Origin of the sequence: Vibrio kasasachensis (assembly GCF_050337565.1) — a bacterium.
Lineage (GTDB): Bacteria > Pseudomonadota > Gammaproteobacteria > Enterobacterales > Vibrionaceae > Vibrio > Vibrio kasasachensis.
Genome location: NZ_JAKJTB010000009.1, coordinates 1 through 230,686 on the forward strand (window position 1 = coordinate 1; position 230,686 = coordinate 230,686).

At 42.0% G+C, this 230,686-nt stretch carries 203 protein-coding genes and 1 pseudogene (1 of these 204 cut by a window edge); 109 read left to right on the forward strand and 95 right to left on the reverse strand.

Annotated features, from left to right (window positions below; all coding sequences use genetic code 11):
* Both L4C38_RS02885 and L4C38_RS02890 read left to right on the forward strand, forming a co-directional pair.
* Window positions 1–279, forward strand: a pseudogene (locus L4C38_RS02885) (IS4 family transposase); the annotation flags it as partial.
* A 134-nt stretch (window positions 280–413) separates the two neighbouring features.
* Window positions 414–704, forward strand: coding sequence for a hypothetical protein (locus L4C38_RS02890; RefSeq protein ID WP_428796025.1), 291 nt, complete (start codon window positions 414–416; stop codon window positions 702–704).
* A 150-nt stretch (window positions 705–854) separates the two neighbouring features.
* Here the strand turns inward: L4C38_RS02890 and L4C38_RS02895 are convergent, their stop codons facing one another.
* Window positions 855–1,346: a peptidylprolyl isomerase gene (locus L4C38_RS02895; protein ID WP_428796026.1), complete on the reverse strand. Its 492-nt coding sequence runs from the start codon at window positions 1,344–1,346 to the stop codon at window positions 855–857.
* Between the two features lie 396 nt (window positions 1,347–1,742).
* Between L4C38_RS02895 and L4C38_RS02900 the strand changes: the two genes are divergently transcribed.
* From L4C38_RS02900 to L4C38_RS21300, 4 genes are all read left to right on the forward strand, one after another.
* Window positions 1,743–2,120, forward strand: a complete 378-nt coding sequence (locus tag L4C38_RS02900) for a hypothetical protein (RefSeq protein WP_428796027.1) — start codon at window positions 1,743–1,745, stop codon at window positions 2,118–2,120.
* 77 nt (window positions 2,121–2,197) lie between these two features.
* Window positions 2,198–2,644: a GNAT family N-acetyltransferase gene (locus L4C38_RS02905; RefSeq protein ID WP_428796028.1), complete on the forward strand. Its 447-nt coding sequence runs from the start codon at window positions 2,198–2,200 to the stop codon at window positions 2,642–2,644.
* Between the two features lie 18 nt (window positions 2,645–2,662).
* The gene (locus tag L4C38_RS02910; protein ID WP_428796029.1) at window positions 2,663–3,199 is read left to right on the forward strand and encodes a nucleotidyltransferase family protein; all 537 of its coding nucleotides are present in this window, start codon (window positions 2,663–2,665) and stop codon (window positions 3,197–3,199) included.
* Window positions 3,200–3,318: 119 nt separating this feature from the next.
* On the forward strand, window positions 3,319–3,699 hold the full coding sequence (locus L4C38_RS21300) for a GFA family protein (protein WP_489686410.1): 381 nt from the start codon (window positions 3,319–3,321) through the stop codon (window positions 3,697–3,699).
* A 39-nt stretch (window positions 3,700–3,738) separates the two neighbouring features.
* On the opposite strand, the gene L4C38_RS02915 is transcribed toward L4C38_RS21300, so the two are convergent.
* Both L4C38_RS02915 and L4C38_RS02920 read right to left on the reverse strand, forming a co-directional pair.
* Complete coding sequence (locus tag L4C38_RS02915; protein ID WP_428796030.1) at window positions 3,739–4,359, reverse strand: esterase/lipase family protein; 621 nt, start codon at window positions 4,357–4,359, stop codon at window positions 3,739–3,741.
* 229 nt (window positions 4,360–4,588) lie between these two features.
* Window positions 4,589–6,280: an L-lactate permease gene (locus L4C38_RS02920; RefSeq protein ID WP_428796031.1), complete on the reverse strand. Its 1,692-nt coding sequence runs from the start codon at window positions 6,278–6,280 to the stop codon at window positions 4,589–4,591.
* Window positions 6,281–6,440: 160 nt separating this feature from the next.
* On the opposite strand from L4C38_RS02920, the gene L4C38_RS02925 reads away from it, so the two are divergent.
* Complete coding sequence (locus L4C38_RS02925; protein ID WP_428796032.1) at window positions 6,441–7,340, forward strand: LysR family transcriptional regulator; 900 nt, start codon at window positions 6,441–6,443, stop codon at window positions 7,338–7,340.
* 77 nt (window positions 7,341–7,417) lie between these two features.
* Here L4C38_RS02925 and L4C38_RS02930 read toward each other — a convergent pair whose 3' ends face one another.
* Together L4C38_RS02930 and L4C38_RS02935 are read right to left on the reverse strand one after the other, a co-directional pair.
* Window positions 7,418–9,043, reverse strand: a complete 1,626-nt coding sequence (locus L4C38_RS02930) for an ABC transporter ATP-binding protein (protein ID WP_428796033.1) — start codon at window positions 9,041–9,043, stop codon at window positions 7,418–7,420.
* A 12-nt stretch (window positions 9,044–9,055) separates the two neighbouring features.
* A complete protein-coding gene (locus L4C38_RS02935; protein WP_428796034.1) occupies window positions 9,056–9,550 on the reverse strand; it encodes a hypothetical protein in 495 nt (164 codons plus the stop codon).
* Between the two features lie 211 nt (window positions 9,551–9,761).
* On the opposite strand from L4C38_RS02935, the gene L4C38_RS02940 reads away from it, so the two are divergent.
* The 7 genes from L4C38_RS02940 to L4C38_RS02970 all read left to right on the forward strand — a co-directional run bounded on the left by L4C38_RS02940 (window position 9,762) and on the right by L4C38_RS02970 (window position 19,008).
* The gene (locus L4C38_RS02940) at window positions 9,762–12,122 is read left to right on the forward strand and encodes a Lon protease family protein (RefSeq protein WP_428796035.1); all 2,361 of its coding nucleotides are present in this window, start codon (window positions 9,762–9,764) and stop codon (window positions 12,120–12,122) included.
* An 84-nt stretch (window positions 12,123–12,206) separates the two neighbouring features.
* Window positions 12,207–12,686 (forward strand): GNAT family N-acetyltransferase, encoded by a 480-nt coding sequence (locus L4C38_RS02945; RefSeq protein WP_428796036.1) that lies wholly within the window; start codon window positions 12,207–12,209, stop codon window positions 12,684–12,686.
* A gap of 68 nt (window positions 12,687–12,754) precedes the next feature.
* A complete protein-coding gene (locus L4C38_RS02950) occupies window positions 12,755–13,273 on the forward strand; it encodes an NUDIX hydrolase (protein WP_428796037.1) in 519 nt (172 codons plus the stop codon).
* A 189-nt stretch (window positions 13,274–13,462) separates the two neighbouring features.
* Entirely contained in the window at window positions 13,463–15,280 is a 1,818-nt protein-coding gene (locus tag L4C38_RS02955) for an extracellular solute-binding protein (protein WP_428796038.1), read from the forward strand.
* A gap of 10 nt (window positions 15,281–15,290) precedes the next feature.
* Window positions 15,291–16,379 carry a microcin C ABC transporter permease YejB gene (locus L4C38_RS02960; protein WP_428796039.1) on the forward strand — a complete coding sequence of 363 codons (1,089 nt, stop codon included), beginning with the start codon at window positions 15,291–15,293 and terminating at the stop codon, window positions 16,377–16,379.
* Window positions 16,379–17,419: an ABC transporter permease gene (locus tag L4C38_RS02965; protein WP_428796040.1), complete on the forward strand. Its 1,041-nt coding sequence runs from the start codon at window positions 16,379–16,381 to the stop codon at window positions 17,417–17,419. The genes L4C38_RS02960 and L4C38_RS02965 overlap by 1 nt, the downstream gene beginning before the upstream one ends.
* Before the next feature lie 2 nt (window positions 17,420–17,421).
* Window positions 17,422–19,008: an ABC transporter ATP-binding protein gene (locus tag L4C38_RS02970; RefSeq protein ID WP_428796041.1), complete on the forward strand. Its 1,587-nt coding sequence runs from the start codon at window positions 17,422–17,424 to the stop codon at window positions 19,006–19,008.
* A 1-nt stretch (window position 19,009) separates the two neighbouring features.
* On the opposite strand, the gene L4C38_RS02975 is transcribed toward L4C38_RS02970, so the two are convergent.
* On the reverse strand, window positions 19,010–20,656 hold the full coding sequence (locus tag L4C38_RS02975) for a bifunctional diguanylate cyclase/phosphodiesterase (protein ID WP_428796422.1): 1,647 nt from the start codon (window positions 20,654–20,656) through the stop codon (window positions 19,010–19,012).
* Between the two features lie 428 nt (window positions 20,657–21,084).
* On the opposite strand from L4C38_RS02975, the gene L4C38_RS02980 reads away from it, so the two are divergent.
* The 5 genes from L4C38_RS02980 to vctC all read left to right on the forward strand — a co-directional run bounded on the left by L4C38_RS02980 (window position 21,085) and on the right by vctC (window position 25,409).
* Window positions 21,085–21,609: an RNA-binding S4 domain-containing protein gene (locus L4C38_RS02980; protein WP_428796042.1), complete on the forward strand. Its 525-nt coding sequence runs from the start codon at window positions 21,085–21,087 to the stop codon at window positions 21,607–21,609.
* Between the two features lie 190 nt (window positions 21,610–21,799).
* Window positions 21,800–22,705, forward strand: coding sequence for a siderophore ABC transporter substrate-binding protein (locus tag L4C38_RS02985; protein WP_428796043.1), 906 nt, complete (start codon window positions 21,800–21,802; stop codon window positions 22,703–22,705).
* A gap of 65 nt (window positions 22,706–22,770) precedes the next feature.
* The gene (gene vctD, locus L4C38_RS02990; RefSeq protein WP_428796044.1) at window positions 22,771–23,706 is read left to right on the forward strand and encodes an iron chelate uptake ABC transporter permease subunit VctD; all 936 of its coding nucleotides are present in this window, start codon (window positions 22,771–22,773) and stop codon (window positions 23,704–23,706) included.
* Complete coding sequence (gene vctG / locus L4C38_RS02995) at window positions 23,696–24,646, forward strand: iron chelate uptake ABC transporter permease subunit VctG (protein ID WP_428796045.1); 951 nt, start codon at window positions 23,696–23,698, stop codon at window positions 24,644–24,646. The genes vctD and vctG overlap by 11 nt, the downstream gene beginning before the upstream one ends.
* A 7-nt stretch (window positions 24,647–24,653) precedes the next feature.
* On the forward strand, window positions 24,654–25,409 hold the full coding sequence (gene vctC, locus L4C38_RS03000) for an iron chelate ABC transporter ATP-binding protein VctC (protein WP_428796046.1): 756 nt from the start codon (window positions 24,654–24,656) through the stop codon (window positions 25,407–25,409).
* A gap of 33 nt (window positions 25,410–25,442) precedes the next feature.
* Here the strand turns inward: vctC and cueR are convergent, their stop codons facing one another.
* The gene (gene cueR / locus L4C38_RS03005; protein ID WP_428796047.1) at window positions 25,443–25,829 is read right to left on the reverse strand and encodes a Cu(I)-responsive transcriptional regulator; all 387 of its coding nucleotides are present in this window, start codon (window positions 25,827–25,829) and stop codon (window positions 25,443–25,445) included.
* 456 nt (window positions 25,830–26,285) lie between these two features.
* Between cueR and L4C38_RS03010 the strand changes: the two genes are divergently transcribed.
* Window positions 26,286–27,479 carry an acetate/propionate family kinase gene (locus tag L4C38_RS03010; protein ID WP_428796048.1) on the forward strand — a complete coding sequence of 398 codons (1,194 nt, stop codon included), beginning with the start codon at window positions 26,286–26,288 and terminating at the stop codon, window positions 27,477–27,479.
* On the opposite strand, the gene L4C38_RS03015 is transcribed toward L4C38_RS03010, so the two are convergent.
* Window positions 27,474–28,346, reverse strand: coding sequence for a GGDEF domain-containing protein (locus L4C38_RS03015; RefSeq protein ID WP_428796049.1), 873 nt, complete (start codon window positions 28,344–28,346; stop codon window positions 27,474–27,476). The genes L4C38_RS03010 and L4C38_RS03015 overlap by 6 nt on opposite strands.
* A 15-nt stretch (window positions 28,347–28,361) precedes the next feature.
* Window positions 28,362–28,709, reverse strand: coding sequence for a hypothetical protein (locus L4C38_RS03020; RefSeq protein WP_428796050.1), 348 nt, complete (start codon window positions 28,707–28,709; stop codon window positions 28,362–28,364).
* Window positions 28,710–29,391: 682 nt separating this feature from the next.
* Here L4C38_RS03020 and ectA point away from each other — a divergent pair.
* The 6 genes from ectA (at window position 29,392) to L4C38_RS03050 (ending at window position 36,095) form a co-directional block, all read left to right on the forward strand.
* Window positions 29,392–29,925, forward strand: a complete 534-nt coding sequence (gene ectA, locus L4C38_RS03025) for a diaminobutyrate acetyltransferase (RefSeq protein ID WP_428796051.1) — start codon at window positions 29,392–29,394, stop codon at window positions 29,923–29,925.
* 35 nt (window positions 29,926–29,960) lie between these two features.
* The gene (ectB, locus tag L4C38_RS03030) at window positions 29,961–31,229 is read left to right on the forward strand and encodes a diaminobutyrate--2-oxoglutarate transaminase (RefSeq protein ID WP_428796052.1); all 1,269 of its coding nucleotides are present in this window, start codon (window positions 29,961–29,963) and stop codon (window positions 31,227–31,229) included.
* Between the two features lie 14 nt (window positions 31,230–31,243).
* Entirely contained in the window at window positions 31,244–31,630 is a 387-nt protein-coding gene (locus tag L4C38_RS03035) for an ectoine synthase (protein WP_428796053.1), read from the forward strand.
* A 78-nt stretch (window positions 31,631–31,708) separates the two neighbouring features.
* Complete coding sequence (locus tag L4C38_RS03040) at window positions 31,709–33,133, forward strand: aspartate kinase (RefSeq protein WP_428796054.1); 1,425 nt, start codon at window positions 31,709–31,711, stop codon at window positions 33,131–33,133.
* A 334-nt stretch (window positions 33,134–33,467) separates the two neighbouring features.
* On the forward strand, window positions 33,468–35,000 hold the full coding sequence (yfcC, locus tag L4C38_RS03045) for a putative basic amino acid antiporter YfcC (protein WP_428796055.1): 1,533 nt from the start codon (window positions 33,468–33,470) through the stop codon (window positions 34,998–35,000).
* Between the two features lie 99 nt (window positions 35,001–35,099).
* Window positions 35,100–36,095 carry a succinylglutamate desuccinylase/aspartoacylase family protein gene (locus L4C38_RS03050; RefSeq protein ID WP_428796056.1) on the forward strand — a complete coding sequence of 332 codons (996 nt, stop codon included), beginning with the start codon at window positions 35,100–35,102 and terminating at the stop codon, window positions 36,093–36,095.
* Between the two features lie 123 nt (window positions 36,096–36,218).
* On the opposite strand, the gene L4C38_RS03055 is transcribed toward L4C38_RS03050, so the two are convergent.
* The 3 genes from L4C38_RS03055 to L4C38_RS03065 form a co-directional block, all read right to left on the reverse strand.
* A complete protein-coding gene (locus L4C38_RS03055) occupies window positions 36,219–36,989 on the reverse strand; it encodes a slipin family protein (protein ID WP_428796057.1) in 771 nt (256 codons plus the stop codon).
* Window positions 36,990–36,998: 9 nt separating this feature from the next.
* Window positions 36,999–38,375, reverse strand: a complete 1,377-nt coding sequence (locus tag L4C38_RS03060; protein ID WP_428796058.1) for an NfeD family protein — start codon at window positions 38,373–38,375, stop codon at window positions 36,999–37,001.
* 153 nt (window positions 38,376–38,528) lie between these two features.
* Window positions 38,529–41,264 (reverse strand): EAL domain-containing protein, encoded by a 2,736-nt coding sequence (locus L4C38_RS03065; protein WP_428796059.1) that lies wholly within the window; start codon window positions 41,262–41,264, stop codon window positions 38,529–38,531.
* A 637-nt stretch (window positions 41,265–41,901) separates the two neighbouring features.
* Here L4C38_RS03065 and L4C38_RS03070 point away from each other — a divergent pair.
* Together L4C38_RS03070 and L4C38_RS03075 are read left to right on the forward strand one after the other, a co-directional pair.
* A complete protein-coding gene (locus L4C38_RS03070; RefSeq protein WP_428796060.1) occupies window positions 41,902–42,357 on the forward strand; it encodes a GNAT family N-acetyltransferase in 456 nt (151 codons plus the stop codon).
* A gap of 327 nt (window positions 42,358–42,684) precedes the next feature.
* Window positions 42,685–43,692, forward strand: a complete 1,008-nt coding sequence (locus tag L4C38_RS03075; RefSeq protein ID WP_428796061.1) for a tetratricopeptide repeat protein — start codon at window positions 42,685–42,687, stop codon at window positions 43,690–43,692.
* Between the two features lie 349 nt (window positions 43,693–44,041).
* Here the strand turns inward: L4C38_RS03075 and L4C38_RS03080 are convergent, their stop codons facing one another.
* Window positions 44,042–45,307 carry an MFS transporter gene (locus tag L4C38_RS03080; protein WP_428796062.1) on the reverse strand — a complete coding sequence of 422 codons (1,266 nt, stop codon included), beginning with the start codon at window positions 45,305–45,307 and terminating at the stop codon, window positions 44,042–44,044.
* Window positions 45,308–45,423: 116 nt separating this feature from the next.
* On the opposite strand from L4C38_RS03080, the gene L4C38_RS03085 reads away from it, so the two are divergent.
* Window positions 45,424–46,197, forward strand: coding sequence for a helix-turn-helix domain-containing protein (locus tag L4C38_RS03085; protein ID WP_428796063.1), 774 nt, complete (start codon window positions 45,424–45,426; stop codon window positions 46,195–46,197).
* Here L4C38_RS03085 and L4C38_RS03090 read toward each other — a convergent pair.
* From L4C38_RS03090 to L4C38_RS03105, 4 genes are read right to left on the reverse strand one after another with little or no spacing between them, the layout of a single operon-like run.
* Window positions 46,154–48,598 (reverse strand): carboxypeptidase-like regulatory domain-containing protein, encoded by a 2,445-nt coding sequence (locus L4C38_RS03090; RefSeq protein ID WP_428796064.1) that lies wholly within the window; start codon window positions 48,596–48,598, stop codon window positions 46,154–46,156. The genes L4C38_RS03085 and L4C38_RS03090 overlap by 44 nt on opposite strands.
* Window positions 48,586–49,275 carry a fimbrial biogenesis chaperone gene (locus L4C38_RS03095; protein ID WP_428796065.1) on the reverse strand — a complete coding sequence of 230 codons (690 nt, stop codon included), beginning with the start codon at window positions 49,273–49,275 and terminating at the stop codon, window positions 48,586–48,588. The genes L4C38_RS03090 and L4C38_RS03095 overlap by 13 nt, the downstream gene beginning before the upstream one ends.
* Window positions 49,272–49,697, reverse strand: a complete 426-nt coding sequence (locus tag L4C38_RS03100) for a DUF4402 domain-containing protein (protein WP_428796066.1) — start codon at window positions 49,695–49,697, stop codon at window positions 49,272–49,274. The genes L4C38_RS03095 and L4C38_RS03100 overlap by 4 nt, the downstream gene beginning before the upstream one ends.
* Window positions 49,698–49,738: 41 nt before the next feature.
* The gene (locus tag L4C38_RS03105; protein WP_428796067.1) at window positions 49,739–50,194 is read right to left on the reverse strand and encodes a DUF4402 domain-containing protein; all 456 of its coding nucleotides are present in this window, start codon (window positions 50,192–50,194) and stop codon (window positions 49,739–49,741) included.
* A 1,032-nt stretch (window positions 50,195–51,226) separates the two neighbouring features.
* Between L4C38_RS03105 and L4C38_RS03110 the strand changes: the two genes are divergently transcribed.
* Window positions 51,227–52,096, forward strand: coding sequence for a GGDEF domain-containing protein (locus L4C38_RS03110; RefSeq protein WP_428796068.1), 870 nt, complete (start codon window positions 51,227–51,229; stop codon window positions 52,094–52,096).
* Window positions 52,097–52,303: 207 nt separating this feature from the next.
* On the opposite strand, the gene L4C38_RS03115 is transcribed toward L4C38_RS03110, so the two are convergent.
* From L4C38_RS03115 to L4C38_RS03125, 3 genes are read right to left on the reverse strand one after another with little or no spacing between them, the layout of a single operon-like run.
* Window positions 52,304–53,383 carry a sulfate ABC transporter permease gene (locus tag L4C38_RS03115; RefSeq protein ID WP_428796069.1) on the reverse strand — a complete coding sequence of 360 codons (1,080 nt, stop codon included), beginning with the start codon at window positions 53,381–53,383 and terminating at the stop codon, window positions 52,304–52,306.
* Window position 53,384: 1 nt separating this feature from the next.
* Window positions 53,385–53,870, reverse strand: coding sequence for a hypothetical protein (locus L4C38_RS03120; RefSeq protein WP_428796070.1), 486 nt, complete (start codon window positions 53,868–53,870; stop codon window positions 53,385–53,387).
* Window positions 53,871–53,887: 17 nt separating this feature from the next.
* Complete coding sequence (locus L4C38_RS03125) at window positions 53,888–56,977, reverse strand: response regulator (protein ID WP_428796071.1); 3,090 nt, start codon at window positions 56,975–56,977, stop codon at window positions 53,888–53,890.
* A gap of 320 nt (window positions 56,978–57,297) precedes the next feature.
* Here L4C38_RS03125 and L4C38_RS03130 point away from each other — a divergent pair, with 320 nt between their 5' ends.
* Window positions 57,298–57,537: an HP1242/YdcH family protein gene (locus tag L4C38_RS03130; RefSeq protein ID WP_428796072.1), complete on the forward strand. Its 240-nt coding sequence runs from the start codon at window positions 57,298–57,300 to the stop codon at window positions 57,535–57,537.
* A gap of 262 nt (window positions 57,538–57,799) precedes the next feature.
* On the opposite strand, the gene L4C38_RS03135 is transcribed toward L4C38_RS03130, so the two are convergent.
* The 5 genes from L4C38_RS03135 to L4C38_RS03155 form a co-directional block, all read right to left on the reverse strand.
* Window positions 57,800–58,699, reverse strand: coding sequence for a helix-turn-helix transcriptional regulator (locus tag L4C38_RS03135; RefSeq protein ID WP_428796073.1), 900 nt, complete (start codon window positions 58,697–58,699; stop codon window positions 57,800–57,802).
* A 197-nt stretch (window positions 58,700–58,896) separates the two neighbouring features.
* Complete coding sequence (locus L4C38_RS03140) at window positions 58,897–61,062, reverse strand: TonB-dependent receptor (protein ID WP_428796074.1); 2,166 nt, start codon at window positions 61,060–61,062, stop codon at window positions 58,897–58,899.
* A gap of 180 nt (window positions 61,063–61,242) precedes the next feature.
* Window positions 61,243–62,754, reverse strand: coding sequence for an ABC transporter ATP-binding protein (locus tag L4C38_RS03145; protein ID WP_428796075.1), 1,512 nt, complete (start codon window positions 62,752–62,754; stop codon window positions 61,243–61,245).
* Between the two features lie 4 nt (window positions 62,755–62,758).
* A complete protein-coding gene (locus L4C38_RS03150; protein WP_428796076.1) occupies window positions 62,759–63,475 on the reverse strand; it encodes an energy-coupling factor transporter transmembrane component T in 717 nt (238 codons plus the stop codon).
* On the reverse strand, window positions 63,475–64,062 hold the full coding sequence (locus L4C38_RS03155) for an MptD family putative ECF transporter S component (protein WP_428796077.1): 588 nt from the start codon (window positions 64,060–64,062) through the stop codon (window positions 63,475–63,477). Before L4C38_RS03155 ends, L4C38_RS03150 begins: the two co-directional genes overlap by 1 nt.
* A gap of 411 nt (window positions 64,063–64,473) precedes the next feature.
* Between L4C38_RS03155 and L4C38_RS03160 the strand changes: the two genes are divergently transcribed.
* Window positions 64,474–66,303: an ABC transporter ATP-binding protein gene (locus tag L4C38_RS03160; protein ID WP_428796078.1), complete on the forward strand. Its 1,830-nt coding sequence runs from the start codon at window positions 64,474–64,476 to the stop codon at window positions 66,301–66,303.
* Entirely contained in the window at window positions 66,293–68,032 is a 1,740-nt protein-coding gene (locus tag L4C38_RS03165) for an ABC transporter ATP-binding protein (protein ID WP_428796079.1), read from the forward strand. The genes L4C38_RS03160 and L4C38_RS03165 overlap by 11 nt, the downstream gene beginning before the upstream one ends.
* Window positions 68,033–68,198: 166 nt before the next feature.
* Here L4C38_RS03165 and tkt read toward each other — a convergent pair whose 3' ends face one another.
* Both tkt and tal read right to left on the reverse strand, forming a co-directional pair.
* Window positions 68,199–70,205, reverse strand: coding sequence for a transketolase (gene tkt, locus L4C38_RS03170; RefSeq protein ID WP_428796080.1), 2,007 nt, complete (start codon window positions 70,203–70,205; stop codon window positions 68,199–68,201).
* A gap of 80 nt (window positions 70,206–70,285) precedes the next feature.
* Window positions 70,286–71,236, reverse strand: a complete 951-nt coding sequence (tal, locus tag L4C38_RS03175; protein ID WP_428796081.1) for a transaldolase — start codon at window positions 71,234–71,236, stop codon at window positions 70,286–70,288.
* A gap of 513 nt (window positions 71,237–71,749) precedes the next feature.
* Between tal and L4C38_RS03180 the strand changes: the two genes are divergently transcribed.
* Both L4C38_RS03180 and L4C38_RS03185 read left to right on the forward strand, forming a co-directional pair.
* The gene (locus L4C38_RS03180) at window positions 71,750–72,739 is read left to right on the forward strand and encodes a sugar-binding transcriptional regulator (protein ID WP_428796082.1); all 990 of its coding nucleotides are present in this window, start codon (window positions 71,750–71,752) and stop codon (window positions 72,737–72,739) included.
* 154 nt (window positions 72,740–72,893) lie between these two features.
* On the forward strand, window positions 72,894–74,186 hold the full coding sequence (locus tag L4C38_RS03185) for a glycoside hydrolase family 18 protein (RefSeq protein ID WP_428796083.1): 1,293 nt from the start codon (window positions 72,894–72,896) through the stop codon (window positions 74,184–74,186).
* 34 nt (window positions 74,187–74,220) lie between these two features.
* Here the strand turns inward: L4C38_RS03185 and L4C38_RS03190 are convergent, their stop codons facing one another.
* The 4 genes from L4C38_RS03190 to L4C38_RS03205 form a co-directional block, all read right to left on the reverse strand.
* A complete protein-coding gene (locus L4C38_RS03190; RefSeq protein ID WP_428796084.1) occupies window positions 74,221–75,048 on the reverse strand; it encodes a sulfurtransferase in 828 nt (275 codons plus the stop codon).
* 184 nt (window positions 75,049–75,232) lie between these two features.
* Entirely contained in the window at window positions 75,233–75,895 is a 663-nt protein-coding gene (locus tag L4C38_RS03195) for a hypothetical protein (RefSeq protein ID WP_428796085.1), read from the reverse strand.
* A gap of 209 nt (window positions 75,896–76,104) precedes the next feature.
* A complete protein-coding gene (locus L4C38_RS03200) occupies window positions 76,105–76,572 on the reverse strand; it encodes a heme-degrading domain-containing protein (protein ID WP_428796086.1) in 468 nt (155 codons plus the stop codon).
* Window positions 76,565–77,626 (reverse strand): oxidoreductase, encoded by a 1,062-nt coding sequence (locus L4C38_RS03205; RefSeq protein WP_428796087.1) that lies wholly within the window; start codon window positions 77,624–77,626, stop codon window positions 76,565–76,567. The genes L4C38_RS03200 and L4C38_RS03205 overlap by 8 nt, the downstream gene beginning before the upstream one ends.
* Window positions 77,627–77,882: 256 nt before the next feature.
* Between L4C38_RS03205 and L4C38_RS03210 the strand changes: the two genes are divergently transcribed.
* Together L4C38_RS03210 and L4C38_RS03215 are read left to right on the forward strand one after the other, a co-directional pair.
* The gene (locus L4C38_RS03210; protein WP_428796088.1) at window positions 77,883–78,632 is read left to right on the forward strand and encodes a DeoR/GlpR family DNA-binding transcription regulator; all 750 of its coding nucleotides are present in this window, start codon (window positions 77,883–77,885) and stop codon (window positions 78,630–78,632) included.
* A gap of 250 nt (window positions 78,633–78,882) precedes the next feature.
* Complete coding sequence (locus L4C38_RS03215) at window positions 78,883–79,872, forward strand: zinc-dependent alcohol dehydrogenase family protein (RefSeq protein WP_428796089.1); 990 nt, start codon at window positions 78,883–78,885, stop codon at window positions 79,870–79,872.
* A 213-nt stretch (window positions 79,873–80,085) separates the two neighbouring features.
* Here the strand turns inward: L4C38_RS03215 and L4C38_RS03220 are convergent, their stop codons facing one another.
* From L4C38_RS03220 to moeA, 4 genes are all read right to left on the reverse strand, one after another.
* Window positions 80,086–80,463, reverse strand: coding sequence for a nuclear transport factor 2 family protein (locus L4C38_RS03220; RefSeq protein WP_428796090.1), 378 nt, complete (start codon window positions 80,461–80,463; stop codon window positions 80,086–80,088).
* Window positions 80,464–80,755: 292 nt separating this feature from the next.
* Window positions 80,756–81,088, reverse strand: coding sequence for a hypothetical protein (locus tag L4C38_RS03225; RefSeq protein ID WP_428796091.1), 333 nt, complete (start codon window positions 81,086–81,088; stop codon window positions 80,756–80,758).
* A 46-nt stretch (window positions 81,089–81,134) separates the two neighbouring features.
* Window positions 81,135–81,884 carry a molybdopterin-synthase adenylyltransferase MoeB gene (gene moeB, locus L4C38_RS03230; RefSeq protein ID WP_428796092.1) on the reverse strand — a complete coding sequence of 250 codons (750 nt, stop codon included), beginning with the start codon at window positions 81,882–81,884 and terminating at the stop codon, window positions 81,135–81,137.
* Between the two features lie 8 nt (window positions 81,885–81,892).
* Window positions 81,893–83,128, reverse strand: a complete 1,236-nt coding sequence (moeA, locus tag L4C38_RS03235; RefSeq protein ID WP_428796093.1) for a molybdopterin molybdotransferase MoeA — start codon at window positions 83,126–83,128, stop codon at window positions 81,893–81,895.
* A gap of 171 nt (window positions 83,129–83,299) precedes the next feature.
* Here moeA and folE point away from each other — a divergent pair, with 171 nt between their 5' ends.
* Window positions 83,300–83,953: a GTP cyclohydrolase I FolE gene (gene folE, locus L4C38_RS03240; RefSeq protein ID WP_428796094.1), complete on the forward strand. Its 654-nt coding sequence runs from the start codon at window positions 83,300–83,302 to the stop codon at window positions 83,951–83,953.
* A 125-nt stretch (window positions 83,954–84,078) separates the two neighbouring features.
* The gene (gene dbpA / locus L4C38_RS03245) at window positions 84,079–85,452 is read left to right on the forward strand and encodes an ATP-dependent RNA helicase DbpA (protein ID WP_428796095.1); all 1,374 of its coding nucleotides are present in this window, start codon (window positions 84,079–84,081) and stop codon (window positions 85,450–85,452) included.
* A 245-nt stretch (window positions 85,453–85,697) separates the two neighbouring features.
* On the opposite strand, the gene L4C38_RS03250 is transcribed toward dbpA, so the two are convergent.
* From L4C38_RS03250 to L4C38_RS03260, 3 genes are all read right to left on the reverse strand, one after another.
* Window positions 85,698–86,588, reverse strand: a complete 891-nt coding sequence (locus tag L4C38_RS03250) for a DMT family transporter (protein ID WP_428796096.1) — start codon at window positions 86,586–86,588, stop codon at window positions 85,698–85,700.
* Window positions 86,589–86,777: 189 nt separating this feature from the next.
* On the reverse strand, window positions 86,778–87,086 hold the full coding sequence (locus L4C38_RS03255) for a hypothetical protein (protein WP_428796097.1): 309 nt from the start codon (window positions 87,084–87,086) through the stop codon (window positions 86,778–86,780).
* Window positions 87,083–87,925, reverse strand: a complete 843-nt coding sequence (locus L4C38_RS03260; RefSeq protein WP_428796098.1) for a hypothetical protein — start codon at window positions 87,923–87,925, stop codon at window positions 87,083–87,085. Before L4C38_RS03260 ends, L4C38_RS03255 begins: the two co-directional genes overlap by 4 nt.
* Before the next feature lie 89 nt (window positions 87,926–88,014).
* Here L4C38_RS03260 and L4C38_RS03265 point away from each other — a divergent pair, with 89 nt between their 5' ends.
* On the forward strand, window positions 88,015–88,467 hold the full coding sequence (locus L4C38_RS03265) for a MarR family winged helix-turn-helix transcriptional regulator (RefSeq protein WP_428796099.1): 453 nt from the start codon (window positions 88,015–88,017) through the stop codon (window positions 88,465–88,467).
* Window positions 88,468–88,532: 65 nt separating this feature from the next.
* Here L4C38_RS03265 and dld read toward each other — a convergent pair whose 3' ends face one another.
* Together dld and L4C38_RS03275 are read right to left on the reverse strand one after the other, a co-directional pair.
* Window positions 88,533–90,239, reverse strand: a complete 1,707-nt coding sequence (gene dld / locus L4C38_RS03270) for a D-lactate dehydrogenase (protein ID WP_428796100.1) — start codon at window positions 90,237–90,239, stop codon at window positions 88,533–88,535.
* A 334-nt stretch (window positions 90,240–90,573) separates the two neighbouring features.
* Entirely contained in the window at window positions 90,574–91,698 is a 1,125-nt protein-coding gene (locus L4C38_RS03275) for a fatty acid desaturase (RefSeq protein ID WP_428796101.1), read from the reverse strand.
* A gap of 177 nt (window positions 91,699–91,875) precedes the next feature.
* Between L4C38_RS03275 and L4C38_RS03280 the strand changes: the two genes are divergently transcribed.
* The 4 genes from L4C38_RS03280 (at window position 91,876) to L4C38_RS03295 (ending at window position 97,491) form a co-directional block, all read left to right on the forward strand.
* A complete protein-coding gene (locus L4C38_RS03280; protein WP_428796102.1) occupies window positions 91,876–92,421 on the forward strand; it encodes a GNAT family N-acetyltransferase in 546 nt (181 codons plus the stop codon).
* A gap of 121 nt (window positions 92,422–92,542) precedes the next feature.
* Window positions 92,543–93,667, forward strand: coding sequence for an efflux RND transporter periplasmic adaptor subunit (locus L4C38_RS03285; RefSeq protein WP_428796103.1), 1,125 nt, complete (start codon window positions 92,543–92,545; stop codon window positions 93,665–93,667).
* An 11-nt stretch (window positions 93,668–93,678) separates the two neighbouring features.
* Window positions 93,679–96,831 carry an efflux RND transporter permease subunit gene (locus tag L4C38_RS03290; protein ID WP_428796104.1) on the forward strand — a complete coding sequence of 1,051 codons (3,153 nt, stop codon included), beginning with the start codon at window positions 93,679–93,681 and terminating at the stop codon, window positions 96,829–96,831.
* A 321-nt stretch (window positions 96,832–97,152) separates the two neighbouring features.
* Window positions 97,153–97,491 carry a HopJ type III effector protein gene (locus L4C38_RS03295; protein WP_428796105.1) on the forward strand — a complete coding sequence of 113 codons (339 nt, stop codon included), beginning with the start codon at window positions 97,153–97,155 and terminating at the stop codon, window positions 97,489–97,491.
* Window positions 97,492–97,544: 53 nt separating this feature from the next.
* Here L4C38_RS03295 and emrD read toward each other — a convergent pair whose 3' ends face one another.
* From emrD to L4C38_RS03310, 3 genes are all read right to left on the reverse strand, one after another.
* Window positions 97,545–98,750, reverse strand: a complete 1,206-nt coding sequence (gene emrD / locus L4C38_RS03300) for a multidrug efflux MFS transporter EmrD (protein WP_428796106.1) — start codon at window positions 98,748–98,750, stop codon at window positions 97,545–97,547.
* A 185-nt stretch (window positions 98,751–98,935) separates the two neighbouring features.
* The gene (locus L4C38_RS03305) at window positions 98,936–99,244 is read right to left on the reverse strand and encodes a cysteine-rich CWC family protein (RefSeq protein ID WP_428796107.1); all 309 of its coding nucleotides are present in this window, start codon (window positions 99,242–99,244) and stop codon (window positions 98,936–98,938) included.
* Between the two features lie 164 nt (window positions 99,245–99,408).
* Complete coding sequence (locus L4C38_RS03310) at window positions 99,409–99,885, reverse strand: MarR family winged helix-turn-helix transcriptional regulator (protein WP_428796108.1); 477 nt, start codon at window positions 99,883–99,885, stop codon at window positions 99,409–99,411.
* A 336-nt stretch (window positions 99,886–100,221) separates the two neighbouring features.
* Between L4C38_RS03310 and L4C38_RS03315 the strand changes: the two genes are divergently transcribed.
* The gene (locus L4C38_RS03315; protein WP_428796109.1) at window positions 100,222–101,796 is read left to right on the forward strand and encodes a BCCT family transporter; all 1,575 of its coding nucleotides are present in this window, start codon (window positions 100,222–100,224) and stop codon (window positions 101,794–101,796) included.
* A 73-nt stretch (window positions 101,797–101,869) separates the two neighbouring features.
* Here L4C38_RS03315 and L4C38_RS03320 read toward each other — a convergent pair whose 3' ends face one another.
* Entirely contained in the window at window positions 101,870–103,759 is a 1,890-nt protein-coding gene (locus tag L4C38_RS03320; RefSeq protein WP_428796110.1) for a putative nucleotidyltransferase substrate binding domain-containing protein, read from the reverse strand.
* 116 nt (window positions 103,760–103,875) lie between these two features.
* Window positions 103,876–105,072, reverse strand: a complete 1,197-nt coding sequence (locus L4C38_RS03325; RefSeq protein ID WP_428796111.1) for an aromatic amino acid transport family protein — start codon at window positions 105,070–105,072, stop codon at window positions 103,876–103,878.
* Window positions 105,073–105,399: 327 nt separating this feature from the next.
* Here L4C38_RS03325 and L4C38_RS03330 point away from each other — a divergent pair, with 327 nt between their 5' ends.
* The 3 genes from L4C38_RS03330 (at window position 105,400) to L4C38_RS03340 (ending at window position 107,632) form a co-directional block, all read left to right on the forward strand.
* Complete coding sequence (locus L4C38_RS03330; RefSeq protein ID WP_428796112.1) at window positions 105,400–105,525, forward strand: hypothetical protein; 126 nt, start codon at window positions 105,400–105,402, stop codon at window positions 105,523–105,525.
* Window positions 105,526–105,726: 201 nt separating this feature from the next.
* Window positions 105,727–106,320, forward strand: coding sequence for an acyl carrier protein phosphodiesterase (locus L4C38_RS03335; protein ID WP_428796113.1), 594 nt, complete (start codon window positions 105,727–105,729; stop codon window positions 106,318–106,320).
* Window positions 106,321–106,372: 52 nt separating this feature from the next.
* Window positions 106,373–107,632 carry a DEAD/DEAH box helicase gene (locus L4C38_RS03340; protein WP_428796114.1) on the forward strand — a complete coding sequence of 420 codons (1,260 nt, stop codon included), beginning with the start codon at window positions 106,373–106,375 and terminating at the stop codon, window positions 107,630–107,632.
* A gap of 99 nt (window positions 107,633–107,731) precedes the next feature.
* Here the strand turns inward: L4C38_RS03340 and L4C38_RS03345 are convergent, their stop codons facing one another.
* Window positions 107,732–108,439, reverse strand: coding sequence for a TetR/AcrR family transcriptional regulator (locus L4C38_RS03345; RefSeq protein WP_428796115.1), 708 nt, complete (start codon window positions 108,437–108,439; stop codon window positions 107,732–107,734).
* 155 nt (window positions 108,440–108,594) lie between these two features.
* On the opposite strand from L4C38_RS03345, the gene L4C38_RS03350 reads away from it, so the two are divergent.
* The 12 genes from L4C38_RS03350 to L4C38_RS03405 all read left to right on the forward strand — a co-directional run bounded on the left by L4C38_RS03350 (window position 108,595) and on the right by L4C38_RS03405 (window position 123,795).
* Window positions 108,595–109,671 carry an efflux RND transporter periplasmic adaptor subunit gene (locus L4C38_RS03350; protein WP_428796116.1) on the forward strand — a complete coding sequence of 359 codons (1,077 nt, stop codon included), beginning with the start codon at window positions 108,595–108,597 and terminating at the stop codon, window positions 109,669–109,671.
* 2 nt (window positions 109,672–109,673) lie between these two features.
* Window positions 109,674–110,729, forward strand: coding sequence for an efflux RND transporter periplasmic adaptor subunit (locus L4C38_RS03355; protein WP_428796117.1), 1,056 nt, complete (start codon window positions 109,674–109,676; stop codon window positions 110,727–110,729).
* Window positions 110,726–113,785 carry an efflux RND transporter permease subunit gene (locus tag L4C38_RS03360; RefSeq protein WP_428796118.1) on the forward strand — a complete coding sequence of 1,020 codons (3,060 nt, stop codon included), beginning with the start codon at window positions 110,726–110,728 and terminating at the stop codon, window positions 113,783–113,785. Before L4C38_RS03355 ends, L4C38_RS03360 begins: the two co-directional genes overlap by 4 nt.
* 572 nt (window positions 113,786–114,357) lie before the next feature.
* The gene (locus L4C38_RS03365) at window positions 114,358–115,098 is read left to right on the forward strand and encodes an SDR family oxidoreductase (RefSeq protein ID WP_428796119.1); all 741 of its coding nucleotides are present in this window, start codon (window positions 114,358–114,360) and stop codon (window positions 115,096–115,098) included.
* A 10-nt stretch (window positions 115,099–115,108) separates the two neighbouring features.
* A complete protein-coding gene (locus tag L4C38_RS03370; RefSeq protein ID WP_428796120.1) occupies window positions 115,109–116,323 on the forward strand; it encodes an acetyl-CoA C-acetyltransferase in 1,215 nt (404 codons plus the stop codon).
* Window positions 116,324–116,347: 24 nt separating this feature from the next.
* Window positions 116,348–116,695 (forward strand): phasin family protein, encoded by a 348-nt coding sequence (locus L4C38_RS03375; RefSeq protein WP_428796121.1) that lies wholly within the window; start codon window positions 116,348–116,350, stop codon window positions 116,693–116,695.
* A gap of 60 nt (window positions 116,696–116,755) precedes the next feature.
* Entirely contained in the window at window positions 116,756–118,564 is a 1,809-nt protein-coding gene (gene phaC / locus L4C38_RS03380; RefSeq protein WP_428796122.1) for a class I poly(R)-hydroxyalkanoic acid synthase, read from the forward strand.
* Window positions 118,565–118,948: 384 nt separating this feature from the next.
* Window positions 118,949–119,407, forward strand: coding sequence for a lipocalin family protein (locus tag L4C38_RS03385; RefSeq protein ID WP_428796123.1), 459 nt, complete (start codon window positions 118,949–118,951; stop codon window positions 119,405–119,407).
* Between the two features lie 208 nt (window positions 119,408–119,615).
* Window positions 119,616–120,668, forward strand: coding sequence for a S41 family peptidase (locus L4C38_RS03390; RefSeq protein WP_428796124.1), 1,053 nt, complete (start codon window positions 119,616–119,618; stop codon window positions 120,666–120,668).
* A gap of 627 nt (window positions 120,669–121,295) precedes the next feature.
* On the forward strand, window positions 121,296–122,390 hold the full coding sequence (locus L4C38_RS03395) for a PfkB family carbohydrate kinase (protein WP_428796125.1): 1,095 nt from the start codon (window positions 121,296–121,298) through the stop codon (window positions 122,388–122,390).
* Entirely contained in the window at window positions 122,384–123,298 is a 915-nt protein-coding gene (locus L4C38_RS03400) for a pseudouridine-5'-phosphate glycosidase (protein ID WP_428796126.1), read from the forward strand. The genes L4C38_RS03395 and L4C38_RS03400 overlap by 7 nt, the downstream gene beginning before the upstream one ends.
* Before the next feature lie 146 nt (window positions 123,299–123,444).
* Window positions 123,445–123,795: a YajD family HNH nuclease gene (locus tag L4C38_RS03405; RefSeq protein ID WP_428796127.1), complete on the forward strand. Its 351-nt coding sequence runs from the start codon at window positions 123,445–123,447 to the stop codon at window positions 123,793–123,795.
* 111 nt (window positions 123,796–123,906) lie between these two features.
* On the opposite strand, the gene L4C38_RS03410 is transcribed toward L4C38_RS03405, so the two are convergent.
* Together L4C38_RS03410 and L4C38_RS03415 are read right to left on the reverse strand one after the other, a co-directional pair.
* Complete coding sequence (locus tag L4C38_RS03410; protein WP_428796128.1) at window positions 123,907–125,610, reverse strand: FAD-dependent oxidoreductase; 1,704 nt, start codon at window positions 125,608–125,610, stop codon at window positions 123,907–123,909.
* A 12-nt stretch (window positions 125,611–125,622) separates the two neighbouring features.
* On the reverse strand, window positions 125,623–125,808 hold the full coding sequence (locus L4C38_RS03415) for a YgaP family membrane protein (protein WP_428796129.1): 186 nt from the start codon (window positions 125,806–125,808) through the stop codon (window positions 125,623–125,625).
* Between the two features lie 165 nt (window positions 125,809–125,973).
* Between L4C38_RS03415 and L4C38_RS03420 the strand changes: the two genes are divergently transcribed.
* The 5 genes from L4C38_RS03420 to L4C38_RS03440 are packed head-to-tail and all read left to right on the forward strand — an operon-like array spanning window position 125,974 to window position 131,561.
* The gene (locus L4C38_RS03420; protein ID WP_428796130.1) at window positions 125,974–126,282 is read left to right on the forward strand and encodes a metalloregulator ArsR/SmtB family transcription factor; all 309 of its coding nucleotides are present in this window, start codon (window positions 125,974–125,976) and stop codon (window positions 126,280–126,282) included.
* An 11-nt stretch (window positions 126,283–126,293) separates the two neighbouring features.
* Complete coding sequence (locus L4C38_RS03425) at window positions 126,294–126,716, forward strand: YeeE/YedE family protein (protein WP_428796131.1); 423 nt, start codon at window positions 126,294–126,296, stop codon at window positions 126,714–126,716.
* An 11-nt stretch (window positions 126,717–126,727) separates the two neighbouring features.
* On the forward strand, window positions 126,728–127,189 hold the full coding sequence (locus L4C38_RS03430) for a DUF6691 family protein (protein ID WP_428796132.1): 462 nt from the start codon (window positions 126,728–126,730) through the stop codon (window positions 127,187–127,189).
* 20 nt (window positions 127,190–127,209) lie between these two features.
* On the forward strand, window positions 127,210–130,515 hold the full coding sequence (locus L4C38_RS03435) for an efflux RND transporter permease subunit (protein ID WP_428796133.1): 3,306 nt from the start codon (window positions 127,210–127,212) through the stop codon (window positions 130,513–130,515).
* A complete protein-coding gene (locus L4C38_RS03440) occupies window positions 130,515–131,561 on the forward strand; it encodes an efflux RND transporter periplasmic adaptor subunit (protein ID WP_428796134.1) in 1,047 nt (348 codons plus the stop codon). Before L4C38_RS03435 ends, L4C38_RS03440 begins: the two co-directional genes overlap by 1 nt.
* Window positions 131,562–131,574: 13 nt before the next feature.
* Here L4C38_RS03440 and L4C38_RS03445 read toward each other — a convergent pair whose 3' ends face one another.
* A complete protein-coding gene (locus L4C38_RS03445) occupies window positions 131,575–132,564 on the reverse strand; it encodes an endonuclease/exonuclease/phosphatase family protein (RefSeq protein WP_428796135.1) in 990 nt (329 codons plus the stop codon).
* A gap of 202 nt (window positions 132,565–132,766) precedes the next feature.
* Between L4C38_RS03445 and nrdD the strand changes: the two genes are divergently transcribed.
* The 5 genes from nrdD (at window position 132,767) to L4C38_RS03470 (ending at window position 138,202) form a co-directional block, all read left to right on the forward strand.
* Entirely contained in the window at window positions 132,767–134,887 is a 2,121-nt protein-coding gene (gene nrdD, locus L4C38_RS03450) for an anaerobic ribonucleoside-triphosphate reductase (RefSeq protein ID WP_428796136.1), read from the forward strand.
* 60 nt (window positions 134,888–134,947) lie between these two features.
* Window positions 134,948–135,415 carry an anaerobic ribonucleoside-triphosphate reductase-activating protein gene (gene nrdG, locus L4C38_RS03455; RefSeq protein ID WP_428796137.1) on the forward strand — a complete coding sequence of 156 codons (468 nt, stop codon included), beginning with the start codon at window positions 134,948–134,950 and terminating at the stop codon, window positions 135,413–135,415.
* 160 nt (window positions 135,416–135,575) lie between these two features.
* Window positions 135,576–136,175 carry a GNAT family N-acetyltransferase gene (locus L4C38_RS03460; RefSeq protein WP_428796138.1) on the forward strand — a complete coding sequence of 200 codons (600 nt, stop codon included), beginning with the start codon at window positions 135,576–135,578 and terminating at the stop codon, window positions 136,173–136,175.
* 139 nt (window positions 136,176–136,314) lie between these two features.
* The gene (locus L4C38_RS03465) at window positions 136,315–137,496 is read left to right on the forward strand and encodes an amino acid aminotransferase (RefSeq protein ID WP_428796139.1); all 1,182 of its coding nucleotides are present in this window, start codon (window positions 136,315–136,317) and stop codon (window positions 137,494–137,496) included.
* Between the two features lie 58 nt (window positions 137,497–137,554).
* Window positions 137,555–138,202: an ATP-dependent zinc protease family protein gene (locus L4C38_RS03470; protein ID WP_428796140.1), complete on the forward strand. Its 648-nt coding sequence runs from the start codon at window positions 137,555–137,557 to the stop codon at window positions 138,200–138,202.
* 76 nt (window positions 138,203–138,278) lie between these two features.
* Here the strand turns inward: L4C38_RS03470 and bamJ are convergent, their stop codons facing one another.
* Together bamJ and L4C38_RS03480 are read right to left on the reverse strand one after the other, a co-directional pair.
* Entirely contained in the window at window positions 138,279–138,752 is a 474-nt protein-coding gene (gene bamJ / locus L4C38_RS03475) for a BamJ family beta-barrel-assembly machinery protein (protein WP_428796141.1), read from the reverse strand.
* A 17-nt stretch (window positions 138,753–138,769) separates the two neighbouring features.
* Window positions 138,770–139,387: a thioredoxin domain-containing protein gene (locus L4C38_RS03480; RefSeq protein WP_428796142.1), complete on the reverse strand. Its 618-nt coding sequence runs from the start codon at window positions 139,385–139,387 to the stop codon at window positions 138,770–138,772.
* A gap of 247 nt (window positions 139,388–139,634) precedes the next feature.
* Here L4C38_RS03480 and L4C38_RS03485 point away from each other — a divergent pair, with 247 nt between their 5' ends.
* Window positions 139,635–140,255 carry an OmpA family protein gene (locus tag L4C38_RS03485; protein ID WP_428796143.1) on the forward strand — a complete coding sequence of 207 codons (621 nt, stop codon included), beginning with the start codon at window positions 139,635–139,637 and terminating at the stop codon, window positions 140,253–140,255.
* Window positions 140,256–140,370: 115 nt separating this feature from the next.
* On the forward strand, window positions 140,371–141,873 hold the full coding sequence (gene glpK, locus L4C38_RS03490; RefSeq protein ID WP_428796144.1) for a glycerol kinase GlpK: 1,503 nt from the start codon (window positions 140,371–140,373) through the stop codon (window positions 141,871–141,873).
* A gap of 56 nt (window positions 141,874–141,929) precedes the next feature.
* On the opposite strand, the gene elbB is transcribed toward glpK, so the two are convergent.
* The 4 genes from elbB to L4C38_RS03510 all read right to left on the reverse strand — a co-directional run bounded on the left by elbB (window position 141,930) and on the right by L4C38_RS03510 (window position 143,807).
* Complete coding sequence (gene elbB, locus L4C38_RS03495; RefSeq protein WP_428796145.1) at window positions 141,930–142,580, reverse strand: isoprenoid biosynthesis glyoxalase ElbB; 651 nt, start codon at window positions 142,578–142,580, stop codon at window positions 141,930–141,932.
* 36 nt (window positions 142,581–142,616) lie between these two features.
* Window positions 142,617–142,814 carry a hypothetical protein gene (locus L4C38_RS03500; protein ID WP_428796146.1) on the reverse strand — a complete coding sequence of 66 codons (198 nt, stop codon included), beginning with the start codon at window positions 142,812–142,814 and terminating at the stop codon, window positions 142,617–142,619.
* Window positions 142,815–142,954: 140 nt separating this feature from the next.
* Window positions 142,955–143,206 (reverse strand): YgjV family protein, encoded by a 252-nt coding sequence (locus L4C38_RS03505; RefSeq protein ID WP_428796147.1) that lies wholly within the window; start codon window positions 143,204–143,206, stop codon window positions 142,955–142,957.
* Between the two features lie 280 nt (window positions 143,207–143,486).
* On the reverse strand, window positions 143,487–143,807 hold the full coding sequence (locus L4C38_RS03510; protein WP_428796148.1) for a DUF496 family protein: 321 nt from the start codon (window positions 143,805–143,807) through the stop codon (window positions 143,487–143,489).
* 189 nt (window positions 143,808–143,996) lie between these two features.
* Between L4C38_RS03510 and L4C38_RS03515 the strand changes: the two genes are divergently transcribed.
* The 5 genes from L4C38_RS03515 to luxQ all read left to right on the forward strand — a co-directional run bounded on the left by L4C38_RS03515 (window position 143,997) and on the right by luxQ (window position 148,984).
* Window positions 143,997–144,191, forward strand: coding sequence for a hypothetical protein (locus L4C38_RS03515; protein WP_428796149.1), 195 nt, complete (start codon window positions 143,997–143,999; stop codon window positions 144,189–144,191).
* Window positions 144,192–144,218: 27 nt separating this feature from the next.
* A complete protein-coding gene (locus L4C38_RS03520; RefSeq protein WP_428796150.1) occupies window positions 144,219–144,875 on the forward strand; it encodes a YceH family protein in 657 nt (218 codons plus the stop codon).
* Window positions 144,862–145,185, forward strand: a complete 324-nt coding sequence (locus tag L4C38_RS03525) for a GIY-YIG nuclease family protein (RefSeq protein ID WP_428796151.1) — start codon at window positions 144,862–144,864, stop codon at window positions 145,183–145,185. Before L4C38_RS03520 ends, L4C38_RS03525 begins: the two co-directional genes overlap by 14 nt.
* 134 nt (window positions 145,186–145,319) lie before the next feature.
* Window positions 145,320–146,426, forward strand: coding sequence for an autoinducer 2-binding periplasmic protein LuxP (locus tag L4C38_RS03530; RefSeq protein WP_428796152.1), 1,107 nt, complete (start codon window positions 145,320–145,322; stop codon window positions 146,424–146,426).
* Entirely contained in the window at window positions 146,426–148,984 is a 2,559-nt protein-coding gene (gene luxQ / locus L4C38_RS03535) for a quorum-sensing autoinducer 2 sensor kinase/phosphatase LuxQ (protein ID WP_428796153.1), read from the forward strand. Before L4C38_RS03530 ends, luxQ begins: the two co-directional genes overlap by 1 nt.
* On the opposite strand, the gene L4C38_RS03540 is transcribed toward luxQ, so the two are convergent.
* The 4 genes from L4C38_RS03540 to yccS all read right to left on the reverse strand — a co-directional run bounded on the left by L4C38_RS03540 (window position 148,977) and on the right by yccS (window position 153,811).
* Entirely contained in the window at window positions 148,977–149,621 is a 645-nt protein-coding gene (locus tag L4C38_RS03540; protein WP_428796154.1) for a PilZ domain-containing protein, read from the reverse strand. The two genes, luxQ and L4C38_RS03540, sit on opposite strands and share 8 nt — an antisense overlap.
* Window positions 149,622–149,735: 114 nt before the next feature.
* The gene (glpD, locus tag L4C38_RS03545; RefSeq protein ID WP_428796155.1) at window positions 149,736–151,226 is read right to left on the reverse strand and encodes a glycerol-3-phosphate dehydrogenase; all 1,491 of its coding nucleotides are present in this window, start codon (window positions 151,224–151,226) and stop codon (window positions 149,736–149,738) included.
* Between the two features lie 85 nt (window positions 151,227–151,311).
* Entirely contained in the window at window positions 151,312–151,518 is a 207-nt protein-coding gene (locus L4C38_RS03550) for a hypothetical protein (RefSeq protein ID WP_428796156.1), read from the reverse strand.
* 112 nt (window positions 151,519–151,630) lie between these two features.
* Window positions 151,631–153,811: a YccS family putative transporter gene (gene yccS / locus L4C38_RS03555; protein ID WP_428796157.1), complete on the reverse strand. Its 2,181-nt coding sequence runs from the start codon at window positions 153,809–153,811 to the stop codon at window positions 151,631–151,633.
* A gap of 198 nt (window positions 153,812–154,009) precedes the next feature.
* Here yccS and helD point away from each other — a divergent pair, with 198 nt between their 5' ends.
* Window positions 154,010–156,076 carry a DNA helicase IV gene (helD, locus tag L4C38_RS03560; protein ID WP_428796158.1) on the forward strand — a complete coding sequence of 689 codons (2,067 nt, stop codon included), beginning with the start codon at window positions 154,010–154,012 and terminating at the stop codon, window positions 156,074–156,076.
* 54 nt (window positions 156,077–156,130) lie between these two features.
* Here helD and L4C38_RS03565 read toward each other — a convergent pair whose 3' ends face one another.
* Window positions 156,131–156,586, reverse strand: coding sequence for a methylglyoxal synthase (locus L4C38_RS03565; RefSeq protein ID WP_428796159.1), 456 nt, complete (start codon window positions 156,584–156,586; stop codon window positions 156,131–156,133).
* 9 nt (window positions 156,587–156,595) lie between these two features.
* Entirely contained in the window at window positions 156,596–157,600 is a 1,005-nt protein-coding gene (gene torT / locus L4C38_RS03570) for a TMAO reductase system periplasmic protein TorT (protein ID WP_428796160.1), read from the reverse strand.
* Window positions 157,601–157,680: 80 nt separating this feature from the next.
* Here torT and torS point away from each other — a divergent pair, with 80 nt between their 5' ends.
* On the forward strand, window positions 157,681–160,566 hold the full coding sequence (torS, locus tag L4C38_RS03575) for a TMAO reductase system sensor histidine kinase/response regulator TorS (RefSeq protein WP_428796161.1): 2,886 nt from the start codon (window positions 157,681–157,683) through the stop codon (window positions 160,564–160,566).
* Between the two features lie 4 nt (window positions 160,567–160,570).
* Here torS and L4C38_RS03580 read toward each other — a convergent pair whose 3' ends face one another.
* Window positions 160,571–161,200 (reverse strand): lysoplasmalogenase, encoded by a 630-nt coding sequence (locus L4C38_RS03580; RefSeq protein WP_428796162.1) that lies wholly within the window; start codon window positions 161,198–161,200, stop codon window positions 160,571–160,573.
* 342 nt (window positions 161,201–161,542) lie between these two features.
* Here L4C38_RS03580 and L4C38_RS03585 point away from each other — a divergent pair, with 342 nt between their 5' ends.
* Window positions 161,543–161,920: a VOC family protein gene (locus L4C38_RS03585; protein WP_428796163.1), complete on the forward strand. Its 378-nt coding sequence runs from the start codon at window positions 161,543–161,545 to the stop codon at window positions 161,918–161,920.
* A 432-nt stretch (window positions 161,921–162,352) separates the two neighbouring features.
* Here the strand turns inward: L4C38_RS03585 and L4C38_RS03590 are convergent, their stop codons facing one another.
* The 3 genes from L4C38_RS03590 to pfkB form a co-directional block, all read right to left on the reverse strand.
* The gene (locus L4C38_RS03590; RefSeq protein WP_428796423.1) at window positions 162,353–163,501 is read right to left on the reverse strand and encodes an iron-containing alcohol dehydrogenase; all 1,149 of its coding nucleotides are present in this window, start codon (window positions 163,499–163,501) and stop codon (window positions 162,353–162,355) included.
* 388 nt (window positions 163,502–163,889) lie between these two features.
* The gene (glgC, locus tag L4C38_RS03595; protein WP_428796164.1) at window positions 163,890–165,104 is read right to left on the reverse strand and encodes a glucose-1-phosphate adenylyltransferase; all 1,215 of its coding nucleotides are present in this window, start codon (window positions 165,102–165,104) and stop codon (window positions 163,890–163,892) included.
* A gap of 344 nt (window positions 165,105–165,448) precedes the next feature.
* Window positions 165,449–166,399 (reverse strand): 1-phosphofructokinase, encoded by a 951-nt coding sequence (gene pfkB, locus L4C38_RS03600; RefSeq protein WP_428796165.1) that lies wholly within the window; start codon window positions 166,397–166,399, stop codon window positions 165,449–165,451.
* 167 nt (window positions 166,400–166,566) lie between these two features.
* Between pfkB and cra the strand changes: the two genes are divergently transcribed.
* On the forward strand, window positions 166,567–167,547 hold the full coding sequence (gene cra, locus L4C38_RS03605) for a catabolite repressor/activator (RefSeq protein WP_428796166.1): 981 nt from the start codon (window positions 166,567–166,569) through the stop codon (window positions 167,545–167,547).
* Window positions 167,548–167,610: 63 nt separating this feature from the next.
* Here cra and L4C38_RS03610 read toward each other — a convergent pair whose 3' ends face one another.
* The 4 genes from L4C38_RS03610 to L4C38_RS03625 form a co-directional block, all read right to left on the reverse strand.
* A complete protein-coding gene (locus L4C38_RS03610; RefSeq protein ID WP_428796167.1) occupies window positions 167,611–169,491 on the reverse strand; it encodes a methyl-accepting chemotaxis protein in 1,881 nt (626 codons plus the stop codon).
* A 450-nt stretch (window positions 169,492–169,941) separates the two neighbouring features.
* On the reverse strand, window positions 169,942–170,184 hold the full coding sequence (locus L4C38_RS03615; RefSeq protein ID WP_428796168.1) for a hypothetical protein: 243 nt from the start codon (window positions 170,182–170,184) through the stop codon (window positions 169,942–169,944).
* Between the two features lie 76 nt (window positions 170,185–170,260).
* The gene (locus L4C38_RS03620) at window positions 170,261–170,782 is read right to left on the reverse strand and encodes a hypothetical protein (protein ID WP_428796424.1); all 522 of its coding nucleotides are present in this window, start codon (window positions 170,780–170,782) and stop codon (window positions 170,261–170,263) included.
* 85 nt (window positions 170,783–170,867) lie between these two features.
* Window positions 170,868–171,236, reverse strand: a complete 369-nt coding sequence (locus tag L4C38_RS03625) for a YgiW/YdeI family stress tolerance OB fold protein (RefSeq protein WP_428796169.1) — start codon at window positions 171,234–171,236, stop codon at window positions 170,868–170,870.
* A gap of 180 nt (window positions 171,237–171,416) precedes the next feature.
* Between L4C38_RS03625 and L4C38_RS03630 the strand changes: the two genes are divergently transcribed.
* Genes L4C38_RS03630 through modC form a run of 4 tightly spaced genes read left to right on the forward strand, consistent with a single transcriptional unit; the run spans window position 171,417 to window position 175,467 of the window.
* Window positions 171,417–172,892 (forward strand): cobyric acid synthase, encoded by a 1,476-nt coding sequence (locus L4C38_RS03630; protein ID WP_428796170.1) that lies wholly within the window; start codon window positions 171,417–171,419, stop codon window positions 172,890–172,892.
* The gene (modA, locus tag L4C38_RS03635) at window positions 172,885–173,661 is read left to right on the forward strand and encodes a molybdate ABC transporter substrate-binding protein (RefSeq protein WP_428796171.1); all 777 of its coding nucleotides are present in this window, start codon (window positions 172,885–172,887) and stop codon (window positions 173,659–173,661) included. Before L4C38_RS03630 ends, modA begins: the two co-directional genes overlap by 8 nt.
* Complete coding sequence (gene modB / locus L4C38_RS03640) at window positions 173,648–174,364, forward strand: molybdate ABC transporter permease subunit (RefSeq protein WP_428796172.1); 717 nt, start codon at window positions 173,648–173,650, stop codon at window positions 174,362–174,364. The genes modA and modB overlap by 14 nt, the downstream gene beginning before the upstream one ends.
* Window positions 174,361–175,467, forward strand: coding sequence for a molybdenum ABC transporter ATP-binding protein ModC (gene modC, locus L4C38_RS03645; RefSeq protein WP_428796173.1), 1,107 nt, complete (start codon window positions 174,361–174,363; stop codon window positions 175,465–175,467). The genes modB and modC overlap by 4 nt, the downstream gene beginning before the upstream one ends.
* A 96-nt stretch (window positions 175,468–175,563) precedes the next feature.
* Here the strand turns inward: modC and L4C38_RS03650 are convergent, their stop codons facing one another.
* Window positions 175,564–176,001, reverse strand: coding sequence for a DUF3069 domain-containing protein (locus tag L4C38_RS03650; protein ID WP_428796174.1), 438 nt, complete (start codon window positions 175,999–176,001; stop codon window positions 175,564–175,566).
* A 166-nt stretch (window positions 176,002–176,167) separates the two neighbouring features.
* On the opposite strand from L4C38_RS03650, the gene L4C38_RS03655 reads away from it, so the two are divergent.
* Entirely contained in the window at window positions 176,168–177,124 is a 957-nt protein-coding gene (locus L4C38_RS03655; RefSeq protein WP_428796175.1) for a GGDEF domain-containing response regulator, read from the forward strand.
* A gap of 6 nt (window positions 177,125–177,130) precedes the next feature.
* Here the strand turns inward: L4C38_RS03655 and L4C38_RS03660 are convergent, their stop codons facing one another.
* Window positions 177,131–178,417 carry a GGDEF domain-containing protein gene (locus L4C38_RS03660; RefSeq protein ID WP_428796176.1) on the reverse strand — a complete coding sequence of 429 codons (1,287 nt, stop codon included), beginning with the start codon at window positions 178,415–178,417 and terminating at the stop codon, window positions 177,131–177,133.
* A 241-nt stretch (window positions 178,418–178,658) separates the two neighbouring features.
* Here L4C38_RS03660 and L4C38_RS03665 point away from each other — a divergent pair, with 241 nt between their 5' ends.
* The 9 genes from L4C38_RS03665 (at window position 178,659) to L4C38_RS03705 (ending at window position 187,082) form a co-directional block, all read left to right on the forward strand.
* Window positions 178,659–179,030 (forward strand): late competence development ComFB family protein, encoded by a 372-nt coding sequence (locus L4C38_RS03665; protein ID WP_428796177.1) that lies wholly within the window; start codon window positions 178,659–178,661, stop codon window positions 179,028–179,030.
* A gap of 15 nt (window positions 179,031–179,045) precedes the next feature.
* Window positions 179,046–179,327 carry an HlyU family transcriptional regulator gene (locus L4C38_RS03670; RefSeq protein WP_428796178.1) on the forward strand — a complete coding sequence of 94 codons (282 nt, stop codon included), beginning with the start codon at window positions 179,046–179,048 and terminating at the stop codon, window positions 179,325–179,327.
* Window positions 179,328–179,620: 293 nt separating this feature from the next.
* The gene (locus tag L4C38_RS03675; protein ID WP_428796179.1) at window positions 179,621–181,174 is read left to right on the forward strand and encodes a Re/Si-specific NAD(P)(+) transhydrogenase subunit alpha; all 1,554 of its coding nucleotides are present in this window, start codon (window positions 179,621–179,623) and stop codon (window positions 181,172–181,174) included.
* Between the two features lie 15 nt (window positions 181,175–181,189).
* Window positions 181,190–182,593, forward strand: coding sequence for a Re/Si-specific NAD(P)(+) transhydrogenase subunit beta (gene pntB, locus L4C38_RS03680; RefSeq protein ID WP_428796180.1), 1,404 nt, complete (start codon window positions 181,190–181,192; stop codon window positions 182,591–182,593).
* 143 nt (window positions 182,594–182,736) lie between these two features.
* Window positions 182,737–184,191: a sensor histidine kinase VxrA gene (vxrA, locus tag L4C38_RS03685; protein ID WP_428796181.1), complete on the forward strand. Its 1,455-nt coding sequence runs from the start codon at window positions 182,737–182,739 to the stop codon at window positions 184,189–184,191.
* On the forward strand, window positions 184,166–184,825 hold the full coding sequence (gene vxrB, locus L4C38_RS03690) for a response regulator transcription factor VxrB (protein ID WP_428796182.1): 660 nt from the start codon (window positions 184,166–184,168) through the stop codon (window positions 184,823–184,825). Before vxrA ends, vxrB begins: the two co-directional genes overlap by 26 nt.
* Entirely contained in the window at window positions 184,822–185,697 is an 876-nt protein-coding gene (locus tag L4C38_RS03695) for a DUF2861 family protein (protein ID WP_428796183.1), read from the forward strand. Before vxrB ends, L4C38_RS03695 begins: the two co-directional genes overlap by 4 nt.
* A 60-nt stretch (window positions 185,698–185,757) precedes the next feature.
* Window positions 185,758–186,879, forward strand: a complete 1,122-nt coding sequence (locus L4C38_RS03700) for a conjugal transfer protein TraF (protein ID WP_428796184.1) — start codon at window positions 185,758–185,760, stop codon at window positions 186,877–186,879.
* Window positions 186,880–186,932: 53 nt separating this feature from the next.
* Window positions 186,933–187,082, forward strand: coding sequence for a YoaH family protein (locus L4C38_RS03705; protein WP_428796185.1), 150 nt, complete (start codon window positions 186,933–186,935; stop codon window positions 187,080–187,082).
* Window positions 187,083–187,727: 645 nt separating this feature from the next.
* Here the strand turns inward: L4C38_RS03705 and L4C38_RS03710 are convergent.
* From L4C38_RS03710 to L4C38_RS03725, 4 genes are all read right to left on the reverse strand, one after another.
* Window positions 187,728–188,189 (reverse strand): hypothetical protein, encoded by a 462-nt coding sequence (locus L4C38_RS03710; protein ID WP_428796186.1) that lies wholly within the window; start codon window positions 188,187–188,189, stop codon window positions 187,728–187,730.
* Window positions 188,190–188,797: 608 nt separating this feature from the next.
* Entirely contained in the window at window positions 188,798–189,964 is a 1,167-nt protein-coding gene (locus tag L4C38_RS03715; RefSeq protein WP_428796187.1) for an iron-containing alcohol dehydrogenase, read from the reverse strand.
* Window positions 189,965–190,116: 152 nt separating this feature from the next.
* Complete coding sequence (gene yciH / locus L4C38_RS03720; RefSeq protein WP_428796188.1) at window positions 190,117–190,428, reverse strand: stress response translation initiation inhibitor YciH; 312 nt, start codon at window positions 190,426–190,428, stop codon at window positions 190,117–190,119.
* Between the two features lie 2 nt (window positions 190,429–190,430).
* Entirely contained in the window at window positions 190,431–190,805 is a 375-nt protein-coding gene (locus L4C38_RS03725) for a DUF3319 domain-containing protein (RefSeq protein ID WP_428796189.1), read from the reverse strand.
* Window positions 190,806–190,905: 100 nt separating this feature from the next.
* Here L4C38_RS03725 and L4C38_RS03730 point away from each other — a divergent pair, with 100 nt between their 5' ends.
* Window positions 190,906–191,862 (forward strand): site-specific integrase, encoded by a 957-nt coding sequence (locus tag L4C38_RS03730; RefSeq protein WP_428796190.1) that lies wholly within the window; start codon window positions 190,906–190,908, stop codon window positions 191,860–191,862.
* Here L4C38_RS03730 and L4C38_RS03735 read toward each other — a convergent pair.
* Window positions 191,859–192,851: a D-alanine--D-alanine ligase gene (locus L4C38_RS03735; RefSeq protein ID WP_428796191.1), complete on the reverse strand. Its 993-nt coding sequence runs from the start codon at window positions 192,849–192,851 to the stop codon at window positions 191,859–191,861. The two genes, L4C38_RS03730 and L4C38_RS03735, sit on opposite strands and share 4 nt — an antisense overlap.
* Window positions 192,852–193,003: 152 nt before the next feature.
* On the reverse strand, window positions 193,004–193,531 hold the full coding sequence (locus L4C38_RS03740; protein ID WP_428796192.1) for an SPOR domain-containing protein: 528 nt from the start codon (window positions 193,529–193,531) through the stop codon (window positions 193,004–193,006).
* A 215-nt stretch (window positions 193,532–193,746) separates the two neighbouring features.
* Here L4C38_RS03740 and L4C38_RS03745 point away from each other — a divergent pair, with 215 nt between their 5' ends.
* The gene (locus L4C38_RS03745; protein ID WP_428796193.1) at window positions 193,747–196,431 is read left to right on the forward strand and encodes a bifunctional acetate--CoA ligase family protein/GNAT family N-acetyltransferase; all 2,685 of its coding nucleotides are present in this window, start codon (window positions 193,747–193,749) and stop codon (window positions 196,429–196,431) included.
* Window positions 196,432–196,436: 5 nt separating this feature from the next.
* Here the strand turns inward: L4C38_RS03745 and L4C38_RS03750 are convergent, their stop codons facing one another.
* From L4C38_RS03750 to L4C38_RS03770, 5 genes are all read right to left on the reverse strand, one after another.
* Window positions 196,437–197,324: a LysR family transcriptional regulator gene (locus L4C38_RS03750; RefSeq protein ID WP_428796194.1), complete on the reverse strand. Its 888-nt coding sequence runs from the start codon at window positions 197,322–197,324 to the stop codon at window positions 196,437–196,439.
* A 464-nt stretch (window positions 197,325–197,788) separates the two neighbouring features.
* Window positions 197,789–198,040 carry a hypothetical protein gene (locus L4C38_RS03755; protein ID WP_428796195.1) on the reverse strand — a complete coding sequence of 84 codons (252 nt, stop codon included), beginning with the start codon at window positions 198,038–198,040 and terminating at the stop codon, window positions 197,789–197,791.
* Entirely contained in the window at window positions 198,033–199,739 is a 1,707-nt protein-coding gene (locus L4C38_RS03760; RefSeq protein WP_428796196.1) for an SgrR family transcriptional regulator, read from the reverse strand. The genes L4C38_RS03755 and L4C38_RS03760 overlap by 8 nt, the downstream gene beginning before the upstream one ends.
* Before the next feature lie 67 nt (window positions 199,740–199,806).
* Window positions 199,807–200,040 (reverse strand): DUF3389 domain-containing protein, encoded by a 234-nt coding sequence (locus L4C38_RS03765; RefSeq protein ID WP_428796197.1) that lies wholly within the window; start codon window positions 200,038–200,040, stop codon window positions 199,807–199,809.
* A complete protein-coding gene (locus tag L4C38_RS03770; protein ID WP_428796198.1) occupies window positions 200,040–200,501 on the reverse strand; it encodes a hotdog fold thioesterase in 462 nt (153 codons plus the stop codon). Before L4C38_RS03770 ends, L4C38_RS03765 begins: the two co-directional genes overlap by 1 nt.
* A gap of 79 nt (window positions 200,502–200,580) precedes the next feature.
* Here L4C38_RS03770 and L4C38_RS03775 point away from each other — a divergent pair, with 79 nt between their 5' ends.
* Window positions 200,581–201,372 (forward strand): M48 family metallopeptidase, encoded by a 792-nt coding sequence (locus tag L4C38_RS03775; RefSeq protein ID WP_428796425.1) that lies wholly within the window; start codon window positions 200,581–200,583, stop codon window positions 201,370–201,372.
* A 67-nt stretch (window positions 201,373–201,439) separates the two neighbouring features.
* On the opposite strand, the gene L4C38_RS03780 is transcribed toward L4C38_RS03775, so the two are convergent.
* Window positions 201,440–202,522 (reverse strand): site-2 protease family protein, encoded by a 1,083-nt coding sequence (locus L4C38_RS03780; RefSeq protein ID WP_428796426.1) that lies wholly within the window; start codon window positions 202,520–202,522, stop codon window positions 201,440–201,442.
* Between the two features lie 264 nt (window positions 202,523–202,786).
* Here L4C38_RS03780 and L4C38_RS03785 point away from each other — a divergent pair, with 264 nt between their 5' ends.
* Window positions 202,787–203,344 (forward strand): PhnA domain-containing protein, encoded by a 558-nt coding sequence (locus tag L4C38_RS03785; protein ID WP_428796199.1) that lies wholly within the window; start codon window positions 202,787–202,789, stop codon window positions 203,342–203,344.
* A gap of 66 nt (window positions 203,345–203,410) precedes the next feature.
* Here L4C38_RS03785 and L4C38_RS03790 read toward each other — a convergent pair whose 3' ends face one another.
* The 4 genes from L4C38_RS03790 to L4C38_RS03805 all read right to left on the reverse strand — a co-directional run bounded on the left by L4C38_RS03790 (window position 203,411) and on the right by L4C38_RS03805 (window position 209,012).
* On the reverse strand, window positions 203,411–204,964 hold the full coding sequence (locus L4C38_RS03790) for a methyl-accepting chemotaxis protein (RefSeq protein WP_428796200.1): 1,554 nt from the start codon (window positions 204,962–204,964) through the stop codon (window positions 203,411–203,413).
* A gap of 201 nt (window positions 204,965–205,165) precedes the next feature.
* On the reverse strand, window positions 205,166–205,357 hold the full coding sequence (locus L4C38_RS03795; protein ID WP_428796201.1) for a hypothetical protein: 192 nt from the start codon (window positions 205,355–205,357) through the stop codon (window positions 205,166–205,168).
* A 297-nt stretch (window positions 205,358–205,654) separates the two neighbouring features.
* Window positions 205,655–206,602 (reverse strand): TerC/Alx family metal homeostasis membrane protein, encoded by a 948-nt coding sequence (locus L4C38_RS03800; RefSeq protein ID WP_428796202.1) that lies wholly within the window; start codon window positions 206,600–206,602, stop codon window positions 205,655–205,657.
* Between the two features lie 397 nt (window positions 206,603–206,999).
* Window positions 207,000–209,012, reverse strand: a complete 2,013-nt coding sequence (locus L4C38_RS03805; protein ID WP_428796203.1) for a TonB-dependent siderophore receptor — start codon at window positions 209,010–209,012, stop codon at window positions 207,000–207,002.
* A gap of 116 nt (window positions 209,013–209,128) precedes the next feature.
* Between L4C38_RS03805 and L4C38_RS03810 the strand changes: the two genes are divergently transcribed.
* Window positions 209,129–210,100, forward strand: a complete 972-nt coding sequence (locus L4C38_RS03810; protein WP_428796204.1) for a helix-turn-helix domain-containing protein — start codon at window positions 209,129–209,131, stop codon at window positions 210,098–210,100.
* Window positions 210,101–210,355: 255 nt separating this feature from the next.
* On the opposite strand, the gene L4C38_RS03815 is transcribed toward L4C38_RS03810, so the two are convergent.
* On the reverse strand, window positions 210,356–212,089 hold the full coding sequence (locus tag L4C38_RS03815) for a bifunctional metallophosphatase/5'-nucleotidase (RefSeq protein ID WP_428796205.1): 1,734 nt from the start codon (window positions 212,087–212,089) through the stop codon (window positions 210,356–210,358).
* Between the two features lie 166 nt (window positions 212,090–212,255).
* Between L4C38_RS03815 and L4C38_RS03820 the strand changes: the two genes are divergently transcribed.
* Window positions 212,256–213,887: an ATP-dependent endonuclease gene (locus L4C38_RS03820; protein WP_428796206.1), complete on the forward strand. Its 1,632-nt coding sequence runs from the start codon at window positions 212,256–212,258 to the stop codon at window positions 213,885–213,887.
* Window positions 213,888–213,964: 77 nt separating this feature from the next.
* Here the strand turns inward: L4C38_RS03820 and L4C38_RS03825 are convergent, their stop codons facing one another.
* Entirely contained in the window at window positions 213,965–214,438 is a 474-nt protein-coding gene (locus L4C38_RS03825; RefSeq protein WP_428796207.1) for a DUF1097 domain-containing protein, read from the reverse strand.
* A 205-nt stretch (window positions 214,439–214,643) separates the two neighbouring features.
* On the reverse strand, window positions 214,644–215,546 hold the full coding sequence (locus L4C38_RS03830; RefSeq protein WP_428796208.1) for a LysR substrate-binding domain-containing protein: 903 nt from the start codon (window positions 215,544–215,546) through the stop codon (window positions 214,644–214,646).
* Window positions 215,547–215,774: 228 nt separating this feature from the next.
* On the opposite strand from L4C38_RS03830, the gene focA reads away from it, so the two are divergent.
* Window positions 215,775–217,220, forward strand: a complete 1,446-nt coding sequence (focA, locus tag L4C38_RS03835) for a formate transporter FocA (protein WP_428796209.1) — start codon at window positions 215,775–215,777, stop codon at window positions 217,218–217,220.
* Between the two features lie 54 nt (window positions 217,221–217,274).
* Here focA and L4C38_RS03840 read toward each other — a convergent pair whose 3' ends face one another.
* Window positions 217,275–217,844: a YceI family protein gene (locus tag L4C38_RS03840; RefSeq protein ID WP_428796210.1), complete on the reverse strand. Its 570-nt coding sequence runs from the start codon at window positions 217,842–217,844 to the stop codon at window positions 217,275–217,277.
* Window positions 217,841–218,380 carry a cytochrome b gene (locus L4C38_RS03845; RefSeq protein ID WP_428796211.1) on the reverse strand — a complete coding sequence of 180 codons (540 nt, stop codon included), beginning with the start codon at window positions 218,378–218,380 and terminating at the stop codon, window positions 217,841–217,843. Before L4C38_RS03845 ends, L4C38_RS03840 begins: the two co-directional genes overlap by 4 nt.
* Before the next feature lie 255 nt (window positions 218,381–218,635).
* On the opposite strand from L4C38_RS03845, the gene L4C38_RS03850 reads away from it, so the two are divergent.
* The 4 genes from L4C38_RS03850 to L4C38_RS03865 all read left to right on the forward strand — a co-directional run bounded on the left by L4C38_RS03850 (window position 218,636) and on the right by L4C38_RS03865 (window position 222,928).
* Complete coding sequence (locus L4C38_RS03850; RefSeq protein WP_428796212.1) at window positions 218,636–219,271, forward strand: hypothetical protein; 636 nt, start codon at window positions 218,636–218,638, stop codon at window positions 219,269–219,271.
* A gap of 250 nt (window positions 219,272–219,521) precedes the next feature.
* Window positions 219,522–220,316 carry an EAL domain-containing protein gene (locus L4C38_RS03855; protein ID WP_428796213.1) on the forward strand — a complete coding sequence of 265 codons (795 nt, stop codon included), beginning with the start codon at window positions 219,522–219,524 and terminating at the stop codon, window positions 220,314–220,316.
* A gap of 202 nt (window positions 220,317–220,518) precedes the next feature.
* Complete coding sequence (dcuC, locus tag L4C38_RS03860; RefSeq protein WP_428796214.1) at window positions 220,519–221,886, forward strand: anaerobic C4-dicarboxylate transporter DcuC; 1,368 nt, start codon at window positions 220,519–220,521, stop codon at window positions 221,884–221,886.
* A 307-nt stretch (window positions 221,887–222,193) separates the two neighbouring features.
* Window positions 222,194–222,928: a 5-oxoprolinase subunit PxpA gene (locus tag L4C38_RS03865; RefSeq protein WP_428796215.1), complete on the forward strand. Its 735-nt coding sequence runs from the start codon at window positions 222,194–222,196 to the stop codon at window positions 222,926–222,928.
* A gap of 76 nt (window positions 222,929–223,004) precedes the next feature.
* Here the strand turns inward: L4C38_RS03865 and L4C38_RS03870 are convergent, their stop codons facing one another.
* The 3 genes from L4C38_RS03870 to L4C38_RS03880 form a co-directional block, all read right to left on the reverse strand.
* Complete coding sequence (locus L4C38_RS03870) at window positions 223,005–224,441, reverse strand: FAD-dependent oxidoreductase (protein ID WP_428796216.1); 1,437 nt, start codon at window positions 224,439–224,441, stop codon at window positions 223,005–223,007.
* 288 nt (window positions 224,442–224,729) lie between these two features.
* Window positions 224,730–227,168 carry an ABC transporter permease gene (locus L4C38_RS03875; protein ID WP_428796217.1) on the reverse strand — a complete coding sequence of 813 codons (2,439 nt, stop codon included), beginning with the start codon at window positions 227,166–227,168 and terminating at the stop codon, window positions 224,730–224,732.
* On the reverse strand, window positions 227,168–227,842 hold the full coding sequence (locus L4C38_RS03880) for an ABC transporter ATP-binding protein (RefSeq protein WP_428796218.1): 675 nt from the start codon (window positions 227,840–227,842) through the stop codon (window positions 227,168–227,170). The genes L4C38_RS03875 and L4C38_RS03880 overlap by 1 nt, the downstream gene beginning before the upstream one ends.
* Between L4C38_RS03880 and L4C38_RS03885 the strand changes: the two genes are divergently transcribed.
* The 3 genes from L4C38_RS03885 to L4C38_RS03895 all read left to right on the forward strand — a co-directional run.
* Window positions 227,841–228,443, forward strand: coding sequence for a GDSL-type esterase/lipase family protein (locus L4C38_RS03885; protein WP_428796219.1), 603 nt, complete (start codon window positions 227,841–227,843; stop codon window positions 228,441–228,443). The two genes, L4C38_RS03880 and L4C38_RS03885, sit on opposite strands and share 2 nt — an antisense overlap.
* A 75-nt stretch (window positions 228,444–228,518) precedes the next feature.
* Window positions 228,519–229,718, forward strand: coding sequence for an enoyl-ACP reductase FabV (gene fabV, locus L4C38_RS03890; protein ID WP_428796220.1), 1,200 nt, complete (start codon window positions 228,519–228,521; stop codon window positions 229,716–229,718).
* Window positions 229,719–229,919: 201 nt separating this feature from the next.
* Window positions 229,920–230,686, forward strand: the 5' end (the start) of a protein-coding gene (locus L4C38_RS03895) for a sensor domain-containing phosphodiesterase (RefSeq protein WP_428796221.1). The gene runs 1,147 nt beyond the window's last position; the window shows 767 of its 1,914 coding nt (coding positions 1–767); its start codon is at window positions 229,920–229,922; the stop codon falls past the right edge of the window.

Consider the following 230,686-nt stretch of genomic DNA (forward strand, 5'->3'; position numbering starts at 1 on the left):
CATAACCGAAGCCGTTGTACTAAGCGTTTAGATATACTGCTACTCATCGCGTTGTTAGCAGAAGTTTTGATGTGGTGGAATGGCTTAGCTGCCGTGCAAGCGAAGTGGCATTTTGACTTTCAAGCCAACACCATAAAACATCGCAGAGTGCTTTCAATACCTCGCTTAGGGCGGGAAGTTCGGAGCCATCGACGGTATCAAATTCATGAGTCCCAATATCAATGGGCAATACTTGAATATCAACGGCTCACGCACAACGCCGGACTGGGGGAATTATGAGGGGATCCGTCAGCGCCGCAATAAAAGTGACAGGAGTTTGAATGCCGAATCTTGAGATAGAACCTTTTCAACCATAGCTATAGCTGATAACGTCAGCGCTGGTCGATAAAGACAGTATTTGGAAAGGAATAACAGTGAGGCTAAAATTCATCGCTCTTAGTATGACTGCGATTTTAGGTGGTTGTTCATTATTTGTAAGTGAAAGCTCGTTTGGAGAAAGTTGGTCTGGTCATCATGTAAATGAGCTGATTTCACAGTGGGGTGAGCCAGAGCAGAAGAACACTAACGAAAAAGGTGAGGTTGAAATTGAGTACAAAATATTCAGCGACAGCTGCACTTACATTTTCTTTACTGATGAACAAGGTGTCATCACTTCTTATAAATATGAAAGTACTTTTTTGGGTACGTGTAAGCCCATCGGTTAATAGCTAACACATGCATCCAAGTGACAACACTTTGAATCCTGCATCTTGAAGTCACTTGGGTATAAACATAGTGTTTAATCAGCGGTACAAATATAATTGATCAGGTCTTTCTGATGGCTTAGCAAATTTCAAGACCTGATTTTCATTACGTTATTCTATAGTTACACGCTCAACGATAATAGGCTCACATGGTACATCATCGTGACCACACTTAGATGTAATTTTGGCTTGGGCAATTTTATTAACTACATTCATTCCAGCAGTTACTTTACCGAAAACTGCGTACCCCCAACCTAAATTCGTTGTCGCCGTATAATCCAAAAAATCATTGTCATCAAGATTAATAAAAAACTGAGCCGTGGCAGAATGAGGAGCATCGGTTCGTGCCATCGCGATAGTACCGATCTGGTTCTTTAACCCTCGATTTGCTTCATTAACAATAGGATCTCGTGTTGGTTTCTCTTGCATTTCTGCAGTAAAACCACCGCCTTGAATCATAAATCCTTCGATAACACGGTGAAAAATAGTACCTTCGTAAAATCCATCTTCGCAGTACTTTTTGAAATTTTTTGAACTTACAGGTGCTTTGTCCAAATTAAGTTCTATTTCGATATCACCAAAATTAGTGAATAGAGTAATCATGTTGTTAGTGTCGTGTTGGTATAGATTATGTTGGTATTATACGTAGTAATTGTCCTGATTGAATAGTAGGTTCCTCTTGATTTTTGTGTCACGGGCTCTATTGCTGTAACCGTTTAAAAGTAATGAAAGCCTGAAGTCATACATTGAATAACATGAATATGGCTTTTAGTTTTGTACAAAATGCGACTCTACACGGATTGGTGTATTCAAAGGAGAGGTTCATGGTGCTAGGGTGGGGCGCTAATTGTAATTTAGGCTTTAAGGTACGCTGTTGGAATCGTTGATGGTGTACCTCAATCTGAGGTTCGTTACATCAGACCTAATACAAGCAATGAGTGGTTTTCAATTGCCAGTTTTAATATATCAGTATTACTGGAAAATCTAAGGAATGGATACATGAAACGTCAAAATATTCGATCACATAATCGAGCTTTTATCACCATAGCGGGTCTACTTACGGCTCTGTCTGCTTCCAGTGTTATGGGCAATGCTCTTGAAGAGGAAGTTCAGCTGTTTTGTGACAAAATGACGCAATGTGCGTCGCCACACCTTGATGGGTTACCGTCTGATAATGCAGCGAGGCAAATGATTGAATCAGTTCTAGCCGATAGCTGCCAAACAATGAAGCAAGAATTCGCAGTGTTATCATCATCTTCTGCTCAGCGAGATGCCGCCGTTTCATGCCTAAAAAGCATGAACGCATTAGTCTGTACTGATCTTGAAGAAGAATTTGAAACTCCCGAGTGTCAGGAACTAGCAGAGTTAGTCGAATAATTACGCTTGGCTTGGTCATGTTGGGGTTATCTTGTTGTCGCCGTTGAACGCTGATTCACAAGAACAGGAAAAATGAAATGGAATATCAGCCCTATGAGAAAAGATATAAAGAGCAGTGCCTAGTCGTATTTGACAGCAACTTAGGTAAATATTTTGATTCAAGTGAACGTGAAGAATTTATTGAATATTTAGACTCACTTGGCGTATCAAATGATTACTGTGTCTACCTTTCGCAAGGGAGGGTATTAGCCTGTGGCGGTGTCAACAAGCAATCTAATGTTGCGACTCTTACTTGGGGAATGGTTCAACGAGAATTCCATGGTAAAGGGCTAGGTACCAAACTCACAGCTTTTAGGTTGAGTAACCTAAAAGCTGATCGTGATATTGCTAAAGTGATTATTGAAACTTCACAGCACACGGAAGGGTTTTATAGAAAACAGGGATTTTTGACCACGAACATAATCAAAAATGGTTTTGGGGAAGGGATTGATTGCGTGTCAATGGAGCTAAGAACATATCCATAGTATTGAGGCAGGGCGAGTGTGGATAGAGTAATAGAATTAATTGTAAAAGATGAATTAAGAGTTAACGCGCTTGCTTGTGTTCATCAACTCAATTTACCCAACTGTTACTTAGCGGCGGGTTTCGTACGCAATTTGGTGTGGGATCACTTGCATCACAAAATAGTACCAACGCTTTTGAATGATGTTGATGTCATCTACTTTAATGAAAGCGAATCCAACCCTGAACTCTACCAATTAGCCGAAGCTCAGCTTTCTGAAATGATGCCAAGTTTAAATTGGCAAGTCCGCAACCAAGCTATTATGCATAAACGAAACGGTGATAAGCCGTATTTTAACATCATTGATGCAATGAGTTATTGGCCAGAAAAAGAAACCGCTGTCGCGATCCGAAAATTAGAGAATGGTCGTTACGAATGCATTTCGGCATTTGGTTTTGAATCACTATTTAACCTGCAGGTTACACACAATCCTAAGCGTTCCTTGGCTGTTTTCAGTGAGCGCTTGATGTCAAAAGGCTGGTTGGATAATTGGTCTGGTTTGAAACCTGTGTGGTAACCACGAGATCATAAGGAAAACTCTAACATATTGGAAAAACCGTGAGTGTATTAAGGCATTGTCAGACGAAAAGTACCAATTAAAGCCAGATCATCATGTTGAGCACTATCGAGGAAAAGATGCTAAAAACATACTCAGGTTCATGTCATTGCGGTTTGATTCAATTTGAAGTTTCAGCTGACATTAACCACCTTCGTGAATGCGATTGCTCTATCTGTATCCGAAGAGGAGCACTCAATTTCAGGGTTGCAAAAGAAAGCTTAACAATCTTTACTCCTTTGGAAGAGATGCGTTTATATCAATGGGGCTCTGGAACCGCCGAAGATTATTTTTGCCCTAAATGTGGCATTCTCCCGTTTCGGAAACCGAGTCAATTAACTCAGATTGAAATTGCACAAGGCAAAATCCCCTTTACGGGCTGGGCCGTTAATGCCCGTTGTCTAAATAATTTGGATCTAAGCCAGATCCCTATAATCAAAATCGAAGGGTCAATCCTTTAGACATAGATAACTAATAGGGTGGAAAGTTTTAAGTTGCAGCTAAGAGCAGTCAAAGCAACCCGACTGAATAAAATGGTCAATTTGTTTAGGGACAAACGAATTATATATAAGACTGGTATGCGAACTAGGGGTTTGGATATGGTCTGTCATGCCTTCAATCATCGTCTCTTCTACGGTAACAGTACCGTCAGACAAAATTGATCTATCCATCATTAATAGTGCGCGGGCTCCAACGGGTAGTGTTCCTGCTATACATCCCAGCTTTTGCGTGAATTCCCATTTATCGTGATGCATCTTTAAGCCGTGTTCTGGTGAGTTACCTAATATGGCATCAATTCCAAGTTCTTGAATACGTTGCACAATAGATGCCCCTTTGATTGGCGTACCAATAGTGATGACGTGGCTAATCATCTGCTGTGATGGTTTTCTCGTGTCTAAGTAGGCTTTGATGATGAGACCGCCAAGGCTATGACCAACAAGTACATTGGTGGTATCTAGTGATAGGGCTTGATCAATTTTTTCAAATACGCGGTTTTTTTCTATCGCTAGAGTATTGTAGGTAATCACCTTTGTCTGGTAGCCGAGGCTCCGTAGTTTGTGGCTTAAAGGCTGCATAGCTAAACCATGCATATATAACCCATGTAAAATGATGATCTTCATTTCGACTCCTGCATTACGTCTTACTTGGATATAATGGCAGCTTTCGAGCGAAGAAACGATGCTATTTGTCAGGTTTAACATTCATTTGCATAGAAATTGGCGTTGATGTCCGTGGGGGGAGCGATTATCAATAAACATAATCGCAGTCTTGTCGGACTTAATGAACATCAACGCCAAAAATGGTCAACAAAAGTGGTTAATCTTTTGCTGCTTGCTTAAAATTATCTTGCTACTTCATTAATACGTCAGTGAACTGGAAGCCATAGATAACGACAAGACCAATAATTCCAGTCATGACCAAGTAATAGAAAGTCGGTATAATAGTTCTACGCAGGGTTGCACCTTCGCGACCTAACAGCCCCACAGTGGCAGAAGCCGCGACTACATTGTGAATTGCAATCATATTACCCGCGGCAGCCCCAACAGCTTGCAATGCCACTACGATAACACTTGAGATAGAGAGCGTTTGTGCCACTTCGAATTGGAATTGGCTAAACATCATATTTGAAACCGTATTTGATCCCGCGATGAAAGCCCCCAGAGCGCCGACGGTTGCACTCAGAGAAGGGAACGCAGAACCTACAGCGCCAGCAGCAAAATTAGCTGTCGTGACTGGCATGCTCGCTAGATCGGCACCGTTGACGCCAGAGTTAATAAAGATACGCACCATTGGAATTGTGAACAGTAATACAAAACCGGCACCAATCAGTGTTTTGCTTGATTCGGCAAACGCAGGGCTAAGGGGTTTGAAGCTTTTGGCTTGTAACAATACGGCGATCAAAGCAACAAAGACTAAAATGCCTCCCGGTAAGTACAGCGGTTGTATAGCGGTGCTAATACCGGTCTCACCAAGAATGTTACTAAAGCTTAGGCTCACTCCGGTTAGCATGGCTTTAAACTCGCTACTGACACGGCTCGCTACAAGAACGACTGCAAGTAAAACATATGGTGCCCAGGCTAACGGCAAACTCATTGGTTTAGTGGTGTCAGTTTTTATTTCTATTTTCAAAGAGCCTAGCCATTCTGCCGGCCATTTATCTTCAGATTCGAAGTCCCATTTACTTTTAGGTACCAAGAAACCTTTTTTTGCTGCAGTTACAACGATGGCCAAGCTAAACAAGCCACCAATTAATGAAGGGAATTCGGCGCCTAAAAATACCCCAGTTAAAGCGTAAGGTACCGTGAATGCAACACCAGCAAACAAGGCAAACGGTAAGATATCTAAACCTTCACGCCAGCTTTTATTCTTGCCAAAGAAACGGGTTAGCATCACTGCCATTAGCACAGGAATCAATGTACCAACACAAGCGTGGATAATGGCAACGCTTGAAGTTATCTGTTGTAAGTAAACATCCCAGCTTGAGCCATTCTCCAGTAAGGCATTGCTAATCATGTGTGTATCGAGTCCTTTGTTGACTCCCACAATAATCGGCGTACCAACTGCGCCAAACGACACAGGCGTCGATTGAATCATCATTCCCATCAATACTGCAGCGAGGGCTGGGAATCCAATTGCAACAAGCAGAGGGGCGGCGATAGCCGCTGGTGTACCGAACCCAGAAGCACCTTCAATAAAAGAGCCGAAACACCAAGCGATGATGATGGCTTGTACGCGACGATCTTCGGAAATATCTGTAAATCCATTGCGTATGGTTGTTATTGCTCCGGTGTGTTTAAGAGTGTTGAGCAAAAAGATAGCGCCAAACACAATCCAGAGTACTGAAACCGTAATGCCAAGGCCTTGGAAAACAGAGGCAACGACGCGCGTTACAGACATATCCCAGAAAACAAGGGCAATGATTACCGTTAGTCCAAAAGCGATAGGCATCGCACGTTTGGCTGGCCAGTTAAGACCAACGAGGAGAATCGCTGCCACCACTATTGGTGAAAAAGCGACTAGAGCTAAGAGGATTTCGTTCATGAGTACTTCCTTTCTCGGGCAGAACTAATAAAAGCTGACGAATAAATTATAATTAGAATTTTTGTGATTTCGATGTTAATTCAATGTGAATGGTACGCTTTATTTTTTATGGATATAGGGAGATAATGAAAATTATTAGTTCCAAAAATGGTGTAATTAGATGCGCGCTGATGATTTGATTTTATTTTCTCAAGTGTTTGAACTGGGAAGTTTTAGTAAAGTTGCGGAACAAAATAATCTTACAAATTCGGTAGTTAGCAAAAGGATTGCTCGTTTGGAAGAGCAGGCTGGTGTCCAATTACTATATCGAACGACGCGAAAGTTGACCCTAACTGAAGCGGGTAGAGCTTTGTTACAAGGTGCCAAAAATGTGAAGCAAGCCACTCAAGAAGCAGCTGATTCGGTGTCGGGCTTTGGTGAAAGGGTTACCGGGCATATTAAAATGTCGGTACCAACTATCTCTGGTGACTTATTGTTGGCTCAGGCAGTAGCTGAATTCTGTAACTTACATCCTGGTTTAACGGTAGACATGTCGTTAGATAATCGCTTCGTTGACCTCATCGGAGATGGTTATGATCTTGTTATCCGTACCGGGTACTTAGAAGACTCTAGTCTTATTGCGAGGCACATTATTGATTCTCAATGGGTTGTGTGCGCATCGCCTGAATACATAGCAAGGTTTGGTAAGCCGCAGAAACCGAATGATTTACTCAATCACAATTGCTTGCAATACGCTTATCAAACCACAGGTGCGAGTGATTGGGAGTTCAAAGGAATAAAGCGTAATAATATTATTAGAGTGTCAGGCAATTTTTCTACAGACAATGCCACGGCGTTGCGAAAAGCCGCACTGGGCGGATGCGGTATCGCCTATATGCCTCATTGCTTGGTCTACCATGATTTAAATCGCGGTGACTTGATTGATTTGTTCCCAGAACAAGTTGGTAAGCGGCTTGGCATTTACGCGGTTTACCCATTTACCCGCCAGCCACCGAAGAAAGTAAAGTTGTTGATAGAACACATCAAAACGCGCTATATCGAAATGGCTCACTATTTTTAATGGTGCCATCTATACCCAAGTGACTTGAGGTTACTTGGGTACAATACAGCGCGATGGGAGTTACAGTGGAGAGGGAGTTAAGCAATTGCGTGTTTGCTCTCTTCCAAATCAAAAGATGCGCTAATTAACTTTTTGGTGTATTCATGCTGAGGATTTGTGAATATTTCCTCCGCGCTACCTTGCTCCATCACTTCCCCTTTTTGCATGACAAGCACGCGATCAGATAGCGCTTTTACCACGCTCAAATCATGGCTTATGAACAAGTAGCCAATATTGTGTTTAAGTTGAAGCTCTTTAAGTAATTCAATAACGGTCAGTTGCACTGAGCGATCGAGAGCTGATGTCGGTTCATCGAGTAAAATAAATGAAGGCTCTAGAATTAACGCACGAGCGATCGCAATTCTTTGTCTTTGCCCACCTGAAAATTCATGAGGGTAACGATTTATGGCGTTAGGCTCTAGGCGTACTTCAACCAGTGCTTTTTTGGCGCGAATTAATCGTTCACTCTTACTTAGTTGTGGTTGATGAACGGTTAAGCCTTCGGAAATAATTTCACCAACCGTCATTCTTGGTGATAGTGAACCATACGGATCTTGAAAAACCATTTGGATATCTTTTTTCAATGCAAAACGTTGTTTGTCATTGAGCTTATTTACATCCATACCCTTATATTCAATCTTGCCGTTACTGGGTAATAAGCCAATGATCGCACGCCCGAGAGTGGATTTTCCTGAGCCTGATTCGCCTACAATACCTAAGGTTTCGCCCTGTTTGAGTTGCAAGGAGATCCCTTTTACCGCCTCAAAATAAGTATTTTTGCTGGCTATAAAATGTGGCTTCACCAAAAACTTAACTCGAATGTCATTTGCTTGTAGCAGTTGCGAAGCGTGTTCAGCGACTGGTTGTTTACTGCCCTTAGGGATAGAGTTTATCAGCATCTTAGTGTAGTCGTGCTCGGGCGAACGAAAGATCTGTTGGCAAGACCCTGCTTCTACTATCTGCCCATAGCGCATGACAATTACGCGGTCGGCTAGATGTTTTACAACGCCTAAATCGTGGGTGATGAACAGAATTGCCATGCCCATTTTAGATTGAATTTCTTTGATCAAGTTAAGTACTTCTGCCTGTACTGTCACATCTAAGGCAGTAGTCGGTTCATCCGCAATCAGGATGTCTGGCTCATTGATCAACGCCATTGCAATCATAATTCGTTGTAATTGACCGCCAGAAAATTCATGTGGGTATTTTTTATAGGCGGTGGTTGGCTCTGGTAACTGAACCAAGTCAAATAACTCAAGCACCTTCTGCTTTGCGGTGACACGAGATACAGGGCGATGGCATTTGATTGCCTCAGCAACTTGCTCGCCCACTCTCATATAAGGATTGAGTGATGTCATCGGCTCTTGGAAGATCATTCCAATTCGGTCTCCGCGAATCTTGCGCATCTGCTTTTCACTAATTTTAGTGATTTCATGATCTTCAAAACGAATAGCAGTTTCTGCAGCGACGGAAGCGTTTGTTGGCAGTAGGCGCATGATAGCGTTGGTCGAAACCGATTTGCCACTGCCCGATTCACCAACAATCGCGAGGGTTTCACCTTTATAAAGTTCGAATGTGACGTCTTTTACCGCATCGACAGGGCCGTCGTTGGTCTCAAAACGCACTGATAGCTGAGAAACCGTGAGTATAGGTGATGGTGACATTGTACTTCCTTATCAATTGATCACGTGTGTACGAGTTGGTATCTGTTGAGCGTATTTCAATGTGTCGAAATAGTGCTGAGCTTTTTGTAGCAATTCAAATTCAAACATCCAATTCGCGTTTCTTTGTGAAGAACAAAAAGCACCGATGTGCTTGAGAAGGTCATCACTGGCTTTTGAGATTTGATGTCCAGTTGAATTGACTAACTCACATTGCTCAATGGAGAGAAATTGCAGCAGTGCATAGGCTTGATTCAAGCAGTCGAAAGCGGCTTGATATCGTCCCATGCGATTTAATATCTGTGATTGTGAAACAGCGGCATCACGGTAGCCGATTATTAAGCATACAAACTGGCAAGGTTTGGTTTGTAAACTGGCGACTGCTTCATGAATATGTGTTGGTAGATGACTGAGCACTTGGTCGTATAGATACTGGGCTTCGGGCCAATGACCTTGCTCAAGCAATTGTTCTGCTTTTAAGTAGTGACTCCAACACTGTTGTAAATCCATCCTAACCAACTCCTCAATAACAACCATGCTTTTCTAAAGCAAACTCGCGTTATTTAAATGCAAATAGATATCAATTGCAAATAAATATCATTAGCATAAAAATCGACTACTATTTGAGCGGTTAAACTCGATTACAGCCTAAGTCACTAAAATGTAAATGAAATCAAACTACAATGTAAATTAAGACAGGCGCAGTAATAAGGAAATGAAGATGACGATAGAAAAGCTTATAGCGAGTCAACTTTACCATGCAACCGAACTCGATCAGTTACCGAGCAAGTCGACCAAAGATTTGTCACCAATTGATGAGATAGTGGGTCAGGAACGTGCGCAAAAAGCAGTTGAATTTGCTATGTCGATTAAAGAGAAGGGCTATAACATCTATGCCATTGGTCAGAATGGTCTAGGTAAACGCACAATGATACTGCGTTATTTGCATCGTCATAAAAGCAATGTCTCTGATTTGTATGACTGGTGCTATGTTTCTGATTTTGCGAATAACCGAACACCTAAGGTGCTCAAATTACCTTGCGGTGTTGGTAAGAGCTTAAAGCAAGATATAGAAAAAATGATTGCTAAACTGGTGGTTGCGATACCATTAGCGTTTGATAACGAGATATATATCAGCCGTGCCGAGAAACTCAATTCTCAATTGACTCAAAAGCAGGCACTTGAACTTGAATCAATCAGTAAAGAAGCCCAAGAGAAGAACATAAGCTTAACAATGACGACCCAAGGCGATTATCAGTTTGTCGCTATGGATGGGGAAGAATTGCATACAGAAGAGAGCTTTGACCAACTATCGATTAAAGAGCAGGAGCAATTTGGTAGCACTATCGATGAGCTCGAGGTACAACTGCGGAATATGGTTAGGGAGCTAACCGAGTGGGAAGAGACTTTTAGCGAAAAAATCAAAAAGTTAAATGATGATGTGACACTAGACGTAATCGATCATTTTATTAAGAAGCTTAAAATCAACTATTCACAGTATCCAGAAATCAAAACACATCTGTCAGAGTTGAAGAAGGATATTGTTGAGAACGCTGATATATTTTTAGAGCAAGGTAACGAACAAGCAGAGATAGCCGCAGCATCACTCGATAAGAAGCTACCTCGAAGATATAAAGTCAATACTCTGGTTAACCGTGATGCGTGTGAATTTCCTGTGGTGGTGGAAGAAAACCCCAATTACCACAGTTTGTTTGGCTACATTGAGACAGCGACATACAAGGGTACGGTCTTTACTGATTTTTCATTGATTCGTGCAGGCAGTTTACATAAAGCCAATGGTGGCGTGCTGCTTATGGATGCGCAAAAAGTGCTTGAGCAACCTTACGTATGGGATGGTCTAAAACGGGCCCTGCGTTCACGCCAGCTTAGTTTTACTTCGCTTGAGAAAGAACTGACTTTAACTGGTGCGGTGTCGCTTGACCCAGAGCCTATTCCACTCGATGTTAAAATTATCCTATTTGGTGACTATCGCACTTATCAACTATTGCGACATTACGATCCTGAGTTTGGTGAATTGTTCCGGGTAACCGCTGATTTTGAAGATGAGATGAAACGTACTCCGGACTCAGAAATGCATTACGCTAGGTTCATTTCAAGTGTGGTCCACGATAACAACATGCTTCATTGTGATCGCAAAGCCATCGCCCGCATTATTGAGCACAGTTCAAGGCTTGCTGGTGATCAAAATAAGCTGTCATTGCACTCAGCGAATATAGCTAACTTACTGCGTGAATCAAATTACGTGGCTAAGCAAGCTAACGCTAATATGATCCGCTCAAGTCACGTGTTGGAAGCATTGGATAACCAAGAGTTACGAGTGAGCCGTTTAAAAGACGCAGTGATGGAAGGCTTTATTAATGGTACTACATTGATTCATACGGAAGGTGTGGCAATAGGGCAAGTTAATGCGCTATCTGTTCTCAGTACGAGTGAGTATATGTTTGGTGCGCCAAATCGAATTACTGCGACGACTTGTTATGGTGATGGCGATGTGATCGATATTGAACGTAGTGTTGATTTAGGTGGCAGCATTCACTCCAAAGGGGTGATGATCTTAACGGCGTATCTTTCATCGGTATTTGGTAAAACGGCAAAAGTCCCGTTGACCACGACGATTACGTTTGAACAATCGTACGGTGGTGTTGATGGTGACAGTGCGAGTATGGCTGAGTTTTGTGCTGTTGTTTCGGCATTTTCAAAGCAAGCCAATAGGCAAGATATTGCGATCACCGGATCAATGAATCAGTTTGGTGAGTCACAGCCAATTGGTGGTGTGAATGAAAAAATTGAAGGTTTCTTTGATGTTTGTAGCATAAAAGGGAGAACATCAAAGCAAGGGGTTATTATTCCCCGTTCTAATATGCACAATCTGATGTTACGTCCCGATGTTGTTAAAGCGGTAGAAAAAGGGGAGTTCAATATTTGGGCAATTGACCATGTGACAGAGGCAATTGAAATCTTTACTGGTAAAGCAGCGGGTACCCCAAGTGATGAGGGTAGTTACCCGATAGACACTGTTTATGGTATTGCTCAGGCAAAACTCAACGCACTACGTAAGTAATAGTAAGGCTCTCAGAGGAGAGCCTTTATTTTCAAAATATAGTGGTTTTGATAACGATATTTCTGCATTGAAAAAGGAATTTTCATGCTGTTTATTACCCCGATGCTACCTGAGCATCACACACAACTGTTACAGCTAGCGTTAGCTGAGGAGCAAATCAAATACGTCGGTTCGATGGAAGAGATGCTGGCGAACATAGGCGCAACAACTCACCCTCACGTGCTAGTTTTTAATGATAAAGTGATTGGTTTTTTCCTGCTCGATCTTCTCTACCATTGCGGTTATTCATTCTGTCCACCGGATGGAATAGGTTTAAGAGCCTATTTTGTTGATGGTCACCAGCAAGGTCAGGGTTACGGCACAGATGGGATGAGATTACTGCCGAATTATATCAAGCATCACTACCCAGAAAGGCGCTCGGTTTATTTGACGGTAAATTGCCTAAATACTGCCGCCTACAGGTGCTACTTTAAAGCGGGATTTGTTGATACGAATGAACTCTATCATGGTGGTGCAGCAGGACCACTGCGAGTGATGGCGTTGCCAATTGTGCAAGCGGGGTAATTCGTTAGGTCGCCCGATACTACGCATTATGTTAGTATCGCCGCCTTTCTAGCCTATCAGTAGTAACAATGAGACACCTAAAAACAGCAATCCACCCCGATATTGATCATCTTGACGATAAAACGGTTTTTCAGCGCAAAGCGGCTAGAGCCATTGTTATCGATGGCGAAGACATTTTATTACTCTATACAGAGCGATACCATGATTACACCATCCCAGGCGGCGGTCTAGATGAAGGTGAAGATGTTATTGCAGGTTTGGTTCGCGAGTTAGAAGAAGAAACGGGCGCGCAGAATATTCACAACATCAAGCCGTTTGGTATTTTTGAAGAGTTCCGTCCTTGGTATAAAGATGATGCTGACATTATGCATATGACGTCTTACTGCTATACCTGCAAAATCGATCGTGAACTAGGCGAGACTGCGTACGAAGATTATGAAGTAAAAAATGGTATGAAGCCTGTGTGGCTCAATATCCACCAAGCGATTGCACACAACGAGAAAACCATAGCGGAAAGTCCGAAGAAAGGAATGAGTATCGAGCGTGAAACTTTCTTGCTTCACTTGATAGCCAAAGAAATGCTCTAATTACAATTGTGGCAATCCCGTCAGCCGAGGCGGGTTGCTTCTATACCAGCACAGATTGCAATTAAGGTACAAACAGTGAGAGCCCTAACAGTTGCAAGTGTTAGGTATTATGTCTGAACGGATTTTTCGGTATATACTTACTCAAGTAATTGAATTATAAAAATAGAATAAAATGCTAAGGGAGTAGCTATGGGGAAGTTTCAACGCCTAGTTTTAGGAAGTGTTCTTACGCTTGCCAGTTCAACTGTGCTTTCAGCTGTGATTGAAAGTACCTCTCTTGTTGGGTTTGGCTCTGCTAAATACCCAGACAGTTTCAGTCATTTTGATTATGTTAACCCCAACGCTCCAAAATTTGGCAAGATCACTTATGGTGTGGTGGGTACGTACGATAATTTTAATCGATTTGCATCTCGCGGTGTATCAGCTCAAGGGGCAGGGGAGCTATACGACACCCTAATGTATAGCCCAAGTGATGAAATAGACGCCTATTACCCTCTCATTGCACAGAAGGTACGATATTCTGATGATTATACATGGATGGAAGTAGAGCTAAACCCTCAAGCTCGATTCCATGACGGCATGCCAATTACTGCGCACGACGTAGTGTTTAGCTTTGAAAAATTTATGTCAGAGGGCGTCCCTCAGTATCGCGTCTATTACCAAGATATCAAATCGGTCACGGCAAAAAACGATCGGCTAGTCCGCATTGAAATGGCAAAGCCCAATCGTGAAAAATTATTCAGCTTAGCTCAATCTACCCGCGTCTTGCCGAAACACTTTTGGCAAGATAAGAACTTTTCTGAGCCGTTATCCCAACCTCCTGTCGGTAGCTCAGCCTACCAAATTACCGATTTTAAAGTGGGGCAAAGCGTCACTTATTCGCTGGTGGAAGATTATTGGGCGAAAGACCTACCGGTTAATATTGGTCGACATAATTTTAAACAAACGCAATACGATTACTACCGTGACGATACCGTCATGCTAGAAGCGTTTAAAGCGGGTGAATTTGATTTTCGTTTAGAGAGCTCAGCAAAGTTTTGGGCTAATTCCTATACGGGGCAGAATTTCGACAAAGGATTTATTGTCAAAGAAGAAATACAGCACCATAAACCAGAATCGACTCAGGCTTTTGTCTTCAACACTCAACGAGAGTTCTTCAAAAACCCTAAGGTGCGTGAAGCTCTAAATTATGCGATGGATTTTGAATGGATGAATACCAACATGTTCTATGGTCAGTATTCTCGTACGCGTAGTTTTTTCCAAAATACGGATTATGAAGCTCTGGGTTTGCCTAACGAAGAAGAGCTCAACATTTTGGCTGAGTTTAAAGGTCAAGTCCCACCTCGAGTGTTCACAGAAGAGTATCAACCACCGGTGACAGATGGGTCTGGGCGTATTCGTAGTCAGATGCGTACAGCGTTTAAACTCTTGAAAGAAGCGGGTTGGGATCTGAAGAACAAGGTTATGACGAATGTGGAAACAGGTCAGCCGCTGGCTTTCGAGTTTTTAGTGTATAGCCCAACGACCGAACGAATCGCGATTCCGATGCAGAAAAACCTAAAGCGTATGGGCATCGAGATGAAAATCCGTACCGTAGATACCACACAGTACATTAAGCGCCTGCGGGATAGGGATTTTGATATGCTTTCGTCCCCTTATTCGCCGAACCCTTATCCTAGCCCAAATCTGATGATTATTTGGAACTCCAACTTCATGGATTCAACCTACAATACCGCAGGTGTCAATGATCCGGTTGTGGATGCTCTCACGGAAGAAATCGTTGAGAATCAACAGAATCCTGAGAAATTATTACCGCTAGGCCGCGCTTTAGATAGAGTTTTACAATGGAATTTCTACATTATTCCTCAGTGGCATATTGGCAAGTATCGTGTCGCGATGTGGGATAAATTTGAGCGACCAGAGGTTATGCCAATCTATGAACTCGGTATTGATACGTGGTGGATATCGCAAGATAAAACGCAGTTACTCCCAGAAAAACGCCGTTAAAGAGGGATAAATGGCCGCTTATATATTTCGACGCTTGTTATTGGTGATCCCCACGTTGTGGGCGATCATCACCATCAACTTCTTTATTATCCAAATTGCGCCGGGTGGACCTGTTGAGCAGGCTATCGCACAAATTGAAGGGCAATCTTCAGGGATCATGGAGCGCTTTTCTGGTGGTGGAACAGAAGTTGAGTTGGATATTTCGAAAGAAGCGACGTCAACGGGTTATAAAGGCTCTCGCGGCTTGGATCCTGAGGTAGTTGAAGAGATCCGAAAGCAATTCGGTTTTGATAAGCCTTTGCATGAACGCTACTTTGATATGATTAAAAACTACGCCACGTTTAATTTTGGTGAAAGCCTATTTAAAGGTGGTAACGTGATTGATTTGATCGTTGAAAGGTTACCCGTTTCAATCTCTTTAGGGCTCTGGAGCACGTTGATCATCTATTTGATATCGATCCCTTTAGGGATAATGAAAGCGATTCATCATGGCTCGCGATTTGATATCTGGTCGAGTGCGTTCGTTATTGTCGGCTATGCTATCCCCGGCTTTTTATTTGCGATTATTCTTATCATTATATTTGCTAGTGGTAACTACTTCAGTTGGTTTCCGCTACGAGGCTTAGTCTCGAGTAACTTTGAACAGCTTACTTGGTACCAGCAAATAGTCGATTATTTTTGGCATTTAGCCTTGCCTATTTTTGCCATGGTCATTGGTGGATTTGCCACTTTAAGCATGCTGACTAAAAACTCTTTTCTCGATGAAATCAATAAACAATATGTTGTTACGGCAAGGGCAAAAGGGCTCGATGATCGGAATATTCTCTATCGACATGTATTCCGTAACGCGATGTTGATTATTATTGCCGGTTTCCCGAGTGCGTTTATCAGCATATTTTTTACCGGTTCGATGTTAATTGAAGTTATGTTCTCACTTGAGGGAATTGGATTGTTGGGTTTTGAATCCACTATCCAGCGTGATTATCCTGTTGTGTTTAGTTCTCTCTATATCATGACGTTACTGGGTTTGATTTTGAGTATTATTTCGGATCTCACTTATACATGGGTCGATCCTCGTATTGATTTTGAGGCGCGCTGATGGTCAAAAATGCAAAAATGCGCAATCCGCTAAATCAAGCTCGATGGGAGAGGTTTAAAGTTAATAAGCGAGGTTTTTTTTCGCTGTGGCTTTTTTCCATACTATTTGTTTTTACCTTGTTTGCAGAGTTTGTCGCCAATGATAAACCATTGCTTATCCACTATGACCAGCAATGGTACATGCCGGTGTTTTCTCAATATTCTGAAACGGAATTTGGTGGGGAGTTTGAAACCGAAGCGGATTATACCGATCCCTATGTCACCGATTTGATAGAAGAGAACGGTACCATTATTTGGCCCCTGATTCGTTTTAGCTATGACACGATTAACTACAATGTGGTTGGAGCGGTGCCGTCAGCGCCCGACAGTGTTAACTGGCTTGGTACAGATGATAAAGGACGAGATGTTCTTGCTCGGATTATCTATGGTTTTAGGATTTCCGTTATATTTGGCTTTGTGCTTACTATCGTTTCTAGTGTGATTGGCGTGATCGTCGGGGCGACGCAAGGTTATTACGGCGGTTGGCTCGATTTGATTGGGCAGCGATTTATCGAAGTTTGGTCAGGAATGCCGACGTTGTTCTTACTCATTATCCTATCAAGCTTTGTCGAGCCCAATTTTTGGTGGTTGCTTGGGATTATGGTGTTGTTTAGTTGGATGAGCTTGGTAGGGATTGTGCGAGCGGAGTTTTTAAGGTGTCGAAACTTTGATTATGTTCGCGCCGCACAAGCTATGGGTGTCAACGACAGTCGTATTATGTTGCGCCATATGCTGCCCAACGCAATGGTTGCCTCATTAACGATGATGCCGTTTATTCTTTCCGGCTCTGTAACGACATTAACCTCTTTAGACTTTCTCGGTTTCGGTTTACCAGCGGGATCCCCCTCATTGGGCGAGCTATTAGCGCAAGGTAAAGCAAACTTGCAAGCACCTTGGTTAGGCATCTCTGCTTTTGTGGTGCTTTCTCTGATGCTGACGTTGCTGGTCTTTATTGGTGAAGCTGTGCGTGATGCGTTTGATCCGCACCAACAAGGAAACTAATCATGTCAGAAAAATTACTATCGATTGATTCTTTGTCGGTTGGGTTTGGTCGAGCAAGCGCTGTTGAGCAAGTTACCTCGGATGTATCGCTGGATATTAAGCGTGGTGAAACGCTCGCTCTGGTGGGTGAAAGTGGTTCGGGAAAATCGGTGACCGCCAATGCTATCTTAAAATTGCTTCCACAAGGCTCTGCTCGTTATCTCAATGGGCGTATACAGTTTGATGGCATTGATATGTTGGCATGTTCAGAGCGTCAACTGCGTGGTATTCGCGGTGCGCGCATTGGTATGATCTTCCAAGAACCGATGGTTTCACTCAATCCATTGCATCGGATTGGTAAGCAGTTGGTTGAAATTGTTGCCATTCACCGTGGCTTGCGTCAACGCAAGGCAGAAGCGCTTGCGATTGAATGGTTAGGTAAGGTCGGTATTAGGCATCCTGAAGTAAAGATTAATGCTTACCCGCATGAATTATCTGGCGGTGAACGTCAACGAGTTATGATAGCGATGGCGTTAATCAACGAACCTGAGTTGTTAATTGCAGACGAGCCTACGACAGCTCTTGATGTATCGGTACAAGCACAAATATTAGATTTGCTCAAATCACTGCAACAAGAACTGGGTATGGCGATGTTATTTATCACCCATGATTTGAGTATTGTTCGTCGTATTGCAGACCGAGTTGCGGTAATGCGTAATGGCATGCTGGTGGAGGTCGGGGAGTGCCAGCAGGTTTTTCTACATCCCAACCATCCATATACAAAACAGCTAATCAACTCTGATCCTAAAGGTTTACCAGTTGAAGTGGAGTCTGATTCCCCGTCATTGCTGCGTGTAGATCAATTGCGAGTGTGGTTTCCGATCACCGGTGGGTTATTAAAACGGGTGGTGTCTCATGTTAAGGCCGTGACCGATATGGGCTTTGATCTCAAACGAGGTCAATCTATTGGTCTGGTTGGTGAGAGTGGCTCTGGTAAGTCGACTACTGGCATGGCAATTCTACGTTTGGTGAATTCTCATGGTTCGATCAGCTATCAAGGGCAAGAGTTGCAAGGGTTGGATAGAAAAGCATTGCTGCCTTATCGAAGTAAAATGCAAGTGGTGTTTCAAGACCCATTCTCAGCATTAAACCCGCGAATGTCGGTAGCACAAGTGATTGGTGAAGGCTTACAAGTTCATACACAAATGGATGACAAAGAGGTTGATGACGCGATTGTTGAGGCAATGGAAGAAGTGGATTTAGACCCTAAAACTCGTTTTCGTTATCCAAATGAGTTTTCCGGAGGACAGCGGCAACGTATTGCTATCGCCCGCGCTTTGGTGCTCAAACCGGAGTTTATCTTGCTCGATGAGCCGACATCTTCTCTTGATAGAACCGTTCAGGCGCAGATCCTCGATTTATTGAAGTCACTACAAGCGAAGTATGGTTTGACGTACTTGTTTATCAGTCACGATCTAAATGTGGTTAAGTCACTTTGTCATTACACAATAGTGATGCGAAATGGTGAAATTGTTGAGCAGGGCGAAACCCAATTATTATTCAGCCAGCCGAAGCAAAGTTATACGCAAGAATTAGTTGCGCTTTCTTGACTTAGATTTGTGTGGTATAGCTCGCGCTGGCTAAGCTCAGTGGCTTGCCAAACCAAAACCCTTGTAAATAGTTGACGCCAATAGCCGTGAACTTGCGTTGCATATCGGCACTTTCGATTCCCTCAATCACTACATCCACTTGATTATCCTGACATAAATTGGTAATGAATTTGAGGTATTCCAAAGTTGCAGGGTTTTCAAGAGCACGCCAAGTCATCGCTTTATCCACTTTGATCTGTTTTAACGGCAAATCAAAGAAACTGTTGATCGAACTATAGCCAGAGCCAAAATCATCTAATGAAAGACGAAATCCAAATTGATTTAGGCGACATAACTGTGATACTGCGTTTTTATTGCCATCAAGAATAACGGTTTCGGTGAGTTCTAGCACGATTTGGTCGGGATTAAGTTGATAGTCGTCCGCTAGTTGTTTTGCCTGTTCTGGAAATTGGTTGTTTAATAGCTGCAGGACAGAGACGTTGATGTTGACACGAATTTTGCTGTCATGTTCTGTCTGATAGCGTTGAATAAACTGGCATGCTTTGCGAAACACAAGATAGCCTAAATCGATAATAAACCCGTTCTTTTCAGCGACTGGAATGAATTCATCGGGGAATATACACCCAAGTTGCTTATCCTTCCAACGGACCAATGCTTCAAAGCTAACAATTTTACATGAACTCGCATCGACAATAGGTTGGAACCGAACGCTTAATCTCTCGTTCTGAATCGCGCGGGATAGCTCACGTTCGATGTAGAAATGACGATTAACCTTTTCTTGAGTTTTATCGTGATAGATAGCGAGGCGGTTTTGCTGTTTTTCGCGAGCAAATTGGCAAGTACGAAAGGCAATTTTAAGTATCTCTTCACTTGGTTGGCTCGGATAAAAGTTTGGATAGATGCCAATACTAATATCATTTCCCCAAAGAGAGCCGTTTGCTTCAATGGATTCTTGATAAGTAGAGAGAATTTGCTCACCCAATGCTTCGATTTCGTCGGCACTGTAGATGCCCCGAACTAAAATGGCGAAGTCGTCAGATCGAATCCGATAAATATCAACGAAATTGTCGGGTAACCCACTCAATGAAGAAAGAAAATGAGCCATGAGATCGTGTAAGGTTTGGGCGCCGTAGAGAGAAAGATACGCACGGATGTCTTCAAGATGTGCATATATCAGCGAATGCGACACGTCGGAGTCTTGGCATAGCTTTTCGATATCGACGGATAATTTATGGGCATTGGCAAGACCAGATGAACTGTCTTGAAAAGCTGTTTGATGAATGTAACTTTCCATCAATTTTTTATCAGAAATATCGCGATGGCAGCCGACAATAAACCGTTTCCCATTAAAGGTCTTAGTTATACCCGCTCCTTCGATCCATATGTATTGACCCGCTTTGTTACGCACTCGATACTGCACTGAATCACGGATGTCTTCTGTGAGTATGTGTTCTGCGACGCTAGTTTTCAGCAGAACACGATCGAATGGATGCACTTTTTCGAGCCAACGTTCGAAAGGAATATGACCACTGTTTATGTCAAATTGCTCATAGAAAGAAGGATTGTAAAAAAACACATGGTCTTGACCAGTCATGTAAAACAAGCCGTCGTTAAAGACATCAAAAATGTATTTAAAGTGGTCGTTCATGATGAGATCAAGTTGTGAGCCAGATAAAGGGACTGAATGTTTAGACTGAGTGTCAGGTATTTCGTCCACTTTCTGATATAGGTTAAGGTCTAAATCATGGTGCGGATAAAGAGTAAAAATATTGTCTGACATTTTTTAAAACACCCTGTTAACTTTTGCACACGACTTAAACAGAACACAACAGAGGCTAGGTACAACACATCCATTAGGCTACTGGTTTTACATGAATATTCCATTTAACGCTATAAAACAATGGGTAAACTGTATGGAATTTGTGTTTTATGTGCGTAAGTGCTTTATCTGTAACCAATTTAGGTGTGATTTTCGATAATACAAGACGCAAAATATGAATAATGAAAGATGGTAAAAGAGCTTGAGAGAATGGTAAAGAAAAGGCAGACTCGACGTTTTCATATTGAGGTACGCAGATGTCAGAATACAATCAACCTGACGAGTGGGAAGAGCAGGGCGAAGAAATAGAGATTGAAGCTATTGGCATTGACGTCTCATCTCAGCCTATTGAACTTTATAAAGTATTTAAGATCGCTAATTTAGTGAGTGGCGGCGGTGAAGCTAAACATATCATCTCGGAAGGTTATGTTGCGGTAAATGGTGAGTTAGAAACACGCAAGCGTCGCAAAATGTACGATGGTGATTTTTTCGAGTTTAACCAAGAATACTACGTAGTCGTATGTGATGCGCCAGTTTCAGAACCTTCTATAGAAGAAAAATCTAAGCCGGAGAAAGCTGTTAAACCTGATGCAAAGACGAAGAAGCCAAGTAAAAAATCAAAAGAGAAAAAAGCGGCAAAACCGTCTAAACCAGAAAAAAAACCTCAAGCCGAAAAGCCAGCTAAACCAGCGAAGCCGTCTAAATCGAGTAACAAAACTGAGCTAGACAAAAAGCCAAAGCAAAAGAATGAAAACGGACGTGGCAGTATCGAATTCTTCTAAATCCTATCAATGGCATCACCGTTTTAAAAGTGATGCCATTCAAAACTCCTCCCTTCTCAACTTATACCCTTGTGCATTTTTTGTTTACTGACTCTCATAATATTCTACCAATGTAAAAAACGTAAATGTCGGATGACTTAACTTTAAATCTAAATGATAATGCATTGCATTAGTAATTATGGAGTTAGGTATGAAAGCATCAGTTGTGACCTTGCTAATAGGGTTAAGCGCATTTGCGGCAAATGCAGAGATGATTGAAATCACACATGAAAAAGGCACGACCGAACTAGAGCGTAATCCTGCACGCGTGGTTGTTATTGGCGTTGGGGCATTAGATGCAGTAGTCACTCTAGGCGTTGAACCTGTGGCGATTTCGACCGTAAGTGTCTTTCCTGACTACCTAGCTCAGTATCGAGATTATAAATTTGTATCCGCTGGTAGCTTATCTGAGCCAAATTTCGAAACGATTTATACTCAAAAGCCAGACCTAATCATTGTTGGTTCTCGTGCTGCAAAGCAATATGACGAGTTGGCTAAAATAGCACCAACGATCGTATTTGCCCCGAATGACAAGAAAGGCTATTGGCAGAGTACCAAAGAACAATGGCGCAACTTAGGTGAAGTATTCGATAAAAAAGAATTTGTAGAGAATAAAATTATTAAGTTGGATCAAGAATTTAAAGCAGTCAGTGATTACAACCAGAAGCACAATATTGATGCGCTAACCATTATGAGCTCTGGCGGTAATATTACTGCATTTGGTGCGGACTCACGTTTCTCTGCTATTTATCAAGATTTTGGTTTTACGCCAACGGTGAAGGCTATCAAAGCCAAAAATCATGGTGATTTAGTTTCGTATGAGTTTATCCGAGAAATAAACCCATCAACGCTACTTATCGTTGATAAAGATAGCTTGACCAATAAGGGTAAAAGCACCGTTCAGCGAGACTTTGAAAATGATTTAGTTCAGGCAACGAAGGCTTACCAGAATAGGCAAATGACCTACTTAGACATCAACGCTTGGTACTTGGCTATTTCGGGTATTCAAGCGACGGAGCAAATGATCCGTGATGTTAAATCATCAGTTGGCATATAACAAAAATTAGATTATTTGCCCAAGCAATGCATGTTGTTTGGGCTTTTCGACGTTAGAGGCATGTTTTGAAGAAGTTACTTCCAATATTGATTCTTCTCAGTATCGGTTCGTTGTTTGTTGGGGTAAGTGAGCTAAGCCCTATCGCGTTGTTGACGGGTGATACTAATAGCTGGCATTTGATGTTTACTAGCCGTATTCCTAGGTTGCTCGCTGTACTACTCGCGGGAGCTGGTCTGAGTATTGCTGGCTTGATCATGCAGCAGATTAGCCAGAACCGCTTCGCGGCTCCATCAACCTCGGGTACGATTGAGTGTGCTATGTTGGGCTACGTATTAAGCTTGGTGTTTTTTGGGGCACAGCAAATCTGGCTAATTTTCTTGGTCTCAGTACTGGGTACATTGTTATTTGTACGGTTTATCAACCGTATACAATTTAAGAACGCTATTTTTGTCCCTTTAATCGGTATTATTTTTGGTAATGTGGTTGATTCGTTAGCGACTTTCATTGCCTATAAATATGACGCTCTTCAAAACCTATCTGGTTGGGCTGTGGCTAACTTTGCTAACTTGCTACAAGGTGATTACGAGTTACTTTACCTCGCGGTTCCGATTGCGATTTTTAGTTACTTGTATGCGGCACGTATTTCAGCCGTTGGTTTAGGTAAAGATTTTGCTACCAATATAGGACTCAACTATCAACAAGTGCTGGTAATTGGCGTGGTACTTGTGTCTGTTATGTCGGCAACCGTTGTGATGATCGTTGGTCAGCTTCCTTTTCTTGGTTTGATTGTTCCTAATCTTGTCAGTCAGTTCTATGGTGATAATTTACGACGAAACATTCCCCTGACAGCGGTACTAGGCGCATTAATTGTGTTGTGTTGTGACTTAGCTGGGCGAGTAATCATCTTCCCGTATGAAATTCCTATTTCAATGATCATTAGTATTTTGGGTGGCAGTGTGTTTGTGTTCTTCATTCTACGGGGACAAAAACATGCAGGATAGAACCAAACTACTTATCTTAGCGGTAATCGCCCTCGTTTTTTCTGGTCTATTTATCGGTGTTGGGCTCAACGCCGACAACTACCAATACTTCTTATCTCGTCGTGTGCCAAAAGTATTGGCAATGATTCTGGCAGGTGTTGCTATTGGGCAATCAGCATTGGCGTTTCAAACTATTACCAATAACCGAATTTTGACCCCTAGCATCATGGGTTTTGATGCACTGTATATGTTTACCCAAACGCTCGTTGTCGTGCTGTTTGGTGGTTTGAGCAGCTACGTACTCAATGATTACATTAATTTTTCGATTTCAGTGACAGTGATGCTGACATTTTCGATGTTATTGTTTGGCTTTTACTTCAAGAGTAACAATCAAAATCTGATGGTTTTACTGTTACTTGGCATCATATTGGGGCAGTTGTTTGGCAGCATTTCTTCGTTCTTAACCATGCTTATGGATCCGAATGACTTTGCGGCATTACAACAGAGCATGTTTGCCAGTTTCAATAACATTAAAGTTGAGTTGGTCTACCTGTGTGCACCGCTTCTGTGTGTTATTAGCGCTCTATTATTTAGGCTCAATCGCGTGTTGGACGTGTTCTGGTTGGACAAAGACAACGCAACAAGCCTAGGTATTGATGTTAAGCGTGTCACCATGCAGGTGTTAGTGCTGTCTGCGTGTCTAATTGCCATCTCAACGGCCTTGATTGGACCGATCATGTTCTTCGGTTTGCTTGTAACGAACTTGGCGCGTGAAATGCTTCGTAGTTATCGGCATCGAGTGTTGCTGCTTGGTGTTTCGCTACTTTCCATTGCATCGTTACTAACTGGGCAATGGGTGATAGAAAACGTATTTGATTTCTCAACTACGTTAAGCGTTGTGATTAACTTTATTGGCGGTATCTACTTCTTATCTATGCTGCTCAGAAATAAAATCGTTTAGGGTCATTATGATTAAACTTAAAAATCTAACCAAATATTTTGGGCAGTCTGCGGTTGTTGAAAAGGCGAGCGCACAATTTGAGAAAGGTAAAGTGACTGCAATTATTGGTCCTAATGGCGCGGGTAAAAGCACCTTACTCTCGATGGCAAGCCGATTAGTAAGCAAAGATGAAGGGCAAGTGTTTATCGACAGTAAAGAGATTGCCGAATGGGATACCAAAGACCTTGCAAAACGTTTAGCCGTTTTACGCCAAGCAAACTCAATAACTATGCGCTTTACAGTTCGTGAAATGATCGCGTTTGGTCGTTTTCCATATAGCCAAGGTAAGTTGACCGACGAAGACCAAATCATTATTAATCAGGCGATCGAATATTTGGACCTTATTGCTATTCAGCACAAATATTTGGATGAACTGAGTGGTGGGCAGCGACAACTGGCTTTTATTGCTATGGTGATTGCTCAAGATACGGATTATGTTTTCTTGGATGAACCGTTAAATAACCTTGATATTAAGCATTCTCTGCAAATTATGCGCAATATTGGTCGATTGGCGAGAGAAATGAACAAAGCGGTAGTGGTGGTGATCCACGATATCAATTTTGCTTCATGCTACTCCGATGTGATTATCGCGCTGAAAAAAGGGCAGGTAGTGGCACAGGGAACGGTTCAAGAGGTGATCCAAGCTGACGTGTTGGAAGCCATATACGATACCCCATTTAACATCATAGAGAAGGATGGAAAGCGTATGTGTACTTACTACTAATATTTTAAAGTCTTTCTCTTTGAAAGACTTTTATTACTTTGTTAGATCTTCAATTATTGGGCATTTGCTGTTGGAGTCACCAGGGCAAGATGTTATCCATTGCTGGAGTTGAGACTCTATTTCGCGCAGTTGTTTGATCTTTATTTCTATCTCTTTCAGCTTCTCCTGTGCTCTGGCTTTTACTTCACTACTTTTTCGCTCAGGGTTTTGTGCCAATTGGACAAACTCTTTACATTCCTCGAGTGAGAACCCTGCATTTTTTGCTCTAGAAATCAGGTTAAGTTCCTGTAAATGCGGCGATGAATATTCACGATAGCCTGAATCACTGCGCTGAGGTGGCGTAATGATGCCTTTTTCCTCATACAATCGAATAGACTTGCTTGATAATCCGGTTAATGTTGCTACTTCACCAATGTTCATGATTGAGCCCTAAAATTATGCTGCTATCAGTTTAACGGCAAGGGATGAAATTGCCTATCATTGAACGACTCGTGATAGTGAAATGATTAAAATTTTTTTTAGATGACCTAAAATTGAGAGAAAGGTCGACGTTTCGATATGCTTCAACGACTAAATTTAATGGCATTGCCATTTGTAAGTTGAATCTCAGCATTGTAATCGGGTGCTCAGGGTAGAAGTAGGTTAGAATACAGCGCAGGATGCTTTCTCTAGTTCATTATCTTGATTGAGCTAACGTTTTGATTAAATTCCTGCTGTGAAAAAAATCCAATCTTGCTTTAGATCAACAAACAAACGTTTCTATTGGTCTAAATATTAAAAGAAAGTTGATAAATTCAAAAAAAATTTGAATAATTAAACTCAATACACAATGGAGCGAAAGCTTCGACAATAAGTATGAAACAGGATACGTACCACATGTCTAATTCGTTTGTATTGGTGATTAACTCAGGTAGTTCTTCATTAAAATTTGCAGTAATCGATTCGTTAACTGGCGACGCGATTGTTAGCGGTTTAGGTGAGTGCTTTGGATTACCGGAAGCCGTCATTAGCTGGAAGTACAATGGTGAGAAAACCGAAGAGGCGATCTCTGCTCCCGACAATCACCACCAACATGCGATTAACCGCATTGTGGATTTAATTGAATCTTTAGGATTCACTTCTGATTTGGTTGCTGTAGGTCACCGTATTGTTCACGGTGGCGAGAAGTTCACTTCTACTGTTCGCATCGACGATAAAGTATTAGCGGAAATCGAAAGCCTTTCTGATCTAGCTCCGCTCCACAACCCAGCTGGCGCGATTGGTATTCAAGCAGCTATGCTAGCTTTCCCAAGCTTGCCTCAGTTTGCTGTATTCGATACTGCATTCCACCAAACAATGCCACAAAAAGCATTCACAGGTGCAATCTCTAACGAGTTATACACGCAATACGGCATTCGTCGCTACGGTTTCCACGGCACTAGCCACTACTTCGTAAGCCACGAAGCAGCGAAGATGCTGAACAAACCAGTAGAAGAGTGTAGCTTCATTTCAGTTCACCTAGGTAACGGTGCTTCTGTATGTGCGATTGAAAACGGTGCGTCAGTTGATACATCAATGGGCTTTACTCCGCTTTCAGGCCTAATGATGGGTACACGTTGTGGTGACCTAGATCCAGGTATCATTGAGTTTCTACTTAAGAAAGGCTGGAGCCAAGAGCAAGTGTTTGAAGCACTTAACAAGAAGTCTGGCTTCCTAGGTGTATCTGGTCTAACTTCAGACGCTCGTGGCGTTCTTGAAGCGATGGAAACTGGTCACGAAGGTGCGAAACTAGCGTTTGAAGTTTTCACTTACCGTGTAGCTAAGTACATTGGTTCTTACCTAATCCCATTAAGCAAGCTTGATGCGGTAATCTTTACCGGTGGTATTGGTGAGAATGCTTTACCGATTCGTCGTGAAATTCTGAAAAACCTAAAACTTCTAGGTTTTGTGGAAGATGAAAAGGGCAACGAAGACGCACGCTTTGGTAACGCTGGTGTAATTGCAAAATCTGACATGTTAGGTGCAGTAGCTGTAGTTATTCCAACCAACGAAGAGTTTGTTATCGCTCAGCAGTCAGTAGAACTGCTATAAAAATCTGCTCATTTTTTGGGAAATAATTTGAAGCCCTTTCCGTTTGGAAAGGGCTTTTCTTTTGTGTATTAAAATGAAAATGCGTTGTAAACCGAGAAAGCGTAGAGGGAAAGCAGGGTCGCAGTCATGAGCGTCTGACAACAGGACTAGTGGAGTTTCAGGCATTAAAAATTGGTCTTTACCCTGTCCCTTTGCTTTATAAAGTGCTTTATCAGCATGCTGGATAAGCTCAATATACCCTATGCCGTGTTCTGCGAGGGTAAATGCGCCTCCGATACTGACAGTAAGTGGCATTTCCAATTGGTTACTCGCTAAGGAAGCTGCGAGTTTCTTAACATGACTTAATATCTGTTTCGCTATATATTCAAGTCTGTCTTGTGTTATGTCAACAAATGACAATATAAATTCTTCGCCACCATATCGAGCAAGAATGAAGTTTTCTTCATCAATTAAATGGTTTAATAGCTGTGCCACAGATTTGAGGCATTGATCGCCTTCTAGATGACCAACCATATCATTTATAGATTTGAAGTTATCAAGATCGATCATTAATACAGAGAGTGATGAATTTCTTGATTTTTCTAACGCCCATTCTTTGTTCAAATATCGTTCTAGTGCTCTGCGGTTAAATATTTTTGTCAATGGGTCAATGAATACCAGTTCTTCAAGTTTCGCAGTTAAATACTCCAATTCTTTATTTTTCACTTCTAATTCATTGTTGGCAGAAATTAACTGTTCTTGGTATATATTTTGAGAAACAATGAATCCAAGCATTTTGAGTGCATTGATTTGAGATGCTTCTAAAGGCGCAGAAGATAGAAGGTTATCACAAGCAATCCATCCAATGGGAGCGGTTCCATCCCACAAGGTTACATAGCCATTCTAACCATTACTCACATGGCTGAAATTATGCAGCAACGATGTATCTTGTTGAAAACCAATGTAAGTTCTATTGCCTATCATCTTATAAGCAAATACATGTTCAGTAATAGTCGACGTAAAATAATGTTCATTTACGACATTACCTGCAGTGTCCGTACCGTATGTACCTTGAACCGAGTTTTCGCCAGTGATAAGGAAGATAGCCATTCTATCAATGTTGAGTTTTACAATAGATTGTTCAACAGCAATTCTGTACATCTCGTCGTTAGATTGTGCTCTTCCTAATAGGTATGAGATGTCATGTAATGCATCAATTTCTTTATTGTAATGAGTTTGTAGTATATTCATGTAAATTAACCTGATGGGTTTTGTTTTTATAATTAATTTTATTATTTATAAACTTACAGCAAGCTATGCTTATATTTTTATAGATGGACAGCGTAGATCAAAATCACAATTTTCAGTTTCAATTATTTCTAATAAAAGGGTAGAGCACGCCCTAAAAGACTATTTCGTGAAAAATCTCTTATAGCGGCTGAACAACTTCTTATTGACGTAATTTAATTAATAGCATCACCAGAATATATAAGCGGTCCAGTGTTTGTATTAATGAGCTGTTTTCTATGTAAATTTTGATCAAAGAAGGGTTTGAGCTTTGCTGTAAAGGTAGTGTCATCGGCTAAGACCATCAATTACATGTATACCCGTCATACTTGAAGTTGCAGCGGTGTTGGCTGTGTTCGTGCGCCCCAATTACATAGTTCACCTATGCCTAGGGGACTTTCTTACTTGCCGTCTACTTGCCGCCTACTTGCACCTTCAAGTTTCTTGGGTATATGAATACCAAGTTGATGCTAAAAATCCCACCTTCTTATAATAAACATGTTAGAGGTCTAATTAATATTTCTTGAAATAATGTGACGAACGTCACGTTAATAGGGTTTTTACAACCATTTGGTTGATTTTGTATGGTGAACAATGCTCATAATAATAGGGAATTTTGATTAGAACTCTAAGGATTGTTTCTAACATGATTACATCGGAACCTTGGGTTGCTTCACAGGATGCTGAAGTTGACTTAAGTAAAGAATGGATTTTTCGTGAACCGAAAGTTACAGATGGCGATAAAATTTTCAGTTTGATTGCGGCATGTCCGCCACTGGATCTCAACTCATCTTATTGTAATTTTCTTCAAGCTACTCACTTTAGTGCAACGTGTGTAATGGTGGAACATAAGGGTAGAGTTGGCGGTTTCATTTCAGCCTACCGAAAACCTGATGAACAAGATGTTCTATTTGTATGGCAAGTTGCTGTATCCCCGCACTACCGAGGCCAAGGTCTTGCATATCGCATGTTAAACGCCCTGTTGAACAGGGAGAGTTTACAAAATCTTAAAGCGATAGAGACGACAATTACACAAGCAAACAAAGCTTCGTGGGCTCTATTTGAAAAATTCGATGCAACCAGAGGTAACCAAGGTGACGTCAATGTCTTCTTGGATGAACAAACCCATTTTAATGGTAAGCACGAAACAGAGTATCTCTATCGCATTCCCACCAAATAACCTCCAAATCAAAATAGGAAATATACGGTCTTATTATGGACATATTTAAAAAGCAAGAATCAAAAGTTCGTTCGTACTCAAATAGTTTTCCAGTGGTATTCCAAAAAGCTAAAGGGTGCTGGCTAGAAACTGATAATGGCGAGCGTTACTTAGATTTCCTTGCTGGAGCTGGTTCTCTAAATTACGGTCACAATAACCCTATATTGAAGCAAGCACTGCTTGAATATATTGAAATGGATGGTATTACCCATGGTCTCGATATGCATTCAGAGGCGAAAGCTGCATTTTTAACGGCTTTTAATCAATTTATTCTTGAACCAAGAGAATTGGAATACAAAGTTCAATTTACGGGGCCGACTGGCACCAATGCAGTTGAAGCTGCACTCAAATTGGCAAGAAAGGCTAAAGGCAGAAGCTCTATTGTGGCGTTTACCAATGGTTTCCATGGTTGCACTGCGGGTGCATTGGCAGCGACCGGTAACCAACATCACCGCAAAGGGGCACCGGATGGCAGCCTAGGTGGTGTTACACGTATACCTTATGAAGGTTATGCCGGAATTGATGGCTTGGCTTTGTTTGAAACGATGCTTAATGACAACTCAGCAGGTATGGATAAGCCAGCCGCGGTGTTACTTGAAAGCGTTCAAGGTGAGGGCGGTTTAAATGTTGCTTCTAACCAGTGGCTTCAGCGCTTGAGTCAAATCTGTAAAGCTCACGATATTTTGTTGATCGTAGATGACATACAAGCCGGTTGTGGTCGTACAGGAACTTTCTTTAGCTTCGAGCCATCAGGTATTACTCCAGATATGGTTACACTTTCCAAATCTATTGGCGGTTACGGTTTACCTATGGCGGTAGTCCTGCTTAAACCTGAGCTGGATATTTGGAAGCCTGGTGAGCATAACGGGACATTTCGTGGCAACAATCATGCCTTTGTTACCGCGGCAAAAGCACTAGAAATATACTGGTCAAACAACAATTTTGAGCAGCATATTGCCAAGAGTTCGGACAAAGTTGCCAACGTAATTGAGAAAAATATCTCTCGCTTCCCAGACTTATTTGTAAAGCTGAAAGGTCGAGGAATGATGATTGGTATTGAGTGCCGAAATGGTGCGATTGCGAGCGATATAAGCAAAGCCTGCTTCGCCAATGGTTTGATTATTGAAACCGCAGGACCAAGCGACGAAGTGGTTAAATTTTTCTGTCCGTTGACCATTACCGAATCAGAGTTGGATCAAGGACTTAGTATTTTTGAACAAGCAGTGGAAGCCATTGCTGAAAAACACTTCAAGAAAGCATCTTAAGGCAAGGAAGTAGCATGATAGTTAGAACGTTAGAAGAATGTCGTAATAGTGAACGACGTGTAGCATCTGAAACGTGGGAAAGTGTTCGCATGTTGTTGAAAGATGACAATATGGGTTTTTCGTTCCACATTACGACTATTTATGAGAATACAGAAACTCATATCCATTATCAGAACCACTTAGAGTCGGTCTATTGTATGAGTGGTGAAGGTGAGATTGAAGTCGTTGGGGGGAAAACGTACCCAATAAAACCGGGTACTCTGTATATTCTTGATAAACACGATGAGCATTACTTACGCGCCTACAAAGATACTCCAATGGTAATGGCTTGTGTGTTCAATCCTCCAATTACCGGTGCAGAGATACACGATGAAAATGGCGTTTATCCGCTAGTAGATTAATCGTGATTGAGTGGGGCAGGATGCCCCACCAGTTTTCTGCATTTAGCTTTCGCTATTCATTTCGACCAAGGAATTTTCATGACTTTTACCGTAGAAAAAATCGGCGGTACTTCTATGTCTGCATTTGATGCAGTGCTAGATAACATCATCCTTCGACCTAAACAGCCTTACAACCGTGTTTTCGTAGTCTCGGCTTATGGTGGCATGACAGACGTGCTGCTTGAGAACAAGAAAACCAATAAACCTGGTGTATATCAGCTAATTGCAAAGCGAGATGAGTCGTGGGGTGAAGCACTGGCACAAGTTGAAAGGCAGATGTTATTCATCAATGAAAATATTTTTGCCGATCCTATGAATCGAATGCGCGCCGACAAGTATATTCGTGCTCGCATCGCTGAAGCGAAAAACTGCATAAGCAATATTTTGGATACTTGCCGTTATGGGCAGTTTTCACTTCGCCATTACCTCCCACAAATTAGAGAGTTTTTGTCATCGATTGGTGAAGTACACAGTGCATTTAATACCGCGTTGAAACTAAAAACGTTAGGCGTCAATGCTCGATTTGTTGACCTTTCAGGATGGGACTCGACGCAGCCGTTATCGTTAGATGAGACGATAAAGCAAGCTTTCTCTAATATTAATATTGCAGAGGAGTTACCTATTGTAACGGGTTACGCTTATACCAAAGATGGTTTAATGAAGACTTATGATAGAGGCTATAGCGAAATGACCTTTAGCCGGATCGCCTCAATTATTGAAGCAGATTTGGCTGTCATTCATAAAGAGTATCATTTAAGTTCGGCGGATCCTCGAATCGTAGGTACTGAAGAAGTGTTGCCAATTGGGCGCACTAATTATGATGTTGCCGATCAGTTGGCGAGCCTAGGGATGGAAGCTATTCATCCTAATGCCGCGGCGGGGCTAAGACAAAGTGGTATTGAACTACAGATCAAAAATACCTTTGAGCCTGAGCATCAAGGCACCTTGATCTCATCAGACTACAGCCCAGAGACAGATAAAATTGAGATCATAGCTGGTAAAGAAAAGGTGTTCGCTTTACATTTATTTGATCAAACCATGGTTGGGCAAGTGGATAACGTCAGTTATGATTTGATGCAAATTATTGCAGAAGCGCGTGTTAGCCTAATTGGTAAAGAGATGAACGCCAACTCAATTACTTATTATTTGGGTGGCAGCGAAGATGCGTTGAATAAAGTTTTGTATCGAGCTGAAAAGCGGTATCCAAATGCTTCCATCAAGGGAAGAATGGTAGCGCTAATTTCGGTAATAGGCTCGCAGATTGATACCAATAAAACGTTGACCAAAGGTGTACTTTCGCTAATGGATAGTGATGTTACGCCAATAGCTGTCCATTCGTCGATGCGAAATGTTAATGTACAATTTGTGGTTAGAGATGGTGAATACCAACAATCTATCTGTGCACTGCACAAGACATTTTGCAAACATGCGAGCAATAAAAAAGATACAGGCAAGGTTGCCTAATAAGGCGTGGCTTATTCGTTTTAGCAGTGATGCTGGTGGATGAGCCACGATATCTTTAGCTGCGATTGCAGAGCATGTTTTTAACCTTGAAATTTGTTTTATACATACCACTTTACCCTTCTTCCAAAACCTCAAATTATTCACGTAAGTAAATTGTTATTTGGGTTAATAATCCGTCAGGATAATTAACTTATCCAAAACTATTTCTGTTTAAAATTCCACCGCAGTATGCTGATATAATGAATTTATAATCTGATAGTAACTAATATATTGACTTATTATGCTGAAATTTGCGATATTCCACGCAACTTATTTATTAGCTTGAAAATGATATATGTCTCACACTCATGCACAGCCAGCGGATTCGGCTGTAACGAAGAAATCTTGGCAAATGCCAGATACCCTGATTTTAATATTCATTGTCGGTATCTTTGCTGCGGTTCTAACTTACTTAATCCCTGCAGGTCATTTCGATAGCCAGCAGGTGACATACATGGTCGATGGTGCTGAAAAGACACGTACGGTTATTGATCCATCTTCCTTTGCTTACGCAACTGATGAAAGCGGTGATCTTGTTTATAACAAAATTAGCCTTTTTGCATCAGGTGGTGGTATCGGCTTGATGAACTTCCCTTTTGAAGGACTAGTCTCTGGTTCTAAATGGGGGAGTGCGATTGGTGTGATCATGTTCATGCTGGTGATCGGTGGTGCTTTTGGTGTGGTAATGCGCACAGGCACGATCGACAACGGTATTCTACGCCTGATCGATAAAACCAAAGGTAATGAAGCACTATTCATTCCTGCTTTGTTCATACTGTTCTCACTTGGCGGGGCGGTATTTGGTATGGGTGAAGAGGCTGTGGCCTTCGCCATTATCATTGTTCCTTTGATGGTTCGCCTTGGTTATGACGGTATTACTACTGTGATGGTAACGTATGTTGCAACCCAGATTGGTTTTGCAACATCGTGGATGAACCCATTCTCTGTTGCTATTGCACAAGGTATTGCAGGCATCCCTGTACTATCGGGTATGACAGTACGTATGGGGCTATGGGTAGCCTTTACGCTTATTGGTATGTTATTTACCATGGCTTACGCTGCACGTATCAAAGCGAACCCTGAATTGTCTTACAGCCGTCGCACTGACGCATTCTTCCGTAAACAAGAGCTATCAGAGACAGCATCGCGCTGGGGCCTAGGTGACACGCTAGTAATGTTAACTGTTCTAGCGGCAACTATTTGGGTTATCTGGGGGGTTGTACTTCACGCTTGGTACATTCCAGAGATCGCATCTCAGTTCTTTACTATGGGCTTTGTTGTAGCAATTATTGGTACGATTTTCCGCTTAAATGGTATGACATTAAACGAAGCTGCTGGTGCCTTTAAAGAAGGTGCAAGCGTTATGTTGGCACCTGCGCTGCTTGTTGGTTGCGCGAAAGGGGTTCTACTAATGCTGGGCGGCGGTGCAACAGACGAAGCAAGTGTACTGAATTCTATTTTGAACAGTGCTGGTGGTCTGATTAGCGGTCTACCTGATATGGCGGCTGCATGGTTAATGTATGTCTTCCAAGCAGTGTTTAACTTCTTTGTGACTTCGGGTTCTGGTCAAGCAGCGTTGACTATGCCTTTACTTGCCCCTCTTTCGGATATCGCCGGCATTTCACGTCAAGTTGCGGTATTGGCATTCCAGTTAGGTGATGGTTTTACTAACGTTATTGTACCTACATCAGCGCCGTTAATGGCGACGCTGGGAGTATGTCGTATAGACTGGGGTGATTGGGCAAGATTCTGTTGGCGCTTCATGCTGCTATTGTTTACGCTAGCGAGTATCACGGTTGTCGGTGCACACTTGATGGGCTTTGCATAAGCGATAGTCAAATTTTTTATGGCGAGATTTTATTCTCGCCTTTTTTATTTAAAGAAATCCTTGATTGGATTTCTTCTGTTTTCAGGAGAGAACATCTTAATGGCGACACAATATTTAGATGACGTAATTCAAGGTCACCGTGTTATCCAATCTTTGGATGTAGCTGATTTGCCAGCAGGTGAGCATAAGTTTATGTTCCAAATTGCAACGAATGCGCTGTCACAATGGCAACATTTACCTGTATTAGTTTTTAAAGGCGATAAGCCCGGTAAGAAAGTCATAATCACTGCGGGTGTTCATGGTGATGAATACAATGGTGTTCTAGCGGCGCAAAAGACCGCGCGAGAATTAGTAAATAAAGAGTTAGCCGGTACGGTGACTATTGTGCCTATGATTAACTTAACCGGTATGTTGAACCACAGCCGTGATTTTTTCTCAGCCGATCCTGACTCATCGCCATGTAACTTAAACCGTTTCTTCCCGGGTGATGCGAAAGGAAATGAAGCAAGTCGATTTTTGTTCACACTTTGGAACGAGTTATTGCAATCAAATGCTGATTTAGCCATTGATCTGCATACGCAAACAACAGGTGCAATTTACCCATTATATGTATTTGCCGATTTTCGTTTGGATCAAGCGCTTGAAATGGCGCGTTTAGTTAACCCTGATGCTATCTTAAACGATCCAGGTGATGCAGGTGTGCTTGAGACTGTATGGAATAGAAGTGGTATTCCAAGTATTACTATCGAAGTTGGTATGGGGCGCTACACAGAGCAAGATCTAATTGATCGCACCGTAACTGGTATCCTAAATATCCTCAAACGTCATGAAATACTGCAAGGTGAGGTTGACGCGATAATTCCGTGTTTGGAAGGAAGGGATATTGTCAGTATACGCGCTGAAGTCGGCGGGTTTGTGGTCGCGCAAGTCAGCATGATGGAAGAAGTAAAGCAAGAGCAGCTTTTGGCTATTCAGTATGACAGTTTCGGTGATGAGCTAATCCGCTATCATGCTCCGGTTGCTGGAACGGTATTGAGCTACAACATTGAAGCCATCCGTGCTCCAGGCTCACTGGTTGTGCGTTTAATCAACTAACAATGTTCTAGCCGTATTTAGAACGGTTACTGTTAGTGGTTATCATGCCGACAGTTTGATTTCAAAGGTCTAAGCTACGACATTTCAAAGTACTTAGACCTTTTCTGCAACTATATTTTCCCGCTATTTATCATCACTACTTTTTAATTTTCCTAACTCCGACAAGCTTTCAACCAAATTCATTGGCATCGGGAATACTATGGTTGAGGTCCTATCATTGGCGATTTCAGTCAGTGTTTGCATGTAACGTAGTTGAAGCGCATTTGGCGCTTGGTTGAGCATTTCTGCTGCTTGTTTTAGTTTGTTAGAGGCTTCGAGCTCCCCAGTCGCATGAATAATCTTGGCTCGTCGATTACGTTCGGCTTCCGCTTGTCTCGCCAAAGCACGAACCATACTTTCATTGAGATCGACATGCTTAACTTCTACGGTAGCGATTTTGATACCCCAGTCATCAGTTTGTTGATCGAGTATTGCTTGTAGATCTTTATTCAAGCGCTCTCGTTCTGCTAGCAGTTCATCTAGTTCATGTTGACCAAGTACTGATCGCAATGTTGTTTGCGCCAATTGGCTGGTGGCATCAGCATAACTTTCAATGTTGTTGATAGCCATTTGTGGGTCGACAACGCGGAAGTAAACCACTGCATTGACTCGCACTGAAACATTATCTCTTGTGATTAAATCTTGCGTTGGTACATCGAGTACGATGGTACGAAGATCCACGCGAACCATTTGTTGAACGAATGGAATTAAAATGATTAAACCCGGTCCTTTCACTTCTTGGAAGCGTCCGAGGAAAAAGACAACGCCTCGTTCGTATTCGCGTAGTACTTTGAAAACTTGAGTTGCGAGGGCGAAGAGAAGAACCAGTACAACTGCGATAGTATAAAGTAACATGAGTACCTCCTAGTCATTAGCGCGTTGTTGCCTAACCGTTAAGGTTAAACCGTGAATTTGTATTACCTCGACTTTGTCACCCATTTTAGGCGCCTCGGTAGGTTCGCATAGTGCAGCCCATAGTGTTCCATTTATTTGCACTCTACCTTTTCCTTGTACGAAGGTGTCGGTAACCGTGGCGACTTTGCCAAGAATCGTTGATATGCCAGTTGTCACGCCTTTATGCCTTATCCTGAGCAGCAATCCGATGGTTAATATGATGAGTAGAGCAGATACCGCTGCGATACCGAAAATCAACGGTAGAGCAATTTTAAAGCCGGGTAGGTCACTATCCAGAAGAAAGATAGAGCCTAAAATGAAAGCAACAATGCCTCCTAATCCTAATATGCCAAAACTCGGGCTAAAGCCCTCAGCCACCATAAGAGCAATGCCTAACAGCAATAATGCGAGGCCCGCGTAATTGACAGGCATCATTTGTAGGGCGTACATAGCCAGCAATAAGCAAATACCGCCTAATACTCCTGGTAAACCGATTCCTGGGTTATAGAATTCCAGCAACAAACCGTAGATACCGATGAGCATGAGTATGTACGCAATGTTTGGGTTAGTGATAACAGCGAGCATCTCTGCGCGCCAGTCAGGTTGCCTTTGTTGAAAAGTAGGATTATCGAATGAGATCTCAACTTTGATGCTATTTAAGGAAATGGTTTTGCCGTTGGCGAGACTGACCAGTTCCTCAGGTGAAGACGCTATGTAATCAATTACGTTGAGGGCTAACGCTTCAGTGGAGTCGAGGCTCGCCGCTTCGCTGACGGCTTTCTCTGCCCACTCAGAGTTCCGATCATGTAATTTTGCTAGACCTTTGATATATGCTTTCGCGTCGTTGATGACTTTTTTTTCCATCGCCGTTTTAGCTGGTACTTTTTCGGTATTCTCAGGTGATGTCGGTGACTTATCGGCAGTGCCTTCAGATTCAGCAGGAGAGTCATCACTGGGCTTACTTGGGCTAGCACCCCCGAGTTGAACGGGTGTCGCCGCGCCTAAATTGGTTGCTTCGGCCATTGCCGCAATATGGCTAGCCAGTAGGATGTAAGTACCAGCACTTGCGGCGCGGGCACCGGATGGACCGACCCATGTTGCGATGGGTACATTAGAGGTGGTGATAGCGCGTATGATGTCCCGCATTGCGCTATCGAGCCCTCCCGGAGTATCCATTTTTAAAATAACAAGGCTCACTCCTGAGCTTTGGGCTAACTCAATTTCCCTACTGATGTAATCACTAGTTGCGGGTCCTATTGCTCCGTTTAGTGGCACAATCCAAACGGTTTGTGCGTTGACAAAGATAGAAAACATCAGAGTAAAACACAGTATCCATAATTGTTTCATACAGTCCCCCTTATTGAGTGACTGACGCAAAATCGAAGAATTTTGCTTTAAGTATAGATACGATAATAGGAATAGAGGAGTCGACCTCTATTCCTATTTGGTTTGAAGAGAAAAAACTATTCCGATGACTTGCTTCTGTATCGCTTTAGACCATTATGAATTCGACGGGGTGAATTGTTTAAGGGCATCTTCCTCGCTCATGGGTTTGTAGAAGTAGTAGCCTTGAATTTCATCAATATTCCAAACTTTCAGTTTTCGAACTTGGCTAGCCGTCTCAACCCCTTCAGCAACGGTGGCTAGCCCAAGTTCGTGTGCCATGTTGGCAATACTTCTAAGTAGTGTTTTTGCTCTGTCATTTGTTTCAACTTGATCGATATAGGATTTATCGAGCTTAACCACGTCTAGTGGGAAAGAGCAAAGTGTACTAAATGAAGCGTATCCAGTACCGAAGTCATCTAAAGCTAATTGGACGCCTAATTTTTTAATCTCATTCATTCGGTTAATGGTTTCAGTCTCTACACCCATTAGCATGCTTTCAGTCAACTCAATGGTGAGTTGCCCTGCACCAATATCAAATTCGGTCATAACTTGCTTTAGATATTCTGTTAAGCAAGTATGGTAAAAATGCTTGGCACTTAGGTTTACGTGAATTGACAGTGTCTTCGAACCATCTTGACAGCGACGTTTATTTATTTGGTTAATAAAACGACACGCTTGATAGAGTATGGCTTCGCCAAGATCAACGATTAATTGATTTTGCTCAGCAAGAGGTATGAATACGTTTGGTGAAATTATACCTAGAGATGGATGGAACCAGCGTGCTAAGGCTTCAAATCCGTTGACTTCACCAGTTTGAGTATCAACAATCGGTTGGTAAAAAGCACCAATTTGCCCCGAGTCAATTGCGCTTTTCAGTTCACGGTTGATAGTAAGTGATGTCTGCGCTTGTTCTGAAAGCTGTTCTCCCATCAAGAGCACTTCATTGTATTGTGATTCTAGCTCTGTTTGCGTGGAGTAATAAGCGGCTTGAAGAAGATATTCCAATGAGTGATGCGTGAGTTTAGAGTCAACTAGAACCGCTTTGCAGCTAAGATCGATTGATAAACCAGAGACTTCAGTTTTTATAGAAAATTTGTCGATCAGTTTATTGGCTGAACTGAGTGCAGAATCAAAATCAGTAGAAATCGGTATAATCGCAAGGAATTCAAACTCACTAATACGCCCAATCTCATATTGGTTAAATTGTTGCTTAAGGATACCTGATATGTGGCGAATTGCGTCATCAAACACTAAGTGTCCGTAGACTGCAGAAACCTGTTTTAACGGGTCTATTGAGATATACATAATTGAAAACTGATTTGGTTGAGTATCGATGAGATGTATCACTCGATTCAAAATAGCAGGTCGATTGTTTAACCCCGAGATCGGATCTTTTCCTTCTAGCTCTCTAATCAATTTTAATTGTTTTTTCTGTTCCCTTAGGTCGTGGATAAGTAACATTAAAGCACTTTGACCAGTATGTTGAATCAATGCGGCTTCAATATGGCAATCAATTTCTTCTTTATTGCTGGCGATCATTTTCGCCTCAAAGCTACATTGCCCATTTTCAATTTGTTGATACATCTCTTCAACTTGGCATTTCTTAGCGTTACTTGAACAAAGTTTGGTTAATGACTCGTTGACCAACTCTTCTTTTAAATAACCAAGAAGCTCCAGTGCTTTTTGGTTTACATCCATTATCTGCCCTTCGAGAATCACAAGCATACCGACTGAACGGCTTTCATAAAGAGCTCGGTATTTTTGCAGAGTGTCTTGAGCTTTATCTTCAGCAATTAATGCATGGGTGGATAATACTTCGACAAGGCGTGTTGCCTTATCAAGCTCATCACTTTTTCCTTGATTTAAATCTTCCAATTTATATTTGGCGAATAACTGATTAATACCGTTTTCAAAGGTATTGAATTTATTTGTGACACCTTTTCTAAACACAAAGAATGTTAAGCCTGCGATGAGGCTGGTACTTAAACCTACAGCGGCAAAAAGGTAGGAGAAAAGTAGGTTGCCTTTGTTGTAATGTTCACGAGTAATTTCGGTTTTTAGGTAAGTAATCGGTGCTTCATCAATACCAGTAATTGTTGTCAAAAGGACAATGTTTTCAGTTTCTCGTAAGATTACCGAATTATCCTTAGATGATGCCAAAAGCGATGTAGTTTGACTTGGTAGGTCAAACACCAACGCATTATTAGTTGTGAGTATAGATTTGAAATCTCCCGGGAAACTTGAGGTGAGATTTTTCCCCCATAGAAGCCATCCCGTAGAAAGCGACGTTCCTTCGCTATTTCTAACTGGCGTGAGGCTAACCACCCATACATCTTGATTTACTTTGAATAATCCTGACAAGCTCTGGCGCATGTCGTCTGCGCCTAAGTTCATTTGGGCGATGTGGTTGATAATATGATCATGGCTCATCAAAGATGAAAGCTGTTGAACAGAGTTTATGGATTGGCCTTCTCTAGAAAGGTAGTCCAGAACCATCCCATCTAGCGTTACAAACGCCATTAAATCAACTGACAACGTATCGAGCGTCTCGATGAACAGATTGCGAGCTCGGTAGGAGGCTACATCATGCTCTTTGAGTAAATAATAGGTTTCATCCCAAGACGCCCAGTCATAAGAGCGTTCTTCTTGTTGGTGCACCATCATTTCGATAACCGATTGGGCTTGGTTGCCGGCTCGCGATATTTCCATATTTTCAAGTTCATTTAGACTGTACAGAAAAAAGTAGCGACTGATGAACAAGAAACTGATGATCATCCCTGTGAGTCCCAAACTGAAGTACATCACGGTTTTGTAGCGCAAATTTGAGTTAAACAAGCGAAATGAATTCATTAAACTAAAATCTATTATTGTTTTGATAAGCAAGTGTAATGGTAGTTTACCATTGGTGTCTTGATATATGTCCAAATGTGAATGAAAATTTGAGTCATTGGAGTACTGATATCCCCTTAGTTATGCAAAAGAGAGTATATTAAACACACCGTACAGTAGGTATCTTCACCGGTTACATCTAGTTAATAAAAATTAACAGTTTTGGCTTGTGGCGTAGAGTTTTGTTGTTAATCTCTGAACAGTTGTAAATACTTGGAAATTTGTATGTTTATTGTAAAACGTTTAATTAAATTGGCTATTATCACATCAGTATTCCTAACTATTTTTGATCTTATTTCATATGGTGAGGTGACTTGGGTGTATCGATTATTCGGTATTGCTTAGTATTCACCCTGCATATTTATTAAGAGCCAAGTGATTGTTATTATTTGGCTCTTTCTAGAACACATCCCAATTTTCTTCTAGCTTATATCTCTAAGTCACGGTAAAGTTAAGTTTAACATTTTTGTAACGTAGTGTTTGCGATAGTTTAGCCTGTATTGCGCCTGCCTTTATCTGGATTTAGTGCTTGATATCTGTGTTAGTCGGTAACAACTCACTATGGTCATAAGTTAAGAATTAACTCAATGGAAAAAATATGAATTTAGTCATAGGATGTGACTCTTTACTCATGGCGCAAGCAGTAGGTGTTAGAGCGCAGGTGATTGTAGGTGAGTCACCGACCTCACACGAGTTAGGTTTAGATGGGAAAGACCTAATCTCTCAGCATGCAATACTCTATGACGGGATGCAGGTGGTTGGCGCTGCACGCTTAATACTAAGTGACGGTTATGCCGAGCTTTCAAGAGTGGTTGTTGTTAAAGAATATTGTGGCAAGCAATTGTCCAGCATTCTAGTTGAAAGCCTTATTAAATATGCGAGAAAACAGAAAGTAACTGTATTGACAGCATACGCTGATTCACATTTAACAATGTACTATCAAACAATTGGGTTTGAGTTTATTCAACAAGTAAGGGAAGGAGTTGAGGGCGCACGACATTCGATTGAAATGCGTATGAACTTGCATAATGAACGTCTCGACCAACCTGCCTAATTAACCATTTTCAATGACTAGTTTATATAGGGGACTACATGGACAGTAGATTCTAAAAGTTGCATCCACTCTAAATTGAATAAGACTGCATCCGCCTATCTGATACCGAGATTAACTGAAAATAAAATCCTGTTGAGTTAAAAAAACACCCACTATATTAATGAATCGTTGTGGTTATAACAGCCAATTAACTTAATCCCCTTGATAAAATTATTTAATTGCGCAATTTGACTAGAGGTTAAAAGTTTCGTGATACAAACTGCGTTTGAAATTGAAATATTTGCTATAGTCCTTGTTAAATCAAGTTGTTACATGGAAAAGTTTTAAATGGTAAAGCAAAGTTGTACTGTCTTAGCGTCTCTCTCCGTTTTATTGTCTGTTAATGCATTAGCTTATGACCTCAGTGAGGAATATTTCGAAGGAAAAGATCTAGAGATATTGAAAGCTGCGGAAACTTCAAACGACCCTCAACTGTTATTATCAGCCGCCAATTTACTAATAGAAGATTCAATGTTTGAAGAAAACATTGAGAAGGGTTATGAGTATATTACCAAGTTGGCGCAAGCTGGTGATCAAAAGGCTATCATCATTCTGGCTGACCACCATTATGGTAACGATGAATATGAACAAGCCCTAGCTTGGTACCACAAAGCTGAGCAAGGTAATGATCCCTATGTCCAGTATAGTTTGGGTGTAATGTATTTTGATGGTGAAGGTACAGAGGTTAACTACCAAAAAGCTAATGAGTACTATCTAGCTGCGGCAAAAGGTGGTGATTCAGATGCGATGTATCAACTTGCATTCTCTTACAACAATGGCAATGGCGTTGAACAAGATTTTACCAAAGCCGCGTATTGGTTTGAACAATCTGCAAATCTCGGTGATGTTAGTGCGATGTACAACCTTGGTGTTTCTTACCTAAAAGGTGAGGGTGTTAGTGCTAACTGTAGTAAAGCGATGCAGCTATTCGATGCAGCTATTGAGCAAGACGAGCATGCATTATCTTACGTGAAAATGGGCGACATTTATTCTTACCCTGAATACAAAAAATCATGTGGTTTTAAAACTGTCGACTACAAGAAAGCACTCGAGTATTACACCGCTGGCGCAATGGAGGGGAATGCTTACAGTCAGTATTCGGTAGGTTATGCGTATCGCAATGGTCAAGGCACTTGGAGTGATTTCGTTCAAGCGCTTGCATGGTTTGAAGTAGCGCAAGAATATGGCGATCCAGACGCAGCTAAAGAAATTAGTGACGTTAAAAAATATATGTCGCCGGAGGATATTGCAGAAGCGATAGTAGTTAAAGATAAACTACTTGATGAAATCTGGTGATCGTCTGCTTGGGTTAGTAATACCGAACCGACTTAATAAACAGCTTTGTTAGTAGATTGGCATTAAGAGTTCGAACCAAAACTCACTAAGAAATTAGCTATCCTAAGGCTGCACCAGTCGAAGAGAAATCAGTCGGTATCATCCTCTAGGTTTCCAATTCAATACATCTTAATCAAGCCCCAAACCTTAACCGGATGGGGCTTTTCTTTGACTATTTTATGGTGGAATTTTGCAAAAAAAACATGGCTTAATCTGGTGTTAAAGGCTGTGTGATAGTTGGTAATAAACGATTTACTATGGTGGATTGGTCAGAACGTGACGTCTAGACTGCTAATTAGCGCTAGCGTGATCAACTCAATAGTTTTTCATTAGTTAGAGTGGTGGATGCTTGTGGCATCTTCAAATACCAAAAGCAGCTCATGACCAGCGCTGCTGCCGCAATCATCCAACTGGTGCTAATTGAATAGATATCAGCAATGTAGCTGAACAAACCAGCTGAAAAAATGGCGCCACTTGATATAGTGAAGGAGTATAACGACAATAATGTCGACCGTTGTTTAGACTCAATAACATGGTTTATCAATATACGCTCGGAGTTGTACCCAAGGGTGAACAGAAAGAAAAATAACAGATATAACAGAGTGAAAGTTTCTGGTGAAGCCGCCTGCGCAAGAAGCATTAGTACGACGCCAGAAAACCCGCGAGAGAAGAACAGCAAATTGCGATGAGAACCGTTTAACCACGCCACAGCTTTTACTGAGCTAAACGATGCTAATGCTGCCATAGCGAAGTAAAGTGATGAAATTACCCCAAAGCGTGCGATTTCAGTATTCACTTGCAACAACATAAGTTGAGGTTGCCATAGTGTTTCTACTGTACTTAGCACTAAGCCATATACGAAACCAGCTAAGAGCAATGGTCTTAATATACTGTGGTTCAGGCTTGCTCGTAGAGTCACGAAACCGTGCTTGATTACACCAGTTTTAGTCGCGGAGGCTTCATCTGTAGTGTTATCAGCTTTAAAGTTAGATTCTTGAACGATGACTTGAGTCAACATCAGAAGTAACAAAGACAACAATATGGTCATAATAACGTTGCCATTAAATTGGTAGCCCTCTGAAGTTGACCAATTTTTATAAACAAACGGTAGTTGCCCTCCCAAAAAGCAACCAATGCCTATGCCCAAGGTAAGCATCACATTGACCTTTGCTGAGGCTTGGTGGTAAGTGATATTTCCTTTTAGCCTGTGAAACTCTTCGTAAAACCACGCATCTAACGTACCGGAATAAACGGCTCTCGCTGAACCTAATAGAGCAGCGGCAATCATCAAACTGACAAAGCTATTGGCATAGAGTGTCACAACACAGCCAAGCATCGTAATTAACAAAGAGATCTGATACACCCGTTTTCGACCATATTGGTCAGCAGCCCCACCCAAGGGCACTTCAAGCAAAGCGTTACATCCTACCCAAACCGTCATGACGATGCCTATCTCTGAGAGCGTTAATCCGCGAGATTGATACAGTAAAATGATGATGGGTATGGTTAAGCCAACAATTAACCAATGAAATGCTTGGTGTACTGCATACAGCAGCGTAAGTTTTTCTTTAGACATATAAGACTCCTTTGATAAGAAAGTGTCTTATATGTGACCTTGTGGCAACAAATTAAGAATAAGGGTAGTATAGTGATACTTAAAGTGTCGAGTCGTGGCTTGTTATGGAACAAAAATTGCTGAACGAAATAACGAGATTGCTAAAAGTTGAGCTCAAAAAACATAATATGGCGTATCGAGATCTTGCACTGGTGCTAAGTATTTCCGAAGTCAGTGTTAAGCGGTTACTCAATGGGCAACAGGTCATTTCATTACAGAGAATACTGACAGTGTCTGCACATTTAGGTATTTCCTTATCAAAACTGATCTCTCAAGCGGAACAAAACGTTAATCAGCTGATCTTTTTTACTGAGCAGCAAGATGAAGCGTTCTTTCAGTTTCCGCCACTGTTTACGTTGTGGAGTGAGTTGGCAGAACAGAGAAAGGTTGAGAAAATCGCTGAGCGTTATGATTTAGACCCTGCATCGCTCCATACTTATTTACGTAAATTAGAGCATTTGGAGCTAATTGAGTTAGATATTGGTAACCAATACAAATTGATAAAACCCAGCCATACCGCGTTTGAACGAGGGGCTAAGTATCCAGTATTCTTTGTAGAGGATGTGTTATCTAGGCTAAAAAATAGAGTGCTAAATATAGAGGCTGACGACAGAAGTGCGTTTTTACTGAGTATGAAGGCGGAGCTCACGGCTGAAGAGTTTCAAGAAATTAATGATCAACTGGACGAGTGGATGTTTAACAAATTGAAAGAGAGCCAAGCCGTTACTACTCGGCAAGAGCTAAACACTCAGCCATATACGTTTGGTTTTATGGCAGCGAAGGGCGCATTTCATGATCAACTACCGGTTATTCCGCGAGTTGACGATTCGCTTCGAAGTCGTCTAACGTAAAATCCATGCCACTTATCCAAAAATCGCCATCTATTTTTTTGGACATAACGTATTCACGCTCCCCAATTTCCAAAGTAATCATATAGTGCCCATCGATAAGCCCCTCAACCACGTAGAAACCGTCTTGTTCCACTACGCTGGCGTATTCATCTTGTTTTTGTAAATGTTTAAAATAGATAAAGGCTTTATCTTCAATATTGGCCTCAATAAAACCATCAATACCAAATGAAGAAATAAGTACGATATCGACTTCGGTTGTGGCTATTTCACGAGTATCTAAAAGCACAGGATTGTGCTCAGGAACCAAACTTAAATCAAGGGTGCTTTGGTTGATTTTAATCGCCAGTTCTTTACGAGCAGGCACGCGATCAAACTGATACTCGCCGTTCTCGTTGGTTTCGACATATTGATTGAGGAGTTGAAGGCGAACATCGGCAATAGGATTCCCATCTTGGTCGGTCACTTTCCCTTTTACTGTGCCATAACTGTATTCATCCCAATACGTGAACTGGCTAGTATCAGCAGAGAAATTGGTTTTGCCGGCAAACTCAGTCGTCAGCGTTAATTCATAGCTGTCTTCATTGCCATTTAGAGACATCGATAAATAGGGATTGATGCTAGCACTTAAAGAGGCATGGTAATCCAGTTCGTCATCGTGGTATTGGAGTTGAATACTTGTTGATAGATCTTCAAATAGCCCAAATTGAGCAAGCCAGCAAGAATCTGAACAGTCACTTCGAATACGTGCACTACTTTGCTCATGCCGACCAGAATAATCAACTGATGATGAAATACTCCAAGATATATCAGCAAGTCCACTACTTGTCAGTTCAAAATAGTGGGTTGAATGACTTGTTTCGTTGAGAAAAGAGTACTCATATTTAGGTTGGTAATTAAAATAGAGTGAGCGCCCGATCCTGATACCAAGACGGGGATTGATGTCATAACCGTTTTCATCATATTCGGCCGAGGTATTAAAAGCGAAAAGTGGATTATTCCACGAATATTTCAAACTGTGATAGGGAATATCATCAATTTCTAAACTGTGACTACGATTTAATTCAACAGACATTGATTGATAGCGGGAAAATTGCATGTTCAATTGAATAGGCCAACGGTCTTGACCGGGTAGCCAACCCACTAGTGCTGACATCCAATGTGCTGGCAATAATTGAGTTTGTAAGCCTATTTGATGTTGTTCTTCCAAGGAGAAAAAAGAAGCGCCAATGGTGATATAATCATCAATGCCATATTCAGCGGAAAGCGCTCCGGTTTTTCCATCTTCACCATTGTATGTAACCTCAGTTAGCCATTCACCTTTTGGTAAGAAGTCACTGTCGATTCCCGCGACAGTCAATTCTTCTTCTGCCCATAAACCTTCACCTAGGTAATAGCGAAAAGTGAGCGTATCACCAGGGGAGATATTGTCTTCATCTATGGTGAATCTTCCAAAGGCGTCTGAGCGATAGCTGCTGCGGTAGATCCCGTTAATAAGTAGGTCTACTTCTATATTCGGCTTAGTGCTATTTTGCAGTTGAATATTACCGAAACCGGTGGAGGTAACGCGATTGGTGTAATACAACCCGTTCTCAATTTTCTCATTGTTAGTGAAAATTCCCCCATCAAGAAAGACGTGACCTATCTCCAATGTGCCCTCGCCTTGGTTGGTTTTAGCTGCAATACTGTAATAGTTGACGGGTTCGGATTGGCTCGAATCAAGTGAAAGCTGGCTTAAGGTATTTTGTGTACTGAACATTGAATCTGACAACACATATAGATCTTTATAACCGGTTTCATTATATGTGATGCTGGTAGAGAATCGTGTGGATAAACCAATACCATCAGATGGGAGATGGACTGGTTGCCTTTTCCTTGAAGAGAGCTCTAGCGCTTGGTCTCGTGAACTCTTTTTCATTTTTTTGATTTGTTTTTCTAGGTCAGCAAGTGTTTTAAAACCTTTGTCCATATGCAATTTATAGTCAAGCAAATACCAGTTAAGTTTAACTGGTAAGCATTGGCCAATGGATCGCCAGTGAACCAATATTTGCTCTTCAAAGTTTACTGTCTTGATTGTGGAGTATTCTTTGGTGGCTTGATTGCACTGCTTGTTGAGCAGATCAATCTCATAAGGCGGGTTTTCTTTATTAATATCGTTCGGTAAGTAAAACTGACAGGAATAAGAGCGGCATTCGCCAATCATCCCTAGTTGGTAAAGTGCTAAATTATCAATTTTGAGATATGGACTCTCATCGTCATCCATAATGACACGATAAAAATCCTCGCTCGATTCATTCGTTTCTACCTCTATATGAGCAGGGAAGAAACTTTGAGCAAATAACGTTTGGCTAATTACTAGGAGAAATAGCAGCCAAACGTTATTTTGTTTGACTACATGTCGCATTTATATATGGTTTTGTTCTCTTGAGTTAGAGTTACGATTTCATTTTGTTCTTTTTGTTTAGTCAAAATTGATTCTCGGAGGAGAATTAGTTTCTGTTTATTTTTGGTTGAACTTTCAATCATTGCGTTAAATTGATATTTGCTGTGATTAGTGATGCTAATCGAATTGTTTAGGCAATCAAAAGATACTTTTTGTACAGGTGTCCCTTTCTGAATGTAGATAGGGACATATGTTTGAATTTGGAAATTGAGGTCAAAATTACTTCCTTCGGAATTGACGGTCTGGGTAGCTATTTTTTCCTGCTTTTGGGTTGGTGTAAATTTTAGATAAGAACGATACTCACCATCTGGAAGAGTGTTGTCTGCTAGAACTTGTACTCTTATTGTTCTTCTCTGGTTTGGTTTCAAATTTCGGATAACTGGAGGAGAAACTCGAATGTTCTGCGAATAATCTTCAATTGTTATGTTCGGATTGATACGCTCTGAGCCTGAAGTTCCAGTTTCTTCGTAATAGGGTCTTATTTCGAGTCTAATTGGAGTATCTGATGGGTTTTCAACAATGAACTCCGTAGTTGATGTTTTGTCGCCATCAACTAATAATCTTGTAGGCGCCACAAGTAACTGGGAGTAAGCGTTGCATGAAATAAGAAAAATGGAAAGTATCAGCGGTATTTTCATAGGTATTTGACCTCGAAATGAATTTCGTTTGTGTATACGCCAGGTGGATGATTGTAATTAATTAAGACTTGCGCACCTATACATAGTGGATTACTGAAACCTGTTTTAGTGATAGTCGCTATGCCACTAGATGAAAGATTGCATCCGTAATAGAATTTATTTATTGGTAGACTATTTGTATTGTTTTTTAGCTGTTGTTTGTGACTGGCTGTGACTTGAATTGTTTTTCCTGGGTCGCCTTGTACAATGAATGTAAATGCATCATGAGTGTTTGATTTTGGATGTGTTTTGGCTTTCTGATTGAACCCGGAAATGTGTGTTTTACTAAATTCTAGATTATTATTTTGATGAATTATATTAAGTGGAGCTGCACTGGCGACTCCACTTAATAATATAGCTAAATAAGCTAATAGTTGTTTCATTTAGACAGTTAGCTAACCTAATTTCTAAAATCGGTTATATTCTATTGATATTTTATTGCCACATCGATAGCGCCTGTAGTATATGTCCCCGCGACCAGCGTTATTCCAGTTAAATCAATAGTACCACCAATCAGAAGTTGGCCACTACTACCTGAGAACGTATGTGTAGATGGCGCAATTAATGCTAATGGGATCGTATTGCCACCATTATTAAGGATGACAGGGTCACTGTTGTTAATTACCACGTCTACCGTTTCTGTATCAGGACCTGTTATGTCGAATTGCGCTGCATCTGTGTGGCTAGCCGGAACTTCAATTGTACCTGTTTGACCAATATATGCCGCTGGGAATTTAAGATCTTTACCGAGAACTTTTTCAATAGTTAGTGCTGGTTTTACCTCTAGAGTCGCTTGGAATGTATCCGTTGCTGTTGCCATTACTTGCGATGTAGATAGAGCTAGAGCTGATACTGCTACTACTTTAACTAGGTTTTTCATATACAATCCTTTTTAAAATTGAATGATGACGCAGTAAAAAGTCCAATCACGTCACCAATTGTGAGCTAAATTTTGTGGGCGCATTATCGTCTGGTAATTAAGTTTAATCGTACGCCGCTTGATAGTAGTTAAGTTTACTATTCGGTTTGAAAACTACGATATGAATGAGGTGTCAGCAATCTAAAAATAACATGTCGAGAGCGTAGTGCGACTGATGCCAAATAATGCTTTAGCACTATCTAAAATGAGACAATTTATACATTTTCAGTCTTAAATATAAGACCAGCAGGTCTTGTGTGTATTAATAATAAGCCATTATTTCACTAGTTTTTATTTCTATCGAGTTAACATTAGTTTTCTTGAAAGTTGTTGGTGGAAAGTGTGTGCTTCAGTTTGAGAAGGATAATAATGAAGGTTTTTCTTATATGGAGAAAGCCAACATTGACATCCCATATAGCAGCATTACAAGGGGCTAAATTCTCGGAGCTGGTTAGACCAGTTTCTTTCGGTAGAACAGTCAGTTTACAAACATCGATTGTGATCATTTTTCAGCATCTTACTTGCGCTTCCGATGTTCAGTTAACGCAAAGGTTTGCGTGCCTTCTCATGAGTGAATTTTTGTGGCAACTGTCAGAGAATAAAGATGTTTTTTAATTAGTAGAACAATGGTTTCTGTTGTTTACTGTAGAATAGCCGCGTTGCACATTTTCGGTCTAATTGGTTAATGTGCATTTAGCGGTAATCATTACAACAAAGGCGTAAGTGTGCGTCTATTTGATTGTTATATACAGGTAATGATCAAATAGACGAGTAAGACAACAAGTGCATTGGAAGCAACATCTCTAGTTGGCGAAATTGAAACGCAATACCGTTATTACAGAGAAAGTGTATTAAGGGAATGAACATGCATTCTTTGGAGTGAGAATGTAGTGAGCCAGATTGGACCGTCGGTTGCCAAATTTAATCATCTGTAAGTAACAAATTAACGGTTGCAAAAATTGCAGTTTAACGTTGATAGAGCTTGAGGGTTCAATGGAACTAAGTAAACAATTGCAAAGAAACTTTTTTGAGTCATTTCCAGGTTTCTTAAGCATTAGAGACGGGCAACATCGTTTTGTATATATCAATGATAATTTTTTAGATTGGCTTAAAGAATTTACCGATGTGGACCCAATAGGCAAAACCGGACCAGAATTGGCAAAGGTTGTACCCAGCAATGTCGCGGATATGTTGCTTTCTTGCCATGACGAAAGTTTAAGGTTCTTAGAGTTCGGCGAGCTTGTCCCCAAGGTATTGAAGTTTGCTGGTCGTGAAGGTGAACAGTTTTTCGAGATCATAAAATTTAAACAACAAGTAGAAGATGATGTTTATATTTTTACCACTGGCTTTGAAGTGACTAAGTTGCATGAAAGTGCACGCTTGTATAAACAGAAGAGCTTAACGTGTGGGCTTACTGGTCTAAAAAACAAACGTGCACTTGTTGAGTTGATTGATGAAAAATCTGAATTTTCAGGCGTAGTGATTGCTATTGACCTCGATTGTTTTAAGCGAGTAAATGACGAAAACGGTCACCTGATTGGAGATTGTGTTCTCAACACGTTTTCACAAATACTGGTCAACAATTTCCGAGAGGATGATTTTGTTGCTAGGGTCGGTGGGGATGAATTCTTAGTTGTTTGCGAAAGCGTTTTTTCCTCAACTAATGTTATGCATCGTATTGAGAAGCTTGACGCGGAATTTAAGCAATTATTTTCTCAAGACTATCCGTATTTCAATTGGAGTTGGGGTTGCTCAGAGATTGTCGGCTGCTTGAACGAGGCAATTGATAATGCAGATAAAGTCATGTACTCAAGTAAACAACGCGCAAAAAAAGATGTTGGTGATCTCTGTGTAATCGTCTAATCGGAAGCCTTAAATGGTCAAGGTTGGGCAAACGTGATTAATTATAAGCAGATGCATAATTGAATTACATGCCTTTGAATGTTAACTAAGGTGGCTATGAGACTGTGTTTATGCAGAATCTCATAGCCACCTTGGTTTAAAAAACATCATTTATAGGGTATGTACAGGGGCTTTCTTTTGTAAATACCTTATGCCATCAACTTGTGTTTAGAAGACAAAATTTACCGTTATGCTAAATAGATTCGCGTGGCTGCTATTTGGGGTTTCGACAAATGAGCCCTCTAGGTTTTGTTTTGAATCGAAGTATTGCCACTCTGCATTAATAGAAACGCTGTAAAAAAGGTCATAGCGAGTGCCTAAAAATAGACTGTCGGCTTCGAGCTTATCACTTTCATTGTATTGTTGAGCATAAGAAATGTAAGGTGTCCATTTGCCAAATCGATTGGCAGCTAATGCGTACCAAGAAGTCGTTCTATCGTTTTTTTGAGCTTCACTGGTTAGGGTCAAGTTCTCAAACTCGTATTCCGCACCAACGGCAAATAGTTCTATTTTATTGTCCTTTTCCTCTTCGACAAAAGAGGGAAGAGTGACAGGTCCCATAACAAAATTGTGAATTGTCACTTTTTGGTCGTACTTTGAATTTAAGTAAGAGAAGTTCCATCGATAGTCGTTGCTCGAAAAAACGACATTTAACCCCATCATTTCATGCGTATTCAGTTCTAATAGCGTACTACTGTTGAGTTTTATTTCTTTAGTATCTTCGATTCCTGCGAAAGGGGTAATAGACAGTGTGTATTCCTCACCAAGGTCTTTTGTCCACGTTACGCTACCTCCCTCATAATAAGTAATGCCTAATATGCTGTTATAAACTTCACCTGGTGGGCGAGCGGGGGTATAGGCTTGACCAACATAATAGTATTCAGAATAGAGGAACAGCGGAGCTCGCAGGCGACCAACATTAAACGACCAGTTATCGATAGCATAAGCTAGGTATCCCCATTCTAATTCAGGTTCGCTCCAATGGTCTTGTGGGCGCTTCACCAACTGAGCTGATGCCCTTAGGTTTTCGTAGTAAAGATCGAGCTGAAGCCCGAATGTTGTGTCGCAGTCAAAACAGCTACTATCATCAATTTCTCGGTGAATGAGTAGTGGTGTTGAATTATCACTCTTTGCCCAAGATGTTGAACCAAAGCCACTTATGTTGGCATATTCATCGAGTTCAATGTTTGCAAAAGCACTTGGGGTAGTACAAATAACACCGAGTAATAGAGGAATCCATTTATTCATATTAGTTTTCCTCACTTACGACAAATAGCACTTTGGCATTACTTGGAAGTACCTCGATTGGAGCATAACCAATGCGATTCGGTCTTTCTTCCATCCATTCAACTAAGCTTTGAACTTCTGATTCAGAGATTTCTTTTGGAGGTCGGGCTTTACCTGAAAATGACAGCGCCGCCCAATGCGCATTCATCTGAGCTGTGTTCTTACCGAGTAAGTACCGATAGAACTCTTTTCGTTCTTCGCTTTCTGCCGGCCAATCAGCCAGTTCAAATCGTTGACCATTTAATGACTTTGCTTTTCCACGATAAAGCTTGCGAGCTTTAAACACAGATATTTGTTCGAATGAATTGTTGAGGCTGAAAATAGCGTATTGCTCAGCTGCAAGAGAGTGGCTAGGGTGAGACATTAAAAAGGCAGACAAACAAAGCACGATAATAAGTACGTGTTTCTGATGTTTGAATTGTCTATTCAATCGTGTGGAACATTCCATGTGTAGTTGTCCTAGGCTCATACGATACTTTCGATTTTGTCGATAAGTGTTTTTTTACGCACAGGTTTAGCTAGATAAGCATCCATACCTGAATCAAAACATCGCTGGATATCATCGTCAATAACACTAGCTGTTAGGGCAATAATGGGTGTTTTATCAAGCCCATACTTTTGTTCAATTCTACGGATTTCTCGTGTGGCTTCAAAGCCATCTTTAATTGGCATCATGCAGTCCATAAGAATGACTTGATAGCCATGATCGTGGCGATACATATCGATTGCAATCTGACCATTTTCGGCAATGTCGTATTGGTATCCTGCTTTATCTAGAATCAAAGATGCGACTTTTTGGTTCACTCTGTTGTCTTCGACAAGCAATACTTTTCCTGTTGTTGGTATTAAATTAGAAGCGTGTGGCTTGTCTAATGTGGAGATCGACTCCGTTGCTTGATTCTGCTGTTTTACTGCGTCCATTTGAATGTATGCGCCAATTTTTGTCAGTAGTGAATCAGCTTTAAATGGTTTGGTTAAATAGTCGTCCATGCCAACTTGATAGCAGTGTTTAATATCATCATCAAGTACACTTGCCGTGAGTGCAACGATGGGAACTCGTGTAGATAACGCTTGTTCAAATGTACGAATATTTTCTGTAGCGACAAAACCATCCATGACAGGCATCATGCAATCCATCAGGATCAGTGAGTATTTGTGCGGGTGAGAAACGTACATTTGAAACGCCTCAGCACCGTTGTGAGCGATTTCGAAGTCTATGCCTGCATTACTTAAATGTAGCCCTGCTATTTTCCGGTTTACAGCATTGTCTTCAACAACTAGAACTCGTTGTTCATCAGTCACACGTTCAATGATTTGATTAGGCACCTCAGACACTGCGGTATTACAAGTTGTAAGGGCTCTGAGCAAACGTTGGCCGAGTAAAGGTTGTGTGACTATCGCCTGAATGTTTGATTTAAAGTTATAAGGTTGGCTCAGAAAGTGTCTAACGACACATAGACGATCATTGTCATTCAAGCCTTGCAGTTGAACATCGTACAATGCTGCGGAGTCTGCTTCGGATTCAATGAAGATAGTTGTATCTGAGACTTGCTTAGCTTCACTGATGTATTCATCAATCGTTTGGTATTCACTCATTACCTGCTGGTCGAAGAACTGTAGTTCTCTTTTGACGGTCTCACGCAGTGATCCATTCTTACCAATTAAGGTCACGGTTGAATGAGTGTTGTTTTTAGCACAGTATTGTTTATGCTCGATCTTGAGTGTTAGGCTGAAGTAAAAACGACTGCCTTGGTTCTTGTTGGACTCCACTTCTATTTTTCCGCCCATCATTTCAACCAGTTGATGGCTAATAGTTAGTCCTAAGCCCGTACCGCCAAACTTACGAGTGGTTGATTCATCTTCCTGAGCAAAAGGCTTGAAAATTTGTTGCAGCTTGACATTATCGATGCCAATCCCAGTATCGATTACTGAAAACTGTAAATCTACTTGATCATGATCTCGTAAATTACTGCGAACTGACAATTCGACAGTGCCTTGTTCTGTGAATTTAACTGCGTTAGAAAGAAAGTTCATCAGAGTTTGTCTTAAGCGATGATCATCAACCAAAACCATATAAGGAGTGTCATGGCTAATCGTTACCTTCAGTAGCAGACCCTTCTCTTTCACTTTGGGTGCAATTATCGAGGCAACATCATAGATTACCTCTCTGATAGAGGTTGATTGGTGGCTAATCAGTAACATCCCAGATTCAATTTTAGAAAAATCCAAGATGTCGTTAATTAGGCTTAATAACAATTGAGATGAAGTTTCAATTGTATCAACGTAGTCTCGCTGAGATGCGGATAACTTGGTTTCAGATAGAACTTCAGAAATACCAATCACACCATTGAGAGGCGTTCTGATTTCATGAGACATATTGGCGAGAAAGCTGCTTTTCGCTCGGTTAGCGCGAACGGCTGCATCTTTTGCTTTTTCCGCATCTTCTTTTGCTTGTGTGAGACGCTCATTGGCTAGTGTTCTTTCAATAGTGATGCGTTCTACTTCATGTGCAAAGCGGCCTAGTTCGTCATTGCTATGGACGGTTTTAGACAGTAAATCGAGTTGCTGGTGGTCTTCCGATTTTAAGTAATCTAAAACTAATTGGAGCTTATGGGTCATATGGCGAGTGAGGCTGAAAGCAATGAATATGACAATTAAAGTGAGTATAGAGACAAGGCTAATATAGAGAAGGCGTTTAACCTGAGCTTGCTTGATAGATGATTGTATCGTGTTTACTATCTGAAACTCTATCGTACGACCAACTTCACTCAGTAGATCCAACCGAGCATTTAAAGCGTTAATACCTAGCTCAATATCGGTCTTGTTAAGTCGAATCAGGGAGTCTTTAGATGCCAGTTCTTGGCGAAAACTTTGACTATGAATAAACGCTGAGTTGCTGAATGCTTGAGTCATCAGTTTCACTTGATCTGCATTAGCATTGAGATTGACGAATCGTTCAACGAATAGTTGCTGGCGTTCTGCTAATGTATTTAATTGCTCGCTTATATCTTGGTCATAATAGTTATCCTCTTGGAATGACTGAAGCAAGATATTACTTAACTGATTTTCCTCATTTGCCCAAAAGACCATCCACTCAAGTTGTATTAGCGCGGTAAGGTTGTTTTGTATGTCATTAGGCACATTGCCTAAATCATGTTTTTCTAGAGTCAGCAAGATTTGCCTGTACAGATCTGCTTGCCATTCAAAATTGTCCCATTTTTCTTCAATACTTTGGTTCGTTGTTAACTTTTGCTGTGTTGATATTAAGTTTTCTATCGAGGCATGGATCTCTTCAGATTGATCTCGGTTGAAAATTTGTGGAATGAGGTTATTGAGAGAGGACGACGAAAGAGCATTTGAAGTAGGAGAGTAAACACTCGAGACGCCACGTAGAAAACTGGTAGCATTGCTCGCTTTTAGCAGTGCTTCGGTACTTTTGTTAAGCGCTGAAATTTGCACAATAGCTAAGTAAATAAGCAGCAGAGTCGGCAAAGAGACAAGGCCGTAAAGCTTGTATTTAAGCGATATATTTTGCCAAGAGTTCCACTTGATCATTATTGTTATTATCCGAATTAAGCCATCTGATATGAAAAGTGTAGAACAGCCACGAAGTTAATCCAGTATAACTAAGTGATCTTAATATCAATTTATGACAATGAAACATAAACGAAACATTGTGCTTCTTACTCTTGTGATAAATGGGTCATTACAGTGGAATGTAACAGAGAATCGTCTCACTCCTAAGCGCTGAACACCATCGTTAAGCATTTGCTCGCCTCAGCATTGAATCTATTTTCAAACTATAATTAAGGTAATGCTTGCTAGAGGACAGGCAGATAATAGTTGGAGAAGACGGTTAGACATAAGGAGTCATTATGCTAGGAGAAGATCATTCCCTATTGAGTGAATTTCCAGAACATGGAGACGTCATTCATAAGCTGACTCAAAATGATATGTCGTTTGCTAGCGACGTAAAAGAATATGACTCACTTGATCGTGAAATTAGAGTACTGGAACTAAGAGGCTCACCAATTGACGATATGGCGATGTGCAAGCTAAAGCAAAATAGGGCTGTATTGAAAAACTCACTTTACCAACGTATCGTTATAAAGTAGTTACTATACCCGTCATACTTGAAGTTGCAGCGGTGTTGTCTGTGTTCGTGCGCCCCAATCACATAGTTCACCTATGCTCAGGGGGCTTTCTTACTTGCCGCCTACCTGCACCTTCAAGTTTCTTGGGTATAAATGGATCCAAACACCCGCTAATTTAGCGGGTGTTTGGATCATGGTGTATTTAATTGATGGTTTTTCAGAGTACTTCTCTGAGAGAAAGCCTTCAATTTGTCGACACTGACACCAGATGCGTCAATATTGATTAGGAAATGAAACTAAGCTCGGATGGAATCGCTTCTTTTCTGGCATCTTTGGGTTTTATATTGAACTCTTTGCTAAATGCAGCACTGAAGTGGCTGACATTGCTGTAACCCAAGATCATTGCAGTTTCGGTTACATTGTTGTCCTTAAGCAGTAGCATCGCTTTCTTCATTCGTTCTTGTTGAAAGTGAGCGTAAATACTGCGCTCATAAAGCATTTTGAAACCTTTTTTTAGCTTACTCTGGTTTAATCCGACAGCATTAGAAATATCCGCAATTGTAGGGGCTAGGCTCAGATCTTTCAGTAGATACTCTCGGGCTAGTTTTAATTGGTATTTCTCTCTAGTTGAAAGTTCGCCGTTGTTATAATTTTCGCGAAACGCATTGAGCTGCCAGTGAATGAACTCTAATACTGCGGAGTGCAATAGCAATTTACAGGTTGGTTTTTCTATCAGTGACGCGATATGGTGAGCCGTTGATTGCAGCTTCATATTGTTACATGGTTTTTTTATGAAAAAATCAACATTGTTTAAATCGATGCCGAGAAAATGCTGTTCGACCAAAGACCCCAACAGCTGTGGCGTTATCATGATATCAAGATTGCAAAATGAGGGAGAGTTCATTAAATGGAAGTCTTCTCCACAGGAAAATCCCATCATTGCATCGCCTTCTTTCAAGTCGATAAATGTATCTCGAACTCTTGCTTTGAAGTGACCTCCAAGTAAATAGTTCAGGTGTATATATTTGTCATCACTCGGAAAAGAGGCATTGAGGCAGTAGTTGCTGTCGGAATGACAAATCGATATAGCTAAACCTGGTTGGATATCGATTTTTTGTTCATTGCTTTGATATTGCGGAATCATTTCTCTTGGTGGTAATGCATCGAAATTAGAATGTATCACTAAAATCTATCCTTAGTTAATAACTGTCTCCTCAATAAAAAGAGTGTTATGAAATAACAAAGGTATATTAACAAATATAATATTTAAATGTAAATGACATTTATTCTCAATTGCTTTTTTGCAGTATGAAGCGCGTTGAGTAAACACAAATGATCGATGGTAAAGAGGGGCATAGATGCCCCCTCTTTCTGAAGGTTTTAGTAGTACGCGTTAAAGGTTATCCCAACGCTTTGCGGGTCACTTGCCTCTACGGTATGGCCAGATCCAAAGTCGAATTCAACTGTTGAATAGTTTTCATCAAGCGCATTTTTCATCCATAAATATACCTCCCAATTTCTAGCTTCAACCCCTAATTTAACGTTGACCAATTGGTATGAGTCTTGTTTCAAGGTATTCAAGCTATTGAAGTAATAGTCTCCAACGTGGAAAACATCCAAACGGCTGAACAAAGACAATTGATCCGACAGCTGGTGGTTGTTTTGTAAGGCGAAGTTTGCCGTTAGCTCGGGAGTATTGACCATTTTCTTGCCACTGCAACTTTGCTGGCTGGTCATTGCGCAGCTCTCGTAGTCTTGGTATTTAGCGTTGGTGTAGCTACCGCCTAATTCTATTAACCAGCCAGAAGCAGGGGTGTAACGGGTTTCAAATTCAAGCCCTTGGCTACGCCCATGACCGGCATTATCCGTCATGATGGTATTGGTACTCTGAACTAGTTGCTGCACTTGTTGATTTTTTATATCGATATGAAATAGCGCAGTGCTCAGTTCAAGTGAGTTATCAAAGAAAGATGCTTTGTAGCCCAGCTCATAGTTAGTGCTCGTTTCAGAGTCATAAGTTGGCTTGTTTTGGTTCGGGTATAAGTGGTCAAAACCACCTGCGCGGTATCCTTGGCTAACGCTTGCATAGACCAGCGAATTCTCGTCAGTTGCGTAAGAAAGTCCAATTTTTGGCAGCCATTCATTGAAGTCTTTGTCACCTTGAATGTTTACATTTGAGGTGCTTTGGTTATTGGTGCGAATGTCTGCTTTACGTCGTTCCATATCCACTCGTAGACCCGCGGTTAAGATCATTCGTTCGGTTAAATCATAATCAATTTGACCAAATGCGGCATACCCTGAGTTTTCCTTCTCGACATCGGTTGAGTCTATATAGGGACCGCCCCAGCCAATAGCGGTATAGTCAAGCATGCTGGTGCCATTGGTTTGATATTTGGCATAGTAGCCATAAAGACCAGCCAGCCATTTCACATTGCTCAGGGAGTTGGACGCCCAACGTAGTTCTTGTGAGAACTGCTTTTGTTGTTCTTCGGCAATATTGTGATAAATAAAATCTGTTCGACTACTGGCATCTTGGTCGGCAGAGTTATAGCTGTCCCAATCGCGCCATCCTGTGATTGAGGTGAAATCAAAATGGTTAAATTCGTTTTTCATGACAAGCGTAATACCATAGGCATTACGGTTATCTTCACCATCATAGTTGTGGTCAACTTTGTCTGGGTTGTTGTGGATAAAGTCAGCGTTACCCAGAGCATAAGAGTCACCTCTTAGGCGTTGGAAATCGAAAATAAGATCAGATTCAAAGGTATAGTTTGGTTCCCAACGGAGTTTTGCTCGGGCAACAAAATCTTCTCTGGCACCGTAATCTTTGCCATTGTGAATATTGGTTAAATGACCACTATTGTCGTTAAATGCCATGCTAAGCCCGCCGTAGAGCGTATCTTCTATTAGCGGGGTATTCACACCAAGGCTGATCTTACGTCGATCAAGAGTGTCAGCAGTGATAGATACACGAGCGTCAGTAATGTTATCTGGCTTTTTAGTTATAACATTGATGATACCCGCCAATGAATTACCACCGTACAGGGTGCCTTGAGGTCCACGAAGTACTTCAATACGTTCTGCGTCGGTTAGATCCAAGTCAAACATACCGTTATTGGTGTAGTTCACGCCATCAACATAAAAGCCCACGGTAGGGTCGGTAAACAACCCTGGCCCTATACCTCGAATGAAGATGTTATTTTCACGAGACCCACCCCAAGTAAAAATGTGTAGGTTAGGTACGTGCTGGCTGAGATCTGTTATTGAGCTGATTTCTGCATCTTTCAGGTCTGAATCAGTAATCGCCGAGATACTTGAACTTACATCCATGATATCAGCATTGCGCTTTTCTGCTGTAACCGTGATAACTTCAAGCTCAGAAGATTGACCTTGTGCATTATCGTTAGCTAGCACGTTCGCTGTTGTGCCAATCGTTGTGCAGAGTAGCCCTGCTTTTGCCAACATAGCGAGTCTATTGATTTTATGGATTCGCGTAGGTGTATTTAACTCTGATTGGTCCTGTATCTGTGTTGGTGTGGCTTGCATACCTCTGTACTCCTTGAAATAGCAACACATATGTAATTGATAATCATTCCCTTAATTGTCTTGTTTAACGAGTTCATCGGCTACCCGAATAAGACCGTTTAAACCCGAAACGGATAGATTTGTTAATGAGAAAGCGCTACCGAGTGACGGCGCTTATAGTGGAAATGGAACTACGTGTGTTTAGATCACGCGACCGCTAAAACTATCAAATGCTTTAAGTTGCTTAAGTAGTCGATCGCTTTGCTTCGAGCCAATATCAAATTGGTGTGTCAAATGACCGGATTCAAGTATTAACATTCGCTGGCTAATTCGTGTGATGAATTCAGGGTCGTGACTGATCAGAATAACGGTGCGATTGAAATCGCAAGCCATTTGAATGAGATCGGCTAGTGCTGCCATATTGAGCCAATCTAAACCGCTTGTAGGCTCATCAAGCAACAATAGTTCTCGTTCACTTGCTAGGGCGGTTAATAGCGCGAGTCGTTGCTGTTGACCGCGAGACAGTGCTAATGGATGTTTGTCTGCTAACTCTTCTAAGCCGACTTTACTTAACCAATCACGAGCTCCAAGCTCTGAAGGTTTTGGCATACTTAATTGGATCTCTTCTAATACTGAATCTGCCACCAGTTGTTGGTGTACATTTTGAGAGACCAGAAAACTGTGTTGTCGACGTGTTCGCCAATACCATTGTGTTTTACTATCATTCAGCACGGCTTGGTTGCGGTGCTGTCCTGCAATAATTTTAATCAAGCTAGATTTTCCTGCACCATTAGCCCCCAAAATGGTCGTCACTTGCCCTTTAGTAAAAGACAGTGATGGTGTATCAAGCCATGTTTGACCGTTTTGGCCTAAGCGTACAGGCGACAGGTGATAGCTATCGGCCGTTGCCCTTACAGTTGAGCCTGCCCAGTTAAGTTCAGAAAAGTGTGCTGGTCGTAACCCTTGTTGCTCTAAGATTTGACTAGAACGATTAAAAAACTGTTCTCCAGCAATAGTTTCTCGTATGCTACCTTTATCCATACGCACCACACGGTCGACTAAACCGTTCAAATAAAACAGGCGGTGCTCAGCGATAAGAATGGTCTTTCCTTGTGCTCGCCACTGCTGAATTATTGAGCGTAACATGGCAATACTGTCGGCATCTAAATTAGCCGATGGTTCATCGAGTACATAAACATCTGGATTTAACATACTGACGGAAGCACAGGCCAGTTTCTGTTGTTGCCCACTAGACAGTTCAAAAATGGATTGTTGTAGTTGGTCCGATAACAAAAACTGTTTAGCAACGTCGTTAAGCCGTTGATTGATGGTAGAGACAGGATGACCTTGATTTTCGAGCGAAAAAGCTAACTCATCTTCTACGGTGGTGGTAAAGAATTGGCTTGAAGGGTTTTGAAATACGCTGCCAACTTGCTTCGCCATTATCGCTAAATCATAGTGATTGATTTCTTCGCCGTGAACCAGAACACTTCCTCTTACATCTGCACTGAAATAGTGCGGAATTAAGCCATTTGCTAGGCGAAGTAACGTACTCTTCCCACACCCTGATTCACCACAAAATAGCACCACTTCGCCTTTCGCTATATGTAATTCAATATTTCTAAGGCTCCAACAAGCAGTATCATGATGTTCATAGCGCACACTTACGTCGTGTAGAGTTAGCAACTCGACACTTGAAGTAACTGAATTCATAAATCTATCCAAAAAACAAAGAGGCTAGTAATAGGCAAAGTGGCGAAATTATCAACGCCAGCACAAGGTAGTCACGCCAAGAGAACACGAGTAAGTGGCGTTCGGTTCGTGTTACAGAAGACGAGAAACCACGGCTTAATGCAGCAGTTGATAATTCCTCACCAATGCGAGAGGTGTTGATCAAAAGAGGAAATAGCCTTAAGCGGAAAATGTGCTTGAAGCGTAAGCCTCGCATCGCCAAGTTGTTTTCAAGCGCGCAGGCTTCAGCAAAAACGGTTGGGAAAAAACGAAATACGACGGAAAGTGGTATCGTTATGGGTTGTGGTAGCCCCAGTTTGCGACAAGCGGATAAGAATTCGCTGACCGTCGTTGTAGAAACTAGATATATACCAGAAAAGATCGCGGGCAGAATTCGTGTTATTACTCCTACTAAAACCAGCAGCATAGAGTTAGTAAAACCATCAGTTATGGGTACTAGGAAATAGGCAATGTAAAGACAGATGCCGTAAACGGCACCGTAACATCCGGCTAAATTAAAACGACCTTCTAACCCCAACAACAATAGGGGCACCATTGCTAAAAGATAGGTAGCCGGGCGAACCCAATCGTGATTACCTGATACCCCACTGACAACAAATAAACTAACGCTCAACAACAGTAAAATTTTTGTTCGTGGATCCAGAGGGAATCGGTGTCGCCGCCTTTGGTTGCTTAATAGCATTAAACAATCCCTGCGCGTTGAAACTGATTTGAGCATGCTTTCCTACCGATAATGCTTCCAATGGCTCCGCATACAAAACATGCAGCAAACAGAACGGGCAATGACCACATAGGCAATAAGCTTTCTAATTGCTGAGCATAGGAATCACTATACCCTTTTGCCAGCATGGCAAAGTATTCTTCGCGCCCCACAAAAAAGGGTAAAAAATTGCCGATAACCCAACAACTGAAGATGGTGTAAGCACATAAGCTCAACGTTGAATTCTTATATTGACCACGTGCCAGAATTAAATCTGCGATTAGTCCAAAAAACAAACCAGTGAAACAAGCCCAATACCCCATACCCGCAATAAACATCAAGGTTCCATTGATGGTGCCCAGTAAGGTTACCATTCCAAACTTTTCCACCTTTGTTAGAAATAGCATGAACGGAATACCACCGACTAAAGCAGGAATGACCGCGAGTAAAATAATAAAAACAGGTATAAAACCTAAAAACCCGATAGTCAGCATGATAATGAAATACAGAACAGAATAGATGCCGACATTAATTAGATCTTTCGCGTTTAGGCGCGATGGTTTGCTCATCGTTCACTCCATATGATTTTTAGCAAGAATCTCTATTCAGATTTAAGACAGCGAACTAAAAGCTATCGCCATCTAACCAGAGGGAATCGTTAATTACCTGACCACAAGGTACTTCAACAATTATGTGAGTAGTGAAAAAACAGAACCACCCAAATCGGGTAGAAAGCCCCCCTAAGCGGTAATAGGAATCATTATCTTGCATTATATTTTGAGAGGGCAGAGAGAAAGCGACGCCACCAAAAATTGCGAACCGGCTTTAGGCTGGAATCGGTACTGTTCGGGTTTGAAATGATTATTTATCCTGAAATTGAGCCGAATGGGGTACTGGCTATCTGATACGGGTAGTTTGTGATTTGGTCTGGTCCTAAAATCGCTCGCATTGTTTCCTGTTGTTGCGAAGGAATTGTCATTATGCCTCAACCGAAAGATGACACTGGATGGCTATGTTTATGGAGAATTATAAAGGTTCAGAAAGGGTGTCTTTTTGTCTCTTTGATGTTTACTTCAGCTGCCGCTCTGTTGGAATTATTGCCGTACTGGTTGATTTTCCAAGCAATGGAGGGAGTATTAAATTATCAACAGCTTTCTATTTCTACTACTCAACTGAAGGAACTGTTGTATCAGGCAGCACTGTGGATGTTGGCTGCTTTGGTCATTAAAAATCTTGTGTATGCCGCAGCCTACACATTTAGTCACAAAGCTGCATTTCGTATATTGACTTACACACGGCGGATTCTCGCGACTCGGCTAGCATGGGCGCCTAGTCACTGGTTACAGAAGTACCACTCCGGTCAACTCAAGCTAGCGCTTCTCCAAGATGTAGATAAAGTGGAGAACTTTGTTGCCCACCACACCGTGGAAGTATGGGGGGCCGTTATTGGTCCAGTCATTGTGACCGGATATCTGTTATGGGTTGATTGGCGCTTAGCGCTAGCTTCCTTGTTCGTCGCCCCACTGGCGGTGTTAAGTTCAATGCTCGTCATGCGCGGAATGAAGCCACTTTACGAAGAATATCATCAGTCTTCGGTGAACTTAAATAACACCACAGTAGAATACCTGCGCAATATGCCAGTGATGAAATTATTTCAACAAGACAGCCGACGTTTCAATATGATGGTTGGTTGTCTTGAACAGTATTACGGTGTTGTGGATAAAATTACGACGCTTACCGTTCCTCGTTGGTCATTGTTTACCAGCTTACTCGGCGCGAACTTACTGGTGATCTTACCAATATCAATGTTTCTTTATCAAAATGGAGAGATACGCTTACTAGACATATTAATGGCGGTGATATTAGGCAGTGGGATGCTGCGGCCGTTATTAAAAGTTAGCCATTTCTTTACCGAGGTCCAAGAGGTGCTAGTTGGGGTTAAGCGACTTAGCCCGATTATATCAATGCCAAGTACTTGCAATACCGATTCGTCAGTGAGGTTAGCTGCGCCATTACGCATTGTCTTCAACAATGTTTCGTTTAGTTATGGTGGCCAGCAGGTGCTTAAAGACCTTAATTTAACGGTATCAGCAGGTTCAACCACGGTGCTAATGGGATCATCAGGGAGTGGTAAGTCAACTGTGGCTCAATTGTTAGCAGGTTTGTTATTACCGGATACCGGTGAGATACAGATTAACGACGTGTCAGTTATGGCATTAAATAACCAACAGCGTTCAGCGCTAATTGCGGTGGCTTCTCAAGATGTCTTTTTATTCAAGGGAACGATTCGAGATAATTTGAAACTAGCCCGTGATGGTATTACTGATAAAGAGATGCATCATGCCATTGCAGTTGCCCAAGCTGATGAGTTAATACGTCGGTTACCCGGCGGGTATGATACTCAACTGCAAGAGCAGGGTGTCCGTCTTTCCGGTGGAGAGAAACAGCGTATCGCCTTGGCGCGAGCTTTACTTGCTGATACACCGATTCTGGTACTGGATGAAGCGACTGCGTTTGCTGATAGCTTGACTCAAAAATCATTTTACCATGCGTTAAAACAGCATTTCCCACAAAAGACGGTATTGGTGATAGCTCACCGTACTTACGGCTTAGAAGATGCAGATAAAATTGCAATTGTTAATGATGGCACGATAGATGCGCAGGGGGGGCACACTGAGCTGCTTGCACAAAGTGACTATTATCGGTTGATTTGGCAATTGCAAAACGAAGATGACAATTGGACGATTGGTGCGAACAATAGTGCGAACAGCCGCCACCCGCAGAGAAAGGAGCTGGCTCATGAAATCTAACAGTATCCTTGCTGCCATTCTAAGAGTAAAGCGACGCAGTGGACGCAGTTCTTCGCAATTGGTCAAAGGCATTATCTGGCGAATTGCGGAACGTCTGCTCGATGTGTTGCCGATGTTGGTGTGCTTTTGGTGGTTGCAATCCGTACTATTGGCAGAGAGCACAATGGGGGAAGAGAAGATCTCGGTGCTAGCGATGACAGCGCTGCTGGGGGGGATTTTTTTACTTCAATTATGTTGTGCAATGCGTGGTCAAAAGGACGGTTTTCTCGGTAGCTATTCGATTATGAGTGGTTATAGAGAGAAATTGCTCGATAGAGTTCATCGGTTACCATTGGGGGCGCTTTACCGCTATCGAACGGGGCAGTTGACCGATATGGTTACTGACGATGTATTACGGCTTGAAAATATCTTCACCCACCTAATAACCGAGGTTCTTGCTACTTTATTGATACCAATGATGTTGATAGCGGGATTGTTGTGGGTTGATTGGCAATTGGCACTCAGTTTGATCATCGGTTTTCCTATTGGTTTTTTGATGTTGCAAAGCACGCGTAACTTGTTTGTGCAGATGAGCAACAAGAAAAAAAACGTGTCTCGTAATACGTCAGCTTTGATCGTTGAATTTGTTACAGGCATTGGTACGTTACGATTATTTCACCGTGCCGAGTTATGGTTGGCTAAGCTATATCACCATTTTGATGAGATGAATCGTGTCACCATCAAAGTTGAGCAGTGGGGAGCCGGACCTGTTGTAGTTTATAGATTATTAGTTGAACTGGGACTGGTGGTGTTTTTCCTAACGGCTGCGTATGCGCTTGATGAGACAAGTGTCAGCGCGCTGACTTTATTGCTTTTTATGCTGCTTGCGCCTCGTGTTATCTCGCCCTTGCTTGAAATGGGGCAGCACCTTACGGTGTTACGTTATGCTGTTCAGAGTGAAGGGAAGCTAGAAGGTCTTTTTCGTCAGACGTTGCTAGTCGAACCCGACAAACCAGCTGTGATTGATGAGTATTCAGTGAGCTTTGAACAGGTGTCTTTTGCCTACGAAGATAGCCCAGTACTGTCTAACCTAAGTTTTACCGTCCAACATAAATCTGTTACGGCGATTGTTGGGCCTTCTGGTAGTGGAAAGAGTACGATAATGAATCTACTTGCGCGCTTTTATGACCCGGATCAGGGCGTGATAAAGGTAGGAGGCGAAGATATTAAAGCATTGGGCACTGAAGGTCTTTACAACAATGTCAGTATGGTATTTCAACAGGTGCAGTTGTTTGATGGCTCAATTATGGAGAATATACGTATTGGTCGTCCACAAGCTAGCGATGAGGAAGTATACACCGCTTGTAAGATGGCATATTGCGATAAGTTCATTAACCAGCTGCCACTAGGCTATCAAACTTCAATTGGCGAAGGGGGGACTAGCTTATCCGGAGGAGAACGGCAAAGGATCTCAATTGCTAGAGCATTGCTAAAAGACGCGCCGATCATCTTGCTAGATGAAGCGACTGCATCGGTTGATACTATCACTCAGCACTATATTCAAAAGGCTTTATCTGAACTGGTCAAGGATAAAACGGTGATCATGATCGCCCATCGTCTACGTACCATCCGCGATGCTGCGCAGATCTGCGTGCTCGATGGAGGTCAACTTGTTGAACATGGTACTCACGCTAAGCTATTAGAACAGCAGGGGCTCTATAGGCGTCTTTGGGACGCACAGAATAACTAAAAAGCTTTTTAGTATATAACCCGTCATACTTGAAGTTGCAGCGGTGTTGTCTGTGTTCGTGCGCCCCAATCACATAGTTCACCTATGCTCAGGGGACTTTCTTACTTGCTTGGGTATAGACAAAAAAACACCCGCTAATTTAGCGGGTGTTTTTTTCATGATGTATCTAATCAATTAATTCTTGTGCGGTATTCACGATGTTTTCAACCGTGAAGCCAAACATTTCGAATAGTTGATCAGCTGGTGCTGATTCACCAAATGTTGTCATACCGATAATACGACCATCAAAACCAACATACTTGTACCAGAAGTCAGCAATGCCCGCTTCAATTGCGATACGCGCAGTGACATCTGATGGAAGCACAGCTTCACGGTAAGCGGCGTCTTGCTTGTCAAATGCATCGGTAGATGGCATTGAAACAACACGTACTTGCTTTCCTTCAGCGGTAAGCTTGTCAGCCGCTGCAACCGCTAGTTCAATTTCAGAACCGGTCGCGATTAGGATCAACTCAGGCTTGCCTGCACAATCTTTCAGGATGTACGCACCTTTAGCGATGTCAGCTACTTGCTCAGCGCTGCGCTCTTGTTGTGCAAGGTTTTGGCGTGAGAAGATCAGCGCTGTTGGACCGTCTTTACGCTCAATAGCCAGCTTCCAAGCTACTGCCGATTCAACTTGGTCACATGGGCGCCATGTGCTCATGTTTGGCGTTAAGCGCAGTGATGCAATTTGCTCAACAGGTTGGTGTGTTGGACCATCTTCACCCAAACCGATAGAGTCGTGCGTGTACACTTGGATGTTCTGAATTTTCATCAGAGCAGCCATGCGCATTGCGTTACGTGCGTATTCCATGAACATTAGGAATGTTGCGCCGTAAGGGACAAAACCACCGTGAAGCGTAATACCGTTCATGATAGCTGTCATACCGAATTCACGTACACCGTAATGGATGTAGTTACCTGCGAAATCACTTGATTCAAGAGACTTAGAACCCGACCACATAGTTAGGTTAGAAGGCGCTAGGTCAGCAGAGCCGCCCATGAATTCTGGAAGCATTTGACCAAATGCTTCTAGTGCATTTTGTGATGCTTTACGCGATGCAATGTTTGCAGGGTTAGCTTGAAGATCAGCAATAATTTGACCTGCTTTCTCTTCCCATTCGGCTGGTAGTTCACCGTTTACGCGGCGTTTAAATTCAGCTGCCAGCTCGGGGTGTTCTGCTTCATAAGATGAAAGTTTCTCATTCCACGCTGCTTCCTTAGCTGCGCCTGTTTCGATCGCAGACCACTGCGCATAGATTTCCTGCGGAATTTCAAAAGGACCGTGCTCCCAACCTAATTGTTTACGTGTAGCTGCAATTTCTTCAGCGCCTAGTGGTGCACCGTGACAATCGTGTGAACCTGATTTGTTTGGTGAACCAAAACCGATGATGGTTTTAGTACAGATTAGGGTAGGGCGAGGGTCCACTTTTGCTGCTTCAATCGCAGCATTGATAGCTTCAGCATTGTGACCGTCTACTGCTGGGATAACATGCCAGCCGTATGCTTCAAAGCGTTTAGGCGTATCATCAGAGAACCAGCCTTCAACGTGACCGTCGATAGAGATGCCGTTGTCATCCCAAAATGCAATCAGTTTGCCTAGACCCAATGTACCAGCTAGAGAACACGCTTCGTGCGAGATACCTTCCATCAAACAACCATCACCCATGAATGCATAAGTGAAGTGGTCAACAATCTCGTGGCCTTCTTTATTGAATTGAGCTGCGAGTGCTTTTTCAGCCAACGCCATACCAACCGCGTTGGTGATGCCTTGACCTAAAGGACCTGTGGTCGTTTCGATACCTGGCGCGTAACCGTACTCTGGGTGACCAGGAGTTTTTGAGTGAAGTTGACGGAAGTTTTTCAGATCGTCAATTGATAACTCGTAACCGCTAAGATGAAGCAAAGAGTAAATCAGCATTGAACCGTGACCATTAGACAGTACGAAACGGTCACGATCAGCCCACTCAGGGTTTGCTGGGTTGTGGTTTAGGTGAGAACGCCAAAGAACTTCAGCGATATCTGCCATACCCATAGGAGCACCAGGGTGACCTGAGTTTGCTTGTTGAACACCATCCATGCTTAGAGCGCGGATTGCATTGGCTAAATTTTTTCTCGTTTGAAGGGAGTTATCCATAATAAACACCGAATACCATTTGTTTCAAAAAGGGGATATAAAGAGGGGAACGCAAACGTTCCCCTTATTGATTCTTTCGGTTACAGCTTAGCTGCAATCATTTCTTCAAGCTTACCTTGGTCAACCGCGAAGTTGCGGATACCTTCGGCGAGTTTTTCAACCGCCATTGGGTCTTGGTTGTGGTCCCATAGGAACTGAGAGTGATTCATTGCTACTGGGCGTTCAGCTGTGCCTTCAGTATCGATCAGTTTCTCTACTACTTCGCCTTCAGCTGCTTCTAGTTCTGCAAGTAGAGCTGGCGCGATAGTTAGGCGGTCACAACCTGCAAGTTCAAGGATTTCGCCAATGTTGCGGAAGCTTGCGCCCATAACGACTGTGTTGTAACCGTGCTCTTTGTAGTAGTTATAGATAGCAGACACTGATAGTACGCCTGGATCTTCTTGCGCTGCAAAATCGCGACCTTCTTTAGCTTTGTACCAGTCCATGATGCGACCAACGAATGGCGAAATCAGGAATACGCCAGCTTCAGCACATGCGCGAGCTTGAGCAAAAGAGAAAAGCAGCGTTAGGTTACAGTTGATCCCTTCTTTCTCAAGAATTTCCGCCGCGCGGATACCTTCCCAAGTAGAAGCCAATTTGATTAGGATACGATCATTAGTAATGCCAGCATCGTTATACATTTTGATAAGTTGGCGAGCTTTCGTCACGCTGCCTTCCATATCGTAAGATAGACGAGCATCTACTTCTGTAGAGATGCGACCTGGAATAGTGGTTAGGATTTCTTTACCGATGTTAACTGCAAGCATGTCACAAGCGTCTTGAACTTGTTGTGTTTTGTCTGAGCTTTGTGCTTTTGCGTATTCGATAGCTTGTTCGATAAGTGGCGCGTACTCAGTAATTTGAGCGGCTTTCAGAATTAGAGACGGGTTAGTGGTTGCATCTTCAGGTTGGTACTTTTTGATTGCATCAATCTCACCAGTATCCGCTACTACAGTAGTCAGTTTACGAAGTTGCTCTAATTTGTTGCTCATAATCGATCATCCTATTTCTTAATCAACGCCGCTGATGGTTGGGCGTTAACATTTGCAAGCGAGTTAGCGAATAGTGCATGGCTAAAGATAGTCCGCTTCTACTCATTAACAGAAAATTTTTGCCGCCAGAGCATTTGCTGTGAGCATTTGATCTAACGATGAGTAAATGATGTGCCCATATTTATCTTATTAGTGCTCAAAGTCAATTGAGTAGTGCCAATTTCGGTGAGCTGAATCAAGAATATTTTTTGTTGAATTAGTATAAGTGTTATTTAAACGTTTGCCTAGCTGTAACAAGGTGTGCGAGTAAGCGATATCGTAAAAAGTGGTGAGTGAGAAAATGTAATGGTAGTGAGCAAAAGTTGCATTTAAAAGCGGTTGTGACATATGCTACGTCGGTGAGCAAATGATCGACAAAAAAGTGAGTAAAGAGGGCATACCCAAGTAAATTTTGTGAATTCGTTTACGAGCCGATTTTGCTTGGGTATATCCGTTAAAATATTTTGGAGTCTCATGGCGACCAATAACCAAGACAATGCGATTGATAGTACCGATCTACTGACTGAAATAGCGGTGGCATACTATCAAGACGGCGCAACTCAAGAAGAAATTTCAAAAAAATTCGCTATTTCACGTGCGAAAGTCGGGCGTTTGCTTAAGCAATCACGTGATGAAGGTATTGTTGAAATTACTGTAAAATATCACCCGGTATTTAGTGCCAAAATTGAACAACGCTTGGTAGAGCGATTTGGTGTAAAAAGAGCGTTGGTTGCTCTAGATCAGCCAAACCAAGAGCAACAACGGCTACAAGTCGCGGGTTTAGTGTCGAAATATTTGGCGAGCACTTTGCAAAACGGCACAGTAGTCACCATTGGTCAAGGGCGTAACGTGTCTGCTGTAGCGCATCACGTCGGCGTTATACCGCAAAAAGACGTCAAATTCGTATGCAGTATTGGGGGTATCCACCCACGTGGAGGCATGTTTAATGCCGATCATATCTGCCGCCAGTTTGCTAAAAGTTATGGCAGCACTTCCGAAACACTCTATGCCCCTGCTTACGCTGAAAATCGAGAGCAGAAGCTCGCCTTTATGCAAAATGCCACTGTCAAACAAACATTAGATTTAGCTCGAAAGGCAGATGTTGCTTTGATTGGTATTGGTGACATGAGTGAAAATAGCTACATGGTTGATTTAGGCTGGTTTACCGCAGATGAGGTGGTGCAATCACGGATGCTTCAAGGTGTAGTCGGAGATTTCGCTGGTTATGATTTTTTCGATATTCATGGTGTTGCGGCAAAAACTGTTATGAGCGACAGAGTAATAGGCTTAGGAATCGATGAATTTAAATCGATATCTGAAGTGATTGCCATAGCGGCAGAAAATAGCAAACCGTTAGCACTGCTAGGGGCACTAAGGACGGGCGCAGTCGATGTCATCGCAACCAGTGTTAGCAACGCACTTACGGTGTTAAATTTGGATGAGCAAATCGCGGATAGAAAGTAGCAGATAGAAAATAGTGTTCTGTAACTAATGTCGTAGTGCAACGGCTGCAATGGGGATGGGGGTGGTTAAATATCGCTCGCATCCCCGTTTTCTTTCAAAGCCAAAAATATTCTTCCTTGTTCTATTAGTAGGTGATTTTTAATGGAGAGTAACAATGAAGAAATCTCTGACCTTGGCCGTTGCTGCGAGCATCCTAACATTTGGGGCTCATGCACAAGAAAAAGTCGTTGCGGGTTATTTTGCTGACTGGCAATACACTAACCCTGATAATCCATATCAAGTAAAAGACATTCCTGCTGAAAACCTTACCCATATTATTTACGCCTTTCTCAGCATGTGTGGCCCCCATACCGGTGCGAGCGAAAAAGTACAAAATCAGGTAGCGAAGCAGTGTGAAGGTAAACAACCGTACACCGCTATTATCGTTGATAAGAAAGCTGCCCTTGAACAGTACTTTGGTGCAGTTCAAGTTGATGTTCCCTATCAAGGGCACTTTGCGCAGTTGGCTCAACTGAAGCATGACCACCCAAAGATTAAGATTTTGCCTTCTTTCGGTGGGTGGACAATGTCTGAACCATTTCACGCGATGGCGAAAGACCCTAAAGCTATTGCTCATTTCTCAAAAACTGCGGTAGAGCTAATTAATCAGTACGCCTTTTTTGATGGTATAGATCTCGACTGGGAATATCCCGGTGGCGGTGGTTTAACCACATCACCTTGGAGCCCCGAAACTAAATTATCGGATGAGCAAAAATACGCTGAACGCGATGCGTTTACACAGCTGGTTAAAACGTTACGAGGCGATTTAGATAAGTTAAGTTCTGCGACAGATCGAGAATATGAGTTATCTACAGCTGTGGGCGTAGGTCCAAAAGCGGCGCAAATCGATTGGAATGCTGCCAGCCCTTATCTCACCAATATGTTCGCAATGACCTATGACTTTCTTGGAGGATGGGGAGCCCAAACGGGCCATACGACTAACTTACATGCAACCGATCGAAGTTGGTGGGGGATGGGAGCCGATGTGTTCATTAATCAGATGATTGAACAGGGTATTCCGGGTAAAAAACTGGTGATAGGTGCCGCTTTTTACGGTAGAGGCTGGCAAGGAACGCAGTCTTACAATGGCGAGCTACCTTCTAAAAGTTTACAGTCTGATGGTGGAGCGCCTTTCGGTACGGGTGAAAACGGCTACTTTATGTTCTGGGACTTAGTCAAAAACTATGGCGCAGATCAAGGCTATCAATATAATTATGATGAGCAATCTCAAGCCCCGTATCTATGGAATCCAGATAAGAAGGTGTTTATTTCGTTTGAAAATGAACGCTCTATTAAAGCCAAAGCAGCATGGGCTAAAAACACTAATTTGGGTGGAATTTTTACATGGGAACTTTCTGGTGATCCTTCAGGGAAATTAGTTGAAGTTATGCGGCAGGAAATCGAGTAAATAATAATACCCCGGGAATGCCCGGGGTTACTTTTTACTCAATAGGTAGATCGTTGCGCTGACCCCATTCAGTCCATGCCCCATCGTATATAGATAGGTTTTCATAGCCACAAAGGTAAGCGGCTAACAGAACAATTGCCGCTGTGACGCCTGACCCGCAGCTAAAAATATACTGCTGCTTATCGACACCTAATATTCCGGCAATGATTGGCTTCAACTGCTCAACATCTTTTAGACGGACACCGTTAATTAGTTCTGCAAATGGTAGGCATACTGAGTTTGGTATATGCCCACTTCTTATACCTTCTCTCGGCTCAGGTACTTCAGCATTGAAACGAGCAAGGGATCTCGCGTCAACCGTTAGATTTCTTGGGTTTTCAATCGCCGCCAGTACGTCATCAGCACCAAGGAAATAACGAGGATCTAACTGACCGTCAAAGTTACCGAGTTTCTGTGCTGGTGTATATTGCAGAGCAGTTTCAAAACCAGCGTTTTTCCATTCGGTAAGACCACCGTTTAGCACATAAACCTCTTTGTGCCCCATGGCTTTAAACATCCACCAAGCACGTGGTGACGCCAAAGTACCGCTATTGTCGTATACGACAATCACTGAATCAGCATTAATGCCCAGTTCTTTAGCCAATTGATTAAAGCGCTGTTCAGACGGCATCATATGAGGAAGAGGTGAATCAAGGTTGCAAAATTCATTATCATAATCAAAGCGTTGCGCTCTGAGGATTTTATTTGTCGTGTCCTTTTCCATTTCCGCAGGGATCTTGAAGCTAATACTGGCATCAAGTATCACCACATCTTGGCTTTGTGTTAGTTGCTTTAGTTTCTGCGCGGAGATTAAAGGCGACATTGTATTTCCTTGTTGTCGGAGAGCAGTATAGTGATCGGCTATCAACACATTCTACACAATAATCAATTGAGAAAGGGTGGAGTGTTTGCTTATTTTGATACATTTCTGGTACAGCATCTGCCTGCTCTCGCAGGTAGCTTCACTTTCATTCCCTAACATTAAACTTCTAGCTTTAAACCCCTAGCTATTGCTGCGAAACAAAAGCGCGTGCTTCTTCAAGGGTTAACTCTTTAAAGCCTTTTTGCCTTAAGCGTTCAGCGATAACTTGTTGCAATAGTGGACTCGTTAGCTTCTTATAGCCTTGATAGCTAAAACCAATGGCTGATTTAGAGCCCTTCAGTACCAACACATCATCAGGTTTCAGCTCATTCCAGTCTTCTTCGCTCATCCCACAAATGAAGTTGTTGTACCAAAAATGGTAACCGTTAATGTACACACAACCGTCAGGTCCACGGTTTCGATAACTATGACGGGTATCTTTGACACTGCTCAAGATGATGGCGTTGTCGGCAATCAAGAGGTGTATAACTACCGGTAGCCCTTTAGCCAATGAAACTTGTAAGAAGACCGGAATGGCAATCACAACGCAAAGAACGACCTTCCATTGTTTGTAGTGCATTTCTTTAATGTGCAGGCTCAGTGTTGATTGCTTGTCTCTCATAAGCCACAGTGTTACCGCCACCATCACCACAGAGATCAGACCAATACTGATGGATAATATCGCATAGAGTTGGTTGTTAATCAGCGTTGAAGTAAATACACCAACAAGCGATAACGCCAGCAGCGCCATACCAATATAACCGAGCACTTTTTTGTAGGTGGGTGTTCCGGGCACGTAAATACTCATTGGTTAAATTGCTCTTTATCAGTGGGTGGTGTCGTACGCTAAAGTCGCTTGGTGATCACAGAGAAATTTGAATGATTTTAACTCATTGTTGGACAAAAGTACTTTTCGGGAAATCGAATATTAGTAATTCATGAATTAGCTCTGGTATCGAAGTCGCTTAGGTCAATGTCCAGCATTGATAATACGGATCAGTTTATCGAAAACCCAAATCAATCCTCCGTGAAGTACTCTCGTAGCGTGTTTACAACCAGAATATGGTCATCTTCTTGTGGGAGTCCTGACACGGTAATCGCTCCCACAACCCCAGAACCTTTGATGCGAATAGGGAAAGAGCCGCCATGAGCACAGTATTCCCTAGCATCAATATGTGCCTGATTCTCGAACTCGCGCTGCTTAGAAGCATTGTACTGACCAAGGTAATAAGAACTATGCCCATAACGCAATACGGATTGACGCTTACGCCTTGCCCAATCCTGAAGGTCTTTGCTTGTCTCTGGCATAGCATAACTAAACAGCACTTGCTCAAAAGCATAGATTTCGATGGCAACGGAAGTAGAGAGCTTCTCAGTTGCTTGCTTGATTGCATAGCCCAGCTTCCATGCTGTTTTGTTGTTGAACTTAGCGAATTGAAGCTCGGTTTCCTGCGCTAACAATTGAGTGAGATGCTCGCTACTCATTGGCTGACTTCCCCTGCAAATCTTTGATAAATAGTTTCTTACCTAACCGACTGCTCTCCATGGCTAACTCTATCAATTGGATATTAAACAGCGCATCTTCGGCGGTGACAGGGCAAGCTGAGCCAGTACGAATCGATTGGGCAATCTGATGAAAGTATTCTTGATAACAGCCTCTTTCTGTTGCAATCGCAGTGTAGCTGTTAGCGTCGTAAAAGTTGCCATACTGAGATGGTTCTTCTTCCGACCAGTCATCTGTTGCCGGTAGCGTTCCCGCTATTAGACGCTCTTCCTGAGGATCAAGACCGTACTTTATATAACTGCCACCGGAACCTTTAACCGTGAAGCGCTTATTCGGCCCCGCGCTGAACATATCGCCATGTAAAACCGCGAGGTAATTCGGGTAATGCAAAATTAGGTGGAAATAATCCACATTGGTTGAGCCTTGGCGCATCATCTTGCAATCCGCGCTGATTGCTTCAGGAAGACCAAGCAAAGTTATGGCTTGATCAAGAAGGTGAGAGCCTAAATCAAACAAAATGCCTCCGCCTTCTGCGGTTTGCTCCCTCCAACGCTGGCGTACCTCAGGGCGGAATCGATCAAAGTGAGATTCGAAGTGCTTTAGTTCACCAAAACGTTGTTCATTGAACATCTTCTTTACGGTCAGGAAATCACCGTCCCAGCGTCTGTTATGATAAACACTTAGAACGAGCTCTTTCTCCTTTGCTAGTGCAATGAGCTCTTCACCATCAGCGATATTGGTGACAAACGGCTTTTCGATGATCACGTGCTTACCATTCTCAAGTGCAGTTTTTGCAAGTTTAAAATGAACATCATTAGGCGCAGTAATAATCACTAGCTCGGTATCGGAGTGCATTAACAGATCGTCGACTTGATCATAATGCTGCACTTCAGACCAATCGTCCTTGACCTCTAGTTTGCTTGTACTGATCGCCACAAGATCAAACTCATCTAGGGTAGTGAGAAAAGGAATATGGAATGTCTTTGCTGAGAAGCCATAGCCTATGACGGCGGTTTTAATCGGTGAGAAAGTCATGTTTGTCTCTCCAAGCTGAATGAGTAGTTGTGAAATGCTTTGGTTTTAAGTGTGCACGTTTACTTAATACCACTTAAATTCACTTGATTTGTACGGTTATAATGCAAAATCACTTACGCCTTTTCAAGTGAAAAATGTCAAAACATATATATCAGTAATTTAACTAGCAACATTTAAGTGTTCTTGCATGTTGTCAAGTGTTTGAAACTAAGGTTTGCGCTATACTGCGCGAGAAAGCCGATAGTTAGGGGTAGCAATGACTCAAGAAGAACGTTTAATCGGGATAGAAGCTCGAGTAAAAAGCCATGGGAAGATCACGATAGACGAGATTTGCCAATCCTATGATATTTCCTATGATTCAGCGAGAAGGGACTTGATCAAACTCGCTGTTCGCCCGGGTATCCTTCGTATTCGAGGGGGAGCGATATTGGACGAAAAAAGGGTGAGCCTTTCTTTCCAGCAAAGGGAAATAGAAAGCACAGTGAAACAAAAGCTTGCAGCATATGGTGTTTCTCTTATCAATGAGCAGGACATCGTTTTTCTTGATGCTGGCACTACGTGTGCTGCAATTGCACGCCACCTTGATGTCCCATCCAGTGTGATTAGCAATTCGTTGGAATGCCTCTACGAGCTCAGCGGAAAAAGACATATCAAGAAGCGCGTACTTGGTGGATCATTCGATGATTTTTCTCATGCGATCCTTGGCGAAATGACCACAGAGCAGATCAAAAAATATCAGGCGAACAAAGCCTTTATTGGTGTGAGTGCGCTGTCAGAAGCGGGGATAACTACGGATTTAGAATCAGATGCTAACCTGAAAAAAGCGATGGCGAGTCAGTCTACCCAAGTAATTTGTGTTACCGAGTCGAGTAAGTTCAATACCCAACTAATGTATCAATCCTGTTTGTGGTCGGATATAGATTGTGTCATCACAGACAAACGACCGCCAGAAAACATTATACGTCAGTTAGATCGTTATGATGTCGAACTGTTAATGGTTGATTAGAACGAACAGTATTCCACTCTGCCCCCGCCTCTTCAAAAACTCCCGAGGGGGAGTTGATGTGGTGCACGCCCTTTCGGATAAGTTCTGGTAGGGAAAACACGTCTTAATAGGATGTGTATGAGCTTTTGCACTAAATGATATTGGGGCAAAAGTGAGCCACATGACTGGTAAGCATAAAGATGGACATTTACGATAAAAATGCCAGCATACCTAGAGGCACCTTAATAATTCAACCACTTATGGTCAAGAGATGACTGACATGACGACAAATACAAGAATTAACCAGATCTGTTTCGGCCCCCCAAAGGACTCATTGACGGTAGAGCATTTACCGTTGGAATCGCTTGAAAAAGATAACATTAGGGTCAAAATCGAAGCTACAAATATTAACCCAAGCGATCTGTTGTCTATTCATGGTATAGGTCAATATCGGCATAGTCATCAGCCACCCAGAGTCCCGGGATTCGAAGCCGTCGGGCAAGTCATCGAGTCTAACCATGAAAAATTTATCATAGGTCAAAGAGTCGTTGTGGCTACCAGTGGTACGTGGCAGAAATATATCGATGTATCACCAGATAACCTCTTTCATATTCCTCACTATCTGGAAAACGGCTACGCATGCCAATTATATATTAATGCGTTAACAGCTTGGGTTTTAACCACTGAAATTGCTCAGTTGAAGAAAGAAGATGTACTGATTATCAACGCTGGAAGTTCTGCAATAGGTAAAATTTTTGCGCAGTTATCTTCATCGCTGGGGTTTACTCTTCTTGTTGTAACTTCGAAACCTGAAACTTATGCATATGATTCAAGCATTGTCATAGATGCTAAAGGTGATCTGATTACTCAAATTCAACAGCTCAATTTGCCTAGACCCAATGTTGCATTTGATGCTATTGGAGGCAAAGTGGGCACTGAACTGATTCATACCGTGGGTATCAAGGGTCGGTATATCAACTATGGAACTCTTTCACTGGAATTCTATGAGCGTCGTTTTTATGAATATGCGAAAAACCAGAATATCGATTTCAGTACATTTTTCTTACGTTACTGGGAAAACACGGTTGGTAAAGATGTCAGACGTGAAAAATTTACGATGATGTTAGACCATTTCATAATCAATAAAATACAATTAGATGTAGACCGCTGTATTCCATTAGATCAAGTTCAATCTGCTATTGAACTTATTGAGTCTAAATCTACACCTATACATGGGAAAATCATTTTGCTCCCAATGTAGGATAGATATGACAGTTTACGACTAGTTGTAATGAGAAAAAGTATCGAATATTTGGTCGTATAATTTACAACTGAGTATTTACGTTAAATCAGAATGGGGCACAAGAAAGTTACATGAAATAATGTATTAGTTCGTATTTGATAGAAGGTTCAACACTCGGATTTAATGTCAGTTGCGTAATACTCATGCCATATTCGTCAAGTGCGTAGTCTATTATTGTACGACCTTTACCCACTTTGCCCGCCATTCCTGTGGCTCCATTGGGTCTGGCCAAAACTCTTTTTGCTTACTTATAAGTCCATTTTCAACCGTGTGGAAAGTAATAGCCCGCGCCCTTTGAACACTATCGGTTATTGAGACATCGGTGACAACAGTGACGCCGTCACAAATAATGGAGTGAACCTCAAACTCCCAGCGTCCATTTGCCGGATAGCAAGAGTTGATTGCCGTGAAATTGTCTCTTCCAAGCGTAAGTTCACCCGATTGGGGCCAAAAACCTTCAAAATCAGGGCTAAGCCATTCACTTGCTTTAGCAAAATCGTTGGTCTTCATTGCATCCCAAAAGGCTATAACGACTTCCTTTGAGTTCATTCATTTCCCCCACGCAGATAAGAGTAATTACATGGCGAACGCCATCTTTAATGATTCTATACCCGTCATACTTGAAGTTGCAGCGGTGTTGGCTGTATTCGTGCGCCCCAATCACATAGTTCACCTATGCTCAGGGGGCTTTCTTACTTGCCGCCTACCTGCACTTTCAAGTTTCTTGGGTATATCATGCCGTCTTTTTAAACTAACTTCAAAATTAAATCAATGAGTTAGTTAAGGGGCAGCGTTATGATCTTCCGAGCCGAAGAAGTGTAAGGCAACATGGCTCATGCTTTCAGTAACGTTGTGGAGGTTCGCTTTCTTGCCTAAAGCACGCTTTGAACTGATAGTGGTTCTGTTGTTGGAATATCGTAGATTCAAGTTCGAGTGCAATGCGCGAGCCTTTAGGGCAATCGACAGTGGCGGGGGAGGGAATCAATAGCGTCTGGTTGTCGTCGGTAATGACATTGAGATAACGCCGATGACCGTCGAGAGATTGTGTAAGTGTTTGAGAAACAACCGTACCTTGAATGCCTTGTACATTTTTCTCTGGAGAAAGCCAAAGCAGACTGATTAGTGCTAAACAGGCAATTAAAAAGGCGAAAATAAAGATTTTTGGGTTGTTCATACCATTCCTCTTATTCTTCGCCTTAATAAGTTAAATGTGAGTATGCCTAACTGCACACCACACAGTTTGGCATTTTCATCAAATTCATTTCACGCCAAGACATCGTCATCGCATCTAAGATAAGTATTTTACCTTGCTTGGGCGTGCCATAGTTAGCGATCACCTTGATCGCTTCCATCGCTTGTACCGCACCAACAATACCTACAACAGGTGCCATAACGCCTGCTTCAACACAGCTTAACGTCCCGCTACCAAAAAGTGAGCTTAGGCATTGGTAGCAAGGTGCACCTTCATCTTGGTAAGTGAAGACGCTGATTTGACCTTCCATACGGATCGCCGCACCAGAAACCAAAGGTGTTTTGGTTTGGTAGCACAGGCGGTTTAATTGATTGCGTGTCTCAACATTGTCTGAGGCATCTAAAACTAACGTATGCTGTTTGACCAGAGCGAGCAATTGCGTGTCATCAAGACGTTGAGCAATGGTGTCAATGTCGAGAAATGGATTCAATTGCTTAAGTGATGCCGCCGCCGATTCTACTTTCTTTTTACCTATGTCCGCATCGTGATGTAACACTTGGCGCTGGAGATTTGAAAGTTCAACGATGTCGTCATCAATTAACGTTATTTTTCCCACGCCCGCCGTGGCAAGGTACTGGCTAGAAGCACAACCGAGCCCACCAGCGCCTAGGATCAGGATTGATGCTTGTTTTAGAGCCTCTTGGCCTTCAAAATCGAATTGTTTAAGTACGATTTGTCGGTTGTACCTGAGCATCTCTTGATCAGATAAGATCTCCACGTGTTCTCCTAGTATAACGTCGAGTTAAACAGCTGAATTTGTACTGTTTCACCCACTTCTACACGTCCACGTTCGCGCTCTAGCACAACAAAACAGTTTGATAGGCTCATTGAACGGAATGCGCCAGAGCTTTGGTTACCAGTTGTTTCAACGACGAACTTGCCATCTTCTAGTGAGTAGATCCCGCGTTGATAATCAGTACGACCAGGACCTTTCTTAAACGCTGTTTTGGTAATTGCAGGGATGGACTCAGGCGCTTTCCACTCGGTGTGCCCAGCCAATTTTGCTAGCATTGGTTGAACCAAAACATACATGGTCAATATAGCCGAAACAGGGTTACCCGGTAGACCACAGAACCATGCGGTAGACAGTTTACCGAATGCAAATGGTTTGCCCGGTTTAATCGCCAACTTCCAAAAGCCAATTTCGCCAAGTTCTTCAAGAATATCCTTGGTGTAATCCGCCTCACCAACACTTACGCCGCCGGAAGTAACAACTACATCAGCGAGTGTTTGAGCTTTCTCAAACGTTTCAGCTAGTGTTGTTGGGCAGTCAGGAATGATGCCTAAGTCAATCGCTTCACAGCCAAAATTCTCAATTAATGGCTTAATACCGTAACGGTTGCTGTCGTAAATTTGACCTTCAGCCAGCGGTTCTCCAAGGGTTTTTAATTCATCACCAGTAGAGAAGAAAGCCACTTTCGGTTTACGCACAACAATGACATGGCTTACGCCGAGCGTTGCTATCATCGGAATGTCGCGAGGTGATAGACGAGCGCCTTTGGCTAATACAATATCGCCTTGCTTGATATCGTCACCGGTAGGGCGGATGTTGTTCTGTGGTTTTACATCTTCTTGTAAGAACAAAATGCCTTGCTCAGTGACTTCGGTATTTTCTTGCATGATAACCGCGTCGCACCCTTGAGGGATTTTTGCGCCGGTCATAATACGAATACAAGAGCCTTGTGGCCATTCACCCTCAAAAGGCAGGCCTGCAAACGACTTACCTGCAAGTGGCAAGGTTTTTGATGCGTTTAAATCAGCAATACGTATGGCATAACCGTCCATTGCTGAGTTGTCAAAAGGAGGCACAAAAATTGGTGAGAGTATCTCTTCTGCTAATACATAGCCTAAAGCGTCGGCCAATGGTAACCGCTGAGTGGTTTGAATTGGTTTAATGCGCGATAGCATATTATCCATCGCTTCTTCTAATGGCATTAAGCCCGGAGCGTCGCAGCAACCCATGTATGATTCCTATTGTCTTTCTAATTTGCGACAACTTTAACATACTTTCTGCGCCGCAATAAGGCAGCAGTAGAGCTGCGAGCGTGTCCTCTCTATAAAATGTGAGTGTAATTCGCCTAAAATCCGAGTATCCTTGTCACCCGTTTGCAAGGAGAAAGATGAGGAAGTGGAATGTCAGGTCTTAGCGAATCAGCAAAGTTAGTAAAAGATGCGCTTGAAAGCCGTGGACTCGAAACGCCAATGGTGGGTAATGAGTTCAGTCGTGAAGAAAAGAAAGATAGGATTCAGTTTCACATGCGAGAGATTTTGTCTCTGCTTGAACTTGACCTAACTGACGACAGCTTAGAAGAGACCCCGCATCGCATTGCAAAAATGTATGTTGATGAGATTTTCTCAGGTCTTGACTATTTAAACTTCCCTAAAATCACCGTCATTGAAAATAAGATGAATGTGAGCGAAATGGTTCGAGTGAAAGACATCACTTTAACCAGTACTTGTGAACATCATTTAGTGACTATTGATGGCAAAGCGGCAGTCGCGTATATACCACGTGGAAAAATTATTGGTCTTTCTAAGATCAACCGTATTGTGCGTTTCTTTTCACAGCGTCCACAGGTACAAGAGCGACTAACGCAGCAAATACTCGTTGCACTACAAACGTTGCTTGAATCGGATGATGTTGCAGTGACTATTGATGCAACTCATTACTGTGTGAAATCACGTGGTGTCATGGATGCAACAAGCGTAACAACGACAACAGCGCTGGGTGGGATTTTTAAATCTATCCCCGCGACCCGTGCAGAGTTTTTGCACGGCTTAAGGTAACCCTTGGGTTATACCAAATTACGGAAAACCGCTTCGTATGAGGCGGTTTTTTTATTGAATGACTTTATGCCCCTGTGCTTATAGCAATATACTGAGTGTAGCGGCAACATTGACGAGAATTAATTGTGACAGCTTCATTTAAAACCCTGCCACTGAGAAACGAACTACTAACAACTTTGGATACGCTTGGTTATACGCAAATGACCGCGATCCAAGAACAAAGCTTACCGACGTTACTAGAAGGTAAAGATGTTATTGGTCAAGGCAAAACAGGCTCTGGCAAAACAGCGACGTTTTCTTTGGCACTGTTGAGCAACCTGAATGTTAAGCGTTTTCGCGTACAGTCTTTAGTGCTTTGCCCAACACGTGAATTAGCCGATCAAGTAGCGAAAGAAATTCGCACTTTGGCTCGTGGTATTCACAACATCAAAGTGCTCACTTTGTGCGGTGGTTTACCTATGGGACCACAAATCGGTTCTCTTGAGCACGGTGCACACATTTTAGTGGGAACGCCTGGTCGCATTTTGGATCATTTAAGCAAAGATCGAATTGATCTGTCAGAACTTAATACATTAGTTCTTGATGAAGCTGATCGCATGCTTGATATGGGCTTCCAAGAAGCACTTGATGCGGTAATCTCACAAGCACCAAAACAACGTCAAACTTTGTTGTTTAGCGCGACGTTCCCTGCAGAGATCGAAGCGATTGCTGGCCGCATTACACAATCACCGCTTATGGTGAAAGTCGAATCGACACACCAAACGAGCACGATCGAACAAACTTTCTTTAAGTTGGAGTCAACTGAAGATCGCGATAATGCGCTAGAAGCTCTATTGCTAACGTATCGCCCTCAATCTTCAGTGGTGTTCTGTAACACTAAGAAAGAAGTGATGAACGTAACGGACGAACTTCAGCATCGTGGTTTTAGCGTTGTTGAACTACATGGTGATTTGGAACAGCGTGAACGCGATCAAGCACTGACGATGTTTGCCAACAAGAGCATCTCTATCTTAGTCGCAACGGATGTAGCGGCACGTGGTTTAGATGTTGAAAACCTAGATGCAGTGATTAACTTTGAGTTATCACGTGATCCTGAAGTGCATGTACACCGCATTGGTCGTACAGGTCGTGCTGGCGCTAAAGGTCAAGCTTTCAGTTTCTTCAGTGAGAAAGATGGCTACCGTATTGCTCTGATTGAAGAGTACATGGATATCGAAATCACGCCAAAAGCACTACCAAGTAAGCCAAGCGGTGAACCTTATCAAGCAGCGATGACAACCATTCAAATCTTGGGTGGTAAGAAGATGAAAGTTCGTGCTGGTGACATTTTAGGTGCTTTGACTAAGCAAGCCGGTATTGATGGCAAACGCATTGGTAAGATCAATATCTTAGCTATGGTCTCGTACATTGCGGTTGAGAATGAAGTAGCGAAAGTGGCATTGAAACAACTGCAGATGGGTAAAGTGAAAGGCAAAGCTTTTAAAGCTCGCATCATGTAATAATTGAGCGCCCTGCGTATTATTATTTAATGGTTCCTGAATAAGGTTCTATTTTAAACTGGCTCTATTTTATCTTGCTTACGGCAACGAAAAAATAGAGCCATTTTTATTTGTCGCTTTTAATCTATACCCAAGACACTTGAAGGTGCAGGTAGGCGGCGAGTAAGACAATTCCTGAGCATAGGTAAATTAAGTGATTGGGCGACCGAACATAGCCACTATCTTGGATATAAGTCTGGTCCGAACTAAAAGAAAAACAGTGAAATTCCGCCTATGGCCGCTAGCGTTCCAATGACGCTTTTAACGGTTACGTTCTCTCCTTTAATGACACAAATACCTAGCATGAATAATGGGCTAGTGGCGATAATGGTTTGCGCGACAGCTGGATTGGCATATTTGAGAGCGGTTTGCTGTAGCCAAAGAGCGAGGAATGTTCCGACAAAGATCGCCAGTAACAAAGTCAGAAAAGTACGCTGTGTCAACTGAGCGAAATTCATCTTGATATGGGTAAAAGGTTTGCGCTCGACAACGAGAATCACAGCCATAACCGCCACGACTCCGACAACTAAACGAATAAAAGCACCTAGAAATGGCGATAAATCACCAGCAACTAACGCATAGTGTGAAATAACCACGCCGGTAGCTTGGCAGATACTCGCTAAGAGTCCAAAACCGATCCCTGACCAACTTGGGGGCGTTGATGCATCTGAATGGGGTTGTAAAATGACAAAGCCAACGGCTAGGGTGGTGATCAATACGCCAAGCCAACTTTGTATGGGTAAAACGCTGCCGAGAAAGACGAGAGCAAGTATCCCTGATAAAGGCGGTGCCAGTGATTCAAGTAATAGTGTTTTGTTTGCGCCTATGCGTTTTAATGATGCAAAGTATGCGCTATCACCTATCGCAATGCCGATGACGCCAGAAACCGCCAGAACCACAAGGTGTTTTGTTTCAATGGATTCAGGAAAGGTAACCACAACCGGCATAACCAGAGCCATCATAATTGACGCGACTACACCTTTAACAATGTTGAGTTGTAATGCAGAAAAATGATGGCTGAATTGACCGTAAATCCAAGTGGCTGCTGCCCAAACAATGGCCGCTAATAATGCGGATAGTTCGCCTAAATAATCCAATTCCTTTTAAACTCCAACCACACAACCACAAAAGAGTGGCCAGCTTATCGAGCGTGTCTCATAACTGCAACACAAATAGCGCTGTTGATATCAACTTCTTTATTGCATCAACTCTATGCGCTCAAATAATGAGCGCTGGGAAATCGGTAATACCAGCGCGATAAAATCCATCTGTAGCTATCGAGAGCTCTAATATAAGACCGACTCAACTTCTCTGCGTGGCGTTAACGGTGTTGCGGATGCTTTTCCTAGCCTAAATAACATTTGAACCGTTTCAGTTTTATTAACCTGGAAATACGCTTTAAATTCGGCTTGTAGAGACAGCATGTCGTCGTACTCTTCCAATATTTGACTCATCGGGTGCATCGCTACATTCAATTGGCTACAGACTAAATTAATACGATTATAGATTTCGCCGATTTTTATCTGTGTTAGCCGACTGTTATCTTTGGTTACCAATAGAGCATAATGAGTATTATGAGTGACGACTTCTTTCACTTTGTCGACGCTATGTTGTCCAAACGATGCAGGATCACGCTCGGCTTTTCTCTGCTTATAAACATTGTTTCTGCAATCCACTTTTTGATGCCAAAGGTGCCGTTCTGCTCCAAGCCAAATCCATCACGAAATTGTATAAACTCTTCATCGTTAAATCGGAACATGCTAATGGTTTCTAAACTTCTTAATTTATTGCTTTCTTCAATCGTCATCGCATCAATTAAAAATTTACCCATTTCTATTTTATCTTTGTCACTGCTGATAAAATCTATGTAGTGATTTTGGTCTGAGATTAAGTTCGAGATTGTTTCGAAAGTGGTGTCGTGCAATGGAGAAGGGTCGTAAGCAGTTTTTGTCGATTGACGTCGAGACATCTCTGCAAATAATGGGTTCGTAACAACGGATTCACGATTAGTTAAAATCACGTCTGCAACGGGCAGTTCTTCTAAACGTAGATTGTTGTACTCACCTTGGGGAAAGTAATGGATGTCTGCCTGTAAATCAAAATGTGTTGCCACAGTGGCTAAGCTATCGACAAAGCAACCAACACCAATATGAATTTGACGGTGGTACGGATCAGTATGAGGTAATAGTCTTTGCCTATCGACAAAAATGCGAATGACATTATCTTTGTCGAGGGAGACTTTCCATGGTTGCTTGTTATGAGGGTTAGGACATTGCATTGCATAACTAATCAAGACCTTACGGATATCTTGATAATCATGAACAGGTCTTAGACGTGGTTCATCTTTACTAGATAAACCTTTGATTACGAGAGGGGGGGCGGCAACTATTATTGCTCCTGTTCCTATTACTTTAATAAAGTTACGTCTGTTCATTACTGTTCCTCCTTGGAAAAAAAGGTATAATACATTCCACGGAATAAATGTACATTCCATGGAATGTATTATCAAGAGGTATTTGGAAAATGGAATGTAATAAAAACAAACTGGCAAATAACTTATTCATTTCATTAGGTATTGTTAGCCAATTGACGGACGCTATGCTGGCTACGAAGCTGTCACCTTTTGGAATTAGCTCGTCTCAATTCACGATTCTCACTCACTTTCTTCGGCATCAAGACCAAGCTCAGACAATTAGTGACTTAGCAAAAGTGATGCAAATGAACCAACCTGGGCTAACAAAAGTTATCAATAAACTGCACCAGATGGGCATGCTAGATATCGAGAAAGATCAATTTGATGGGCGCAAAAAATGGATACGAATAAATGCATTCGGTATTGAAACTGTACAAGCCGCGTACGCGAGTTTTATGCCTGTAATGGATGAAATCTTTGCTGAGTGGGGGGAAAATGAAATGCAACAAACGTTGGATAAAATAGACAAACTGAAAGTATGGCTGGATGAAAATCGAATTTAGTCGCGCTGTTTAGGTCAGTGTCAGTAGATGTGACCCCTTGTAGCTTCAAGGGATCACGAGATGTGTTACCCGCAGCAATTACAGTTGCGTTTGTATTTACTCATTTTACCAATCCCTGGGTTGAAGGTATTAGTTGGGTCAAGGGAGTGGTAAAACTCTTGCAGCTGCTTCTCTGCTTCATAGAGGTGACCGACGTTATGTTCAGCAGGGTATTTGGCGCCTTTGTCTGTTAGGAGCTTAAGCATCAAAGATTTGATTTTCTTCGTATCGGCACCTTTTTTGAAAATGTAATCTTGGTGGAATACGTGGCACATGAAATGTCCATAATAAAGCGCCATGACCATATCTTTAGTGATCTCTTCAGGCAGCTGTTCTACCCAATCTATATCGTTGCGTCTCAATGCAATATCTAGTGCGAGGATATCTTCAACCTCGTTTGCGTGAATCGTTTCATAGCGAATAGCAGCTCCAGCCGCAGCAAAGCGATGTAGCAGCGCTTTTTTCCCTTCGTCAGCTGTGCATTCAAAGTATTCGCATGCTTCTTGTTTAGACCAAACATTTTCAAGGTACTGTTTCGCTTCGCTAATACCACCATCGCTCATCTTGAGGATCAAGTGATGTTCGTATTTATCGCGATATTCAAGCATACGAGCAGGTAAATGCTGAGGGAACAACTTGGTCAGCCAGTAGAGAGAGATGTCAGGCAAGTCGTTAGGGATTAGTGGAATACGTTTAAGCACTGTCTCAACTTTTGCTTTCAGGGCAAAGAATTTCGGCAGCTTGTCAGTACCAAGATGATGGATAGATAGAAAGACATCTTTACCGTACTTTTCCGCTAGGTTAAAAATATCTCTGTGCATGTATTCGCCCATCTCAGGCAAGTTGTCAAAGTGACTGAGCATATCACGACGCAGCATGGTGAGTTTTTCAGGGTCATTACAGCCAATGTAGAATAGTTGCTCTTTTTCAGGCACTGGGTAGGTATCAACCCGTACCGCAAACACCGCGAGTTTTCCCGCGCAGCCGCTAGCTTCAAACAAACGACGTGAATCGGCGTTAAAGCGAGAAGGAGTGTCAGAATTAACGTTGCGAACTCGTTCATCGTATTCTCTATCCGAAGCCATTGCATCATGATCGTGAACTTGTTCTGGCTTGAAGTTGCCATTCTCTACATTAGTTAGAATTTCCTCTGGCGTGTCACCTAAACCTTTAATACCAAGGTGATTCACCAGTTCCAATTTTCCTTCTTTGGTCACACGACCAAAAAGCGCCAGTTCAGTATAAGCCGGACCGCGTTTTACCAATGCACCACCTGAGTTATTGGCTATACCACCAACAATAGTAGCGCCAATGGTAGATGAACCGATAACAGAGTGAGGTGCGCGATTAACTGTTTTCAATGACTTTTCGAGTTGATGTAAGCTAACTCCTGGAAGGCTAACAATTTGTTTGCCCCCATCTAATAGATGCAGCGTTTTAATTCGAGTGATATTGATGATCACAACTTCTCGGTCATAGTCATCTCCACTAGGCGCAGAGCCTTCAGTTAACCCTGTTTTTGCCGCTTGCATAATAACAATGCAATTCGCCTCGACACAGGCTTCAAGTAACCGCCACTGTTCAACAAGTGTCTTTGGAAACAAAACAGCGAGAGCTTTGCCTTTGCCAGAACGAAAACCAGATCGATAGTACTCGGTTTTGTTTTCCTGAGTTAGCACCTGATCTTTACCAATAATTTGTTCAAATTTGGCGACTAATATCTGGTTATTCATAGGCTTCCTGCTTTGATTGCTGGTTTTTAACGGGTCGTAATGATTGATTTACAGTCTAATAACATTCATCCGCCTCGGCTAGAGAGTTTAATCAAGGTTTTGCTTAATGGAAGTAATAATCAAGATCCCTGATATTAACAATATATTAATTATCAGACAGATAGGGTTGAATTCCTGTTATTGCCTTTCCAAAAATGCACTTCACTATTTCCAAAATTGGTATTATTGAAATGGTAGATGGCGGCGTATAAGAGAGGTTGAGGTGTGATCTTTATCGCCAAAAATAATTAAGGGAGTGATCAATACACTCCCTTAAGTTACTGGTTTACTCACCTCAGCAGTGTGTAAGTATGGTATTCCAATTCTTCTGTTGAGCTTTGCACTCAGATTTCAATTGGCGATAGCGAATGAGTAGCAGAGAGCGCTCGTACTTTTCTACCAGGTTGTAACGTTTCTTCTCGACCAACTGTTTTTTTAATTCATAGTAATCATTGAGTTTTTTCATAAGCTGTTCGAATTCACGCTGCAATGCTTCTTTTGATACTGAGTTGTTCGCGCGACTGTCTAACCTATCGATGGCGCGTTTTAACGCTTGTTTCGCTTTTGCCTGTTCAACCTTAATATGAGGAGTGATGCGAAGCTTCCCTGCCAAACCTAACCATTGTAATGACTTAATCAACCATTTGGTTGGATCGTATTGCCACCAGTAAATCCCATTACGGTAATCATTTTCGAAGATGTGATGGTAATTATGATATCCCTCGCCAAAGGTGAAAAAGGCAAGTACACCATTATCTCGCGCTGTATTTTTGTCGGTATATGGCTGATTGCCCCAAATATGGGCCAGTGAATTAATGAAGAAGGTAGTATGGTGGCTAAGAACCAACCGTAAAGCACCAACGATCAACAGCATGCCAATAATGTCATTGTAGAGAAAGCCGAGCATGACAGGGATTCCAATATTGGTAGCGATTGCTAATGCCAAATAGTATTTGTGTTGCCACACCACCACCCAATCTTTTTGTAGGTCACGACAGTTACCGTAGTCACTGTATGTGTCTTGGTTGTAATGTCTTAGCATCCACCCCATGTGTGAAAACCAAAAACCACGCTTGGCGGAATAAGGGTCTTTATCATTATTGTCGACGTGTTTGTGATGTACGCGGTGATCAGAGCTCCAGTGTAGAGCGCTATTTTGCAAGGCAAATGCGCCACCAAGTGCAAAGATAACTCTAAGTGCAGGGTGTGCTTGGTATGTTTTATGTGACCAAAGACGGTGATAGCCAGCAGTGATGGAGAGGTTGCAAAATGAGAATGCAACTGCGAGCCAAATCCAGTGCTCTATACCGTAACCGTATTCATATCCGTACCATGGAGTGATGACGACAGCCAATATAAAACTAACTAGAAAGAGTAGAACATTTAGCCAAATCACAGGTGGCTTTTCTACAGCACGCATTGAAATTTCCTTTAAGCGAACAAGTGTAAGCTAGAATATCAGCGCACACGTGTAAGTCAAACCGATGTTGTTTCATTTTGTGAAGGCGGATATCTTTGGAATGTTTTGCTTTTTATCCATGAATGCATAGTATAGTCAGAGGATTAACTCCTTACAGGAAGTAAAAAGGAACTGGCAATGGAAATAAAAGTAGCTGGATATAAAGACTACGAAAGAATTGCGCAATTGCACGCGCTAAGTTGGAAAACCTATTATCAAGGTATTCTAGGTGCTGAATACCTAGCTAATGAAGTGATAGACGACCGCTTGTTGATCTGGCAAACCCGCTTAATAAACCCACCATTTAACCAACATGTCCTTATAGCCGAAGATAAAGGGGAGATCTGTGGCTTTATTTGTGCGTTTGGTAACCACGATTTTGAAAAAGGCACCATTATTGACGCCCTCCATGTGAATTCTAATTCGAGAGGACTTGGTGCTGGTAAAGCACTTATCATTGAGATGGCGAAGTGGATTGAACAATTCTTCCCTGAAAATGGTGTCTACCTTGAAGTGATGGCTGCGAACAGCCAAGCCGTCGGATTCTATCAACATCTTGGTGGGCAAAACTCATTGGATCGTCAATGGACTGCGCCGTGCGGCAATAAGGTCACTGAATTAGTATTTACCTGGTCATCACCGACAGATATGCTTCAAAAATTAAACACTAAGCAAACCGCTTGATAGTGGTTATTCAATGGACATAGATTGAAACAATTTGATGTTCCATCTTGATAGTGCTCGGACATAAACATTAGTACCGTTAGTTAAGTTATTGTTACTAAACTTATCTAGCGGTATTTTGATGAAAAAAACGTTACTTGCGACAGCGCTGATCACCTCGCTGTTTTTAGTCGGTTGTGGAGAATCTTCACAAGGCACTCCTCAGACATTGGCACCACTCGTTGTCGCCGAGCCAGTCATGGCAACCTCACACCAACAAAGTAAATCTTATATCGGACGTGTAGAAGCAGTTGAAGATACTAATCTTACCGCTCAAGTTTCCGGCTATCTGAAAGATCGTCATTTTGAAGAAGGTCAAATGGTTGAAGCGGGTCAACTGCTTTATACAATTGAGCCATCTTCTTTTGAAGCGCAGCTTGCGGCGACAAAAGCAAGTTTAGCTCAGGCAAAAGCTGCCCTTAAGAAAGCGCAGCTAGATTTTACCCGTGGTAAGAATTTGCTGCCGAAAGGCAGTATCTCCCAATCTGAGTTTGATCATCTAACGGCTTCACTGCTTGGAGCTGAGGCGCAAGTTGAATCAGCTAATGCTCAGTTAAGCCTTGCTGAAGTTAATCTTTCATTTACTCAAATACGCGCACCATTTTCAGGGAGGATCAGTTCAAGCCAAGTGAGTACAGGTGATTTGGTTTCTCCACAATCAGGTGTACTGACGACTCTAGTGAGTTTAGACCCTGTCCATACCAGCTTTAGTGTGAGTGAACGTGAACGCTTAGAGATGGGGATGGACAACTTTAAGGGCAATGGTAATAAAGAGAGCACGGCTGTCGAAGTTAAACTGATTTTAGAAAATGGTCAGTCTTATGATCATTTGGGGAAATTGGATTTTCTCGGTAATCGAATTGAACTGAATACAGGCACGCTCGCTATGCGCGCCATAGTTCCAAATCCTGATTATCGCCTACTACCTGGGCAACACATCCGAATTGAACTGAGAGAAAAAGCCAAAACAGATGTTTTATTGGTGCCACGCCGCGCAGTGCAAACGGATTTGGAAGGTCATTTTGTCATGCTAGTAAGCGAGGGTAATGTCGCTGAACGACGCAACGTTGAGATTGGACGTCAACTCGATGAGGGCATCATAGTGCGTAGCGGTATTTCGAGCGATGATGTTGTTATCACGCAAGGGTTACAGCGAGTTCGCAACGGTGTGCCAGTTCGGTTCGAAACTCAAACGCCACAACAATAGCGAGGGGCGAGATGCTAAGTAGATTTTTCATTCAGCGCCCTAAGTTTGCGCTGGTTATATCGATATTACTCACACTAGCAGGGGCTATATCACTAGCGGTATTGCCGGTTGCTGAATATCCTAAGATAAGCCCGCCTTCAGTGAGCGTTACGGCTTACTACACAGGTGCGAGTGCTGAGGTGGTCGAACAAGCGATAGCCGATCCGCTCGAAGCTGCGGTTAATGGCGTAGAAAACATGATTTACATGTCTTCAAAAAGCGCCAATGACGGGTCATATAACCTAAATGTTACGTTTGATGTCGGCACTGATCCCGACATGGCTCAGGTGAATGTTCAAAATCGCGTTTCACAAATTGAATCAAAACTGCCACAAGAAGTCCGTATGGCGGGTATCACGGTGAAGAAACGTTCACCAGATTTGCTTATGGTACTTAACTTCTATTCGCCAGATGGTAAGTATGATGATCAGTTTTTGATTAACTACATCAACCTAAACGTTAAAGACCAACTAGCCCGTGTTACAGGCATTAGTGAGGTGAATGTAATTGGTGGTGGTGAATACGCCATGCGAGTTTGGCTTGATCCAGAAAAAATGGCGAATCTTAAGCTAACGACTACCGACGTTCACGCCGCTCTTAAAGAACAAAACGTGCAGGTTGCGGCTGGGCGGATAGGTGCTGCGCCATACAACAACGCGCAAGAAGTTCAATTTAACCTTGTTGCTAAAGGGCGTTTGGAGTCGGTAGGCGAATTTGAAAATGTAGTGTTGCGTGCGAATAGTGATGGTTCGACGGTTTATTTGAAAGACGTTGCACGCGTAGAGTTGGGCAAAAAATTCTATGATGGTAGTGGGTTATTCAGAGGTCAAGATGCGTCTATTGTCGCGCTCTCACTGCAATCTGATGCCAATGCACTAGACAGTGGTAAAGCCGTAATGGATTTACTTGATAATCTCAGTGTGAACTTCCCAGAAGGCATGGCGTATGAAACTAGCTACGACACAACTGTGTTTGTCGCTGAGTCGATCAAAGGGGTTGTAAAAACCCTAATTGAAGCCATTTTGCTCGTTATCGCGGTTACTTATCTGTTCTTAGGCAGTGCGCGAGCGACACTGATACCCGTTGTCGCTATACCGGTTTCATTGATTGGTACGTTTGCCGTTATGCAAATGACGGGCTTCACAATCAATACGGTGACCTTATTTGGTCTGATTCTGGCAATTGGTATTGTGGTAGACGATGCCATCCTCGTCATTGAAAATGTCGATACTACAATGGCCAACGACCCGAGTATATCGCCAAGGAAAGCGACATTACTGGCAATGAAAGAAGTAACTGGACCGATCGTGACATCGACTTTGGTGCTTTTAGCCGTGTTCTTGCCTGTGGCTATGCTGCCGGGAATTACCGGTATCATGTATCGCCAATTCGCTTTAACGATTTGTATTGCTGTGGTTATTTCGTCGATTAATGCGCTAACCCTTTCGCCTGCACTTTGTTCATTAGTGCTAAAGCAAGGAGGTGGCAACACAGCTCGATGGTTCCAAGCATTTAATAGAGGGTTAGAAGCAGTAACCACACGCTATGGTCAAATCGCAGGCTTCCTCGTTAAAAAGACAGTTCTACTAGTAGGTTTCTTCTTAGTTGCACTTGCAGCGGTGACATTCTTTGCTAAAACGACATCGACGGCATTTGTACCTCAAGAAGATAAAGGCATTTTGTTGGTTAATGTGCAGTTGCCAGATTCGGCATCATTGTCTCGTACTGAAGAGGTGACTGAGCAGCTCATTGAATTGGTTGAACAAGAGCCGGGTGTCGATGGTGTCACTGTTGCCAACGGTTTTGCGTTTATGACGGGGGCGGCGGCTTCCAATGGCGCATCCTTGTTTATAAAATTACATGATTGGGAAATGCGTAATCAATTGGATGGAGATCATTCATCTAATGCCATCTCTCAGCGCATAAATGGTCAAGCAGCAATGCAATTGCCTCAAGCGGTTGTGTTTGCCATGGGTCCGCCAGCGGTTCCGGGGATGGGTGCAGCCTCTGGTTTTGAGTTTGTGCTAGAGGACACACTTGGTCGTAGCCGCACTGATCTAGCGATTGTGATGAATCAACTAATTGAAGAGGCGAAAAAGCAACCAGAAATAGGCTTTGCATTCTCGACTTTCCGTGCCAACGTACCGCATTACTATGTGGATATCGACCGTGAAAAAGCACAACAACTGGGTATTTCGTTATCGAGCATTTTTCAAACGCTACAGGGTAACCTCGGTTCACTCTATGTGAATGATTTCACCATGTTTGGTAAAAATTTCCGAGTAACCATGCAGGCGGATGCAGAGCATCGCAGTGGTATGGATGACTTGGAGCGTTTTCATTTGCGCTCTGCAAGCGGGCAGATGGTGCCGTTAAGTACATTAGTCAGTTACGATCAGATCTTTGAACCCGACGTGGCATGGCGTTATAACATGTACCGAAGTTCAGTCATTCAAGGGCAGCCGGCTCCGGGTTATTCAAGTGGTGATGCGATCGCCGCAATGGAACGTGTCGCGGCGGAGATATTACCACAGGGCTATCAATATGAATGGACGGGAATGGCCTATCAAGAAGTACTTGCGGGTAACCAAGCGATTTACGCATTCGCGCTTGCGTTAATCTTTATCTATCTGTTTATGGTAGCGCAATATGAAAGCTGGAGTATTCCGATTGCGATTATTCTGGTGGTGCCAATTGCAACCTTGGGTTCTTTCCTTGCACTGAATTTAACGGGGACGCCACTTAATCTGTACGCCCAAATAGGCTTGGTTTTGCTCATAGCGTTAGCGGCAAAAAACGCGATACTCATTGTGGAGTTTGCCAAGGTTGAACGAGAAGAAAAAGATATAGCGATAGAGGACGCAGCGGTTCATGGTGGTAAATTACGCTTCCGAGCCGTTAATATGACGTCATGGTCGTTCATTTTGGGGATTTTCCCTTTGATCTTCGCATCAGGAGCGGGGCATATTAGCCAAAATTCACTAGGTATCTCTCTAGTTGGCGGTTTGCTGTGTGTGTTACTCGCCGGTACGCTATTGATTCCTGGTTTCTATGCCATGGTTCAGCGTCAAAGGGAAAAAGTACACGGTGGTAACACCAAAATGCTTGATTTAGATGATGAATAATTGATGTAAACCACTAAAACGCTTAGTTAACACTAGGCGTTTTTTTTTGCTTGTAACCTGAGTTACATTGAAAAAACGCGCAGGTTTTACACTGTAAAAAGTTAGGTGCGGGAATCAATAACTAGAGCTATTTCGTACTGTAATGCTACCAAGTGCTCATGAGTTGTATTGTTTGATGTATCTAAGCATACGACGTACCGTGCCTTGGCTATTTGAGGGAACTCCCAAATAATTGGGCAAAGTATCAATTGATTCTGGAGCATCGCGATTGTCTCCAGTAAAATATGCTTCTGGTTAACTAAAAGTAAAACTTAAAGTCATATGGAATTGAAAGCCTTTTTAGAGAGATTACAAAGTACACCAACTTCAGTGGAGTTCTCTCAGTCAATTGCCGTAATCGAAGCAAACTATACCTTTAAACCAACCGCATTCAGCAATGGCACAATGCGTAACCCGGAAGGTGAAAACAATGGTTCGTGCAAGATTCTTGCGTTTGGACTAATGCATAAGTTGTCTGAAGCGCAAACATTGCAGATGTTTGGAGAATATTACAGAGATGATGTTTTGGGGCACCCTGAAGGGCATGACCACCAGAATATTCGTAATTTTATTGCACATGGCTGGCAAGGCGTCAAATTTGAAGGTCTAGCACTAATATAATAAACAAAGGAGCCAATCGGCTCCTTTGTTTTGACTCATACCTAGTATCTCTATTAGATTGCAACAGGTACTTCAGTCGCTGTCTCTTGGCACTTATGCACTTTCACCATTCCATAAACGGCTGTCAGTGACATCACCAACATAAAGATGCCCAATGGCATTTGATTGGCTGCTGGAATTAACGAAGCAATAAGAGTCGCTGCACCTGCGATGAGGTTTTGCATTCCTCCTAAGACCGCGCCACCCGTTCCCGCATGGTTAGGAATAGGGTTGAGTGCACCAGTAGTAGCAGCAGGGTAGACGATACCGGTCCCCAAAAAATAAAGAGCTGCGCCACCAACCAATGAAATGGCCGAAGTGTACCCCAATATTCCAGGGATCAGTATAACAATTGAACCTAGTGTAATCGCGCCTAAACCTATGTTTAATGTAGTGCTAGTAGCACAGCGCGTAGCAAGAAAACTTGATACTGCCGAACCTACTAAATAACCTGGAATAGGTAGCACAAACAAAATGCTGACAGTTGTTGCTGGTAGCTTTAATACACCACCTAGCAGCACACCTGCAGCCGCTTCAAATATGGCGAGCCCAGAAAAAGTAGCAACTAAACAAATTAGGTAGCCTTGAAAACGTTTGTCTGACAGAACAAATTTATAGCTTTCGCTCACCTTCTCGATACGACGTCTCTCTTTGGGCAAGGTTTCTTTAAACCCAGTCATCATAGTGATGATTACCGCCATGCCGAATAATGCAAGGAACAGGTAGCTTGAGCGCCAGCCAAAATTTTCTGCCAGTAGACCACCAAGTAATGGCGCGAGTAGTGGTGAGAAGACGATACTCATACTGATCAAGCTATTTACTTTGTGTAGTTCTGGACCGTCATAGCGATCTCGACCTAGTGTACGGGCCATAGCTCCGCCACAACCAACACCTAAGCCTTGTATAAAACTGCCTGCTAAAAACCACATATAACTGGGAGCAAAGAGTGCAGCTAGAGTACCAAGCATGTAAACGGCTAGGCCAAAAAGGATGATTGGTTTACGTCCTAGTCGATCAGAAATTGGACCATAGATAAATTGAGAGAGACCATAAGGGATTAGATAACACGCCATTACGGCTTGAAGGCTACCCGGAGTGACAGCAAATTCATTTGCCATTTGACCAATCGCAGGAACGTACATTGTTTGCGTCATTTGACCGACAGCAGTCAAAATGGCAATCAGAAATGTAAATTTAATCAGCTTTGCGTAAGCAGACATATTGAAACACCTAAGATAAGAACGATACAACCCAGCTAAGGCTTAGCGCAGCTCATTAACAAGCTAATGGGAACATAATACTATTAAGTATATTAAATATATCGTTCTGTTAAGGCAATGAAAGTTAGGACAATCTCGGGCGACAATTTTCCAATAATCAGATTAGAAAATCTAATATTGTGATATTAGTCAATAGGTAATAAAGACAAGCACTTACGACATAGGCATGCTTCATTGCTATGAATGTTAGACAAGTCACGCTTTTCTATTTCGAAGCACCAGCAAGTACTTTTACCTGCGCTAATATCACAGTAGCTTTTCTCTTGGCAAGAAGGGCAAGAGTGGGTTGACGTTATGCCCATAATTTCAGCGATGCGTGTTGACTGCTGATCCTCGCTTAGCTCACGCCACGCGGTGAGTTCATTCATTGTTCGGTGGCAACCTGAGCACATACCAGCGTTATTTTTGCATGCAGCGATACATGGGGATTTCATAGTTTCTCCAAATACGAATACACCAAATGACAGGCAATAGAATCAATGGTTGAAAGCGCATCAATTGAATGTGTATCAAAGGGGGCGGGAGCGACATAAAGAAGTGGTCAATGGGTTGTGACTCGCATACCGCCAATGTTTAACGCTATGCGAGTGACCAAAAGCTAGTCTGTTTTGGTAATACTACCAAGTTCCAATACAGGAGCTACATCTATATCTTTGGCATTCATCATGGCAGAAAGCCGTTGAACTGAAGACAGTAGCAATGTTTGCTCCCAATCTTCTAATTGTTGAAACTTATTAATGAAACTTTGCTGAAGCGGGAGTGGCGCTTGCTCCAAACGCTCCTTACCTTGCTCTGTAAGCACGGCATGAACCTTACGTTTGTCAGTTTCGCTACGTTTTCTTTCAATTAAACCGTTTCGTTGCAAGCGGTCAAGAATGATGGTCGCGGTTGCCTGACTCATATTGGTATGGTTCGACAGCTGTTTAATCGTTACTTCACCCAATTCTCGAATTGAGCGCATTAAAATTAGCTGAGGGGCAGTTAAACCTGCTTCTTTGCTTAGTTTTTTTGAATGTAGATCAATTGCTCTAATTATCTGTCTTAATGACACCAGAACTTCTTCGTGCTTTTCCAAGATAAACCCTTAAAAAACGTAGCCACTTTTTTTCAAGAACATAACCTAAATTGATGATGAATAGAAGTGTAAATACGCAAATTTTACAGATGCTATATTCATTAGACTACAAATAACTTTTATCTCTTTCAACATAAGGTCTAAGAGTTGATGAGTGTGACAATAAGTGAATTAAACGCTGTAAACAGGCGGTTATTATGCATAAGCTTTCAATAATTGGCATTTTTCACTATAAAGCGTACAATGTATAGTAATTAATGAAAGGTAAAAAGCGCTTTAAATCATTTATAACTCTAAATGATGAGGGGAAATAAGTGCAAAAATTAGAGAGAATTTATGACTAAAGGAATTGATAAATACAGTATTGACAGTACTGATTATACGATAGGGCAAGATAATGTTCAGAAGTGGGGTTTCGATGTTCATAACCCTGTGTTTGGTATTAGTGCGGGTTTTATTGCTTTATTTTTGATTGGCGCTCTGGTTTTAGATGCGCACACAGCCAAGACTTTTCTTGACGGGATAAAATGGAAAATTATAGGTAACTTTGACTGGTTGTTTATTTGGTCTGGTAACCTCTTTGTTGTTTTTTGTTTAGTGCTGGTGATGAGCCCACTAGGTAAGATCCGATTAGGTGGCGAAGACGCTAAAGCGGATTACTCATTTATATCTTGGTTGTCGATGCTGTTTGCTGCTGGTATGGGTATCGGTCTGATGTTCTGGAGCGTGGCTGAGCCAGTTGCGTATTTCACCGGGTGGTACGAGACACCGTTGGGCGTTGAAGCCAATACGCCAGAAGCAGCACGTCTTGCGATGGGGGCAACCATGTATCACTGGGGTTTACACCCATGGGCGATTTATTGTGTTGTTGCGTTGTCTTTAGCTTTCTTTGCTTACAATAAAGGTTTGCCGCTGTCTATTCGTTCGATCTTTTACCCATTGTTGGGGGATCGCGCATGGGGTTGGGCTGGTCACATTATTGATATTTTGGCTGTTCTGGCTACGTTATTTGGTCTCGCAACGTCGTTGGGGTTAGGAGCGCAGCAGGCCGCCAGTGGTATCCAGCATGTTTTTGGTATTGAGGCTGGCTTAGGGTCACAAATCGTTGTTATTACGGTGGTAACGTTACTAGCGGTTGTTTCGGTTGTGCGCGGTATCGATGGCGGCGTGAAAGTGATCAGTAATATCAACATGGTGATCGCATTCTTGTTGTTGATCATGGTTGCATTTATCGGCTGGGCGGTCGCGTTGGGTAATATCCCAACGACCTTAATGGCATATATTGAAAACTTAATCCCTTTGAGTAATCCGCATGGTCGTACAGATGAAGCCTGGTTCCAAGGTTGGACAGTATTCTACTGGGCTTGGTGGATCTCATGGTCGCCATTTGTTGGCATGTTCATCGCACGTGTATCAAGAGGTAGAACAGTTCGTCAATTTATCACTGCCGTTTTGATTGTGCCGACTTCAGTGACGGTAATTTGGATGTCAGTGTTCGGCGGTCTTGCGATTGATCAAGTTGTGAATAACGTAGGAGAGCTTGGTAGTAAGGGGCTGACGGACGTTTCATTAGCAATGTTTGAAATGTTTGATGTACTGCCAATGGGTGACATCCTATCGATCATTGCCGTTGTATTGGTGTTGGTGTTCTTTATTACTTCTTCTGATTCCGGTTCGCTTGTTATCGATAGTATAACGGCTGGCGGTAAAGTTGATGCGCCAGTTCCACAGCGTGTTTTTTGGGCCTTTATGGAAGGTGCGATTGCGGTTGCGTTACTGTGGATTGGTGGTACAGAAGCGATACAAGCTTTGCAAGCTGGCGCTATTTCCACTGCACTTCCATTTACTATCGTGCTCTTGCTGATGTGCGTCAGTTTGATAATGGGTATGCGGACAGAAAAAATAAGATAACTTGTTACAGTGGGTTAATAACAAAAAGGGATGCAAACGCATTCCTTTTTGTTATTTGAAGTATAGAAAGAACCTAACCAAAATTGCTATTGGCATGATAACGGAATTTCAAGAAATTCTGAGAGTTGCTCAAAACAAGGAAAGCATCTTTAAGGTTTCGGCGCTCAAATTCAGACAGACTTTCTGGCTCGATATTGTTGTCAGGCTCGATGCTATTTTCAACATCATAAGCTTGGTGCCTGATACGCACCATTGAAATGAACTCTAATGCGTCACGCAGTGCGTGAGCTTTGCCTTTGGGCAAAACCCCCGCGTCATGAATATCATCGAGTCGTTCAAATGAATTTTTAGCTCTTGAACCCACAGCGAGTGCGTGAACTCTGACTAAATCGGCAAGAGGTGCAGTGCCGCGGCGTTTTAAGTTGATCGAATTTTTGTGTTGACCATCTTTTTCTACCACAAAATCTTTAAAGAAGCCGAGAGGAGGGGTTCGATTAAGGGCATTGCGTGCTAAACATGCCAAAAACCGGTTGTTTTTCCTTGCGCGTCGAACGATAAAACCGTTGAGTTGTTCTGCCCATTTTAAGCGTCCGTAAACACCGTCTAGATCAAAAAATATTGAAGCATTGAGCAGTGCCTTGGGGTTTGGGTTATCAATCCAGTCAGCAAAACACTCTTCCCATTCAGTACGTGTCATTCGCCAGTCAGGATTGGTCGCCATAATATCTCCCGTACAATACTCGTAACCACAGCGAGCTAAGCCATCGCATATAAGACGGGCAAGGTTTTCAAAATAGACTTGGTGAAGTTTTGGCTGATAACTATTGTCGAGAATGATCGCGTTGTCTTGATCTGTCACTAATAATTGCTCGTCTCTACCCATAGAACCTAGCGCCAAAAAGCAAAATGGTATTGGTGCGGGACCGAGCTCTAACTCTGCCAGTTCGACTATTCGTTGCTTAAAACTTCGACCAATCACTGACATTGCGCTACCAACCATGTGAGAGTTTGCATCCTCATTAACGAGGCGAACAAAACAATCTTTTACCTGCACTGAAAGACTGGCGAGATCATCGATGGAATGTTGCTGGAATATTTGACTGACTAATAGCAAAGAATTTTGCGACTCGTAGCGAACTATGTCGGTTGTTTCGATAATGCCTATAGGTAGGCGATCTTTTAGCACTGGTAAATGATGGACGTTATAACGCAGCATCGTCAACATCGCTTCGTATACGTATGCATTGTGATCGAGTGATATAACCTCGTGGGTCATCACATTTATCACTGGAATATTTGGGTCTAAACCCGTTGCTAATACGCGTGTGCATAGATCTCGGTCAGTCACAATTCCAACTAGACCTGAGGTGTCTTCGTCTTCGTTATCTTCTATATTTTCGTCTATGACTAACAAGGATGAGACATTTTCTTCTGCCATTTTAACAGCCGCGTTTTGAATGGAGTCTGTGCTGTAAATAAATGGTGCATCCCCTCGAATTAACGTTCTTACTTTTGAGGTGGTTAGGTCACTCTCATCGTGTGTTGATGAAACCGCTTGTCGTAAACGCATGTTGTGCTCAACTTCGACGAAATCAGCGAAAGCTTCGTGCTGTTCGTAAAGTTCAAGAAAAATGGATTCAGGAATGCAATAGAGTAGGGAATCTCTAACCGCTTGAGCGGGAAAACGAACTTTGTTGTTGGTTAATAAACCCATTTGACCAAACAGAGCCCCGCTATCTAAGCGGCTATAGAGCTCACCTTTGCGCCGATACACTTCGACGACACCGCTTCTAACCATATACAAGTCATGAATTTGCTCACCAAACTTAATAATTGGTGACCCTTCTCTATAGTACGCAATCTCGACATGTCGTGCGATTCTTGTTAGCACATCATCGTCGAGTTCATCAAACGGTGGATGTTGTGTAAGAAAGGATTTGATTTCGAGTTGCTCAGCTTCCATCTAGAACTCTCTTTAAAGTACCTGATCATTAAAGCGTATATCATCTGCGTTGACTTAACGAAAAAAGCTTAGCTGTAACTAAGCCTTTTTAGATTTTGTGCTGTAATAGTGCGAGCCTACCCAAGGGTAGGCAGTGTCCCTGATGTTATCATTAGTTGAGCTGTGATGATAAACACACCAGCGAATGCACACAGCGTGATGGCGGCTTTACCACCAGCAACTTGGTACTCAGCGCGCTCGTAAGTTAACCGCGCTTTGATAATCATTACGATGGGTAAGAAAATCGCTAAGATTGCTAGGGCGATGGCTGCGTAACCAAGAGCCGTAATAAAGCCTTGTGGGTAGAATAGCGCAAAGCCCATTGGCGGAATAAACGTCACAACTCCGGTGACCAAGCGTGACGAATGGGTCTTATTCATTGAATCACCCAAAAATTCAAACAAACCAAGGCTTACCCCCAAAAAGGATGTAAGTAAGGCGAGATCGGCAAACAATGAGATAGCATGGCTAATATTCGACTGACGTACAGTGTTAGAAAGCTGAGTGATTAGGGCATTCAAACCTTGATTGTTAACCAACTCAGTTTGGCTAACGACACCTAAGGTGACGACTTGCCAAAATATATACACGATCAGGGGGATCGCCGAGCCGATAATGATCGCTTTGCGCAGCGACTTAGTATCACCATCGAGGTAACGAACGATGGCTGGAATACTGCCATGGAAACCGAATGAAGTAAAAATGACCGGAATGGCAGCAATAACCAAGCCTTGTTTAATTGGCATACTGAGTAAGTAGGATTGAGTCACATTTGGAGCCAGAAACAATAAAACGCTCGCCATTGCTATTAGTTTTAGTGCAAACAGGACACGATTTACTCTATCAACGGCTGCGGTGCCGATGACGATTATAGCAGCAACTAAAAGCGTAAAAATGATCGTGCCATTTTGAGCTGTTATTTCCAAACCAGTCCATTGTTGAATGCGCTCACCAAACTGGGTACCACCCGCTGCAATATACGCAGCGCATAAAGAATAAAATAGAAACAGCATTGAAAGGCTTGCGACCCATTTTCCACGCTTCCCGAGAATTTGCATTGCAAGAGTGTGCAAAGTAGCTTGGCTGTTAGCGTGTTGATGAAGCTCGACCATCATCAAAGCTGTATAAGCCATCAAAGCCCACAAAAATGTCATGATGATGAGTGATGTCGAAAAACCGATTCCTGCGGAAGCGAGCGGCAGGGCTAGCATGCCTGCACCGATCGTCGTCCCCGCAATAATCAAAGTACTACCTATTATCTTTGATTTTCTCATATGTTTATTATTCTTTACATAATTGAATTCTATTACCAATGAACATTTGGTTGTTCATGCATTATCTAGCCCAATAGGCTAGAAGTAGCACAGTTTGTGATATTGAAATCTAAATATCAAGCTGAATGTAACTTTTAATTTCCATTGTGTACTTAAATATTTACATGGGTAATTCAATGAGTCACTGCAAACGTTTGCTAATGGCGCGGATCAAATTCACGTTCAGTGAGGCTTTTGTCTTTAAAAAAAATGTCATATAAAGTAGGTAAAAAGGAACCATCCACTGGTGAATTATAGTGGGCGATACAATCATGTAAGGAGGTCAATATGTGTGACCAAGCAACGAATGACGAGAGTTTAGAGCTGCTCGATGCCTTAGAAATCGGCACCAACTTGTCAAATTATCAAGATAGTACAGAAGAGTGTACTGACGATGCTCAAGGCATTGTATAGACTTATATACCCTAGTGACGTCAAGATACAGGATTCAGAGTCTCGTCATTGGGTTCCGTTCAAGGAAAACAATTGTAGCTGAATTTATATTTAGCTCTTCCACCTGTAAGCCAGTGCATTAGCGCTGGCTTTGTGCTTTTATAGTGAAAGAAATACAGCAAATCGAACCAAGACAAATCATTCACAAACGAGCCGCGTCATATGAATTTCCTTGCCCATCTTCACATTGCAGACTCTTGTCAATCCAGCTTACTAGGAAATCTATTGGGCGATTTCGTCAAAGGTGACCCTGATCGTCAGTTTCCTCAAACTATCGCACAAGGCATTCGCCTACATAGGTTTGTAGATAGCTATACCGACGCACACCCTTTAATGAAACAGGCTAAAGTATTATTTCCCGAGGGGCAAAGGCGTTTTGCAGGTATCGCACTCGATGTAATGTGGGATCATTATTTGGCGCGGCAATGGAAAAGTTATCATTCGAGTACATTAAACGGATTTTGTTTGAAATCAGAAAAAACAATTCAAGATGAACAAACCATGCCTGTCCCTGAACGATTTGTGATAGTGGTAAATCGTATGTGGCGTGGTCGTTGGCTAGAGTCTTACCAACATTTAGATAATATTGAGTTCGCCTTAAATCGCATGTCAGAGCGATCGAGCAGAATGACCCCGTTGGCTGACTGTTTCACTCATCTAGAGAAAAACTACGCTCCACTTGAGCAGTTATTCAGCGATTTTTACCCCGATTTACTCAGTACCAGTAGAGAATTTTGTGTTAATTCTGGTAACTAGCAGTGGCTTAAGTATAGAATCGCTGCCGTTAAAAGATTAGGTAACGGAAAATATGTCACAAGCATTTGCAAACCTTGGCCTGGCTGATCATTTGATCGAGACATTAGGTCAACTAGGCTTCGAGAAGCCAACAGACGTTCAACAACAGGCAATTCCTCATGTACTTGAAGGACATGATGTCTTAGCGGGAGCGCAAACTGGTACCGGTAAAACCGCCGCCTTTGGCTTACCTATTATCCAACGTTTGTTGGTGCAAAATGTAGTGAGAGATACACAGCGTAACGATGTACTGGCACTGGTATTAGTACCTACTCGGGAATTAGCGCAGCAAGTATTCGATAACATTAGCGCTTATGCGAATAATACCGAGCTTAAGATCGTTACCGCATATGGTGGCACGAGCATGGGTGTACAAATCAAGAATCTTCACAGTGGTTGTGACATCTTAATTGCTACGCCGGGTCGTTTACTCGATCACCTATTTTGCAAGAATATCTCGCTGTTAAAAACACAAGTTTTGGTGTTGGATGAAGCCGATCGAATGCTTGATATGGGGTTTTGGCCGGACCTAAAACGTATCTTGTCTAAAATGAGTCCTCAACGCCAGACGTTATTTTTCTCGGCAACTTTCGACAAAAAAATAAAAGATATGGCGTACCTCATGATGAATGAACCAGTCGAGGTTCAGGTTGCTGCGGAAAATAGCACCGCTGATACTGTAGAACAAAAAGTGCATCCAGTAGATAAAAAGCGAAAGTCGGAACTACTGGCGTATTTGATTGGTTCAAAAAACTGGCAACAAGTACTGGTATTTACCAAAACCAAACAGGGTAGTGATGAGCTTGCTAAAGAGCTCAAACTTGACGGCATCAAAGCAGTATCCATTAATGGTGATAAGAGCCAAGGTGCCCGCCAGAAAGCGTTGGACGATTTCAAACAAGGTAGAGTGAGAGCATTGATTGCGACAGATGTTGCCGCTCGTGGACTCGACATCCATCAACTTGAGCAAGTTGTCAATTTTGATATGCCATTTAAAGCTGAAGACTATGTGCACCGTATTGGTCGTACAGGTCGAGCGGGGAAAAAAGGTTTAGCCGTTTCGCTAATGAGTCGTGATGAAGAGTATTTACTTGAGGCGATTGAGCGTTTATTGGACACCCATCTACCGCAAGAATGGCTTGAAGGTTATGAACCAAGCTTAATGGGAGACGTCGTGAATGATAGTTCGCCAAACCGTAAAGGTCGTTCATCTGAAAAGCGCAGAATGAAAGCTAAGATGAAGATTCACGCCAGCCGCGGTAAACATCGCTAGAGGTTGTTGCCTTAGGCATTAAAGTGACAAGTTTTCAAACGATCAAAAAGCCAGCGATATGCTGGCTTTCTTATATCTAACAGGGCTTGAACTGTATTGTTACAGTTCGCAATCACATGAGTAGACGAGTTCGGCGACAGTTTTTGGTGTGAGACGATTTTCTACAGGTATCTGTAATCGATGCGCCATTATCTGATTAAACATTTGCCAATGGTTTAATAAACATTGGTCAAGATCGTCGGTTTCTTCACACCAAGTTTGCAGCAGGAATGGCGACAAACTTGCGGCACCGTGTGCGTACATAATCATTTGCCATTTAATCTCCCAGACTTTGATAGGAGTCTCAGGGTGCTCTTGATTGTATTCGTCAGCAATAGCATCGACAACCATTTGAATTTGACCGGATTGGTCAACAAAATAATCAAACAGAGCGTCTTCTTGACGAACAGCATCTGCAATTAGTTGAATTGGTTGTTTGTTCACTAACATATGAGCAAGCAAACGCACTGCAAAAATATACATCTTTTCGTTTGCAGGCAGTTTCTCAGGCATGTTTCCGATAATGGTACGAATATATCCGACCATAAACTCTTGTAAACAATCACTAATTGCGTACCAAATTTTTTCTTTGCTACCAAAATGATGACGAATCAAACTGTGGGAAACGCCTGCTTGTTCGCTAATATTTCGTAGCGATACTCTCTCATAGCCGAATGTGCAGAACATGTTTGCAGCGACTTTAAGTATCTCACCTTTAGTCTTTACTGCATCCTGTGCGCTTCTACGACCTTGTTTTCTTTCGATCATCTAAAATACCAACCCTTAATTACGCTCTATTTTTACCAGAAATGTCAGCAGTTTTCATCAATAAAAATATATTATACACATGGAAAATAAAAAATTGATCTCAACTTCAAAGTATTTATACTGTCCGAACGTGCAGTAAAGTGAGAGTTGCAGAGATGAACTACAGGAAGTATGTAACAACCCATATAGCAAAGGTGCTTGTCGTAATAGGTATTGGCTTGTTCTTAACCGGATGTAACCAAGCAAATTCTGAAGAAACCGATAAAGCAGCCAAATCGGTAAAGCTATTTGAAATCCCGGATGTAACTACCCAACAATATGATTCGTTTATCGCGGAAGTTGATGCTACCGAAAGGGCAACCTTGTCTTTTCAAGTGTCAGGTGAAATTGAACAAATGACATTCAAAATGGGGCAGCAGGTTGAGAAAGGGGATTTGCTCAGTCAGTTGGATCCCACTGACTATCAATTAGCTGTAGATGCAAAAAACGCAGAATACGAATTGGCAAAAACGGGCTATGAACGTGCACGGGCTTTGTACAAAAAAAAGTTAATCAGTACCGATGTATTTGACCAGCGAGAAACAGAGTACAAAGCATCAAAGGCTGCGTTAGACCAAGCTGAGACGGATTTGGCTTATACACAAATAAGAGCGCCTTTTGATGGAGTGGTTTCTTTGTCATATGTGAAAGAGCACCAAGTTGTCGCTGTTAATCAACCTATCTTAAATTTAATCAATAATGCGGTGATGGATGTCGTGTTCAATCTTCCGGTGAGCTATATCGACCAGTATGGTTTAGAAAGTGTTTCAAAATCGTCTTTAAGTGTGACGATGGATATCAACAAACAAGTTCAAATACCAGCGGTGTTTAAAGAAATATCGACACAAGCGGATAGTGAAATTAATAGCTATAGAGCAAGCGTGACTATTAAGCGGCCAGTAAACCAAAATTTATTCTCCGGGATGACGGGGCAAGTGCATTTTCCAAAGCAAAGAAATGATATTGCCTTAGATGTTGTTGATAGCGCGTGGATACATAAATGGGAAGGTAGTGGTGCACTTTTTCGTTTGGACCCAGAAAGCCAAACTCTAAAAACGATTCAAGTCGATTTGAATTCACAAGGGCAAATCATTGGCGGAATTCGTTCGGGTGATTTGATCGTTGAAGCGGGGATTTTGCAACTTCATGAAGGTCAGCATGTAAAAGCTTGGTTAAAAGAAGGGGGCATCTAGGCATGAACGCATTGAAAGCGTCTTGGTTGTTATTAGTTGCTGCAGGGCTACTTGGTTGTGAAGTAGAAACTGAACATAGAAATAAGCCACCATTAGTAGTAGACCTTTTGCACGTCACCGCACCAATATCATCTCAATACCGTGTATTTAATGGTGTTGTTGAGCCTGCTGATCTTACTCCGTTGTCTTTTCGGGTTGAAGGAGAGATTAGCCGCGTGCTGATAAAAGAAGGTGATCGCGTTAAGCAAGGCGATGAGCTAATTTTGGTTAACGACGATAAGCTGAAACAAAACTTGGCCAATGCTCAAGCTCGTTATGATCTTGCCGAAAGACAGTTTGAAAGAGGGCGAGATCTGCATAAGCGTGAAATGATTTCTAAGGCAGAGTTGGATGAGTTGTCAGCCACGTTCAAGCTCACCAAAGCACAGCGAAATATGGCTTATTCATTAGTTAATTACACGCGGCTTAAAGCGCCGTTTGATGGTGTTATTTCCTCTATAAATAAGAAAAATCACGAAAATATCTCGCCCGGCGAGGTGGTTTTAACGCTTTATCGTGAAGACCAACTGCACGTAAAGATCAACGTGTCGGATTCAATTTTGGCGATGATGGACCCGACAGGGCATAACCGAAATTATCAGCCACAAGTAGAGTTTCCGGCAAACGGAAAATCATTTGCGATGCGCTATTTAGAACATACCAGTGAGTTACATCCTCAAAGGAAGTCCTATGAGTTTTGGTTGTATCGAGACCAAGTAAACCCAGCGCTATTACCAGGAACCAGTGCAACGGTTTATGTCGATATGGTTGCGGCTGGTATGGACACTAAGCGAGGCTATTTAATTCCATTGACGGCGATTGACACTGGTGAAACGAGTGGTGACTTCTACGTCTGGAAACTCGAAAACAATCTAGCTCATCGTTATCCAATTTCAGTCGGTCAAATTACTAGCTCTGGTGTCGTTGTCACAGCGGGCGTTGAGCAAGGTGACATAGTGATTAATTCTAATCTGCGCAAATTGAGACCAAGTATGCAAATAGAAGGAGCTGAGCTATGAATATTGCTGAGTATTCAATTAAAAACAAGGTTATAAGCTGGCTTTTCCTCGTCATTCTTGCGGTCGGGGGCGTCACGTCATTTGCAGAACTTGGTCGTTTAGAAGATCCCGCTTTTACCATCAAAGAAGCGATGATTATTTCAACGTATCCGGGGGCGAATTCGCAAGAGGTAGAAGAAGAACTGACTTATCCCTTAGAGCAAGAGATTCGAAAACTACCGTATATTGACAAAATTACATCGACTTCTTCCAATGGTATGTCACAAATCATGGTGACCATGGAAATGATTTATGGTCCCGATGAGTTGCCGCAAATTTGGGACGAGATGCGTCGCAAGATAAATGATCTTCAACCAAACTTACCTAGTGGTGTGAACTCTATTCAAATCATGGATGATTTTGGCGACGTTTACGGCATCATGCTGATGTTGACCGGAGATGGCTATGATTCCATCGAGTTGAAACGCTACGCAGATTATTTACGCCGAGATTTAGAGTTGGTTGATGGTGTGGGAAAAATTGCTATCACTGGTGATCAGCAAGAGCAGCTATTTGTGGAAGTGTCTTTAGAGCAACTCGCTGCGTTCAACCTTGATCTCTCGACAGTGGTTGGTTTGCTAAATCAACAAAACAGTGTGCACCCTTCTGGTGAAGTAACTCTCAATGGCGAGAGTGTCGTTATTCGCCCAAGTGGCACCATGAGTAGCGAACAAGAACTGCAAGACTTAATCATTCATGGGCGTGATACTGGAAATCTGATTCGATTAAAAGATGTCGCAACGATCACTCGCGGTATACAAGATAAGCCAACTAACATAGTCAACTACAATGGTGAGCCAGCGATTAACCTCGCGGTCTCTTTCGCTTCAGGTGTTAACGTTGTTGACGTAGGTAAAGCGATAGACATTAAGCTACAAGAACTGGAGTCGATCAAGCCAGCAGGTCTCAATATTGATTACTTTTACAATCAATCGGTGGAAGTTGATAACTCAGTGTCTGACTTTGTTATTAGCTTAGCGCAAGCTGTTGCTATCGTAATCATAGTGCTGCTTTTCACTATGGGCGTGCGAAGCGGTCTCATTATTGGAATGGTGCTATTGCTGACGGTATTTGGCACGTTTATTTTAATGGAGCAATTTCAGATCGAACTTCACAGAATATCACTGGGTGCGCTAATCATAGCGCTCGGTATGCTGGTCGATAATGCCATCGTGGTGGTAGAGGGCATTTTGGTCGGGATGAAGAAAGGCCTGACAAAATTAGACGCTGCAAAAGAGATAGTTCAACAAACTCAATGGCCGCTTCTTGGTGCCACTATTATTGCAATTACCGCTTTTGCACCGATAGGTTTATCTGATGATGCTACCGGCGAGTTTATGGGGTCGCTGTTCTGGGTTCTGTGTTTTTCACTGTTCTTAAGTTGGGTCACCGCAATCACGTTAACACCGTTTCTTGCTGATTTGTTGTTTAAAGACAAAGTAACGGATGAAAACAGTACGCCAGGCGACCCATACAAAGGTGTGTTGTTTACTGTTTTCGGAAGCATTCTAACTTGCGCGTTACGTTTTCGTTGGCTAACAGTGGCTTTGATGTTGGTATTGTTAGCCGGCGCTATTGCGGGATTTGGTATGGTTAAACAATCATTTTTTCCACCGTCAAATACTCCTATGTTTTATGTTGATATGTGGATGCCTGAAGGGACGGACATCCGTCAAACTCTTGAACAAGTTAAGAATGTAGAAAGTTACATTCGCACTAACGATGATGTTGAATTTGTCACTAGTTCAACAGGGCAGGGTTTACAGCGTTTTGTATTGACTTATCAACCAGAGAAAAGCTACGAGGCTTATGCGCAACTACAGGTTAGGGCTACTGATCGTGAATCAATGTTTGGCATCTTGCATAAATTAGATACAGAGCTACCGCGTGTGTTTAATAAGCCAACATTCCAATTTAAGTTAATGGAATTTGGACCGTCTCCGGCATCAAAAATTGAAGCGAGAATTACTGGTGCAGACCCGCAAGTTCTGCGCGAGATAGCGGTCAATGTGGAAGATATTCTATTAGCAGATTCAGGGGCTAGAAATGTACGCCATGATTGGCGTGAGCGAACTAAGGTTGTTGTACCATTGTTCAATGAGTCGAAAGCGCGTCGTTTAGGTATATCAAAACAGGAGCTCTCTGAAACTTTGCAAATGGCTTTTGGTGGTACGCCAATTGGTATTTTGCGTGATGGGACTCATATGTTACCTATTGTTATTCGCTTACCCGAACAAGAGCGAGTCGATTTTGAATCTGTTTCCAATGCAAAACTTTGGAGCCCGACAAGACAGATTTACGTACCGCTAGAGCAGGTTATAGATGGAGTTGATTTACAGTGGCAAGAGCCGCTAATCCAGCGTCGCGACAGAAAGCGAACTTTAACCGTACTGGCTGATCACGATGTACTCGGAGATGAAACAGCAGATGCGTTGTTTAAACGGATTAGACCTCAAGTAGACATGTTGACTTTGCCACAAGGGTATAGCATCAGTTGGGGGGGAGAATATGAGTCATCAAAAGAAGCACAAGATGCGCTGTTTGGTTCGCTGCCGATGGGCTATTTGCTGATGTTTATCATCACCATGCTTCTGTTTAATTCACTACGTAAACCGTTAGTTATTTGGTTGACTGTGCCGCTTTCGATTATTGGTGTTTCTATTGGACTTTTGTCTACAAATATACCATTCAGCTTTACAGCGTTCCTCGGTCTACTAAGCTTAAGTGGAATGATTTTGAAAAATGGCATTGTGTTACTTGATCAAATTAATATTGAACTTAGATCGGGTAAAGACAAATACTTAGCGGTGTACGACAGTGCCATATCAAGGGTGAGACCAGTAAGTATGGCGGCAGTAACCACCATTCTTGGTATGTTGCCCCTTGTATTCGATGCTTTTTTTGGCTCTATGGCAATAACTATTATGGCGGGCCTTGGCTTTGCTACAATATTAACACTCGTCGTTGTACCAGTGCTATTTGCCATATTCTATCGAATCAAACCATCCACTGCCTAAAGGATTAACAAGATTCGTTCTAGCCAACCCAATGCTTAGCATTGGGTTTTTTTATGTCGTTATTTTCGCTAGTACTAGAGATTTGATAAATATAATTGCAGTTAGGTTGGAATGATATTTCGTATAAATTATTTTATTGCCATTAAATATAACGTTAATCCTCTATTATTGAGTATTTAGTAACTTTAGTGCTTTGTAAGCTATTGCATTTATTAATAATGACTAGTTGAACAAGTAATCACTGAAAAATCCTGTTTAAAATAAAAATACTTTATTTTCATGGGCTTATCTTTCTGGTCGTAACAGTTCTATATTTTAAATCCCTTATAATACAATAAGTTAAACGTGGTTAACAGAGGTGCAACATTTCACCTTAATGGGATCTTGCGCAACTTTACATACATTTATTTAAAAAAAATTTGAAGTGTAACAATAGTCTATTAGTTTTAAATATAACGAAGTTGATAAGTATATATCGACACCAAGTTTTATTAATAGATTACGTAATAGATGTTGTTGTGCGGAATTTATGAACGGATTGTTTTAACTTGCTGTTTGACATGGAGTCTCACATGAAAAAGATCGCTTTGATCACTGGATCAAAAGGCGGGATTGGATCAGCTATCACCTCGCAATTGGTGGAAGATGGCTACCGCGTAATTGCCACTTATTTCACAGGGAAGATTGAGTGCGCGCAAAAATGGTTTGATGAAAATAACTTTGCACCTGAGCAGGTTCGGCTGTTCGAATTGGATGTTACTGATACAGAACAGTGTGCAGAGCGTCTTGCAAAATTATTGGAAGATGAAGGAACTGTTGATGTTGTGATTAACAATGCCGGGATAACCAAAGACGGTGTGTTCAAAAAAATGACCGCACAATCGTGGAAAGATGTCATCGATACGAACTTGAATAGCGTATTCAACGTAACCCAACCATTGTTCGCGACTATGTGTGAGAAAGGCGGAGGTCGTGTAGTTAACATTTCATCAGTCAACGGAATTAAGGGACAGTTTGGTCAAACTAACTACAGTGCGGCGAAAGCCGGGATGATTGGTTTTACTAAAGCATTGGCGGCTGAAGGTGCGCGTAGCGGTGTAACGGTAAACGCTGTTGCCCCTGGTTATACGATGACACCAATGGTTGAAATGATGAAACCAGAGACGTTGGAATATATTACAGATCAAATCCCAATGCGTCGATTGGCAGGCACTGAAGAGATTGCAAAGGCGGTGAGCTTTTTGGTTAGTGATGCTGGGGCTTACATAACAGGGGAAACGTTGTCTGTTAATGGCGGCTTACACATGCAATAAGGAGTTGATTGTGGAAAAAATATACATAGTTTCAGCTAAACGAACTCCAATTGGTGCATTTGGAGGCTCATTAAAAAGCATCAATGCTGGTGATTTAGCGGCGGTCGCAATCAAGGCAGTACTGGCTGAAGGCAACGTGCCTGCAAGTTTGGTCGATGAAGTGATTGTAGGCAATGTGATAGGTGCTGGTCAGGGTATGAGTGTAGGTCGCCAAGCCGCGATATACGCCGGGATTCCGGCAACTACTCCCGCTTACTCTCTCAACATGGTTTGTGGTAGTGGTATGAAAACCGTGATGGATGCTGTCAGTCATATCCGATCTGGTGATGGGGACATTATTGTCGCGGCAGGTGTTGAAGTGATGTCGCAAATACCATTTATTTTACCTAGTCAGGTGCGTGACGGTCAAAAAATGGGAAATATGACGCTTACAGATCTGCTAATTGGTGATGGACTAACCGATGTTTTCAACCAATACCATATGGGTGTTACGGCAGAAAACGTGGTTAACGAAGTTGGTATTACACGAGAGCAGCAAGACCTCTATGCACTTGAAAGCCAAAAAAAGGCGGTTGCTGCGATTGAAGCTGGCAAGTTTAAAGATGAAATTGTACCTGTTGAAGTTAAAAAACGTCGTGAAATTATATCGTTCGATACCGATGAATATCCTAAACAGAATGCAACATTAGAAGGGCTTGAAAAATTGCGCCCAGCCTTTAACAAAGAAGGCAGTGTAACCGCTGGCAATGCTTCAGGTATCAATGATGGTGCAAGTGCCATTATTCTGGCCAGCGAATCTGCAATTCAAAAACACAATTTACGCCCAATAGCGGAAGTCGTCAGTTATGCCCAAGCAGGCATTGACCCCAAAATTATGGGTTTAGGCCCAGTGCCGGCAGTAGCAAAAGCGCTCTCTAAAGCAGAGTTGGAAGCAAAAGATATCGATGTCTACGAACTCAATGAAGCTTTTGCAGGACAAGCGTTGGGTGTCATACACCAACTAGCCGAAGAACACGATCTTCCAATAACTACAATTTTGGATAAAGCCAATAAAAACGGTGGGGCTATTGCACTAGGACATCCTTTAGGCGCATCAGGTAATCGGATTCTGGTTACTCTTATTCATGAACTCAATCGAAGTAACGGCCAATACGGCGTTGCCTCTCTTTGTGTTGGCGGGGGGATGGGAACCGCAGTCATCGTTAAATCTATCGAATGGAATTAAATTTAAATAACTAGGAGCTACAATATGTACACTGATTTTTTCAAGAACTTTAATGACCAAACAGCAAAACAACTAGAGCCGTACATCAAATTTAACAAGCTTGTGACGAAAAATGTTGAAGTGATGACTGAGCTTCAGTTGAACGCAGTGCGCACATACAGCGAAATGGGTTTAACACAGATGAAAGCAGCGACAGAAATTCAAGATGCAACGTCTTTCGCTGTGTTTAATAGTCAGCAGCTCAATGTTCTGTCTAAGCTTTCTCAACAAATGACGGACGATAGCAATAAACTACAAAGTATTGCTAGTGAGTTTAAAGATGACGTTGAGAAACTCACATCGGAAAATCTTAAGACAGTGAATCCCGCATAGCCACTGACTAAGCTTGCCGCCTTATTTAAGGCGGCTTTTTTCCGATCAAAGGAGTTTATTATGTTTCAGCACTTCTTTTCGGATTACCTTGTTGAGCTCCAGAAAACCAATCAAAGATGGTGGGAGGATCTTGAAAACAACAGGGCATCCGTAAATACCCCGTTAAATAAGGCGATGCAGGACTTAAATTTAGAAGACACTGCACTGCTATTCGAAAAAGCGGCAAATCAGCCAACTGCGTTGATGGAAGTTCAAGCGCAGTGGTGGCAACAACAATTGGATATATGGCAGAACGTTGTACTCGCTGGTAATACCGAGTGTATTGTTGAAAGCGAAAAAGGTGACAAGCGCTTCACTGATGAAAGTTGGCGCAATGAGTTGGTTTTCAATTTTATTAAACAATCGTACTTACTGTTTGGTAAAACCTACCTTGAAACCATCAATAATATTGAAGGATTGGATGACAAAACCAAAGAGCGCTTAATCTTTTTTTCACGCCAATCAATCAATGCACTTTCACCAAGTAATTTCATTGCGACTAACCCCGAGTTATTAAAGCTGACAATAGAGAAAAATGGTGAAAACTTATTGGCTGGGTTTGATCAGTTAAAGAGTGATTTAGACGCGAGTTCAGACATTCTCAAAGTTCGTATGACTAACAACAATGCGTTTCGTGTTGGTGAAGATATTGCTAACACCCAAGGTGATGTCGTTTTCAAGAACGAATTATTTGAACTGATCCAGTATCGACCGCTCACTGAAAAAGTAAATGCAACGCCTCTATTGATTGTTCCACCTTTCGTAAATAAATACTATATCTTGGATTTGCGAGAGAAGAACTCAATGGTTCGTTGGTTGCTTAATCAAGGTCATAGTGTGTTTATGATCTCTTGGCGTAACCCTGGTGAAAAACAACGAAACGTAGAATTTGGTGATTACGTTACCGAAGGGGTAGTAAAGGCAGTATCCGCAATTGAAGACATTACAGGACAGCCGCAAATTAACGCTGCTGGGTATTGTATTGGCGGTACGGTTTTAGCGTCAACGATCGCATACTATGCGGCGAAACGAATGAAGAAACGCATTAAAAGTGCGAGCTTTTTCACGACGTTACTCGATTTTTCTCAACCGGGAGAAGTCGGGGCTTACATCAATGAGCCAATAATTAACGCAATTGAAATCCAAAATAACGCTAAGGGTTATATGGATGGTCGATCTTTGAGTGTGACATTTAGTTTGTTAAGAGAAAACAGCCTCTATTGGAATTACTATGTCGATAATTACTTGAAGGGGCAAAGTCCTGTCGATTTTGATTTGCTGTACTGGAACAGTGATAGCACTAATGTGACCGCGCCAACGCACAACTTTATGTTACGAGACCTCTACCTTGAGAATAAGCTTGTACAAGATAAAGGCGTAAAGATTGGTGGTGTCTGGATTGATTTGGACAAAATCAAAATCCCAAGTTATTTCATCTCGACTAAGGATGATCACATTGCTCTTTGGCAAGGTACGTATCGTGGTGCACTGAAAGTCGGTGGTAACAAAACTTTTGTTCTTGGCGAATCGGGTCATATTGCCGGTATCATCAATCATCCTGACAAGAAGAAGTATGGTTTCTGGGTGAATGAAAGCTTAGAAGACAGTGCCGATGAATGGATGGATACAGCAAACTATAATGAGGGGTCTTGGTGGGGGCATTGGGAGCAATGGTTGCAAGATTTTAATCCCGACGAGCAAGTAGAACCGTTCCCGCAAGGAAATGAAAATTATCCGGTTCTGTGTAAGGCGCCTGGTCAATATGTTAAGCAAGTACTGCCAGTTGCGGAAATTTTTGAAGAAGAATCAGTGTTGAGCGAAACGCCGTAGACCATAAGGTTTTATAAAACACTAGAGGAACTTAGGTTCCTCTTTTTTTTTAAATAAACAAAGATATTCGATTTGGGAAAAATACCGCAGTGACAATCAGAATAGAACTGGAGTGTACACAATGATAAGTGGATCTCAAATTTGTTTGAACTTAGCTAATTTTAATCAGTAAGAGAACAGGTCTCTGTTTAAAGTGGCTCAAATTGGTAATCTGCCAATTAGAAGATCTTTTCAGATTCCTTAGTGGAGTAATTTGGTGGCGGTTTGAACATAAATTTTGCGAGTTTGTTGAGCACAGTGATTCAGTTTTGTAATTTTAGGGGAAGTGCTACGAGATTGGTCATCGCTTTTTCTAGTTCATGGATGTTGAGTGGTTGTTTGGGAATGCCGGAGACGGTGAGGCCTGTTGATGATTTTGAGCTCAATCGATACTTGGGGAAATGGTATGAAATTGCACGGCTTAACAATTCGTTTGAAGAAGGGCTTGAACAAGTATCCGCAGAGTACCTTGAGCTCGAGAAAACTGGTATAGCAGTCATAAATCGTGGTTATGACCCAATAAATCGAGAGTGGAAGCAAGCGGATGGCGACGCATTCTTTGTCACTCATGATGATGTCGGTTATCTGCAAGTATCTTTTTTTGGTCCGTTTTATAGTTCTTATGTGGTGTTTGGCTTAGATAAACATAATTATCAATATGCGTTTGTTTCAGGACCTAGTTTGGACTATTTATGGTTATTATCAAGAACCCCAACGGTGTCAGATGAATTACGAGATGAATTTATCTCCGAGGCTAAAGCTAGAGGATTTAATACTGACGAGTTGATTTTCGTAGAGCATTGATGATGTTTATTGATTTGATATGTCAGTGATTTTCAACGATGTCGATCGAACGCAGACATATACTGAAATACATTTGCAATGAAAATGTAAAATTTTGTCAATCAAGCCACAGTGTTCGATTATACCTTCGGTGAACGTGTTACAATTTTTCGATACGTGAAATAAGTTCAATTTGTAGCATCAATGAATACTATCATCCGGGGAGATAATGTTTAAAGCCAACGTGTTTTTGTTGTTTGTTCTATTTTTTGCCCAAGCCAATGTTGTTCAGGCAAAGCATTCATCATGTGATCATGCCTTAAGCTTACTTGTTGAAAAAGTGGAGGAAAATTATGCTGGTTACCCGGACAAAAATCGGGACAGAATAGAATTAGTTAAAAAGCAAATTGATGAACGTATTAATAATAATCCCGATAATGAGTGTTTACTTTATTTATCACAATGGCTTGAATCGTTTTCAGACCCGCAATTAAAAGTGACTCATCTCGTTGCTAAAACACAAGATTCATATACAGAGATCGAAGAAAGCGATCAGTCTGTCACACTCGAATTATTATCCAAGGACATTGCATTAATCACTTTGCCGTCATTTAGGCAAGAATTGACGAGCGATATAGCTGATCTTAGAGATAAGTATTATTCAATGCTTATGTCTGTGCAGGGGTTGATCATTGATCTTAGGGGAAATGATGAAGGTAGTTTAATGGCAATGCACCCTGTGATTGAACTGATAGGCGCCTACGACTATCATTCGAGGTGGCATGTGCTCTCCTCTCCACCGAACACCCTATTTTACCGTCAGCAACTTGCTGAAGATAGGCTCAATCGAAATCCTGAGCTATTCAAAATTTTTAGTGAACTTGTGGTAAACATGAATACCTTTCCCAATACTTGGCTAGAGTACTCATGGCCTCCTGTTAGCCACGACAAGATGTTAACCAATTTAGAGATGGTGTATATCATTCAAAATGGAGAGGTCGCGTTTAGTGGAGAAGAGTTCATTATTGCCGCAAAAACCAACGATAAAGTAACAACATTTGGTTCAACGACAAAAGGTGAGTTGGATTATGCTCAGCCTATTACGCATCAAATACTTGGTAAGTACGGCGTCCATATTCCATCGCAGAAAAGAGTTTGGTACCAACTAGGTCCAATCGATAATGTCGGGATTGCTCCCGATGTAGCTTTAGATATATCGGACGACAGTTTTGTTGATTATCTCCACCAAAAGATGGTCGAGCAATTTAACTCTGCGAAGTAAACCTACCTTGTTGAGACAAATGGATCAGCACATCCCCTTCAATTCCTCAGGTGTGCAATGTTTCGCTGATGAATAGTGGTCGTTTTGCTGAACTAAGCATCTTGAGGTTACTTGGGTATAGTTAGTCTACTATTAACAGTACGATGAATAGTTAATTGGTGAGGCGCATGAATTATTTCTATCTAACTTTCAGTTGGTTTTTTGGTTTGGCGTTTTGGGTTTGGGGGGTTAGTGGCTTACGTTTTGATTTGGTTGCATCGCTTGCCTGTATTGTAATATCAGCGCTACTTCTCCCGCCGATTCGAAATTATACTTATAAGTATACCAATAGAGAGTTGACGGTAGGTACACGAAGTATTGCGATATTTTTCTTATTAACGATTAGCGTGTTGTTAACACCACAATAGATATCGTCAGTTGGCTTCCTCCATAACGATTGCTGTGCATTCCCATCATCTTGCAGCTTCAGACATTCTTCTTTCAGTAACTTATTGATCTACCTCCAACCTTTACTCTTTGTGGATTATATCACAGAACTGAGTACTTACGTTTGTAATGAGCAAACTAATGTTTATAGTGCAAACATTAGTTTGTTTGTAGATAGGTATTCCTTTGGTTGAGATCACTATGACAGAGCGGGAAAATGAAATTCTGGCACTGATAAAACGCGATCCTATGATTGCGCAGCAAACATTAGCCGATCAATTGGGCTTAAGCCGTAGTGCAGTGGCTGGTCATATTATGAACTTGACTCGCAAAGGCTTTATCCAAGGCAAGGGCTACGTTATTAGCCCTGAGCGATATGCTGTTGTTATTGGTGGTGCCAACATGGATTTGTGTGGCCGTTCGAACAATGAATTGGTGCTTGGTGATTCTAACCCAGGCATTTTAACTAGTAGTGCTGGTGGCGTTGGACGCAATATCGCAGATAACCTAGGTCGTCTTGGTAGCCAAGTTCAATTTATTGGTGCAATCGGTGATGACAAGTGGGGCGAGCAGCTTAAGCAAGCGTGTCATATAGCAAACGTAGGCGTTGACCATTGCGTAGTAGTTAATGGCGCTACGACCAGTAGCTATTTATCTATTCATGGACCAGACGGTGAAATGCAAATTGCATTAAACGACATGGGGCTAATCGAAGAACTGAATGCGGAAACATTGGCTTCCCGAGATACTATGTTAAGCCGAGCTGGGGCAATTGTTCTTGACGCAAACTTGTGTGATAGCGCGTTAGATTATCTATTTAGCGTGCACAGTGATAAGCCCATTTTGGTAGATCCAGTATCTTCAGTGAAAGCAAGTAAGCTGATCCCATATCTAAGCAGAATTCATACGCTTAAACCGAACAAGCTAGAAGCTGAACTTCTATCGGGAATTAAGATTGAATCGTTAGATCAACTTCCTAGTGTGGCTGATGCGTTACACAAAAAAGGCGTCAATCGTTTATTGATTAGCCTTGGTCATTTAGGCGCATTTTCTAGCACAGAATCAGAGCAAAGATTTATTCCACCTTCTGCTACTCAGGTCAATAACGTGACGGGAGCAGGGGATGCATTAATGGCTGGTTTAGCTCATGGCTATATGAGTGACTGGTCATGGCAACAGAGTGTTGACTTCGCCTTAGCGGCGGCTTGTTTAGCATTAAAAGCCGACAAAACAATTAATTCAACTATGTCCGAACATGCAGTACAAAGATTATTAGAGGAAGCTTCAAGATGTTAGAAAAATACCTAGATATTCAACCAGAAGTTGCTCAAGCGCTTGCTAATAACCAACCAGTGGTTGCTTTAGAATCCACCATTATTTCTCATGGTATGCCTTACCCACGTAACGTTGAAACTGCGTTGTTAGTAGAGCAAACTATTCGTGAACAAGGTGCAGTACCAGCAACAATTGCTATCATTGGCGGTCGCTTAAAGGTTGGTCTAGATGAAGATCAAGTTCGTCATCTTGGTCAAGCAGGCGCTGCGGTAACTAAAGTTAGCCGTCGTGATATTCCATTCATCGTAGCGAGCAAGAAAGACGGTGCAACGACGGTAGCAGCAACGATGATCCTAGCCGAGATGGCTGGCATCAAAGTGTTTGCAACTGGTGGTATTGGTGGTGTACACCGTGGTGCGCAAGAGACTTTTGATATCTCTGCTGATCTACAAGAACTTGCTAATACAGATGTTGCTGTAGTGTGTGCTGGTGCGAAATCGATTTTGGACCTTGGATTGACTCGTGAATACCTTGAAACACAAGGTGTTCCTGTGATTGGTTACCAAACAAATAGCCTACCAGCATTCTATACACGTGAAAGTGAGTTCGCAATTGATTACCGCCTAGACAGCGCGGAAGACATTGCACTTGCTCTAAAAGCTAAGTGGGCAATGGCACTAAAAGGTGGCGTTGTAGTAGCAAACCCGATTCCAGTTGAGTATGCGATGTCTCCAGAGTTGATCACTAGCGCAATTGAAACGGCGCTAACAGAGGCAGAAGAGCAGGGTATTGCTGGAAAAGAATCGACGCCTTTCTTGCTTGCTCGCGTATGTGAACTTACGGGTGGCAACAGCTTAGATGCAAACATTGAGTTGGTATTGAATAACGCACGTCTAGGTGCTGATATTGCGAAGCACTACTGCGCATAATTGATAGCTTAAAATGTTAAAACCGAGGTGTTAGTGCCTCGGTTTTTTTTGCTTCGAGTAAACATAAATCTAGTGTTAAATAGCCCCAATCACGGTTTAGTGTGTGATAATATTGCGGCACTATTACAAACATAGAGGCAATAACAATGTCTTCAGACTTATACGGTTCAAGTGCAGCATATCGACGTAATGAAAGTGGCTATCGCGAAAAAGCACTCAAATTGTACCCTTGGGTATGCGGTAGTTGTGCGCGTGAATTTGTTTACTCTAATCTGCGTGAATTGACGGTTCACCACAAAGATCATGATCATACAAACAACCCAGAAGATGGCAGCAACTGGGAGCTATTGTGCCTTTATTGTCATGATCATGAGCACAGTAAATACCTTGAGCATGATCGTTATGGCTCGGAAGTAAAACCTGGTCAAGATGAGCATCAATCTGCAACACATAACCCATTTGCAGATCTTGCGGCATTGATGAAAAAGCCAAAATAGCTAACCTTTTGAAACGGCGTCCCACTTAATACGTTAGTTTCACTTGATCATGATGTACTCATAACCGACGTAAACAAAAAGGGGCTTTGTGCCCCTTCAATTACTCACTATTTATGCTTTGGAAAATTTGTAAGTGCGTAGTCCACCGATCAAATTCCGTGCTTTGAAGCCATTATTGACCAGTTGGCGGTATGCCACGTTGCCACGTAAACCAACTTGGCAATAAATAATGATCTCTTTGTCTCTAGGAAGTTCATTGATTCTTTGACGAAGTTGGTCAACGGGAATATTGATATCACCTTCAAGGTGATTGCCGTTTTCACGCTCTCCCGGATTACGAACATCAAGCAGTAATTGATCACTAGTCAGCTGTTCAATTTCATCAAAATGAATCGGCGTAGCGTCACCTTTGATTATGTTGTTGGCAACAAAGGCTGCTTGGTTTATTACATCTTTAGCACTGCCATATGGTGGAGCATAAGTCAGTTCTAAGTGCTGTAACTGTTCGACCGTCATTCCTGCACGTTGTGCTACTGCCATCACATCAATGCGTTTATCTACTCCATCTTTGCCGACCGCTTGTGCGCCGAGTATCTTGCCAGTTTGTGGTTCAAACAACATTTTAAATGAGACTATTTCAGCACCTGGGTAATAGCTTGCATGGCTAGCGGTGTGAACATAGACTTTTTCATACACAATGCCATCGCGCTTGAGTTGTTTTTCATTTTTACCAGTAGAAGCAACAGCAAGATCGAAGATTTTACAGATCGCTGTACCCTGCGTTCCTTGATATCGCTCCTGACGGCCCAGCATGTTGTCTGCTGCCATGCGGCCTTGACGGTTAGCGGGACCAGCAAGCGGTACTAACGTTTGCGCACCAGTAATAAAGTCTTGTTCTTCAATTGCATCACCAACGGCATAAATCGATGGATCACTAGTTTGCATCATCTCATTTGTATAGATGCCACCTAAAGTTCCAATTTGTAGCCCTGCTTGTTGTGCCAATTGAGTTTCAGGGCGAACACCGATTGCCATAATTAGGATATCGGTATTGAGTTGTTCTCCACTGCTTAGGGTTAGCGTTAAATGACCATTTAGATGTTGATGCTCGGTACTTTCCCCCGAGTCTGGGTTGGCAACGCTAGTTTCTTCAATATATTCAACACTGCTTAAAGCTGTTCCTAGACGCAAGTCAATACCGTGATTACGGATCTCTTCGTGAGCAAAGCCAGCCATCTCTTTATCAACAGGGGTCATGACTTGATCAGACAGTTCAAGCAGTGTGGTCTCAATTCCAAGCTGGTGGAACGCTTCCATCATCTCTAAACCAATGAAGCCGCCGCCAACCACTGTCGCGTGTTCAACGTTGTTCATTTTGATGGTTTGAATGATCTTATCCATGTCTGGAATATTGCGAAGCGAGTGTGTAAGCGGGTTATCAACGCCGGGGATTGGGGGCACAACAGGTCCTGCTCCCGGGCTTAATAGTAAGAAGTCATAGCTCTCTTGATATTCACTGCCATCCAGTAGGTTTTTTACACAAACAGTTTTATCGTTTCGATTGATGGCAACCACTTCGTTCATGACACGAACATTAACATTAAAACGCGCCAAGAAGCTCTCGGGTGTTTGTAGCAACAATTTGCTGCGTTGCTCTATATCACCACCAATGTGATAGGGCAAACCGCAGTTAGCGAACGAAACAAAAGGACCTCGTTCGAACATGATAATTTGTGCGTCTTCGCTTAAACGGCGAGCGCGAGCCGCTGCGGATGCGCCACCCGCTACACCACCAATGATTACGATCTTTGTCATTTAGAACTCCAGTTATTGAAAGCCAAATTTTTTAAGAAACCAAGCCGCAGGGCAGATACCAGTTAATGCACTTTGGATCAAATTAACACCAATAAATACCGTTAACCAAATGAAACCACTATGAACTGTGGCTGTTAGCAAAACAGAAAGCAAAATCATGCTACCTGCAAAGACTCTAATCGCATTTTCTAAACTCATTGCCGTTCTCCTTACGCTGTATTCCATGTGTTGTTGGTTACTATAACGATTAAAATTAGAGTTGTCTAATGTACTATAGTCTAAATTTGAATTACCTATATTAGCGTTGACTAATTTAAAGGTGTCAGTATTATGTATTACAGATGCTAAGAGTGAGAGAACAATATGGCTGAGCAAATGAATATGGCTGATATGCAGAAGAATGCGATTGATGCCGCTGAACTACTTAAGGTACTAGCTCATCCAGAGCGTTTAATGGTGGTGTGTCAACTTACTCAAGGTGAACTGGGAGCTGGGGTATTGCAAGCCTGTTCAACTTTGAGTCAGTCAGCATTTTCTCAACATTTAACCGTATTGAGAAAACACAACATCATTCAAGCGCGTAAAGAGTCACAGCAGGTATTTTATTCGTTAGCTGACCCAAGAGTAGAGACGTTGATACAAGCGTTACACAGTGTGTTTTGTAAAGCTTAGAGGAGAGTGAAATGTTACAAATGTTCCCATGGGAGTCACTGTTTGGTGGATTATTGCTGGGTGTATCGGCAACAATGCTACTGCTATTTAACGGTAAAATCGCAGGCATTAGCGGTATCGTTAGTGGGCTATTTTCTACACCTAAAAAAGGCGATTACTCATGGCGAGTGCTGTTTTTTACAGGAATGGTGCTCGGGGGATTTTTAACAGTACATCTACTCGGTCTTGATATTCCTGAGATTAAAGGAGCATCTATGTGGGGAATTGTCGCGGCAGGTCTATTGGTTGGTATAGGGACTCGTCTTGGCAACGGCTGTACTAGCGGCCATGGTATATGCGGTATTGGTCGTCTATCAAAGCGATCAATAGTGGCTACATGTGTATTTATGTTTGTGGCTGGCTTGACCGTTTTCGTACGTTTACATCTGTTATAAACGAGGTCGTTGTGAATAAGAGAATTGTAAGAGGTGTGGCTCTAATTAGTGGCGTGCTTTTTGGTTGTGGAATGGCGGTATCAGGATTGATAGAGCCGAGCAAGGTTATTGGGTTTCTTGATATAGCTGGAAACTGGGATCCTTCGTTAGCATTTGTGATGGGTGGCGCACTAATTGTTTTTATGCCGAGCTATTTTCTATTGATAAAGTCGAGAAAACAACCAGTTAGTGGTGGTGAAATCTGTATACCGACGAACAGTAAAATTGATAGACGTTTGATTTCGGGAGCCTCGTTATTTGGGCTTGGCTGGGGAATCGCAGGAGTGTGCCCTGGTCCGTCAGTTGCAAGTTTAGCGCTAGGCAATATTGGTATGGTGTTATTTTTTGCGGCGATGGTAGTGGGGTCTTTACTCACTAAATTGTTTTTGAATCGTCATCAAATTAACCAATCTAGCGAGCTGAAAGTGAGTTGAAGTAAATCATAGGAGGATTTATGGAAGCAAAGCCAGATAATAAGGGACTTCTTGAAGTTGTTATGGATGGCTTCTTCCCTCCTATATTGATTGTTTTAATGCTTGCTGTTGGTGCGGCTTCACTCTGGTTAACGCCAAAAGAAGAAGATCCTCAAATCGTGGTACCAATGGCTGATGTATTAGTTTTTGCGCCCGGTTTAAGTGCCGAGCAGGTAGAGAACCAAGTCACTGAGCCACTAGAAAAACTGCTTAGTCAGATTGATGGGGTAGAATACGTCTACTCCGCATCGATGGAAGGGAGTGCGCAAGTTATTGTTCGCTTCTATGTCGGTGAAGCTAGAGAGCAAGCTCTGGTTAAACTGTATAACAAACTCTATTCCAACCAAGATAAAATACCAGCCTCGGTTTCCAACTGGTTAGTTAAGCCTGTCGAGATAGATGACGTACCGATTGTCGTTGCCGCCTTGTACACCACTGACAGTGATACCTTAGACCGATATCAATTGCGAAGAATCGTAGAGCAAGCGACATTGGGCATAAAATCTCTCCCTAATACCAATCGCGTTAAGGTTTTTGGTGGTGAAGATCGGACCATTTCAATAGCGTTCGACCCTATTGCGATGAGCAACTATCGCGTCACAATGGATGATCTAGAACGTGCTATTCAAGTGAGCAATAGCAAATCTCAATCTGGGACGATTGTAATTGGTAGTACCCATTACCAACTAGAGTCAGGCAGGCTATTTGATTCCGCACAAGATATACGAAATCTAGTCGTTGCCGTTATTGATGGTAAACCGGTATTTTTACAAGATGTCGCAAGCGTTACCGATGGTGCAGCGGAAGCCCGAAATGACACTTGGTTTCGTGACGGGGTAACGGGTAAAGAACACCCCGCAGTGTTTATTTCTGTCGCTAAGCAAAAAGGCTCTAATGCTGTCGATGTAGCGCAATCAGTGGTTGAACAACTTCAACTATTATCTCAGACACAATTCCCAAGCCAAGTTGAAGTCAGCATCATCCGTAATTATGGTCAAACAGCGGATGATAAAGTCTCAAATCTTGTTTCCAGTTTAGGTATCTCTATCGCAACCGTTGTGGTATTTGTCGGGCTATTCCTCAATTGGCGCAGTGCTTTGGTGGTCGCAATTGCGATACCTATTAGTTATGGCGCAGCACTGGGGATGGACTTGCTATTTGGCTATTCAATAAACCGGGTGACGTTGTTTGCGCTGATCTTAGCATTGGGTTTGATTGTCGATGACCCAATAGCCAGCATTGATAATATTGAGCGATTTTTGAAGCGCAAGGATTTAAGTCGTGGCAAAGCGATAGTGTATGCGATGGCTGAAATACGCAGTGCGTTATTGATGTCGACAGTGGCGATCGTGATTGTATTCACACCGATGTTTTTCATCACTGGCATGATGGGCCCGTATATGGCTCCGCTTGCCTTTAATGTGCCGATCAGCGTGATATTTAGTACCTTGGTGGCGTTCTTTATTACCCCTTGGCTTGCTAAAAAACTGCTTAAATCTGCCGATTCACAAGGATATTACGACGTTACCTCAACCTTGTTGTATCGGATCTATTCAAAATTGCTGATGCCGCTTTTAACCAATCGTAAAAAAGCGTGGTTGTTCTTGGCTATAGTCGCTTTGTTGTTCGTAATTGCCGCATTGCTCCCGGCATGGCGACATGTCCCACTAAAACTTTTGCCATACGACAATAAAAACGAGTTTCAATTGATAGTGAATATGCCGGAGTCCTCAAGCTTCGTCGATACATCCAATGCTCTAAGAGTGTTTGCAGATTATCTGGTGAATGTTCCCGAAGTAGTGTCGGTTTCTGGCTTTTCTGGTATCGCATCACCAATGGACTTTAATGGCATGGTGAGACATTACTTCATGAGAAATGAGGGACATCATGGGGAGCTTCGCATTGTACTAGCGACGAAAAATCAAAGAAGTATGCAATCTCATGAAATCGTTTCGCGGCTACGAAGTGATTTAGAGCGTATTGCGCAAACTTACTCTGCAAATATACAAATTGTTGAGGTTCCGCCGGGACCACCTGTTATTGCAACAATCACCGCAGAAGTCTACGGCAACGAGACAAGCAGTTATCAGGAATTGTCCGCACAAGCAGAACGAGTAGCAGATCGTCTTCGCCAAGAAGCGATGGTCACTGAGGTTGATACTAGCACTCAAGGTGACTACCAGACGTGGCAGTTTATTGTTGACCAACAAAAAGCAGCACTATCTGGCGTATCAATCCAGCAAATTAATCAAACGATTGCAGCTGCGAATATGGGTAAAACTTTGGGCTATTTGGGGCTGTCGCGCGAGGTGACCCCAGTTCCAATTGAGATACGTTTACCACGAAAAGATCGCGATAGTCTTAACTCGTTATTACAGTTGACTGTACGCGGGCAAAGTGGGGTGGTTAAGCTTGAATACCTAGGAGCGTTGGTCGATGCTCCGCAGCCGATGGTGCAGTTATCAGAGCTAGGGGAATTTGTTCGTCGTCCGGTAGATAAACCTATATTCCATAAAAACCTCAGACCAGTTGTCTACGTATATGCTGAAGCGGTTGGACGTGTCCCTGGTGAAATCATTGCTGATGTACTTGCTGATGAAGGGGAAGTGGGTAGCGAAACAACAACCGATTGGCAGGGTAGGACGTACTTAAATAATGGTGCGGGCATAGGCTGGAAAGTTGATCCAGGCTATGAAGTGGTGTGGAGCGGTGAAGGAGAGTGGAAGATAACCGTCGACGTATTTCGTGATCTTGGTATAGCCTATGGCGCAGCATTATTAGGCGTCTTCGTTGTGATGCTATTGCAAACGGGTTTACCGACTGTTTCTGCCATCATCATGTTAGCCATCCCCTTAACAGTGATCGGTATTATGCCGGGCTTTTGGTTACTTAATTCATTTAGTAGCGAGATTAATGGTTATCCTAATCCAGCGCTGTTTACCGCCACTGCGATGATTGGGATGATCGCACTAGCGGGTATCGTGGTACGTAACTCATTAGTCTTGATAGAGTTTATACAACAGTCTTTGCGCCGTGGAGAGCCGTTACACTCGGCATTGTTGCAATCTGGGGCAGTGCGTATGCGACCAATACTTCTTACCGCAGGTACGACGATGCTAGGGAACATTGTTATTACTTTAGACCCGATTTTTAATGGTCTTGCATGGGCGATTATCTTCGGTATTTCCGCGTCAACAGTGTTCACACTAATGGTGATTCCGGTGGTGTATAACCTCGCCTATCAAAACCAACAAGGGCATGGTCTACCAATTAAGGAGGATGAGTAATGAAAGGTAATAAATGGCTTATTGGCGCACTCTTATTTACATTACTCGCACTGTTGTTTCTTTATATGGCAGGGATATTTACCTCAAAGCTTCCAACTGAGCTTCAGAGAAGCCTGAACAGTGTCACAAAGCTAGAGACTGCCACCTTAGAAGCGGTTGAATTACCCGCGATGAGAGAGTTTGCAGGCAGGGTTGTCGCCAACCAGCGGGCTTCCATTGGTGCGCGTTTAACAGCAACGGTTGCGGAAGTGTTGGTAGATGTGGGGGATGAAGTTAAGCAAGGTGACGTGTTGCTACGCCTTGAAAGTGACGATCTTGATGCGCGAGTTCAACAAACCGAACAGGCGTTATCATCCGCGCAAGCACGATTAAATACAGCTCGTAAAGAGTATGATCGTATGAAAGAACTGCTAAGCAAAAAATTAATACCAGTTTCGCAGTACGATCAAGCCGATAGTATGTTGAAAACAGCTCGCGCCGATTTCAATCAATTGAAAGCGGCGGTGATCGAAGCCGAAACCACCTTTGGTTTTAGCGTTATTACTGCTCCTTTTGATGGTGTGATAACTCAAAAGCCGATTAATCAAGGTGATATAGCAACACCGGGGATGCTTTTACTAAGTATGTATAACCCAGAATCATTGCTTATTGAGGTGAATGTTTCTGAATCTGTGTTACCTAAATTAGTAATAGACCAGAATTTGGCGGTGACGTTACCTAGCTACGGGATATCGATGTTGACGCAAATTAACGAAATCACGCCTGCTGCTGACTCTGGTTCAAGAAGTTACCTCATTCGTTTAGGGTTTGATACAGACAAAATATTGTATCCCGGCAGTTATGCCAAAGTCTTGGTAGAGACTGATTCATACAGAATACTCAAAGTGCCGATGGAGGCGATTTACCAAGTAGGACAACTTGATTATGTTCGTATTCTCAAAAATGGAGAGATACAGACACGGCTCATTCAAGTGGGCGATGATTACCGCGTACGCAAAGGATTGGTTGAAGGCGATGTTGTTGTTCTAAATCCAAGAGATATTTAATCGTTTAACCGAGTTAGGTTTGAGTGAGTGTAACCGTTATCGGGCAATGGTCACTCAACCTATAATCTATGACGTCTTCGCTATGATACAACTGCTGCGTTGCCTCATTTACTAACATATCTTCACTGATCACGGCATGATCGATGAGTGAGTGAAATTGATGAGTCCGCTGTGGATGGTTGCGGTTGCGTACTTTACATTTGGCTTTAACGTTTTTAGTTGCGATTTTCGCTTTGGTGGATTGACGAATTTTCCCCCAAAGCCAATCGTTGGGGAAGGAGAGGTCATGATTGAAGTCACCAGTTATTACATAGCTTTGCCCTAACTCTTCTCGTTCTTGAATCCACGCATTCAGCGCTTTACCTTGAGTGGCTAGTGTTTGACACGCTTTAGAATTGGTATAGCGTCCGGGACAACGGGCTTTTAAATGCACACTGAGCAGGTGAGTAGGGTGTGCTTTCTCTCGCTCCACTATTATGTAACTAGCGAAGCGTAGCTTGTCGTTTCTATTAGCAGGTAATAGAGAGAAGTCCTTCACATCGACAACATCTATTCCTTTCTGTACGGCGAAACCAGTGTATTGATTAATGTTTTTATACTGAAAATGGCTATTTTCAGTTAAGGCACGGTCAGAAAGGTAGACGTTATAGTTATTGCCAATCACTCGTTTTATCGCGTCGATATCTCCAACCTCTTGAAATGCAAGAATAGGTGTCTCTAACTGTTGGAAATAGATTGCCATTTTGTAAAAATCGGCGTTACCGCGTAATGAAGGTTCGAAACGTTTGTTTCCTTCAGAAACGAACCATTCCATATTCCAAGCTGAAACTTTGAGCGATTGATTCGCTTGTGTTGGAAATGCGATCAAAGCCACTACATATAGAAAAATGAGATGTTTCCCAGCCACATTTTGTTCCTTCTCTGATGCCATCATTGATAAACCTTTATCTAGTAAGCCTTCGTGAAAAATCAAGTTTAAAAGCGAAAAAACTGCAATTTTCATGGTTTTCTTTGCATCTGAGATCCATGCCAATAAGATCGTTTCGTTCTTGTACTGTAACCCTATTTTATTGATCTCGATCAATACTTTAAGGTGGTGCTTTGGAGTTTAATACGCCACAACATCTAGTGTCAGTCAAAAAAATAATAACCCTATATAGTGTGTTTGTGGATAACTCTGTGAGTATACTGGGTAAGGAGAAAAGGTGAAACCAATCGTAATCAAGCGTGACGGCTCAAGAGCTCCGTTTAGCAGGGATCGTATTCAAGCAGCTGTAGAATCGGCAGCAGAACACGTGAACAACGAAATCGCCATTTATGCTTTAAATGTAGCGTTAGCTGTTGAGCTACAGCTAAAAGATCACGATGAAGTACACATCAACGAAATCCAAACCCTAGTTGAAAATGAACTGATGCAAGGACCATACAAGTCTCTTGCGCGTTCGTACATCGAATACCGTCATGATCGTGATATTGCACGCGAGAAGCAAAGTGCATTAACACGTGAGATTGAAGGTCTAATTGAAGAAAGCAACGTTGAGCTCATCAACGAAAATGCGAACAAAGACGGGAAAGTGATCCCAACTCAACGTGATTTGCTTGCCGGTATCGTGGCTAAACATTATGCAAAAACACACATTTTGCCACGTGACGTTGTACAAGCACATGATGAAGGTGACTTACATTACCACGACCTAGATTACGCACCATTTTTCCCAATGTTTAACTGTATGCTTATCGATCTAAAGGGCATGCTGACGCATGGTTTTAAGATGGGTAATGCGGAAATTGATACACCAAAATCAATTTCTACAGCAACAGCTGTAACGGCACAAATTATTGCGCAAGTAGCGAGTCACATTTATGGCGGAACTACTATCAACCGTATTGATGAAGTACTTGAACCTTACGTGCAATCAAGTTACGAGAAGCATCTAAAAATCGCTAAAGAATGGGATATTCATAGCCCAGAAGAATTTGCTATTTCTCGTACTGAAAAAGAATGTTATGACGCATTCCAATCACTAGAATATGAAGTAAACACCTTACACACTGCGAATGGTCAAACACCGTTTGTTACTTTTGGTTTTGGTTTAGGTACCAGCTGGGCATCTCGTTTGATTCAGCAGTCTATCTTGAAAAACCGAATTGCAGGTCTTGGTAAAAACCGCAAGACAGCTGTATTCCCTAAACTGGTGTTTGCGATTAAAGATGGCTTGAACCATAAAGAGCAAGATCCTAGCTACGATATTAAGAAGCTTGCACTTGAGTGTGCTTCTAAGCGCATGTACCCAGATATCCTTAACTACGACAAAGTTGTTGAGGTTACTGGATCATTTAAGACTCCAATGGGTTGCCGTAGCTTCTTGAATACTTACGAAGAAAACGGCGAACTTATCCATGAAGGTCGCAACAATATTGGTGTTGTAAGCCTGAACCTTCCACGTATCGCGATTAAAGCGAAAGGTGATGAAGAAGCATTCTTCAAGATCTTAGATGAGAAGTTACACATTGCACGCCGTGCGCTAGAAACACGTATCTCTCGCTTAGAAAATGTCAAAGCACGTGTAGCACCGATTCTTTATATGGAAGGCGCGTGTGGTGTTCGTTTGAAAGCAGATGACTCAATTGCTGACATCTTCAAAAATGGTCGTGCATCAATTTCGCTTGGTTACATTGGTATCCACGAGATGGTTAACGCGCTATACGGCGCAGGCGAGCATGTGTATGACGCAGAAGAGCTACGTGTAAAAGCACTGAACATTGTTAAGTACTTGAAGAAACATGTGGATCAGTGGACAGAAGAAACAGGTTACGGTTTCAGCTTATACGGTACGCCTAGTGAAAACCTATGCAGTCGATTCTGCCGCATCGATACTAAAGAGTTCGGTGTATTAGAAGGTGTGACAGACAAAGGTTACTACACAAATAGCTTCCACTTAGATGTTGAGAAGAAAGTTAACCCTTACGATAAAATCGACTTTGAAATGCCTTATCCGCATGTCTCTAGTGGTGGCTTTATCTGTTACGGTGAGTTCCCGAACATGCAGCGCAACGTAGAAGCGTTGGAAAACGTATGGGACTACAGCTACACCCGCGTTCCTTACTACGGAACCAATACACCAATCGATGAGTGTTACGAGTGTGGTTATACTGGTGAATTTGACTGTACTAGCAAAGGCTTTACGTGCCCAAGCTGTGGCAACCACGATTCAAGTAAAGTATCAGTAACGCGTAGAGTATGTGGTTACCTTGGTAGCCCAGATGCCCGACCATTTAACTTTGGTAAGCAAGAAGAAGTTAAACGTCGTGTGAAGCATCTATAGTTTTATTAGTCACACCCAACCAGCTCACTAAAGTGGGCTGGTTTTTCTAGTTTAAGATTTATGAATTATCATCATTATTACCCAATTGACGTTGTAAATGGTCCAGGCACGCGCTGTACGTTGTTTGTTTCAGGTTGCGTGCACGAGTGTCGTGGTTGTTACAACAAAGCCACGTGGCGACTTGATAGCGGGCATACATACACGCAGCAATTGGAAGATCAAATCATCGCTGATCTCAACGATACGCGAATCAAACGTCGAGGCTTATCACTCTCAGGTGGTGATCCGCTGCACCCAGCCAACGTTGCTGATGTGCTTCGTTTAGTTAAGCGTGTACGCAAAGAGTGCCCGAATAAGGATATTTGGCTGTGGTCTGGCTACACACTTGCGGAGCTAAATGAACAACAAAAGCAAATCGTCGATCTGACGGACGTGCTGATAGATGGTAAATTTGAACAAGATAAAAAAGACCTCAATTTAGAATGGCGCGGTAGCGCAAACCAAGTTATTCACTACTTCAAACTCTAGTTTTAATGGCAGATTTAGGTGTCGTATTTTATATAACAAATCTTAACCAAGCGTTTCATTCACTGGCGTTCTGAATGCGGCTTCAGTCAAGCTATTGTTATGAGATTCAAAAGTTTACCTCCGTAAGTTTTATACTAGAGTGCCATTATTCGAGATTTCTATGTTGATGAAATTATCGTTCGACCACCCAGATTTCTTACTTAGTGTCGAATCTGCACTCGCCGATGACCCCTTATATACGCTTCTTAGTGACTCAGATTATCAACGCCGAAAGCTAGTAAACATATTTTCCACTCGTCTGTTAAACAATAGTCGAGGAAAAATAACAGCTTATTGTATTGGTGAGCATATTGATGCCGCAGCGGTTTGGAGTGATTTGAATCAATCCGGCGAAAGTTCATGGTATACGGGATTAATTTGCCAAGTGAAAATGATGGCTTCGGGAAGCATGACCGATATTGGTAGGATTCATAAGTCATTACAAGCAATGGAATGTAAAATCGACAACTTGCAAAACAACTGTGATAACTACTTGTCTTTGTTGTTTGTCGATAGTCGATTTCGCGGTAAAGGACTAGCGACTCAACTAGTGCATCCAATATTCCGCCAATTTGACCTTGAGGGGCGAGTGTGTGGAGTTGACACTTTTAATCCCGTTAATCTATCGATTTACCAAAAGTACGGCTTCACTTTGTCAGATAGTGTTGAGTTTGGCAATGGAGTAGTTAATTACCAAATGATTCGTCGCCCAACAGCTTGAATGTCGCTAAATTCCCGCAACTAATGAGTCTTAAAGGAAAATTTCATTCTGAAAAATGTTTTATTAGTCGAAATTTTCAGTAACTAGTGTTAACTTAATTATCACTATCAACAATGAATTTCAAAGGGTTGTGACTTTCATGTTCTCTCATTTACCAGAACCAACATTAGATCCAATACTCTCTCTCTCTGTTGCATACAGAAATGATCCACGTTCAGGAAAGGTCGATCTTGGCATTGGTGTCTATAAAAACAGCTTAGGCGAAACGCCTATAATGCAAGCAATAGATCTTGCACAACATAAAGTGCTAGCTTCGCAAAAAACCAAATCGTATGTTGGGCTGGCTGGCTGTGAAGAGTTTAACCAATCAATGATTTCACTCGTGCTTGGTGATTCCCCTGTTTTAGACCGAGTGTCAGCGATTCAAACGCCTGGCGCGAGTGGTGCATTACGTATGCTAGGTGACTTGATGAGAGTCGCGCAACCTAATACCACGGTATGGTTATCCAATCCAAGTTATGTAAACCATAAACCTGTGATGGAAGCGGCTGGTCTTAAAGTTAAGTTCTATAGTTACTTTTGCCCAGTGACCAAGCAGGTGGACAAAGCCCGTATGCTTGAGGAATTGACGCATGCAGGCAAAGATGATGTTGTATTGCTGCATGGTTGCTGCCATAACCCAACTGGAGCCGATATCGACTTTGACACTTGGCAACAGCTTACTCGCATGGCTCAAGAGAAAGGATTTACGCCATTTGTTGATGTTGCTTACCAAGGTTTTGGTGATGGTATTGATGAAGATGCAGCCGGGTTGCGCTATATGGCAGAGCACGTTGAAGAGATGATGATCACCACATCGTGTTCTAAGAACTTCGGTCTTTATCGTGAGCGAACTGGAGCTGCAATTGTACTGGGTAAATCGGCGGCGGATGCAACGAAAGCTCGTGGTAAGTTACTGACGATGGCTCGTGCAACGTACACTATGCCGCCGGATCATGGTGCGGCATTGGTTAAAACGATTCTTCTCGATGCTGAATTAAAGAAGATTTGGCAACAAGAGTTAATTGTTATGCAAAAACGTTTAGTTTCTTTACGCCAAGCATTATGTGATGAGTTTAGAAAAACGCACAATACCTCTGAGTTTGATTTTATCCAGTCCCACAAAGGTATGTTTACTGTGCTAGGCTTTAGTCAGCAACAGATGTCTCTACTACGTGATGAGTATGGAATTTATGGGGTAGGTGATGGTCGAATCAATATTGCGGGTTTGACGGAAGGTGATATCGCCTACGTCGCGGATGCAATACTTAAAGTATCGTAAATAAAAAGGGCTCGTTAGAGCCTTTTTTATCATTATTATCGTCAATTTGGGGGATTGAATGAAGAAAACTTGGAACTCAACTTTTCTAATTATGTTATCAAGCACATTAGTCGCTTGTGCCAGTCAAAATGGTGCTCCTGAGCCAGAACAGCCAGAAAAAACGGTGGTTGAGCAACCAGTCGAACAACCAAAAGAAGTCTCTGAAACAAAACCAGAAGTAACCCCGGAAGCTAAACCTCAAGTGAAACCTAAACCACCAGTAGAACTTAATAAAAATACAGCTGATGGAAAACTCATTCTTGGCGAAAAAGAGTGGGTTTATATACCCGGGTTAGAACAATCATTCCGTGCGCGTATTGATACTGGCGCTACTACGTCATCCATTAGTGCTGTTGATATCGTTCCGTTTGAAAGAGATGGTAAAGATTGGGTTAAATTTAAAATGGTGCATGAAGGGGTGAGCAGCAAAGAAATTGCGTTGCCTGTTGAGCGTTGGGTAAGAATCAAGCAGTCAAGTGCTGAAGGTACACAACGTCGCGCTGTCGTTCATGCATGGATCGAAATTGGTAATATGAAAGAGAAAACGGAATTTACGTTAGCCGATAGAACGCATCTTGCTTTTCCTGTTTTACTCGGTCGTAGTTTCTTTAAAGATGTTGCAGTCGTCGATGTGAGTCACAAATATATTCAAGACAAACATAAATAGCTATGTCGCATCTATGACGTATCTTTGATTCAAAAAAACCGCTCATCGAGCGGTTTTTTTATTGTTGTTGTCGCGATTATTGAATATCCAATAATTCCACTTCAAAAATCAGTGTCGCTGATGGTGGAATTGGACCAGAGCCACTTTTACCATAAGCTAGAGTACTAGGAATAAACAGGCGAACTTTGTCACCTACCGTCATATAAGTTAGACCTTCTTGCCAACCTTTAATAACTTGCCCTAAACCAAAAGTAATGGGTTCACCACGATCTACTGAACTGTCAAAAACGGTGCCGTCAATCAGTGTACCGTGGTAATGAACTTTTACTTTGTTACTTTTAGTTGGATGAACAGTACCTTCACCTTTCTCAAGCACTAAGTATTGAAGCCCACTTTCCGTAGTAATGACGCCTTCTTTTTGAGTGTTTTCAGCCAAGAATGTTTGTCCAAGCTCGAAATTAACATCTGCGGTTTTATGGTTAGTCCACGTACGGTAGATAAAGAATCCCGCAAGAACGAAGATAACAATAGGGAAAATAATTTTAGTCATGAGTCCTTTCCGATTCGCTATTTTTTAATTAGATAGTTGATGGTGTTAGCAATACTTTCAATGTCTTGGTGACCTGAAGTAATGATTTGGTACTTGCCGTTTACAACAAATGTTGGTACGCCGCTGATCTCGCCTTGGGTGGTGATCTCATGAGCTATCTGCATGGCTTTAAATAGCTGACTTTGCTGTTCTTCACTAATATCATAAGGTGAAATCAACCCGCGGCTTTCAAACGCATTATCAATAGCACCTTTCTTTTGTGCCATGGTTGCGCCGTCGCCCATTTGAACCGCTGCAAACAGATCAAGCATCATTTGGTGGTCAGGTTTTTTACCGAGTTGCATTTCTGCACTGTAGTAAATCATGGCGCCAATTTGTGCGCTTTCGTTGAACGTTACATGAACCTTACCCACACTTTGATCAATCAGTTTTTCTAGCTTTGGAAGTTGAGCTTCCATTTTGCCGCAGTGACCACAGTTTAATGAGAATACCTCAGTGACTTGTGGAAGGCGAAAAACGGAAAGGTTTGCGGGTAGTTTAGTGTATTGCTCACCCTCTACTGGAGCCGTGTTTTCAGAGCATCCAGTAAGTAAGACTGAAAATCCAACGAGAAGTAAAGCGATTATTTTTTTCATAGTGTTATCTCATTAAGAACGCATGTACGTGTCAAAAGTGCTCAGATTCTACCGTTAACACGGCATGAAACAAAAGCTTATCTAGTACTGATTCGTAAATTCTAACAACTTATATACGAAAGTGGTGATTTGAGTATATTTACGGACAGTATTTAGCCTAGTTAGGCAGATTTTTATCAGCTTGGCTAAAGGTTTCCGATAGATGAACGATATAAATGTAGCGAGTATAAGATTTAATGGTGATGTGATGAGATTTTTAACCCTAGGTGTGAGTATGTCGGTTCTGTTTTTGGGGGGATGTGGCTCATTGCCGACCGATGTTTTGACGGGAGATATGTTAACCGTCGCACCACAGAGTAGTAGTGGAGTGTTGCATCCTGAATGGGGTGACGCCACTGTTGTATCGCGTTCTGGGGTTGAAGGTCCTTATGGCGAAAAAAACGCTTATCAGCCGCATTCATTAGAGAGCTTTTTAGCGAAGCATAATCTCGATTATGAAGTGCTACCCGGTGGGTACAAAATGATTCGCTTGATGGATACAATCAAATTTCAAACTGGTTCTGCTCACGTGTCAAATCAATCGGCATATTGGCTAAACACCATTGGTCGTTATATCGCTTCTCAACCGGGAATAGATGTCGTAATAGATGGTCATGCAGATAATTCTGGAGCTGCCTCTTTTAATGATTCGTTATCAGTACAGCGCGCTGATGCGGTTAAACAGACATTGGTCAGCAATCGTGTAAATAGACAATTAATCTTCACACGCGGCTATGGTGAGACGACACCCGCGTGCAGTAATTCAACCACTTACGGCAAAGCATGCAACCGCCGCGCGGAACTTCGTTTCATTTTGTCGGCGGATTAATAAGCAAACGAACCATATCTGCTAGCCCTACAACGAGAATAGCGACCTAGTCGCTATTCTCGTTTCTATATCTGCCTATAATTATTGTAAAAGATAAATGGATAGGATTTTTAGAGTGAAACAAAAGAAGTATATTGTTGCTTTAGACCAAGGCACCACGAGCTCCCGAGCAATAGTATTCGATCATAACGCTCATATTGTAAGCGTGTCACAACGTGAATTTACGCAAATCTACCCGCAAGCTGGCTGGGTAGAACACGATCCGCTTGAAATCTATGCTACTCAAAGCGCAACGCTGTCTGAGGCTATCGCCAAAGCGGAAATTAGTAGTGATGAAATCGCCTCTATTGGTATTACAAACCAACGTGAAACCACGGTGGTATGGGATAAAAATACGGGAAAACCGCTCTATAACGCTATCGTCTGGCAGTGCCGTCGCACAACAGAAATATGCGATAGTTTTGCCGAAGCAGGCTTCGAGCAATTGATCCAACAAAAAACCGGCTTGGTATTGGACCCTTATTTTTCTGCTTCCAAAATTAGATGGATACTGGATAACGTTCCGAAAGCACGAGTCCAAGCAGAGAATGGCGAATTGTTGTTTGGGACGATTGATACTTGGTTGATGTGGAAAATGACTCAAGGTCAAGTTCACGCAACTGACTACACCAATGCTTCTCGTACCATGTTGTTCAATATCGACAGCAAAACATGGGACCATCAGTTACTCAGCTTATTTGGCATTCCGATTTCAATGATGCCAGAGGTGAAGTCGTCATCAACTTTATATGGTCATGCACTGATTGGTGGTTCAAGTGTTCCAATTAGTGGTGTAGTCGGTGATCAGCAAGCCGCTCTTTTCGGTCAAAAATGTACCAAGCCGGGTCAGGTTAAGAATACGTATGGTACGGGTTGTTTTTTGTTGATGAACACGGGTGATAAAAAGGTGAGATCGACCAACGGTCTACTTACAACACTTGCATGTGATGAATTTGGTGCCCCAGTTTATGCACTCGAAGGTTCGGTGTTTATGGGGGGGGCTTCTATTCAATGGCTTCGTGATGAACTGAAGCTTTTGACTCATGCTAAACAATCACAAGCGATGGCTAATGAGGTAGAGAGCTCTAATGGCGTTTATGTGGTACCTGCATTTACAGGATTAGGTGCCCCATATTGGGATCCGCGTGCTCGTGGCACTATTGTGGGTCTCACTCGCGGAGTGAGCGCAAATCATATCGTTCGTGCAACGCTTGAGAGCATTGCCTATCAGTCTAAAGATGTGCTGGATGCGATGCTTGCTGATGCGAAGGTGTCGTTAGACAGCTTGAAAGTAGACGGTGGGGCGGTATCAAATGATTTTCTGATGCAATTCCAAGCCGATGTACTTCAAACCGAGGTACATCGACCACACGTGAGAGAAACAACAGCAATGGGTGCTGCCTATCTTGCCGGATTATCAGTTGGATTTTGGCAAGGGTTGGATGACATTCAAACTGATTCGACCAATGACGATTGTTTTTTGCCAAGTGAGGATATTGATAAACAGGCTCGCCGTTACAAAGGCTGGAAAAGAGCAGTAAGGTGCGCTCAGGTCTGGGCATCACCAGATGGTGAGTGACAGTGTCACGTATTGAGTGAATCGTGAGCAGCGCCTAGAAAAGGCGCTGCTGTTAATTAGCTTATCTCTATTAGCTTACAAACCAACTTGTTGATGCCTCGAGCTGCATCGCTAACTGATTGTGCAAGCATATAAGCGGGAGTTGAAAGTACATTGTGGGTTTGATCATACACCAGATCATCAACGGCACAGTCAAGGTGCTCACCACCTGCAGTATTGAAAGCTAGTGCGGTATCCAGGTCGCTGCCGATGGTGCCTTTAACACCAGTTGAGTAAATAAATGGAATAAGTGCCGGAGCGATACATAAGTAACCTGCGGGTTTTCCAAGCGCAGCAAATTTTTTGCATACGGCTGCCACATCAGAGTTGAGTTCGCATTCCGCTCCTTTCAAAGCAAAGTTGGAGAGGTTTTTAGCAACACCAAATCCGCCTGGCAGTAATAATGCATCAAAATGCTCTGCTTCCAGTTCAGTTACATCTTGTATGTTCCCACGCGCGATTCTTGCAGACTCAATGAGCACGTTACGCTTCTCTTCCATCTCCTCACCCGTCATATGGTTAATAACGTGATGCTGGCTGATGTTAGGAGCAAAGCAATGCCACGAAGCTCCATTTTGCTCTAAAGCGAGAAAGCTCAATACTGTTTCATGGATTTCAGATCCATCGAATACGCCAGATCCACTTAAAATGACCGCGACTTTTTTCATCGTAATTTCTCCAATTTAGGCGTCAAGATTTCCTATTTATGACTTGGTTCTTTTGTTGGCCTTTGAATCCTTTCTAGATAACAAATTAGGATCGTTATCTTGACTAATATTTTCAGTAAGTGAGCTGCTATCTTGTTGTTCTGTAGAGGTGTCAGGGCAGTATTCTTCTTGATTGCGATAGTACTTAACTAAGAAAGGGGTCAACATAATGCTGGAAGGAAGAAAGTGTTTCATTGTCTGCGCCTCGCTTGTTACAGAGGATTCAGTATGGCGCGTTATTTAACACAAGTCTTTGTTTATATTTAGATATGTGGGAGGGGTCGACCTTTGTGTCGATGATAAATTGAACCCCAGCGGGTGCCGGGGTAGCCGAATTAAGCCGTAGAACCTAAATTAGCGGTTTTTTTTTGATGATGCATTCTTGCTAAGAAATAGACGTTAACGCATGCGATAAAACCGTTTGTTAAAACCACTGGCCATGAATCAATCATCAGCCCGTACGCAGTGAATAACCCACAGCCGATAAAGTTCAACACACGCAGTCTAACGATGTCTTTCATTGTTAATGATATCGCGACCATGATAGATGCTGCGTAACCCAAGATTTCAACCATATTCATATCCATTTATTGACCCTCTATCTATTTACCGATTGTCATCGGTGCCCATCTTCTCTTCTTGAGATTGTGAGGAGTGTCCGTGCCTCGAAAGGTCTGTTTATCTAATTGAAAATATAGCAGGGGAAATTATGTGATGAAAGCCCCAAAAATATGAAGATTGAAGGTTAGCGATTACGCAAACGTTTAGGTTAAATTTTAGGGTGGGTTGTCAACGTACGGTAAACAAAAAAGCCTGCCTCGAATGAGAGACAGGCTATAGAATCAGTGCAGAATTTGTAAAAGGCTGTTACTTCTTGGTGCCTTTTTGAACTTGCTTATCTTCTTCAGTCAGTTCGCGAATGCGACGACTAATGTCACGTCGGTCTTTAGATATTTCGGCGCTCTTGATGATGTGATCGTCAACGCGATCTTCGTAGTCAGCTTTCATATTTTTAATGATGCTTACGATTTCATCGTGCGTCATGTCTGACTTAATGTAATCCATCAAGTTTTCTAGCAAATCCACGCGCTTGCGGTTATCTCGAACTTTCTTCTCGTTGTCTACTAGCTCACGTTTTAACTTATTTTTACGGCGAGCTTGAGATACGATTTCTAATACACCACTCATAGGTTCCTTTCCTAATCTTAACCTTAACTACCAATGATTAAATCATAACAATGCAAGTGTTAACAGTACTAAGATCAATCATTACGATAAGTTGGCGCTTTTCTGTTCAAATCGAATAGTAAGTTATTGAGCCTACGAATGGAACGATATATTATTTTGCAAAATTGAAAGTGAATTGAAGTTTCAGATATGCGCCAATCAGAAATCATCATCCCGAAATCAGAAGATCCTTCGATTTCATCGCGCAGTCGAAAGCTTGTTAAAGCGTATAGATTCGAGCGAACTCAACAAGAAATTACAGAAGTGGAGCTAAACAGAGCTAAAATTGTCATGATTGATGAAAATGGCAATATGAAGAGAATCCCAATCCTAGCCGAGCACTAACATAATTCAAATAATAAGGATGAACCTATGAACATTGAGCTATCTCCAATTGAAGCAAGGGTAATTGGTTGTCTAATTGAGAAAGAAGTCACCACACCAGATTACTATCCTCTCACGCTTAATAGCTTAACTTCGGCATGCAATCAAAAAAGCAACCGTGAACCTGTCCTTGCTCTTGATGAGGCAGAGGTTCAGGATGCATTAGACAGCCTCGCAGCGCGTCGTCTTGTTAGTGATGAAAGTAGTTTCAATAGCCGTGCTAGCAAATTCCAGCATCGCTTTTGTAATACTGAATTTGGTGACCTTAAGTTAACGGAGCAAGAGAAAGCGATAGTGTGTTGTCTGTTGTTACGTGGAGCCCAGACCCCGGGTGAATTGAGAACTAGGACTAACCGTTTAGCTGATTTTGCGGACGTGAAAGAAGTTGAGTTAGTACTTGATAGAATGACGGATCATAACTCAGGTATTTTAGTGGTGAAGTTACCTAGAGAGGCGGGTAAGCGTGAATCTAGATATCAACATTTGTTTAGTGGAGATGTAGACATAGAGTCATTTCAGGCTGCGACTGCAAGTGTTGCCACCAACGTGGGTAAGGTTGAGCGTCTTGAAGAAGAATTAGTGGCACTCAAAGAAGAAGTAAAAGAACTTAGAGCGTTGATTGAACAACTTAATGAGCGAATCTAACCCCATTCTCTGGAGCGTATATCTTGTACGTATGCGCTCTGATGCTTTGTATTGTGGTATTACAACGGATGTGACAAGGCGATTTGGTCAGCATGTTTCTGGACATGGTGCTAAAGCATTGAAAGGTAAAGGTCCTTTAGTGTTAGAGTGGCATCAATCTTTGAACTTCAGCCGTAGTGTTGCTTCTAAAGTTGAGTATCAATTGAAGCGTCAGAATAAAGCGATAAAAGAAGCGCTAATTCGTGGGGACTTAGCATTGCCTGATGTTATACAACAAGATTTATATGAAGAAATATACAGTTTTAGTTGAAAGTATATTATTCTTTTTAGTAGGTGAAATAATTAGTTTGGAACACATATACCCAAGCAACCTCAAGACTCGGAATTCTGCATCTTGAAGTCACTTGGGCATAATTGACATGTACCGAGAAATAGAGAATTAACATGTACAAATTGGCGGTGGCTTCGCTTTTCATTTTTTCATGTTCTGTTGCCAACGTAGCTGGCGCTCAAACAGCACAAATCCTCAATAGATATTGGCAGTATGATGAGTATCTCAACGCTAATCCCACTCAAAAACAGCTAACGGAAAAATTATCTGCGACGGTCAGAGAGAGACCCCTGCCTCTGACTATAGATCAAAATGATCCAATCACCATTTCCGTGGTCTATCCTGGTCAGCAGCTTTCAGATTATTGGGTTAGGAACATCAAAGCATTTGAAGCGAGAATGGACGAGCTTGGTATAAAATACACAATTAATCAGGTGTTTACGAGACCTAGCCTTGATGCTAAGCAGCAAAGCCTATCACTATTGGAAGCCGTGCAGAATAAATCGGATTATCTTATTTTTACCTTAGATACGACTCGCCACCGTAAGTTTATTGAGCATGTATTAAGTTCAACTGACACTAAGTTAATCTTGCAAAATATTACAACACCAGTTAGAGCATGGAGTGATCAGCAACCGTTTATGTATGTGGGTTTCGACCATATGCTGGGTACGCATGCACTCGAGTCTTACTATAAGAAAAATAGCGAGGCTGGCAGTAAATACTCGGTATTGTATTTTTCAGAAGGCTATGTAAGTGATGCAAGAGGCGACACGTTTATTGAAAGCATGTCACATCATGGCAGTTACAAATTGGCTTCTTCTTTTTATACCAAAGCCAATCAAGAGTCTGGATATAAATCGGCGTTAACGGCGATCTCAAAAGATCCTGATATTGATTTTATTTATGCTTGTTCTACGGATGTCGCTTTAGGTGCTGTTGACGCACTAAAGCAATTAAAACGAACGGACATAATGGTAAATGGCTGGGGTGGAGGCTCCGCTGAGTTAGAGGCAATAGATCGAGGCGAGCTTGATGTCACTATAATGAGAATGAATGATGATACAGGTGTCGCTATGGCTGAGGCGATTAAGTGGGATTTAGAAGGTAAGTCTGTTCCCACTGTTTACTCCGGTGATTTTGAATTAGTGACTTCAAATGACTCGAAAGAAAGCATCGAACGTTTTAAGCGACGTGCATTTAGGTATTCTGACCAATAATGAAGCTATGGAAAACCCGTGGTAAAAACTACCGTTTAGCCACAATACTGACCCATTCACTATTCTTAACCATTGGCGTATTTACAGTGTTGGTTTTACTTCAAAACTTTCAAGTAAATCGCCAAGTGGTGACGCAAGAAGTGGCACGCTCGAAACAACAGACTACCAGTTTGATCCAAGAGATTTTTAACTTCAGGTTGAAGTCGATTGAAATTCAACAAGACAGCTATAGCCGAAGTCAGTCATTAGTCTGTGAATTGCGTCAGGAAAATGGTGCCAATATAAGCCATTTTTTTGATGGTATTGATCAGATTGACCCTGAGATTTCACCTGACTTTCGATTCATGGCAAAAGACGACGCTATATTTTGGAAAGACGAAAACCACAAGTTTTATGGTATCGATGATTCGCAACTCAACCGTATCAGTAAGGATTTGGTGACAGGTAACCATTGGTATATTTCTCAAACTCCGTCGTCGATGGGGGTTCGATATCTCATGATTCGCCGAACTTCAATGATTGCAATGAATAACGGCGAAGTGGTTGGAGATTTCTATGTTGGGGTCGTTCTAAACAATAATTTCTCTCTAGTGAGGGCGCTAGTAAAGGGCAGCAATGTCGATGAACTGGCGTTAGCGGTAGGCAGTGAAATTATCGCGTCAAGCTTGAAAGGAAATGTTCGTCATATCGAGTGGTTTGAGCAGTACACTCCAGATTTGAATACCAATGAGTATATGATTTCCAAGGTCAACTTAACCATTGATGATGTGGATACCTTTCTTTCAGTTTATACCGTTCAAAACAATTCTCATATTGCGTTACTGATGCAGGGTCACTACGTCTGGGTAGGTATCGCTGTTGCGCTTATCGTAATTATTGCTTTGTATACACGTTTTTGGTTGGGGCAACGCGTTTCCAATGAACTCAAAAACTTGATGCTCTATACAGAGCAAAGTATTGAAGCAAAAAATGTAGAGTTATTTAAAGGATCTACAATTGCAGAATTCAATAAAATAGGTCAATCATTCCAGCGTTCCTTCAAGCGATTGCGTGAACAAGAGAAACAATTTGCCGATCTATTTAACTATTCGCTGTCACCGATAATTTTATGGGATACGAACGGTAATGTTCTGCGGATGAACCCCGCAGCAGAGCGTTCATTTCGCAACAATGAAAGCGATATAGACTTATATCCCGTTATGCAGGAAACACTGTTACCGCAAATTCGTATGAGTGCTCAGGGGGTGTCACTAACTGGGGTGAATATTGGCATTGGTGAGAAAACTTATCGCTGGAACTTTTCACCAATAGTGCTAGATAACATTACGCGCAATATTATGGCTCAAGGGCAAGATGTAACGAGTTTTATCGAAGCGGAGCGTCAAAGCCAAACCGCACGTGAAGAGGCTGAAGAATTGGCGCGGGTACGTGCCGACTTTCTCGCAAAAATGAGTCATGAGTTAAGAACTCCTTTGAACGGTATTATTGGTGTCTCTCAACTGTTGAGGGGAAGTATAAAGGATGCCCAAGACGTGGATCATGTCGATGTATTGATTAACAGCGGTGAGCATTTGTTAGCAGTACTAAATGATATCCTTGATTTTTCCAAGATAGAACAGGGTAAATTCCACATTCAACACTCGGAATTTCGCCTGAAAGAGTTGGTGACTGTCGTTGAAAAAATCTATCGTCCCTTATGTAAAGAGAAAGATGTACAGCTGATTGTAAGTAGTAATATAGAAGATGATCCTATTCTAGTAAGTGATCAGGTTAGGCTAAACCAAATATTGTTTAATTTAGTGAGTAACGCAATAAAGTTTACTCATCAAGGTTCTGTACAGATCGATATTCAACTGCTACCGAGACGAGTTAACTATGAACTAAAAATTACTGTCGAAGATACCGGTATCGGTATTGATAGAAAACGAATTCAGCATATTTTTGAACCATTTGTTCAAGCGGAACCACATACTACTCGAGAATATGGCGGTAGTGGTCTGGGTTTAGCGATAGTGTACAGTTTGGTGGAATTATTTAATGGTTCTATTGAAGTAGATAGTGAGATCGGTATAGGAACTCGATTTACAGTCACAGTGATGATCGATAGTGTTGTTAAATCGAATCTGTCATCGAGTAAAATGACAATGATAGAGCCGTCAACGATGTTCGAACGTACGCTCGAAGTGTTGTTAGTGGAGGATAACCAAACCAATGCGTTTATTGCACGGGCGTTTTGTGAGAAATATGGAATGAAAGTAACGTGGGTACAAGATGGTTATAATGCAATAGAGCATCTTAAGCACAATACGAAAATTGATTTGATATTGATGGATAACCAGCTTCCGAATCTAGGTGGTATTGAAACGACCAAAATTATTCGAGATGAATTACTGCTAACCACTCCGATTTATGCCTGCACAGCGGATGGAATGAACGATACAAAGCGTTCGTTTATAAACGCGGGGGCGAATTATGTGATAGTTAAACCAATTAAAGACATAGCACTAAACCAAGCTTTCCAACATTATCGTGAAAAATATTACCGCCAAACTATATAGGGGTCGCGAGAAAGGTTTTTTCGAGTAGTGCGTGCTTAAGCTCAGGCGTCATTTCAATGTTTTGATCGAATTTAATTCCAAAACGGTGTCCTTGTTTTTGTTTTTCGATACTCACAATTGAATGTACAACCGCTTCGGGAAGAAAGGGTGTGAGTTCGCTTTCAATGACGATGTCACTTTCCGCATCAAGGGCGTTTTCGCCTTTGATAAAAATAGCACAGCCATTAATTGAGAAATCTAGCATGACCGCTTCATAACTAACGGTATTTGCTTTAACTGTGATCGGAAGATCAAGAGGGTAGCGTTCATAAGAACGTATTGGCTTTGATGCAAAATGTTTTGGCATACGCAAAAACAATAAACCTGTGGGGCTGTTGACCGAGCCTAGAATTGAAGATTTAAAGGCAATGATATGCCCTAATTTGGATTGGGTAATACCTCGAACGACAACCTCTGCGTTATTGATCTGACGCATAACCAATGCTTCTTGAAGTTTCTTCGGGAATTCCACAATCAAGTACTGGTTTAGTTTACAGCCAATATAATCGGCGTTAAATGCATAGTTGTCTTGGGCACTGAACTCCAATTTAATGGAGAACTTGAGACCAGGAGTTAAAAATGGAATGAGCAATTCCATATTGTCGTTTGGCATAGTTATAAAAGTATTGTTTGATATTAAAACTACTATACTTCGAAATTCAGCAAGTTAAATCGTAAACTGAACTGAGATATTAAAACTGAGATCACAGTCCTAACTTAGCCAGCTAAAAATAGCTTGGCGCTCTTGCTCGGTGAGTTGATAGCACAACTTAGTTCTACGTCGTAATATGTCGTCACCAGTCATTGCCCACTCATTGTTTTTAAGGTAATCGAGTTCACTCAAATACAATTCACCAATTATAGGTTCAACCTGCTCTGACATATTTGCGAGTATTCGCCAGATCTCAACGCCATAAAGATTGACCATTCGATGAACCGATTGTAGTGACAGATACGGGTGTTCGCTGCGAACTTGGTTTACCAATGTCGCATGGTGGAACCCGCATGCTTCACTAAAGACACTATCTTTACTTTGGCTTGGTTGCAGATCTGGGAAAAAAGGGGCTAGTTTGTCGATAGCTTTTTCGGCAAGTTTTCGATAAGTGGTTAGCTTACCGCCATAGACTGTCACGAGAGGAACCTGTTGGCTCTCTGTCTGTAGAACTAATTCATAGTCACGGCTTTGTTTTTGTGCGGGAATATCGGGATCTCCAAATAAGGGTCTCACTCCGCTAAAACTATCAACAATATGGCTAGGTGTCAGTTGTGTGCGAAAGTGCTGATTGCAAACCTCCAGAAGGTAGTCGATTTCTTGCTCTGAAGCATGAACTTGATAGGGGTCACCATCAAAAGGGATATCAGTCGTACCAATCATTGAGTAATTATTAAGATAAGGTATGACGAACACCACACGCTTGTCGCCATTTTGCAAAATGTATGCTTCATCGCCATTGCACAATTGAGGAACAATGATATGCGAGCCTTTTATTAACGCCATGGGATATTGGCTCTGCTCTTCTGTTCGTTGGTTAACAAAACTTGCAGCCCAAGGTCCTGTAGCATTTACTATAGCTCGGCTATAACGAACCATTTTTTTCTGTAAGCGTTGATCAAATAGCTCAATTTTCCATAGTGAATGCTCTCGTTTTATCTGTAAAACCTCGCAATAATTACGCACCTCCGCACCAACCTGAAAAGCATTTTTAACATTGGCAATAACAAGGCGTGCATCATCTACCCAGCAGTCAGAATATTCATAGGCACTGGAAATATTGAGGTTGAGCCCGATATCTTCGGTAATGGTAATTGACTTGCTTGAAGGAAGAACACTGCGTCGAGATAAATGGTCGTAAAGAAATAGACCGATACAGATTAGCCAAGAAGGACGAAGTGCTGGCTGTTCGGGTAAGCGAAATCGCATGGGTTTAACAATATGAGCGGCTTTATGGAGTAAAATCTCCCGTTCAGCTAGCGCTTCTTTAACCAAGCGAAACTCTGCTTGCTCTAAGTATCGTAAGCCACCATGGATTAATTTTGAACTGGCTGAAGACGTCGCCATAGCAAAGTCTTTTGCTTCATAAAGACCAACGCTTAACCCGCGGTTTGCCGCCTCGCTAGCAATACCAGCGCCGTTAATGCCCCCGCCAACGATGACAACATCTAAAGGCGCTATATCAAGAGGGAAATCATGCGTATTGTCCATACTTTAATCCAGAACAAACTAGAGTTATCAATAGTATAGTCAAGCTTGAAAGTAGTAATAGACGAATCACCAGCAAAGGTGAAAACTAAAAGATACTCTGAAGAAATTCGCTCTCTTCATCACTAATTATCACGTCTGGTTTAGTGTCTAACTTGGCATCAATTGCACCTCTTAGCTCAGAAAGCTGGTGTTGGCTCAATTGATTCAATTGGGACTTCAGTAGATCTAGGCGAGTTATAGGGGGAATCGCCGCCAGATTGTGTCTGTAGTGTGATTCTATGTTGTGCTTCATAACAGCTCCCATCGTCAGTTGATTCAGGGTAAAAAATTATGAGAAATAAATGTCCGAATTGTGTCAGCGTAAAGCGAGAAGTCGGTGAAACCGACCTCTCGTGCTACATAAATTACTTGTTAGTGGTTTTTTTTGACTTAGTTGGTGTAACGCGAACGGCACACTTACTGGCTAATGAATGAAGTTCTGGCAGCATGCGGTAGACAAGATAGAGCTGCTGCAGAACTAAACGGGCAGAGGAGTCATCTTCTTCTCGCCATTCGGCAAGGCGTGCTTCCAATGCCGGTTCATCAATATCTGAAGTGTCAGACTCAGGCGAGCGGTCGTGTAATTGAGTATAAAGTACATCTAAATGTCGGTGGATGACACGATGTGACTTAAGCACTAATTGATGCGTGGTTTCATTTTCGATTCGTTGCCGGTGGGCACCCATAGCAGAAATGTAGCTGAGTAGTGCATGATTAAGCGTTAACAAGCGAAAGCTCTCATCAACAGCAGAGTGATACTTTCCAGGTTCGACCAGCATTGCACTGATGGCAGACGATAGATTGGCATCTTGGTTATGCGCATTTCGACGAGCGATTCGATAGGCTAGGCTATCATTCTTCCCAATTCGGTACTGCCCAATAATTTGAGCAAGATAGTCTTTGTTTGCTTTGACAGCCTCAGCCATTACTTTATGCAGTCGTTTGGATTGCCAGTCAGGGAAGATAAATGTGACAGCCGCAACTGCAAGAGCACATCCAACCAAGGTATCAGCTAAGCGTGGCAATACTACATCAAAGCCTTCGCCGAGCTGGTTAAAGCAAAACAGCACAAGCAAAGTAATAAAACCGGTGGCGTAACCGTAATTGTTAAGCCTAAAGGCAAAAAACGCGACACCAGACACGACAATAAATAACAGTTGGCTTTCTTGTGAAGGGAGCATAGCAAGTAACGGCGCTCCGATTAGGAGACCAGCGATCGTACCGACAACACGAGCTACTAGTTTTAGTTTAGTAGCACTATAGTTTGGTTGGCAAACGAAAAGGGTAGTCAGTAATATCCAATACCCGCGTTCGATATCGAACAACTGAATAATGCCATAACCGATCGTTAGTGCGACCGACATGCGGACAGCATGGCGAAATAGCATAGAATCACGATTTAGATTTGCTTTGATACGCTGCCACATTACTTTTGGGGTGTGGGCATCGGTATCGTCAAGCACACCTTCCTCAAGGCGATTGACATCAGGATTATTAATATTACTTAATTGTTTATCGACAGTGGCTAAGTTATTAAATAGGTAGTTCAGCTGTGCTAGCAATAGTCGCCATTGTGGATTGTTTTGTTGTTGTAGGTAGGTAATCGCAGACTGCAATTCATCCAGAGCCATGATCGAGTCGTCGTATTGAAAGGTGTTACCCAGTCTTATCGCGGTTGCAATTTCTCTACAAGCTTTACTCTGTATTTCAATGAGATGTTTAAAGCGAAACAGTACATCAGAACGCCCAAAATTTGAGGCTAGTTCTTGGTAGCGATAATGGCTTGAACTGACGCGCTCATGGATGTCTTGAGCGAGAAAGTAAATACTTAGGAATCGATCGCTTGCGCCGTCGATATGCCCGCGTTTCGAACGGCTCAGCAACGTGGACTTACACTGATTTAACGCTGAGACCGTAGCAGCATTAAGGTTTGCCTCACGAATGCGATAGGGCTGTGGATTTAAATAGCAGATCGGGTGAAATAACTCACTTTTCGCATCGAGATAGTCAGCCAATGATATAAATACATTCGACAAGCTTTGTTGTACGGGCTGCATTGGCCAAAACATATGCCAAATCATTGACATGAAAAAATACCACATCGCCCCCGTTAGCAGTAACAGCGGTTGAAACCAAATGTTGGTACTTTCGTGCGCGCCGAGCATGGTATAGATAGCGATCAGTAACGAGCCAAAAGCGATACTTGCGTAGCGTGGTCCGATTGATCCCAGCATAATGAAACAAAATGTAGAGAAAAAGAGTCCGACAGCAAACAGTGGAGGTTGTACGAAAAGAACTTCAATAGAAAGTGATGCAATCGCAAAACATATCAAAGTCAGCGTTACTGACTTTATCCTGCCAGTAAAGCTGTCATCACTTTCAGCCAATGCCGCTGCCATGACCCCAAGTATCAAAGGCATAATTAGGGAGTTGAGTTGGAAGTGCCATGTTGGTACAACCACGCCCAGTAGGGTTGTGAGTATTAATAGGCTGTAGTTAAAGGTTTTATTTGCCCAGTACAGGCGCAATTGACTTAAAAAATGCACAAGGTATTCAACATCCACTTTATAGGAATTTACATAATAACAAACATTCGTCTCTAAACCTCTGATACAGATAAATATATATTACTGATCGCTCGGTTTTTGTACCGTTGTATGATTAACCGTGAAATTTCAAAACATTTTTTAAATCAAAACGCTGATACGGTATGATTAGGGTAAAGGAATCTATAGGCATAATAAATGCAGCTAATAGCGAATAAGACTGCAAAGTTTTTTATTCAAAACGAATACCACAATGTCTCTCTTGATAGTGACTATCTCGTATTATGTTCAGACAATCGCGAAGAGAGAATTCCTTTCAATATTTGGAATGGGCGTGTTGAACTCAAACGTGGAATCTTTTGGGGGGCATTACAATTTTTTGCGCACCCTGAAGATGGAAAGCAGCAATCCTGGCTAGTACAGGGATTACCTTGGGAAAAATGTCGCCAGTTTGCACGCTATGCCATCAATCATTATCAACATTGGCACCATCAGCAATGCACTCAGCTACTTGAACATTTACCTCGGTGGGAGGACCGCGTTGCTTCTTTTGAGCGTGCGCAGCATTTTGTTCCACACTCTGAACTTGAAACCTGGCTGAAAAGTGCGATTAAAGATTTCACCGATATGTCGATGACGTTAGAAGAAGCGACACAAAGGTTACCTAAGCGAATGCAAAAAGTGGTGCCTTGGATTGAGGGTGCACAAGAAACCTTACAACAGCGTAATAAAGACTGGATTATCAATGAGCTTGATAATTGGGAAGTGTTGTTTTCTCAAATTGAATCGTCACCATTAAATCTTAGTCAAAAACAGGCGGTACTATTAAACGATAATAATAATCTTGTATTGGCAGGCGCAGGTTCGGGAAAAACAAGTGTATTAACCGCAAGGGTGGCATATTTGTTACAGAGCCATATGGCTCAAGCTGATCAAGTCTTAATGCTGGCGTTTGGGCGAGATGCTGCCGACGAAATGAAGCAAAGACTGCTCGCCAAGATAGGTTCGTCTACTGAAGAAATTCGGGTTAATACTTTTCACCAATTAGGTCTGTACATTTTACGCCAAGTGGAAGGCGATCAAGTCAAACTGTCACCCGTGGCGTTGGATGATAATCTTCGCCAAGCATGGTGCATGGATTGGTTGAAGCGCCATTGGATGACACCAACCAGTTTTAAGCGTTGGCAAAAACATTTAGCAAAATGGCCGATTGCCTATATTGCGGGTGATGATGAGCTAGGCAGTCATGTGGAAAATCCAAAGTTAATCTCTTGGTTAGAAACACAGGTGATGCAACTTGCCGCGATAGGGGCAAGCAAAAAAGAATTGCAAGAGCAAATGGTCGAGCATAAAGAGTATAGTCGCCTTAATAGCGAGCTCTCATTGGTTTGGCCGTGTTATCAAGCTTGGCAAGAAATGCTTAAAGAACAGGGCGAAATTGATTTTAACACCATGATAAGCCGTGCTCACCAATACGTACTTAAAGGTAAGTTTACAGCACCGTGGAAATTCATCATGATCGATGAATATCAGGATATATCCCCACAGAGGCTCGCGCTTATCGAAGCGCTTTGCACCAATAATCGTAATGAAGATTGTGTGTTGTTTGCTGTAGGTGATGATTGGCAGTCTATCTATCAGTTTGCTGGCTCGGATGTTGATTTAACGACAGGCTTTTCGCAGCGATTCCCACATTCTACTTTGCACTATCTCGATACCACGTATCGATTCAATAACCAGTTAGGTTCGGTGGCAAATCAGTTTGTTCAAAAAAATCCGAATCAATTGGAAAAAGAGCTTAAGAGCCACAAAGAGCATAAAGCCAAGGCTGTAGCCTTGATCCCAATGGGCAATGTTGAAAAAACACTTGATCAACTGGATCGTAAGAGTAAATCAGTGGCAAAGGTGTTGTTACTCGGTCGCAACCATTACCATAAACCAGAGTTACTTGAAGATTGGAAAAAGCAGTTTAAACAACTGAATATTGAATTTATCACCTGCCATGCAAGTAAAGGTCGTGAGGCAGACTACGTGATAATCCTCAATGTTGATGAAGGGCAATTTCCAACAAGGGTGAAAACGTTGCATTTGAATGGTGTATTAACTCATTCAAATGATGATTACCCTTACGCGGAAGAAAGGCGATTGTTTTATGTTGCGTTGACACGAGCCAAGAAAAAAGTTTGGGTGGCCTATAACGGCAGTGGTTCGAGCTTTGTTAAAGAATTGCTTAGTGATGACTACCCAGTTCAACAGATCGGATAGTAAAAAGCCGAAGGAACACCTTCGGCTTTTTTGTATTTCTTCATTAAGCGCAGCTTAGATTCTTTCTGAAAGATAGGCTTCGTAATCTGGAATTTCAATATCGACCTCTGATTCAATGAGATCAGATGAGAATAGGAACTTAGCCGTTGCACGGTTTGTTGCTACAGGAATATTCCAAACACCGGCAATACGAAGCAATGCTTTTACATCCGGGTCGTGCGGTACAGCATTAAGCGGATCCCAGAAGAAGATAAGCATATCGATATTACCTTCGGAAATGAGGGCTCCCAATTGTTGATCGCCACCCATTGGACCGCTAAACAGTGATTTGATAGCGAGCCCGGTTTCTTTGCTCAGCATGCTGCCAGTTGTTCCTGTTGCATAGAGAAAGTGTTTTTGTAGTTTTTCTTTGTTCTCTTTAACCCAGCGCAACAATTCAGGCTTGCAGTTATCATGTGCGACGAGTGCTACGTGTTTATGAGCGGGCATGGTGCGCGTTGTTTTTTGCATCAAATAATCCTAATTATGAACGTAAAACGTTGGGCGGTACTCTGATGGCGACAGAGACTCTGCAACCACTCTAGGGTTGAGTTTGTTTGGTGTCAAAGCTTCAATGACTGGCGCTTCAATTTTTTCATAAGGCGTCCCATTCAGGTAATGAATTGCTTGTCGAATAGAGAGTCGGCCTTGAAGGACCATTTTGTCCGTTGGCGCGAATTCAACTCGTTTACGTAACAAGCCACGATAAACGCCATGGCTAAGGTAGGTTGATACCAGACCAATTTCTCCTGTCTTACCAGCGCTACGAAGCTCACTTATTGCCGCTTCGATAGCGACAGCACTACCAACGATGTATTCAATCTGATGTGCTTCTATCGACTTTTGCACTAAGTTCCGTTGAAGTTCTTTATCATTATCTGCCCAATAAGTTTCAACAATATTTATATCACTGCCTCTTAACGCAGAAAGAAGCCCTTGAATGACTGGTTTTGTGCCACCGCTAGATCGTGGTCCTGGTAACAGGGCAATATTGGTGATACCCGAACCTTTGGGATGCTTACGTTTAAGGTATTCACCTGTGTAATAACCCATCCAATACCAATCAACGCCGACTTGTCCTTTAAGTATTTCAGAATTGGCAGCGTTTACATCTAATTGGTTGACTGTGGCAAATACGGGGATTGAGGCGGAGGCTTGCTGCAAATTTGAATAGAACATATCTGGTGCGACAGTACCGAGTATAATTGCGTCAGCATTCCATTTAGTACAAAGCTCCAATTGTTCTTTTTGCTTATCGTGATTTGGGTAACCACCCGCTTCCAAAACACGAAGCTCGATACCTTGCTGGCGGGTCTCATCAACCATGCCGTAATTGACTGAAAGCCAATAGGAGTCTTTGAGATGCGGATAGAGAGCACAGATACGCAGTGATTCTTTCGCGACCACAGCGTTGGCGAATAACAAACTAAACAAAAAGTATGGAATAAATTTTATGCGGATATTCAACAATAGAGGAAATGACATGACGCTTTTCGTTGGATTAAAAAGTATAAACACTGCAGAATATAGCGCATTCTGTAAGAGTTAAGAAGTGATCAATTTTAATGTTATTTGCTAAAGCCAGTATTGGGCGCAAGCTGCTGTTTGCTTTTCTTGCAATGGCGCTCTTGGTCGTAATGTCTTCCTTTATTGGTGTATTCGGTTTTTCATCGGTTGCAAAAACTGAGCGTAACGTTGTGAACTCGGCGATACCTTCGATGATTGAAGCGCGACAGGTGGCTGAGTTAAGTTCGCGAATCATCTCTTCTGTCCAAACACTCACAAACTCTAAAACAGAGCAACAAAGACAGCAATCGGGCAAAGACCTATTTGATCAATTAAGTGCATTGCTAACACACATTAAACAACTTGGCTCAGATTCGTTTGATTCACTACTACTGACCACTTTGGAATCTAATGTCCAAGAAATCATCGATACATTAGGTCAATTGGGTATTGTCGTAGAGAAGAAACTCTTCTTGGATAACGACATTGCAAATCGTACAGAAGAGATGCGTGATCTTGCCCATGAACTAGAGCAACTTACACGCACCCAAGTTTCCAACACTAGCACCATTGCTGTTGCAAATGTTACTCACATCTACGATCTGTTAGCTAAAAAGAAAACCGAGAAAGCCTACCAAGCCCTTGATGCATTGGTTGAAGTTGATTTAGATCTATCTGAACGCTTGCATGAACTGCACCTGCTTGCATTTCAGCTTCTCAATCAAATTGAAGAAATACGTACGATTAGCGATTCCGCTCGACTTAATGTTATTCGCAAGCAGTTTGACCATAACCTCGCTATTATGAAGCGCCGTGTTCAAGCGGTAGAAGACCCAACGCGTTCAGTGCAAATGTCTAATTTACTGACAAAATTAGAAAAGCGCGAAGTAGTCTTCGCCGTGGTGCTACAGCGCCACCAGAATGAAGAAGAATCACAGAAATTGATGCAGGATACGTTGGATCAATTTACCGCATTGAACGCTACGATTAATAAGCTGGTGGATGAGTCAAACCGTGCGACTACCAAGGCGGTAGAGAAGCTCAAAACCACGCTTAACTATGCCCAACTCACACTGACTATTATCACCGTTTTAGGCTTAATTATTGTAGCGCTAATTGTATGGAAGGTTGTTTATGTGTCGGTTTTAAAACGTTTGGCGGAATACTCATCGGCACTGTTATCCATCGCTCAGGGTCAGCTAAAAGTGGATATCACTGTTAAAGGTAACGATGAATTGGCACACATGGGCAGATCTATTATTACCGCGCGAAATACCGCTCACGCTTTGAAGGTAGTTGCTGAAAGCGAGATAGAAGCAAAGCGTCAGTTACAAGTTCACAAAGAAAGCTTGGAAGAGTTAGTCACGGAACGCACGGTGCAATTACAAGATACAAACAAACGTTTGAACAATGAGGTGCTTAATCACGCCAAAGCTCGTCAAGAAGCCGAGCAAGCTAGTCGTGCAAAATCGGCGTTTTTGGCAACGATGAGTCATGAAATCCGCACGCCAATGAATGGCGTACTTGGTACAGCACGCTTGTTGAAAGATGCGGGCTTGAGCGCCCAGCAGTCTTACTACGTTGATATTATTAACCGTAGTGGCAAAACCCTTTTGGCGATTCTAAACGATGTACTGGATTACTCGAAAATTGAAGCTGGTCATTTAGAAATTCGGCCAGTCAATTTTAATCTGCACTATATGGTTGATGACGTAAATCAACTTATGCAAGGTCGAGCTAAAGAGAAGCACCTAGAGTTGAGCTGTTTAATTGAAAGTGATATCAAACCGTTCTGGTTAGGTGATGCTACTCGTATCAATCAAGTGGTCACAAATTTAGTCGGTAATGCGATTAAATTTACTGAATCTGGTTATGTGGATATCTATGTCTCACTTGAAGACGAGCATCATGTTACTTTTGAAGTGTCAGATTCCGGAATTGGTATTTCAAACCAAGAGATGGAAACATTGTTTGATGCGTTTACTCAAGCTGAAGGTGGTTTAAGTAGTAAAGGTGGAACCGGACTTGGTTTGGCTATTAGTAAACGTATCGTCGAAGCCATGGGCGGTGCGTTAGGGGTAGAGTCTGAGGTGGGACATGGTAGCCGTTTTTGGTTTACGCTACCTCTTGAAGAGGGTGAAGAAGTCATTGAGAAAAAATTGGCAATAAGCAACTCAGTACAGGCTAAGGTATTGTTGGTAGAAGACAACCCGGTAAACTGTGTTGTCGCAGAAGGTTTTTTAACCAGTCTTGGTCATCAAGTCGTCATTGCCGAAACAGGGGCAAAAGCAAAACAAATATTCACACAACAACGTTTTGATATTGCGCTGTTGGACATAAATCTTCCCGATTGCGATGGCCGTGATCTATTAAACGAACTGCGCGTTATCCAAGGCTCGTTAGACCTCACTGAAAATGATAAAACGCCGTTTATCGCCGTGTCTGCTCATGTGTATAGTGAAGAGGTAGAAAGCTATCTAAACGCTGGTTTTGATGGTTATTTAGCAAAACCACTTGATAAGGATGCATTGTGTGCGTTGCTCCGAAATCGTCTGGAAGGCAAAACGCTATTGCTCGACCAAAAAGAACAAATATTACCAATGGTTAGAACAGACATGATCATTAACAACAAAGTGATAGACGATGATTTGCGGGTGCTTGGAAAAGAGAAGATGCAGCATATCTGCGACTTATTTGTGCATGGTTGTGAAGAAATGCTTTCACAGCTCAGAGCGGCAGGTGATATAGGTGATTCGAACGAGGTTAAACAATTAGTCCACAAACTCAAAGGATCGGCTGGCAGTTTGGGGCTTATGGCTCTTTACGATGAGTGTCAGCAAATCGAAGCGTCAATAGATCCTGTACAGGCTTATATTATTTCAAAAGCTGAACTAGAGAATAAGATTGAACAATCAATCGATGCGCTAACAACATTGTTGGCGTAGTTGGTTAGGGTGCCCAAATAGCAGAAAGCGCGAACAATGCTTGCGCTGTGTAGTAGGTAAACATCACGACATGGCGCGAGAATGCAGAGCTGGCGCGAAAGCGGTCAATTGCTAGCACGAGATCAGACATAATAAAGATACAGGCTCCGATCATTGCCATAGCGGAAAGAGGAGTAATGGTGTTGAGCCATGCAATCGTCGCGTTGCTTGCCATAAATAGTATGCTGACAAAATAAAGACCTACATGCCATTTGTCTTTGCCAATGCTTGGCAATAACAACAGATAGACAATCAGGCCAATACAGCCGAATACTATGGGTAACCATGATGGTTGGTAACTCTCAACTTTGAGTAGAAAAGCGTAGCCAAAAACAAATTGTGCGATTAAGAAGCTAAGTAGCCCATCTCTAAATCTGTCTTTTGGCAGCATCAAAAAAATGTCACCTATCACAGAGATAGATAATCCTAAGCAAATGTAGAAGCTATAACCTGTAAATTGAGTGGATGGATTGAGCCAAACCATGACAGCAAGTAATGCGGCGGGCAAAGGTTTTGATAGATAGAATAGCCAACGGGGTCCTCGGCTAATCGAATAGAGGTGAACTAAACACAAAGTAACAATCACTAGCCACATAATCTTTCTCGTTCACTCTATTTTTGAATTGTTACGTCAATGGGTATGACTAAGCTTCTAAATATTATCTGATTTTAAAAACAAGTGCTGATGTTTTTTGGTTTAACAGTGAAAAATATGGATAACAAAACTATCAATCTATTCGTCTCGAGAACGTATCCAGAGACTCCTATACAGGGCGAGTTTGTTAGGTTCGTAGACTTTGCTAGAGCACTAGATTTTCAATTCGATGTTTAGCCTGTAAACCTAACCGCTCTCGCTGAACTAAGCATCTGGGTATATAGCAATGTTCACTCGTTGCCACTATGTTTAAAGAGCACTCATTCGGAAAGGAGTTGATTCATGCATAACCCGATTGGTTGGTTTGAAATCTACGTAAATGATATCGATAGAGCGATAGAGTTTTATCAAAAAGTGTTCCAAGTTACCCTTGAGCCGATGAATGATCCGACAGGCGAAAATCTAATTATGTGGTCATTTGGTTCTGATATGCAAAGTTATGGCGCCACTGGGGCTTTGGTCAAAATGGAAGGGGCCGAGGCGGGGGGTAATAGTACCCTCGTTTATTTCTCGTGTCAGGATTGTAGCGTGGAAGCTAAGCGCGCTGAAATGGCTGGTGGTAGGGTGCAACAAGTTAAAATGGCGATTGGCGAATATGGTTATATCTCATTGGTCACCGATACAGAGGGCAACATGGTTGGGTTACATTCTGCGCAATAATGTTGAGAATACCCATTTTTGTTGGTCGTTTCGATAGGAACGTGTAGTGCATCCTTCAGCGATCATCGCTGTCTCCTTAATTGTACGGTACTTGCCAACCAGCCATAGCAGGGGCGAGATTTGTTTTGTATTGAAAACGACTGCCATGACAAGTAATACAGATCAGACTATAAAAGAGTCCCAAAGAATGACAAAACTCGATTGTTGATGGCGCTCGTCTTTCCATTTGTTGGGATGGTCAAGAAAATAGCGAGTGACTGCTAAATATTGACCATGACAACATTCGAGCACTAAGGGCAGTGGAAAATCAGCCAATTCCCCGGATTTTTGTCCACGTTGAGTTAAAGCTAAATGAATAAAAAAAGGATTCAGTCAAGAATCCTTTCTATAACCCATTATAGCAACAGGAGAAACCGCGAGAGCTTGGTACTATTACGCGATTGCTTCTTCCAAAATTGAACGGCTTTGTTCAATTGTAATTGCTTGGTTTTCACCTAACGCTATCATGCCGTGTTTTTGCAACTGCTCTAAGACACTCTTAATTGCCGCTGCTTTATCACCATCGTATTGTGTGAGTTTGGTTGCAACGCCAAGATTGTTGTACAGTGCTTCCATTGCATCGATAGTACGTTCGGCAAGATCGGTAGTCTGCTCTAAAGCAAATACCTCTCGACCTAATTTCTCAAGCTTACCGCGTTTATTTTCAATCTGGTTGTGTAGCAGGGAAGGTTGAATGATAGCTAGTGAGCGCGCGTGATCGACATGCCATAGGGCTGTAAGTTCGTGCCCAATCATGTGTGTCGCCCAATCATGAGGAACACCTGAACCAATAAGACCATTAAGCGCCTGATTCGCAGTCCACATCAAGTTTGCACGCCATTCGTCATTGTGTCGTTGGTCATATTGTTCGGCGAGTTGTTTTAAATTGCGTAGAAGTACCTCGGCATAGCCGTCTTGAACTATGTGACCATGGTTAAACGTTAAGTACTGTTCACACACATGCATCCACGCATCCACAAGACCATTCACGATTTGTCGTTCAGGCAGTGACTTCATTACATCAGGGTCCATGACTGCAAACGCAGGCTGAACAAATGGTGACAAGAATGGTAGTTTGTCTTGAGTTTCTGCTTTGGTTATAACCGCACCAGAGTTTGACTCAGAACCAGTAGCAGGTAAGGTCAAAACTGCCCCTAACGCTGTTGCAGAAGTTACCTGATGTAGACCTGTGAATATGTCCCAACCATCACCCTCGTAGTGTGAAGCTGCAGCGATGTACTTACATCCGTCGATGACAGACCCACCCCCAACCGCGAGTATGAAGTCAATATGGTCTGATTTAACAATTTCAACCGCTTTATCTAGAGTTTCTTTAGTTGGATTTGCTTCGACGCCAGAGAATTCTTGCCATTGGTGCTGTGCAAGGCTTGTGACCACTTGGTCATAAACACCGTTCTTTTTGATTGAACCACCACCGTAAACAACTAATACACGGCTATCTGTAGGTATCGCGTTGGCGATAGCTTCGATTTGACCTTGACCAAAGAAAATTTTAGTAGAGTTTTGATAAGTAAATTTCATCGACATTGTTGTTTCCTCTTCAAATGAGAGTTCGAACTATCATTGTTATGTGAATGCTAGCTACATAGCGCTAGTTGTGTGACAGCAAGTTTAAGCACATATAAACAGATGGGGATGAGCGGAAGGCAATACAAGTATTAAAAGTTGAAACGCAGGAAAAACTAATCTAGAGATATTTCACTGAATAAATAAAGATTTATAGATGAGTATGATTAAAAAACGGGAAAAGATAGCTTACAAATTTACCGTTTTTATTTGCCAGACTTTAGGTAATACTAAGCATCCCTATAGGAGATCTAGTCAATCTCTAAAAACACCCTCTATTAATGAGGGTGTTTTTTTGTCTCATGCCCTTAGGGCTCAGTTCCCAAATTAGTACACTGCGTTACTAAAATTGATAGCTCTCTGGCACAACCACAATGCCATTTGGTGAAATATGGAATCGTTTCGCATCGTCAACTGAATTGTAGCCAATTTCTGTATTAGCAGGGATTTTGACATGTTTGTCTATGATACAATTCTTTATCTGACAACCGTCGCCAATCTCAACATGATTGAAGATAATGCTGTCCATGACAGTCGCACCATCATTAATTAACACGGCAGGTGAGATGATAGAGTGCTGTACAGAACCGCCGGTATTTATGACACCGTCGGCAATAATTGAATCGATAAAAATACCTTCATTACCTGTAGTGGAAGAGATGGTTCGTGCTGGTGGATATTGAGGCTCGTAAGTTCTAATGCCCCAATCCTTTTGATATAGGTTCATTGGAGAGACTGGCTTAAGTAAATCCATATTCGCTTGATAGTAGGAATCTATGGTTCCTACGTCACGCCAATAGCAGTCTTTTGCCACTCGACCTAGTTCGCTACAGAACTTGTAAGCATAGACATCTTTGCTTTCGACCAGTTTTGGGATGATGTCTTTACCGAAATCGTGATTTGATTGAGTAGTTATGGCATCTTCCTCTAAGCACCCTCGAAGGATATCTGCATCAAAAACATAAATTCCCATCGATGCAAGACTGCGTCCGGGTTTGCCAAATATACTCGGTGGGTCAACTGGCTTTTCAATAAAGTGAATAATTTCACCACTCTCTTTAACATCAACCACACCAAACTGACTCGCTTCTTGTTGATCAACCTCCATACATGCAATGGTCAACTTCGATCCAGTTCTTTTATGTTCTTCCACCATAGCGGCGTAGTCCATGCGGTATATATGGTCACCCGACAAAACAACAACATATTTTGCATCACTGCGGTCTAGCAACCAAAGATTATGATAGATCGCGTCGGCAGTACCTTCGTACCATTTTCCACCGCCTCTCATTTGCGGCGGAACGACTGAGATAAACTCACCTAACTCCGGGTTAAATAGCGACCAACCATCTCGCAAATGTTTTTGCAGCGAATGAGATTTGTATTGAGTTAGAACTAAAATGCGTCTTAGCCCTGAATGGAGGCAATTGGTTAGGGTGAAATCGATAATTCGATATTTTGCCCCAAATGGTACAGCGGGCTTTGCTCGGTCATCGGTTAATGGACTTAGGCGAGAACCGACGCCTCCAGCGAGTATCACGGTGAGAGTGTCTTGCATAATTATTCCTTAATGCGCAAGCATAGCGAGACGTTGTATATAAGAAAGTCTAACAAGAAGCGAGCCAACTGAAAAAATTCCATTTTTTCAGTTGGTTATTGGTAGGTAAAAGGGAAATACAGTCTCATGAAGGTGCAAAAACCAAATGGATTGCACCGTGGTGGTGATTTATTAATTACGACATTTATCGGCGACCATTTTGTATAATAATGTTTTGCTGTAACGGGAGGTATTTTGGTGATTAGTAGTCGATGAGACTTAACTTATGCGCACAAAGCAGGAGTGTGAATAGAAAAAGCGCCTCTATAAAGACGCTTAGTTACGTTTATAACATAGAGTTTTTGTTATTCATGTTGAGATGAAATTGGATTGATTTCTATTTGTTGCTGTAGAGTTTCTAGCATTGTTGGATCGCTTAGACCAACACCTATTTGGCTAATAGCCAACGCTGAAAGAGCGGTGGCAAAGCTAAGTAGTGTGGTTTTGTCCATTTTTTGCATATGTCCCCAACACATACCCGCAACTAACGTATCACCAGCACCAACGGTACTAACCACTTCCATTTGTGGTGGTTTTGAGCTGAACCACTGACCTTCGCTTAACCAAAGAACACCATTAGCTCCCATCGAAACAACAATATTTTGAATACCGGATTGACTGAGTTTCTCTGTTTCTCTAATAACATCTCGCGTGGTGTTTATCGGTGTATTGACGAGTTCGGATAATTCTTCATCGTTTGGTTTTATGAGCCAGGGTGTCGCATTTATCCCTACTTTAAGCGCAGCGCGGCTTGAGTCAAAAATGACTTTTTTGCCTCGGCTCTGTAGTAGTGCGATCCATTTGTGGCATAACTCAGGGGTGATGCCTTGTGGTAGGCTGCCTGCGAGCACAAAATAATCGTGATCATCACACAGTTCATCGAGTGTGGCTTCAAATGCATCGATTGCAGTTTTATCCACGTCAACACCAGGGAAATTGATGTCGCTTACAGCTCCATTTCTCTCGACCAGTTTTACGTTAATGCGAGTTGAACCGTTGACACGGATAAAGCGGTCATCAGCATCAATTTGTTCAAATAGTTGGGCAAATAGCTCTTGATTATCCTCACCAAGAAAGCCAGTTACGGTGACTTTTGCGCCGAGATCTGACAACACTTTTGCCACATTCACCCCTTTACCTGCCGGATGAAAGTTACTGTTGTTTATAAGACTAACACCGCCTTGATTTAACGTATTTAGTGAGCCAGTCAAATCTAAAGCAGGATTAAGGGTTATCGTGACGACTTTATTATTCATATAAGAACCTAAATCGGATTCAATCGCTGATGGTTCACTTTAACTACAAATTGAAGCTTGCTGAATCCATTCAGCTTTAATGCTGTAACGATTCAGCTTATAATGCAAACAAGTTAGCGATCATCGTTTTTAAACTTTGATCTAATCCACAAAAAATCGGATCAAGCATGACATTAGATCAAATTGCCAAGTTGGCAGGAGTTTCTAAAACTACCGCGAGTTATGTGATTAACGGCAAAGCCCAGCAGTATCGCATCAGCAAAAAAACACAACAAAAGGTGATGGCTGTCGTTGAGCAACATGATTATCGTCCCGATCTAGCGGCAAGCTCGTTGAGAGTTGGAAGTAGTCGCTCGTTTGGTTTAATCATTCCCGATTTAGAAAACACCAGCTACGCGCGCCTTGCCAAACTGTTAGAACAAAACTCGCGTAAAGCGGGTTACCAAATTTTAATTGCGTGCTCAGATGACGATTCCGATACAGAGCGAGCAGTGGTACAAGCTCTCATGAGCCGTAAAATAGATGTTCTTTTCGTTGCGAGTTGCCTCCCTGATGCCAATGATTTCTATTTATCATTACAGAAAAGAGGGACGCCAGTAGTGGCACTCGACCGACCCCTAGATGATGAGTATTTTTGTTGTGTACTCAGTGAAGATTTAGGCGGTGCTTATGAACTGGCGCGCTCTATATTAACTGAACAAGTAAAAACGATTGGCGTTATTGGAGCGTTACCTGAATTGGCGGTATCAAGTGTACGGGAGCAGGGTTTTCGTCGTGTCGCTAAAGAGTCTGATTTGGAGTTTAAAGTTGGTTATGGAAATCAGTTTAATAGGGAAGAGGGCAAAGCCGTCTTTGCTAAATGGATTGCGGAAGGCAACGTACCAGAAGCTGTTATAACTACATCATATACATTGCTCGAAGGTGTATTGGACGAGCTCATTCTTAATCCTCAAATCGCATCAAAACTTAAACTTGCGACATTTGGTGACAACCGATTATTAGATTTTTTACCGTTCAAAGTTAACTCATTACCACAACAATTTGAGATTATTGCGGATAGTGCTCTCATATTGGCGCTTAGTGCTGTGGGCAAAAAGTACCAGGCTGGCGTTAAATTAGTGCCAAGGAAAATAGTCGTACGTAATTAACGATATAAGCTGAATAAAATAAAAAAAGCCCTGCATTACAGGGCTTTAAACAGAAATTTAACTCTAGTGTTTAAATAGATGCACTTGCTCATTTAAGCGTATAGAAATCTGTCGTAGCTCTTCAGAAAGCGCACGCGAACTTTGTGCCTCTTGCGTTAAGTGAGTTGAAATATCACTTGCTAGCTGAATGTTTTTGCTTACTTCTTCGGTTACAGTTCTTTGCTCAGAAGCGGCATTTGAGATATGGGAAGACATCTCAGAAATTTCTTGAATAGAAATGGTGATTTTCTCTAGCGCTTCGGTCGCATCATTTGCGTCTTCAACACTTGATGAGGCGAGGTCACGACTTCGAGTCATAGACTCTACCGCTTCTACACTGTTTTTCTGTAGGCTTTCGATCATTTCACGAATTTCTACGGTAGAGCTGTGCGTACGTTGCGAAAGGACACGAACCTCGTCAGCGACCACGGCAAAACCACGCCCTTGATCACCAGCTCGAGCAGCCTCAATCGCGGCGTTCAGCGCTAGAAGGTTGGTTTGTTCTGCAATATCACTGATGGTTGATGTGATGGTATTGATGTTTTGTGCATTTCGCTCCAGTTCACCAATTACTCGTGCAGCATTATCCAGTTGAGAGGCTAGGTTCGTGATGGAATCTTGGTTACGTTTTATTACACGCTTACCTTGATCACAGTGGTCTGTTGAACCAAATGCTGAATCAGCGGTTTGCTTCGCATTGCCTGCAACTTCTTCTGCCGCAGCAGACATTTCGTGCACTGCCGTTGCTATTTGAGATACTTCGTTTAGCTGACTTGCTAATGATTCACTTAATTCAATCGCTAACTTGGTGCTCACTTCAGATTGACTGTCTAAATCTTTAGATGAACTAGAAATGTCATGGACAACTTCCTGAAGCTTAGCGATAAAGGCATTAACCTGACTTGCTAAAATGCCAATCTCGTCTTGAGTCTTCACTTCAATACGCTTGGTCAAGTCACCGTTGCCTTCAGCTAGATCTCGCATGGATTCACTAAGGTTGTTTAAAGGTGCTAATGCCCGTTTAACAATGACCCAAGCGATGACAGCAATCATTAGAACCTGAATCAAGCCCATCAGGATTGATTGCCCTAATAATTCTTTTTGAGAACTAAAGGCATGCTCTTTGTCGATGACAATGGTGTAGTACCAATCTGTATTTGGAACACGTTTAGATGTGATTAATACATCTGCACCAGAGATGAACGTTTCAACTAACTCTTGGCTTTGAGCAAGTTTAGTAATTTGCGCAGCACTTAAGTCAGGAGAAATCTTATCAATGGTTTTTAACGAGAGTTTTGGATCTTTATGAGCAACAATATTGCCTTTGCTATTGGTCAAAAATGCTTCAACACCTTCAACCTTAAGATCAATAACATCGCTTACTAAGTTATCAATTTCAACATCAGCCCCTAGAACACCTGAAATACTTCCTTCAGTAAAAGGTAGCGCGATGGTCATGTTTAAACCATTGTTCTGAACGTCGTGGTAAGGTTCAGTGATGTTGACACCACCAGCTTTAATCGTGTCTATATACCAATCACGTTGGCGAGGGTCATAATCTTCTGGTGTTCCGAGATCGATACCAAGAATAAATTGACCATCATCTAGACCAGCATAAGCAACACGGAAGTCACCGGCTTTAGAGGCAGTTGCAAGGTACGGTTGCGCTTCAGAAGGGTCGATAAAAGCGTCGGAAGCTGAGCGAACCACGTTAATTTTAGCTTTGATCCATTGATCCATACTTGTCACACTGCCGTTTAGTAGTGTGGTTGCATATTGATTTATAGAGCGAGTTGTTTCGTCAAAGATCTGCTTGCTCGTAATATAAGTTTGAGCGGTAGTCATTAGCAAGATAGCAAAAACGAAAGCAAGGGTAAGTTTATTCTTTATTGATAGCGCAGACATATGTATTTTCCAATGCTCGAAAGGTAACGAAATGAGAATACCAGACACAATGTGAACAAATGTAATAGTGCTATTAGAAACTTGATCTCAATCTCAATATTAATTTACAAATCTAATTTTAATGGTGTAAAGCGTCGCAAGTTTACATGTTTACACTCAAAATCAAGCATTTATAAACTTAAGTAGCCATGGATTTATGTAGCGTTCCTGTAATTAATGTCGCTTGGAGTAGTTAAATGTAATTACATTAACTCTAAATATTTAACTAGTCCAAATATTAAAAAGCCCTGCGTTGCAGAGCTATTTAATATTTTTATCTGTTAGTGTTTAAATAAATACACTTGCTGATTTAGCTGCTTGGCAATATACCTTAAGTCTCCAGATAGTGAACGAGAGTTTCGTGATTCTTCTAAAAAGAGAGATGATATATCGTTGGTTTGTTGAGTTTTCTTACTTACCTACTTCTTCAGTGACGGAGCGTTGCTCTGAGGCGGCATTTGATATTTGTGAGACCATATTAGACATTTCCTGAATAGAGAGGGAAATGTTCTTCAATGCAGCGGTCGCATTATTGGCATCATCAACACTTGAACCAGCAAGGTCCCGACTTTGATTCATCGAATTAACGGCAGCAACAACTAAAATCGCAAGAATAAAGGCAAGAGCAAGTAACTTATAATGAATATCACTCACGTTAAGGCACGCCATTATTGTTGTAGAAAAAATTGAAAGTCTTTAACAAAATAATAGCGTGGAACCTAGATTTTTATTAGTACTGGAAGCGCACCGACATGGTGATTTGTGGACCGTAAAGCCCATAATTGCGGGTTTCAGCGGAAAGAGAAAGTTGTGAGGTTGAATGGAATCGTACACCTGCATGGAAAACTGAACTCTCATCAAGTTTACCTACTCGGGTGGTCGCTTCAAGTTGATCTGTTAGCCACATACGTAAACCGATATTGAATTCAGGTACTGTTTCTCTCTCCAAATTGTGAGAGTCAGGGTAGCTAATGTTATGGATCAACGCTTGTCCAAAGACATCTGCAAATTGGTTGATTGGTCCATTAAAACCGAAACCAGCGGCTAAATCTGCATCACCATCAAACTGACTATCTGCACGCGCAACAAAGTGTACGTTTTCCAGCATCATCATACCAAATTCTACCCCAGAGAACCGTGGGTCGATTGCTGTGCGGAATTCGAGATAGTTGTAGCTAAAATTATTAGCTAGGGCAGTTGGTGCAACCATTGAACCGGCGAGAGCGGCGAAAAGGATATGTTTCTTCAAAATATTTCTCCAACGATCAGCAACAAACACAGAAAAGGTCTGCATATGCAGACCCATGTTGGTTATTTTACCTTTAAATCTTATAGATTTATAGCACTTGAATGCGATCTACTTCGATCTCAGGAGTATTACCGCCTTCGAATTCACCAAACAGTCGAACTTGGGTGCTTGCATCAAGCGATTGCTTTAGAACAATGTCATCATCCAGTTCAACTTGGACTTCTGCTTTGCCATCACTAAAAATAAATTTTTCGTGATTAATCTGACGAATAAGCTTGCCTTCTAAAACCACTTTTTGTTCTGTAAACATACTGCTATCAGCAAGTAGGTTAGTTAGGTTAGCTAGCTCAACAGGACCTGTGTATTGCACTGCGTTTTGTTTATGGTGATTATCGCCGCCAGCTAAAGCGATAGTTGGAGCAAGGATAAGTACAGCAGTTGCGATAATTTTTTTCATGATGTTTCCTTAGTGCTTATTGTTAGGTTTAGTGCCCTTATTTGATGGTGCTATTAAACACTAGTGAATGTGAACCGTTGCTGATGGGCACATTCATTCTCCGTTCATGTATTTTGTTAGTAATACTATCGCAAAGCCGATATGATTCTTGCAAAGTAATCAATCATATAAATGGTCTATATGTATCCACCGTTTGAAGCGTTAATGGTACAAGGCACTACTTCGGACGCAGGTAAGAGCGTATTAGTAGCTGGTTTGTGTCGTGTTCTAGCCCGCAGAAATATACGTGTGGCTCCGTTCAAGCCACAGAATATGGCCTTAAATAGTGCTGTAACACGTGACGGTGGTGAAATAGGTCGGGCGCAAGCAGTCCAAGCTGCGGCGTGTAATATTGAACCAACAGTTCATATGAACCCTGTATTATTAAAACCAAATTCTGACACGGGTGCGCAAGTTATCTTGCAGGGCAAAGCAATATCCAATATGGAAGCGACGAGTTATCACGACTACAAGCGTGTTGCTATGGATACGGTTATTGACTCTTTTGGGCGTTTAGTTAAAGAATTCGATTCGGTCATGATTGAGGGGGCGGGTAGCCCTGCGGAGATCAATCTACGCGAGAATGATATAGCCAATATGGGTTTTGCTGAGAAAGCAGATGTCCCTGTAATTATTGTTGCTGATATTGACAGAGGTGGCGTCTTCGCTCATTTGTATGGCACGTTAGAGCTATTGTCACAAAGTGAACAAGACCGTGTGATTGGTTTTGTTATAAACCGTTTTCGTGGAGATATTGCGCTGCTACAGTCAGGTTTAGATTGGCTGGAAGAAAAAACAGGCAAGCCAGTCATCGGTGTATTACCTTATTTACACGGCTTTGATCTAGAGGCAGAAGATGCAATAGACAGCCAGCAGCAGTTGTCCGAACAAGCTAAACTGGTAGTAAAAGTTCCAGTGTTTACCAGAATCAGTAACCATACCGATTTCGATGTACTACGACAAAATCCTGATATCGATCTTCAATATGTCGGTAAGGGAGAGACTCTGAATTGTGCAGACGTGATCATTTTGCCCGGATCAAAGTCGACACGTTCAGACCTTGCCTATTTACGCAGCCAAGGTTGGGATAAAGACATAAGTAGACACCTTCGTTTTGGCGGTAAAGTTATTGGTATTTGTGGTGGTTTCCAAATGTTGGGGCAATCTATCAATGACCCTTCGGGTATAGAAGGGGAGCCAGGTTCATCACAGGGATTAGGTTACTTAGATCTAACTACAACAATGACCACAAATAAAATTCTAACCAAGGTTTCGGGTCGTATGAGCTTACTTGGCAAACAAGCCAACGTAATAGGTTATGAAATTCATGCTGGCGAGAGCAGAGTACGATGTGAGCAGCCTATTTTGCTAGAAAATGGCAGTATGGATGGTGGAATAAGTGAATGCGGACAAATATTCGGTACCTACTTGCATGGTGTTTTCGATGACGATCAAGCACTTTCGTTACTTTGCGAGTGGATGGGTTTCGAAAATATTGCTACTGTCGACCATCACGCAAATCAAGAGCGTGCAATTAACCGTATTGCTGACGCAATTGAAGATCATTTAAATTTAGAGTTACTTTGGCCCGAACTAAGCAATAAAACTAATGTTTAAAACAAAAATATTTACCCTGTTTATCTCGCTGCTGCTTTCTAATGTGTTGTTTTCACATTTATCTTTTGCCAACGATGCATCAGATGTACAGCCAATTAAAATTTATGCTGCCTCTTCTTTAACAAATGTATTGAATGAATTGATTGCAGAATATAAGCGCAAACATTCGATCGAGATTATTCCCATTTATGGTGGTTCATCTTCATTAGCGCGGCAGATCGAACAAGGAGCACCAGCCGATCTATTTATTTCCGCCAATGAATTGTGGGTTAAACATTTAGAAAAAAACGGTGTCGTCGACAAGCAACATATACAGCCTTTTGCCCAAAACCGATTGGTTGTCATCGCCCCATCCGGAACAACCCGCACTTTGAATGCTAACCACGTGGAGTCGTGGCTAAACCTCCTTGCTGATAGTCGCCTAGCGGTCGGACAAACAAATGCGGTTCCCGCTGGCATTTACGCCAAGCAATCGCTTAAATCTTTAGGTATGTGGCAGTCTTTGAATAAACACTTAGCACCGACGAGTAATGTTCGCATTGCTTTAACATTGGTTGAACGCGGTGAGGCAAATTTAGGGATTGTTTATCAATCTGATGCAGTTATTTCAAATAAAGTTCGAGTTCTGTACACTTTCACCAGCGCCTCTCATGACCCAATAATCTATCCGTTGGTGACATTGTCACAGTCACAAAGTATTGAGCAGTTCGTGGCGTTTTTGCTCAGCGATAGTGCTCAAGAAGCACTTGTAAAATATGGATTTGATTAGAGGTTTGAATTTGCTGTCAGAATACGAATACCAAGCACTCATTCTAAGTATTAAAGTGTCGTTGTTTGCGGTTGCATGGCTGATTCCGATAGGGATTTCGCTCGCATGGCTATTGGCTAAAAAACAATTTATGGGTAAATCGATCATCGACAGCCTCATCCACTTACCTTTAGTTCTCCCTCCTGTTGTTATTGGCTACTTATTACTGGTTATGATGGGACGAAAAGGCATAGTCGGGGAATGGATTTATGACACGTTTGGCATTTCTTTCGCGTTTAATTGGAAAGGCGCAGTCATAGCCAGCGTTGTGGTTGCTTTGCCGCTAATGGTCAGAGCCGTACGGCTAAGCTTTGAGAGTGTTGATAGCAAATTGGAACAGGCAGCTTCGACACTGGGTGCTTCATCATTGAAAGTATTCTTTACTATCACATTGCCCTTAACGCTCCCGGGAATCATTACAGGCACTATGCTAGCATTCGCAAGAAGCCTCGGAGAGTTTGGTGCGACGATCAGCTTTGTGTCTAACATACCCGGTGAAACTCAAACCATCCCTTTAGCTATGTATACGTTTATCGAAACACCAGGCTCCGAACTAGAAGCAATGCGTTTGTGTGCAATATCGATTGTCATTGCGCTCGGATCATTATTGATCTCTGAATGGATGTCGCGGCAATGCGCCCGTCGTTTAGGAGAGAAGCGATGAGTAAGTTAGCCATTGAGTTCAAACAAAAACTCGGTAATACGACCTTTGATATCAATGTAGAATTACCGGCGCAAGGTATTACCGCGATATTTGGTCGCTCTGGTGCCGGAAAGACAACGTTAATTAATGCTGTTGCTGGGCTTACTAAGCTCGATTCGGGTCACATAGAAGTAAATCGTCGTGTACTGTTTTGTCATGAGAAAGGGGTTAATATTCCAACTCGACACCGACGCATAGGTTATGTCTTTCAAGAATCACGTCTCTTTCCGCATTTTCGAGTGAAAGGGAATTTACTTTATGGTGCTGCGGATAAAGATACCAGTTACTATAATCAAATCGTTGAATTGCTTGAATTAACCTCATTATTGGAACGTTTTCCCATTGAACTTTCTGGTGGAGAAAAGCAACGTGTTGCTATTGGCAGGGCACTGCTAACAAAGCCAGATATTTTGTTAATGGATGAGCCATTAGCGTCGTTGGATCTGCCTAGGAAGCGCGAAGTGCTGCCATTTTTAGAGCATTTGGCAAACAACGTAAATATTCCTATTCTCTACGTTACACATAGCCTTAGCGAAATTCTTCGACTAGCTGATCATATTGTCGTTATTGACCAAGGAAAAGTGGTTACAACTGGTCCAATCGAGCAAGTTTGGGCTTCTAAAGCAATGCGTCCTTGGCAATCTTTTGCGGGTCAAAGCTCATTATTTGAAGCGAAGTTAGTTGAACAAATTGAAGAGTATGCGCTTTCGGGGCTTGAGCTATCTAAAGGGGTTATGCTTTGGGTACAAAAAGTCGAAGCGGACTTACACAGTAGTGTGCGTTTACAGGTTCGTGCCAATGACGTGTCTATTAATCTAGATAAACCAGAACGCAGTTCAATTCGCAACGTTTTGCACGCAGAAATATCAGATTTAGAAACGCACAGTTTTGGCAGCCATCGGCAAAGTGTCTCGGTAAAGCTCAAACTTGCTCCCGAGTGCTATTTGTGGGCAACAATCACAGCTTGGGCGAAAGAAGAACTGGCTTTAGAAAAGGGAATGAAGGTGTACGCGCAAATCAAAGGGGTGAGTGTAACTCAACGGGATATCTCGTTGTCTCACTAAGAACCGTGGCACAGTAACGTAAGAGCAATACAGCAAAAATATAAAACTGAATTAAAAAAAGCCGCATTACGCGGCTTTATGCATTTCTAATGTAACTTATTTAACGAAAACGTCAGTAAAGTCCCGTTTTAGAATAGGATCACGGCGAGCTTTCTTAAGTTGCTTAACCATGTCTTTTACGCAGTTGTGAAGTACTTGATCGAGTAAAGTAGCGCGATACTGCTCTTTATCTTCTTCAGTCATATCTTCTGGTAGATTTAGTGTTGGAAACTCTTCCATCACGTTAAGACCAGCAAATGCTTGGCTAACTGAAACGAGTGCATGAAACTGTTCAAAATTATCTAAAATGTTTTGCGCACTCTTAGGTAGCTCATTCCACGACTCACGTACTGCATCTTCAGATACTTCGTGGATTGATACCACCATCTCGTACATCGCTTCTGGCACGTCATCAAATTCGATTACTTGACGAAGTTCTGCTGAAATAGTCGCCAGATCGATGGTTTTTTTCTCTGTTGGAGTCACGTCAGACATAGTCTTTTCTCTTTACGTTGTACATCTCGCGTTATGCTAGTTTTTCTGCAATAAATGTCAACCTTAGTGGAGCATTTGAATTGAGTAAAGTATGCTAAAGTTTAAATATCTGATTTATTGAGTAGTTTACAGGTAGGTAGATCAATTGGAAATGACAGGTTCAACTATGAAAATTTTGCTGGTCGATGATGTTCAAATGGAACGAATGCAACTTGCGATCAGGCTGAAGCAGTTGGGGCATATAGTTGAAATGGCGGAGTCGGGTGAAGCGGCATTGCGTATTTATCCTGACTTTAAGCCCGATCTTGTTTTGCTGGATATTACTATGCCAGAGATGAATGGTTTCGAAGTATCGGCAAAAATTCGAGAAGACTATCCTGAGTGGATTCCAATCATCTTTCTAAGTTCACATGCTGATCCTCAAATCATTGCAAGTGCGATCGAGTCCGGAGGGGATGATTATCTAGTTAAACCGGTTGATAAACTCGTTTTGCGCGCCAAGTTGACAGCAATGCAGCGAATCGCTTTCATGCGAAATCAACTTAATAGGAAAACCGCGGATTTGGCTCGGTTAAATCAAGAATTAGAAAAGTTAGCAAGTGAAGATGGGTTAACTAAAGTAAGTAACCGCCGTGATGTAGATAAAAAGCTTAAGGAAATGATTTCAGTACATGGCCGTCACAATAACGCGTTGACTGTAATCTTGTTGGATGTGGATTTTTTCAAACTATATAATGATAACTACGGTCACATCCAAGGTGATCAGTGTTTAGTACAGATTGCATCAACATTGAAGAACTTATTCGCCCGTAACGGAGAGGTTGTAGGGCGCTATGGTGGTGAGGAATTTGTAATTATCTTGGGTCATAGTGACTCTTATCAAGCAGAAATCCATGCAGAGCGTGTAAAAAAAGAATTAACCGACAAAGGGTTTGTTCATGAGCATAGTGACGTCGCGGATTATGTGACGGTGTCACAGGGAGTGGTCAGTATTCAACCTACAGGGCATGAACCCGTTGATGAACTATATCGTATGGCAGATATTGCGCTTTACCAAGCAAAGAGGCAAGGGCGTAATAGATACGTTCTATTTGATCCTACAATTGAGTATCAAGAATCGTAACAGGCATTAATTTGCCATGTACTTAGAACATTTGTCTTTAAAATTTAAAGGTAATTTTCGAGCTGAAACCATGCAGTTACGCCCACTACCTTTAGCCTTGTAGAGTGCTTCGTCAGCGGCTTTAAGGATCAGTTTGGTATCTCGTTCTTCGTAGCTATCGGCAACACCAATACTAATCGTCAGTGACGTGGTTGTGGTTTTTGTATCTTGCCCCCGTTTCGTGGTGCCTTTTCTATTACTTCTTGGACGGGCACTCAAATTACGAATAGTCAGTTCATATTCTTCTATTTCTTGGCGTAGATCCTCTAAGTGGTCCCAAGCTGCGTCGGAGTATTTACCTTTGAAAAGAACCGTAAATTCCTCACCACCATAACGATAAACACGAGCACCACCGCCAACTTCACGAAGCTTGCTAGCCACAAGCTTTAGCACATCATCACCTGTGTCGTGACCATAATTGTCATTAAACGCTTTGAAATGGTCGATATCTAGCATAGCCAACGTGTACTTGCGTCCAAGATGCTTTAGATCTGATTCAAGCGCAAGTCTGCCTGGAATACCAGTCAAGCGGTCATTAAATGCTAGTTCGTAGCTTGCTGACATTAAATAGATCAACAGCAAAATTCCGGCAAGACTGAACAGTGCACTTGAGATATAACTTACATGGAAGAAGACAAATGTGGCTGATGCGATTAATACTGCGGAATACACAGCCGCATCTATTATCTGGTTAAACTTGAGGACAGCGATTGCACAAGAAAGCACTACCGCTACTAGATACAACACTAAAATTAGCGGTAAACGTGAGATCTCTGGTGCCACATATAAGAGTGCGTAATCTTGTTGGTTGAATCCGCCCTCTACCACATAGTTAAGTGTCAATTCACTCCACAGAACAAACAGAGCCAAAATGATGAGATATACAAAGAAACCTTTACTTCTGATCGTATTATCTTTGAACGGATAGATAGCGAGACAAGCGGCAGGTAATGAAAATGCCAATAGTGAAAGCTCTAGTAGTGTAGAGCCGGTGGACAAAGAGCTTTGTAAGTTGTTCTGAATAACCCAATAAGTGAGCAACATCGCAGTGCCCACCATCGCACAGCGGCTTTGTTTAAAAACATGACCAAGAATGATAGTGGCGGTAAATAGCACGTACGGTAAATTAAGGCTCAGACTTTGATTAGCGCTGATAAGTGTGGTGACATTATCGATACCAGATGCGATCAAGAGTAACATTCCGAATGGAAACGTAAATCGAAACCAACTAGATGTTACGATTGAGAATGACATTAATTAGAAGTGCCCTTGGTACAGATTATTATTTGGGATGATAAGCATAGCGTTATTAAATGATTTTCCAAGTGTTTTACTTACTAAAAGGGTTAAAAATGCGTCATACTATGAACATTCAGTATTGTTTTGTACAGAATAGTCGTCCCTTATATTACATTTGCTTAAGCTGAAGTGTAAATCGTCAGCGCGTATTATGGATTAACAACGCAAAATTAATGGTTGGCGGGAGTGATAAAGAATGCAAATAAGTGAAGACGTGCATAACTATATGGAAAATTTAGTCGGTCAAGTACTAGCTCGGTCTGAATACACTGAGCTCTTCGATAATGACCAATTAGCAGATCTCGCTTGTTTGGCTCTAATACAGTTGAGGCCTGTGTATATACGACACGACGTCGATTTTCTATCTACATTGTCTGAAGAACGTTTAATAATGCTAAAACAACATGCTGAGACGGCAGTGGAGTCGGCTAAAGGAATGATCTTGGAAGACCGGCGCAGAGAGCGAGAAGATGATTTTCCAGTCATTTTTACTACCTCCCGTTTTGACGAAGACGCAGAGCTTGAGTGGTTTGAAAAACCGATACTTAAAAGTAAAAGCAACAAATGAAGTTAAGGAGCTATAGTGGGATTATTTTCTCGTTTGTTTGGTGGTCCAAAGCCAGAATCAAAAAAAGTGGACATCGAGCCTGTTGAATATAAAGGTTTTTTAATTTATCAAGAAGCTATTGAGGAATCGGGTCAATATAGAATTGCCGGACGGATCGAAAAAAATGAAGATGGCGAGCATAAAATACATCATTTTATTCGTTCTGATGTACTTTCTAGTCGAATTGATGCTGACGAATTCATGCTCAAAAAAGCTCAAATGTTTATAGACCAGATGAACGGTAAAATTTTCGATTAGTGCAATGGATTTGATAGAAGTCATGATTATGAGAATCATTAGCCGTTATGCTGATGGTTCTTTTTTTTTAATCCAATAAACTAATTTATTGTTTTTACTTCTCTTTTTTGCGATCTGGTAAGGCCTCTTTTGTATTATATTATGTTGTTTGATGACAGCTAAAATTGCAAAATGGACTAATCTATCTAGTCTTAGCGAGTGGATTTCTGTTTTTTTATTACAAAATACTTGTAATTTGTACACTCGTTAGTTAGAAAAAGAATAATCATTGTGCCAATAGTCAAGGAATAGCTATGCAAATTGGTGTGCCAAAAGAAATGCTCGCTGGAGAAACGCGAGTGGCTGCATCACCGAAGTCGGTTGAGCAGCTTATAAAAATGGGTTTCGACGTTGTTGTTGAATCTCAAGCAGGGGAATTGGCGAGTTTCGACAATGCCTCTTTCGAAGCCGCAGGAGCAAAGGTTGTCTCGAAAGATGACGCTTGGGCTTCTGACATAATTTTTAAAGTAAATGCGCCTATCATTGATAGCGACAGAACGATTGATGAATTCGCTTTGTTTAAAGATGGAGCGACGTTAGTTAGCTTTGTTTGGCCTGCTCAACATCCAGAATTGATGGAGCAACTATCAAATAAAAATATCAACGTACTAGCAATGGATGCGGTTCCACGCATTTCACGAGCTCAGGCGCTTGATGCATTGTCATCTATGGCTAACATCGCTGGTTATCGAGCGGTAGTTGAAGCTGCCCACGAATTTGGTCGCTTTTTTACTGGTCAAATCACAGCTGCTGGTAAAGTTCCACCTGCCAAAGTATTGGTCGCGGGTGCGGGTGTTGCAGGTTTAGCTGCAATCGGTGCAGCAGGTAGCCTTGGTGCTATCGTACGTGCATTTGACGTTCGCCCAGAAGTGAAAGAACAAGTGCAATCAATGGGAGCAGAGTTCTTAGAAGTTAATTTCCAAGAAAACTCAGGTTCTGGTGATGGCTACGCAAAAGAAATGTCTGACGAGTTCAACAAAAAAGCAGCTGAGCTTTATGCTGAACAAGCGAAAGACGTGGATATCATCGTTACTACAGCATTGATTCCTGGTCGCCCAGCACCAAAACTGATTACCAAAGATATGGTAGACAGCATGAAAGCGGGTAGCGTGATCGTTGATTTAGCCGCTGCTAATGGTGGTAACTGTGAATACACAGTCGCAGATCAAGTGATCACTACAGCTAACGGTGTGAAAATTGTCGGTTATACCGATATGGTTGGGCGCCTTCCAACGCAATCTTCTCAGCTGTATTCAACAAACCTTGTTAACTTGATGAAGCTACTGTGCAAAGAAAAAGACGGCAATATCGACATTGACTTTGAAGATGTCGTTTTGCGCGGAGTGACAGTAGTTAAAGAAGGCGAAATAACATGGCCTGCTCCTCCAATTCAAGTATCGGCACAACCGGAACAGAAACCGCAAGCTGCGCCAATCGCTAAGAAAAAAGAGGATAAGCCAGTATCACCAGTTAAGAAACTCGCTGGTTTAGGTGCTGCTATTGTTGCCTTTGGTTGGATAGCTTCGGTCGCTCCAGCTTCATTCTTAGCTCACTTTACCGTATTCATTCTAGCCTGTGTGGTTGGTTACTATGTGGTGTGGAACGTAAGCCATTCGCTACATACTCCCTTAATGTCTGTAACTAACGCAATATCCGGAATTATCGTTGTTGGTGCTTTACTGCAAATTGGGCAAGGCAATGGTGTTGTGACGTTCTTGTCATTCATCGCGGTCCTGATTGCTAGTATCAACATTTTTGGTGGATTTACCGTTACCAAGCGCATGCTTGAAATGTTCCGTAAGAACTAATAGGAGTTACAGGGAATGTCTGCAGGACTAGTACAAGCAGCTTACATTGTTGCTGCTATATTTTTCATTATGAGCTTAGCGGGTCTATCTAAGCAGGAATCTGCACGTGCAGGTAACTACTACGGTATCGTCGGTATGGCGCTCGCATTGATCGCAACGATCTTTAGCCCAGATGCACAAGGTTTTGTGTGGGTGATCGTCGCGATGGCGATCGGTGGCACAATCGGTATTTTCTACGCTAAGAAAGTTGAAATGACCGAAATGCCAGAGCTAGTTGCGATTCTACATAGCTTTGTAGGTATGGCAGCTGTGTTGGTTGGTTTTAATAGCTATATTGATCCGCCAGCAATTGTAAACGCGGATCTACTTTCAGAAGCTGAGATTCATGCTCATCATGTTATTCACTTGGTTGAAGTGTTTCTAGGTGTGTTTATCGGTGCGGTAACCTTTACAGGTTCAGTAGTTGCATTTGGTAAGTTGCGCGGCATCATTTCTTCTTCGGCGCTTAACATACCTCATAAGCACAAGTTAAACTTAGCGGCGATCGTTGTTTCAACATTATTAATGGTTTACTTCGTTAATTCTGACGGAAGCATGTTTGCTCTAATTGTGATGACGCTGATTGCCTTTGCATTTGGTTGCCATCTTGTTGCTTCTATTGGCGGCGCGGATATGCCAGTTGTCGTTTCAATGCTGAACTCATATTCAGGTTGGGCAGCAGCAGCAGCAGGTTTCATGTTAGCGAACGATCTTCTTATCGTAACCGGTGCTTTGGTTGGTTCGTCAGGTGCGATCCTTTCCTACATTATGTGTAAAGCGATGAACCGTTCGTTTATTAGTGTTATAGCGGGTGGTTTCGGCCAAGAAGTTGTTATAACAAGCGACGAAGAATATGGCGAACACCGTGAAACTAACGCTGAAGATGTGGCTGATATGCTTAAAAATGCTAAATCAGTCATCATTACTCCGGGTTACGGTATGGCAGTAGCTCAAGCACAATACCCAGTACATGAAATCACTGAAAAGCTTCGTGCACAAGGGGTAGACGTTCGTTTTGGTATTCACCCTGTCGCGGGTCGACTTCCTGGGCATATGAACGTTTTGTTAGCTGAAGCTAAAGTGCCTTACGATATTGTATTGGAGATGGATGAACTTAATGACGATTTCCCTCAAACGGATGTCGTCTTAGTCATTGGTGCGAACGATACGGTTAACCCTGCGGCGCTTGAAGATCCAAATAGCCCAATTGCTGGTATGCCAGTATTGGAAGTGTGGAATGCTAAAGACGTTATTGTATTCAAACGTTCAATGAATACGGGTTATGCGGGTGTTCAAAACCCACTGTTCTTTAAAGACAACACACAAATGTTATTTGGTGACGCGAAAGAGAGTGTAGACGCTATTGCGAAAGCACTATAAGCTAACTAAAGCATTAAAAGGTCAGCAATATGCTGGCCTTTTTTATATCAATATATAATTGACACGAATATTACATTTAATGCATCAAGACTTGCCATAATGGCCATGTCTGGTGGTAACTCGCTGATTTAATAAGTTTTGCCTTGAAAAATATAACGATAAAGATTTTTACATGCATTTTAAGCTTTGCGTCTATAGGCGTTAACGCTGATACGCTACCAGAACGTATTGATAAGTTTGTCAATTTATTCAAGACATCAGAAGCGTCTGTATCTTACGATGTACGTGTTTTGCAATCCGATTACCCCACACGATTGCTTATGCCACAATCGATGCTTCCTCAGACATCAAGTTATCCGTTGGAAGATATTCAACGATTATACAAACTCTCGGTTGCGTGCACGGGGAAATTACCACTAAGTCCGTTGGTTACTGAGCCATTAGTTTTTACAAGGGCGATGTGTAAAGGCACCAAGCTAAGTAAAACATGGTTTGCGCGTAGCGCTTTAATTCACCCAGGGGGTGGGACTTATGCGAACCGTTACATTGTAACACAGCCAGAAAAGGTTGCTGAATTAGAACAGTACATGCATATAAAAGAGCGTCCTTTGGCCAACGCGAATACTTTACTTGGGCGTTTGCAGAGAATGAGCGAAGAAACAATTACGGCGCTTATCTCGGGCACAAGTATGTTTTTAGAGGGTGAAGACTTGTGGCTGCGTAAAAACGATAGCTACTATATTTACCCAGAGCCGATTTGGAATAAAAATGTCACTGAGTCAGGATTGAGCTTTACGTTAGGCGCTGAGTCAGGTGCGTGTTTTGTACAGCGCGGCAACATTTGTTGGGATGTTGAAGATCATGCCGATATACTAAAAATCAGTATGGTTGGTTTGGTCATTGCAAATATTTTGTTGGTTATTGGCTGGTCTATCTACCGTTGGAATACGAAGCGGAAAGAAATGAAGAGCCGAATGCTGGTATTGCAAATTCTTACTCATGAACTTCGGACACCGATTGCAAGTTTGTCATTAACGGTTGAAGGGTTTCGCCGTGAGTTTGAGTCGTTACCGGAATCAGTTTACGATGAATTTAGACGTTTATGTGAAGACTCTCGGCGTTTAAGGCAATTAGCCGAGGCAAGTAAAGACTATTTACAATCAGACAATAAACCGCTTGCATCAGAATGGGTACCATCTGTAAAAGAGTGGTTAGAATTCAAGATTGAAGAAGAGTTCGGCTCGCAAATCGAGTTCAACATCAATCACGATATCGCGGCAAGACTTAACGTATATTGGTTAGGAAATTGCCTAGATAATCTCGTAAGAAATGCGGTGAAATATGGAGTTAAACCGATCAAGTTGGATGTAAATACATCTAATCAAAAAATTACGTTCAGCGTTATTGACCAAGGAAAGCTCACTCAAAAGGATTGGCGTAGTTTACGCAAACCGTTTGTTAGTAAGAGTGGTTTAGGCTTGGGCTTAACTATCGTTGACTCTATGGTCAGTCGAATGGGTGGTAATTTGACACTCATTGGTCCACCGACAACGTTTATTTTGGAGATACCTTGTGAAACAGACACTGCTTCTTGTTGAAGATGATAAAAACTTGGCAGATGGCTTGCTCGTTAGCCTTGAACAAGCAGGGTACGAGTGTTACCACGCAGAAACTATTGCTGATGTTGAACAATATTGGGCTAAATCGGATTTAGTTATTCTAGACCGTCAATTACCCGATGGCGATTCAGTATCACATCTAGCACACTGGAAAACGATCAAAGAGATCCCAGTGATCTTACTTACTGCGCTTGTTACTGTGAAAGACAAAGTGGCGGGTTTAGACTCTGGTGCAAACGACTATTTAACAAAACCGTTTGCCGAAGCTGAGCTATTCGCCCGAATTCGTGCACAATTACGTGCTCCCGATGGTCTAGAAGAAGATGACAGCAAGGTTCGAACTGACAATCTTTTGATCGATAAAAGCACACGTGAAGTATTTTTTAATGAACAAATTATCACGTTAACAAGAACTGAATTTGATCTTTTGCTATTTTTGGCGAGTAACCTAGGGCGCGTGTTCACAAGAGATGAACTACTCGATCACGTATGGGGCTATAACCATTTTCCGACTACGCGTACGGTAGACACTCACGTATTGCAGTTACGTCAAAAATTACCAGGGCTTGAAATCGAAACACTACGTGGTGTCGGTTATAAGATGAAGGCATGATTCGCAAAATTGCATTGATCGCCGGTGTACTTGTTAGTACATCGGTTGCTTCGGATGGACTCGAGTGGTTTGAGAGTAACTCACCGTTAACTCAGACCCATAAGCATTTATTAAACAATGATTTATCGGCGATGTTTTCCTCTTTAGTTGAAGTGTGGCAACTTGAAGACAGCACAGCACTTGAACCTCACCTAAACGATCTTTTAGTACAGTCATTTGAAGTTGATTGTGGTAAAGGGCTCGATAACAAAGAATTTCCCGATTGGTTGAAAGGTGTACTAGTACAACGTTCAGAAATCCAGAGCCCCGGTCGAGATGCATTTCGTGCGACGGTTGAAGTGCAATCTGATCAGCCCATTACTAATATCACTTTGACGCGATGGATCGACAAATCGATATCTAACGATAATACATTGGAGCTGGTTAGAGAAAACCATTCAGGTGTCGTTACCTATTCTAAGCGTTATAACGTCAATAACAAATTGTCGATGGGGCTATATCGAATTGATATCGTTAACGACAATAATGAGTCGTGGAGCTCGTGGTTAATTTTAGGTGAACCTAAGCCTTATATGACAGTTCGTTGGGCTTCAAAACACAATTGGCAGGTTGAACAAAACGCTTTATTGAATCCTAATTGCCCTTTACCCAAATTGAATGCAGCGGTTTACGATTATGTCGAAGGCACATACAACCAAGTGTGGAGTGGTAGCTACGAATCTGACTACCCAAATTCGTTGCCATTAGAAGAGATAAATGCGGGTCGTTATGTTTTAGCTGTTTCAATCGCACATAGGCGTTGGCAGGGCAAAATAATTGTTGAACAAACTCAAATTATCAGTAAAACGTATGATGTTTCACTAGAGGAATAGCTAAAGTTAGGAGACAATTAGCCGATGTAATATCAAGTCAACTAACTATTTAGCTCCTATATGAAAACCGTATACAAACTATTACCTTTGGCTGTCGCTATGTCATTCGGCAGCGCAAATGCAGCTAACTATGCAGTTGAAGCTCGCGGCGACGCAATGGGTGGGGTCGGGGTTGTTTCTGCAAACTTTCTGACCGCTCCTTTTTATAACCCAGCATTAACGGCCATCTACAGACGTAATGACGATGTAGGGATGATTACGCCAAGTATCGGTTTTAACTATACAGATACTGGTACATTTGTTGATGATCTAGAACGTGTAGAAAGCCTAATTAATAGCGGTGACTATACGAATGCCCAAGCTGCTCTTAAAGATTTAGAGGGTGACAATTTAAAAATTGATATTGGTGGCGTTGTTGCTTTTGCCATTCCTAATCAATTCGTTGCGGCAAATGCTTTCGGTAAACTCTACACTGAGTCTTACGCGACGGCTCAGATTAAAACTGATGGAACAGACCAAGAGAATGCTCTTGGCAGTTCGGTTCGAGCCGTAAGTGTTGGCGTTGCAGAAGCGGGTATTTCTCTTGCCAAATATCAAACCTTTATGGGGCAGCACATTTCATTTGGTTTAACACCGAAACTTCAACGTGTATACACCTATGTTTATGAAGCGAGTTTGACCAACTACGATCTCAAAGATTTGCGGGACAATAGTAAAGGTGAAACCATGTTTAACATGGACGCTGGTTTCCTATGGTTCCATGGTCCTTTCCGCGTAGGTATCGCTGCTACAAATATGATTTCACGCGATATTCATACTCAAAACCTTCCAGGTTCAAATGTTTCTTACGCATATGAAATGTCACCTCAATACACTGTTGGTGCAGGAATTGTTGCTGATTACTTTACGTTAAGCGTAGATTACGATCTAAAAGAAGAAGAACGTTACGTTGGTTTTGACGACAACACTCAAATGTTGCGCGTTGGTGCTGAGTTAGATTTGCTCCGCCAATTAAAACTTCGTGCCGGTTGGAAAAAGAACTTAGCGTATGATAATACTGACGATACATTAACTGCTGGTATTGGTCTTTCACCGCTCAACTTATTCCAACTTGATATTGGTGCAAGTTACACAAACGAAGACTCGATGGGAGCTTACGTTAACTTCTTGACTAGCTACTAGCAATCACCATCGAATCGTAATATAGTCGGCTCCTATTTTTAGGAGCCTTTTTTATGTTTGACGATTTAAGCCTAAGCCATGCAGAACAGCAAAAAGCTGTTGAAGAAATCCAACAGTTAATGACGCAGGGCATAAGTACAGCACAAGCGATTACGATTGTTGCAGCAAAAATACGCGAAGAAGCTAAAAAACAACAAGAATAGAGAAGGGCAGGTAACTGCCTTTTTTATTAAAGACCTAACGCATTATAACTAAATTTACTGCTACGACTACTCTTCTCGTCAACACATCACAAAAGTGACATCTCCGTAAATGCAAATAATCTTGCACTGTACAAAGTAAGTGTAAATAACCTTATTGTATAAATAAACGCGTATATACAATGACTTATAGCAGAGTAATTGACTGTTGTAATTGTGGTTAATTTGGTTTTGTAATTTAATTACAGGGTGGTTTTTCTGCGCATCATCCATTCAAATACACTAGTATTTTATGCTGCCTAGTTATCGTGTCACATTGCTACAGTCAAAAGTCCTTCTGACTTATGTAATATTTCGTGACAGGGTGACGTTCTGCTGTTTTATAGATAAGCAATTGGAGATTAAGGGGAATAATGGAAAGTTCTAATTAAAATAGCAGAGTGTTGAAGTCTTACTGGTTCAGCTACTTTTGCAGAATGAATAATTGATCGTCTTAGATTTAGGTGACAATGTCACTATATTTCATGATCTACGGCTTCCGCAAAGTGTTGTTAGGATTCAAGTAGAACTAAAAACCAGAGTAAAGGAAAGGTTATAGATTGATGGGTATAACAACCCCCGTAATACATGACGAAGGTTATTAGAAAATTACAATGCGTCGCCTGATGTTCTCAAAGTGCTTTCCCAATGTTGTCTAACGGATGGAAAGTTTTTGGTTGAGAAAGAGTAGTTATTGCCGCCAAACAACACCTTAACATCTGAGTTGCTAGTGAATTTTTGACTGACAAAATCGATACCACGCTGCGAGCTAGGGATCCAGTATCCCGTACCACCTCTACATATTTTAGTGTAATTGACCCACTGATAAAATATCTTAACTTTTTTGCGGTCGCCACCATCACCAAAACAAGTTCTCTTTACGTCATAAAAAGCTACGATAGAGGAGTTTCGACCTATGGATACCAACTGCGCTACAAAATTAGAGTCTTCTTTTGACCTAATATAGTGGCTTAAGCCTTCCGCAAGCCAATTATTACTTTCCGTATCATCGAAGTCAGCCATTGCTATATGTGGCACTAATGCTAGTAGCAATACCGCGTATTTTTTCATTTCACAACCCTAGATTTTTTGCCTTTCACTAGTAAGTGAATGTTTTACATGAAAATTTACTTGCTATCAAACCGGTTGCGTATTTATGCGAGAGTGAAAGGAGATATCTATAAGACTTTTACCCGTATAACTATAAGGGGCTCCTCAAACGCCAAAACCTCAACAGCAAAGATAAAATCATTCTCGACACTCGAATAGTTTAAATAGCGATTCTGGCAGTAAGGTGGTGTTTGGTTTCTTTGAGTGCTGTGGAATAGCTGACCGCGCCGCTGAGCATTGTCGTCACATTTACTTTATCAAGCGCAGTAGGTATTCAAAGTGCCTTAATTGAGTTCTCGGAGAAATGAGCGTAGAGGCTGAAGCTCAAAAAAGTGACATTACTATCTGGGGCTTACAAGCCCAGTGCGCATTATGTATCTTATGTTAAATTGAGTTGAGGCTATTGTATTGCTGGTTGTCTTTCGCCTCTACTCTATAACTTACGGCGTACTTTCAATTATACATAATCGTATTTACCATAAACTACATAATATACAATTAAACCATCAATCGATTGTTTAATTGTATATTGTTGTGCCTGCGTATATCTCATAGTCCACTGTTGAATCTTAGGGTTTTGCAATACGTTCTAAGATTTGTTCACAGTCTTTAATGGTCATTACTTCTGGAACTGGGTACTCGCCAAATGCTTCTTTTATCGCTAAAGCCGCAATTTTTGGAATGTCTTCCTTCTCTAACTCTTCAACTTGTTTTGGTATTTCTATCTGTTCAAGTAAATCTTCTATCGATTTAATCAGAGGCTCACTGCCGTCATGTCCTAAGCGTTTAGATAAGTCTAAAAGTTTGTGGCTGTTTCTTGATGCATAAAATCGTAAAATATGCGTTAGAACGATCGCATTCGCCCGACCATGAGGTATATGGTAAAACGCTCCTAGTTGATGAGCTATAGCATGAACGTACCCAATATATGTTCGTGTGAATGCTAACCCTGCTTGATAACTGGCTAAAGCCATTTGCTCACGATCTTTCAGTTTATTCCCTTGAAACACGCAGTCTCTCAGGTGCTTGAAAATCAACTCTATTGAATTGATTGATAGTCGTTGTGTATATTCATTCGAGTATAAACTAAGGTAGGATTCAATTGCGTGTGTTAAAGCATCTATCCCAGTTTCCGCAGTAATTTGACTAGGTAAACCGAGCATAACTTCCGGGTCAAGCACCGCCACTTTGGGAACCAAGAACGGATCGGTAATTGATCGTTTGGTTTGATTTTGCTTGTCACTGACCACCGCTGCAACTGTGCACTCTGATCCGGTTCCAGCGGTGGTCGGAATTGCGATAATCGGCATGAGTTTACGGTGAACTTTGAGTAATCCCGGTAAGCGAGAAATATCTTTATTGGTTTTAACACTAGCACCAATTGCCTTTGCACAATCTAAAGCGGATCCACCGCCGAAAGCAATGATGCCGTCGCTTTGACTATTTCGATATTGAGCGACACCTTGGCGAACAATGTCATAATCGGGGTCTGGTTTCACTCCATCATACAGTGTGTATTCTACATTGGCGCTCGAGAGACTCTCTAACATTGAGTCTAACAAGCCCAATTTGTGAACCATTGGATCGGTGACTATTAACGGGCGTGCAATATTGTAACGCTGACAAAGCATAAATATTTCAATAACCTTCCCCGCACCGATGATACATTCTGGCTTCGGGACTGGAACCAGTTTGATAAATGGTTTTTTGATAGTAACGAGAAATTGATGCAGCATACCAGCCAGTCCTCAAAACATGTGGTTAATGAACCTTTTATGTTTAGAGCTAATATCCTAAGTTGGCAAGCAACAGCTAACTAAGATGAGATAGATGTTTTATTTGAGCACAAGCAGAAGCTAGTGCCCAAATTAAAATTACAGAATAGAGCTTATCCGCCGGCAAGTTTAACTGTATGCCCTTTTTTCTCAAGGTGCGCTTTGATTTTATCACGTGCATCACCTTGGATTTCGATGTCTCCATCTTTAACAGAGCCACCACAACCACAAACTTTTTTAAGCTCGGCTGCTAACAGTTTTAGTTGGACATCATCCATATCTAAACCTGTAATGATGCTGACACCCTTGCCTTTACGACCTTTGGTTTGTTTTTGGATGCGGACGATGCCATCGCCTTGAGCACGAACTGGCTTTTCATCTTCTGGTTTAATACGACCGACTTCGGTGGAGTATACTAATGTCATAACTATTTCTTTTGTTGTTCTGCTTTACTCTTGGCGATTAGATAACCTTCAATATGCTTTTGAATAGCTAACTTGCCGCCCTTAATAAGCCTACCATTAAAAAAACAATACCAAGTGTTTGGTTCACCTGTATCATTCTTAATGATATAACCATTGAAGTTTTCTTGCACTGCTTTTGCCGCTGATTCTCGGCTTTTAGCCAGTGAAGCAAACTCTTTCGGATCAATAATCGTTGCAGAATCACAGAACCAGTCGATACTCTTTTTCAGTGCCGGCATTTGTCCCTGCAATACGCGATTTTTAATTTGAACTTGCCAAATTTCAGTTGACGAACCAACTGTTCTTACTTCAAAGCCACGGTATGTTGCAACAGCCATATGTTTAGTACGTTATGATGAGTGTTATAAGTAATGATAATTGTAAATTACTGTTAGGCAAGTATATTTGTCACGTTAATCTATTTAATGGTGAATCTTTTTGAAAAAGACCATTCCAGCTATCACAGAGCCAGAAACAATAAAGCGATATGTCCTTCAGTTTACCAACAGTGTGGATAAACATTTGGTCAATAAAGTTACGTCTGGTGTGTATTCAAATAGCTCTCTGCTTGCCATCACGAAAGATTGGAATATGTTTGTTGAGTTCTGCCAAACTAAATCTGTATCACCTTTGCCGGCTTCAATTACCGCTGTACGTCTATATATTGAGATGGCCTCTCTTAATAGGAAGTATTCAACAGTAAAGCGTTACGTGGTCACTATATCGCTTATTCATAAAGTATTGAGCCTCGCCGACCCCACAAAGAATAGTCGAGTTCAAACAGCTTTAGGCGCGATCAGGTTAAATAAGGTCGGAGATCTGAAGTCTACTCAAGCATTCAAACGTGAAGATCTAGATGCGCTTTCAAAGGCACTCCAGACATCGCCTTCTTATAAGGATTGGCGAGATCTGGCTATTTATCATGTTATGTACGAAGGACTGTTAAAGCGCTTTGAATTGCGTGAGTTGAGCCTGCAAGATATCACCATCGAACAAGAATCTATGATGCTGCTTGTTGGAGGTGATGAGATCGTGTTGTCTCGCACGGCTAGCTTGTCTTTGTCTCGCTGGCTTAATGTTCGGGGCTCGCTCGGGCAATACGTATTCACTGCAATCGATAGGCACGGAAACCTAAGTTTTGACCAACTTAATGATTCCTCTATTTACCGAATACTACGAAGTGCGAGTGATATGCTTGGCTTGAGTTATACATTTTCTGGGCAGTCTTTGCGTGTTGGTGCGGCTCAAGAACTTGCAAAGCAAGGTTTGAAAATTAGAGAGATACAAGATGCAGGTAGATGGCTTAGCCCTGCTATGCCTTACCAGTATGTCGGCAATGATGCACAGGCAGAGCTAGAAAAGATGCGCTATTTGTCGTTTAAATATATCGATTAAATCGATGATTTAACGCAATCAGCTAAGAATTCATGGAAGTTGTGACCATTGTTTTGCAACATCTTAGGGAACATGGAAATAGGCGTCATTCCTGGGAATGTATTTACCTCGTTGAGGTAAATGTTGCCTTCTGTAGTTAAGAAGAAGTCGATTCTTGATAAATGACGCAATTTCATCTGCTTAAATACTTTCTCTGCATTCAATCTAATGATTTGTAACTGCTGATCTGAAAGATTTTGAGCAACGATATCGGTTGTTGAGTGGCTCGTTTGTGCGTACTTTTCTTCGTAGCTATAGAAGGTATCTTCTGGGGCTTTGACTTCACCTGGTAGCGTCAATACAAGTTCGCCTTGATACTCATAAGCAGCAACCTCAAGCTCGCGAGGTTTCACCGCTTTTTCTACTAATACTTGATTTGAGAATGTAAATGCATCATCTATGGCTTGTTGTAACTGCTCGACAGAAGTTACCTTGTAACACCCTACAGATGACCCCTGACATGCTGCTTTAACAAACACACTCCCCCATTCCGTCATTGCTTTCAATGTCTTATCGTATGAGTCGGCATTATTTTCAGATAGGAAAAGATACGGAGTGTTTGGAATACCTAATGCGTCATACCATAGCTTAGAGGTGATTTTGTTAAAACTATTAGTACTCGCTTCTGCGCGACAACCCAAGTACGGAATGCCAGACAATTCTAGCATCGACTGTATATCACCTGTTTCGCCTGGGAATCCGTGAATACAAGGAATAACGAAGTCGATATGCAAACTATGATTCGCGAAGTTTAATTGACCTGAATTGGTATCGAGCAGCGCGAGCTCACCCTGCTCTGTAAACCAACCGTCTTTCTTCATCTCTACACGAATAACATCAAACTCGGGCGTTAAACCAAGTTGCGATTGTAGATAATTGGCAGAAACTAGCGAAACTTCGTGTTCAGACGAACCGCCGCCACAAAGAAGAAGAATGGATGTTTTTTTCATTGGAATCTTTCCGTGATGCTTTGAAGCTAGTGAGGCTTTATGATAATAAAATCGACCTAAAGTTACACTTCAAAAGCGTATAATTTTTCGTTCAAATATACTGATAGCTGAAAGAATAGGCAGAAAAAAAAGGGGCTTAGCCCCTTTTCCTATTAATTCAATTTATTGAGCGTTGGGTATGGTGAGTTTTTGATGGTATCAATGCTTTTCACAAACGGTTTCAATGCTTGAAAATCAGCTGGCAATTGACCAATCGCCATTTTTGCATCAGCTTGTGTTGCATAGTCGCCGTATAAAACGGTATACCACTTGGTTCCATTTACAACTTTGTAGTTTTCCCAAACTGGTTGGCCATTATTTGGCAACTTACGTGCAAAATGATCTACTTTAGTTTGCGAGCCAACAGCAACAACTTGGATGGTGTAACCATAACGAGCCATCTGAGAATTTTGTTGCTTAGTTGATGGCGGAATAATGGTTACTGCCGGCTTTGTCCGAGACGGTGTAGAAACAATTTCAGTCGCTACCACAGTTTCCGTTACTGTTTCAGTTACTGGATGTTCCACCTGAGCAACTTTATAATCTTCACGGTAACTTTCTGAACTCACATCAGTCGTGTATTGACTAGATACACAAGCAGACAGTAAAACGGACAAACCAACGATTGCTATTTTTTTCATGGAATCTTAAAGCCCTAAGTAGAAATTACATCAAATCATGCCGTTAGACAGCGGCATAATCAAGCCAACAGTGACATTATATTATGAGACTCTGTGACTTGTGACACAAACTAACCACTACCTTCGGTGATTTGCGCAAAACTCCATCAAAATAGCAAACAGCGCTGGTTTATCTCCGTTACGATATAGTAAAGAACACGTTAGGAAGATGATTTATGAGTAATCTTAACCACCTCTTAAAACCTAGCTCTATCGCAGTGGTTGGCGCTTCAGTGCAGCCGATGCGCGCTGGCAATATTGTTATGAAGAATTTACTTCTGGGCGGTTTTGAAGGTGCCATTATGCCTGTGACACCAAGATATAAATCTGTGTCTGGTGTACTCGCCTACCGCGATATCGATTCACTTCCGATCATCCCTGACGTGGCAATACTGTGTACACATGCTAGTCGCAATATTGCGCTTTTTACGCAATTGGCTGCCAAAGGGGTGAAATCTGTCATCATTCTATCGGCTGATATGCATGAAGCCAGTAGTACTGGTGAAACCATTCAAGAACTGTGCGTTGCTATAGCGCGTTCTTCAGGGATGCGAGTTCTCGGTCCTAATAGTCTTGGTGTGATGCTACCTTGGCTCAATTTCAATGCTTCGTTTTCTCCTGTCTCTCCTCAGAAAGGTAAAATCGCTTTTATTTCCCAATCTGCCGCAATGTGCACTACGATCCTAGATTGGGCTAATGATAAAAACATAGGTTTTTCAGCTTTTATTTCGCTGGGTAATGCCGTAGATATTGATTTTGCCGATCTTCTTGATCATCTGAGTACAGATACACATACCGAAGCCATTTTACTTTATGTAGATTCAATTAAAGATGCCCGCCGATTTATGTCGGCAGCGCGGGGCGCGTCCCGTAATCGACGAATATTGGTATTAAAAGGCGGAAGAACGACCGAAGGACGAAAAGCCGCCAAGGCTCATACTGGTGGCAGTGATACACTCGATATCATTTACGATTCAGCAATTCGACGTACAGGTATGTTGCGGGTACAAAACTCACATGAGTTGTTTGCTGCAGTAGAAACCTTAACCCACTCTGTGCCACTGCGAGGTGAGCGTTTAGCAATAATAACCAATGGCGGTGGTCCAGCAATTATGGCGGTAGACACTCTACTCGACCGTGGTGGAAAGCTGGCAAAATTAGATGAATATACAGAAAGCAAATTAGACAAAGTTCTACCTGCTAGTTGGAGCCGAAGTAACCCTATAGATATGGTAGGAGATGCAAGCTTTCAGCGTTACGTTGATACTTTAAACTGCCTCATGGATAGTGATTGTTCAGACGCAATTTTAATTATGCACAGCCCCTCTGCAATAGCTCATTCAGAACAGACCGCTCAAGCAATAGTTGATGCCGTAAAAGCGCATCCCAGACACAAACGCTTCAACATATTAACCAATTGGTCCGGTGAATTAACTGCAAGACCTGCTCGCACTATTTTTACTAACGCAGGAATCCCAACTTATCGAACCGCAGAGAGTGCTGTCGTTGCTTTCATGCACCTTGTTGAGTACAGGCGTAACCAGAAGCAACTCATGGAAACCCCTACCACGGCTGAACCTGTACATGTAAGTGAGGTTGAAAGTGCTAACCAGTGGTTAGAAAAACAATTGGGTGACAAGGAAATAATCACTTTAGATACACATCAAATTGGTCCCTTCCTCAAGTATTTCAATTTTGATGTACTACCTACATGGATAGCAAGTGAGGCAAGTGAGGCGGTTCATATCGCCAGTGAAATCGGGTACCCAGTTGCGGTAAAACTGCGCTCTCCCGATATTGCTCATAAATCTGATGTACAAGGTGTAATGCTTAACCTTCGCAATAGCGCTGAAGTGGCCAACGCTTCACAAGCAATTCTTGATCGTACCCAACTTTCATATCCTTCAGCGAATATTCATGGCTTACTCGTTCAGGGTATGGCTAAACTTGCCGGTGGCGAAGAACTCCGAATTAAAGTGAAATATGATGATACTTTTGGACCAGTTATTTTGCTTGGACAAGGTGGCTCAGAATGGGATGAAAATATCGATGCAGCTTCTGCATTACCCCCTTTGAATATGGCGCTAGCGAGATACTTAATTGTTCGAGCCATTAAAGATGGTAAAATTCGTCTTCAAAAATTACCTGAACCCATCGATATTGATGGATTATCGGAAGTTTTAGTTAAAATTTCACAGATTGTAGTCGACTGTCCTCAAGTACATGAGCTGGATATACATCCAGTATTGGCAAATGGTCGTACGTTTACCATCCTTGATGCAGATCTAACTCTTCGCCACTATCAAGGCGATGCTCAACGTCGCTTAGCAATCCGCCCTTATCCTGTTGAGTATGAAGAGCAAACCACACTAAAAGATGGCTCTAACATAATTCTGCGACCTATTCTTCCAGAAGATGAGCCTTTACATGCTGATTTTATTAATGGCGTCTCTCGTGATGATCTTTATAACCGTTTTTTCTCCGATGTGGGTGAGTTTAACCACGAAGCGTTGGCAAAGCTAACACAGATAGATTACGACAGAGAAATGGCCTTTGTGGCGGTGTCTAGTATTGGCAATCGTCAGGAGATCATTGGTGTCAGTCGCGCCCTGATCAATCATGATAATAGCGACGCTGAGTTTGCCATTTTGATTCGTTCGGATCTGAAAGGAAAAGGATTAGGGAAAATTTTAATGAATAAGGTTATCGACTATTGTCGAAACAAAGGAACATTGAAGATGTCTGGAATGACAATGCCAACGAACCGAGGCATGCTTATGCTGGCGAAAAGCCTCGGTTTTCAAACTGATATTCAGTTTGAAGATGGCACAGCCGATATGATGTTGTTATTGCAAGGATGAGCGTTTTATTTTAACTGCCAGTGTTTTTTGAGGTATTGAATACACCAAGACTTGGCCTCCCCAATTTGATTGCGCTTCCAAGCTAGAATGATATCGATTGAGGAAGTTTGCGTGCCCTTAATTTGTTGCAATCTCCCCTGCTGGATTAACGGTTGCGCAATAATAGTTGGCAAGGTTCCAATACCAAGTTCCGCGGTAAGAGCTTCAACTTTGGCGGCAAAGTTACTAACTGTTAAGCGCGGTTGTTTTTGCAATACGTTGACCGACATTGCTGGTTGTTCACGAGCGGTATCAGCAATCGCAATTATTCGGTATTTTTCACGCGCTTGGTCATCAAACTCTCCTACGCGTTTATGGACATAATGATTCGCAGCCGCAACCCAAATCATTTCCATACGCCCGATTGTGACAGATTTGACGTCAAGGGGGATGGTATCTAACTTCGGACACACCAATAAATCGGCTCTTCCTGTCTCCAAAGCCTCCCAACTTCCTGCCAAAATTTCTTCCTGTAGCCGCACACGAGTACTGCTGACATTGCCGAGAGAATCCACCATAGAAAACAAATTATTAACCGGGATTATGCCGTCGAATGCGATGGTGATGTCTAACTCCCATCCATTCGCAAGCACACTGGCATCGTTAACTAGCTTATCAGTGGCTACGAGTAGTATTCGACCTCGTTCAAGTATTAGCTTTCCTGCTTCAGTAAAGACGGCTTTGTGTCCCGAACGGTCGAAGATTGTAATGTCTAAATCTTGTTCGAGTTTTTGGATTTGGTAACTCAATGAGGAAGGGGCACGATCGAGCTCATTCGCAGCGGCAGCAAAACTGCCTCTTCTATCGATAGCGTCAAGTATGTGTAAGGCTTCGAGCGTGATGGGGCTTTGCAAATTTACGTCCTCAATTCTGTACTACTTTGAACCTTCGCTTTACATTACCACCCATGGGTCTGGGGTGAAACTAACAAGTTTGAAGTTAAGCCCGATATTTCTGACGCTCAGAAACGACAAAAGCCAGCGGCAAGCTGACTTAACTGTCATTTCATTCAAAAAAAGTAACTAAAAGTGGGCTGAATGAAAGATTATTTTGAAGATGCCATCTCTTTCTTAACCATAATAGCTGCTGCTACGATAAAAGCGATGATCAAACCTAACTCCATGACGTACCCCTACTTAAAAATTTTGCGGACCAAAAAAATAGAAATCCCGAACATTCTATCAGTAAAATACGAACATTAAACACATTAACCAAAACCTTACGACTTTTGTGAGTAATATATCAAAAATCAGTCTGCTTCGAGATGGGTTACACACTATTTAAACCAAATGCGGCTTATAAATGTTAAATAATTAACTTATTTACTCGTAACTTTTCCGCCAATCATCTTAAATGCAGGGACGCCACGGATGATCGTATCTCTTGCGAACTCTTTGTCACAGTTAGGGCAAACACAAGGTAACTGGGTATAATCTTCAACAATGCGCTCTTTAAAACACTTAACTAATGCACCTTTGCCACCCTTTCTGTACTTAAAGAGTTGAAATTTACAATTGTTACAGAAAATAGATACGGTTTTTGAGGGTTGCTTTTTGTTGGGTTTAGCCACCTTCTAATTCCCCATTCTTTGGTTTAACCCATACTTGACTGAAGTCGAACCATCCCAATGCGTTGCACTTTGCATTTTGTAATGATCCGCATTGATCTTTACTGACGCCAAGCCAGCAATGAAACATTGGAATGAGTTGGAGGTTTTCTGCCAGCGCTTTGCCTATCTCATGGGCTGGAAATGCAGACTCTTCACTGGCTTGCCATTGAGTTATTACTCGTGTCCAATCCGCAAAATCCTCACTACGGCTCATTTTTTCAATGTCGCTGTAATCTAGTAACCAACCGACTATGGCATCTTCTCGATGGTTTGCGATACTCATCGGTTTGATCCAAATATCAATATCGCTAGTGTTTGGCATTTCGTGGTCATAACTGTGTAACTCAACCTCCAAACCGTCTTCCTTCAATAGCAATTCAAGTGTTTTCGCTAATGTCGGGAACATGGGATGTTTTGCGTGATAAGCAACATTTACTCTGTGGTAGCCCGGTGGAGACGCATAGTTAGCCTGCCTTGTATGATGATACCAGCCAGGTTTTAGCCCATGAGCAGGTAGTGCTCCTAGTTCAACAATCTTCTCGTGTGATAGTTTTTGAAACACGTTGAGTGATGATAGACGCTGGCTAAAGTAGCTTGCCCAATCCTCTGTTTTTGCCAAACCATCACGACGATTTAGCAATAAATAAGTACAACCAGGATCCAGTTCAACTTCATCATTAACGACAGCTGATTGTGGCGCGATTGGTTTGGATAAACTAGGAAACACCATTGAGGAATGTACGTCATCGATAACCCAAACCTCGACGCTATCAATCAATGGTCGAAATCCGAAATAACCATCAAACGCACTTAGTACTAAGCGTTTCTCATCATTTTGTGAGACTTTATACGGACCAGTACCGATCGGGAATTGATTAAACTCCTCGCTACGATTAGTGGCGGGTAATAGAATCTTGGCACAAGACTCTGCTAGAAGAATAGGCAGATGATAGTCGTCTCGATTGAGGCGAATTTCAACAACATGCTTTTGTGTCGAAGTAACATCTTTTATATGGGAGAATAATTCGCGTAGACACAATCCATTCAAGCTTTCTATAACAGCGTCAACCGTCAGTAAATCACCATTATGAAAACGTACCGCAGGACGGAGGTAAAAACGCCAATGTGTAGGAGAAACCATTTCCCATGTATGAGCGAGATCGGGTTTAAGTTCTTCGTTTTCATCAAGTTTGGTTAACCCACTGAATATCTGACGTACTATATGCCTTTCAGAGCGACGAATATTTTCAAGAGGGTTGAGCGCAAGCAATGGTCGGTAATATGGTAAGCGTACGACTTGACGCCCTTCTTGTTGTTGAACGCCTAGATAGCTTTCAACAACTTGAGCCAGTTTTGCTGTATCTTGATCTAGTACTTTTAATGCGTGCCCTATTTTACCTTCTTCAAGATAACGACGCGCCAGATTTTCACTTACATCTGAACGACTGCGCTTAAAGACTAGTTGAGATAACTTACCTCTCCCCGGAGAAGGATGCCATTCAATCCAGCCCTCTTCCTCCATCTTGTTGAGAACAATTCGAGCATTTCTTCGGGTGCAGCAAAGAATATCTGTAATATCTTCCAGTTGAACTCCACGATCTTTACCATCGTAATGCTCGAAAAGGCTTTCGAATTGAACTCTTAAACGGGGGCTACTCATAAAGAGGAAAACTCACATAATTATACTATCGTTTATTTTCCTTATTTAGAGTGAAACGATCAAGTAGTTACTGTATGGAGATCCCCAATTGTGCGGCCAATTCAGAAAGTTGTGCTTCATTATCAAGCTTGATTGACCACTTTGCTTCACTACAATTAACGGCGACAACGTTAGCACCTCTGCCTATCAACTGAATAGCGTCAGTTTGGGCTTGTAACGTAACCATATGTGCCCCAGTCAATTTGATAACGAGTTCGTGTGCCGTCACGATCATTTTACCGTGAGAAAAATCGATAACCATTAGGACAATTCTCGCGTAGGACTACTATGACTTTTAGTTGTACGATGTTTCTTAACCGCTATGGTTAAACGACTCGTACAAACCAAACGTTCGCGCTCATCAGTCATTGTAATTTGCCAAACTTGTGTGGATACACCTAAGTGAATCGGTGTCGCTTTGCCAATGACCAAACCCGAGCGCATCGCTCTTACATGGTTGGCGTTAATGTCTAAGCCGACGCAATAAGAATCTTCAGCGACACAAAAATTGGCCGCAACGGATCCAAGTGTTTCAGCCAGCACAACCGATGCACCTCCATGTAACATTCCAAGTGGTTGGTGAGTAAAATGGCACACTGGCATAGTTGCACAAATATAGTTGTCGCCGACTTCGCTATACTTTATTTGTAGATGCTCGATTAATGTATTTTTTGAAGTTTGATTGAGAAGATCTAAATTGATGTCTCGTTTCCAAATTGTCATAAACATATCCGCTTACGTAGGTTACTGATAGTGTACCTAATGTTATGATTACCGAACATAATGAATTTACATGGAGTGTATTATGTCGTGGTTTAAGTTCAGTTCACTCATCGTCGTAGTGAGTCTAACTGCGTGCAGCTCGTCACCTACAGGGCGCAATCAATTACTATTGTTTTCGCAGAATGATATGAGCAGCCTTGGCACTCAATCATTTGAACAAATGAAGCAAGAACAGAAAATCAGTACAGACGCGAATATTAACCAATATGTACAGTGCGTGGCTACTGCGGTTACTCGACAAGTACCTAAGCAAGCTTCTTTTGATAATTGGGAAGTGGTTGTGTTTGATAGTGAGCAAGTGAATGCGTTTGCATTGCCTGGCGGTAAAATTGGCGTTTATACAGGCTTACTGGAGGTAGCAGAAAACGAGGATCAACTCGCCACCGTTATCGGGCATGAAATTGCACACGTTCTAGCCGACCATAGCAACGAACGACTTTCGCAATCACAACTTGCCAATACTGGGCTACAAATCACTAGTGTTGCTCTTGGCGCTTCTGAATACGCACAATATCAACAAGTCACAATGTCAGCTTTGGGGCTTGGTCTTCAAGTAGGTGTACTGCTACCTTATGGTAGAACTCAAGAATCTGAAGCGGATATAGTAGGATTGGATTTGATGGCAAAAGCTGGGTTTGATCCGCGTGAAAGTGTCACGCTTTGGTATAACATGGCACAAGCATCAAAGGGACAACAACCACCTGAGCTCCTTTCCACCCACCCTTCGCATAGTACGCGTATAAGAGATCTTAATCAGACAATGCAAAAGCTGCCAAATTATGCGAAAACAAAACCGAATTGTCGTTCTTAAACAGATATACCTGAATGCTGAATAAGGGGGATGCTTTGTGCTCCCCCTTTTTACTGATCAACGGAGTTTAGGTTCCAAGTATTTGCAAAGGTAATTGCAGCAGCGCATCACCAGATTGTGCAAAGTGCCAGATGATGCCAATTAGTCCTGCTACTAATGCTACATACCATGCCGCTGCGACCATTTGCCCGTAACGGTCAAGTGGAAGAAGGTGGCTCGTATGTCGATAGCGCCATTCCATTAAAATCTCTAGCGTGCCCATAATAAGCAAGAAACCTAATAAACTTAGCCCCAATGTATAGCTCAACGCAATGCCACCAATTGCCGCTGCTGTACATAAAACCAGTCCTGTGATGCTGTTCATCGAAAAACTAATGCTTTTTAGTATGTGTCCACCATCAAGAGGTAAGATCGGTAACAGATTAAACAAGTTGAGAAAGGCATTAAAGGCTGCCAAACCGGCGAAGAATATATCTCCTGTTACCCAATAGATAATCATCAACACGAGCGAAAGGATAAAGCCGAACATCGGTCCCATGATAGAGATAAATACATCTTGCCAGCGAGTATTTATTTTCTCATCAGAAAGCGCGAGTCCTCCCAAAAAAGGAACCAAGTAAATCCCCTTGGTCTTCATACCAAAGTATTTCATCGCCTTAACATGCCCGTACTCGTGGATCACCAAACATGCGATTAATGCTAAAGCGAACTGAAATGAGAATAACCATGAATAAGCAGCAAGGCTTGCAGACGCCAATACAACTTTAATCAACTTAGCACTCTTAAGCGCTTTCATTCCCAGTGATATAAGTCCAATTAAGCTAAAACGACGCTCCGTTTTAGGAGCAACTACTGGTGTTTGCTGTTCGATGTCTTTACTACTGCGTTCGCCTTCTGAAATAACATTGCCATCAAGTTTTACTGTGTATTGAAAGCTAAATGGTTGCCATATCAGTGATACGTCCAATTGGCAGTTCAGTACTTCATCACCCTTTTGCAAGTTAAACTGATGAGAAGTTGACTCTTTACGTTCAGAATCGGCAACCATCTGGGATACTATCTGGTTATCCCAATACAGTTCTTGCCAACCCGCGATACTACCTTCAAGCCTTAAAGGTCGTCCTAAAAATTCAATTGAAAGAAGCTCCAACATTTACCCTATTGATTTGCTATATAAACGATACTAATTATGCCGCTTGGCACTAAGGAGGTAAAGCAATAGTGCGGATATGTTACACGGTCACCCTGGCTAAGTTGTTGAGATGATGATAAGTGTTACGTTTTTGAAGCGTTTACACGGTGAATTATTAGTTTACACCGGTTAATCCTTTGCTTTACCGAATACCCCTTTTAATTGGTCGGATAAAGTGGATAATAAGCCTCGTTATTAATCCCGACCATATGTGAGTCCATTATGTCTATTGAAGCTACAATGCTAAAACGTTGCGAATCTAAGTGTGAACTATGTGCTGCTGAAGCACCTCTAACTGCTTACGCGGTACCTCCGCACAGTCACGTAACGGTGGATCAGGGCATCATGGTATGTGACAAATGTCTGGGCGAAATTGATGAACCAAAAGACATTAACCACTGGCGTTGTCTAGGTGACAGCATGTGGAGCCAAGTAGTACCGGTTCAAGTAACTGCATGGCGCCAGCTAACTCGTCTTAACTCAGAGAGCTGGGCGCAAGATTCTCTTGATATGATGTATATGGAAGAAGAAACGCAGAACTGGGCTATGCAAGGTATGTCTGATGATGACAAACCGCTTGATGTAAACGGCGTTGAGCTTAAAAAAGGTGACGACGTAACAGTAATCAAAGACCTTCCAATCAAAGGTACTAACCAAGTGATTAAGCAAGGTACGGTTATCCGTGGCATCAGTGTTGGCGACGATCCTAAGCTTGTTTCGGGCAAAACGAACGGTGGTCAATCTATGTACGTTATCGCTGAGTTCTGCCGTAAGAAATAATTCATTCTGATACCAAAAGAAAAGCACCTTAGGGTGCTTTTCTTTTATCTATGTTTTGATAAACCATCAGCTCGCTATTTTTTCAATCACTTGTGCAAGCTCGTTGGTACTGTTTTGCACTAAAGTATTCATTTCATTGGTTTGCGTCATTAACTCGTATGAATCTGCATACTTTATGTTTATTGATTGAATATTTTCGTTAATCTCATTTGATACATGCACTTGTTCTTCAATTGCCACTGCAATCTGTTGATTTCTGTCGACAACATCTTGAACTAATTCTTCTAACTGCTGAATGCTTTCTTGCGCATGGGTTATTGAATCAACTGTACTGGTTGATTTTTCATTACCATTCTTAAGTGCGTCAACCGCAGAATTGCTTCCTAATTGAATACTTTCGATGGCAAATTTGATCTCAGTAGTCGATTCTTGTGTGCGTTGTGCCAGCGTTCTTACTTCGTCTGCTACTACCGCAAACCCACGCCCCTGCTCTCCTGCCCGAGCTGCTTCTATTGCCGCATTGAGTGCAAGTAGATTAGTTTGTTCGGCTATATCATTTATTACTTCTACTACGGATCCAATTTGATTTGTCTGATTGTTTAGATCGGTGATTGTTGCAGAGATTTGTTTCAGTTCGTTGACTAGTTCTAGTACCGAATCATTTACGTTATCGATCACTCCGCGGCTTTCGCACATAGTATTTTGAGCTTGTACTGTTGCATCAGCCGTTGCTTGAGCATTTTGCGAGATTTCAGCAGAAGCGGCTTGCATCTCATTGACCGACGTGGCGACAACATCGATTTCAATTTTTTGTTCGCTCAAATTTTTAGTTACACGCTCACTATTACTCGCAGCGCTGTCAGCATTAGATTGCGTTTTTTGGCAAGAATCCATCACTGAAATACCGACCCGTCCAAGCAAAGCATTGGCATGCTGTTTACGCATTTTCATTCCAAGCTCAATCTCTGCTAGGTCATTTACACGACCACAATAAATATACTCCATTAGTGGGTTGTTAAAATCTGTTCGCGCTTGTTGAGCTATTCGTTCCAAAGGTCGTGTAAGAGAATAAATAGCAAGGGTTGAAACTCCCGCCATCGCAAGGGTTGCTACGAGTGAACTTTGTCCATAAGAAATAAGTAGATTCGCAATACCAGTAGCTGCACCAATCCAGAAAGTACTTCTCATCCACAACCGAGTGCGAGGTAGCAATAACGCCCAAGGTTTTTTGTTGTTGCGTAGTTTAGCGTATGCTTTTTCCGCTCGCTTAACATGGATCCGTTCAGGTTTAAAGCGGACAGACTGGAATTCAACTATTTTACCGTTATGCATAATTGGTGAGGCGAAGGCATCTACCCAATAATATCCCCCACCTTTGCGTTGATTCTTTACCATACCCATCCAATGCTTACCGCTTTGTAGATGAGACCATAAATCTTTAAAGGCCACTTTAGGCATGTCTTTATGTCGGACTATGTTGTGGGGGTTGCCTTGGAGTTCACCATCTTTATAGCCAGCAACTTCATTAAAATGGCTACTGGCATAAGTAATATAGCTAGAAGGGTCTGTTATAGAGATCAGATTATAATTTGCGGGGTAGTCATATTCCGTTTCACTCATATTTTTTATCCTTACCAAGACCGACGTTTACAATGTGCAACGTAGTGCGCACTTTAACTTCAGTAAGAATAGAGCAAAATTTGGAGATAGTTTGATATGGGCTTAGAAGCGGATTGATTTCTGATACTAACGTACTAAATATGAAGATTTTTTTTCACAAAAAAACGTCAGCATTTTTGCTGACGTTTTCGTTTATTCCACTTAACGGTATAAACCGATATCTTTTTGTAAGTGCCCTGACAGGTCACCAGTGTAATGACAACGAGGCTCCGCTCGGTCTGTAAATAAGATATCTAATAAGTGGAATACCAATCCTTTGATGTTAACCGAGTAGGTTTTTCTTTCCTTAGAGATAGGTGAAATAATGGTGTTAGCGTCAATAACTTGTGCCATGTGCGCCTCTCTTGCAATTCGGATAACTTTCGACAAGTAAATATTAGCCATTTTTTTTCTGCGCAAATAATGACAAAAGTTATTTTGTAAGATTAGTTTTTCTTATGCTACAAGACGTTAACATTACCAATGTCAAAATATGCTTTTTTAGTTGGGCATTACGTTTAAATTGTCACCAATACTGAATGTTTATGTTGAAGTGAAAAAACACCTCGCAAACTGTTAACAATGTGTTTACAGGCGCGCGTTGCAACTACGAGGTGTTAATCACACTTTAATTTATTGAGATTAAAGTGATTATTGAGCTACTCGAGTTCTGCTTCGTTGCTTCATCACAGAAGCCACTACTGCTACTGTCATTGTAATCAATAGTACCAATAATGACACTGGTGTTGGGATTGCCCAAGCAGTTCCGACCAATAACATCTTAATACCAATAAAAATCATGATGAATGATAGTGCAGGTTTAAGATAAATAAACTTATCCATCATGCCTTGCAATACAAAGTAAAGTGAGCGCAAGCCCAGTAATGCAAAGACATTCGCCGCCAATACTAAAAACGGTTCACGAGTGACAGCAAAAATCGCAGGTATAGAATCTAATGCGAACATTACATCCATAAAGGCAATCACACCGATGACGATCATCATAGGGGTTACGCATCGTTTACCATTCTCAATGACAGTTAACGCGTTCTCACGATAACCATCTGTTACTGTAGCGAATTTGCGAATAATTTTTTCTGGTAGAGGGTTAACTTCTTCTTCCTCACCTTTATCTCGTGCGAGTTGGATACCTGTCCAAATTAAGAACGCGGCAAATATATAGAGGATCCAGTGGTACTGAGCAAGTAGTTGAGCACCTACAGCGATCATAATTGCACGAAGAACAAGAGCACCGATTACACCCCATAATAGAGCTCGGGGGCGCAAATGCTCAGGAACGGAATATTGATGAAAAATAATCGCGAAAACGAATAGATTATCGACACTCAATGATTTTTCGAGCAAGTAACCGGTTAGAAATGAAACGGTTGCTTTTTCGGCTGTGTAGCTGCTCCCCGGAGCATAAATGTCCCAAAAGAAGTAGATAGAACCAGCGAAGATAAAAGCGAGAGCAAACCAGAACAAGCTCCAAGTTGCTGCTTTACGGATAGTGATTTCACCACCGCGAGTTTGCCAGATATCCAGCGCTACTAACGTTAGTGTAAGAATGGCAAAGCCAATATAAGTAGACGGGGTCATACGTCCTCCAAAAAACGGAGGGATCTAGATTAAATACAACGATCCCTACCGCAAACAAACGATTCCCCTTCCACTAAAGGAAAGAGAACTTGATTACGTTGGTCTCGTCGAAACGCAAAGCGCTTATACTTACCGGAAAGGCGTGAGGCCTAACGAGATGACGATAAGTAAACCAGAGGCGACTACTCCCCAAACGAAGCGGATTGTATGACTCAAATCCCCAATTTGCAACCTGAAAACATCAAATAACATTAAACATAATTTTAATTAGAAATGTGAATAACTCTGAGTCAAACATCTGCAGAATTCATTGATCGCTTTATAAGCAAAAAGGCTCTCATATTGAAAGCCTTAGGGTTATTTCTCTACAGTCGTATCAGCTCATATTGGAGCTTACTTAGAATTTATATGCAGCCGATAGCTTATAGCTGCGACCCGGGTCGTAATCATCCAAAGTGATCCCGCGTGCAACACCAGAACGAGATGCATGAGAGGTATACAGCTCATCAAACACATTATCGATACCAAATGTCACTGATAGTCCATCGATGTTTGACGGTATCCACTGGGCATACAAGTTGTGCACATTGTAGCTGTCTTTTACCGGTTTACCTGCGAAGACATTATCTTCTTCGCGAACGAATATCGATGTCCAACCAAATATGCTTTCTAGCGTGTCTGACTGATAATCAAACGCCAGCGCTATGCTGTCACCCATGTCAATGCTACGTCCATTCCCACCTGCGACTGGGTCACCATTTAGGCTGTTTTTCGTATCTGACTTAGCGTATGAGAGTTTACTATTAAAGTTTTGGTAACCATATGAAGCACTCGCTTCAAAGCCTTTTATCTCTACATCCCCTAAATTGTAAATCAAGTATGTGGTTGGTGTACCCTGTGATTTGTCTGCTATATAGTCATCTATATCTGTTTGAAATAAGGTCAGATTTGCACCAAAGCTGTGTTCATTAACCTGCTTATCGAAACGCACACCACCTTGTGTATTTTGCCCGGTCTCTGGTTGTAACCCTTCTTCGACGAAAGTGACATCTTGGTAGGCGATAAAGGTTTCTAGTAATTCAGGCCCTTTGAACAACGAGCGTGTGCTCGCGAACAGTGTCCAGTCTTGTGTGATTGCCCATTCAGTTGCGAGTGCCCAAGTCACGTCATCATAATTGTTTGTTCCGGTGACAGCCTTACGTTGGTAATCGTCGTATCGCAGACCGGCAGTGATTGAAAATGAGTCAGTAATAAAAATTTGGTCTTCAACAAATACAGCCGTAGACACGGTAGACTCTTCCATGAATTTACGTGCACCGTAATAGCTAGCCGTAGTCTTATCTATATAATCAAACCCGTAAGTCATACGATTATCAAACTGGCCAATTGTGAGATCAGATTGAAATTTACCATTCAAACCAAAGTTTTGGTTCTTGGCTGTGTTTTCATATATGCGTATCGATGGCCACCATGGGGCTGCCGTCATTACAGACTCATCGCGTATTATTTGTGTTTCTGTGTTGTAGAGTGTCACGCTACCTTGATGCGTATCCCCACTCAACTCGTAACTTAATCGAATAGTATCTCGGTCGTAATCAGTTGGGATAAGTAGATCATTGGACAAGCCATTATTCGCACTGCCTGACATATCTGGGCGGGGGCTATAGTCGCCGCTATCACGATAAAGATCGTAAGAGAGCTCAAGACGATGAATATCACCCAATTGATAGCCGATCTTGGTCAAAATATTGTAAACATTCCCTTCCGAGCCAAAGGTTTTGTTTCCATCACCATCTTCAAAATCATCACGGCTCACGTAATGTCCATATACCATGGCATCGACGTTTTCCGAAAGCAGCCCGTATAATGTAAGCGAGCCTTGTTGATTATCATTGGATGCATAGCCGCCATAAATACGTGCGCCAAAATCTTCATCGTAGCGCAATAAATCTCGGGCATCTTTGGTTTCAAAGTAAACCGAGCCACCTAGCCCACTTTGGGTTACTGAATTATTACCAACTTGGATATCTGCAGATTTTAGGATATCTGGATTTAATGTCAGATTGCCTATGTGGTGAAACATATTGGCATGCTGTGACGCACCATCTAAACGAATATCTAATTCTGTTTCACCTAAGCCTCGGATAGTAATTCTTTGATTAACCGAGTGTGTTCCCCCGACATCGACCCCCGGGATATCACGCAACAAATCCGACATATGATCGGCTTGCTTGAGTGACATGTCATCAGCAAACATCGACTCGGTGTTACTCGATACCTTAGTTCCCCATACCACAACGTCTTCAACATTTGATTGCGTTTCTTGCGCTAAAGCAGGGTTGGCAAGAGCCACGCTTATGCATAAACAGAGGATTGATCGCTTAATTGGCGAGCGAATTTGGCTTTCCATGAACACTTCCCTAAATAACAATGATAATAATTCTCACTTATGATAGGGTCGATTGTTATTAATAAAAAGATGATTCACTTATGTAAAATCGCATAGGTGTTATGAGGAATCACAAGATGCCTGCAATAAGCAAGAAACGGACTAAACTTGCCAAAGTGGTTCTAACCAAAAAACTGGAAGAAACAGAAAAACAGATCATCGTTTCACATGGACAAGCCAACCAAACTCACTTGGCCGAAGGCAATTTTTTATCCTATCAATATGATGAACAAGTATTTATCCATGGCGGTCACTGTATTGAACTTGTCGACTCTCATATTGTATCGACTGCCCATTCGGCACTACTCGTCACCATACTTCTTGAAGGTAACCTTTCGTTTGGCTATGGCGACTTACAGTTTGATTTTTCGGCAAAGGACGGTCCACAAGGCGTCGTCGTGAATATCGCAAAACCCACTAACTTTCGCCGTTCATTAAGTAGAAATAATCGAATGTGCAAGATCAATATATTAATCAAACCCAAATGGTTACACTCCAGGATGAATGGAAATGATGGGGCAAATCTCTTTCTTGATGTTCATCAAGCCTTCTATCGACTAGAACTGCATCAACCATTAATTGACTTGGCTAAGATGCTTGCGCATCGCGAAACTCCCAAAAATTTGAAGGATAAGGTTGAAATTGAAAGTTTGACGAGCCAAATACTTGCGTTCGCATTAGAGCAGTTGCCAGAATGTCCTGACAAGGAAGATAAGGTATCGGTGGATACATCAGATACACGTATTGAAGATATCATTAGTTATATCGAAACCCACCTCGATCATCATCTTACGCTAGATAAGCTTGCAAATAAATTTTCCATGAGTGTATCTAACCTACAACGTCGCTTTAAACAAACTTTAAATATCACGGTTAATGAGTATATACGCCATCGCAGATTAGCCATTGCGCGACAGCATCTAGAGCGAGGTTTGGTGACGATCACTGAAGCAGCTTATGAAGCGGGTTATCAACACCCTTCAAACTTTACCAATGCCTTTAAAAAGCTATTTGGCGTTCCCCCACAAGATATCGAGAAAACAAATTAACTCGGTAACGATCAATTCAGACCTTAGTATTTAGAGTTTGTCACATGAAATCAAAAAGGAGCACATTCATGCTCCTTTTTCTCTACATAGCACCATTTGGAATGACGTAGACCATCGCTACCCAGATTGATACCCAACTGACGACGACGGCAACATCGATCCAGTCTTTATTCCACATAATGACTCCCTATTCATTGGTTTAGGATCAAATGAATCAAGAGGTTATTTGCAATTGCCATACCGAAAGATTAAAACTTAGCCTCTTTGTGTCGAAACTTGTGGGGAATATCTTAAAATTTCTGGGTTGTCACTTAAATATTGAATAAAACAGTCAGCCATCGAGAAGTTAGTAACATCGCCCTCGCCGATCATATTAAGGATGGCTTCATAGCCTTCCTTGCCCTTCATGCTATAGGCAGAAGATGTACCAATATAAACACGTTCTGGGTCTATCAGTTGCCAGTTGTTGCCGCTTAACAATTCGAGGGTCGAAATGCGATGGCCGATTGGTGCTTGCGCGTCGTAAGCAAAGCGCAAATTGGCAGTATAGGGATAAGAGCCGGAGCCTGTACCATCTACGCCATTGCTAGTCGCATTATTAATAGCGCCTTCAAGAACCAAAGCGATATATTTACCTTTGAGTTGATAAAAGCCTATCGGCACCAAAAACGGCAATACTTTTCCGGCTATATCAGCGACGGAAATTGGACCTGGGTCTATTGAGTTTCTAACCCCGCCAGCATTATGAATAGCAAACTCAACGTTATGACCTTGCTGATTTAAGGTATGCATAAACGACTGCGCAACAAGTGGAGCTATTTCACTGCCACCTTTTTCATCAGGAAGTCGTACATGCCGTAATCTACGTTTGGTATTCGCTATATACGTCTGTTGTAAAACACTGACGCGTGCTTGATAACGCTCTTTGAGAATCGTTTTTATGGTTGGATCTTTACGGCAAACCATAACGTTAGGATGGTTATCAACCAGATCTCTAACACGTTGATAATCTGTATCTTGCCACGATTGGCTTCGACTGGTGTCGACGAACAATCTTCGCCCCAGTAAAAGCTCATTTTTACCCTCAAACCGAGTAATGCAACCGAATTCATCAAAATCGATATCACAATGACCGATAGCCAATGAATGAAAACCAGCTTGAACAATATGTGTGTTTTTGACTTTAATCCCATATGGGTCACAGCTACCTAATCCTAACTGAGAAAAGTCACCCTGTAACACGTGACTGTGCCCACCAACGATCAAGGAAACGCCAGAGACATGGTTGGCAAAATCGAGATCAGCCTCGTAACCCATATGGCTCAGTAGAATAATTTTATTGATTCCAGCTTTATGGATTTGCTCAACCGTGTTTATCGCGGTTTGAATTGCGCTAACAAATGGCGTATCGATATCCGGATTAGAAATATCAGCCATCTTATCAAGCGCGAGCGAAAAAATTGCAATAGGTTCTTGGTCGACATGCTTAACGATCCACTGTGCAGATTGCGTTAGTGGTTTGTAGCTATATACATTAGGGTTATGGCTAAGGGTAACGGGCTTACTGGTAAGTTCATTAGATAAATTCCAATTGCCAGCGAGCAGTGGGAAATCGATTCGATTGGCGAATTCTGCTACAGGTAAATTACCCATATCCAATTCATGGTTCCCTACCGCCATTGCATCCAATCCGAGCTGATTTAACAAGGTTGAATTGGCTTCACCTTTGAATAGTGAATAAAACAGTGTGCCCTGAAAGCAATCACCGGCATGTAGAAACAAAAACCCTTGATTATCTAGCAATGCTTGCTGTTTTAAATTGTCTACTCGCGTTTTGATTCGTGCAAATCCACCAGCGCTAACGAAAGGACTCGCATCAGTCTCGTCTATATTTATATTAAGTTGTAGCGACGTGGGTTCAAAATACGAGTGTGTGTCATTAATGTGAGCCAATTTTAAGGAGATGGCTCTATTTTTCATCATTGTCATATCTCATCTCACTTTTCAGCGTCATGCTAACTCATTCTTTATGACAAATTCATTACTTTTTGAGTATTAATTTCCATCGCCACAGATATGTGACATAAGTATATGCTTATATTGAATTATTCTTTTATGCTTAATAGGCAATAAACTCTTAACTAAGGTTAAATCTATGCTGTTAGAGCGAATTGAAATTGCCGGGTTCAGGGGTATAAAGCGACTCTCTATTTCCTTTGAACAGTTGACGGCGTTGATTGGCGAGAATACTTGGGGTAAGTCATCATTGCTTGATACCTTGTCAGTGGCATTACCACCTGATGGTGTACCGTACCAATTTGAAATGACTGATTTCCATGTTGATTACGCCATGTCTCACTCTCAAAGCCAGGACTTACAAATCGTCCTCAGCTTAGTAGCGAATGACACGCGTGAAGTTAAATCTCGGCGCTACCGAAAAATCAAACCGGTATGGGTAACAGACAGTGAAAACGTTCATCGGATCTATTACCGAATTAGTGCAAGCCGCGTTCAATATGATATTCAAACACATTACGATTTTCTCAACATTGAAGGCGACCCACTTGCTTTGCATCATACTGAAAAAATAGCCCAAGAATTGATGTCATTACATCCCGTAATTAGATTAAAAGATTCACGCCGTTTTGATAGACCGATTGAGTCAAATGGAAGTTTTAATGAAAGGATTGAAAAAAGAATCAACAATACCTGCCGTCGCCTTATGGCTATTCCTGGTCATGTAAATAAAGGGGAAATGCGTAGTAGCCTAAAGTCGATGGGAATGCTGGTGGAGCATTATTTTTCGTTTAAATCTAATACTAGAATCCTCCATAAAACACCCCGTGACGGTATCTTCTACTCAAGAAGATCTGATTCACTCTCGATAAATGAATATGTCGACAAATCGAATAGCAAACAGACTAGGTTACTGTTGCTAGGTTTGCTTAATGCTTATCTTCAGGCCAAGGGACCAAATCGTCTACGCAAAGGGGCTCGTCCAATATTGATCATTGAAGATCCCGAAGGTCGATTACACCCAACTCAACTAGCTCGTGCATGGGGTTTATTGCAATTATTACCTATGCAAAAGATCCTAACCACCAACAGTGGAGATCTTCTTGCACAGTTGCCTATTCATTGTATTCGACGTTTGGTACGCCAGTCAGATAAGACAATTTGCACCAGTTTGGCGACTCAAGGTCTATCACATGATGAATTGAGAAGAGTCGGTTTTCATCTTCGCTTTCATCGTTCTGGCGCTTTGTTTGCTCGATGCTGGTTACTGGTTGAAGGTGAAACCGAAGTTTGGCTGTTCAATGAATTGGCCAATCAATGTGGCTATAACCTAGCCGCAGAAGGCGTACAGATCATTGAATTTGCTCAATCGGGTTTGAAATCACTACTAAAGGTTGCCAAAGCATTTGGTATTGATTGGCATGTTGTTACGGATGGAGACCCTGCAGGCAAAAAATATGCAGCCACCGTAAGAGCGCGGTTAGGACATGATCAAGAAAGACATCGATTGACTGAGCTACCGGATAAGGACATCGAACACTATCTATATAACAACGGCTTTGAAATGTTTTTTCGAGATATGCTTAAGATACCGCTCGATCACCCTATTCCGGCAAAAAAAGTAGTTAATCGAGTACTTAAAAAGTATGCAAAACCCGATTTAGCGCTTGCGATCGTTTCCCATTGTGAAGATAGAGGGCTTGAGTGCATTCCTTTATTACTACGTTGGACACTTAAGCGCGTAGTGACAATGGCAAACGGGAATACTTAAAGCATTATACCCAAGCATCTTGAGGTTGCTTGGGTATAAATAGTGCGATTGAATGGTCGGCAAATATTAGTTATCTCTTATGCTACAACCGACTTATCAATATTTTTGAACTTGTCGTGTAACCACAGTCCACTGCGCTTCATTGTGTAGCCAAATACGCCACCCAGTAATAAAGAAGGAATGACTATTTGCCAATCACCATTGGCTGCAAAAGTGGCACACGAACCAATAAATGTCCCCGGAATATAAGCCAGCCACGATTGCTTTGCCTGTAAACACATAAACAGTGTCACCACACCAGTTAACGCATATGCCAAAATATCCGTAGAAATATACTCACTACCATTCATGATCATTAAAGCCCAAAACACGCCGCTTAAATTGGTGATAAGGCTTATCAATAATCCTTTCGCACCTTCATATGGCGCTGCGAAGTAGCTAGTGCAACCTAGAAATCCTGCCCATGCTAACAAGCCAAGGCTAATTGCGACCCAGCCCCAGACTGCTGATAATAATGCTGTGGTGAGTGAAATAGCTACCAGTGCGCTCATAATGGTTCTCTGAAGATTCTAGTGTGAGCGGAACACTATAATGACTGCTGGGCATAAATTCATGATTTAGGTCACGGTTTGTATGTCGCAACTACTATTAGTTACATGACTTTGCTTACGCAATCGTTACAACAACAGATTTAGTACATAAAAAAGCCCAAGTGATTAAATACTTGGGCATAGCAATGTTAATGGTTAGTCGGAATTAAAACACGGATTTACCTTTCATCATCCGCATACCTTCACGTTTAATACATTCTACTAACGGGTTTTCAATCATGTCGGCACGCCAAACGAAAGATAAGGTTCTCTCCATACTCAATTCGGGAACATCCAACGCAACCAATAGTCCACTTTCAATGGAACGTTCAACATCCAAGTATGGCAAACACGTTAAATACTGACCGTTAGCGACCATACTTCTTAAAACAGGAACGTGTTCATATTCGCGCCATACATCTAAATCTTCAATTAAGTGATGAATCGAACTATCGAAAATCATTCGTGTTCCTGAACCATGCTCTCTAAGCACCCACCTCGCCTGCTCAAGTTGCGAATGAGTAACTCTACCCGATCTAGCAAATGGATGATGCGCAGACGCTACGACGGTTAAATGATCGCGACACCAAATTTCTTGATGCAAACGATTATCATCACAACGTCCTTCGATAATGCCAATATCATATTTGTAATCGATTAGTCCCTGTAAAATGACATCGGTACTTTGAACATTAAGCTTAATGCGGAGCTCCGGAAAGTCATTATCAATTCTACTGATAAGGTCAGGAACCAGATGCTCTGCTGGTGTTTGACTTGCACCTACACACAACTCACCGCTCAATAAATGTTGTTCAATAAAGCCCATTTCTATTTGCTGAGCATCTTGTAAAAGTCTTTTTGCTTTAGGTCTAAGCCAATTTCCCCAGTGGGTTAAAGCCATCTGCTTACCCTGCCGCTCAAACAACGGTCTGCCTAGCATTTTTTCTAATTGCGCTAACGACATACTCGTCGCGGATTGCGTTAGTGCTAGCTTATCAGCAGCAAGACTTACACTTCCCGTGTCTGCTACTGAATCAAATACTGCCAACTGCTTTAGAGAGTAACGCATAACACTCCTTATCGTTATAACGTTAATAGCCTGATTTTTGTATGCGTTTAATAAGCATACGTTTTCATTCTACTGGTTAATTTTCTCATATCAAATTTTCTGATGAGTTTTCTCAATATTATCAATTTTACCTCTACTCATTTCACACTTAATCTGAAATGGCGATGCAGTACTAGCTTCGCAAATACCATAAGGAGGTAATTATGAACATCATGACTAGGAGCGCGTATGTCATCAAATAACGCTAATAATCAATGTTATTCACCGATGGAAATGATGGCTGAAGCTGAAAAGTTTGCATTAGGTAAAGCCAAAAAGAATACGGGAATGACTTTGAGCTTAGCCATTATGGCAGGTGCATTTATTGGATTAGCTTTTCTGTTTTATATCACTGTGACGACAGGCGCTACTGAGTCAGGCTGGGGGCTGAGCCGTTTCGCAGGAGGATTAGCATTTAGCATGGGGCTAATTTTAATCGTGATATGCGGTGGAGAGCTTTTTACCAGTTCCGTACTTTCCAGTATTTCATGGGCGAACAAGCAAATAAGCTTCGGCAAAATGCTTTCCATTTGGGGCAAGGTTTATTTTGGTAATTTTATCGGCGCAATGTTTCTACTCATCATTGTATCTGCCGCGGGCTTGTACCAAATGGACCATGGGCAATGGGGATTAAATGCATTAAACATCGCCCAGCACAAGTTACACCATACTCCAGTACAAGCGTTTTCTCTGGGTGTGCTTTGTAACCTGCTAGTTTGCTTGGCAATTTGGCTTACATTTAGTAGCACCAATGCAATGACAAAATCGGTTATGACCATCATGCCAGTGGCAATGTTTGTATCAAGTGGCTTTGAACACTGTGTTGCCAACATGTTTATGGTGCCACTGGGCATAGTGATTCAAAACTTTGCGCCTGAATCATTTTGGTCAATGACCGGAGCTTCAGCAGCTCAATATGCAGATCTAAATATTATGCAGTTTATTACTGCAAACTTAATCCCAGTAACACTCGGCAATATTGTTGGTGGTGCTGTACTTGTTGGGCTTGCTAACTGGTGTATTTATCGCAGACCTCAACTAAAAGCAGCCAACATTTTAACCATAACAACTACCACTAACATTACGTCAGTTAAGGAAAACATTATGAACAACAATATCATCGTTAAAAACATTATGAACACTCAACCTATAACTCTTACTGCAGACATGACAACTCCAAAAGCTATCGACCATTTGATTGCCCATCACGAAGTCAGTGCACCTGTTACGGATGTTCAAGGTCGTCTTGTTGGGTTCTTCTCTGTACACGATGTAATGGTTGATCTGTGGTGCCAAGACTACATGCCAATCCAAGGTCAAAAAGTGGTCGACTTGATGTCGCGAGACGTGGTTGCTATTGATGTGAATGACAAACTAGTTGATGTAGCTGAATATCTTTGTATCGATAAAGAGCAACTTTATCCAACTACTTCAATGGGCATCGCAACTCGCTTTTCCATGCTGTCGCTAGAGGAAAGAGCCAAGAGTATTAAGGTGAGTAAACCACATTCATTACCAGTGCTGGACAATGGTCATATGGTTGGTGTTATCAATCGACTAGATGTACTTGAGGCACTCCGTTCTATATACGGTAAGCCTGTAGAAGTGTTAGAGACACATCAACAAACTGCATAGCACCAAAAAAGCGCCTAGAAATAGGCGCTTTTTGTTAAAATACTCTTTTTCAAATTACTTCTTAACACCTTCGACGTGTAATTCCATATCGACATAGCTAGAAGCACCCATAACTTGAATATTATAATCTGCTAGTTCTAATCTTGTCGTACCATAGAAACCAGCACGCTCACCGCCCCATGGGTCTTGCCCTTGCCCGATGACTTCAGCATTGATGGTAATTGGTTTGGTGACGCCATGAAGATTCAATTCACCAATTAAATCAAAACTACCATCTCCCTTATCCACGACTTTGTTGCTAGAAAACGTCGCTGTGGAATACTTACCAGCATCGATAAAGTCGGAACTACGAATATGCTTATCACGCTCAGCATGGTTTGAGTCCAAGCTTGTTGTATCTACATTTACGCTAATTGAAGAAGCTTCAATATCAGTTGGGTCGTATGAAAATTCACCACCAAATGTATTAAAACGTCCTTGAATGAAGCTATAACCTAAGTGGCTAATTTTGAAATTAATTGACGCATGAGCGCCTTTCGTATCGATTACATAGTCCGCTGCGCTTGCACCCACGGGAATTAGCATTGCCATGGTTAGTCCTGCTGCAAGTAACGTTTTTTTCATTTTGATGCTCCTATCATTTTGCGTAGCGTATTGTCTTTATCAATAACATGATGTTTGATAGCTGCGAGTGCATGAATCGCAGCCATAATCATTAGTGCCCATGCTGTATAAAAATGAACTTCACCAGAGATATCAGCTTGCCCTTCAAAAAACGCCCCTAACCCGGGGACTGAGAACAGGTTGAATACCTCTATCGAACGTCCATCTTCGGTTGAAATGAGATAACCCGATATAAATAGCCCTATAAGTGCCACATACATCAGAGCATGGACGAATTTTGATGCAACTATCTCAAACGCATTCCCCTCCACCTTCGGTGACGCCGTCACATTCTTCCAAATCACACGAAATACGGTGACTAAAGCGAGTAAGATGCCTACCGATTTATGCCAATGTGGCGCAGTTCGATACCATTCGCTGTAGTAAGATAGGTCAACCATCCATAAACCTACGGCAAACATGCCAATAATCACCAAAGCTGATAACCAGTGAATACCTCTTGTGACTACGTTGTAGTTCTTAACCTCTAGTTTCATGGTTTCGTCCAATTCCTTAGTTTCAGACCGTATTAATGCTGAGTAGTAATTGTTAAACAATTATCACACGCTTAACATCTACGCTATTTGATGAACTTATTCAAAATTTTTGAATAGGAGTTTGATGTGACCTATCCTCAATCTCTGACACAAATCCAATTCTTTAAGTGGGTTCACTAAAATTTGTCACCGAATTGTACGATGTGCGTGTTAATCTTCTAAACATGATTGCATAGGGAAGTATGGAGAAAGGTCTTGTTAATGGATGTGCTCATTCAGAGCGTCAATGAGTTCCAAGCTGATTGTATGGCTTTGTGTGAAAGACACTACCCGACTATTCATAATAGAGGGATGAGTGAACATCACCTTTCACTCGCATTTTCACGGCGTTTAGCACGAACGTTGACTGAGTTTGGGCATGATTGCACGTATGCTCCACTGGAAACATACCCGGCAAATGAGCAACCAAGTCATTTCAGAGTATCTTCTGATGCAGGAACAGTCTGGATCCTAACCTCTCACTTGATTAGCGCTGGAAGTACTTGCCGTAAGAAATTGTTTAAAACTATTGATAATTGGCAAGCAGAGTACGAGTATGCAATTCAACCAAATGATTTGTTGTTACTACTTTCTGATCACTGGATTTCTCGCAGTAAGCAAAGTAAGGAGTTAATCCATTGGTGGAGTGGCTTCCTACCTGACGACGTCGAAAACTATCGAGCACAAGGTGTAAGCTTATTCACGAGCGACTCACAACTTTCAATTTGTTTAGAAGACCGTTTTGCTATCTCTCCCTACTACACAAAAGTTACCCATCCACTTAAACGAGCATCTGACCAACAACTCGTCAGGAAATACGTTCAACTCTATTCGGTCGTTCAATTAAGTTAAATTGTTTGGTACAGATACTATTTGAAGCTCTCGCACTAGTTTTGTCACTTCGTAGTCTTTAGAGTCGACTAATCGGAATTACCAACTAATCATTAAGTTTAGATGCAACACTCATTTTACTGATATTTCTCATGTTGAGCGCATTTTGGGGGGCTTTATTCGTTGACAAAAAAATGTCATCGACAATATTATGACTAATGCACAATTGGTTTAATTATCCAATTGCTAATCAGTCGAGGCTCAAATATACATGCTCTTGTCTAGTCAAAATCAGCTCCAACAATACGTTTTTTTAAACGAGCAGAAACAACATATTGCTAAGTATAAAAAGCTAAATTTAAGAAGCGTTTTCCAACCGATTTTTGACAAGAATAATCAAACTATTGGTGTAGAGGCACTTGTTCGTATCTCAAATGCTGAATATCAGAATGTCCGCCCTGACCATTTTTTTAATTCAAAGGACATTAGCCTAGAAGATAAAATCAATGTTGAACGCTTGAGCCGTATCATACATATTCGAAATTTTTCCAACTCACGTTATCGCGATCTCAATTTATTTTTAAATGTCCTGCCGTCATCTGGTGAGTTTTACGCTTTAGAAGATAGAAGAATCAATTTACTTTCAAAACGCTTAAAAGCGTTAGACCTACGCTCCGATAAGGTGGTGATGGAAGTTGTTGAATCCCATGCTCATGATGAAATCTGCCTTCAAAAAGCAATGAAAAAACTCTCTGACCGTGGATTTAAAATAGCAATCGATGATTACGGTATGGAGGCATCAAACCGTAAACGAGTAGAACTACTTAGGCCGAACATCATAAAAATTGATCGATCTTTACTTTTAGCTTACATGGATGGTCACACCGAGGCGTTACTTGGTGGAATATCTCTAGCGCGCCAAATTAACGCCAAAATAGTAATTGAAGGCATTGAGACACATAAACAATATCAGACAATGGTCGAATTAGATGTCGATCTTTATCAAGGTTACTACCTCGCTATGCCGCAACCACTCGAAATGCTTGAATTGGCGCCAGCCAACTAACCTCCTTGTTATCCTAAATTTGTTATCATCTGCGACAACTCTTAGATACGGCATAACTCACTATTTTAGATAAATAATTCACTTTATTGTTTTAGATCATGAGTGGTACATCTTTTGCTCGTGCTACAAAACATTTTTCTGTAAATTCCCCTCACACTTTGACACGGTTTGTCATATTTTTATTTTTCTACAGAGGTTATTTATGCTGGAGCTTCTAATTGGATTAGTGGTCACCATTGCAGTGGGCTATTTTATTGTCAAGGGATACAAACCTGCCGGCGTCCTTCTATCTGCTGGTTTATCTTTGCTTATAGTTACCGGGATCCTCGGTCACACTGTTCTTCCAGGTAATATTGCGTCAACAGGCAATATGCTCACCGACTCACTGGAGTATGTTAAGTTCATGCTTCAAAACCGCGGTGGCGGTCTAGGTATGCAAATTATGTTGCTATGTGGTTTTGCCGCCTACATGACTCATATTGGTGCGAACAATGTTGTTGTTAAACAGTTTTCAAGACCACTCTCAGTTATTAAGTCACCATACGCATTGCTTGTTGCCGCCTATATTGTCGCCTGCTTGATGTCATTAGCCGTGAGTTCTGCGACTGGTCTTGGTGTACTATTAATGGCTACCCTATTCCCTATGATGACTGCAATGGGTATTTCTCGACCTGCTGCTGTCGCTGTTTGTGCCTCACCTGCTGCAATTATTTTGGCGCCTACCTCTGGTGATGTGGTGATTGCCGCTGAAAAATCTGGAATGGCGCTTGATCTATTTGCTGTTCAAACTGTTCTACCTGTTTCAATTGCAGCAATTATTGTCATGTCTGCTGCTGCATACTTCTGGAACAAATATCTAGATAAAAAAGAAAATACACCGATGGAACGTATCGACGTGTCTGAGATTGAAGTAAAAGCGCCAGCTTATTACTCAGTTCTACCGTTCTTACCAATTCTCGGCGTATTCCTATTTAACGGTCGTACATTGCCTGGGCTTGAACTTGATATCTACACCATAGTTGTGCTTTCAATTTTTGTCGCAGCGTTAGTGGATTACGCGAGTAAACGTTTTGATGGCAAAGCAACACTTGAAGATCTTGAGTCTTGTTACGAGGGCATGGCTGATGCGTTTAAAGGCGTAGTAATGCTATTGGTTGCGGCTGGTGTTTTTGCCCAAGGTCTTATGTCTATCGGTGCGATTGACAACCTACTTCACCTTGCAGAAAGCGCTGGTGCCGGTGGTATCGCATTAATGCTGATTCTTACTGGTTTGACCGTTGCTGCCGCAATTGCAACTGGTTCGGGTAATGCGCCATTCTATGCGTTTGTTGAACTAGCTCCTGCATTGGCAGCTAAAATGGGCTTAAATCCCGCGTTCTTGATCATTCCAATGCTCCAAGCATCTAACCTTGGTCGTACAATTTCACCAGTTTCTGGTGTAATTGTGGCAACATCTGGTATGGGTAAAATTAGTCCCTTTGAAGTGGTTAAACGTACTTCTGTTCCGGTTCTAGGTGGTTTGATCACCGTTATTATCGGAACATTGATATTGGTTCCTATGTATTCATAAGTAGAGCGGATTCAATACAATCTATATTTTAGGGCGCAGTAAGCGCCCTTTTTCATTGTTTCATCCCATGTCCTTTACTACTGGTATTTCTAAGCATACACAGCTTAGGCAAGTTAGAAGACGGTTGCTTCCAATATTTGCGCATAAGCGAAGTTTACTGTTTAAAGCGGCGCGGTAATCACAGACTTTTCATTCAAAACTGAGGTAAATTTGTGGCTGCGGCCAGCACAAATTATCGACATGATGTAGTGTTGCTAACATCACTAATCTAATATAGCTCGTATACGCTTGGGAAAAGGAATGAGTGATGATTAAACAAACAATCACCTTAAATTGTGATATGGGGGAAAGCTATGGGCAATGGGTTAAGGGTAATGACTCCCAAGTGATGCCATTGATCGATATGGCGAACATTGCCTGCGGATTTCATGCTTCCGACCCTAAGACAATGGCAGATACGGTCAAGCTTGCTATTCAACATGATGTCAAAATTGGCGCACATCCCAGCTATCCTGATAGATTAGGTTTTGGTCGACGTACTATTCCAATGAACAGTGAAGAGCTTACGTATACATTGATTTATCAGATTGGCGCGTTAAAAGCGATGTGTGAAAGCTTCAATACAGAGTTACACTATATTAAGCCTCATGGCGCGTTGTATAACGATATGATTGAAGACCATTCGATTTTCGAATCCGTTGCCGACGCCGCGTCATGCTTTGCTCTACCACTCATGATGTTAGCACATCCTGATAATCAACCCTTTCTTGATATCGCTGATCGTTATGAAGTGCCACTGTTATTTGAAGCGTTCGCAGACCGAGCTTATACGAGTAATGGAATGCTTGCTCCACGAGCTCAAGCAGGCGCAGTGTTGACTGATTCTGAATCGGTTCTCAATCAGGTTGAACAAATTATTAACTATGGCAAATTGGTAACCATTGATGGGGACGTAATTCAAATTGAAGCCGATACCATTTGTGTCCATGGCGATAACCCTCAGGCGTTGCAAATACTTGAAGATTTACGCGCAAGTTTTTGAGTGCGTACCAGCCCAGTTTTCTCGATGCACTAAAAAGCCAGCAATCGCTGGCTTTTTAAATGTTACTAAGGATTCATTAATAGCCGTACACATCAGCAAGTTCAACAGGGTAACCACGACTCGTAGCAAGTTGCTTTGCTTTATCCACTACTTGCTCTTCAGTTAGCGCGCATGCCTTTGGGTGTAATTGTTCAATTGAACCACCTAAACCATGAGACAATTGCCATTTTGCGCTAATCTTACGCACCGCTTCTAAAGCTGAAGAACCTTTAACAACTTCAATTCGAGCATAGTTTGTCGCAGCAAACGAGACGTCCGCCGCTCGCAGTGTTTCATCTTGACCGGGAATCTGCTGTGCTCCATAAAGCGGAATACCATACTCCTGCGCATTAGCGTAACTCGGTACAAAACGACTCATATGCTTGATGGCTTTCTCACTACGATCGACGCGTACTTCTTCTGACCAACCTACACTGATTTTTCGAGCTAAACGCAAAGGCAATCTGGGTTGCGAAGATTCAGCATTGGTGCTCACTAAACCATCTTCAAATAATGTTATTTCTTGAGTCATACCATGCAGTTGAAACACTGAGTTAGTGTAAGGCGTTAGTTGTGCCATCCCGTTTTCGGTGCCACGCGGTCCATGGAAGATAACTTCTGGCCAAAATTGTGTATTTTGATTCCACTTTGTAACGTACGCGGCCTTAAACTCGACCATTCTTTTACGAGGTGTGCTCGCCAAATCATCAACAATGCCCGTTTCGAATCCGCATGCATTAATGACATAATCATAAGCTTGTTGGTAACGCTTGCCGTCCACTTCCATTGTAAGTAGCCATTGTTCACCGTCCCAATTCATATCCGACAAGCGAGTATTTATATTTAGTGCGCATTTTGGCATTTGCTCTAGAACTAGCATTGCCGAAGCTGCAATCCTAAACACACTCCAACCAAACTCGTTGACCGCAACAACCGGATACTTAATATTCTCAAGATCAACGTGTTGGGCAAATGGAACAAGCCAATCATCATAGTCTACGGGGTGCGCTGTTTGCTTCTGACTCCTGAGTGCGACCAAATCTTCACGGCTATAAAGCTTAAAATAATCTTGCGGTGCACCCAACACCTCGTTCGCCTTATCTTTATCTACCAATGATTGATACACAGTACGTATTTGATTCAAGCGAGGAACAAGCTCTAACGGATCACCATCATCACTATGAGGTACAACGATCAACGTCGGTCGTCGATTAAGAGTGTGAGGATATAATCGAACAGATTCAATCGACTGCGAGAGTAAATCAATACACTGCTCTACTGATATTTCTCGGTACAAATTCCCACCGGCGTGTAAATGGCAAATTGGTGGACCACTTACTAAGCTGCTATTTTTTTCTATCAGATCGACGTTAACACCGATCTCAGCGAGATGTAGGGCAGCGGTTGCTCCTGCAATCCCACCACCAATTACTGCTACTTTTAGGTTAGATGTTTGATCAAATTCTTTAGTCATTTGAGTTTGTAATTCATTATTTCTGACGACATTTTAGTGCCTTTGCACTGATAAGAAAAACACATTTTTTGCAAGGCAATTTAGGCTTCATTTACTCATAAAAAAAACGAAAAAAAGCTTGACGCATTTTCAATAGATTCCGAAAAACGACTCTGTGTGCATAATAACTTAGCCCAAAACGCGGGTTCTATTGGCTTAGCGCGTTTTGAGTTATATTCACCCTAATAAGTTATCCCTAACTTTATCCACAAGTTCTGTGGGTAACTGATTCATTTAACGTATACAATATCAGTTAAAGTCTTTATTTATAGGGACTAACAAACGTTTCATGAGGCTGTTCACAACTAAACCAAGTGTGCAAAAAGCCAGCAAAGGTAACAAGATCCACAGTGGATAATGCAGCCGAGTTTCTAGACCAAAACCAAAGTTCATGATTGCTGCAACTACTAATTCAGCGCCAATTATAGCAATGAAACCCGCCACGAGCGCCATCACGCCATACTCAGCCCAAATGGTTCGAACAACCCGTTTTTTACTCGCTCCTAAAGTGCGATAAAGTTGTATCTCACTTTGCCTTTGCCCAAGGCTCAATCTCAATAAAGTAAATATCAGGATCGCTCCCGCGATGACACTTAAACCAGCCAGCATCGTCACTGCCCACACAATTTGTTTAACCAACTCTTGTATTTTTGCACCCATAACTCGAATATCCATCAAGCTCACAGTTGGGTGTTGCCTTGAAAGCATATTGAGTAACTGATCATGGGCTACATCAACTCTGAAGCTGACTAAATACGTCGTCGGAATCTGCGACAAAACATCAGGAGTAAAAATAAAATAAAAGTTTGGTTTCATATCGCGCCATTCAACCGCACGTATAGAGTCGACTCTCGCAGACACTTCTTGGCTGTTTATGACAAAACTAAGTTGATCACCCAATTCGATGCCTAAATCAGACGCTACTTCTTGCTCAACTGAGACCCCCCCTGTTTGCTGCCAACTCCCTTTAAGTAACTCGTTGTGCTGTGGAATTCCGTTAGAAAAGGTAAAATTGATTTCTCTTCTCAATGAATCGTTGTCATTACCACCTTGTGAGTACTGTTTGGCATCTTGACCATTTATGTTTGACAAGCGACCTCGAATAATTGGGTAGGCCTCTGAACGAACGATCGAATTGTCATCCAGCACAGCTAAATAAGCATCTTTTTCATAAGGCGCTATATTCAATGCAAACGCGTTAGGCGCATCATCAGGGAGCGTTCGTTGCCAATCAGAAAGTAGATCGGTTCGAACTAGCCACATTACCGCCAAAAGCATCAGTGATAACGCCAACGCACCAAATTGGACTCCGGTGGCAAACGAGGAGCGATTAATACGGCTCAACGCCAATTTGAACTCAGTGTTTAATGGAAGCTTGGCAAGTAAACGTGTAGCAATAAGGCTGAATAAACCTAACACAACAAATAAAGTTAGCATGCCACCAATAACCAGCCATACCAACAAATTGCTGCTATACACAATTAGCATTGGAACCACAGGGAACAACACCAGTGCGTAAGACCATTTATTTATTTTGGTTACTTGTGGCTGCATAACATTAACAGCGTTAATGCGAAGTAAATGTATAAATGGAATACCTAATGCAGGGATCGCAATCAGCACGCTCGTAGCTATAGAGGTAAACACAGGCGCAAAACCATAATTTGGTAATGGTGTAGGCAATAAGTCCGCTAAAGGAATACGCAAAAGATACTCCAAACCAACGCCCAATAACGAACCAATAACTGATGCCCATACCAATAAAATCACAATTTGAATGGTTAACCAGCGAATTAACCATCCCTTTCTTGCCCCGAGACTTTTAAGCATTGCGATGGTTTTCTGTCTGGTCGAGACATAATGCTGACAAGTAAGAACCAGTGTTGTTGCCGCCATAATCACAACAATCGCAACGGTCAGAGATAAATATTGTTGTGTCCGCTGAAACATGTCATTCGTTCGACTTGCACTATTTTGATCGCGCCAGGAATCACTTGGCGTCAACTCTATCCCTTCCTTAACCTTTTCAATTTGTTGTGCGTTACCGTTTAGGTATAAATTGTAGCGGACACGGCTACCAAGTTGTATTGCACCCGTTTTATTGAGATCGGCTTGGTGTATATACGCTGAAGGCATCTGTTGAAAAGGGTTGAAACTAAGCCCTGGCTCTTCTACGACTCGCCCTGTTACTGTGAAATCGGCATCACCAACAGTGACAATGTCACCTTCAACCACATTTAATTGAGCGAATAGTCGTTCGTCTAACCATAGCTGTGAAGGTAGAACTTCATTGCTAAGTTGCTTAGATCGGCTCAATTTTAGCTCACCTTGCAATGGATAGTTACTTTCTACAGCTTTAACCGTCACCAGCTTCATTTCTGTATCACTAAACGCCATCGTGGCAAAACGAACTAAACTAGAGCTCTCCAGCTCTTGCGAATCGACTTGTGCAATGAGCTTTTGTGGGAATGGGTTCGAAGAGGAATAGAGACTGTCGGCAGTAAGAGCTTCCTTACCTTGTTTGACGATCACCTGCTCCATACGCTCTGTTAGAGCCGTAAGCGCAAAAATTGACGCGATTATCAGCGTAAGCGCGATAGAAACAGGCCATAGTTGACCGTGCTTTATTTCACTAATACTCCAATTATATAGATACTTATTCAATTTGGAGTGGCTAATTTTCTGCATTACTCCGCCTCCAACAGCCCAGCTTGAATGGTCAAAGTTCGATCACATTTCGCAGCTAATGACATGTCATGAGTAACAAGGACGAGCGTTGTACCATGCTTTTGATTAAGTTCAAACAGCAAATCAATCACTTTAGTCGCCGTTTTCTGATCCAAATTACCGGTAGGTTCATCGGCAAACAGGATTTTAGGTTCAATCATAAAAGCACGGGCCAAAGCTACACGCTGCTGTTCTCCGCCAGACAATTGCGCTGGTGAATGATGCATTCGATGCCCTAAACCTACCGACTCAAGTAAGTCACTCGCTCGTTGTTTGTTCTCTGCCTCACCTTTCAATAAACATGGCAGAGTCACGTTGTCCAACGCGGATAAACTAGGTATGAGTAGGAAGCTTTGAAACACGAATCCAACCGATTCGCTGCGTATCGCTGCTCTTGCCTCGTCGTCGAGTTGCGATAAAACGTGTCCAAGGAGTTCAACATCGCCCTTGCTCGGAGTATCAAGCCCAGCAAGAAGGGTCATCAAAGTCGATTTACCCGCGCCAGAAGTGCCTACAATCGCCACGGTTTCACCAGAGTGAATCTCAAGGTCTACATTTTTTAAGATTGTTAAATCTTCTTGATTAGTGGAAACTGTCTTCTGTAGAGACGTTGCCTTAATTACGGATGTTTGCATGTTACGACTTCTTTCCTTACTTCTTGCCTGTATTGTTATTAATCCCGTGGGAGCAACAACACTACTCGTCCTGGGTGATAGCTTAAGTGCAGGCTATCAAATGCCTCTCGAAAAAGCTTGGCCTAGTTTATTACCAAATATGATGGCAGAAAAAGGTAAGCCGATAAATGTGATTAATGGCAGTATTTCCGGAGATACTACGGGAAATAGCTTAGCTCGATTACCAAAACTCCTCACCGACCATAACCCAGACTACGTGTTAATTGAACTTGGTGCCAATGACGGTTTACGTGGTTTTTCACCGCGTACCATTGAAAGCAATCTTTCTTCAATCATTTCCCACATTAAAGCGGCGAATGCGGCACCGGTATTAATGCAAATTCACGTATTACCAAATTATGGTAAGCGTTATACCCAAGCATTTTCGGCCTTGTATCCAAAAGTTGCCGACCTGCATCAAATTCCATTATTGCCATTTTTACTAGAACCCATCTTACTTGATCACCCTCAGTGGATGATGGAAGATGGCTTGCACCCAAAACCAGACGCGCAACCGTGGATCGCAGAATTTGTTTCTAAGCAGTTAATAAATCACCTCTAATTGCCATAGCTCAATAAAATTTACCAAGCTTTACGTTACCGTTGTTCTTTAGACCTGTTGGTTTTGGAGACAACAATGATAATTAAACCAGAAATATCGGGTGTGGTTGCTCGGAGTGCCCATCCATTGGGCTGTGAAAAAGCAATCCTTGAACAAATTGATTACGTAAAAAAAGCCAGTCAAATCAAACAAGGTCCTAAGCGCGTTCTTATTGTTGGTGCTTCGTCAGGCTTTGGTCTTGCTGCTCGCATTGCTCTAACTTTTGGTGGTTCTAATGCCGACACTATCGGCGTTTCATTTGAACGCGGACCTTCTGATAAAGGCGTTGGAAGCGCTGGTTTTTACAACGATCTGTATTTCAAAAAATACGCAGAAACAGCCAATCGCCTTGCCATCAACATTCACGCTGACGCCTTTTCCCCACAAACAAAGAAAGATGTCATAGAAGCTATCGAAACCTATTTTGAAGGTGAGGTTGATCTCATCATCTATAGCGTAGCAAGCGGCGTTCGTCCTAATTATCAAACTGGTGGGCAATGGCGTTCAACAATCAAACCGATTGATGAAGCAGTCACTGGTGCTTCAATCTCATTAGAAGATGACTCATGGAATGAAAGCGTACTTGAAGCGGCAAACCAGACCGAAATTGATGAAACTTTGAAAGTGATGGGAGGTGATGACTGGGAGGCGTGGATCGATGCTCTGATCAATTCGGAATCGATTGCACAAGGGTGCCAAACTGTTGCTTTTTCTTACATCGGTCCTGAATTAACCCACCCTATCTATCTTGATGGCACATTAGGACGAGCGAAAGTCGACTTACATCAAACCAGCCATTCTCTCAACTTAAAACTGGTTAATTTTAATGGTGGTGCCTACGCAAGTGTTTGCAAAGCACTTGTCACTAAAGCAAGTGTGTTTATTCCCGGCCTAACACCTTATTTAATGGCGCTATACCAAGTAATGAAACAGCAAGGCACTCATGAAGGATGCATTGAACAGATGCAACGCCTGTTTTCAACTAAGTTATATGGCGTTGACAAAGTTCCCGTAGACGGAGAGAGGTTGATTAGAATCGATGAACTTGAGTTAGATTCAAATACACAGACTCAAGTTAGACAGTTAGTTGAGTCTATGAATGCAACGAATTTTTCTCAGCTTGGCGATTATGAAGGTTTGAAACGAGAATTTATGAAAATGAACGGGTTCTCGTTTGATAATATTGACTACGATTCGGATATAGACCTTAAACAATTGATTAAAACACTTAGTTAAGTATGCCCCTGCCTCCTATACGCAAATATGAAGCAAGCTCGTCTCGTTAATGAGACGCAACAGAACAACATTCAGCTCCCTCCTTAAATTGGGGGCTGAGTTTGTTAGAGTGTCATACAATCAATGAGTGATTTTAGTACTATGATATAAATAGGAGCACGGAGAGCTCTTTTTTGGCTTTAGCCACAAAGGACTACATTAATGTCAAAAATTAGCACAAGCGATTTATCTATTCCAAAAGCAATGAGTGATAACTGGCAAAGAATCGTCAATTTGATCGCTGATCTTATTCCAATACCTGCTGCACTTATCATGCGCGTACATCGCAATACAATTGAAGTGTTTTCTTGCAATCAAAATAGCGTCCATCCCTATACTGCAGGTGATAGTGAATCATTAGGTAAAGGCCTGTATTGTGAGTACGTGATTGATCAACAAAAACGACTTACCGTTGTTAACGCATTAAAAGATCCGGATTGGAATGACAATCCAGATATATCGCTTGGTATGATTTCTTATTGTGGTTTTCCTATTAACTGGCCGAACGGCGAAGCATTTGGTACCATTTGTGTACTAGATTCGAAACAACAACAAATTTCAGAAACCGCAGCATCGCTTCTAGAAAGCTACAAAGAGTCGGTTGAAGCGCAACTTGCCACTCTTTATCAGAATGAACAGCTGAAACAACTCAATTTCGAACTTCAATCAAGGGTCAATACACGCACTCAAGATCTGGTCGATCTTAATTTTTCCCTAAATCAAGAAATTGATAGACGACAGGCGGCTGAAAGAAAAATTATTTATCACCAACGGCATGACTTAGGGACCGGCTTTTTAAACCGAAATTCATTAGAGTTTGAAGCATCCAGAGCCGTTGATATCGCTGTTGAACATTCCAAACTCGAAGTTTCTGCAATCCATATTGGGTTCAGTAATGGCAAGCTGATTCAAAGCAAATACGGCTTTGC

Bases quoted from the DNA above. Each gene is read 5' to 3' on its own strand.
- L4C38_RS02895 (WP_428796026.1), bottom strand. From the start codon at position 1,346: ATGATTACTCTATTCACTAATTTTGGTGATATCGAAATAGAACTTAAT.
- L4C38_RS02900 (WP_428796027.1), top strand. From the start codon at position 1,743: ATGAAACGTCAAAATATTCGATCACATAATCGAGCTTTTATCACCATA.
- L4C38_RS02905 (WP_428796028.1), top strand. From the start codon at position 2,198: ATGGAATATCAGCCCTATGAGAAAAGATATAAAGAGCAGTGCCTAGTC.
- L4C38_RS21300 (WP_489686410.1), top strand. From the start codon at position 3,319: ATGCTAAAAACATACTCAGGTTCATGTCATTGCGGTTTGATTCAATTT.
- L4C38_RS02915 (WP_428796030.1), bottom strand. From the start codon at position 4,359: ATGAAGATCATCATTTTACATGGGTTATATATGCATGGTTTAGCTATG.
- L4C38_RS02920 (WP_428796031.1), bottom strand. From the start codon at position 6,280: ATGAACGAAATCCTCTTAGCTCTAGTCGCTTTTTCACCAATAGTGGTG.
- L4C38_RS02925 (WP_428796032.1), top strand. From the start codon at position 6,441: ATGCGCGCTGATGATTTGATTTTATTTTCTCAAGTGTTTGAACTGGGA.
- L4C38_RS02930 (WP_428796033.1), bottom strand. From the start codon at position 9,043: ATGTCACCATCACCTATACTCACGGTTTCTCAGCTATCAGTGCGTTTT.
- L4C38_RS02935 (WP_428796034.1), bottom strand. From the start codon at position 9,550: ATGGATTTACAACAGTGTTGGAGTCACTACTTAAAAGCAGAACAATTG.
- L4C38_RS02940 (WP_428796035.1), top strand. From the start codon at position 9,762: ATGACGATAGAAAAGCTTATAGCGAGTCAACTTTACCATGCAACCGAA.
- L4C38_RS02945 (WP_428796036.1), top strand. From the start codon at position 12,207: ATGCTGTTTATTACCCCGATGCTACCTGAGCATCACACACAACTGTTA.
- L4C38_RS02950 (WP_428796037.1), top strand. From the start codon at position 12,755: ATGAGACACCTAAAAACAGCAATCCACCCCGATATTGATCATCTTGAC.
- L4C38_RS02955 (WP_428796038.1), top strand. From the start codon at position 13,463: ATGGGGAAGTTTCAACGCCTAGTTTTAGGAAGTGTTCTTACGCTTGCC.
- L4C38_RS02960 (WP_428796039.1), top strand. From the start codon at position 15,291: ATGGCCGCTTATATATTTCGACGCTTGTTATTGGTGATCCCCACGTTG.
- L4C38_RS02965 (WP_428796040.1), top strand. From the start codon at position 16,379: ATGGTCAAAAATGCAAAAATGCGCAATCCGCTAAATCAAGCTCGATGG.
- L4C38_RS02970 (WP_428796041.1), top strand. From the start codon at position 17,422: ATGTCAGAAAAATTACTATCGATTGATTCTTTGTCGGTTGGGTTTGGT.
- L4C38_RS02975 (WP_428796422.1), bottom strand. From the start codon at position 20,656: ATGAACGACCACTTTAAATACATTTTTGATGTCTTTAACGACGGCTTG.
- L4C38_RS02980 (WP_428796042.1), top strand. From the start codon at position 21,085: ATGTCAGAATACAATCAACCTGACGAGTGGGAAGAGCAGGGCGAAGAA.
- L4C38_RS02985 (WP_428796043.1), top strand. From the start codon at position 21,800: ATGAAAGCATCAGTTGTGACCTTGCTAATAGGGTTAAGCGCATTTGCG.
- vctG (WP_428796045.1), top strand. From the start codon at position 23,696: ATGCAGGATAGAACCAAACTACTTATCTTAGCGGTAATCGCCCTCGTT.
- vctC (WP_428796046.1), top strand. From the start codon at position 24,654: ATGATTAAACTTAAAAATCTAACCAAATATTTTGGGCAGTCTGCGGTT.
- cueR (WP_428796047.1), bottom strand. From the start codon at position 25,829: ATGAACATTGGTGAAGTAGCAACATTAACCGGATTATCAAGCAAGTCT.
- L4C38_RS03010 (WP_428796048.1), top strand. From the start codon at position 26,286: ATGTCTAATTCGTTTGTATTGGTGATTAACTCAGGTAGTTCTTCATTA.
- L4C38_RS03020 (WP_428796050.1), bottom strand. From the start codon at position 28,709: ATGAATATACTACAAACTCATTACAATAAAGAAATTGATGCATTACAT.
- ectA (WP_428796051.1), top strand. From the start codon at position 29,392: ATGATTACATCGGAACCTTGGGTTGCTTCACAGGATGCTGAAGTTGAC.
- ectB (WP_428796052.1), top strand. From the start codon at position 29,961: ATGGACATATTTAAAAAGCAAGAATCAAAAGTTCGTTCGTACTCAAAT.
- L4C38_RS03035 (WP_428796053.1), top strand. From the start codon at position 31,244: ATGATAGTTAGAACGTTAGAAGAATGTCGTAATAGTGAACGACGTGTA.
- L4C38_RS03040 (WP_428796054.1), top strand. From the start codon at position 31,709: ATGACTTTTACCGTAGAAAAAATCGGCGGTACTTCTATGTCTGCATTT.
- yfcC (WP_428796055.1), top strand. From the start codon at position 33,468: ATGTCTCACACTCATGCACAGCCAGCGGATTCGGCTGTAACGAAGAAA.
- L4C38_RS03050 (WP_428796056.1), top strand. From the start codon at position 35,100: ATGGCGACACAATATTTAGATGACGTAATTCAAGGTCACCGTGTTATC.
- L4C38_RS03055 (WP_428796057.1), bottom strand. From the start codon at position 36,989: ATGTTACTTTATACTATCGCAGTTGTACTGGTTCTTCTCTTCGCCCTC.
- L4C38_RS03060 (WP_428796058.1), bottom strand. From the start codon at position 38,375: ATGAAACAATTATGGATACTGTGTTTTACTCTGATGTTTTCTATCTTT.
- L4C38_RS03065 (WP_428796059.1), bottom strand. From the start codon at position 41,264: ATGAATTCATTTCGCTTGTTTAACTCAAATTTGCGCTACAAAACCGTG.
- L4C38_RS03070 (WP_428796060.1), top strand. From the start codon at position 41,902: ATGAATTTAGTCATAGGATGTGACTCTTTACTCATGGCGCAAGCAGTA.
- L4C38_RS03075 (WP_428796061.1), top strand. From the start codon at position 42,685: ATGGTAAAGCAAAGTTGTACTGTCTTAGCGTCTCTCTCCGTTTTATTG.
- L4C38_RS03080 (WP_428796062.1), bottom strand. From the start codon at position 45,307: ATGTCTAAAGAAAAACTTACGCTGCTGTATGCAGTACACCAAGCATTT.
- L4C38_RS03090 (WP_428796064.1), bottom strand. From the start codon at position 48,598: ATGCGACATGTAGTCAAACAAAATAACGTTTGGCTGCTATTTCTCCTA.
- L4C38_RS03095 (WP_428796065.1), bottom strand. From the start codon at position 49,275: ATGAAAATACCGCTGATACTTTCCATTTTTCTTATTTCATGCAACGCT.
- L4C38_RS03100 (WP_428796066.1), bottom strand. From the start codon at position 49,697: ATGAAACAACTATTAGCTTATTTAGCTATATTATTAAGTGGAGTCGCC.
- L4C38_RS03105 (WP_428796067.1), bottom strand. From the start codon at position 50,194: ATGAAAAACCTAGTTAAAGTAGTAGCAGTATCAGCTCTAGCTCTATCT.
- L4C38_RS03110 (WP_428796068.1), top strand. From the start codon at position 51,227: ATGGAACTAAGTAAACAATTGCAAAGAAACTTTTTTGAGTCATTTCCA.
- L4C38_RS03115 (WP_428796069.1), bottom strand. From the start codon at position 53,383: ATGAATAAATGGATTCCTCTATTACTCGGTGTTATTTGTACTACCCCA.
- L4C38_RS03120 (WP_428796070.1), bottom strand. From the start codon at position 53,870: ATGGAATGTTCCACACGATTGAATAGACAATTCAAACATCAGAAACAC.
- L4C38_RS03125 (WP_428796071.1), bottom strand. From the start codon at position 56,977: ATGATCAAGTGGAACTCTTGGCAAAATATATCGCTTAAATACAAGCTT.
- L4C38_RS03130 (WP_428796072.1), top strand. From the start codon at position 57,298: ATGCTAGGAGAAGATCATTCCCTATTGAGTGAATTTCCAGAACATGGA.
- L4C38_RS03140 (WP_428796074.1), bottom strand. From the start codon at position 61,062: ATGCAAGCCACACCAACACAGATACAGGACCAATCAGAGTTAAATACA.
- L4C38_RS03145 (WP_428796075.1), bottom strand. From the start codon at position 62,754: ATGAATTCAGTTACTTCAAGTGTCGAGTTGCTAACTCTACACGACGTA.
- L4C38_RS03150 (WP_428796076.1), bottom strand. From the start codon at position 63,475: ATGCTATTAAGCAACCAAAGGCGGCGACACCGATTCCCTCTGGATCCA.
- L4C38_RS03155 (WP_428796077.1), bottom strand. From the start codon at position 64,062: ATGAGCAAACCATCGCGCCTAAACGCGAAAGATCTAATTAATGTCGGC.
- L4C38_RS03160 (WP_428796078.1), top strand. From the start codon at position 64,474: ATGCCTCAACCGAAAGATGACACTGGATGGCTATGTTTATGGAGAATT.
- L4C38_RS03165 (WP_428796079.1), top strand. From the start codon at position 66,293: ATGAAATCTAACAGTATCCTTGCTGCCATTCTAAGAGTAAAGCGACGC.
- tkt (WP_428796080.1), bottom strand. From the start codon at position 70,205: ATGGATAACTCCCTTCAAACGAGAAAAAATTTAGCCAATGCAATCCGC.
- tal (WP_428796081.1), bottom strand. From the start codon at position 71,236: ATGAGCAACAAATTAGAGCAACTTCGTAAACTGACTACTGTAGTAGCG.
- L4C38_RS03180 (WP_428796082.1), top strand. From the start codon at position 71,750: ATGGCGACCAATAACCAAGACAATGCGATTGATAGTACCGATCTACTG.
- L4C38_RS03185 (WP_428796083.1), top strand. From the start codon at position 72,894: ATGAAGAAATCTCTGACCTTGGCCGTTGCTGCGAGCATCCTAACATTT.
- L4C38_RS03190 (WP_428796084.1), bottom strand. From the start codon at position 75,048: ATGTCGCCTTTAATCTCCGCGCAGAAACTAAAGCAACTAACACAAAGC.
- L4C38_RS03195 (WP_428796085.1), bottom strand. From the start codon at position 75,895: ATGAGTATTTACGTGCCCGGAACACCCACCTACAAAAAAGTGCTCGGT.
- L4C38_RS03200 (WP_428796086.1), bottom strand. From the start codon at position 76,572: ATGAGTAGCGAGCATCTCACTCAATTGTTAGCGCAGGAAACCGAGCTT.
- L4C38_RS03205 (WP_428796087.1), bottom strand. From the start codon at position 77,626: ATGACTTTCTCACCGATTAAAACCGCCGTCATAGGCTATGGCTTCTCA.
- L4C38_RS03210 (WP_428796088.1), top strand. From the start codon at position 77,883: ATGACTCAAGAAGAACGTTTAATCGGGATAGAAGCTCGAGTAAAAAGC.
- L4C38_RS03215 (WP_428796089.1), top strand. From the start codon at position 78,883: ATGACTGACATGACGACAAATACAAGAATTAACCAGATCTGTTTCGGC.
- L4C38_RS03220 (WP_428796090.1), bottom strand. From the start codon at position 80,463: ATGAACTCAAAGGAAGTCGTTATAGCCTTTTGGGATGCAATGAAGACC.
- L4C38_RS03225 (WP_428796091.1), bottom strand. From the start codon at position 81,088: ATGAACAACCCAAAAATCTTTATTTTCGCCTTTTTAATTGCCTGTTTA.
- moeA (WP_428796093.1), bottom strand. From the start codon at position 83,128: ATGGGTTGCTGCGACGCTCCGGGCTTAATGCCATTAGAAGAAGCGATG.
- folE (WP_428796094.1), top strand. From the start codon at position 83,300: ATGTCAGGTCTTAGCGAATCAGCAAAGTTAGTAAAAGATGCGCTTGAA.
- L4C38_RS03260 (WP_428796098.1), bottom strand. From the start codon at position 87,925: ATGAACAGACGTAACTTTATTAAAGTAATAGGAACAGGAGCAATAATA.
- L4C38_RS03265 (WP_428796099.1), top strand. From the start codon at position 88,015: ATGGAATGTAATAAAAACAAACTGGCAAATAACTTATTCATTTCATTA.
- dld (WP_428796100.1), bottom strand. From the start codon at position 90,239: ATGAATAACCAGATATTAGTCGCCAAATTTGAACAAATTATTGGTAAA.
- L4C38_RS03275 (WP_428796101.1), bottom strand. From the start codon at position 91,698: ATGCGTGCTGTAGAAAAGCCACCTGTGATTTGGCTAAATGTTCTACTC.
- L4C38_RS03280 (WP_428796102.1), top strand. From the start codon at position 91,876: ATGGAAATAAAAGTAGCTGGATATAAAGACTACGAAAGAATTGCGCAA.
- L4C38_RS03285 (WP_428796103.1), top strand. From the start codon at position 92,543: ATGAAAAAAACGTTACTTGCGACAGCGCTGATCACCTCGCTGTTTTTA.
- L4C38_RS03290 (WP_428796104.1), top strand. From the start codon at position 93,679: ATGCTAAGTAGATTTTTCATTCAGCGCCCTAAGTTTGCGCTGGTTATA.
- L4C38_RS03295 (WP_428796105.1), top strand. From the start codon at position 97,153: ATGGAATTGAAAGCCTTTTTAGAGAGATTACAAAGTACACCAACTTCA.
- emrD (WP_428796106.1), bottom strand. From the start codon at position 98,750: ATGTCTGCTTACGCAAAGCTGATTAAATTTACATTTCTGATTGCCATT.
- L4C38_RS03305 (WP_428796107.1), bottom strand. From the start codon at position 99,244: ATGAAATCCCCATGTATCGCTGCATGCAAAAATAACGCTGGTATGTGC.
- L4C38_RS03315 (WP_428796109.1), top strand. From the start codon at position 100,222: ATGACTAAAGGAATTGATAAATACAGTATTGACAGTACTGATTATACG.
- L4C38_RS03320 (WP_428796110.1), bottom strand. From the start codon at position 103,759: ATGGAAGCTGAGCAACTCGAAATCAAATCCTTTCTTACACAACATCCA.
- L4C38_RS03325 (WP_428796111.1), bottom strand. From the start codon at position 105,072: ATGAGAAAATCAAAGATAATAGGTAGTACTTTGATTATTGCGGGGACG.
- L4C38_RS03330 (WP_428796112.1), top strand. From the start codon at position 105,400: ATGTGTGACCAAGCAACGAATGACGAGAGTTTAGAGCTGCTCGATGCC.
- L4C38_RS03335 (WP_428796113.1), top strand. From the start codon at position 105,727: ATGAATTTCCTTGCCCATCTTCACATTGCAGACTCTTGTCAATCCAGC.
- L4C38_RS03340 (WP_428796114.1), top strand. From the start codon at position 106,373: ATGTCACAAGCATTTGCAAACCTTGGCCTGGCTGATCATTTGATCGAG.
- L4C38_RS03345 (WP_428796115.1), bottom strand. From the start codon at position 108,439: ATGATCGAAAGAAAACAAGGTCGTAGAAGCGCACAGGATGCAGTAAAG.
- L4C38_RS03350 (WP_428796116.1), top strand. From the start codon at position 108,595: ATGAACTACAGGAAGTATGTAACAACCCATATAGCAAAGGTGCTTGTC.
- L4C38_RS03355 (WP_428796117.1), top strand. From the start codon at position 109,674: ATGAACGCATTGAAAGCGTCTTGGTTGTTATTAGTTGCTGCAGGGCTA.
- L4C38_RS03360 (WP_428796118.1), top strand. From the start codon at position 110,726: ATGAATATTGCTGAGTATTCAATTAAAAACAAGGTTATAAGCTGGCTT.
- L4C38_RS03365 (WP_428796119.1), top strand. From the start codon at position 114,358: ATGAAAAAGATCGCTTTGATCACTGGATCAAAAGGCGGGATTGGATCA.
- L4C38_RS03375 (WP_428796121.1), top strand. From the start codon at position 116,348: ATGTACACTGATTTTTTCAAGAACTTTAATGACCAAACAGCAAAACAA.
- phaC (WP_428796122.1), top strand. From the start codon at position 116,756: ATGTTTCAGCACTTCTTTTCGGATTACCTTGTTGAGCTCCAGAAAACC.
- L4C38_RS03385 (WP_428796123.1), top strand. From the start codon at position 118,949: ATGCCGGAGACGGTGAGGCCTGTTGATGATTTTGAGCTCAATCGATAC.
- L4C38_RS03390 (WP_428796124.1), top strand. From the start codon at position 119,616: ATGTTTAAAGCCAACGTGTTTTTGTTGTTTGTTCTATTTTTTGCCCAA.
- L4C38_RS03395 (WP_428796125.1), top strand. From the start codon at position 121,296: ATGACAGAGCGGGAAAATGAAATTCTGGCACTGATAAAACGCGATCCT.
- L4C38_RS03400 (WP_428796126.1), top strand. From the start codon at position 122,384: ATGTTAGAAAAATACCTAGATATTCAACCAGAAGTTGCTCAAGCGCTT.
- L4C38_RS03405 (WP_428796127.1), top strand. From the start codon at position 123,445: ATGTCTTCAGACTTATACGGTTCAAGTGCAGCATATCGACGTAATGAA.
- L4C38_RS03410 (WP_428796128.1), bottom strand. From the start codon at position 125,610: ATGACAAAGATCGTAATCATTGGTGGTGTAGCGGGTGGCGCATCCGCA.
- L4C38_RS03415 (WP_428796129.1), bottom strand. From the start codon at position 125,808: ATGAGTTTAGAAAATGCGATTAGAGTCTTTGCAGGTAGCATGATTTTG.
- L4C38_RS03420 (WP_428796130.1), top strand. From the start codon at position 125,974: ATGGCTGAGCAAATGAATATGGCTGATATGCAGAAGAATGCGATTGAT.
- L4C38_RS03425 (WP_428796131.1), top strand. From the start codon at position 126,294: ATGTTACAAATGTTCCCATGGGAGTCACTGTTTGGTGGATTATTGCTG.
- L4C38_RS03435 (WP_428796133.1), top strand. From the start codon at position 127,210: ATGGAAGCAAAGCCAGATAATAAGGGACTTCTTGAAGTTGTTATGGAT.
- L4C38_RS03440 (WP_428796134.1), top strand. From the start codon at position 130,515: ATGAAAGGTAATAAATGGCTTATTGGCGCACTCTTATTTACATTACTC.
- L4C38_RS03445 (WP_428796135.1), bottom strand. From the start codon at position 132,564: ATGAAAATTGCAGTTTTTTCGCTTTTAAACTTGATTTTTCACGAAGGC.
- nrdG (WP_428796137.1), top strand. From the start codon at position 134,948: ATGAATTATCATCATTATTACCCAATTGACGTTGTAAATGGTCCAGGC.
- L4C38_RS03460 (WP_428796138.1), top strand. From the start codon at position 135,576: ATGTTGATGAAATTATCGTTCGACCACCCAGATTTCTTACTTAGTGTC.
- L4C38_RS03465 (WP_428796139.1), top strand. From the start codon at position 136,315: ATGTTCTCTCATTTACCAGAACCAACATTAGATCCAATACTCTCTCTC.
- L4C38_RS03470 (WP_428796140.1), top strand. From the start codon at position 137,555: ATGAAGAAAACTTGGAACTCAACTTTTCTAATTATGTTATCAAGCACA.
- bamJ (WP_428796141.1), bottom strand. From the start codon at position 138,752: ATGACTAAAATTATTTTCCCTATTGTTATCTTCGTTCTTGCGGGATTC.
- L4C38_RS03480 (WP_428796142.1), bottom strand. From the start codon at position 139,387: ATGAAAAAAATAATCGCTTTACTTCTCGTTGGATTTTCAGTCTTACTT.
- L4C38_RS03485 (WP_428796143.1), top strand. From the start codon at position 139,635: ATGAGATTTTTAACCCTAGGTGTGAGTATGTCGGTTCTGTTTTTGGGG.
- elbB (WP_428796145.1), bottom strand. From the start codon at position 142,580: ATGAAAAAAGTCGCGGTCATTTTAAGTGGATCTGGCGTATTCGATGGA.
- L4C38_RS03500 (WP_428796146.1), bottom strand. From the start codon at position 142,814: ATGAAACACTTTCTTCCTTCCAGCATTATGTTGACCCCTTTCTTAGTT.
- L4C38_RS03505 (WP_428796147.1), bottom strand. From the start codon at position 143,206: ATGGATATGAATATGGTTGAAATCTTGGGTTACGCAGCATCTATCATG.
- L4C38_RS03510 (WP_428796148.1), bottom strand. From the start codon at position 143,807: ATGAGTGGTGTATTAGAAATCGTATCTCAAGCTCGCCGTAAAAATAAG.
- L4C38_RS03515 (WP_428796149.1), top strand. From the start codon at position 143,997: ATGCGCCAATCAGAAATCATCATCCCGAAATCAGAAGATCCTTCGATT.
- L4C38_RS03520 (WP_428796150.1), top strand. From the start codon at position 144,219: ATGAACATTGAGCTATCTCCAATTGAAGCAAGGGTAATTGGTTGTCTA.
- L4C38_RS03525 (WP_428796151.1), top strand. From the start codon at position 144,862: ATGAGCGAATCTAACCCCATTCTCTGGAGCGTATATCTTGTACGTATG.
- L4C38_RS03530 (WP_428796152.1), top strand. From the start codon at position 145,320: ATGTACAAATTGGCGGTGGCTTCGCTTTTCATTTTTTCATGTTCTGTT.
- luxQ (WP_428796153.1), top strand. From the start codon at position 146,426: ATGAAGCTATGGAAAACCCGTGGTAAAAACTACCGTTTAGCCACAATA.
- L4C38_RS03540 (WP_428796154.1), bottom strand. From the start codon at position 149,621: ATGGAATTGCTCATTCCATTTTTAACTCCTGGTCTCAAGTTCTCCATT.
- glpD (WP_428796155.1), bottom strand. From the start codon at position 151,226: ATGGACAATACGCATGATTTCCCTCTTGATATAGCGCCTTTAGATGTT.
- L4C38_RS03550 (WP_428796156.1), bottom strand. From the start codon at position 151,518: ATGAAGCACAACATAGAATCACACTACAGACACAATCTGGCGGCGATT.
- helD (WP_428796158.1), top strand. From the start codon at position 154,010: ATGCAGCTAATAGCGAATAAGACTGCAAAGTTTTTTATTCAAAACGAA.
- L4C38_RS03565 (WP_428796159.1), bottom strand. From the start codon at position 156,586: ATGCAAAAAACAACGCGCACCATGCCCGCTCATAAACACGTAGCACTC.
- torT (WP_428796160.1), bottom strand. From the start codon at position 157,600: ATGTCATTTCCTCTATTGTTGAATATCCGCATAAAATTTATTCCATAC.
- torS (WP_428796161.1), top strand. From the start codon at position 157,681: ATGTTATTTGCTAAAGCCAGTATTGGGCGCAAGCTGCTGTTTGCTTTT.
- L4C38_RS03580 (WP_428796162.1), bottom strand. From the start codon at position 161,200: ATGTGGCTAGTGATTGTTACTTTGTGTTTAGTTCACCTCTATTCGATT.
- L4C38_RS03585 (WP_428796163.1), top strand. From the start codon at position 161,543: ATGCATAACCCGATTGGTTGGTTTGAAATCTACGTAAATGATATCGAT.
- L4C38_RS03590 (WP_428796423.1), bottom strand. From the start codon at position 163,501: ATGAAATTTACTTATCAAAACTCTACTAAAATTTTCTTTGGTCAAGGT.
- glgC (WP_428796164.1), bottom strand. From the start codon at position 165,104: ATGCAAGACACTCTCACCGTGATACTCGCTGGAGGCGTCGGTTCTCGC.
- pfkB (WP_428796165.1), bottom strand. From the start codon at position 166,399: ATGAATAATAAAGTCGTCACGATAACCCTTAATCCTGCTTTAGATTTG.
- cra (WP_428796166.1), top strand. From the start codon at position 166,567: ATGACATTAGATCAAATTGCCAAGTTGGCAGGAGTTTCTAAAACTACC.
- L4C38_RS03610 (WP_428796167.1), bottom strand. From the start codon at position 169,491: ATGTCTGCGCTATCAATAAAGAATAAACTTACCCTTGCTTTCGTTTTT.
- L4C38_RS03625 (WP_428796169.1), bottom strand. From the start codon at position 171,236: ATGAAAAAAATTATCGCAACTGCTGTACTTATCCTTGCTCCAACTATC.
- L4C38_RS03630 (WP_428796170.1), top strand. From the start codon at position 171,417: ATGTATCCACCGTTTGAAGCGTTAATGGTACAAGGCACTACTTCGGAC.
- modA (WP_428796171.1), top strand. From the start codon at position 172,885: ATGTTTAAAACAAAAATATTTACCCTGTTTATCTCGCTGCTGCTTTCT.
- modB (WP_428796172.1), top strand. From the start codon at position 173,648: ATGGATTTGATTAGAGGTTTGAATTTGCTGTCAGAATACGAATACCAA.
- modC (WP_428796173.1), top strand. From the start codon at position 174,361: ATGAGTAAGTTAGCCATTGAGTTCAAACAAAAACTCGGTAATACGACC.
- L4C38_RS03650 (WP_428796174.1), bottom strand. From the start codon at position 176,001: ATGTCTGACGTGACTCCAACAGAGAAAAAAACCATCGATCTGGCGACT.
- L4C38_RS03655 (WP_428796175.1), top strand. From the start codon at position 176,168: ATGAAAATTTTGCTGGTCGATGATGTTCAAATGGAACGAATGCAACTT.
- L4C38_RS03660 (WP_428796176.1), bottom strand. From the start codon at position 178,417: ATGTCATTCTCAATCGTAACATCTAGTTGGTTTCGATTTACGTTTCCA.
- L4C38_RS03665 (WP_428796177.1), top strand. From the start codon at position 178,659: ATGCAAATAAGTGAAGACGTGCATAACTATATGGAAAATTTAGTCGGT.
- L4C38_RS03675 (WP_428796179.1), top strand. From the start codon at position 179,621: ATGCAAATTGGTGTGCCAAAAGAAATGCTCGCTGGAGAAACGCGAGTG.
- pntB (WP_428796180.1), top strand. From the start codon at position 181,190: ATGTCTGCAGGACTAGTACAAGCAGCTTACATTGTTGCTGCTATATTT.
- L4C38_RS03695 (WP_428796183.1), top strand. From the start codon at position 184,822: ATGATTCGCAAAATTGCATTGATCGCCGGTGTACTTGTTAGTACATCG.
- L4C38_RS03700 (WP_428796184.1), top strand. From the start codon at position 185,758: ATGAAAACCGTATACAAACTATTACCTTTGGCTGTCGCTATGTCATTC.
- L4C38_RS03705 (WP_428796185.1), top strand. From the start codon at position 186,933: ATGTTTGACGATTTAAGCCTAAGCCATGCAGAACAGCAAAAAGCTGTT.
- L4C38_RS03710 (WP_428796186.1), bottom strand. From the start codon at position 188,189: ATGAAAAAATACGCGGTATTGCTACTAGCATTAGTGCCACATATAGCA.
- L4C38_RS03715 (WP_428796187.1), bottom strand. From the start codon at position 189,964: ATGCTGCATCAATTTCTCGTTACTATCAAAAAACCATTTATCAAACTG.
- yciH (WP_428796188.1), bottom strand. From the start codon at position 190,428: ATGACATTAGTATACTCCACCGAAGTCGGTCGTATTAAACCAGAAGAT.
- L4C38_RS03725 (WP_428796189.1), bottom strand. From the start codon at position 190,805: ATGGCTGTTGCAACATACCGTGGCTTTGAAGTAAGAACAGTTGGTTCG.
- L4C38_RS03735 (WP_428796191.1), bottom strand. From the start codon at position 192,851: ATGAAAAAAACATCCATTCTTCTTCTTTGTGGCGGCGGTTCGTCTGAA.
- L4C38_RS03740 (WP_428796192.1), bottom strand. From the start codon at position 193,531: ATGAAAAAAATAGCAATCGTTGGTTTGTCCGTTTTACTGTCTGCTTGT.
- L4C38_RS03745 (WP_428796193.1), top strand. From the start codon at position 193,747: ATGAGTAATCTTAACCACCTCTTAAAACCTAGCTCTATCGCAGTGGTT.
- L4C38_RS03760 (WP_428796196.1), bottom strand. From the start codon at position 199,739: ATGAGTAGCCCCCGTTTAAGAGTTCAATTCGAAAGCCTTTTCGAGCAT.
- L4C38_RS03765 (WP_428796197.1), bottom strand. From the start codon at position 200,040: ATGGTTATCGATTTTTCTCACGGTAAAATGATCGTGACGGCACACGAA.
- L4C38_RS03770 (WP_428796198.1), bottom strand. From the start codon at position 200,501: ATGACAATTTGGAAACGAGACATCAATTTAGATCTTCTCAATCAAACT.
- L4C38_RS03785 (WP_428796199.1), top strand. From the start codon at position 202,787: ATGTCTATTGAAGCTACAATGCTAAAACGTTGCGAATCTAAGTGTGAA.
- L4C38_RS03790 (WP_428796200.1), bottom strand. From the start codon at position 204,964: ATGAGTGAAACGGAATATGACTACCCCGCAAATTATAATCTGATCTCT.
- L4C38_RS03795 (WP_428796201.1), bottom strand. From the start codon at position 205,357: ATGGCACAAGTTATTGACGCTAACACCATTATTTCACCTATCTCTAAG.
- L4C38_RS03800 (WP_428796202.1), bottom strand. From the start codon at position 206,602: ATGACCCCGTCTACTTATATTGGCTTTGCCATTCTTACACTAACGTTA.
- L4C38_RS03805 (WP_428796203.1), bottom strand. From the start codon at position 209,012: ATGGAAAGCCAAATTCGCTCGCCAATTAAGCGATCAATCCTCTGTTTA.
- L4C38_RS03810 (WP_428796204.1), top strand. From the start codon at position 209,129: ATGCCTGCAATAAGCAAGAAACGGACTAAACTTGCCAAAGTGGTTCTA.
- L4C38_RS03815 (WP_428796205.1), bottom strand. From the start codon at position 212,089: ATGACAATGATGAAAAATAGAGCCATCTCCTTAAAATTGGCTCACATT.
- L4C38_RS03820 (WP_428796206.1), top strand. From the start codon at position 212,256: ATGCTGTTAGAGCGAATTGAAATTGCCGGGTTCAGGGGTATAAAGCGA.
- L4C38_RS03825 (WP_428796207.1), bottom strand. From the start codon at position 214,438: ATGAGCGCACTGGTAGCTATTTCACTCACCACAGCATTATTATCAGCA.
- L4C38_RS03830 (WP_428796208.1), bottom strand. From the start codon at position 215,546: ATGCGTTACTCTCTAAAGCAGTTGGCAGTATTTGATTCAGTAGCAGAC.
- focA (WP_428796209.1), top strand. From the start codon at position 215,775: ATGTCATCAAATAACGCTAATAATCAATGTTATTCACCGATGGAAATG.
- L4C38_RS03840 (WP_428796210.1), bottom strand. From the start codon at position 217,844: ATGAAAAAAACGTTACTTGCAGCAGGACTAACCATGGCAATGCTAATT.
- L4C38_RS03845 (WP_428796211.1), bottom strand. From the start codon at position 218,380: ATGAAACTAGAGGTTAAGAACTACAACGTAGTCACAAGAGGTATTCAC.
- L4C38_RS03855 (WP_428796213.1), top strand. From the start codon at position 219,522: ATGCTCTTGTCTAGTCAAAATCAGCTCCAACAATACGTTTTTTTAAAC.
- dcuC (WP_428796214.1), top strand. From the start codon at position 220,519: ATGCTGGAGCTTCTAATTGGATTAGTGGTCACCATTGCAGTGGGCTAT.
- L4C38_RS03865 (WP_428796215.1), top strand. From the start codon at position 222,194: ATGATTAAACAAACAATCACCTTAAATTGTGATATGGGGGAAAGCTAT.
- L4C38_RS03870 (WP_428796216.1), bottom strand. From the start codon at position 224,441: ATGACTAAAGAATTTGATCAAACATCTAACCTAAAAGTAGCAGTAATT.
- L4C38_RS03875 (WP_428796217.1), bottom strand. From the start codon at position 227,168: ATGCAGAAAATTAGCCACTCCAAATTGAATAAGTATCTATATAATTGG.
- L4C38_RS03885 (WP_428796219.1), top strand. From the start codon at position 227,841: ATGTTACGACTTCTTTCCTTACTTCTTGCCTGTATTGTTATTAATCCC.
- L4C38_RS03880 (WP_428796218.1), bottom strand. From the start codon at position 227,842: ATGCAAACATCCGTAATTAAGGCAACGTCTCTACAGAAGACAGTTTCC.
- fabV (WP_428796220.1), top strand. From the start codon at position 228,519: ATGATAATTAAACCAGAAATATCGGGTGTGGTTGCTCGGAGTGCCCAT.